Annotated in this window: 190 protein-coding genes, 1 tRNA gene, 7 pseudogenes, 1 riboswitch and 1 other annotated feature (1 of these 200 cut by a window edge); of the genes and pseudogenes, 61 read left to right on the top strand and 137 right to left on the bottom strand. The window is 52.5% G+C overall.

Annotation, left to right across the window (positions count from 1 at the left end; all coding sequences use genetic code 11):
* Both WBG83_RS04190 and WBG83_RS04185 read right to left on the bottom strand, forming a co-directional pair.
* Window positions 1-3,612, bottom strand: the 5' portion of a protein-coding gene (locus WBG83_RS04190) for a bacterial Ig-like domain-containing protein (protein ID WP_336742957.1). It extends 2,427 nt beyond the left edge of the window; the window shows 3,612 of its 6,039 coding nt (coding positions 1-3,612); its start codon is at window positions 3,610-3,612; its stop codon lies beyond the left edge, outside the window.
* Between the two features lie 615 nt (window positions 3,613-4,227).
* Window positions 4,228-4,653 carry a disulfide oxidoreductase gene (locus WBG83_RS04185; protein ID WP_336742955.1) on the bottom strand — a complete coding sequence of 142 codons (426 nt, stop codon included), beginning with the start codon at window positions 4,651-4,653 and terminating at the stop codon, window positions 4,228-4,230.
* Between the two features lie 331 nt (window positions 4,654-4,984).
* Here WBG83_RS04185 and WBG83_RS04180 point away from each other — a divergent pair, with 331 nt between their 5' ends.
* On the top strand, window positions 4,985-6,112 hold the full coding sequence (locus tag WBG83_RS04180; protein ID WP_442955786.1) for a phosphodiester glycosidase family protein: 1,128 nt from the start codon (window positions 4,985-4,987) through the stop codon (window positions 6,110-6,112).
* A gap of 755 nt (window positions 6,113-6,867) precedes the next feature.
* Here the strand turns inward: WBG83_RS04180 and WBG83_RS04175 are convergent.
* From WBG83_RS04175 to WBG83_RS04165, 3 genes are all read right to left on the bottom strand, one after another.
* Window positions 6,868-7,245 (bottom strand): YtxH domain-containing protein, encoded by a 378-nt coding sequence (locus WBG83_RS04175; RefSeq protein WP_336742953.1) that lies wholly within the window; start codon window positions 7,243-7,245, stop codon window positions 6,868-6,870.
* A complete protein-coding gene (locus WBG83_RS04170) occupies window positions 7,232-7,741 on the bottom strand; it encodes a DUF948 domain-containing protein (protein WP_336742951.1) in 510 nt (169 codons plus the stop codon). Before WBG83_RS04170 ends, WBG83_RS04175 begins: the two co-directional genes overlap by 14 nt.
* A gap of 184 nt (window positions 7,742-7,925) precedes the next feature.
* The gene (locus WBG83_RS04165; protein ID WP_336742949.1) at window positions 7,926-8,132 is read right to left on the bottom strand and encodes a hypothetical protein; all 207 of its coding nucleotides are present in this window, start codon (window positions 8,130-8,132) and stop codon (window positions 7,926-7,928) included.
* Between the two features lie 319 nt (window positions 8,133-8,451).
* Here WBG83_RS04165 and WBG83_RS04160 point away from each other — a divergent pair, with 319 nt between their 5' ends.
* Window positions 8,452-9,087 (top strand): bifunctional 4-hydroxy-2-oxoglutarate aldolase/2-dehydro-3-deoxy-phosphogluconate aldolase, encoded by a 636-nt coding sequence (locus WBG83_RS04160; protein ID WP_336742947.1) that lies wholly within the window; start codon window positions 8,452-8,454, stop codon window positions 9,085-9,087.
* Between the two features lie 91 nt (window positions 9,088-9,178).
* On the opposite strand, the gene WBG83_RS04155 is transcribed toward WBG83_RS04160, so the two are convergent.
* The 4 genes from WBG83_RS04155 to thiD form a co-directional block, all read right to left on the bottom strand.
* A complete protein-coding gene (locus WBG83_RS04155) occupies window positions 9,179-9,841 on the bottom strand; it encodes a helix-turn-helix transcriptional regulator (protein WP_336742945.1) in 663 nt (220 codons plus the stop codon).
* 382 nt (window positions 9,842-10,223) lie between these two features.
* Window positions 10,224-10,643 carry a DUF86 domain-containing protein gene (locus WBG83_RS04150; RefSeq protein ID WP_336742944.1) on the bottom strand — a complete coding sequence of 140 codons (420 nt, stop codon included), beginning with the start codon at window positions 10,641-10,643 and terminating at the stop codon, window positions 10,224-10,226.
* Between the two features lie 9 nt (window positions 10,644-10,652).
* Window positions 10,653-10,793: a hypothetical protein gene (locus WBG83_RS04145; protein ID WP_336742943.1), complete on the bottom strand. Its 141-nt coding sequence runs from the start codon at window positions 10,791-10,793 to the stop codon at window positions 10,653-10,655.
* 47 nt (window positions 10,794-10,840) lie between these two features.
* The gene (gene thiD / locus WBG83_RS04140) at window positions 10,841-11,647 is read right to left on the bottom strand and encodes a bifunctional hydroxymethylpyrimidine kinase/phosphomethylpyrimidine kinase (protein WP_336742941.1); all 807 of its coding nucleotides are present in this window, start codon (window positions 11,645-11,647) and stop codon (window positions 10,841-10,843) included.
* Between the two features lie 245 nt (window positions 11,648-11,892).
* Between thiD and WBG83_RS04135 the strand changes: the two genes are divergently transcribed.
* The 3 genes from WBG83_RS04135 (at window position 11,893) to WBG83_RS04125 (ending at window position 14,890) form a co-directional block, all read left to right on the top strand.
* On the top strand, window positions 11,893-12,516 hold the full coding sequence (locus WBG83_RS04135) for a thiamine phosphate synthase (protein ID WP_336742939.1): 624 nt from the start codon (window positions 11,893-11,895) through the stop codon (window positions 12,514-12,516).
* Window positions 12,517-12,753: 237 nt separating this feature from the next.
* Window positions 12,754-13,959, top strand: coding sequence for a glycine oxidase ThiO (gene thiO / locus WBG83_RS04130; RefSeq protein WP_336742937.1), 1,206 nt, complete (start codon window positions 12,754-12,756; stop codon window positions 13,957-13,959).
* 502 nt (window positions 13,960-14,461) lie between these two features.
* On the top strand, window positions 14,462-14,890 hold the full coding sequence (locus WBG83_RS04125) for a LytTR family transcriptional regulator DNA-binding domain-containing protein (RefSeq protein WP_336742935.1): 429 nt from the start codon (window positions 14,462-14,464) through the stop codon (window positions 14,888-14,890).
* Between the two features lie 60 nt (window positions 14,891-14,950).
* Here WBG83_RS04125 and WBG83_RS04120 read toward each other — a convergent pair whose 3' ends face one another.
* The 5 genes from WBG83_RS04120 to WBG83_RS04100 all read right to left on the bottom strand — a co-directional run bounded on the left by WBG83_RS04120 (window position 14,951) and on the right by WBG83_RS04100 (window position 19,100).
* Complete coding sequence (locus WBG83_RS04120) at window positions 14,951-15,598, bottom strand: MFS transporter (RefSeq protein ID WP_336742933.1); 648 nt, start codon at window positions 15,596-15,598, stop codon at window positions 14,951-14,953.
* Between the two features lie 93 nt (window positions 15,599-15,691).
* Window positions 15,692-17,131 carry an FAD-binding oxidoreductase gene (locus WBG83_RS04115; RefSeq protein ID WP_336742931.1) on the bottom strand — a complete coding sequence of 480 codons (1,440 nt, stop codon included), beginning with the start codon at window positions 17,129-17,131 and terminating at the stop codon, window positions 15,692-15,694.
* A 1-nt stretch (window position 17,132) separates the two neighbouring features.
* On the bottom strand, window positions 17,133-17,675 hold the full coding sequence (locus WBG83_RS04110) for a PadR family transcriptional regulator (RefSeq protein WP_336742929.1): 543 nt from the start codon (window positions 17,673-17,675) through the stop codon (window positions 17,133-17,135).
* A 158-nt stretch (window positions 17,676-17,833) separates the two neighbouring features.
* Entirely contained in the window at window positions 17,834-18,205 is a 372-nt protein-coding gene (locus WBG83_RS04105; RefSeq protein WP_336742927.1) for a hypothetical protein, read from the bottom strand.
* A gap of 187 nt (window positions 18,206-18,392) precedes the next feature.
* Entirely contained in the window at window positions 18,393-19,100 is a 708-nt protein-coding gene (locus WBG83_RS04100) for a DUF1961 family protein (protein WP_442955785.1), read from the bottom strand.
* A gap of 191 nt (window positions 19,101-19,291) precedes the next feature.
* Between WBG83_RS04100 and WBG83_RS04095 the strand changes: the two genes are divergently transcribed.
* Window positions 19,292-20,020, top strand: coding sequence for a hypothetical protein (locus tag WBG83_RS04095; protein ID WP_336742924.1), 729 nt, complete (start codon window positions 19,292-19,294; stop codon window positions 20,018-20,020).
* A gap of 381 nt (window positions 20,021-20,401) precedes the next feature.
* Here WBG83_RS04095 and WBG83_RS04090 read toward each other — a convergent pair whose 3' ends face one another.
* The 14 genes and pseudogenes from WBG83_RS04090 to WBG83_RS04025 form a co-directional block, all read right to left on the bottom strand.
* Window positions 20,402-21,739 (bottom strand): sensor histidine kinase, encoded by a 1,338-nt coding sequence (locus tag WBG83_RS04090; RefSeq protein WP_336742922.1) that lies wholly within the window; start codon window positions 21,737-21,739, stop codon window positions 20,402-20,404.
* Window positions 21,736-22,440, bottom strand: coding sequence for a response regulator transcription factor (locus WBG83_RS04085; protein ID WP_336742921.1), 705 nt, complete (start codon window positions 22,438-22,440; stop codon window positions 21,736-21,738). The genes WBG83_RS04090 and WBG83_RS04085 overlap by 4 nt, the downstream gene beginning before the upstream one ends.
* A 384-nt stretch (window positions 22,441-22,824) precedes the next feature.
* Window positions 22,825-24,501, bottom strand: coding sequence for a ribulokinase (locus WBG83_RS04080; protein WP_336742919.1), 1,677 nt, complete (start codon window positions 24,499-24,501; stop codon window positions 22,825-22,827).
* A gap of 26 nt (window positions 24,502-24,527) precedes the next feature.
* Window positions 24,528-26,318 (bottom strand): L-fucose isomerase, encoded by a 1,791-nt coding sequence (locus WBG83_RS04075; protein WP_336742917.1) that lies wholly within the window; start codon window positions 26,316-26,318, stop codon window positions 24,528-24,530.
* A 26-nt stretch (window positions 26,319-26,344) separates the two neighbouring features.
* Window positions 26,345-27,268, bottom strand: a complete 924-nt coding sequence (locus WBG83_RS04070; RefSeq protein WP_336742916.1) for a dihydrodipicolinate synthase family protein — start codon at window positions 27,266-27,268, stop codon at window positions 26,345-26,347.
* A 132-nt stretch (window positions 27,269-27,400) separates the two neighbouring features.
* Window positions 27,401-28,432 (bottom strand): sialidase family protein, encoded by a 1,032-nt coding sequence (locus WBG83_RS04065; RefSeq protein WP_336742915.1) that lies wholly within the window; start codon window positions 28,430-28,432, stop codon window positions 27,401-27,403.
* A gap of 182 nt (window positions 28,433-28,614) precedes the next feature.
* Window positions 28,615-29,445: a carbohydrate ABC transporter permease gene (locus tag WBG83_RS04060; RefSeq protein ID WP_336742914.1), complete on the bottom strand. Its 831-nt coding sequence runs from the start codon at window positions 29,443-29,445 to the stop codon at window positions 28,615-28,617.
* A gap of 13 nt (window positions 29,446-29,458) precedes the next feature.
* Window positions 29,459-30,316, bottom strand: a complete 858-nt coding sequence (locus WBG83_RS04055) for a carbohydrate ABC transporter permease (protein ID WP_336742913.1) — start codon at window positions 30,314-30,316, stop codon at window positions 29,459-29,461.
* Window positions 30,317-30,489: 173 nt separating this feature from the next.
* Window positions 30,490-31,806 (bottom strand): extracellular solute-binding protein, encoded by a 1,317-nt coding sequence (locus tag WBG83_RS04050; protein ID WP_336742912.1) that lies wholly within the window; start codon window positions 31,804-31,806, stop codon window positions 30,490-30,492.
* Between the two features lie 254 nt (window positions 31,807-32,060).
* Window positions 32,061-33,083: a LacI family DNA-binding transcriptional regulator gene (locus tag WBG83_RS04045; protein ID WP_336742910.1), complete on the bottom strand. Its 1,023-nt coding sequence runs from the start codon at window positions 33,081-33,083 to the stop codon at window positions 32,061-32,063.
* 339 nt (window positions 33,084-33,422) lie between these two features.
* Window positions 33,423-35,153: an ankyrin repeat domain-containing protein gene (locus tag WBG83_RS04040; protein WP_336742909.1), complete on the bottom strand. Its 1,731-nt coding sequence runs from the start codon at window positions 35,151-35,153 to the stop codon at window positions 33,423-33,425.
* A 246-nt stretch (window positions 35,154-35,399) separates the two neighbouring features.
* Window positions 35,400-36,698, bottom strand: coding sequence for a Gfo/Idh/MocA family protein (locus tag WBG83_RS04035; protein WP_336743114.1), 1,299 nt, complete (start codon window positions 36,696-36,698; stop codon window positions 35,400-35,402).
* Between the two features lie 292 nt (window positions 36,699-36,990).
* Window positions 36,991-37,071, bottom strand: a pseudogene (locus tag WBG83_RS04030) (DUF6884 domain-containing protein); the annotation flags it as partial.
* Between the two features lie 221 nt (window positions 37,072-37,292).
* Window positions 37,293-38,792 carry a TROVE domain-containing protein gene (locus tag WBG83_RS04025; protein ID WP_336742908.1) on the bottom strand — a complete coding sequence of 500 codons (1,500 nt, stop codon included), beginning with the start codon at window positions 38,790-38,792 and terminating at the stop codon, window positions 37,293-37,295.
* A 532-nt stretch (window positions 38,793-39,324) separates the two neighbouring features.
* On the opposite strand from WBG83_RS04025, the gene WBG83_RS04020 reads away from it, so the two are divergent.
* Both WBG83_RS04020 and WBG83_RS04015 read left to right on the top strand, forming a co-directional pair.
* The gene (locus tag WBG83_RS04020; protein WP_336742907.1) at window positions 39,325-40,638 is read left to right on the top strand and encodes a helix-turn-helix transcriptional regulator; all 1,314 of its coding nucleotides are present in this window, start codon (window positions 39,325-39,327) and stop codon (window positions 40,636-40,638) included.
* Window positions 40,625-41,436, top strand: a pseudogene (locus WBG83_RS04015) (WYL domain-containing protein). Before WBG83_RS04020 ends, WBG83_RS04015 begins: the two are co-directional and overlap by 14 nt.
* 301 nt (window positions 41,437-41,737) lie before the next feature.
* On the opposite strand, the gene WBG83_RS04010 reads toward WBG83_RS04015, so the two are convergent.
* The 5 genes from WBG83_RS04010 to WBG83_RS03990 form a co-directional block, all read right to left on the bottom strand.
* A complete protein-coding gene (locus tag WBG83_RS04010) occupies window positions 41,738-42,112 on the bottom strand; it encodes a (2Fe-2S) ferredoxin domain-containing protein (protein WP_336742906.1) in 375 nt (124 codons plus the stop codon).
* Window positions 42,113-42,363: 251 nt separating this feature from the next.
* Window positions 42,364-43,590, bottom strand: a complete 1,227-nt coding sequence (locus tag WBG83_RS04005; protein WP_442955784.1) for a GTP-binding protein — start codon at window positions 43,588-43,590, stop codon at window positions 42,364-42,366.
* Between the two features lie 112 nt (window positions 43,591-43,702).
* A complete protein-coding gene (locus tag WBG83_RS04000) occupies window positions 43,703-44,197 on the bottom strand; it encodes a Fur family transcriptional regulator (RefSeq protein ID WP_336742905.1) in 495 nt (164 codons plus the stop codon).
* A gap of 222 nt (window positions 44,198-44,419) precedes the next feature.
* Window positions 44,420-45,499, bottom strand: coding sequence for a metal ABC transporter substrate-binding protein (locus WBG83_RS03995; protein ID WP_336742904.1), 1,080 nt, complete (start codon window positions 45,497-45,499; stop codon window positions 44,420-44,422).
* A 143-nt stretch (window positions 45,500-45,642) separates the two neighbouring features.
* Window positions 45,643-46,692, bottom strand: a complete 1,050-nt coding sequence (locus tag WBG83_RS03990) for a CobW family GTP-binding protein (RefSeq protein ID WP_336742902.1) — start codon at window positions 46,690-46,692, stop codon at window positions 45,643-45,645.
* Between the two features lie 325 nt (window positions 46,693-47,017).
* Between WBG83_RS03990 and WBG83_RS03985 the strand changes: the two genes are divergently transcribed.
* Window positions 47,018-48,019: a CobW family GTP-binding protein gene (locus tag WBG83_RS03985; protein WP_336742900.1), complete on the top strand. Its 1,002-nt coding sequence runs from the start codon at window positions 47,018-47,020 to the stop codon at window positions 48,017-48,019.
* A gap of 345 nt (window positions 48,020-48,364) precedes the next feature.
* On the opposite strand, the gene WBG83_RS03980 is transcribed toward WBG83_RS03985, so the two are convergent.
* The 3 genes from WBG83_RS03980 to WBG83_RS03970 form a co-directional block, all read right to left on the bottom strand.
* Window positions 48,365-49,168: a hypothetical protein gene (locus WBG83_RS03980; protein WP_336742898.1), complete on the bottom strand. Its 804-nt coding sequence runs from the start codon at window positions 49,166-49,168 to the stop codon at window positions 48,365-48,367.
* A 164-nt stretch (window positions 49,169-49,332) separates the two neighbouring features.
* On the bottom strand, window positions 49,333-51,213 hold the full coding sequence (gene htpG / locus WBG83_RS03975) for a molecular chaperone HtpG (protein ID WP_336742896.1): 1,881 nt from the start codon (window positions 51,211-51,213) through the stop codon (window positions 49,333-49,335).
* Between the two features lie 450 nt (window positions 51,214-51,663).
* A complete protein-coding gene (locus tag WBG83_RS03970; RefSeq protein ID WP_336742894.1) occupies window positions 51,664-52,818 on the bottom strand; it encodes a GNAT family N-acetyltransferase in 1,155 nt (384 codons plus the stop codon).
* Between the two features lie 267 nt (window positions 52,819-53,085).
* Here WBG83_RS03970 and WBG83_RS03965 point away from each other — a divergent pair, with 267 nt between their 5' ends.
* Genes WBG83_RS03965 through WBG83_RS03955 form a run of 3 tightly spaced genes read left to right on the top strand, consistent with a single transcriptional unit; the run spans window position 53,086 to window position 54,547 of the window.
* A complete protein-coding gene (locus tag WBG83_RS03965; RefSeq protein ID WP_336742892.1) occupies window positions 53,086-53,505 on the top strand; it encodes a MarR family winged helix-turn-helix transcriptional regulator in 420 nt (139 codons plus the stop codon).
* A gap of 23 nt (window positions 53,506-53,528) precedes the next feature.
* Window positions 53,529-54,173, top strand: a complete 645-nt coding sequence (locus WBG83_RS03960) for a nitroreductase family protein (RefSeq protein WP_336742891.1) — start codon at window positions 53,529-53,531, stop codon at window positions 54,171-54,173.
* Window positions 54,174-54,229: 56 nt separating this feature from the next.
* Window positions 54,230-54,547: a putative quinol monooxygenase gene (locus WBG83_RS03955; RefSeq protein ID WP_336742889.1), complete on the top strand. Its 318-nt coding sequence runs from the start codon at window positions 54,230-54,232 to the stop codon at window positions 54,545-54,547.
* A 92-nt stretch (window positions 54,548-54,639) separates the two neighbouring features.
* Here the strand turns inward: WBG83_RS03955 and WBG83_RS03950 are convergent.
* From WBG83_RS03950 to WBG83_RS03940, 3 genes and pseudogenes are all read right to left on the bottom strand, one after another.
* A pseudogene (locus tag WBG83_RS03950) lies at window positions 54,640-55,110 on the bottom strand (IS3 family transposase); the annotation flags it as partial.
* Window positions 55,111-55,182: 72 nt separating this feature from the next.
* Window positions 55,183-55,893 (bottom strand): SDR family oxidoreductase, encoded by a 711-nt coding sequence (locus WBG83_RS03945; protein ID WP_336742888.1) that lies wholly within the window; start codon window positions 55,891-55,893, stop codon window positions 55,183-55,185.
* Between the two features lie 65 nt (window positions 55,894-55,958).
* The gene (locus WBG83_RS03940) at window positions 55,959-56,540 is read right to left on the bottom strand and encodes a TetR/AcrR family transcriptional regulator (protein WP_336742886.1); all 582 of its coding nucleotides are present in this window, start codon (window positions 56,538-56,540) and stop codon (window positions 55,959-55,961) included.
* A gap of 86 nt (window positions 56,541-56,626) precedes the next feature.
* Here WBG83_RS03940 and WBG83_RS03935 point away from each other — a divergent pair.
* A pseudogene (locus WBG83_RS03935) lies at window positions 56,627-57,077 on the top strand (glycoside hydrolase family 30 beta sandwich domain-containing protein); the annotation flags it as partial.
* 762 nt (window positions 57,078-57,839) lie between these two features.
* On the opposite strand, the gene WBG83_RS03930 reads toward WBG83_RS03935, so the two are convergent.
* The 3 genes from WBG83_RS03930 to WBG83_RS03920 all read right to left on the bottom strand — a co-directional run bounded on the left by WBG83_RS03930 (window position 57,840) and on the right by WBG83_RS03920 (window position 59,708).
* Window positions 57,840-58,466, bottom strand: coding sequence for a type 1 glutamine amidotransferase family protein (locus WBG83_RS03930; protein WP_336742884.1), 627 nt, complete (start codon window positions 58,464-58,466; stop codon window positions 57,840-57,842).
* Between the two features lie 107 nt (window positions 58,467-58,573).
* The gene (locus WBG83_RS03925; protein WP_336742882.1) at window positions 58,574-59,536 is read right to left on the bottom strand and encodes a helix-turn-helix transcriptional regulator; all 963 of its coding nucleotides are present in this window, start codon (window positions 59,534-59,536) and stop codon (window positions 58,574-58,576) included.
* A 99-nt stretch (window positions 59,537-59,635) separates the two neighbouring features.
* Window positions 59,636-59,708 (bottom strand) — tRNA-Ala (locus tag WBG83_RS03920).
* 286 nt (window positions 59,709-59,994) lie between these two features.
* Here WBG83_RS03920 and WBG83_RS03915 point away from each other — a divergent pair.
* The 4 genes from WBG83_RS03915 (at window position 59,995) to WBG83_RS03900 (ending at window position 65,320) form a co-directional block, all read left to right on the top strand.
* A complete protein-coding gene (locus tag WBG83_RS03915) occupies window positions 59,995-61,479 on the top strand; it encodes a spore germination protein (protein ID WP_336742880.1) in 1,485 nt (494 codons plus the stop codon).
* Window positions 61,480-61,500: 21 nt separating this feature from the next.
* Window positions 61,501-62,610, top strand: a complete 1,110-nt coding sequence (locus tag WBG83_RS03910) for a GerAB/ArcD/ProY family transporter (RefSeq protein WP_336742879.1) — start codon at window positions 61,501-61,503, stop codon at window positions 62,608-62,610.
* Window positions 62,591-63,757, top strand: coding sequence for a Ger(x)C family spore germination protein (locus WBG83_RS03905; RefSeq protein WP_336742877.1), 1,167 nt, complete (start codon window positions 62,591-62,593; stop codon window positions 63,755-63,757). Before WBG83_RS03910 ends, WBG83_RS03905 begins: the two co-directional genes overlap by 20 nt.
* Before the next feature lie 870 nt (window positions 63,758-64,627).
* Window positions 64,628-65,320: a transcriptional regulator gene (locus WBG83_RS03900; RefSeq protein ID WP_336742876.1), complete on the top strand. Its 693-nt coding sequence runs from the start codon at window positions 64,628-64,630 to the stop codon at window positions 65,318-65,320.
* A gap of 746 nt (window positions 65,321-66,066) precedes the next feature.
* Here WBG83_RS03900 and WBG83_RS03895 read toward each other — a convergent pair.
* Complete coding sequence (locus WBG83_RS03895) at window positions 66,067-67,293, bottom strand: MFS transporter (RefSeq protein WP_336742874.1); 1,227 nt, start codon at window positions 67,291-67,293, stop codon at window positions 66,067-66,069.
* A gap of 543 nt (window positions 67,294-67,836) precedes the next feature.
* Between WBG83_RS03895 and WBG83_RS03890 the strand changes: the two genes are divergently transcribed.
* The 3 genes from WBG83_RS03890 to WBG83_RS03880 all read left to right on the top strand — a co-directional run bounded on the left by WBG83_RS03890 (window position 67,837) and on the right by WBG83_RS03880 (window position 70,152).
* On the top strand, window positions 67,837-68,424 hold the full coding sequence (locus tag WBG83_RS03890) for a TetR/AcrR family transcriptional regulator (protein ID WP_336742873.1): 588 nt from the start codon (window positions 67,837-67,839) through the stop codon (window positions 68,422-68,424).
* 274 nt (window positions 68,425-68,698) lie between these two features.
* Entirely contained in the window at window positions 68,699-69,100 is a 402-nt protein-coding gene (locus WBG83_RS03885) for an Rrf2 family transcriptional regulator (RefSeq protein ID WP_336742869.1), read from the top strand.
* Window positions 69,101-69,237: 137 nt separating this feature from the next.
* Window positions 69,238-70,152: an NAD(P)/FAD-dependent oxidoreductase gene (locus WBG83_RS03880; RefSeq protein WP_336742867.1), complete on the top strand. Its 915-nt coding sequence runs from the start codon at window positions 69,238-69,240 to the stop codon at window positions 70,150-70,152.
* A 475-nt stretch (window positions 70,153-70,627) separates the two neighbouring features.
* Here the strand turns inward: WBG83_RS03880 and WBG83_RS03875 are convergent, their stop codons facing one another.
* The 6 genes from WBG83_RS03875 to WBG83_RS03850 all read right to left on the bottom strand — a co-directional run bounded on the left by WBG83_RS03875 (window position 70,628) and on the right by WBG83_RS03850 (window position 74,813).
* Complete coding sequence (locus WBG83_RS03875; RefSeq protein ID WP_442955788.1) at window positions 70,628-71,803, bottom strand: iron-containing alcohol dehydrogenase; 1,176 nt, start codon at window positions 71,801-71,803, stop codon at window positions 70,628-70,630.
* Window positions 71,804-72,179: 376 nt separating this feature from the next.
* Window positions 72,180-72,467: a TetR-like C-terminal domain-containing protein gene (locus WBG83_RS03870; protein WP_336742863.1), complete on the bottom strand. Its 288-nt coding sequence runs from the start codon at window positions 72,465-72,467 to the stop codon at window positions 72,180-72,182.
* Complete coding sequence (locus WBG83_RS03865) at window positions 72,419-72,856, bottom strand: TetR/AcrR family transcriptional regulator (RefSeq protein WP_336742861.1); 438 nt, start codon at window positions 72,854-72,856, stop codon at window positions 72,419-72,421. The genes WBG83_RS03870 and WBG83_RS03865 overlap by 49 nt, the downstream gene beginning before the upstream one ends.
* A gap of 249 nt (window positions 72,857-73,105) precedes the next feature.
* Window positions 73,106-73,309: a hypothetical protein gene (locus WBG83_RS03860; RefSeq protein ID WP_336742860.1), complete on the bottom strand. Its 204-nt coding sequence runs from the start codon at window positions 73,307-73,309 to the stop codon at window positions 73,106-73,108.
* A 20-nt stretch (window positions 73,310-73,329) separates the two neighbouring features.
* Entirely contained in the window at window positions 73,330-74,025 is a 696-nt protein-coding gene (locus tag WBG83_RS03855; RefSeq protein ID WP_336742858.1) for a cupin domain-containing protein, read from the bottom strand.
* A 167-nt stretch (window positions 74,026-74,192) separates the two neighbouring features.
* Window positions 74,193-74,813: a GntR family transcriptional regulator gene (locus WBG83_RS03850; RefSeq protein ID WP_336742856.1), complete on the bottom strand. Its 621-nt coding sequence runs from the start codon at window positions 74,811-74,813 to the stop codon at window positions 74,193-74,195.
* Between the two features lie 191 nt (window positions 74,814-75,004).
* On the opposite strand from WBG83_RS03850, the gene garR reads away from it, so the two are divergent.
* From garR to WBG83_RS03810, 8 genes are all read left to right on the top strand, one after another.
* Window positions 75,005-75,898 carry a 2-hydroxy-3-oxopropionate reductase gene (gene garR / locus WBG83_RS03845; RefSeq protein ID WP_336742854.1) on the top strand — a complete coding sequence of 298 codons (894 nt, stop codon included), beginning with the start codon at window positions 75,005-75,007 and terminating at the stop codon, window positions 75,896-75,898.
* 99 nt (window positions 75,899-75,997) lie between these two features.
* A complete protein-coding gene (locus WBG83_RS03840; protein ID WP_336742852.1) occupies window positions 75,998-77,431 on the top strand; it encodes a four-carbon acid sugar kinase family protein in 1,434 nt (477 codons plus the stop codon).
* 29 nt (window positions 77,432-77,460) lie between these two features.
* On the top strand, window positions 77,461-78,300 hold the full coding sequence (locus WBG83_RS03835; protein ID WP_336742850.1) for a class II fructose-bisphosphate aldolase: 840 nt from the start codon (window positions 77,461-77,463) through the stop codon (window positions 78,298-78,300).
* A 60-nt stretch (window positions 78,301-78,360) separates the two neighbouring features.
* The gene (locus WBG83_RS03830; RefSeq protein WP_336742848.1) at window positions 78,361-79,719 is read left to right on the top strand and encodes a GntT/GntP/DsdX family permease; all 1,359 of its coding nucleotides are present in this window, start codon (window positions 78,361-78,363) and stop codon (window positions 79,717-79,719) included.
* Between the two features lie 145 nt (window positions 79,720-79,864).
* Window positions 79,865-80,094 (top strand) — a binding site (T-box leader).
* Between the two features lie 124 nt (window positions 80,095-80,218).
* Window positions 80,219-81,751 (top strand): 2-isopropylmalate synthase, encoded by a 1,533-nt coding sequence (locus WBG83_RS03825; RefSeq protein ID WP_336742846.1) that lies wholly within the window; start codon window positions 80,219-80,221, stop codon window positions 81,749-81,751.
* Window positions 81,752-82,042: 291 nt separating this feature from the next.
* Window positions 82,043-85,120, top strand: a complete 3,078-nt coding sequence (locus WBG83_RS03820; protein WP_336742843.1) for a hybrid sensor histidine kinase/response regulator — start codon at window positions 82,043-82,045, stop codon at window positions 85,118-85,120.
* A gap of 229 nt (window positions 85,121-85,349) precedes the next feature.
* Window positions 85,350-85,766, top strand: a complete 417-nt coding sequence (locus tag WBG83_RS03815; RefSeq protein WP_336742841.1) for a VOC family protein — start codon at window positions 85,350-85,352, stop codon at window positions 85,764-85,766.
* Window positions 85,767-86,004: 238 nt separating this feature from the next.
* A complete protein-coding gene (locus WBG83_RS03810; protein ID WP_336742839.1) occupies window positions 86,005-86,181 on the top strand; it encodes a hypothetical protein in 177 nt (58 codons plus the stop codon).
* A 541-nt stretch (window positions 86,182-86,722) separates the two neighbouring features.
* Here the strand turns inward: WBG83_RS03810 and WBG83_RS03805 are convergent.
* Window positions 86,723-87,478: a GTP pyrophosphokinase gene (locus tag WBG83_RS03805; protein ID WP_442955783.1), complete on the bottom strand. Its 756-nt coding sequence runs from the start codon at window positions 87,476-87,478 to the stop codon at window positions 86,723-86,725.
* Between the two features lie 204 nt (window positions 87,479-87,682).
* Between WBG83_RS03805 and WBG83_RS03800 the strand changes: the two genes are divergently transcribed.
* From WBG83_RS03800 to WBG83_RS03790, 3 genes are all read left to right on the top strand, one after another.
* The gene (locus tag WBG83_RS03800; RefSeq protein WP_336742838.1) at window positions 87,683-88,261 is read left to right on the top strand and encodes a hypothetical protein; all 579 of its coding nucleotides are present in this window, start codon (window positions 87,683-87,685) and stop codon (window positions 88,259-88,261) included.
* A gap of 518 nt (window positions 88,262-88,779) precedes the next feature.
* Window positions 88,780-90,417 (top strand): pectate lyase, encoded by a 1,638-nt coding sequence (gene pelA, locus WBG83_RS03795; protein WP_336742836.1) that lies wholly within the window; start codon window positions 88,780-88,782, stop codon window positions 90,415-90,417.
* Window positions 90,418-91,064: 647 nt separating this feature from the next.
* Window positions 91,065-91,226 (top strand): mechanosensitive ion channel protein MscL, encoded by a 162-nt coding sequence (locus tag WBG83_RS03790; protein ID WP_336742834.1) that lies wholly within the window; start codon window positions 91,065-91,067, stop codon window positions 91,224-91,226.
* Between the two features lie 63 nt (window positions 91,227-91,289).
* On the opposite strand, the gene nrdR is transcribed toward WBG83_RS03790, so the two are convergent.
* Window positions 91,290-91,757 (bottom strand): transcriptional regulator NrdR, encoded by a 468-nt coding sequence (gene nrdR, locus WBG83_RS03785; RefSeq protein WP_336742832.1) that lies wholly within the window; start codon window positions 91,755-91,757, stop codon window positions 91,290-91,292.
* Between the two features lie 158 nt (window positions 91,758-91,915).
* Here nrdR and WBG83_RS03780 point away from each other — a divergent pair, with 158 nt between their 5' ends.
* The gene (locus WBG83_RS03780) at window positions 91,916-92,140 is read left to right on the top strand and encodes an alpha/beta-type small acid-soluble spore protein (protein ID WP_336742830.1); all 225 of its coding nucleotides are present in this window, start codon (window positions 91,916-91,918) and stop codon (window positions 92,138-92,140) included.
* 108 nt (window positions 92,141-92,248) lie between these two features.
* On the opposite strand, the gene WBG83_RS03775 is transcribed toward WBG83_RS03780, so the two are convergent.
* From WBG83_RS03775 to polA, 5 genes are all read right to left on the bottom strand, one after another.
* Window positions 92,249-92,878: a lytic transglycosylase domain-containing protein gene (locus WBG83_RS03775; protein WP_336742828.1), complete on the bottom strand. Its 630-nt coding sequence runs from the start codon at window positions 92,876-92,878 to the stop codon at window positions 92,249-92,251.
* A complete protein-coding gene (coaE, locus tag WBG83_RS03770; protein ID WP_336742826.1) occupies window positions 92,875-93,471 on the bottom strand; it encodes a dephospho-CoA kinase in 597 nt (198 codons plus the stop codon). The genes WBG83_RS03775 and coaE overlap by 4 nt, the downstream gene beginning before the upstream one ends.
* A 9-nt stretch (window positions 93,472-93,480) precedes the next feature.
* A complete protein-coding gene (locus WBG83_RS03765) occupies window positions 93,481-94,209 on the bottom strand; it encodes an MntP/YtaF family protein (RefSeq protein WP_336742824.1) in 729 nt (242 codons plus the stop codon).
* Between the two features lie 78 nt (window positions 94,210-94,287).
* Entirely contained in the window at window positions 94,288-95,148 is an 861-nt protein-coding gene (gene mutM, locus WBG83_RS03760) for a DNA-formamidopyrimidine glycosylase (RefSeq protein WP_336742822.1), read from the bottom strand.
* Between the two features lie 98 nt (window positions 95,149-95,246).
* Window positions 95,247-97,916, bottom strand: coding sequence for a DNA polymerase I (gene polA / locus WBG83_RS03755; RefSeq protein WP_336742820.1), 2,670 nt, complete (start codon window positions 97,914-97,916; stop codon window positions 95,247-95,249).
* Between the two features lie 175 nt (window positions 97,917-98,091).
* Here polA and WBG83_RS03750 point away from each other — a divergent pair, with 175 nt between their 5' ends.
* The gene (locus tag WBG83_RS03750; protein WP_336742818.1) at window positions 98,092-98,832 is read left to right on the top strand and encodes an HAD family hydrolase; all 741 of its coding nucleotides are present in this window, start codon (window positions 98,092-98,094) and stop codon (window positions 98,830-98,832) included.
* Between the two features lie 310 nt (window positions 98,833-99,142).
* Here WBG83_RS03750 and WBG83_RS03745 read toward each other — a convergent pair whose 3' ends face one another.
* The 3 genes from WBG83_RS03745 to WBG83_RS03735 all read right to left on the bottom strand — a co-directional run bounded on the left by WBG83_RS03745 (window position 99,143) and on the right by WBG83_RS03735 (window position 101,058).
* Window positions 99,143-99,781, bottom strand: a complete 639-nt coding sequence (locus tag WBG83_RS03745; RefSeq protein WP_336742816.1) for an NAD(P)-dependent oxidoreductase — start codon at window positions 99,779-99,781, stop codon at window positions 99,143-99,145.
* Window positions 99,782-99,805: 24 nt separating this feature from the next.
* The gene (locus tag WBG83_RS03740; RefSeq protein ID WP_336742814.1) at window positions 99,806-100,459 is read right to left on the bottom strand and encodes a DsbA family oxidoreductase; all 654 of its coding nucleotides are present in this window, start codon (window positions 100,457-100,459) and stop codon (window positions 99,806-99,808) included.
* Window positions 100,460-100,626: 167 nt separating this feature from the next.
* Window positions 100,627-101,058: an Rrf2 family transcriptional regulator gene (locus WBG83_RS03735; protein WP_336742812.1), complete on the bottom strand. Its 432-nt coding sequence runs from the start codon at window positions 101,056-101,058 to the stop codon at window positions 100,627-100,629.
* Between the two features lie 141 nt (window positions 101,059-101,199).
* On the opposite strand from WBG83_RS03735, the gene WBG83_RS03730 reads away from it, so the two are divergent.
* A complete protein-coding gene (locus WBG83_RS03730) occupies window positions 101,200-101,652 on the top strand; it encodes a metallophosphoesterase family protein (protein WP_336743108.1) in 453 nt (150 codons plus the stop codon).
* 18 nt (window positions 101,653-101,670) lie between these two features.
* Here the strand turns inward: WBG83_RS03730 and WBG83_RS03725 are convergent, their stop codons facing one another.
* The 6 genes from WBG83_RS03725 to WBG83_RS03700 all read right to left on the bottom strand — a co-directional run bounded on the left by WBG83_RS03725 (window position 101,671) and on the right by WBG83_RS03700 (window position 108,495).
* A complete protein-coding gene (locus tag WBG83_RS03725; protein ID WP_336742810.1) occupies window positions 101,671-103,911 on the bottom strand; it encodes a GGDEF domain-containing protein in 2,241 nt (746 codons plus the stop codon).
* Window positions 103,912-104,077: 166 nt separating this feature from the next.
* On the bottom strand, window positions 104,078-104,740 hold the full coding sequence (phoU, locus tag WBG83_RS03720; protein WP_336742809.1) for a phosphate signaling complex protein PhoU: 663 nt from the start codon (window positions 104,738-104,740) through the stop codon (window positions 104,078-104,080).
* A 41-nt stretch (window positions 104,741-104,781) separates the two neighbouring features.
* A complete protein-coding gene (pstB, locus tag WBG83_RS03715) occupies window positions 104,782-105,534 on the bottom strand; it encodes a phosphate ABC transporter ATP-binding protein PstB (protein WP_336742808.1) in 753 nt (250 codons plus the stop codon).
* A gap of 57 nt (window positions 105,535-105,591) precedes the next feature.
* On the bottom strand, window positions 105,592-106,452 hold the full coding sequence (gene pstA / locus WBG83_RS03710) for a phosphate ABC transporter permease PstA (protein WP_336742806.1): 861 nt from the start codon (window positions 106,450-106,452) through the stop codon (window positions 105,592-105,594).
* Window position 106,453: 1 nt separating this feature from the next.
* Window positions 106,454-107,299, bottom strand: coding sequence for a phosphate ABC transporter permease subunit PstC (gene pstC, locus WBG83_RS03705; RefSeq protein WP_336743106.1), 846 nt, complete (start codon window positions 107,297-107,299; stop codon window positions 106,454-106,456).
* 278 nt (window positions 107,300-107,577) lie between these two features.
* Window positions 107,578-108,495 carry a phosphate ABC transporter substrate-binding protein gene (locus WBG83_RS03700; RefSeq protein ID WP_336742804.1) on the bottom strand — a complete coding sequence of 306 codons (918 nt, stop codon included), beginning with the start codon at window positions 108,493-108,495 and terminating at the stop codon, window positions 107,578-107,580.
* 266 nt (window positions 108,496-108,761) lie between these two features.
* Between WBG83_RS03700 and WBG83_RS03695 the strand changes: the two genes are divergently transcribed.
* A complete protein-coding gene (locus WBG83_RS03695; protein WP_336742802.1) occupies window positions 108,762-110,948 on the top strand; it encodes a methyl-accepting chemotaxis protein in 2,187 nt (728 codons plus the stop codon).
* A gap of 251 nt (window positions 110,949-111,199) precedes the next feature.
* Here the strand turns inward: WBG83_RS03695 and WBG83_RS03690 are convergent, their stop codons facing one another.
* Together WBG83_RS03690 and WBG83_RS03685 are read right to left on the bottom strand one after the other, a co-directional pair.
* Window positions 111,200-111,739, bottom strand: a complete 540-nt coding sequence (locus tag WBG83_RS03690) for a peroxiredoxin (protein WP_336742800.1) — start codon at window positions 111,737-111,739, stop codon at window positions 111,200-111,202.
* A gap of 263 nt (window positions 111,740-112,002) precedes the next feature.
* The gene (locus WBG83_RS03685; protein ID WP_336742799.1) at window positions 112,003-113,373 is read right to left on the bottom strand and encodes an MATE family efflux transporter; all 1,371 of its coding nucleotides are present in this window, start codon (window positions 113,371-113,373) and stop codon (window positions 112,003-112,005) included.
* Between the two features lie 157 nt (window positions 113,374-113,530).
* Between WBG83_RS03685 and WBG83_RS03680 the strand changes: the two genes are divergently transcribed.
* Window positions 113,531-114,403: an AraC family transcriptional regulator gene (locus WBG83_RS03680; protein WP_336742797.1), complete on the top strand. Its 873-nt coding sequence runs from the start codon at window positions 113,531-113,533 to the stop codon at window positions 114,401-114,403.
* A gap of 147 nt (window positions 114,404-114,550) precedes the next feature.
* Here the strand turns inward: WBG83_RS03680 and WBG83_RS03675 are convergent, their stop codons facing one another.
* The 11 genes from WBG83_RS03675 to WBG83_RS03625 all read right to left on the bottom strand — a co-directional run bounded on the left by WBG83_RS03675 (window position 114,551) and on the right by WBG83_RS03625 (window position 128,527).
* Complete coding sequence (locus tag WBG83_RS03675) at window positions 114,551-116,143, bottom strand: Mbeg1-like protein (RefSeq protein ID WP_336742795.1); 1,593 nt, start codon at window positions 116,141-116,143, stop codon at window positions 114,551-114,553.
* A gap of 24 nt (window positions 116,144-116,167) precedes the next feature.
* The gene (locus WBG83_RS03670) at window positions 116,168-116,914 is read right to left on the bottom strand and encodes a hypothetical protein (RefSeq protein WP_336742794.1); all 747 of its coding nucleotides are present in this window, start codon (window positions 116,912-116,914) and stop codon (window positions 116,168-116,170) included.
* Between the two features lie 61 nt (window positions 116,915-116,975).
* Window positions 116,976-117,167, bottom strand: coding sequence for a hypothetical protein (locus WBG83_RS03665; protein ID WP_336742792.1), 192 nt, complete (start codon window positions 117,165-117,167; stop codon window positions 116,976-116,978).
* A gap of 78 nt (window positions 117,168-117,245) precedes the next feature.
* A complete protein-coding gene (locus tag WBG83_RS03660) occupies window positions 117,246-117,548 on the bottom strand; it encodes a pore-forming ESAT-6 family protein (RefSeq protein ID WP_336742791.1) in 303 nt (100 codons plus the stop codon).
* 193 nt (window positions 117,549-117,741) lie between these two features.
* A complete protein-coding gene (locus WBG83_RS03655) occupies window positions 117,742-118,044 on the bottom strand; it encodes a WXG100 family type VII secretion target (protein WP_336742789.1) in 303 nt (100 codons plus the stop codon).
* Between the two features lie 33 nt (window positions 118,045-118,077).
* Window positions 118,078-118,329 (bottom strand): methyltransferase, encoded by a 252-nt coding sequence (locus WBG83_RS03650; RefSeq protein WP_336742787.1) that lies wholly within the window; start codon window positions 118,327-118,329, stop codon window positions 118,078-118,080.
* On the bottom strand, window positions 118,310-122,947 hold the full coding sequence (essC, locus tag WBG83_RS03645) for a type VII secretion protein EssC (RefSeq protein WP_336742786.1): 4,638 nt from the start codon (window positions 122,945-122,947) through the stop codon (window positions 118,310-118,312). Before essC ends, WBG83_RS03650 begins: the two co-directional genes overlap by 20 nt.
* A gap of 297 nt (window positions 122,948-123,244) precedes the next feature.
* Window positions 123,245-123,964 carry a response regulator transcription factor gene (locus tag WBG83_RS03640; RefSeq protein ID WP_336742785.1) on the bottom strand — a complete coding sequence of 240 codons (720 nt, stop codon included), beginning with the start codon at window positions 123,962-123,964 and terminating at the stop codon, window positions 123,245-123,247.
* A gap of 120 nt (window positions 123,965-124,084) precedes the next feature.
* Entirely contained in the window at window positions 124,085-125,878 is a 1,794-nt protein-coding gene (gene pnpS / locus WBG83_RS03635; RefSeq protein ID WP_336742784.1) for a two-component system histidine kinase PnpS, read from the bottom strand.
* Between the two features lie 115 nt (window positions 125,879-125,993).
* Entirely contained in the window at window positions 125,994-126,986 is a 993-nt protein-coding gene (locus WBG83_RS03630; RefSeq protein ID WP_336742783.1) for a bile acid:sodium symporter family protein, read from the bottom strand.
* Complete coding sequence (locus WBG83_RS03625; protein ID WP_336742781.1) at window positions 126,986-128,527, bottom strand: fumarate hydratase; 1,542 nt, start codon at window positions 128,525-128,527, stop codon at window positions 126,986-126,988. The genes WBG83_RS03630 and WBG83_RS03625 overlap by 1 nt, the downstream gene beginning before the upstream one ends.
* Window positions 128,528-128,782: 255 nt before the next feature.
* Here WBG83_RS03625 and WBG83_RS03620 point away from each other — a divergent pair, with 255 nt between their 5' ends.
* From WBG83_RS03620 to WBG83_RS03610, 3 genes and pseudogenes are all read left to right on the top strand, one after another.
* The gene (locus tag WBG83_RS03620) at window positions 128,783-129,940 is read left to right on the top strand and encodes a polysaccharide deacetylase family protein (RefSeq protein ID WP_336742779.1); all 1,158 of its coding nucleotides are present in this window, start codon (window positions 128,783-128,785) and stop codon (window positions 129,938-129,940) included.
* Window positions 129,941-130,049: 109 nt separating this feature from the next.
* Complete coding sequence (gene yfbR / locus WBG83_RS03615) at window positions 130,050-130,643, top strand: 5'-deoxynucleotidase (RefSeq protein ID WP_336742778.1); 594 nt, start codon at window positions 130,050-130,052, stop codon at window positions 130,641-130,643.
* A 338-nt stretch (window positions 130,644-130,981) separates the two neighbouring features.
* Window positions 130,982-131,440: pseudogene (locus WBG83_RS03610) on the top strand (DUF4272 domain-containing protein); the annotation flags it as partial.
* Window positions 131,441-131,478: 38 nt separating this feature from the next.
* Here the strand turns inward: WBG83_RS03610 and WBG83_RS03605 are convergent.
* The 4 genes from WBG83_RS03605 to citZ all read right to left on the bottom strand — a co-directional run bounded on the left by WBG83_RS03605 (window position 131,479) and on the right by citZ (window position 135,478).
* Window positions 131,479-131,799 carry an acyl carrier protein gene (locus WBG83_RS03605; RefSeq protein ID WP_442955782.1) on the bottom strand — a complete coding sequence of 107 codons (321 nt, stop codon included), beginning with the start codon at window positions 131,797-131,799 and terminating at the stop codon, window positions 131,479-131,481.
* Window positions 131,800-132,003: 204 nt separating this feature from the next.
* Window positions 132,004-132,945, bottom strand: coding sequence for a malate dehydrogenase (gene mdh, locus WBG83_RS03600; RefSeq protein WP_336742777.1), 942 nt, complete (start codon window positions 132,943-132,945; stop codon window positions 132,004-132,006).
* 30 nt (window positions 132,946-132,975) lie between these two features.
* Window positions 132,976-134,274: an NADP-dependent isocitrate dehydrogenase gene (gene icd, locus WBG83_RS03595; protein ID WP_336742776.1), complete on the bottom strand. Its 1,299-nt coding sequence runs from the start codon at window positions 134,272-134,274 to the stop codon at window positions 132,976-132,978.
* An 88-nt stretch (window positions 134,275-134,362) separates the two neighbouring features.
* On the bottom strand, window positions 134,363-135,478 hold the full coding sequence (gene citZ / locus WBG83_RS03590) for a citrate synthase (RefSeq protein ID WP_336742774.1): 1,116 nt from the start codon (window positions 135,476-135,478) through the stop codon (window positions 134,363-134,365).
* A gap of 366 nt (window positions 135,479-135,844) precedes the next feature.
* Here citZ and ppx point away from each other — a divergent pair, with 366 nt between their 5' ends.
* Window positions 135,845-137,380 carry an exopolyphosphatase gene (gene ppx, locus WBG83_RS03585; protein WP_336742773.1) on the top strand — a complete coding sequence of 512 codons (1,536 nt, stop codon included), beginning with the start codon at window positions 135,845-135,847 and terminating at the stop codon, window positions 137,378-137,380.
* On the opposite strand, the gene ppk1 is transcribed toward ppx, so the two are convergent.
* The 8 genes from ppk1 to WBG83_RS03545 all read right to left on the bottom strand — a co-directional run bounded on the left by ppk1 (window position 137,343) and on the right by WBG83_RS03545 (window position 149,072).
* Window positions 137,343-139,454 (bottom strand): polyphosphate kinase 1, encoded by a 2,112-nt coding sequence (ppk1, locus tag WBG83_RS03580; protein ID WP_336742771.1) that lies wholly within the window; start codon window positions 139,452-139,454, stop codon window positions 137,343-137,345. The genes ppx and ppk1 overlap by 38 nt on opposite strands.
* 105 nt (window positions 139,455-139,559) lie before the next feature.
* Window positions 139,560-140,105: an acyl-CoA thioesterase gene (locus tag WBG83_RS03575; RefSeq protein ID WP_336742769.1), complete on the bottom strand. Its 546-nt coding sequence runs from the start codon at window positions 140,103-140,105 to the stop codon at window positions 139,560-139,562.
* A gap of 82 nt (window positions 140,106-140,187) precedes the next feature.
* On the bottom strand, window positions 140,188-141,942 hold the full coding sequence (pyk, locus tag WBG83_RS03570; RefSeq protein WP_336742766.1) for a pyruvate kinase: 1,755 nt from the start codon (window positions 141,940-141,942) through the stop codon (window positions 140,188-140,190).
* Between the two features lie 7 nt (window positions 141,943-141,949).
* The gene (locus WBG83_RS03565; RefSeq protein WP_336742765.1) at window positions 141,950-142,966 is read right to left on the bottom strand and encodes an acetyl-CoA carboxylase carboxyltransferase subunit alpha; all 1,017 of its coding nucleotides are present in this window, start codon (window positions 142,964-142,966) and stop codon (window positions 141,950-141,952) included.
* Entirely contained in the window at window positions 142,966-143,826 is an 861-nt protein-coding gene (gene accD, locus WBG83_RS03560; RefSeq protein ID WP_336742763.1) for an acetyl-CoA carboxylase, carboxyltransferase subunit beta, read from the bottom strand. The genes WBG83_RS03565 and accD overlap by 1 nt, the downstream gene beginning before the upstream one ends.
* 47 nt (window positions 143,827-143,873) lie before the next feature.
* Entirely contained in the window at window positions 143,874-144,062 is a 189-nt protein-coding gene (locus WBG83_RS03555) for a glutamate decarboxylase (RefSeq protein ID WP_336742761.1), read from the bottom strand.
* 406 nt (window positions 144,063-144,468) lie between these two features.
* Window positions 144,469-144,945 (bottom strand): phosphatidylglycerophosphatase A family protein, encoded by a 477-nt coding sequence (locus tag WBG83_RS03550; protein ID WP_336742759.1) that lies wholly within the window; start codon window positions 144,943-144,945, stop codon window positions 144,469-144,471.
* Window positions 144,946-145,106: 161 nt separating this feature from the next.
* A complete protein-coding gene (locus WBG83_RS03545; RefSeq protein WP_336742756.1) occupies window positions 145,107-149,072 on the bottom strand; it encodes a DNA polymerase III subunit alpha in 3,966 nt (1,321 codons plus the stop codon).
* Window positions 149,073-149,236: 164 nt separating this feature from the next.
* On the opposite strand from WBG83_RS03545, the gene WBG83_RS03540 reads away from it, so the two are divergent.
* The 4 genes from WBG83_RS03540 to WBG83_RS03525 all read left to right on the top strand — a co-directional run bounded on the left by WBG83_RS03540 (window position 149,237) and on the right by WBG83_RS03525 (window position 150,840).
* Window positions 149,237-149,569, top strand: coding sequence for a YtrH family sporulation protein (locus WBG83_RS03540; RefSeq protein WP_336742754.1), 333 nt, complete (start codon window positions 149,237-149,239; stop codon window positions 149,567-149,569).
* Complete coding sequence (locus WBG83_RS03535; RefSeq protein ID WP_336742752.1) at window positions 149,566-150,069, top strand: hypothetical protein; 504 nt, start codon at window positions 149,566-149,568, stop codon at window positions 150,067-150,069. The genes WBG83_RS03540 and WBG83_RS03535 overlap by 4 nt, the downstream gene beginning before the upstream one ends.
* Before the next feature lie 179 nt (window positions 150,070-150,248).
* Window positions 150,249-150,548, top strand: a complete 300-nt coding sequence (locus tag WBG83_RS03530; RefSeq protein WP_336742751.1) for a YtpI family protein — start codon at window positions 150,249-150,251, stop codon at window positions 150,546-150,548.
* Window positions 150,549-150,630: 82 nt separating this feature from the next.
* Complete coding sequence (locus WBG83_RS03525) at window positions 150,631-150,840, top strand: YuzF family protein (protein ID WP_336742749.1); 210 nt, start codon at window positions 150,631-150,633, stop codon at window positions 150,838-150,840.
* A 102-nt stretch (window positions 150,841-150,942) separates the two neighbouring features.
* Here the strand turns inward: WBG83_RS03525 and WBG83_RS03520 are convergent, their stop codons facing one another.
* Entirely contained in the window at window positions 150,943-152,280 is a 1,338-nt protein-coding gene (locus WBG83_RS03520; RefSeq protein ID WP_336742747.1) for a DRTGG domain-containing protein, read from the bottom strand.
* A 267-nt stretch (window positions 152,281-152,547) separates the two neighbouring features.
* Here WBG83_RS03520 and WBG83_RS03515 point away from each other — a divergent pair, with 267 nt between their 5' ends.
* The 5 genes from WBG83_RS03515 (at window position 152,548) to WBG83_RS03495 (ending at window position 154,684) form a co-directional block, all read left to right on the top strand.
* Window positions 152,548-153,204 (top strand): hypothetical protein, encoded by a 657-nt coding sequence (locus tag WBG83_RS03515; protein ID WP_336742745.1) that lies wholly within the window; start codon window positions 152,548-152,550, stop codon window positions 153,202-153,204.
* Entirely contained in the window at window positions 153,201-153,749 is a 549-nt protein-coding gene (locus WBG83_RS03510) for an accessory gene regulator ArgB-like protein (protein ID WP_336742743.1), read from the top strand. Before WBG83_RS03515 ends, WBG83_RS03510 begins: the two co-directional genes overlap by 4 nt.
* Window positions 153,739-153,861, top strand: a complete 123-nt coding sequence (locus WBG83_RS03505; protein ID WP_336742742.1) for a cyclic lactone autoinducer peptide — start codon at window positions 153,739-153,741, stop codon at window positions 153,859-153,861. Before WBG83_RS03510 ends, WBG83_RS03505 begins: the two co-directional genes overlap by 11 nt.
* A gap of 74 nt (window positions 153,862-153,935) precedes the next feature.
* Entirely contained in the window at window positions 153,936-154,313 is a 378-nt protein-coding gene (locus tag WBG83_RS03500; protein WP_336742740.1) for a LytTR family transcriptional regulator DNA-binding domain-containing protein, read from the top strand.
* Window positions 154,314-154,411: 98 nt separating this feature from the next.
* Window positions 154,412-154,684 (top strand): hypothetical protein, encoded by a 273-nt coding sequence (locus WBG83_RS03495; RefSeq protein ID WP_336742738.1) that lies wholly within the window; start codon window positions 154,412-154,414, stop codon window positions 154,682-154,684.
* 473 nt (window positions 154,685-155,157) lie between these two features.
* Here WBG83_RS03495 and WBG83_RS03490 read toward each other — a convergent pair whose 3' ends face one another.
* The 3 genes from WBG83_RS03490 to WBG83_RS03480 form a co-directional block, all read right to left on the bottom strand.
* The gene (locus WBG83_RS03490; RefSeq protein ID WP_336742737.1) at window positions 155,158-159,789 is read right to left on the bottom strand and encodes an S-layer homology domain-containing protein; all 4,632 of its coding nucleotides are present in this window, start codon (window positions 159,787-159,789) and stop codon (window positions 155,158-155,160) included.
* Between the two features lie 197 nt (window positions 159,790-159,986).
* Entirely contained in the window at window positions 159,987-162,431 is a 2,445-nt protein-coding gene (locus tag WBG83_RS03485) for a LuxR C-terminal-related transcriptional regulator (RefSeq protein ID WP_336742735.1), read from the bottom strand.
* Between the two features lie 313 nt (window positions 162,432-162,744).
* On the bottom strand, window positions 162,745-163,047 hold the full coding sequence (locus tag WBG83_RS03480; protein WP_336742733.1) for a hypothetical protein: 303 nt from the start codon (window positions 163,045-163,047) through the stop codon (window positions 162,745-162,747).
* A 233-nt stretch (window positions 163,048-163,280) separates the two neighbouring features.
* On the opposite strand from WBG83_RS03480, the gene WBG83_RS03475 reads away from it, so the two are divergent.
* The 7 genes from WBG83_RS03475 to WBG83_RS03445 all read left to right on the top strand — a co-directional run bounded on the left by WBG83_RS03475 (window position 163,281) and on the right by WBG83_RS03445 (window position 172,792).
* Window positions 163,281-165,485 carry an AMP-binding protein gene (locus WBG83_RS03475; RefSeq protein ID WP_336742731.1) on the top strand — a complete coding sequence of 735 codons (2,205 nt, stop codon included), beginning with the start codon at window positions 163,281-163,283 and terminating at the stop codon, window positions 165,483-165,485.
* Window positions 165,486-166,123: 638 nt separating this feature from the next.
* Window positions 166,124-167,497, top strand: coding sequence for a YheC/YheD family endospore coat-associated protein (locus WBG83_RS03470; protein ID WP_336742729.1), 1,374 nt, complete (start codon window positions 166,124-166,126; stop codon window positions 167,495-167,497).
* A 16-nt stretch (window positions 167,498-167,513) separates the two neighbouring features.
* On the top strand, window positions 167,514-168,617 hold the full coding sequence (locus WBG83_RS03465) for a YheC/YheD family endospore coat-associated protein (protein WP_336742727.1): 1,104 nt from the start codon (window positions 167,514-167,516) through the stop codon (window positions 168,615-168,617).
* A 5-nt stretch (window positions 168,618-168,622) separates the two neighbouring features.
* Window positions 168,623-169,987 carry a YheC/YheD family endospore coat-associated protein gene (locus WBG83_RS03460; RefSeq protein WP_336742725.1) on the top strand — a complete coding sequence of 455 codons (1,365 nt, stop codon included), beginning with the start codon at window positions 168,623-168,625 and terminating at the stop codon, window positions 169,985-169,987.
* Window positions 169,988-171,133 carry a YheC/YheD family endospore coat-associated protein gene (locus WBG83_RS03455; RefSeq protein WP_336742724.1) on the top strand — a complete coding sequence of 382 codons (1,146 nt, stop codon included), beginning with the start codon at window positions 169,988-169,990 and terminating at the stop codon, window positions 171,131-171,133. It begins immediately after the preceding gene.
* Window positions 171,134-171,172: 39 nt separating this feature from the next.
* Complete coding sequence (locus WBG83_RS03450) at window positions 171,173-172,312, top strand: YheC/YheD family endospore coat-associated protein (RefSeq protein ID WP_336742723.1); 1,140 nt, start codon at window positions 171,173-171,175, stop codon at window positions 172,310-172,312.
* 279 nt (window positions 172,313-172,591) lie between these two features.
* Window positions 172,592-172,792 carry a hypothetical protein gene (locus WBG83_RS03445; RefSeq protein WP_336742721.1) on the top strand — a complete coding sequence of 67 codons (201 nt, stop codon included), beginning with the start codon at window positions 172,592-172,594 and terminating at the stop codon, window positions 172,790-172,792.
* Here WBG83_RS03445 and WBG83_RS03440 read toward each other — a convergent pair.
* Window positions 172,763-173,443, bottom strand: coding sequence for an HAD family hydrolase (locus tag WBG83_RS03440; RefSeq protein ID WP_336742719.1), 681 nt, complete (start codon window positions 173,441-173,443; stop codon window positions 172,763-172,765). The genes WBG83_RS03445 and WBG83_RS03440 overlap by 30 nt on opposite strands.
* Window positions 173,444-173,608: 165 nt before the next feature.
* Between WBG83_RS03440 and WBG83_RS03435 the strand changes: the two genes are divergently transcribed.
* Entirely contained in the window at window positions 173,609-173,755 is a 147-nt protein-coding gene (locus WBG83_RS03435) for a hypothetical protein (protein ID WP_336742718.1), read from the top strand.
* Between the two features lie 164 nt (window positions 173,756-173,919).
* On the opposite strand, the gene WBG83_RS03430 is transcribed toward WBG83_RS03435, so the two are convergent.
* The 3 genes from WBG83_RS03430 to WBG83_RS03420 all read right to left on the bottom strand — a co-directional run bounded on the left by WBG83_RS03430 (window position 173,920) and on the right by WBG83_RS03420 (window position 176,838).
* Window positions 173,920-174,669, bottom strand: coding sequence for a metallophosphoesterase (locus WBG83_RS03430; RefSeq protein ID WP_336742716.1), 750 nt, complete (start codon window positions 174,667-174,669; stop codon window positions 173,920-173,922).
* 302 nt (window positions 174,670-174,971) lie between these two features.
* Window positions 174,972-175,481 carry a nickel-responsive transcriptional regulator NikR gene (gene nikR, locus WBG83_RS03425; RefSeq protein ID WP_336742715.1) on the bottom strand — a complete coding sequence of 170 codons (510 nt, stop codon included), beginning with the start codon at window positions 175,479-175,481 and terminating at the stop codon, window positions 174,972-174,974.
* Between the two features lie 115 nt (window positions 175,482-175,596).
* The gene (locus tag WBG83_RS03420) at window positions 175,597-176,838 is read right to left on the bottom strand and encodes a hypothetical protein (RefSeq protein WP_336742713.1); all 1,242 of its coding nucleotides are present in this window, start codon (window positions 176,836-176,838) and stop codon (window positions 175,597-175,599) included.
* 159 nt (window positions 176,839-176,997) lie between these two features.
* Here WBG83_RS03420 and WBG83_RS03415 point away from each other — a divergent pair, with 159 nt between their 5' ends.
* Together WBG83_RS03415 and WBG83_RS03410 are read left to right on the top strand one after the other, a co-directional pair.
* A complete protein-coding gene (locus WBG83_RS03415) occupies window positions 176,998-177,690 on the top strand; it encodes a DUF421 domain-containing protein (protein WP_336742711.1) in 693 nt (230 codons plus the stop codon).
* A 158-nt stretch (window positions 177,691-177,848) separates the two neighbouring features.
* Window positions 177,849-178,313 carry a GreA/GreB family elongation factor gene (locus WBG83_RS03410; protein WP_336742710.1) on the top strand — a complete coding sequence of 155 codons (465 nt, stop codon included), beginning with the start codon at window positions 177,849-177,851 and terminating at the stop codon, window positions 178,311-178,313.
* A 215-nt stretch (window positions 178,314-178,528) separates the two neighbouring features.
* Here the strand turns inward: WBG83_RS03410 and WBG83_RS03405 are convergent, their stop codons facing one another.
* The 6 genes from WBG83_RS03405 to WBG83_RS03380 form a co-directional block, all read right to left on the bottom strand.
* Window positions 178,529-178,708, bottom strand: a complete 180-nt coding sequence (locus WBG83_RS03405) for a hypothetical protein (RefSeq protein WP_336742708.1) — start codon at window positions 178,706-178,708, stop codon at window positions 178,529-178,531.
* Window positions 178,709-178,738: 30 nt separating this feature from the next.
* Window positions 178,739-178,933, bottom strand: coding sequence for a hypothetical protein (locus WBG83_RS03400; protein ID WP_336742706.1), 195 nt, complete (start codon window positions 178,931-178,933; stop codon window positions 178,739-178,741).
* A gap of 303 nt (window positions 178,934-179,236) precedes the next feature.
* Window positions 179,237-180,625 (bottom strand): AAA family ATPase, encoded by a 1,389-nt coding sequence (locus WBG83_RS03395; protein ID WP_336742704.1) that lies wholly within the window; start codon window positions 180,623-180,625, stop codon window positions 179,237-179,239.
* A gap of 176 nt (window positions 180,626-180,801) precedes the next feature.
* Window positions 180,802-181,389, bottom strand: a complete 588-nt coding sequence (locus WBG83_RS03390; RefSeq protein ID WP_336742702.1) for a hypothetical protein — start codon at window positions 181,387-181,389, stop codon at window positions 180,802-180,804.
* Between the two features lie 154 nt (window positions 181,390-181,543).
* On the bottom strand, window positions 181,544-183,355 hold the full coding sequence (locus WBG83_RS03385) for a hypothetical protein (RefSeq protein WP_336742700.1): 1,812 nt from the start codon (window positions 183,353-183,355) through the stop codon (window positions 181,544-181,546).
* On the bottom strand, window positions 183,348-183,842 hold the full coding sequence (locus tag WBG83_RS03380; RefSeq protein WP_336742698.1) for a hypothetical protein: 495 nt from the start codon (window positions 183,840-183,842) through the stop codon (window positions 183,348-183,350). Before WBG83_RS03380 ends, WBG83_RS03385 begins: the two co-directional genes overlap by 8 nt.
* 460 nt (window positions 183,843-184,302) lie before the next feature.
* Between WBG83_RS03380 and WBG83_RS03375 the strand changes: the two genes are divergently transcribed.
* Window positions 184,303-185,808, top strand: a complete 1,506-nt coding sequence (locus WBG83_RS03375) for an IMP dehydrogenase (protein ID WP_336742696.1) — start codon at window positions 184,303-184,305, stop codon at window positions 185,806-185,808.
* Window positions 185,809-185,982: 174 nt separating this feature from the next.
* On the opposite strand, the gene WBG83_RS03370 is transcribed toward WBG83_RS03375, so the two are convergent.
* From WBG83_RS03370 to WBG83_RS03240, 27 genes and pseudogenes are all read right to left on the bottom strand, one after another.
* Window positions 185,983-186,816 (bottom strand): metal-dependent hydrolase, encoded by an 834-nt coding sequence (locus tag WBG83_RS03370; protein ID WP_336742694.1) that lies wholly within the window; start codon window positions 186,814-186,816, stop codon window positions 185,983-185,985.
* A gap of 166 nt (window positions 186,817-186,982) precedes the next feature.
* Window positions 186,983-187,588, bottom strand: a complete 606-nt coding sequence (locus tag WBG83_RS03365) for a hypothetical protein (RefSeq protein WP_336742693.1) — start codon at window positions 187,586-187,588, stop codon at window positions 186,983-186,985.
* 193 nt (window positions 187,589-187,781) lie between these two features.
* Entirely contained in the window at window positions 187,782-188,567 is a 786-nt protein-coding gene (locus tag WBG83_RS03360) for a formate/nitrite transporter family protein (RefSeq protein ID WP_336742690.1), read from the bottom strand.
* A gap of 18 nt (window positions 188,568-188,585) precedes the next feature.
* Window positions 188,586-188,930 carry a nitrite reductase small subunit NirD gene (nirD, locus tag WBG83_RS03355; RefSeq protein ID WP_336742689.1) on the bottom strand — a complete coding sequence of 115 codons (345 nt, stop codon included), beginning with the start codon at window positions 188,928-188,930 and terminating at the stop codon, window positions 188,586-188,588.
* A gap of 28 nt (window positions 188,931-188,958) precedes the next feature.
* Complete coding sequence (gene nirB / locus WBG83_RS03350; protein WP_336742687.1) at window positions 188,959-191,400, bottom strand: nitrite reductase large subunit NirB; 2,442 nt, start codon at window positions 191,398-191,400, stop codon at window positions 188,959-188,961.
* Window positions 191,401-191,589: 189 nt separating this feature from the next.
* The gene (locus tag WBG83_RS03345; protein ID WP_336742685.1) at window positions 191,590-192,408 is read right to left on the bottom strand and encodes an SPL family radical SAM protein; all 819 of its coding nucleotides are present in this window, start codon (window positions 192,406-192,408) and stop codon (window positions 191,590-191,592) included.
* The gene (locus tag WBG83_RS03340; RefSeq protein WP_336742683.1) at window positions 192,362-193,087 is read right to left on the bottom strand and encodes a bifunctional transcriptional activator/DNA repair enzyme AdaA; all 726 of its coding nucleotides are present in this window, start codon (window positions 193,085-193,087) and stop codon (window positions 192,362-192,364) included. The genes WBG83_RS03345 and WBG83_RS03340 overlap by 47 nt, the downstream gene beginning before the upstream one ends.
* Before the next feature lie 139 nt (window positions 193,088-193,226).
* Window positions 193,227-197,171, bottom strand: a complete 3,945-nt coding sequence (locus WBG83_RS03335; RefSeq protein ID WP_336742682.1) for a collagen binding domain-containing protein — start codon at window positions 197,169-197,171, stop codon at window positions 193,227-193,229.
* A gap of 296 nt (window positions 197,172-197,467) precedes the next feature.
* Complete coding sequence (locus WBG83_RS03330) at window positions 197,468-198,274, bottom strand: transglutaminase-like domain-containing protein (protein WP_336742680.1); 807 nt, start codon at window positions 198,272-198,274, stop codon at window positions 197,468-197,470.
* A gap of 13 nt (window positions 198,275-198,287) precedes the next feature.
* Window positions 198,288-198,378, bottom strand: a riboswitch (cyclic di-GMP riboswitch).
* A 67-nt stretch (window positions 198,379-198,445) separates the two neighbouring features.
* Complete coding sequence (locus tag WBG83_RS03325) at window positions 198,446-199,114, bottom strand: class D sortase (protein ID WP_336742678.1); 669 nt, start codon at window positions 199,112-199,114, stop codon at window positions 198,446-198,448.
* A 208-nt stretch (window positions 199,115-199,322) separates the two neighbouring features.
* A complete protein-coding gene (locus tag WBG83_RS03320; RefSeq protein WP_336742677.1) occupies window positions 199,323-200,504 on the bottom strand; it encodes an ABC transporter permease in 1,182 nt (393 codons plus the stop codon).
* Window positions 200,504-201,253, bottom strand: a complete 750-nt coding sequence (locus tag WBG83_RS03315) for an ABC transporter ATP-binding protein (RefSeq protein WP_336742675.1) — start codon at window positions 201,251-201,253, stop codon at window positions 200,504-200,506. Before WBG83_RS03315 ends, WBG83_RS03320 begins: the two co-directional genes overlap by 1 nt.
* Before the next feature lie 53 nt (window positions 201,254-201,306).
* Window positions 201,307-201,501, bottom strand: coding sequence for a hypothetical protein (locus WBG83_RS03310; protein ID WP_336742674.1), 195 nt, complete (start codon window positions 201,499-201,501; stop codon window positions 201,307-201,309).
* Between the two features lie 479 nt (window positions 201,502-201,980).
* On the bottom strand, window positions 201,981-204,248 hold the full coding sequence (locus WBG83_RS03305) for a helix-turn-helix domain-containing protein (RefSeq protein ID WP_336742672.1): 2,268 nt from the start codon (window positions 204,246-204,248) through the stop codon (window positions 201,981-201,983).
* Between the two features lie 436 nt (window positions 204,249-204,684).
* Window positions 204,685-206,196 (bottom strand): extracellular solute-binding protein, encoded by a 1,512-nt coding sequence (locus WBG83_RS03300; protein WP_336742670.1) that lies wholly within the window; start codon window positions 206,194-206,196, stop codon window positions 204,685-204,687.
* A 35-nt stretch (window positions 206,197-206,231) separates the two neighbouring features.
* The gene (locus WBG83_RS03295; RefSeq protein ID WP_336742668.1) at window positions 206,232-207,113 is read right to left on the bottom strand and encodes a carbohydrate ABC transporter permease; all 882 of its coding nucleotides are present in this window, start codon (window positions 207,111-207,113) and stop codon (window positions 206,232-206,234) included.
* A 19-nt stretch (window positions 207,114-207,132) separates the two neighbouring features.
* Window positions 207,133-208,074: an ABC transporter permease gene (locus WBG83_RS03290; RefSeq protein WP_336743103.1), complete on the bottom strand. Its 942-nt coding sequence runs from the start codon at window positions 208,072-208,074 to the stop codon at window positions 207,133-207,135.
* Between the two features lie 374 nt (window positions 208,075-208,448).
* A pseudogene (locus WBG83_RS03285) lies at window positions 208,449-208,710 on the bottom strand (manganese catalase family protein); the annotation flags it as partial.
* 154 nt (window positions 208,711-208,864) lie between these two features.
* Window positions 208,865-211,051, bottom strand: coding sequence for an NHL domain-containing protein (locus tag WBG83_RS03280; RefSeq protein ID WP_336742666.1), 2,187 nt, complete (start codon window positions 211,049-211,051; stop codon window positions 208,865-208,867).
* Between the two features lie 471 nt (window positions 211,052-211,522).
* Window positions 211,523-211,909, bottom strand: a pseudogene (locus WBG83_RS03275) (manganese catalase family protein); the annotation flags it as partial.
* A gap of 23 nt (window positions 211,910-211,932) precedes the next feature.
* Window positions 211,933-212,553, bottom strand: coding sequence for a recombinase family protein (locus WBG83_RS03270; RefSeq protein ID WP_336742664.1), 621 nt, complete (start codon window positions 212,551-212,553; stop codon window positions 211,933-211,935).
* Window positions 212,554-213,315: 762 nt separating this feature from the next.
* The gene (locus WBG83_RS03265; protein ID WP_336742662.1) at window positions 213,316-213,999 is read right to left on the bottom strand and encodes a DNA-methyltransferase; all 684 of its coding nucleotides are present in this window, start codon (window positions 213,997-213,999) and stop codon (window positions 213,316-213,318) included.
* A gap of 105 nt (window positions 214,000-214,104) precedes the next feature.
* Window positions 214,105-214,542: a hypothetical protein gene (locus WBG83_RS03260; protein WP_336742660.1), complete on the bottom strand. Its 438-nt coding sequence runs from the start codon at window positions 214,540-214,542 to the stop codon at window positions 214,105-214,107.
* Between the two features lie 147 nt (window positions 214,543-214,689).
* The gene (locus WBG83_RS03255) at window positions 214,690-216,828 is read right to left on the bottom strand and encodes an FtsK/SpoIIIE domain-containing protein (protein ID WP_336742658.1); all 2,139 of its coding nucleotides are present in this window, start codon (window positions 216,826-216,828) and stop codon (window positions 214,690-214,692) included.
* Window positions 216,828-217,094: a hypothetical protein gene (locus WBG83_RS03250; protein WP_336742656.1), complete on the bottom strand. Its 267-nt coding sequence runs from the start codon at window positions 217,092-217,094 to the stop codon at window positions 216,828-216,830. Before WBG83_RS03250 ends, WBG83_RS03255 begins: the two co-directional genes overlap by 1 nt.
* 16 nt (window positions 217,095-217,110) lie before the next feature.
* Complete coding sequence (locus WBG83_RS03245; protein ID WP_336742654.1) at window positions 217,111-218,283, bottom strand: M23 family metallopeptidase; 1,173 nt, start codon at window positions 218,281-218,283, stop codon at window positions 217,111-217,113.
* Between the two features lie 3 nt (window positions 218,284-218,286).
* Window positions 218,287-220,074, bottom strand: coding sequence for a TraG/VirB4 family ATPase (locus WBG83_RS03240; RefSeq protein WP_336743101.1), 1,788 nt, complete (start codon window positions 220,072-220,074; stop codon window positions 218,287-218,289).
* Between the two features lie 761 nt (window positions 220,075-220,835).
* On the opposite strand from WBG83_RS03240, the gene WBG83_RS03235 reads away from it, so the two are divergent.
* Window positions 220,836-222,074, top strand: a complete 1,239-nt coding sequence (locus tag WBG83_RS03235) for an IS110 family transposase (RefSeq protein ID WP_336742652.1) — start codon at window positions 220,836-220,838, stop codon at window positions 222,072-222,074.
* Between the two features lie 148 nt (window positions 222,075-222,222).
* Here the strand turns inward: WBG83_RS03235 and WBG83_RS03230 are convergent, their stop codons facing one another.
* The 6 genes from WBG83_RS03230 to WBG83_RS03205 all read right to left on the bottom strand — a co-directional run bounded on the left by WBG83_RS03230 (window position 222,223) and on the right by WBG83_RS03205 (window position 230,528).
* The gene (locus tag WBG83_RS03230) at window positions 222,223-224,094 is read right to left on the bottom strand and encodes a hypothetical protein (protein WP_336742651.1); all 1,872 of its coding nucleotides are present in this window, start codon (window positions 224,092-224,094) and stop codon (window positions 222,223-222,225) included.
* Window positions 224,091-226,340 carry a hypothetical protein gene (locus WBG83_RS03225; RefSeq protein WP_336742650.1) on the bottom strand — a complete coding sequence of 750 codons (2,250 nt, stop codon included), beginning with the start codon at window positions 226,338-226,340 and terminating at the stop codon, window positions 224,091-224,093. The genes WBG83_RS03230 and WBG83_RS03225 overlap by 4 nt, the downstream gene beginning before the upstream one ends.
* A gap of 13 nt (window positions 226,341-226,353) precedes the next feature.
* Entirely contained in the window at window positions 226,354-226,779 is a 426-nt protein-coding gene (locus WBG83_RS03220) for a hypothetical protein (protein ID WP_336742649.1), read from the bottom strand.
* 7 nt (window positions 226,780-226,786) lie between these two features.
* A complete protein-coding gene (locus WBG83_RS03215) occupies window positions 226,787-227,200 on the bottom strand; it encodes a hypothetical protein (RefSeq protein WP_336742647.1) in 414 nt (137 codons plus the stop codon).
* Window positions 227,201-227,309: 109 nt separating this feature from the next.
* A complete protein-coding gene (locus WBG83_RS03210; protein WP_336742646.1) occupies window positions 227,310-228,146 on the bottom strand; it encodes a metal-dependent hydrolase in 837 nt (278 codons plus the stop codon).
* Between the two features lie 417 nt (window positions 228,147-228,563).
* Window positions 228,564-230,528 carry a BbrUII/HgiDII family restriction enzyme gene (locus WBG83_RS03205; RefSeq protein ID WP_336742644.1) on the bottom strand — a complete coding sequence of 655 codons (1,965 nt, stop codon included), beginning with the start codon at window positions 230,526-230,528 and terminating at the stop codon, window positions 228,564-228,566.
* Between the last annotated feature and the right edge of the window lie 158 nt (window positions 230,529-230,686).

Here is a 230,686-nt window from a genome sequence, read left to right as displayed (position 1 = left end):
ACGGGCAAAGTCGATCCCCTTCACATGCCAGTAATTCCCGCTTAATACAACGCCTTCGGATTTCTTGTTGAAATCAATGACGGGTCTTGTGCCTGGAGCGGCTACAAGATATTTTTTAGCCTCAGCGGTACCGTCGTTGTACTTTTTAATATCCAGCTTGGCGCTGCGCAGATATGTGCCGGCCTGAACAATAATTTTTTGCCCCGGCTGAACAAAAGCAATCGCTGTGTCCAAATCAAGCGGTGATGCCGAAGTGCCCGCACCGGCGCTTGTTCCGGTCGGAGCGACATAAATATCCCCGCCTGCGGCATAAGATTTCATCTCAACCGTAAAGTTCTGCACCTGTTTGTCGTAGGAGGACAAATACTGTGTATCGTCGGGCAGGAACGTTGCGCTGAAATTGGTTTTGCCTGTATTCAGCACAGCCGGAACCGAAGTTATTTTGCCTGCTTCCACGATCTGATCCTGCGCAATGACATTCAGTCCCTGCTTCACTGTAACAATGCCGTTGACATTGGATTTCACCATAAAAGAATAATCAGAACTGGAAGTCTGGTCCAGGGATACAATGCTGAAGGTCGGCGTAACCGGCTGCTTCGGCGCTTCCACCTTTGGCGCATCGCTTTGCGCCGCTGTAACCTTCAAGCTGATGTTGCTTACTTCCATTGTTGCCAGACGCGCAGTATAGAAACCGACATACATCTTCGAGTCCTGAACGCTCAACATGTCCGGCACATAAAAAATCTCTTCACTGCCGTTGTTCAGCTTCCCGGTAAAGCCGCTGTTCGTTTTGGACAAGGTCAGCTTGTAATCCGCCGCCGGATACGTATTGGAAGTGACCGGCTTCGCGGAGCTCAGCATGGTTTTCTGAATGCCTTTGCTGCCTGCGCCATCCGAAGATTCTACACCTGTCCGTACAAAAAATTGGGTTCCGTTCGTATTCTTCGTTCCGCCGCTGAAGCCGCCGATGGCGGCAATGTTCGAAGCAAATACACTGGAATCGCCCGCGGTGCCAATCACATCCCGCGCCATAATTCCGAACGACTCCTGCCCGTCATGCGGATCCTTTGCATAAGCCACGACTTTGATATCGGCCGACAGCTCGAAGTTGTCCTGGGCTGCGTCAAGCTCCGTGTAGTAGAACGTAATCCCGTCGTGATCCTCCGTTATTTTACCGCCGCCTTCCAGAGCGACGAGCCGGATATCATTACCGATTTTTTCCACATAGTTTTTATCCGTCGTTGTGGATTGTCCGAACCGGATCGTTTTCCACTCGTGCTGAACCGCTTCTCTCACGGTAACAGTCAGCGAAATCGGCGCCAGCTGCGCATTCGCCGGCGCAATTGGCAGCACATAGGTTCCTGCCTGGCTGCTGTCATAGGAGGACGAATCCAGCGTATACTCGCCGGCCGCCAGCGTTTCCGTATCTCCGTTGTCAAACACCTTGACGACCACAAGACCGGACGCGTTAAACGCATCCCCGACGTTATACGTCGTTTGCGGATAATCCTTGACCTCCATACCGGTCAATTCTTTTTCTTTCACCTGCAGCTGGAGAACCGCCTGCTCTGCTTTGTGCGTAATCGTAACCTGCTTGCTGCCAGCCGCCGTTGTATCCAGCGGGGAAACCGTGTACTCGTTCTTCATCAGCCGTACTGCCGAGTTGTCGCTATATTTCGCATAGACGACCATGCCGTCAAGGTCGATAGCTTCTCCAAGGAAATACAATGTTTTTTGCGGCTGCTGCCGGATTTCCAAGCCGGTCAAGGTAACATTCTTCACCTCTACATCAAAAGATGTGAACATGCCCGGCGTTTCCGTGGAATGGACATATACCGTTTGTGTTCCCGGCGTATGAAATACGTACGTATCATCAGTTACTGTCGCCCCCGGAATGGAGAACTCGTATTTGTCACCGGTCAGCTCCTCCGTGATGTAGCCGTCATTGTACTCGCCAATCACGCTGAAGCCTTCCGGATCAAAAGCATCGCCCGGATAATAGGCTGTTTTTGCCGGGTAATAATGAATTTGCATGTCCGTCACAGTTAGCGGAATGATCTCCACATTCGAGATGGTCTCTGCCGCGCCGTTAAAATGAATCGTCAGCGGCTTCACACCCACGGAGCTGCTGTCAAAGCCCGTCGCAATATACTCGACGTGAGACAATGCCTCTTTGCTTCCGTCCCCGTATACAGCTTCAACCTTCAAGCCTGACAGGTCGAGCGGCTGTCCCGGGAAATATTTCGTTTTCATGGCCGAAGCATCCACCAACAAATGATCCGGCGTTCTCGAATCCGCCACAACGCTGAAATCGCTAAATGTCACCTCAGCATCCCGCGCAACATAGAAGCCCGCATAATCCGTGCCGGAGAGCAGGTTGTCTAGCACGAATTCTTTACTTACTCCGTTCACAGTAACGACGTAAGCACTGCCTGACTTTTTAATTTTAAAATCGTAGGTTTCGTCTGGAGCCGGAGCATTGACGCCAGCTAAATCAAACAAGGTATAATCGGACCCGCTCTGCTTATAGAATGCTCGGGTCAGATTCGGGCTGCCTCCAAAACCACCAACTGCCACATAACTGGAAGTATGTGTGCTTGAACCCGTTCCAATGAAATCTTTGAGCATTAAACCAAATGATTTCTGATTAGGATTATCAGGACTGCTGCTATTTGCATTGAAACTAGAAATTTTTGCCGTAGTCTTTATCTCTACATTTGCATCTGCAGGAATTTCTTTATAATAAAAAGCCATTCCTTCATTATTTTTTGCCAGCTTGCCATTTTTGGCCAAAAGGGTAACTGAACCGTCTTCATTCATTGTCGGCTCAGGCGTGTTCGATGCACTCGTATTGCTGCCAAATGCCGCGAACGTCCAAGCGCCCAGCGGAGTTTGGTCATCCACGTGAAGCTTCACATTGCTGAAAGTCACCTTCGTGTTCCGAGCCGTGTACAAGCCCAGATACCCGATATCGACCGGCAAATCCTCAATGACCTGCATCTCGTCACCGATGCTGAGCACGTAGCTGCTTCCAACCCGCTTCAGCTTCAAGTCATATGTATTACCTGCGGCCGGCTTGGCTTGATCAAATTCGTAGCCTGCCTTCACTTGCGTGTTATTTTCGCTGTAAAAGCCCTTCATTGACTGCTCCAATGCTCCCACAGCCACATAGTTGCTGAAGTAAGTCGCGTAAACCACATCGGTCACGCCGAAGTTGGTATTCTCCGCAACCTTGCTGCGGGCCATAACGCCAAAGGACACCTGATTGTTCGCTGTCCAGCTGTCCACCTTTGCCGTCGCGGACAGTTCAAAATTTACACCGTCCGGGACTTCTTGATAATAATAAGCAATCCCTTCCGTCGTACCGGCGATTTTCCCCCGGTCGCTTCCGCTTCGCAGCGTAACCGTGCCATCCCCATTTTCTTTAATGGTAAAATTGGACGCCGTGATTTTATCCTGTCCGCCAACATCTCCAAAGACGCTGCCTTTCCACTCGCTGTTGTCCGGAATGGCAATCATGTCGTCGGCTGCAAAAGCAGGCACCGGCAGCATGGAACAGAGCAGAACCAAGCTCATCATGAATGCCATCCATCGTTTTTGTTTTTTAAACAATACGTTCTCCCTCCATTGAAACAGTGTAGTTCCGGCAAAACTCCCGGAAGCTGATCTGGATTCATCCTTTGGGTGCTTCACAGAAGAAAAGGAACCTCATCCCGAAGGCTGAGGCAAATCGGAAATGAACCATGCATCGACAACAAAATGAAACGCTTACACGATTCGTCTAAAAATATATTCTTCTGCACACGAGGCTGTAATCTGAGATTTTGTCCCGAGGTCTACCGAAAAATCTACCCCCATCGTACTTTACTTCCTTATAACATCCTATGAACATGATTTAACTACTCCCGTGGCGCGCATAACACCTATAATCATTAAACTCGGTGTGCGGTATGCCGGTTTTAACCGGGGTATGCTTGATTTAACAGGGTGTTTTTTGCGGGGCGCGGAAGTATGAGTGTTTAATATGAAGAAAATTAAATATAAAAGCCGCTTGAATTGGTATATGAAACCAATCGTTCAAGCGGCCCTGTATTTCGAACGTTATGAATCGTCCCAATTGACGAGAGTAGTAACCATGATTAATCCCAAATCCGGGACCCTTGTCCAAAAACCAAAAGCTTGTCACGATAACCATTTTCATCTCAATTTCACAAAAATGTACTCCCCCTATTTCCGGGCCCGGATAATTAAAATATGAATAATCGAAATCAGCACAAATGCGGTCAGAGCCAGAGTAGGGATGGTAATAAAGCCGAACCAGTTAATGTATTTGACATCACACGGCACGATGCCGCAGGAAGCACCTTTGGGCTTGAGGGCTTCAATATTTTCAAGCAGAACGTGATACAGGGAGAAGCAGGCGCCCAGCAGCGACATCGGGAGTGCATAGCGTGTAATGTTGAAATCCCGTTTGGCTGCGGCAATACCGAGCAGCAGTACGAGCGGATACATCAGTATGCGCTGATACCAGCACAGATTGCAAGGAATGTAGCCCTTCACCTCGGAGAAATACAAGCTGCCGAGCGTAGCTGCAAGGGAAATGGCCCAGGACAGCGCCAGACCCTGCTCGCGAATAAAAGGTTTCCAGTTCATGAATGAGATCATGCTCCTTTTCTATTTTTTGGAATGTGACACGCTGTAGTGTACTTATCCATCTTACCCAATTTCCTTTCATTGCACTAGACCTGAATCGCAAGTTTATGAATTTATCAAATAACAAAAGAACGGTCCCCTATTCTCTGCAGCTTGAAATGACTCGATGTAGGGCATTACAATGGGAAGGAACCAATACATTGTCATTTTATAGCTTGGAACTAGCTGGCAAAGTACTGAACACCATCCTCGAATTTAGGGCGTGAAACCTTTTGCCTATGCGTTTCGTCTATGTACAAAAGGCCATGCTTTGCCAAGAGAGGACTTATTCATGAGAACAAATGTGACGACACCGACTACAAAAAGGGGACAGACGGTGGCGGCGGTTAACCGCTGGGGTCGCCGTCAAAGACGCAAGCAGATGTGGATGAATTTGTTTTTGCTGTTCATTTTGGCGGGTTTGTTGTTTACGCTGTGGTTTTTTTATACACCTTGGGGCAAAAATTTGCGTTATATGATGGCCGATACCCTCATCTCCACCCAGCACCGCCACTGGGCCAAATTCCTGATCGGGGAGCAGGGGCTGGAGGAACGGGTAGCCCAGTATATGCAGAAATTCGACGATTGGACGGCAACGGAGAGCACCATGGAGATTAACATTCGTAAACCGGAACCGGCCGTTGCAAAGAAAAAGGAACTTATCGAGATTAAAGAGGTTGAAGGCACAAATTATAAGGGCCAGCTTGTCTTCGTCCACGATCCGACCAAAATTCGGGTTGCCGTTCCGGGGGCTGCCAATAAGGGAGAAAAGGTATCCTCCATGGTGAAGCGTACCGGCGCCATCGCAGGCGTTAACGGCGGTGGCTTTGTTGATCCCGAATGGAAGGGCAACGGCTTCCAGCCAACCGGAATTGTCATGTCCGGCGGCGAGATGTATTACAACGACGGCAAGGGCGATGTAGCACAATCGATTGTCGGAATTGATAAAACCGGTAAAATGATCGCAGGCAAGTACAAGCCGTCCGAGCTGAAGCAAATGGGCGTCAGCGAAGCGGTAACCTTCTCCCCTAAATTCATTGTCGATGGCAAAGGCCTCGTCAAAAGCCAGGCAGACGGCTGGGGGATCGCCCCGCGCACTTGTATGGCCCAGAAAGCGGACGGCACCATCATGTTTGCCGTGATCGACGGACGCCAGCCGGGCTACAGCATCGGCGCAACCTTATATGATATCCAGCAGTTGTTCCTCGAGAACGGGGCTGTCATTGCAGCCAATCTTGACGGAGGCTCCTCCACAGTACTGGTTGGCAAGGGCGGTGAAATCCTGAACAAGCCGGCGAGTCCCTACGGTGAACGTTATCTGCCTACAGCGTTCCTCGTCTTCGAGGAGCCAGCGAAGGCGCCGATCAGAAACATTTGGCAGGGCATTGACATGAGCAAGTTCGACGCTTCCAAATGGTAATCCGATAGGAGAATCTGAGTTTAAAGACAGCCGCTTGTTGACCACCATTTCAGCATCACTAGCAAAAATCCCTGACCTTAACGCCCAAGCTAGGCGCAGGTCAGGGATTTCTTTTTGGATGATTTCAACAAAGCCAGATCCATCCTCTCTCCAGACTTCCATCCTGTCTCGCACAGCATCACGCGCCCCTCCCGGCTTGCGATAATTCACTGCCTGACAGCAGTCCGCCATGACAGTGGAGATGCAGCGAAGCCGCTGTTCCTTTATCATTGGCCTGCTATGCAGTGAATCGCAATTCGGTAAAGTAATTGTGCCCATGCAGCCATTATGTGTACAGATCACAGCAAAAAAGCCTGATAGAAGGCTGTATTTAGGTTCAGGGCCGAGTTTACATGAATAGCTGTGCCATTATTGCCCGGGCAATGTTCCGAAAACGAGCTTCAGGAATTCCTTTATAGAACCCAATAACTTTTTGGGGGCCGGCATCTACATCATTCCTTATGGCTGCAAACAACTGCCGTTTGTCTTCCTCAGGCAAGTCCGTAAACTTGGCGTAAAGGTCTGGCTATGCTTTTGCCATGCGGAACACCACCCGTTTGAACGTTTCTACTCTGTTTATGTAACAAAATTCAGATCAGTCCCGCATATAGCAACAAGCTTTTAGAAAACCGTCAACCTAAAAGAAAGAAGCGAACGTTTCGCCCGGGCAGCCTAAAATAAATAGGCTCACCGCAATGAGCCTACTGCGATAAATCCTATCTCGCTTCTTCTTCGGAAGCTTCATGCTGCTCCGCGCCCTCCACTGTCGCAGCGGCGCTTACTTCTTCCTTCTCAGCATTGCGGCTTTCCTTCCATGCCTTAACATCCTCCACAAGTCCTGTCGCTGCATTTTTCGCCTTCGTTACCAGTTCTTCCGTTTGTGTGCTGACGGTTTTAGCGAGCTGCTGCGTTTTTTGGCTGACCTGACCCGCCAGCCGCTGGGCTGAATCACTCAGCTGTGCAGCCTGCTCGGAAATATCCGCGCGCAATTGTTTACCCGATTTGGGCGCCAGCAGCAGCGCCGTGACCGCACCCACAACACTGCCAACCACTGCACCGACGACAAATACCTTGCCTTTTTCATGATTCGGCATGATGAACCTCTCCTTTGGCGGCGGTGTCCGAAGCTGCGGCTTGCTTGCGCTCCCTTGCATCCTGCCAGCGATGATACAGCTGCATTCCTGCCGCCGCCCATTCCAGAGCATCCGCAACCTGCTGATGGTGCCTGTTGACAGCTCGCTCCATCTCCTTCGCGGACCGGGTTACGGCACTGGACAGCTGGCGGACCGAGCCGGTCGCCTGACGGACAGAACCGCCCATTTCTTTAGCCGCTTCCCCGAAGCATTCAGCCGTATCGATTAGCGGCTGCAGCTTCTCCAGCTTGTGCCGCAAATCCTCCGACAGCTGCTGCGCGGATTGAAGCAGTTCGCCCGACTGGGCACTGATTTGCTCCAAGCGCGGCCGCAGCTCTCCAAGGACGCTGTCGGCTGTTACTGCCGTTGCCCGTACCTGCCTTAATGTCCGGACCAGAGCGATGACAAGCACAACAACCGCCACAGCTATTACCAGCAGGCTCCCCTTTACGATCATGCGGCTGCCCTCCCCGGCGGCAAATATGCAAGCTTCTGGACTCCCGCCTAGATTATATAGCTAATATAAGCAGCTCTCGCTGTTCTTGACACAACTTCGGCCGTTATTTTGACAAAAAAAATCACACCGCCCGTCCGGGCGATGTGCAGCCTGTGATGCATATTTAATAATAGCGCATTCCGTTTTATTTGGTTTGTTTCGTCACGGGCAAGCTTTCCTTGCCTTCGCTGCTGCCTGTCGCAGCCGCGGGCTTTTGCAGGCCCATGCCTGTATCCGGCGCGGCAGGCGCTTGCCCGCCTCCGGACTGGCCGCTCGAGCAGCCGCCGAGCAAAGCGGACGTCAGCGTCATAGTGAGCAGCAAACGTCCGGCACCTTGTATGTACTGGTTCATCCGGTTTCTCTTCCCCGTTTCTGTAAAAATACATGCCCATGCAAGACAGCACCGTTCTCCATCATCGAGATGGAACGCCCAGCCGGGAAAACATAGCAGCCGGAAGCCTATTTTCCAGCAGAGCTCAGTAAAGTGATGCCTTACTTCTTTCGAGCGTAGCACAGTTTCAGCACAAAGAAAAGCGGACAAAATGATCCCAAACGATCAGAGATGGACACCATGCAGGCGCAAGAGTATAATGAGGGCAGCAAAATCGAACAGGCTGCTTTGCGGCCTGGCTGTATGATGAATTTTCCAGACCGAAAAGGAGTCCTCTATCATGGAACAACAGCAAGGACTTGCTCAAATTGAGCAGACACGGGTTATTGCAATCGTACGCGGCATCGAAGAAAAGCATATTGTCGGAGTTGCCCATGCGCTGCTTGCCGGCGGGGTCACCGTTATGGAGGTTACACTGAATACGCCGGGGGCGACCGGCATGATTACCCGGCTGCAGCAGGAGCTGGGCGACCGGATGTATATCGGCGCCGGAACGGTGCTGGACACCGAGGATGCCGAACGGGCGATGGCGGCAGGCGCTTCCTTTCTGGTGACGCCCAACACCGATGAAGCCGTAATTAGGCTAGCCGTTCAGCGGGGAATACCGATCTACCCTGGCGCGATGACGCCGACAGAGGTCGTCAAGGCCTGGAAGGCCGGCGCCGCAGCGGTCAAAATTTTTCCGACCACAAGTCTCGGCCTGAGCTACATCAAGGAGCTGCAGGGACCTTTGTCCCACATTCCGATGGTCGCTGTCGGCGGTGTAGGGGAGCATAACATTGCCGACTTTATTCGTGCCGGCTGCTGCGCCGTTGGTGTCGGCAGTACGCTATTCGACAAGCAGGCCATTGCAGAGGGCCGTTACGAGGCAGTAACGGAAAAGGCCAAAGCGCTTCTTGCCGGACTGAACAAATAAACGAAAGACAAAACAAGGAGTCCTTCTTAGGGCTCCTTGTTTGTTTGCTTTTTTGACGGTTCAGCGCAGGCATCCCGCGATATGAGCATGCTCACGGCTTGATAAAATATACGCACTTGCTGCCGCCCTTGGCCAGGCATTCGGAGCGTTCCACATCCACGCCGAGCAGGGTGCGGAACATGTCCAGCTCGCAAGCGCAAGCATGCTGGTAACGGGATGCCACCTGTGAGATCGGGCAGTTGTGCTCTATCAGCTCGAAGCCCTCTCCGCCCGGGTGTCCGCGCCAGCTGGCCATATAACCGGCCTGATTTTGGATATCGGTCAGAACGGCAACCTTCTCGGTCAGCGATTTGCCGTTCATTGCCGGCTCATAGCTCTGGATGAGCTTGCTTTTGCGACGGTCAAACAGCCGTTCTACAAGGGCTTCGCCCTCTTCCTGCTCCAGCTCTCCGAGCAAATCCAAGGTAAGCTTATGGTAGTTTTTGGGAAATAAATCATCAGCCCCGGGAGTCAGCTTGTACCGCTTCAGCGGCCGTCCCATCGCCTGCCGAACCTGTTCTGTACCTACAAGCTCCTGATCCTCCAGGGTTTGAAGATGCCGCCGCACCGCAATTTCTGTAATTCCGATCCGCTGGGCCAGATCATGAACCGACAGACTGCCGCTGCTTTTCAGCAGGGTCAAAATGGTTTGACGTGTTGAAGCTTCCCGCCCGCCGGTCATGGCCAGCACCTCCCCGATGAATGTTACCGACATTCTAACGCATTTTGCGCATAAACAAAAGCCCTAATCGCAGCCGGATTTCGCCAATTATTCCGATGGATTAAGGCTGAATATGCAAACACCCGCCGCTTCAAAGCCGGTTTTATTCCTGTACGTCTGAGCCCGGCCGAAGAGTCCTGCGGCCCTTTGTTTCACCGCATGAAGCAGGCGCATGAAGCAGGACTACGGCGGCCCTTTGTTTCACCGCATGAAGCAGGCGCATGAAGCAGGACTACGGCGGCCATTTCCCTGCTTCGCTACACCCTGCTTTCTAGCGGATTCACATTGTGTAGGGTTCGACGGACCGCCACGCAGCGCGGCGACATACGCTTGGGTTTCGCGCGCGTTGGAGATTAGGGCTGCGCTGCTTTGCGCTTTATTGCTCTCGCTCCAAATAATCTCGGACTGCAGCAGCGAACCCGGTCAGCAGCGCGGGAAGTTCCGCGGTCAACGGATGCGGCGCTTTCCGCGGGTAATCCATATAATCCTGCACCAGCGGCCGGCGCAGCTTCACCAGCTCAATCAGCGGCGCAGTCAATGCAGACGGAAACACCTGCTCTCCCGCCAAAATTTCAATAATGTCTTCATAGCTGCTTGCATCCCGCATCACATAGCCGTCAATCATCAGGCTTCCCACGTCCGTCACCGTTTCAATCGCAAGGTGCAGCGCTCTCTCTTCGGCAAAGGCCCGCAGCCCGCTGTAGCCTGTCGCAGCCTCCGCTTCTTTGCATACTTCAATGAGCAGGGGGATGATGTCCAGCCTGCGTTCAATTTGTTCACGGTTCACATAGTACATCCGCTTGCCCTACCTTTGCTTCCGTTTTCTGTTTTTCCACTTCGCCCACAAAATGATGGCAAAGAAGCTTCCGACAATGACAATAATCAGAAGCATCGCCTGTCCGATATCTTCCCAGTTCATTTTGGACGCCAATGCTAAAGACTGCACCTACGTTCACCTTCTTGGCTCATAATGAAAGCTCTTCCTCACGCTGTTTACTTTCTGGTCTCCCGCCAATAGGCCCAGTGGTTGGTCGGCCCATGGCCGCCTCCGATGCCCAGCTCATTGCGAATGGCTGCAGTAATAAACTGCTTGGCCGTTTCTGCGGCAGCATACAGCGGCAGCCCTTTGGCGATAAACGCCGTCAGCGCGGCCGAATACGTGCATCCGGTTCCATGCGTGTGACGCGTCTGGAATCGCGGTGAAGAGAAGTAATACAGCTCCTTGCCGTCATACAGCACGTCGGTGGCATCCTCGCCCAGATGTCCGCCCTTCACGATAGCGGCGCGTGCGCCGTATTCATCTACAATGCGGCGGGCCGCCTGCTTCATGTCCTCTAATGAAGTAATCCTGCGGCCTGTAAGCACCTCGGCCTCCGGCACGTTCGGGGTAACAACAGCCGCCAGCGGCAGCAGCTCGGTCCGCATCGCATCCTTGGCTTCCTCGGCGAGCAGCGTGGCTCCGCCCTTGGCAATCATGACCGGATCAATGACGAGATTCTTGAGCCCGTATTGCTTGACCTTAGCTGCTACCAGCTCAATCACCTGCGGCTGGGAAAGCATGCCCGTCTTCAGCGCATCTACGCCCAAATCCGTCACGACAGCGTCGATTTGACCGGCAATGCCTTCCAAGGGCACGTCATAAATGCCCGATACCCCGAGCGTATTTTGTACTGTAATCGCGGTAATCGCCGACATTCCGTATACTTCCAGCATCGTGAACGTTTTCAGATCCGCTTGTATGCCTGCCCCGCCCCCACTGTCCGATCCGGCGATAGTGAGCGCTTTTTTCACTTGCTGCATGATGGTTATTCTCTCCTTTGTACCCTTAAATCAACAAACCGTTCATAAGCTCATCTTTCAGTTTAGCCGCTTTGCGGCTGGGGCGTCAAGCCGCCGCTGCGCTTCATTTAAACCCGGTATTGCTCGGCACCTATCAACCCAAGTGAGCGCTGATTGTCACTGAAATACCTTTTGACGGAGCGGAACCCCCTTGATATGATAGATTAGATCAGAACAAATGGACGGAATCGGAGGATCGCAAAAGGATGATACGCCATCGTCTGCATATCATTACCACTGGAGCTCAGGAGCTGGACCAGGTGGCGTCGATTTTGCGGAATTGCCCGCTGGAGCTGCTGGACAGCATTCATATTCGGGAAAAACACCGAACGGCGAGGGAACTGCTGCAGTGGTGTACTGCACTGCGGGCTCTGCTGCCCGGGCAGGTCTCCCTGCGGCTGAACGATCGTCTGGATGTGGCTGCGGCAATACGGACCGACAGCGTTCAGCTGGCTTACCACAGCTTGCCGCCGGAGATGGCCCGGCAAATTTTGCCCGCAGGCCTGCGCATCTGCTGCTCCGTGCATTCCCCGGAGGAGGCACGGCAAGCCGAGGCGGCCGGGGCGGATGAGCTGTTATTCGGCCACATCTATGCCACAGACTCCAAAGCCGGGGTTGTACCGCGCGGGCTTGAAGCCCTCCGCGGCGTAGTATCCGCTGTACGCATTCCCGTAACCGCTATCGGCGGCATCCGCCCCGAGCATGTGCCGGATGTGCTTGATGCCGGGGCTGAAGGCATTGCCGTACTGTCCTCCGTCCTGCTGCACAAGGACCCGGCAGGGCAAATCCGCGCGTACCGAGCTGCGCTGGAGCAAGCAGGCGGAAGCTAAAAAACAGCCGGTTCGCTTGTTATCCGGCGGCTGACGCTCTTTACGCGGCATAGGGTTTATTCGATAGACCTGACCATTGCTGGCGAATCAGAAGATTGCCGGATACTCTCTCGGATTCGCAGCAATAAACAGCCCAAACAGAGCATGAACACACACAAGCTATACCCAAGCCGGCAGCTGACCGACAACCGGCTTGGCTTTTCGGTATGACCAGAACTTAAACGGGAGATGGACCTTATGAACACAAATAATCAGGACCAGTCAACTCACAACACGGCGGCCGGGACATCCGCAATTGTTGTCGGCGGCGGCATAATCGGCGGGGCCATCGCCCTTGAGCTGCGGCTGCAGGGCGCTGACGTCACTCTGCTGGATGCCGGCCGAATCGGAGGAGAAGCGTCCGGGGCGGCCGCCGGAATGCTTGGCGCGCACGTTGAAATTCATAAGCCCGGGCCTTTCTTTGACCTGTGCCGCTATAGTCTCGGCTTATACAAGGATTGGACCGACCAATTAGCGGCATGGAGCGGCATCTCCCCTCAATATATCCCCGAGGGGATTGTCCGGCTTGCCCTTGATGAAGAGGATGAACTGGAAGTAAAGGGCCGGGAGTCCTGGATTCAATCCGGCCGTGCACGCAGCACCGAAGAGCTGCGCCAGTTAGAGCCGAAGCTCACCTCCGAGGGCCGGGGGGGACTTTATTTTGAAAGCGATCATCAAATACAGCCTGTGCAGCTGATGGCTTCCCTGGCTGACGCCCTGCGGAACAGCGGCTGCCAGGTGCTTGAGCATACTCCTGTGCTTTCCCTGCTCACAGAATCCGATTTGGCCGGCACGACTCATGCCGCCTCGCCAGCAAGGAAGCAGCGTGTTATTGGAGTACGCACTCCGCAGGGAACGCTTCAGGCTGATTATGTTATCGTCGCTGCGGGAAGCTGGAGCTCGTCCCTGTTTGCTTCAGTGAACCTGCGCCTGCCAGTCACACCGGTGAAGGGGCAATGCATTTCTGTCCGCCCCCGCAAGCCGCAGCAGCGCCCGGCCAAAACCGTCTTCACCAAGGGCTGCTACGTTGTGCCCAAGTCCGACGGCACCGTGCTGATTGGAGCCAGCCAGGAGCATATCGGCTACGACAAGGCCTTGGAGATCCCGGTCATCAATCGGCTCTATAACCAGGCCATTCGCCTCGTTCCTGATCTGCAGGACGCGGAGTTCGTCTCCACCTGGGCAGGACTGCGCCCGGCGACGCCGGATGAGCTTCCTTACCTTGGCCATGTGGATAGTCATCCCGGCCTCATAGCCGCTACCGGACACTACCGGAACGGCATCCTGCTCGCCCCGGCCACGGGCCGTCTCATCGCTGACCTCATCATGGGACGCGAGCCGGCTGTCGACCTGGCGCCGTACGCCCCAAACCGCGTTTATGCCGGAAGCTTAAGCACAGGCTGAGCTTCCCCCTCTCTTACCACCGGCTGGCAAGCTTCACGGGATGCCCCCTCCCGCTTTCCTTCGGGTTCGGGCTATAGTACACTAATAGAGTAGGCAGCCGTCGCCGCCTCGCCCTCTTCACACGGATTTTTAATTTGAAAGCAAGGGCATCATGAGGAAGCTTGCGCCAGGCCATGAATCGGCCAAGCAGCCAAACGGCTGGTGCGGGACGAATACGAGTATACAGGCGGCTGCTTGATCAGCTGCTTGTTTTTGATAATGAAGGAGGATAAGGTATGATCGGCGTCATCATTGTTTGCGTTCTTGTTGCGGCAATCTTAATCGGCAGCTCCATATATGTCATCAACAAAGGCTACTCCCGTAAATGGGATGATTAGTCTATGCCAGTCCGCAGTAACTTTTTGTAAACAATTCACAACTAATTCCATCCGTGTTATAATTTATTTACTCACCTGTTGTACAATGAAACCGAAGGCATTTGTCCAAAAAGGAGGGATCGAAGATGAAAATGCCGGTGCTGCGCAGAAGAGAAGACAAGTCCACCGAGTTGGTTGAACTTGATTTGCAGGAAGTGCTGTACATCAACATTGAGGACCGCAACATTGTATACCATACGCGCACGGATAAATATTATCAAATCACAAAGCTCAGCGAGCTGGACGAGCATCTTCCGCAATTGGGCTTCGATCTGCTGGACAAAACCAACCTCGTCAATATGAACGAAGTGAAAAGCTTCGATCCGAAGCTGGGCAATATTTATTTTGACGAGCACCCGGATAAGAGCAGCAAAGTAGCCTCCGTAGCCTTCATCCAGCAAAAGATCCGCAAAAATCAAATCGCCCAAGCCATCGCCCGCAATACCGGGACCACGCTTACTTATTCACTTAAGGACACCCCGGGCGCGGCTTCCAGCGACCTGAACACCATCTAGGCCCAAGTGACATTGTACACAGAGGCGGCAGCGCCTGCCCTGTTCCATATCCGCGCTCCTTCAGTCGCCACCTGATACGGAGGAAACGCTGCGGTATCTGTACAGCAAGCAGCCGCTCACGAACACGGCGAGCGATCCGACATAGAAAATAAAATCGATGGAAAATAAATCCACAAGCCCTCCCGCGGCCATCACCGCAAGTCCGGAGAACACAGCCCCCCATCCATGGTAAGCGCCGATGCGTCTGCCCCGATGATCAGAAGGCGTGATATCCGCCAGAAGGGCTTTTTCTGCTGTCTTCTGCAGGGCTCCGAGCAGGCCAAGCACGATCTGAACGGCGTAAAGCTGGCTTACCGAGGACAATAAAGGCAGCAAGAGGAAAACAAGCGCCGTGCCCCAGGCGCTAATGAACAGCACTCGGGCAGAACCCCAGCGGTCGGACAGCCTCCCGGCCAGCGGATGCAATAGCGCCGCACTCATTGTGAATAACCCGTAAGCCAGGCCGAATTGTGTGAAGCTGCTGCCGCTCTCCCGCAGGAAAATCAAATAAAACGGGAAGACCAGCCCTGTTCCGAACAGCAAGACACTCTGCGACCACAGCAGACCCCGATACGCCGTTGAGCGCTCCGCAATCGATAGCGGTCCCGCTCTATGCCTGTTTACATCCCGCTTGCCTGAGTCTCCAGTCTCCAGTGATTCCCGCTTCATCCGCTTGATTCCCCTTTTTGGTGTTGGTTACCGCCAGCCGCAGCGCCAATCGTTCCTTTTAAGCCTGAAATCTGCAGAAATTTAATAAGCCTGTCAGCGCTCCCGCGCATACGCCGCAAAAAATTCATTCATAAACCGTTCATCAGGGTCCACCTTCCGCTTCAGCGCCACAAAGGCATCCCATTGCGGATAGGATTGACGCAGCTGCGCTTCGGTAGGAAAGAGCCGGTACGGCAAATAATAGGTGCCGCCCTCAGCATGCGCCGCATCCACTAAACGCCGGGTAACCTGCCTGGCCTGCTTCTCTCCGGCAGCTGACAGCTTCTCGTTAAACAGCAGCACCACCGCCAGGCTTTCAGTCCTCGCATAAGACAGCATCGCCTCCTGATTGGCCGGAACATACCGGACCGTGGCATTCAGCAGATTCGCATTTTCTTCGCGCACGATAACCGCCAGCCGATCAATAAAGGAGGGAAAGCGCTCCACCGGCACAAAATACTCCTGCAGCACATCACTTCGATCCGGCGCCTGATAGGACAAAAATTCAATGTCCGGCCGCATTGCATGATTGCGCACCAGTGTTGTGCTGCCGGTCATCCATGTTTTCTGAATGCGCCAGCTCATTTCTTTTCCCCAGTCAAATTTGCGGGACAAGCCGAACAAAAACTTATTGCGTTCTATATTTGTCTCCCGGGTTAACTCGTTCAGGGGGCCGTCCGCGGTCTCGCCCGTACGCTTATACACCGTAGAATACATCTCCCGCATAAAGCTGTCCGGCGCAATGGAGAGACGCGCAATGGTCAGAATCGCATCCTCGTCCCCCAGCACCCGATTGCGGAAAAAATCCGGGTACTCCTCCGGTGTTACCATCACGGTTTCCGTCCGGTACACCTCATTCTCCGTCAGCATCAGATCCGCATCCAAAATAACGCCAAACAGCCCATAACCGCCAATCACCGCCCGGAACAGCTCCGGCTGCTTGCTCCGGCTAAGCTCTACAATGCTTCCGTCAGCTTGGAGCAGGCGAAGCGATTGTACGGTTTCAATGATTGGCCCGTAGCGCAAATCCCGGCCGTGGGCATTTACACTCAAAGAGCCGCCTACAGTAAAAATATTGGACGACTGCATGACCCGTACCGCCAGGCCATACGGGTGGACCGCATGTTGCACGTCCGCCCAGGTCGCTCCGCTTTGGACTCTGACAAGCTTTTGAAGGGGATCAACAAACAAAATGCGGTTGTAAGACAGCATGTCCAGCACTACGGCATCCTCATAAAAAATATGGCCGCCCTGACTGTGCCGCTTCCCGGAAATCGATACCTTGAGGTTGTCCGCCGCCGCCTCGCGCAGCGCCTCCTGCAGGGCCGCGGTTTCGCTTCCGGGAACGATCCGGTGAATTTGCGCCGCGAACGTCCGGCTCACATCCTGGAGCAGCGCCGGCTTGGGCCTGCTGGCGTGCCAATAGACGGAGGCTCCGAACAATCCGGCGTAAATGACCATTGCCGCAATAAACGCCATTCCTGCAGATCGCATATTATTCGGCCTGCTCATCCAGCAGCGACAGCACCCACCGGCACCATTCCATCTGCCATGTAAACACGCCCATATACCGCTTGAGCAAAATATAGGAGCCGAAGTCCGGGGAGGACGGGGACGGCGGCTGCACGCCTCCTTGATGATGCTTGTCCAGCAGCTCCTGATAATAACGAATACGGTCACGGTACACAGCTTCCCGGTTCGTAAACAGCGCCCTTCCCGCCTCCGGTCCGATTAACCAGATGCTCTGCGCCTTGATAATCATTTCGTCCCGGCCCGCCCGTTCATCCGGCGGCTCGGGAAGCCAGGCAAGCAGCGCCTCGCGCCCGGTATCCGTAATCGTGTATATTTTTTTGTCAGGCTTCTCGGTTTGGGGCTGCAGTTCATGCACAACGAAGCCTTCCTGCTCCATTTTGGCCAGGAGCGGATAAATTTGGCTGTGCTGCGCCTTCCAAATCGGCTCCATCTTGAGCATTAAATCGTATCCGCTGCAGGGGCCTTGCGTCAGCAAGCCGAGCAGTCCGAATCCAAGCGTATTCATGTGCTTCCTCCTCGTTTGGAGCATTGCCTATTTAATACGTATCCCGCCGGAAAACGTTGCATGACGGCGAGCTTCTTTTGGGCTATGCAGCCGTTTCCAAAGGGGGAGGGTCAGCTTGACATTCAGCTTTGCGGAATTTGCGCTGCTTGGAGCCAAGGCTATCTACCTTCCACACTAATGACCTTGTTCAGCGGAATCAACAGGCGTTCCTCGCCGCCCGGTTCCCCGGCAATCAGCTCGACGAAATCCTTTCCGGTTCGGATGAGCCGGGCTTCGAAGGCGCCCCGAAACGTCGTCCGTACGAAAACCGCGCTGGTTTTTACCTGGGGAATGGGGCCGACAAGAACAATCTGGTTCATTGCAGCGGGAACGAAATACTGCTGGTTTACCCGCGTAAACCGTTTTCCTACCCGCTGGATTTCCCCCGCTTCACTGGCGAAATCCACCGCCTCCAGCCGCACCTGCGTCCGTCCGAGAACAGCCAGCCTGTCATTCAGGGTCATCGTTGTCGGTCTGAGAATGGAGGACATACATGACACTCCTTTATCACTTCTGCGCTGCCATAAGGCTGTATGTCCAACGCGCGCGAATCCCAAGCGCGCGTTGCAACACTGCGATTGGCATAGGACAGCAGCAGCATTTTTTGATACAGGATATGCCGAAGGCCCTCTAGTCATACCAAATCGGCGATCAGCCCGGCCGAAAGCGGCGAGTTATTTAAAACTGCCGGGCGTCAAGCTCATACACGCGCAAATGGGCATACTCGGCTACGAGAGGGGCCATTTGCCGAAACCCGATTTTACCGCCGCCCAAGAGAGGGCCGAATGCTTGTCCGTCATCCAGCCAGTCAAAAATCGGCAGGCCGTTAATCAGAAATGAAATGTGGCCGCCGCGTTTTTCCAGACGAACACGGTACAGCCCTTCACAATCCTCCACATCCGGAATCGGGTCCGCTCCTTGCGCGACAAGATGAAACCCGCAGCTTTTGCGCAAATTGCAGGTATGGAACGCCCGCTCCTCCGGCCAACGGCGGCGGAAATAGGACACGTGCAGCGCGTTGATATCACCGGAATGGTATTGCGGATACTCCCCCGTTCTCGGCTTCAAAGCTGCATCGAACAAATCTTGCCCTTCCCGGCCGGCTGCCGCGAAAAATAGTATACAAAGCCCCGGCTCGGCCAGCGGTACGAATTCCCATTCCACCGCAATATCGGCGGGGAAGCTCTCCGGGCACCAGAATACAAAATTCGATTTTTGCCCCTGCTCCGGGTCAAGCGCATTTTCCAGTCTCATGCGGCCTTCCGGAAAGCTGATCTTTGCCTCTCCCTCCAGGCGGAACCCTTCCACGTCCGCTGCACTGGCAAGCGCATTCGTATAAATCAGCCGCTCTCCCGGGCGCTCTTGCTTAGCCTGATTCACATTCATCCGCATTTCCCTCCTTTTCCCAGCCACGGCTGCAGCATCGTGACATTCGGGCCTTTTTTAACGGCTCCGCTAAGGCCATTGTATTTCATACATTTTTATATTTCCAATATTTTTATTTCAGATTTAGCGCGTATAGTAAGGCTCAGGATAGGTTGATGAAATGACATAAAAACAAAAGGTGGAGATTCAAAATGAACGTGTACAAAACAAAAATTGCCTGTTTCTTAACTGCTGCCGCTCTGATCACTGGTTCCTTGGGCGCCGGCGCGCCGCAAGCTTTTGCCGACGATGACGATTATGTTCCGGTATTCGTACAGGTGGATCCGGCTACTGTGCTGAACGGGAAATTGAATTCCATTATTGCTGAGACTTCTTCCTACGCGGATATCGAATCCTCTCTGATTGAAGATGCGCTCAAAAACGGAAAAACCTTGCTGCAGGCTTCCGGATTAAGCGAAAAAGCTTTGTTCAATGCACTGGTGTCTCCTTTATATCAGGATATTGATCGCGCCTACAACAGCCTGAACATCACTTCCAAGCAAAAAGAAGAGCTCTACACCAAGGCAAAAGAGGACGTAACCAAAGCGATTAATACGCCGGGCTACAATCCTGCCGCCGCTTCATTCGACGGTGAGGCGCTCATTAATGATTCGCTCAAATCCATGGTCATCGTCGCTTCTTCTTATGCGGATATCGAATATACGGAGGTTGTGAACGCGTTAAGAGCCGGCAAATCGCTGAGCAACGCAGTGAACCTGAAGCCGTCCGTATTGACCGACTTGCTTTTGAAGCCGATCCAAAAAGAAATCGATCAGGCGTTCAAAAACAACCTGATTTCGGCCGAGCAGCAAGCCGCATTAAAAGAGCAGGCCAAAACGAAGGTTGAACAGGCCATCAACAGCTCCAATGTCTTGAAATAAACGCCGCAGCCACAACCGCAAGCAAGCGCGCCTGCAGCCGACAGCAGCGACGACGAATAAGTTTTACATCAAAAAGGTTCACGCCCTGGCAGCAGGACGTGAACCTTTTTTTGCTGGAAATGTACTATTCCATACTATTCCATACTATTCCATACTATCCCCGCTGCTCGTCATTACGGGTGATCTAAACCAGCCCTAATTTGCGCATTGCGCGAAGCTCCCGGCGCTCGCGGTGCGGCGCTGCATGACAGTCGGCATTACATCCATAAATGGGCATCGCCCTATCATGGGGCGACCGACCGCCGCCATGCAGAGAAGCACCGCACGCTGGGAGCTGCGCGCGGCACGGAAAAAAAAGAACGATGCCCGTTTAACAGGCGGCTATTTCAGCGGCAGCCAAAACCGGATTCCGAGGCCCCCGTGGATGGAGCTGAAGGCCTGTATCGAGCCGCCGTGCTGCTCGACAATCGATTTGGCGATAGACAGCCCCAAGCCTGTACCGCCCTTTTGCCGGTGACGCGATTTCTCCACCCGGTAAAATTTCTGAAAAATAATCGCCAGCTCGCCCTCTGGCACGCCAACCCCGTTATCCTCCACGTTCATTTCAAGTCCGCCCTCATGGAGACGGGCCGATATAAACAGATTGAGACCCGGATTTTGACCATAGATGACACTATTGCTGAGCAAATTCGCGAACAAGCGCCGAATCATCTGATCGTTAATAAACGCAACAGCATCGGACGGAAGCTGGTGCGACCAAAGCAAGCGGTAGCCAAGCCCCTCCAGCTCCAGCTCATACTCGCGGCAGAGCGATTCCACGAACTCCGCTGCATGGACGGCTTTTTTGGGCAGCTCGCTATTTTGCAGCTCCTGCTTCGTATAAGCGGTGAATTCATCCAGCAGATGCTTCATGCTGACCAATTTGTTGCCCATGATTTGCAAATATTCCTGGCGCTGCTCCTCCGTCATACTCTGGTTGACCGTCATCATTTCCAGATAGCCGTACAATACGGTCATCGGTGTCTTCAGATCGTGGGAAATAGCGGCCACCATCTCCGTTTGCTCCCGCTGCGCCATTTGCAGCCGCTCCTCCATCCGCCGCACCTTGCGGTACAGCTCCCCAATCTCATCCCGTCTGCGGGCATAATGGCTGAGCAGCTTGCTGGAAGGGCGGTAGCGGTAAAGGTTGATTTTGTCCAAATATTGGTTCAAATCGCCCAGCGGCTTGGCAATCAAGTGATGAACATAAATCGTCAGACGAATGAAGGCCAGCAGAATAAAGCAGATGACCGCGATAACGATTCCGATAAAAAAATGCTTATTGTATTGGGTAATCTTCATCGGATATTCTACCGCCAGCTCCCACACCACATCATCATCTATGAAAATTGGCAGCTGGTAGCGGCTGTACAGCTTGGCCTGCACATTAGTATCCGTTTTAAAAAGAATCGTTCTATCCTCGGGATCGAGCAGTTGAACCTCCATGCCCCATTCCTTGGCCCGATCGTTCAAATAAACGCCGACCGCCTCTTTATCGGGATACAGCTGCCGGACCTTCTCCACCATGATGCTTTCTTGCCTGCGGTTTTCCCGCTGCCACTCATGGGTTTCATCGAATATTTGACCCAGCAGAAACGTGCGGACATAAAAAAGGAGCATCAGAAACAGGAGAATCATGATGCTCAGAAACAAGAGCGGCAGCTTCAGCCTCAGCTTCATGCCCCGTCCGCCTCATTCACAAACTTGTAGCCGATGCCCCAGATGGTCACGATAAAGGATTTCGGTGCCAGCTTCTTTCTCAGGTTTTTTATGTAGACCGTGACCGTATTCATATCGCCGAAATCATGGCCCCAGACCCGGTCATAAATTTGCTCCCGGCTGAAAACGATATTCGGATTCTCCGATAAGAAATGAAGCAATTGAAATTCCTTTGTGGACAAATCCAGCTTCTTTCCGTCGAGGAGCGCTTCAAAGGTGTTCTCATTAAGCACAAGCGGCCGGTTAGCCCGCTTGCTCTCTGTCGCCGAGCGCCGGATACAAATTTCCTCCTCCAGCCGCTCCACCTTCCGGAAATGCGCTTTGACACGGGCCACCAGCTCCATGACGCTGAACGGCTTCGTGACATAGTCATCGGCCCCGATTTCCAGCCCGATAATTTTATCAAGCTCCCGGTCCCGGGCACTGATTAGAATGATCGGAATGTTTTTATTGGCCCGGATTCGCCGGCATACCTCCAGCCCGTCCATTTCGGGCATCATAATATCCAGCAGCAGCAAATCGATTTCGGTCGATGCCGCCTGAGCCAGCGCCTCCTTCCCGCTATACGCCTTGAGGACGTGAAATTGCTCCATAACGAGATTGTCCGAGATGAGCCGCACAATATCGGCATCATCGTCCGCCACAAGAATCGTCTTCTTCATTTGGTTCCCTCCCTGTGACTAAGCCCTGCATGTCTATACCGTAAATGTACCATATAAATACTGGCATAATCCTGACGAAAAAATGAAGAATTATAAAAATTCGCGCAGTACAAGGGGAAATACAACCGTTACCTCCTATTTCTAGGAATAAAATTAGCGGTTACGGCGATTTTGGGCCTATGGGGGCGGCCGTTTCCTTATACGGACCTGTACTGCTTTCGCCTGCGGAAGCAGCGGCAGGGCAAGCTGAATCCGCTATAGCGCCTGGGCAGCACAAAAAGCTCCCCCGGCTGTCACCGGGGGAGCTGCTGCACAGAGGCGATAAGCGCTCTGCATCCATATTATGGTTAGTAACGAACAGGGGTGATGGTATTCCCCGTACTTCTAGATCTCCGTCTTGCTCCGCTTCAGCGCCTTCAGCTTCCGCATCACACTGCTGCCGCCGCGGCCAAACAGGTCATGCAGCCGCTCATACTCGCGGTACAGCTCCTCATAGACAGCTGCATGCTCTCTATTAGGCTTCACCGTTTCCTCGCGCACGCGCGCCATCTTTGCCGCCGCTTCCGCAATGCTGCTGTAGCCGCCCTGCTCTGGACCGGCCGCTACCGCGCCAAACATCGCTGCACCCAAAGCAGGGGTCTGCGTGGATGCCGCGATTTTGATTTCGCGCCCGGTGATATCTGCATAAATCTGCATCAGCAGCTTGTTCTTCTGCGGCAGACCGCCGCAGGCAAACAGCTCGCTCACCTGCACGCCCGCCGCTTCAAACGTATCGATAATTTTACGGGTCCCGAAGGCCGTAGCCTCCAGCAGCGCCCGGTAAATCTCCTCCGGCTTCGTCTGCAGCGTCATACCGATCAGGACGCCGCTGAGGTCCGCATCCACAAGAACAGATCGGTTCCCGTTCCACCAGTCGAGCGCCAGCAGGCCGGATTCGCCCGGCTGCAGCCTGCTGGCCCTCTGCTCCAGCAGACCGTGCACGCTAATGCCTTCCTCTGCAGCCGCTTGACGGATATACTCCGGTACCGCCTCATCGACGTACCAGGCAAACGTGTCGCCCACTGCCGGTTGTCCGGCTTCATAGCCGTACAGCCCAGGCACGATCCCGTCCTCCACGACGCCGCAGATGCCCTCGACATGAATTTCCTTGTCGCTCAGCAGCATGTGGCACAAAGACGTGCCCATGGCCATAACCATCTGCCCCGGCTGTGTCGCGCCCACTCCCGGCACGGCCGCATGGGCATCGATGTTGCCTACAGCGACGGCAACGCCTGACGGCAGCCCCAGCTGCGCAGCCAGCTCCGGAAGCAGTGTTCCCGCCTTGGTGCCGAGCGGAGCCACAGCCCCGCGCAGCTTCGTCTCGGCCAAATCCGCAAGGCGCGGATCCAGCGCGGACAAAAATTCAGGCGACGGATATCCATCCGCTTTGTGCCAAAGCGATTTATACCCGGCGCAGCAGCTATTGCGCAGCCCGCTGCCTGTCAGCTGCAGCACAACCCAATCCGCAGCCTCCATGAACCGGTCCGATGCTTCGTAAACAGCAGGAGCCTCATCCAAAATTTGCCACGCTTTGGCGAGCATCCACTCCGACGACGTTTTCCCTCCATAACGGGCCAAAAACGTCTCTCCCCGAGCTGCAGCCCGCTCATTAATCCGGTCCGCTTCCTCTTGGGCGGCATGATGCTTCCAGAGCTTGACAAACGCATGCGGCTCATCACCATAGCCGTCCAGCATGCACAGCGGAACCCCGCTTTCATTCACAGGCAGCATGGTGCAGGCGGTGAAATCAATACCGATGCCGATGACCTGCTCTGGCCGAATCCCGGACAAGCGAATCACTTCAGGAATTGAACGGCGCAGCACCTCCATATAATCATCCGGATGCTGCAGCGCCCAATCCGGTCCCAGGGGACGGCCTGTAACAGGCAGGACTTCATCGATAACGCCGTGCGGATATGGAGTTACATGCACAGCCAGCTCTTCTCCATGCTCCACATCTACGATGACCGCCCGGCCCGATTCCGTTCCATAATCCACTCCAATTGCAAAGCGTTTCTCCATTTCCCGTTCCCCCCTGTATTGTCAGCTTAACCGTAAATCGGTCCGAAGGCTGCGCAAGCCCGGTAATCTGCTCCTACCGGATCATTGACGCCAAATGCTGTCCAAGCGCTCGGGCGGAAAATCCGCTCCTGCGGCACATTGTGCATGCAAACCGGAATACGCAGCATCGAAGCCAGCGTAATCAAATCGCCGCCCACATGGCCGTAGCTCACGGAGCAGTGGTTAGATCCCCAGTTGTTCATAACCGAATACACATCCTTGAACGCACCCTCGCCCGTCACATTCGGTACGAACCAGGTCGTCGGCCAGGTTTCGTTAGAACGCTGATCCAAGATATCATGGACGTCCTGCGGCAGCTCAACGGAATAGCCCTCGGCAATTTGCAATACCGGCCCAAGCCCTTTAATCAGGTTAATCCGCGCCATGGTCATCGGCATGCCGCCGCGCGTCGTGAAGTCCGTCGAGAAGCCCCCGCCCCGGAAGAAATCGACGGCCGGGCGCCACTGTGTAGCCTCCAGACATTGATTTGCTTCCTCTTGGGTAATTTCCCAGAACGGCTTCATCGCCGGCTTGCCGTCAATGCTCTGCTGGCCCGTACCATCCAGCGCCGCCGGACCGGAGTTAATCAAATGAATAATTCCGCCGGCTGCGGCCCCTTCCAGCTGATGTCCGGTAACACGCTTCACGGCATCCGGACTCCAGTACGTGCGCACATCGGCAAAAATTTGCGCCGAGCCGGTCAGCAAATGACCGAAGAGCATCGTCGTGGCGTTCAAATTATCATTTTCAGTCGCCAGCATGAACGGCTCACGGATACCGTTCCAGTCAAAGGAGCTGCTCAGAATCGCTTCCATAAAGTCCCCCGTCGGGAAATGGTCCGTCCAAGCCCGCTGCCCTTGGAACCCGGCGGCAATCGCATTATGCCCGATAGCTTCTTCGCCGTATCCCATTTCCGCCAGCTTCGGATTGCCAATCATCAGGTCACGCGCAATCAGGGCCATTTTGACCACCGTCTGCCAGTCCTGCTGCTTCTGCTCGTCGCTCCGCTTCAGCTCCAGCGGGTTCACATCCGAACCGAGCTTGCAGTTCTCCTTCGTCCAGGCCAGCGCGCGCTCATATTCCTCATGATCATAAATACCGCGCTCCAGACGGCGGACAAATTCGGACATATCTACATATTCATTGCGCATGCCCAGAAAATCCTGATAGAAGCCCTCGTCCACGATGCAGCCCGCGATTCCCATCGATACCCCGCCCATGGACAAATACGACTTGCCGCGCATCGTGGCTACAGCCAGGCCCGCTTTTGCAAATTGCAGCAGCTTTTCCTGAACATCCTCCGGGATGGAGCTGTCCCCGATATCTTGTACATCCTTGCCATAGATGCTGAAGGCAGGCAGCCCCTTCTGGTTATGCGCAGCCAGTGCAGACGCAAGATAAACAGCGCCCGGACGCTCTGTGCCGTTAAAGCCCCAAATGGCTTTGGGCATCAGCGGATCGGTGTCGATGGTTTCCAGCGGATAGCACCACGACGGCGTAACGGAAATGGTGAGGCCCACGCCCTCCTTGCGGAACTTCTCCGCCGCGCGTGCGGCTTCGCCAACCCCGCCGATGGTCGTATCGGCAATAACACACTCCACGGGCAGCCCGTTCGTATGGCGCAAATTTTCGGTCAGGAACTTGGCGCAGGCTTTCGCCAAATTCATCGTCGGCTCCTCCAGCGATTCGCGAATCCCTCCGCGACGGCCGTCTATGATCGGTCGAATACCGATCTTGGGCATATCTCCTTGCAAGCGATTGACAAATTCAGATGACATCCTACATTCCTCCAATACGAATTAGATTATATGGAATATTGCTTTACATACGCTTGGGTCAGCTGATGGAGCTGCTCGACCTCAAGCCGGAACGTTGCGCTCAAATCCTGATGATTTTTGGATCGCGTCACACAATTGGTCAGAACGCCTTCAAGCATTAAATAATATTTGGCGTTTACCGGGTACAGCTGCTTTTCAATAAACGAAGACATCGTCAGCACGGCGCTGAGCTGCTCCGCCTCTGCCGGCTTCTCCAGGCCATGACGCACCAGCCATACATACAGCTCCGGATGGAAATTCGCCATAATGCCGCTATAGCCAGCAACGCCGAGCTTCAGCGTATCCAGCAGCGTCGAGGTATTGGCGTTGTACAGCTTCAGACCGGTGCCTTGGATAGCTTCCATTTTGGCCCGGATGTTCTCGATATCGCAGCTCGTGTCCTTCAGGAAGAAGAAGCGGCCGGTTTCTCCGCACCATTTCAGCAGCTCCGGGGAAATCAGGCGCTTGTACGGGAACGGGCACTCATAAAAGCTGAGCGGAATATGCTGCGGAATATGCTCCAGCAGACGCTCCAAATTCGCTTTCCACACTTCATCGGACTCCTGCTCTCCGGCAAGCCGGTTCGTGATCAGCACCAAAGCGTCAACGCCGGTATCCGCAAGCAGCTTCAGCTCCTCCACCTGATCCTCGAACGAATCGGAGATGTGGCCGGAAGCGATAACCGGCACACGGCCTGCAGCATACTCAACCACAGCCGACGCCAGCTTGACCCGCTCCTCCAGCGACAGGAAAAACATTTCACTCGACTGGCACACCGCAAACAAACCGTCAACGCCGTGAGCAATGTACCAATCCACGAGACGCTTCAAGGCATCATAATCAACTTCATTGGCTTCTGTAAAAGGGGTAATCATCGTTGGCCATACCCCATTGGCGATATTTGGTTTCATCTGGTTCCCTCCGCATGTTTATGCTATATTTTAACCTTGCTTATGCAAGTCTGGATGTTCCATTATGAATGCCTAAACGGTTTTAACCTGCTTCCCTTTCTCACGCTTCACCGCGCCAGAGGCCGAATGGCATCAGGCATCAGGCATAACCGGAAGACGTCCATGCCGGAAGGCAATGCTCGTTCGTCTCCAGGTGTACGTAATGAACAGCTCCGGTCCGTTAGCAATAATAGCCGGATAGGAGTACTCCCCTTCTTCCTGCTCCAGCACAATCGTGCCTCCCCATGTCTTCCCGTTATCTGTGGAAAAGCTCAGCGACAACGGCGTGCGAGGCCCCCAATTCGTGCCGACCGGGTTGTACACAAGCGCAAGTGTCCCCTGATCCAGCTTGACTACATCGATGCCGCTGTTGTTGTTAGGAAGCTCCGTCGGGTAAGCATCGCACCAGGTCTGGCCGGAATCGGCCGAGTCGCTACGGTAAATGCGGCCCTCGGTACTGCGCAGCAGCATATGGACATGCCCCGGCTCAGACTCCCACAGCGTCGGCTGAATGACGCCCCGGCCGTAAAAGGACTGATCGGATACCGGAATCTCACTGCCGGTGACACTTTCTATCCGGCTGTAATCAATGTCCTGTATCCGGATATCGCCGCTCCGCGTCCAGCTGCGGCCCTCATCCGTAGAACGGTCAGTAAATGCCTGCCAAATCCCGTCCTCTGTAGAAGCCGGAGCGAGCCACGTACCGTCGGCAAGCACAATGAGCTTATTTCGCACAGGCCCACGGCCGCCCTGATCGCCCTCCACCAGCTCCTGCGGAGCGGACCATGTCAGGCCGTTATCTGCCGACACCTTGAACAAGGTCCGCCACTGCTTAAGCAGGCGGCCAACCTTATAGAACAGCACAAGCTCTCCGTTTGCTTTCCGGTGAAATACCGGGTTCCAGTAGGGCTCATCCAGTTCATCTGCCAGCACGAACGGCTCCGACCAGCTTCCCTGCCGGCGTCTTGCGCCCCAGATCGCCGTGTCGTCCGCGCCTTCCTTGCTTCCTGCGAACCAGGCGGCCAAAATATCGCCATCCGGAAGCAGCGTCAGATGTGAGGCATGGCAGCTGGCAAATGGCGGCTGCGGCCCAAAAATGAATTCCTTTCCAAGCTCAGTTGACATCCTGAAGCCTCCTAACGGAAAAATAACCGCGAATCTGCCCGTTTACCGGATAAAACAGCCGGCGGGGGCAGATCGGGTTGGCCCTGTTTTTGAATAAGCGATTCTTACCGCTCCGCTCCAGCGTCATCCTGTACCGAGGCCCGGGCTGAATGCCCGGAGCAATGGCAAGTGCGGCACGGAGTCTAGCCTTTAATCCCTGTGCTTGCAATCCCTTCAACAAACTGCTTTTGCAGGGAAAGAAATACGATAATCGAAGGAACAATAGCCATACACGCAGCGGCGAGAGACGTCCCGTATTGGAACTGGGCCGTTGAGTTCGCGCCGCCCATGAACTGGGCAATCCCTACGGTCAGCGGCTTGAGGGAATTGTCCCGAATTGCAATCATCGGCCACAGGAAGTTGTTCCAGTTCGTAATGAACATCAGAATCGTAACGGTGGATAGCGCCGGCTTCGTCAGCGGCAGCATGATTTTGGCGAAAATGCCGAACTCCTGGCATCCGTCAATGCGGGCGGCCTCCTCCAAATCACGCGGGATGCTTTTAAAGAAGCTGGTCAAAATAAACACACTGGTTACGTTGGCCCCGGCCACCAAAATGATCGAGGAGTACGAATTAAGCAGGCCCAGACTCGATACGAGCAGAAACAGAGGCACGATATAAGCCTGGATCGGGATAAGCAGCATAGACACGACCAGCGTGAACACCAGCTTCTTCCCTCTGAAATGAAGCCGTCCGAACGCATAAGCCGCCGGTGTCGTCAACAGCAGGACAAATACGGTTGACAGCACGGTCATAAAAATACTATTGAGCATCCAGCTGCCGTACGGATATTGCTCCCACACATGCAGGTAATTGTCGAAGGTAACCTGATCCGGAATCCATTTGGGCGGATAGCTTACGATTTGCGCCTCCGGCTTCAGTGACGAGATGAATGACCACAGCAGCGGAAACAGGAACACAACTGCCGTCAACGCCATGACTACATAAATACCGACTTTTTGCATTGATTTCATTCCTGATGTCCCCCTAGTCATCCAGCTTCAGCAATCTGGACTGGATTTGCACAAACACAATCAAAATGACAAGCATCGCGATTCCCAAGGTTGAACCGTAGCCAAGGTTGTAGTTCTGGAAAGCTGTGCCGTACAAGTACTGTACGAGGGTCAGCGTTGCCGTTCCCGGTCCGCCGTTGGTCATGACGAAGATTTGGTCAAAAATTTGAATGGTATTGATAAGTGTCAGCGTTATAATCATCGAGGTAATCGGTTTTAACAACGGCAGCGTAATTTTCATAAACGTTTGCACCTTGGTTGCCCCGTCGATTTTGGAAGCCTCGTACAATTCGCTTGGAATATCCTGCAGCCCCGCCAGGTACAAAATCATGTTATAGCCAATATAAGACCATACGGTTACAATCGCTACAGAAAATAATGCCCACGTCTCACTGGTTAGCCATTCCACCGGGGGAAGACCAAGCCCTTTTAAGTAATAATTCAAAATCCCGAAGTTGTTGTCATACAACCAGTTCCAAATAATACCAACTACCGCCGGAATAAGTACGTAAGGAATGATGGCCACCGTCCGTACGGAATTGCGGAAACGAAGCTTCTGATTAAGCAGCGCCGCCAACAGCAGACTGAATATAATCAGGCATGGCAGCGTCATAGCCAGGAACAGCAAAGTGTTCTTCAAGGCGATGAGAAAAATCGGATCGTTAAAAAGCCGCTTGAAGTTATCCAGTCCGGCGAACGTCGCCGTCCCGACAATATTCCACTTCTCAAAGCTTACGAACAGCCCGGCCACACTGGGCCCGAACCGAAAGACCACAAAGACCAACAAGTAAGGCAGTAAAAACAATGCTGCGACCTTTCCTTGCCTTTTCATAGGTTTCTTCAACCCTTCCGAGAAATTTCTGTCTTCTTATTTTGTTTTTTTCAGAAGAGGGAGCCGCGCCGGAAGCAAGTTCTGGCCGCCATCCGGCGCGTAGTCTCCTCTGTGTGTCTGCAAGGAACTCGTATTACTTTGCCGCAGGTCTTCCGGGCGGAAGACTGCCGCTTTTATTGCGCTAGAATGCTGTCCAGCTCTTTTTTGAGCTGCTTCGCAATTTCAAGAGGATTCTTGTTGTTCAGGATTGCATCCTGGGCAGCAGTCAAAATCGGGCTTGGCGCCGTGCTGGAGAACAGCTGAGCCGCTTTCGGGTGAGCCGGCAGCAGCACCGCATTGCCCAGTCCGCCGATGAACGCTTCGCGGCCCGGCAGCGTCATCGCCACCTGCATGCCTGCATTGCTGGAAGGCAGCTGTCCGGATTTAGCCCAGTCGCCGGAGTTTTTATCCAGCCATTTTACGAATTCCACTGCAGCCGCTTTTTTCGCCGGATCCGCTTTTGGCTTGAGCGGGAACGTCAGCACCTCCGCCGCACCCCAGGAAGCCTGCTTGTCGAACACCTTCGGATACGCTGCGCTGCCCCACTTCACGCTGGACGCTTCCAGCTTCGGCATTTGCCATGGGCCATCGATAAACATCGCTACTTTGCCCGCCGTGAAATCATCAACCGGGGATTTCTCGCCCTTCGGCACAATTTTGTGCTTGAATACGAGATCCTGCAGGAAGCTGATGGCTTTGGCCGCCTTCTGCTCGTCCCATTCCAGCTTGGTCATCGTTTCATTAAACGGATTGTCGCCCTGCTGGTTAATCAGCGCATACATTTGATAGAACACATGGTGGTTCATCGAGAATCCAAGCCCATACTGGACGATGTTATTCTCATCGAAGCCGCTTTCATTCGGGTGCTTGCCGTTTTTGTCCAACGTCAGCTTTTGCCCCATGGCAATCAGCTCTTCGCCTGTTTTAGGCGGTGCGGTCAGGCCGGCCTTCTCGAGCAGTTCCTTGTTGTAGTACACGCCGTGCTCATGCACATCGAGCGGCACAGCGTACTGTGTGCCTTTATAGAACGTTCCGCCCCATGCGAAGGAGGAATAATCGGCCTTGTTCAGCTTTACCTCTTCAACGGTTTTGGCATCGAGAACGCCCATTTCGGTGAATTGTCCCAGCTCGAACGGGTGCATAGCCAATACATCCGGCGGCGATCCGCCCTTCATTTCGGTCAGGAATTTGGTAAACAAGGGTGTCCATTGCAGGGATGTAAACTCCACATGAATCTTGCTTTGCTCCTGATTGAACTTATCGACCAGGCCTTTCATTGTATTCAAGTCGGGACCTGTCCAGCCGCCCCAATAATCAATATTAACCGTACCGGTTTGCGCTGTTCCGCCTGAAGCGCCGGATTGTGCATTCGATTCGGTTTTGCCGGAGCAGCCGACCGTCACAACCATCAGCGAGGTCAAGAGGACAGCTAATGTTTTTTTCAGTTTCATTTGTGTTTCCCCCTTAGATGGAATATATCTTAAAGCGGTAAGCCCGGCGGGCTGCTGCCCGGACAAGGCTGCGCGTTTAAGCAACAGAAGCTGAATTCAAGCCTTTACTAAGCATTGCCGTCATTGACGAATCTTATGAATGTAAGCGTTTTCTTGAATGGTCCGAAATAGCAGCCTCTTCACCTCCGTACCAGAGTGTGCTATGGATTCAGATGAAGGCCGCCCGATTCAAGACAGCCGTCATCGTTTATCGCCTACTCCGGAAACCCGCCGCAAGACTGACGAATAACCAGATGGGAAGACAAGATTTTGCCAACCGGCACCCCGGATTTATGGTGCATCTGATCCGTCAGCAGCTTCACGCATTCGGCAGCCATTTCTTCAACCGGCAAATGCACGGTAGATAAGGTCGGAATCGTGAACCGCGTCACCTCGTTATCATCGTGTCCAACAACCTCAACCTCGTCCGGCACCCGGCGTCCCAGCTCATTCAGCGCCATAAGCGCCCCAACCGACATATGATCACTCAGGAAAAATAAGGCCGTCGGCCATTCCGAGCCGATGTCCTCCAGCTGCCTTATCGCCTGATAACCGCCCAGCTCGGAGAAATCCGCATACACAACATGCTTGTCCTCCACGCAGAGTCCAAGCTCCCTGGCCTTCGTCAGAAAGCCTTGTTTGCGGAGCTCAATCGCCCGGGAGGATACATCCGGAACAACAAGGCCGACCCGGCGGTGCCCGCGGCTGGCGAACAGCTCGGCCACCTTCTCCCCGGCCAAGTACCCGTCTACGTTTACAAACGGATATTTATGGGAGCTTCGCTGGTAGAGAACAATGGGCACATTCAAATTCGCCTGATTCAAAAACTCCTCGTCCTGCTCAGCCGGGTTTGCGATAATCGCACCGTTAAACCGTGTTCCTGTGACCAGGCTGCGCACTTCACTCAGCTTCGTACCGACATAGGGCTGAATCAGCAGCTCGTATTCGTTATCCAGGGCTGTCAAGGAATCATGAACTCCTTTGAGAAACCGGCTAACCAGCGCCGTCCGCGTATCCAGCGACCAGAACAGCGCAATGATGGGCAGTACCGTCTCGCCGCCGCTTCGAAGCCGCCGGGCCGAAATATTCGGCTGATAGTTCAGCTCCCTCGCCGCATCCCAGATTTTCTGCTGAGTCGCCGCGGAGATGCGGTAATGATCGCCCTTTCCGTTCAGCACCATGGAAGCTGTGCCCTGCGACACTTGTGCAAGCTGCGCAATTTCCTTAATGCTGGCCATAGCCTTCCACCTCATTACAATCGTATTAGCGTCAAATTGCACAATATTTACATCATACTGGCAATAATGGGAAGAAGCAAATTTAGCTAATACGTTATGCTAATACGTTATGCTAATACGTATTTGCAATTTCAACTTTATTATATGGATAAACCGTTTTCATGTCAACGTCCATTTTTAAACCGATTTCATCCGCTGTTCCAAGGCGGACTTCTTCCCCCTAAAACGGCTGCACGATCCACTCCTATAGACAAAGACCCCGCGGATCAAAGCCTGCTTCGCTTTGATCCGCGAGGTCTGCCGGGCCGCCCTTGCGGCTGGCTGAGCTTTCTTTTCGCCTCAAGGGTTGTCCGTCTGCTCCTTCTTGATTAGTTGAAGCGTGCCCGAGGCAGGGTCAAAAAACCAAGTCATGACCGTGTATTTGCCGTCCCCGTTGTAATAGGTTACCGTCCGAAGCGTGTCTCCGCCGGCCTGCTCCAGCGAGCCCACCTCCCAATCCAGTCTGCTCCTGCCTTCCGCGGTCCCCTGATCGTAGGACCAGCGGACAGGAACCAGCCGTCCGTCGTGCACATAGAACAGCCGCGCAAGATTGAAGCTTGAGGTGCCGTACTGCGTGACCGCCAACATATCCGGCTGCCCCTTTCTCTGGGCGGGCAGGACGTAAACCATATCGCTGCGATTCAGGTTAAAGCGCCCGAATGACTGCTCATCAGGAAACAGCTTTACAGGCTGAATGTCCGTACTGCCCGCCGCTGAGCCATGAGGCTCCAGCAGCACCTGGTACGTACCGCTCACAACCGGATCCCCCGGCATATCCCCTCCACCGGGAGTATCTGTGATTGTACGTCTCTCATCGTCGGCCAAAATCGAAACCGTGTACGCATCGCCCCGGCTGTCGGATAATTCAAACGTAAACCGCGGCTGGATACTGCCAGCCAGCTCCTCGGCCGCATAAGCCTTCAGTACGGCAGCCATGTCCTTGAAGCCCGCCTGCTGAGCGACCTCCAGCAATGACCGCTGTCCTTCCTCTACATAACGTACGCTTGCTCCGTATTGATGAAGAAGCTTCACCATCTCCACATTGTTGGCTCTTACCGCGATTGGCAGTGGGGTATTGCCTTGATTGTCATCGACTTCCGCTCCTGCCTCGAGCAGCAGCCGGACCAGCCCGGTTTTGTTGCCCTCTGCAGCAATAAAGAGCAGCGGCTTGCCGGCGGCATTGACCGTGTTCGGATTACCGCCTTGCTGCAGCAGGCTCTTCGTCAGCCCTTCCTCCAAGGCGGTTACCGCCTGGAGAAGCCGCACATCGACATCGACGGGCTCCCCGCCCGCCGCGCCTCCCGGCTGCGAATCTTCGGAATGAAGGCTGCTTTCACCGGTTCCAACGGGAACAGAAGACACTTCCTTCTGCTGACGAGGGCTCACGGTCTGTTCTTGCCTGGACCGCTGCTGCTCCTGCAGCGCCGCCTGCTTCGTGATGGCTTCACTCGCCGCCCGGTATGACATGCTGAAGGAAACGGCAAACGCAGCCAGGGCAATCACTGCCGGCAGCACAAGAAGCACAACGGGCCAGACCAGACTTGTACCGCCGCGGCGGGCCAGCTCCTTCTCCCGGAGTTCCTCATCTACAGGCAGCCGGAGCACCCTCGCTATTGTGCGGCCCGCATGCAGGAAGTACAGTCTATTAGCCGCCAGCCCCAGAACGACCTTGAGTATAAAATAGACGAGCAGCCCGGCTGCAATCGCCTTTTCAATGGAAGGATAGCCGCTGCCCCTGAAAAAAGACGCGATTGTATTCACCACGACGGAGGATGCTATCAGAAAAAGCACGCCATACAGGTACATTTTCCGGTACAGCATCCAGTAAAAATCAAACAGAAAGGCCCCCCAGTTCCAATTCCGCCGTACCTCCAGCTGCTTCGTGTAATACTCTGATCCTTGTCCGAAAAAAATAGAATAACCCCTCTTCAGCTTCTCCGGATTCGGCGCTGCCGCTTGAACTGCCGTGCCGCAGCCGCTGCAAAACCGGTCTTCCGTCTGAAGCGGCTTCCCGCAAAATGAACAATACACTGCTTCTGTCCCCCCAAATGACGCTGATCAGCCGATTTTCAAGCCTTTACCTGTCGTATTATAACGGCTTTTGGTAAAATCTTCATCAAAAAAAGGCCCGATACGCCTTGAGAGCTTAAAGCGGACAAGATGCCGCAGTCCTCAGGGGCGTTCGGTGCCTTATATTTTTTTCGGCGCGCGCGGCTCATGCCCAATTCCCGGCGCCGGTCTTATCGGACTTATCGACTTACCGGTCTACCCGTAGTATCAGTTTTGTTCTGAACGATCCTCCAGAAGCTCCTGAATACGGACCGGAGCGCCGGATTGGACCGACTTCCAAACCGCTTCGCCGGTCAAGACGGAATTGGTGCCCGCCCGGGCTCCGGACAAGATTTCATACGATCTGCGGGGGTCCGGACCCAGGAACATATCCTCCAAAATAACCGGGTCCCCGCCGCCGTGACCGCCCTCGGTAAAGACGACATGGATCGTTTCCTTCGAGCCGAACAGCGGCAAATAGTCGATCGTTTGCTGCGGAACCGGGAACGGCGTCCGGCCCGGCGAATGATACTCCTGCGTTTCCAGACGGCCCTTCGTGCCGTTAATGGCAAGACGGTAGCCTTCATAGGGCACGGAGAAATTGACGGAATAGCTGAGCAGCGCCCCGCGGTCGTATTTGACGACAGCCGTGTAGGTGTCTTCAATATCGATCTCGGAGTCGAAAATACAGGCGTCCGGCCGGTATCCGGTATAGTTGCTTTGACCTTGAAGCTGGGTTACGGACCCGACATGATCATCAACCGGAACCACCTCACGGCTCCGCGTGGACCACCGCATATAGTACGAGCAGTCCTGCTTCACGGTACAGGTGCCGCAGTAGCGGCCGTCTTCCTTGGCCGGATTCAGCTCCCCGTTGGGCCCGTAATAGTTCAAGGCCCCGTACGCAAAAGCCTCCACCGGAACCTGATCAATCCACCAGTTCACCAGATCGAAGTGGTGTGTGCTTTTATGAATGGACAGGCCGCCCGAATTGCTTCTGACCCGGTTCCAGCGTTTGAAGTAGCTGGCGCCATGAAACGTATCGATATACCAGTTCAGGTCCACCGACGTAACGCGCCCGATTTTGCCCTCCAGAATCATTTCCTTCAGCTTCGTATGAATCGGCATATACCGGTAATTGAAGGCAACGGTAACTTTGCCCTTACTCTTCGCCTCCGCGTCCAAAATTCGGCGGCACTCTTCGCTGGTCGTCGCCATCGGCTTCTCGGTAATGACATCCAGATCATGCTCCAGCGCCTTAACGATATACTGCTCATGCGTATGATCCGCTCCGGCTACAATAACAACGTCCGGCTGCGTCTCGCGAATCATGCTCTCAAACTGATCCGGGGCATAGACGGGAATTCCGCTCAGCTGCGGGATGCGCTCGAAGCATACCTCGAACCTGCGCGGGTCCACATCCAGCAGTCCAACCACCTGCCCATGTGCTGAGAACGTTTTCACGATCGGTTCTATAAACATGCCGATAGCCCGTCCGCTCACACCGCAAACCACGTATGTTTTCATCTGCCTCATCTCCGTTTCCGTAATGGTTTGTAACTGAACGGTTTCATTATAGTACACCCCCTGGCATAAAAATTGCTTTTTCATGCTGTCTTTACACCGGTTTTGTTCTTATTTGTCCCTTTCGTCGCCTTGGGATTTTTGCGTGAGGCTGCGTGTGGTTTCGTCTTGACGATGATGAAGGATGGTTTGCCGCCGTTCTTACAGCGTCTGACCGGTCTTCAGCGCGGCGTCCAGCCTTTGCAGCCTATGGCCGATGCCTTTCGTACCGGTGAGCGGATCGCTGATCCGGCAATTCTCCCCGAACACCTGCTGCGTCCGGGCTGCTGTCCCATATTTTTCTAAGCCCGCAAGGAATAATGCACAGACGTTTCATACCCTATTCAAGCTCCTTTTTATGCTATAGTCGCCGTTGCGGATCAATGATGGTTCATATTCATTATGATACCGGATATAAGAGAACATCAGATGACCAATCCCCATCGTACAGCAGCGTATGGCCTGCAAGAAAGCCACTTCTGTCATAAGTGTCTCTCCTGCAGGCCATTTGTCAAGTTCTATGGCTTGTAGCGCTTCATTTCACTTTATTTCTCAGGCTCAAGAATCGAAATGGATCGCCTCCACCCGCTGAACCATCGTCCGGTAGCCTTTTACCGTTTGAGCAATGTAGCTCAGCACCTGGTCGCTCCAGCCGTAAATGTAAAAGGTGTTTGCATCCTGCGGAGGAACCATGGCATGGCGATACGGTGAGATATCGACGATAAAGGCTTTGACATTCGGGTTGATTTTGGCCCGGTAATTTGCCAGCTCCGTATAGAAGGGGCTTCCGCTGTTTTGCTGCTCGTCGGTGATGATAATGATTTGATCTACGCGCTTTTGCTGCTTGATTAAGCCCCGCACCGGCGCGCCTGTATCTGTTCCGCCCCGCGCATGGATGCGATCCGCTTGGGTCAGAATGCTGTCATGGCGCGAAGGCATGGCATGGATGACCTCGGTGTCGAACAGCCAGAACAGGGAGCTCCCGTTTGTTTTCTTGTACAGCGCCAAGGCGAACACGGAGCCGATTTGCAGGTATTCACCGTCCATCGAGCCGGAGACGTCCAGGAAAATCGCCGTGTTGTCGCCGATATCCGGCAGATGCCCGAACGTAAGCTCTACGGCTTCCCGGAGCGCATCGCGCAGCTCAGGACGCTGGATTTGACGAAAAGCGGCGGCGAACCGGAACGGCAAAATGCTGGATTTGCGCAGCGCCTCCCGGTCCGTCAATCGGGCCGCAACATAGTCCAGATTGGTCCGGTTTTCGAACACACCGGCACGATCCAGCGCATTCAAGTGCCGCAGCAGTGCGAAGGTCGGCATCTGGTACAGCAGCGCCTCCCATACAGCTCTGGTCGGCTTGATAGCGCCGGTCACCGTTTCATAGGGCAGGCGGCCCTTGCCGATCCAGGCGATTTGCTCGGCCTCCGTCTCCGCCCGCTTCAGCTGTTCGAGCGCCTCCACCTGCGGCAGCAGCGCCAGATTCGCCTCCTGTCCGCGCAAATAACGGTACAAGGCCTGCTGCTGCAAATCCTGCGGCTTCGGATGCGCAGTCGCAATCGCATCCCCCAGGCTGTAGCCGCGTCCCCGGCCGTTATACTTCAACGCCCAGTACTCCGTTACATTCGCTAGAAAACGGTTGACCTGCCGTTTGACCGCCCGGCCGCCTTCCCCGCGGCCCAGCCCCTTCAAAATGGTCAGGAAATCCGACAAGTCGGAAGGAATGCGGACAACGCTGGGAAATACTTTGGCAAACAAATCCGGGCGGTGGGCCGACAGTATGGCCAGCCCGAACAGCGGCTGCAGCCGCATCAAGCCTTCGTTGCGGGCAAACACCAGCGCCTTGGCCATAAATTCCGGGTTCTTGCCGGCCATCACGGTGTGCAGCGCAGCGGCATCTTCCAGCAGCTCGCCGGCCCCGGCATAAAACGTGCTGCCCAGCGTGTTCGTCAGCAGGGTTTGAATATATTGCTCTTCCTCCGAGCGGGTATACGCCGGAAATCCGTGTTTATTGAATGCCGTCGGCAGCTGACTCGCGAACATTTTTTTGGCAACGCTCATTTTCATAACCTCCTGAAAAGAATGGCGCGGTGCGAGGCAGAAGCAAGGAAGGCTGTCTGCAGGAGTCGAACCTGCCGTACTGCCCCGGATACTACAATGTTGGCTTCTTTAGCGAAGGAGCCCCTTCCTGCGCCTCGCCCCGATCATTCCTTTGCTTCATGACTCATCTGAGGAAAGACCCGGAGAGGTACGAAAGACCATTTTCCCCGTTAAACTATCCCGCCGCAACCGGCGGGAGCCGGAATTGAACCGGCATCTGCCCCTTGGCGAAGTAACCCCTTCCTGCGCCTCAGCTGATGGTTTGTTGTCGGCTCAGCCCTCTGACGGGTGTCTGCCTTACAAGAGCTATTTTCACTCATTTCAGGCGTTCCGAACATGGCGAAAGTATTACAACCTGCAAAAAAATTCAGCCCGACCGCATGGCTCTTCCGCAGGGAATGACCGGACTCGGATAAAAGAAATTTTTCCGTTTGCACACCCGGCCCGCCCTGCTACAATGGAAGAACATGTTAAACCCGGACGGAGGGCAATGATGGCCAGAGAAAGCTTTGACAAAGAAATTCAATTCCTGCGCCTGCTTGTGCTGACAAGCGGAGCTTACAGCCGGGGGCAGTTCGCCAAAAAGCTCGGCATTTCTATTCATACCTTCGATAAAACCTTGAAGCGCTTGAAGGAAATTGTGGGGACGGTGCACCAGCAGCTTCCCGGAGAGCAGGGGAAGGAATTCGCGGATATGCTGCGCTTCAACTATTACGAATCCGCCGATCCGGTGCTGCTGTTCCTGTACCGGGCCAAATCGCTGAAGGAATCCGAGAGCCGCCGGCTTTCTCTGCTGCTGGCCGCTATGCGGGAGCAGGCCTGCACAGCGCTGGAGCTGCTCGATGTGTGCAGCCGCAGCCTGCCCGAGGAGCTGGCGCTGCCCGACGAAAAGACCATCCGGTCCGATTTGAAGTATCTTGAGGAGGTTGGCGTCGTGCGCAAGGAGCCGGGCGGCAGACCTTACCGTTACCGTGTGGAAGACGGGCTGGTGAAGGATCTGACCTTCGAAGAGCTGCTGGATTTATATGATTTCGTGGACATCATGGCCGGGACACAGGTCCCTTCCGTGCAGGGCTATCTGCTTCGGGACAGCTTGAAAAAAGCCGTGGCCCAGCAAACAAGCGAGCGGGAGCTGACCGAGCCGTTTCTGTATAAATACCATTATTACTCCCGCATTCTGGATGAAGCGCACCTGTATACCCTGCTGGCGCTTATCCGCCAGCGGCGCAGGGTCCGGTTTCTGTACTTCTCTCCGAAAGCGGCCGAGGCCTACACATCGCAAAATACGAACCCGCTGTTCGAGCGCGATACGGAAGGCCAGGAAATTGATTTGCTGCCGCTCAAAATTATTTACGACCACCAATACGGACGCTGGTATTTGATTGGGCACACCGCCCGGAAAGGAATTACGAAGTTCCGGATGGAGGGGCTGACCCAAATCGAAGCCGGCGCGGAAGTTGATGAAGCCTTTTATGCCGAACGGCTGGAAAGCCTGGAGCAAAAAATGAAATACAGCTGGCTGGTGGATACGGGGGAGCCGGTCACTGTACGGGCCCGTTTCTTCAACCCTGACGGGAACCAGCCCAATTTCATTAAAGAGCGGGTGCTGCTGCAGGGTCAATGGGGCACGATTGTGGCGGAGGAAGAGGACTCGTTTATCTATGAAATCACCGTCAACGGGCTGACTGAAATCAAGCCATGGCTGCGCAGCTTCGGCTCTAGCTGTGAAGTGCTGGAGCCAAGAAGGCTGCGGAAGGAATTCATTGCGGAATGGAAGGAGATTGCGGCTTATTATGAATCCGTTTGAAAAGGTGTTTAACTACCAGGTCATGTCCCGGCTGGGGGAATCCGGCACCTTTACTGTAACCGCTCATGAGCGGGCCTGGCTGAAAATGATGCTGGAGGCCCCCTCCGCCGGAAAAGCCTTCATGCCGTCCACACTAGATAAGCTTCGCAGGATGCTGCAGGCCGATGATGCGCTGGATATCGGGGACAGCTTCATGGAGGGGAGAAGCAACTATATCATCCGCTGATTCGAAGCATCCGGCGAATCATTGCGGGCCGTTCGGGCATACGTATGGTGGTCCGCCAGAAAAACGGCCGGCTCACCGGGGGCAAGCACGGCTTCCCCTACAAGCTGGAATATTCGATGGTCAAAAAAGAATGGTACCTGCTCTGGGTTCATCCCCGCCATACGATGCTGATGAGCACCCGGCTGGAGACCATCGTCCGTCTCGCTGAAGAGCCGCTTGCTCCCGGGGAAGCCGAGCAGTATACGCAGCGAATCAGCCAAATGCTGGAGGAGAAGAAGCAAACGGCCGTCATTGAAATTGTAAGCATGTACAATAAAGAGCTGTCCCGCATTTTGTACGCGTTCTCCTGCTTCGACAAGCAGGTGGAATATGATGCCGAGGCGAACCGCTATCACATTCATGTGACTTACATCGGCAATGAAAGTGAATACATATTGTCCAAAATCCGGTTCCTGGGCAAAAGAGTGCGGGTCCTGCAAGGAGAGCAGCTGAAACGGCGGATGCTGGAATCCGCCACCAAGGCGCTGAGCCGGTATGGAGTAGAAGCCGTCGATACGGAGGAGAGCGTTTAGCCGGGCTGGCCGGAATAGATGATCCTGCGGACAACGGCTATGAACGGTATGCGGATACAAAAACAACGGTAACCGGAATCCGGTCTGCTCCGATGGTGTGCTTTCGATGGTGTGCTTGTGTTCATTAAAAACGCCCTCCATTAATCGTAATTATCGTATTTATCGTAATTATTACGATTTCATGATATGAAATAGCGGCGTCCCGCCTCCGGGATCGCCGCTTCCATCAATGTCTAAGACTAATGCAGGATGAATGAGAGATTAGCGCTATCACACGGCCATGTTTCCTATACACCCACGCTTACTTGCTCCCGGTCTTCTGTATGCCGGGACTGGCCAGCCCGGTCGGGGTAAAGCCCTTTTCCTGCTCATATGTAAAAGCGATATGCTGCACGAGCGGCTCGCCCTGAAGCAGATGCTCCCGGACAATCCGCTCCCCCAGCTCCGGGGTAACCCCCTGATACCAGATTCCCTCCGGATACACTGCAATTACACAAGCGTCCTCACAGCGTCCGTTACAGCGGGTCCGCGTCGTATGAATGACCGCATCCGCGCCCTGAACCGCAATTTCAGCCCGAATGGCCTGCGTCACTTCTTCCCCTTGACGGCGCATACAGCTGCCGCCGTTGCAGATAAGCACATGATGGCGGGTACCGGACAAGTTCCATGTCGTCATTTGGGCAACACTCCTCGCTTCATCCTTGCTTCTCTCTTTTAGCTTTATGACGATGTATCCGGCTGTGTGCCTTCACCGTCATCCGCTCACACAAGCATTCCGTAAAAGAAGAGATGCGTTCTATACCGTCAAAAAAGGAGCTTTCGTGCTGCCGCCTCCTGAGCCTCATTCAGCCTCCGCGCGCCCTCAAAATACAGGTCCTGAGCTAATCAGACAGCGGACAGCATCTCTGCGGGCCGTCTGCTGCGAATTTATTGAAGCCCGTATTCCAGCTGCTCGTCAGCCGCGTTCGGAAAGTCATCGGCAAGCTGTCCCCAGTCCTGCCGCATTTCCTCCTCTGACAGCAGGCACGCGTCCAGCTGTGCCGTCAGCTCCTTTTTATCCAGCTTTATGCCAATCAGCACGAACTTGCTGGCACGGTCCCCGTACACCGGGTCCCAGCTCTTGCTCACCTCGGGCTCCTCCGCCATAATTTGCCGCTGCTCGGCCTCCGGCAGCGCCGCAATCCAATAGCCCGCAGGACCGAACTGAATGGAAGGACCGGCTTGGCTCAGGCTTTGAGCCAGATTGTGCCGTGTCGCAAGCCAGATAATCCCTTTGGCCCGCACGACCTCCTCCGGCCAATCCGCCATCCATGCCATCAGGCGGCCCGGATGGAACGGCTTATTCCGTTCGTACACAAAAGAAGAAATATCATACTCCTCCGTTTCCGGAGTATGATGCTCATGCTCCAGCTCATGCAGCCAGCCGGCGGAATTGCTGGCCTCTTCGAAATCGAATAAGCCGGTATTCAGAATAGCCTTGGGATCAATTTGGCCCTTGCTAATCCGGTACAGCTTGGCCCGGGGCTGCAGCTTGCGCAGCACCTGCTCCAGCTCATCCAAATCCTCCTGATCCACCATATCACATTTATTCAGAAGCAGCACGTCGCAAAATTCAATTTGGCTGATCAGCAAATCCACAACGTCCCGTGTATCCTGCCCGTCCACCGCCTGCTGCCTGTCCAGCAGCGTCTCCCCGGAGGAGAAATCGTGCCAGAACCGGTACGCGTCCACGACCGTTACCATCGTATCGAGACGGCACAGCCGGGACAAATCGATGTTATGCTCCTCATCAATGTAAGTAAAGGTTTGCGCGACCGGGATCGGTTCACCGACACCGGTGGATTCAATCAGGATGTAATCAAACCGGCCTTCATTGGCCAGCCGTTCCACCTCCTGCAGCAAATCCTCGCGCAGGGTACAGCAAATGCAGCCGTTGGACATCTCCACCAGCTTCTCGTCGGTACGGGACAGCCCCCCTGCCTCCTTAATCAGGGCAGCATCAATATTCACCTCGCCCAAATCATTGACGATGACAGCGACCCGCATGCCCTCACGGTTATGAAGCACATGATTAAGAATCGTTGTTTTGCCTGCGCCCAAATAGCCGCTCAGAACAGTTACCGGAATTTTGTTCGAGTTCATTGTTGCATTCATTTCGTAGTCCTCCTCAGAAGTCACCATATTTTCTAAACGTATACACCTTCGCGCAGGGGCAGCCCTGCCGGAAGCAAGCGAGCATTATCCGGCGCTCCATCCTCACGCCTGTTTAACGGGCGGGCTCCTGACAATCGGAGCAATAGCCGTATACTTCGAGCTTGTAGCTGAGCGGTTTGAACTGCTCCTGCAACCCTTCAGCAAGCCGGGACGGTTCATGGGGAACCGACTTCGTCTTCTCGCAGCGGACACAAATCAGATGATAAAGCTCCTGAACTCGGCCTGGCCCGATTAACCTGTATCGAACGCCATGATTATAGACAAATTGCTCCACCAGTCCGTTCTCCTGAAACAGCCGAAGCGTACGGTATACCGTACCATAGCTAATGCCCGGATACAGCTGGGCCAGCTTGCCGTAAATGTCCATCGCCGCAAGAAAGCCGCCCGCTTCAAAAAACAGCTTCAGCGCCTGCTTGCGCTGCTTCGTGACCCGGACACCCTGTCTCGTTAGACGGCCGATTAGCTCCTCCCACTGCTCTGCCCGGGATGGTCCGGAGATCTGCTCTGCTTCCTGGCCGCAGCCCTGCTGATTTTTATTGCCGGGCATTTCTAAACGCCTCCCGAACCCGCTTATAAAGCGTAATTATTACGATTTGATATCAGGATAAACGGGCATCCTTCTGATTCAAACCAGATCGATGCCCGTCAAACCCCGCCGGGACCCGGAAAGCCGCGCGCAGAATACCGGTTCGCCGACATGTGCAGCTGCCCTGCGGTACCCGTGCCGCCCCGGCGGGACGGAAAGCTTCACGCTTGGCCGATTCCCGCTCTATTCATTGAGTGCAGCCTTTAACGCCTGCAGATTGTTTCTCATGATACCGATATAATCGAGATTTTTGCTTTTGTCCTCATCGGTCAGTCCTTCAATCGGATTCAGTACCGCTGATTTAGCCCCAATCTCCTTCGCCACGGTTTCGGCAACCTTTGGCGCAGCCAAAGTTTCGAAAAAAATCGTTTTAACCTGATGCTCCTTGGCAAACTTCACAATATCGGCCATTTTGGCCGGGGTCGGCTCCTGCTCCGGCGACAGTCCGGCTATCGGCACCTGCGTCAAGCTGTAGCGCTTGGCCAGATAACCGAATGCGGTATGCTGTGTCACAAACTCCTTCCGTTTTGCGCCGGCCAGCCCCTCCTTAAACTCCTTGTCAAGCGCCTGCAGCTTGGCTATGTATGCATCCGCATTTGTTTTGTAGGCAGCTTTGTTAGCCGGATCGGCTTGTTCCAGTGCCGCCTGAATGGCCTGAACCTGCTTTTGCGCCAAAACCGGATCGAGCCAGACGTGCGGGTCCATGCTTTCTTCTTCGTGTCCATGACCGTCCGCTTCCTTGGCGTGATCGTGGTCATCGGCTTTCCCAGCTTCGGATGCGTCCGCTTTCTCGTTAGTGTGGCTGCCGTCCTTCTCGTGCTCATGATCATGGTCATCCTCATCACCATGTTCGTGGCTATGGCCCGCGCCCGCCATTAATTCCAGCCCTTTGCTTGCTTCTACAACGATCCGCTTATCCTGCTTCACGCTGGACAAGGTTTTTTCGACCCAATGCTCCATCCCCGCTCCGTTATAAACGAAGACGTTTGCCTCTTGTATCTGCTTCATATCCTTGGCGGTCGGCTCCCAGTCATGCGGCTCTACGCCGGCCGGCACAAGATTGACGACAGTCGCTTTGTCCCCGGCAACATTCCGGGCAAATTCATACAACGGGTAAAAGCTGGCAACAACCGTCGGCTTCACTTCCGAAGCCGGGCTGGACTGCGGGGTTTGCGCAGCCGGAACCTCTTGCTTCCCGCAGCCTGCAAGCGCAAAGCTGGATGCCAATACGACGGCAAAGCATGTTTTTAACCAAGTGTTCATTAAAATTCAACCTCCATACACCATTCCAAATTGTAATCATTACGAAATTCTCTTGGACTATCATACTGAATGAAAATCGTTTTGTAAATAGTAATTTTTACGATAAGACGTCACGCCGCCTCCGAACCCCTGTCTTCCGGCCGTTAAACCGGCTTTGCTGAGCCTCGTTTTAATGTCCGGGGCAGGTGAGGCGGACGCTGCCGGGACAGAACCGGAAGAAGCAGCGATTGCAGCTGCAGCTTGGAAACATGCTCCCCGATAAATACAAGAACATCGGCTATCGTCGCGCGCGGACGAATGGCATATAGCTGCATGTCCCCGTATGCATATTGAAAAATAAACTGCTCCTCCCCGTTGTCCGCAAACCGGAGAATGCCCTTGGCCCGGTATATGTGCCGCGGCAGCCGGGAAATCATCCGCTCGAAGGCGGCCCGTTCCACCGGCTGGTCCACATACACCGTATGTACCGCAACATGCTCATAGGAATGATACGGGGCTGAAGCTCCGTGTTCCGGTTCCGGCAAAGCGTGTTTCGGCCGCCATACCCGGCTGTCTTCCGGGCTCCGTCCACTCCGAACAGGCTCATCGGAAGCTTGCTCCATCTGCTCAAAATTTATGGTGCTGTACAAGGTTTTTTGCAGCACCGCATGCGGGTTCCACGTGCGAATTAGCCGTTCAGCCTCCTGCAGCTCGTGTTCCTGGAGCAGATCCGCCTTATTCAGCAGCAGCAGCGTGCCGCCCCGAATCTGGTCCTCCAGCAGCTGCTGCGTCTCGTCAAGACCGTGCCGTTGGTGATTCAGCAGCTGCATACCGTCAATGACGGTAATCACCTGCTCAATCCGCACCGGCACAATAAGAGAAGCATCGCTTACCGTGTCGAGCAGCGGCAGCGGATTGGCCACACCGGTAGCTTCGATAAACAGCACATCCGGGTTATGCAGCTCTATCAAATTGCGGATGGCCATACTTAAATCGCCAAGCGAGGTGCAGCAAATACAGCCGCTGAGCACCTCCTCCATCGGGATGCTCCCATCAACCAGCAGCCCATCCAAATTCACGCTGCCGAGCTCATTCATGATTACAGCCGGCCTGCGCCCTGTGTGCCGGTAATAATCCAGTGCTTTCGTGAGCAGGGTCGATTTGCCGCTGCCCAGAAAGCCGGTAAGAATGTAAATCGGAATGACCCGCTTCATCCTGCTTTATTCTCCTTCCATTCCTTGCCACTCCTTGCCGTTCCGCTCGGTGCTTCTCTGCGGCATCCATTACGAGAATCTGTCCTTCAACCAATGCTTTACTCCGTCCTAGGATAAAGGAACAGATACAGGGACGGCACATGTCGGCAATTGGCCGTGTCTGTTCGTCTGTTCCTTCCAACGCGCGCGAATCCCAAGCGCGTGTTGCGGCACTGCGTGGCGTCGGTCAAACCCTGTTTGACAAGTTGGCAATGGAAATTTATACTTTTTATTATTCGTAATTATTACTATTAATAAACCATACTATAAAGGAGTTCCCTTCGCGATGTCAAATTCATTTTCCGATGACCCGCGGCTTCCTGTCACCGTGCTGACCGGCTTCCTCGGCGCAGGCAAGACCACGCTACTGAATCACATTTTAACGGCTCACCACGGCCATCAAATTGCTGTTATCGTCAACGAATTCGGCGAAGCCGGTATTGACGGCCAGCTCATTGTACATGCGGATGAAGAAATATTCGAGATGAACAACGGCTGCATCTGCTGCACAGTGCGCAGCGATCTAATCCGCATTCTGGGCGACCTGATGGCAGCGAGAATCGGCTCTGGCCAACGCCGGATTACCTTCGACCGGGTAATAATTGAAACGACCGGGATGGCCGATCCCGCGCCGGTGGCTCAAACCTTTTTTACGGACCCGGACATTGCCGCCTTCTACCGGTTGGATGCGATCGTGACCGTTGTTGATGCAAGACATGCCGGCATACACCTGGATGACGGTCACGAGGCGCTGGAGCAGGTCGCTTTTGCCGATGTTATTTTGCTGAATAAGACAGATTTGGCCGAAGCGAACGAGCTGGACCGGCTGGAGCAGCGGCTGCGGGCAATCAATCCCGCCAGCGCGATCTACCGCACGCAGCAGTCTGCGATTGACCTTGACAAAGTGCTCGGTCTCCATGCCTTTGATCTGGAGCAAAAGCTGGTGCTGGAGCCGAATTTCCTGAAGGACAGCCATCATCACCATCACGATGACGTATTTTCGCTGGTTCTCCGGGAGGATCGTGCGCTGGATTTGAAAAAAATGGAGCAGTTTATCGGGCAATGGCTTACGGAGCATGGCCCGGACACGTTCCGGTACAAGGGAGTCCTGAATATTCACGGTGTAGAGCAGCGTGTCGTATTCCAAGGAATCCACATGCTGTTCCATGCCCATGCGGATCGGGAATGGCGCGACAGCGAGCCCCGCCGCAGCGAATTCGTCATCATCGGCCGGCGCCTGGATGAAGCCTGGTTCCGCGAGCAGTTCGCCTCCTGCGCGGTGACCTAGGCCGCTTGTGGTCGACCGACCGCCGTCATGCAGCGAAACACCGCGCGCCGGGAGCTGCGCGCGGTGCGGAAAGAGAAGCGACCCGGCCCGCACAAAGAGCCCCTTCATCCTGCGTCCGCATGTTACGGGAGGATGAAGGGCTCTTTATTCATTTCATATAGAAGCTATAGCTTGCTTGGCCGAAGCAGCTGGAAGACCTACAGAGAGCCGTGGGAGAGCAGCGCTGCACCAACGGTAACGGCCGCTCGCTCCTCAGTTAGCTCAGGCTCGCCTTGGAGATCAGCTCTGCCGAAGGCAGCTGCTTTCCTCCCCGGCTGTAAGACAGGAAGCAGCCGCTGCCGCTCCCTAATCAGCAAACAATTCCTGTACAGCCTGCTCCGAATAGCCATCTATTCCGCGCCAGTTTATAACCGCAAAAAAATCCGAGTTCCCGCCGCCTTTTCGCGGCTCCGGGGCGGGAACCAGTATGCCGGCATACGCGAGTATCTCCAGCAGCACATCCCGCTCCTGCTTGCTGCTCGGGAAAACACCGTTTAAACGCTTTTCCAGCTTACGCGGTGTGTCCTCCGGACTGCTGCTTGCAATGGTATCCAGAATCGCCTGCAGCAGCCCAATGTCCTCCGCCGTAACCTCGGGCTCCTCTTCAGGCAGGAACTGCAGGTCCAGCAGGCAGTACAGCAGCATGTTCAGCCGGATGCCGCCCCATTTGACCCGTTCGAACTGAAGCACATTAAGGTCTTCGCCGTTATACGCCTGACGGGACGCTACCCGGCAGCGGTCACAAACGTAACAGTCGCCATACATCGCCTGCGGAAGTCCCGGCCCGTTCCCCGGACGGCCGACATTGCTTTCAAAAGCATGCGCCGCCAAATGCTGCGTCAGGACCCAGCTCGACAGCGCGCTGCGCAGATACACCTTCCGGGTCGACAGGCTGTGCAGAAAAGCCCGGGCCACACGGCGCCTCGGAATCGTCCGGTGCAGCTCCACCAGCTGCCGGACCGCATCATCGTGACTGATGGTAAGGGGATCGAACATGACCCCCTGGCTTTTGGCATATTCGAAGGCTTCCCCTGAGAACTGGACCCCGCTTTTCCAGCCCGCACTGCTCCAGAAGGTGTCGAGCAAAATTTTCCTGGCTTTGCGATCCATATTCATGCCTCCATGTTTTAAGCTTATTTCACTTGCCTAAGCTCGGATTTCTATCCCTCTATTGAGGGTACAAAGCCTGTCATATAAAGTCAATTCGCACAAAAAAAGCTGCGGCCCCCCAGGGGACTGCAGCTTCGTTTCGACCAGGAGGCCTGTTTCCCGGCTTACACCATGATTTTGCAAATATCGTTCGTAAATTCAACCGGATCCTGCAGCGGCAAGCCTTCAATCAGCAGCGCCTGGTTGTACAGAAGCGCCGTGTACAGGTTCAGCTTCTCTTTATCCTTCGCGTATGCATCCAGCAGCGACTGGAATACGCTGTGCTGAACGTTGATTTCCAGCACCTTCTCCGCCTTGACGTTCGGATTGTTCGGCATGGCGTTCAGGATTTTCTCCATTTCAATCGTCAGCTCGCCGTCTGTGGACAGGCAGACCGGATGAGATCTCAGGCGCTTGGACGCTTTGACCTTCGTCACCTTGTCGGCCAGCTGAGCTTTCATATGGTCAAAAAGCTCCTGATGCGCGTTCTGCTCCGCATCCTCTTTATTCTCGGACTCGTCCGTTTCGATGCCCAGATCGCTGCTGGAAACCGACTTGAATTCCTTCTCCTTGTAGCTCATCAGCATTTTGATGGCGAACTCGTCAATATCGTCGGTTAAGTACAGAATCTCATAGCCTTTTTCCGCCACCAGCTCGGTCTGCGGCAGCTTCTCGATGCGCTCATGGGACGGACCGGTCGCGTAGTAAATGTATTTTTGATCCTCCGGCATGGCTGCGACATACTCCGCCAGCGTCACCAGCTTCTTTTCCTTGGAGGAGGTGAACAGGAGGAGATCCTGCAGCGTGTCCTTATGCGTGCCGTAATCGCTGTACACCCCGAATTTGAGCTGTCTGCCGAACGAGCCGTAGAACTTCTCGTATTTCTCACGCTCGTCCTTCAGCAGGCTGAGCAGCTGGCTTTTGATTTTGCTCTCGATGTTTTTGGCAATCAGCTTCAGCTGGCGGTCATGCTGCAGCATTTCCCGGGAGATGTTGAGCGACAGGCTCTCCGAATCGACCATCCCTTTGACAAAGCTGAAATAATCCGGGAGCAGATCGGCGCATTTGTCCATAATCAGGACGCCGTTGGCGTACAGCTCAAGCCCCTTTTCGAACTCCTTGGTGTAGTAGTCAAAGGGCATGCTTTCCGGAACAAACAAAATCGCCTGATAAACAACCGTACCGTCCGCACTGATATGAATGTGCTTCAGCGGCTTGTCGAAGCCGTAGCGCTTCTCGGCATAGAAGTTTTCATAGTCTTCGGTTTTCAGCTCGTTTTTGTTTTTGCGCCAAATCGGCACCATGCTGTTGACGCGCTGCTCTTCCGTGTAGTCCTCGAACTCGCTCTCGCTGCCTTCCTTCAGGCGCTTGCCGGACACATCCATTTTGATCGGATAACGGATGAAGTCGGAATACTTTTTGATGATGCTTTTGAGGCGGTATTCCTCCAGAAACTCGTCGTAGCTCTCCTCTTCCGTATTGGCTTTGATTTTGAGAATAATGTCCGTACCCACGGAATCCTTCTCTGCCGGCTCCAGGGTATAGCCGTCCGCGCCGGTCGACTCCCATTTGTAGGCACCTTCCCCTTCCAGCGGCTTACTGATTACCGTCACCACGTCAGCAACCATAAACGCCGAGTAGAAGCCAACGCCGAATTGGCCGATGATGGTGTGCCCATCCTGTACTTCGTTCTCCTTCTTGAAGGCTAGCGAGCCGCTCTTGGCGATGACGCCCAGATGGCTTTCCAGCTCCTCCTTCGTCATCCCGATCCCGGTGTCCTTAAGTGTCAGTGTCCGGTTCTCCTTGTCGGCAACGACCTTAATATAGTAATTGTCCTTGTCAAAAACAAGCTTATCGTCCGTCAATGCTTTGTAGTAAATTTTATCGATTGCATCGCTAGCATTCGAGATCAGCTCTCGTAAAAAAATTTCCTTCTGCGTGTAGATGGAATTAATCATCATCTCCAATAATCGTTTGGATTCTGCCTGAAACTGTTTCTTTTCCACTCGGAACGCTCCTTTCAGTTTGAAGACGGATGCCATTGATCCTGGTATATTAGCACTCTCGACCTTCGAGTGCTATTCGTAACTTTTATATCATTGTTCCTATTTCATGTCAATATCGATGCCGAAGGAATCCGGTCAGCTGTTTTTTAAGTCCGCCTCTGTTTTGGAGTCCCGAGTCAAATGACGAGTCAAATGATGGTACCCTTGCCCTAATTCCGGTAGGGGAAGCGATACAGCAGCTTACCCTGCAATTCGGCACCGAATTTTGCAGGATGGATGCATCTGCACCGGGGCAATATGGCCGATAGAGAGCCGCTTTCGAACAGGAATCCGGCTGCAAAAAAAACGACCTCGTCCCGCGCCCGACTGCGGATGCTGAGGTCATTTTAAGTGGTCCCGGCTGCTGTTTACATCAAAAATCCCCGTCTTCATTACCGGCTGCTCGCCCGGCTATAGCTTAAGCTTGCGCATCAGCGGCACACCGATACCGTTCAAAAGCCGCTCCAGAAGCGACCAGCACCAGCGTCTTCCAAGCGGCAAATGCCGGTCGAAAACCGCAGAATATTCCATATCGGCTATAGCCCCGCGATTTCGTTTGAATTGGGCGGCGCCTGCACTCTCATGGAGCAGATTGCCGCTTTCGCGGGCCTGATGGATCAGGCAGGCCGACAGCATACGATACAGCCCGAGAGATTGCGGCATCGCCGTATCGTAGCCGAACACAGGCGTCGTCATTACCCCATTACGATAAAAATAGCCCATCACCGCATCGAGCCGCCCGTCCTTGCGCAGTCCGTTCAGCGTCAGCGTCCCGGCTTGAAGGGCTAAACGGATAAACGCTTCATCGAATTGCGGGTTGTCATAGGAGTATTTGTCCAAATAGAGCAGCCTGTACAGCTCGGCAATTCGGGATATGTCCTCGTCCGTCATGTCCGCCGCGGCAACAAAGGCATACCCGTTTTGGGCGAGCAGCTCGTAATCCCGCTTCAGGAGCCAGCGTGCCTTGGCGTTTCCGAAGGCCGGATCGTTGGACCGGTACAAATAAATTTGCCGGCTGGGCACCAGCTTGCAGCCTGCCTCCCGCAAGGCGGCAGTCATCTCCGGATGAAGCGAAGGACATACAGAGCGGAACACGATCGCGTGCCCGGGAAACGCATCCCGCACCGCATTCAAAACGGCCCTGGCCTGGCTGCCTGAAATCCGGGGGTACAGATTCGTCGACAACAGCCAATTATTGACGTGCACAACCCGGTTCAGATGCGATTTTTTCATCAAGTAACCCAAGGCATCGAGCAGCACAGACAAGCTTCTCTCCACCGTCGGACGGTTCAATAAAGCCAGCTCTTGCTTCGCATAAGTAACATAATGCGTGTACGGAGAACAAACATAAGCGTTATTGTATTCGCCTTCGTTGATCGTCAAGGGCAGAACCAAATCGTCTATCCGCGCAACAACCAGTGTTGTTTCCACATTACGCAGGAACCGCCTGCTCCCTTCGCGCATAAGCGGCTCCAGATAAGCCTTGGCATAGCGGCCATCCTCTGTGTCCGGCCAGTCAATCCGTTCGAGGCTGTCGCAATCATAGAGAGCTACACGACGATTCAAGCTGTCAGCTCCTTTCTGCGTGCGCTGATTCTCATTTATTTTTTCAACCCTATTATACATGAATCTACTGTTCTAAACGTGTCTTCCCCTATCCCGGTATACCGATAGTGATTAGAATTGTTCATTGCAGGGTTGCAAATTAGAAATACGCGTGTTATATTGATTGAGTCATCAATAATTGATACATCAACCATTGAGCAATCAAGGAATACCCGCAATTGCTTGCAGATGAATTCCTGTTTAATTTCCCCCGGGAGGCCCGTAATCATGACACGCAACCATTCCAAAGAGGAGCAAATCTTGAATCTGCTGCATGGCGTGAGCAACAAAATCCGTCCCAAATTCGAGCATTGTACCGGAATTAGCTCGTCCCGTCTGGCGATTCTGCATGAGCTATGCGAGGTCGACGAGATTAACCAGTCCATGCTGCAAAAGCGCATTCAGATTGACAATGCCGCCATTACCCGACACCTGAAGCAGCTCGAAGCTGACGGCATGGTTACGCGGCGCAAAAATCCCGGCGATAATCGCGAAACCTTTGTTTCTTTATCTGAGGAAGGCCATCAGCGAATAGAAGGCTACAAAATCGAGAAAGAACTTTTTATACGCCAGATGTTGGAAGGCTTTAGTAAAGAAGAAATGACTCTCCTCGCCGATTATCTTGAGCGGATGCAAAACAATATCTAACTCAACAAGGAGCTGTTCACCTCATGAGCAAAAGCAAATTTCAAAAAACAAATGATTTTCGCGAAATCACCTACGGCCGTCGTTCTGTGAAGGCTTATAACCCTGAAGTGAAAATTAGCAAAGAGGAAATGACCGATATTCTTATGGGAGCAACGCGGGCTCCTTCCTCCATCAACATGCAGCCTTGGCGTTTTTTAGTTATCGAAAGCAAGGAGGGCAAAGAAAAGCTTGCTTCGCTGGCTAAATTTAATCAAACCCAGGTGCTTACCTCCTCCGCCGTGATAGCCGTATTCGCCGATATGAAAAATGTGGAGTATCTCGATGAAATTTTTGAAAATGCGGTTAAGCTTGGCTATATGCCGCAGGATGTTATGGATATGCAATTGAATTTTGTCAAACCCTATTACAATACGATCTCGGCGGCTGACCTGCGTGATGTCAACTTGATCGATGCCGGTCTCGTCTCCATGCAACTCATGCTGGTTGCCCGTGCACACGGCTATGACACCAACCCAATCGGGGGTTATGAAAAAGACAAAATTGCTGAAGCCTTCGATTTGGACAAGGATCGTTACCAGCCCATCATGCTGATCAGTATAGGCCAGGCAGCCAAAGAAGGCTACCCTTCTTACCGTCTCCCTATTGAGACCGTAGCCGATTGGAAATAAATTGTTACTCTAATGTACGATGATTACGTTAATTTACGAAAGAGAGGCAGATAGCCATGCTTATTATTCACGCCCATCTACAGGTCAACCCCTCCAAAGAAGAGGACTTCCTTCAAGCTGCCCAAGCTCTGGTTTCGGCAAGCCGCGCCGAGGAAGGAAACATCGCGTACACTCTGCTAAAAAGCACAGAGCAGCAGCACCGTTACACCATGGTAGAGCTATGGCAGGATCAAGCTGCAATAGCTGCGCATAATACGAGCGCTCATTTCCAGGCATTCGTCCAGCAAGCCTCTTCTTTCATGGCTGCGCCTATGGATTTGCAGGTATTTGCAGGAGAGCCTGTAAAAAACCTTTCATTCAATCGAATTTATTAAGTCAATGGAAAACCCCTGTAAACACCGGGAGACTCTTGTGTTTACAGGGGTTTTCCATTCAACGACCCGGATTTACATTTCAGGCATCGGGATCAGCCTTGTGTCCGCCAGATTGAGTGGCGCGGCCGATCCGATTGCCAGGCCTGTCTTCGTAGTTGGTTGTTGTAAAATACTTCGATGTATTCAAAGATGCTTTTCTTCGCTTCATCTCGCGTCTCGTATTTCGTAAGGTAAATCAATTCCTTCTTCAAGACACTGTGAAAGGACTCGATACAGGCGTTGTCGTGACAGTTCCCTTTTCGGCTCATACTGCCTGTCATTTCGTAGATCTGAAGTTGCTTTTGGTAATCCAGGGAGGCATATTGGCTGCCGCGGTCCGAGTGATGGAGTAAGCCTTTGTCTGGATGCTGCCGCCCGTAAGCTTGTTGTAAGGCCTTTAGAACAAGCTCTTTGGTCATCCTTTCACTCCTGTGCCAGCCCACGATTTTACGTGAGTAGAGGTTCATTACGCTCGCCAAATACAACCAGCCTTCGCTTGTTGAACTATAGGTCATGTCCGTTAGATGTTGGTGGACCCTAGGGGGATCGAACCCCTGACCTCATCGCTGCCAGCGATGCGTTCTTCCGCACTAGTTCTACCAAGGCAGCGCTTCTTGCTTATGGTAGAACCCGCCCGTTGGGCCGTCGGCTGGAAGCGTGGCGAGCCATACCGCTGTTTCTGCTCCTTCGCTTACTTCCATCGGAGCGCTTTCGCCGCCCATGTCCGTCTTCACCCATCCAGGGTGGCAGGCATTCACCTTCACGTTCGTATCCCTCAAGCTGATTGAAAGCTGCACGGTCCATGCATTCATGGCCGCCTTGGATGTCGTATACGCTGGCGCAGACCGACTTCCGTACATCTCGTTTGAAAGAAGCGTGCCGAGTGAAGCGAGAATACTCGATTGGTTTACGATTCTGCCTGCCGGGCTCGCCTTCAACAAAGGCAGCAGCGCCTCCGACAAGGCCTGTGGCCCGAAAACATTCACTTCAAAGGAGCTTCGCATAACATCCGGCGTATTGCCCAAATGATCCAAATAAACGCCCGCGTTGTTCACGAGAATGTCCAGCCTGCCATATTCCAGCTTGATTAGATCCGCGACGGAGCGAATATGATTGCCATCCGTGACGTCCAGTTCGACGCCGCACGCCTCAATTTGCTCCTTGCGCAGTACGTCCGCAGCTTCCTGAGCTTTGGAAATCGAACGTGCTCCAAGAAGCACGATGATCCCTTGCTGGCCTAACTGTCTGGCGATCTCCAAGCCTATTCCTTTGTACGCTCCTGTAATCAATGCCACTTTCTTATTCATTGTCTTTTCCTCCACTTGCCATTTATTTTGTATTGATTAGTACATAATTGTCAAAAAAATTTGGCTCACCCCAGTAAATAAACCAGTTGTTCTATCGCTTTCTCAACAGCTGCGCGATCAGGCTGTCCTTTCATGATCACCGATAGGCCGACAGCCGCGATCGTTAACGCGGATGCAACGCTTGCTGCGTTCAATTCAGCTGATAACTCCCCGCGAAGCATACCAGCTTCAATCGTCTCGCGCAAAAGACCCGCTAGATGCCCTTGAAACTCCGATGTGAACCGGGTCAGGCTTGCGTTTCGCGACGCCATTTCGGTGAGCGTGTTCACACATAAGCAACCCCATTCAGGCTGCTTTCCACCCTCGGTATTCGTGATTCCCAACAAATAGAGACGTACAGCCTCTCGCGCGGAAGGCGCTTGGCTCAGCTTACTCCTGATATAAGTGAGGCTGAGATCGGCATATTTGCGAAGCGCGGCGTTAAACAGCTCTTCCTTGCTGCCGAACGTACCGTACATGCTCGGCCGTTGTATGCCCATCGCCGTGGTCAGGTCACTGATGGATGTCGCTTCGTAGCCTTTCTGCCAGAACACATGCATAGCCTTCAGCAGAGCTTGCTGCTCATCAAATTCGCGTGGTCTTGCCATATGCGCTCACTCTTTCTATATCGTTCGGTACAAAATGAGTATATACCTTTTTACCGCAGCTGTCAATTCCCACCTGCTGATTCTGTCGTTACGATCAGGCGCAACGCATAACTTATCCGATTCATAATGCTATGGTTGAGGGTAATTTTCAGGCTTATGTATGGTGGTATATTCGCAGACAGTACAGCCCTATGAATGAGGACGGCACAATCAGCAAGCGCGGCTACAATATGGCTCATTTCTTGAAGCTTGTCCGACCCGGCTATACCAAGAGTTGAGGCGACTAGAAACCCGGATTCCAACGTATATGTTTCTGCCTACAAGGGAGACGGCAAGATTGTCATCGTTGCCATGAATAGAGGAACCAGCGCAAGCAGTCAAAACTTCACCCTGCAAGGCGGAACAGCTGCTACAGCGTCCTCCTGGATAACGGATCGCAACCGAAACCTGGCTGCCCAATCGCCAATTCAGGTAACGGGAAATGCTTTTGCCGCGCAGTCGCCTGCCCAAAGTGTCACAACGTTTGTATTGAATTAACGCCAAGCACGAATAACGATACTGTGTCTGAAGCGGAAACAGGTGCAAACCTTGACCAATGCCGTAATAGGGTCAACACATACCGGTTACAGGTTATGTCGATTTTTCCGAACTTACCGGCGCATCCCTCAAATGAAATACCATTTAACACCCCTTAGTCGGAACAAAACATGTAACCCTTCGTACGCCTTGCCAGCCGGAACCCGAAATCTCGATCTCTATATACTTATACGAGAACGGTCTGAAGCACATGCCGCTTTGATGCTTAATGTATCGAAGTGGAGCTAACGGAACTGGGAGCCCTTATTGGGCCAAAAATGGCCGGGAATAAATTGTAACGGAACTCAGAAGCGTTATTGATGCAGTTTGAGCGCTTTTTACAACAAATTGCTCAAATAACGGCGCTCAGTTCCGTTAGATTGTAATTTGGCTCGTATTCAAACAAATAAGGTCGCTCAGTTCCGTTACATTATTCCTGCGCGCGGACGGAACCCGGGGTTCGCCCCTTGGGTAATCCATACAAAAAACGCCATCACATAATGCGATGACGTTTCTTTTTGTATGGAGCCTAGGGGGATCGAACCCCTGACCTCATCGCTGCCAGCGATGCGCTCTACCACGGATAGTCATGATAAACATTTCATATAAGTTATCGGATCGTGCTCTGTGTTAATCTGTCACAGCTTCTCTTTCTTTAGTATAGCTATCGCTTCCGGTCTTTTGAGATTATCGCAGCTCTCCACATACCTTATAACCTTACTGTTATTGAACTGAATTCATTAATTCGTAATAATATTGAGGTTCATGAGTTTTATTAAGATGATACCAAGCGTCTAATGTTTCTGGAGAAAATACATCTAGCGCTCTTAAAACATGAACAGAAAATTCTAGAGGAGCTACTCCGGAAGCCGTGATCAGTTTTCCATCGGTAACAGCAGATTCCAATTTGTAATATTTTTCGCCCGTGTAAGACTGACAAATCATTTTAAGGTACGCCAGATCATTGCTTGTATGCCAACGGGAATCTAACAACCCTGCTTGAGCAAGTCCTATGGAAGCACCGCAAATTGCCCCTACTACGATTCCTTCCTGTAAACACATCTCAGCAACTTCCAATATGGGCCTGTGAATAGCCTCTGTCCATGTATTTCCACCAGGTAAAATCAGTGCATCTACGCTTGTAATGCTGCACTCATCCACTTTCATGTCAGGCGTTATTTTCAATCCGCCCATTGTAGTTACTGGAGCCTTTTCGATCCCAACGGTGACTATTTGTGCAGGAGCCAGCCCCTTTCTAAAGTATCTTCCTGAGTTTAGCTCGGCCGTTAAATAACCTATTTCCCAATCGGACATGCTGTCAAAAACATAAAGATATACTGTATTTTCCATGTTGGTTTTCCTCCTTTTTTTTGTCTATCAAGGACTACGATTCATCGGTAATCAGTGACTATCTCATTATAAAACAGCTTCACTGACATCTGCTGTCAGTGAAGCTGTTAAAGTTGATAATATTCCATTAACTCTGTTGCAATAGCAACAAGTCTTTCTTTCACACTCTGGGGTTCGATTATTCGAATGGATTTACCATAAGATAGGAGGAAATAAGGGACAGAATGATGAATTGATTTTTCCTCGAATAAAAAGATGGCTTGATTAGATGCTCGCTCTTTCAGATGATGCCCTAAAAACCAATGCATGCTTAGTTCATCTATTGCCTCTGGCCTGCCTTCGATAATTAAACTAATTAATCCTTCCTTACCCACAAGATCAGGTAACAGGTTTTTCATAAAAAATTCACGGCTAGAAAAAGCTTCAGGACGCTTAAATATGATTTGAGTACGCTTGATTAGTAATATCCGATCTACCCGAAAACTTCGTATTTCATTCCTTAGGTGGCAGAATGCAACAGTATACCATCTGTTGTTCCAGTAAACGATCCCATAAGGGTCTATTTTCCTTTTCTTTGGTTTCTCTTCATGGTTTGTGCGATAATCCATTTCTACAGAGAATTCTTTCTCTACAGCATGCTCCAATTCCGCTAGTATTAACTGATTAGAAGAGCTGATCATGCGGTTTATAACTTCAAATCCAGCTAAATGTTGGTTTAGTGTGCTTTCCTGCTTCTCATTCGAATACATTTTTAACTTGGATGTCGCATTCTCTAATGTCTCACTCAAGGGGTATCCAGCTTCTTTTGCAAAAACAGCAGCGTGAAGGAGTGTCTTTTTTTCTTCCATATCAAATAACAGAGGCGCTCTGATAAAATTATTCAGCAGGCTATAGCCACCATGATGACCTGGGTCTGAAACTATAGGCACTCCACTAAAACATAGTGCATCCATGTACCGATAAACTGTTCTTATATTTACTTCTAACTTTTCGGATATTTGTTTTGCAGTCCATTTCTCTCCCGAATTCAACATCCATAAAATGGCTAACATATTATCCTTTTTCGGCATAACACAACCCTCGCCCATTTCACTATATTAGAAATTTCACATTACCATTAATTTCAACAAAAAAAACGGCATTTCTGCCGTTTTTTTGTCAAACTTTTATGGAGCCTAGGGGGATCGAACCCCTGACCTCATCGCTGCCAGCGATGCGCTCTCCCAGCTGAGCTAAGGCCCCGTATGTTTTGTAATTTCTCTTGCTCACAATTTAGAATTATACACGAGGTGCTGGAGAAGCGCAAGTGTAATTTTTAAATTTTTGTAATGGCGTTGATGGGGGCTTCGGGCTTCGGTATCACCTCCCTCTGCCCCGTCAGTTGTCTTCGTCTATGCCCCATTCTATATTCAAAAAGGCGGTCCTTCATTTAAGAACAACTCCCGGCGATCCGTTGATGACATTGCATGAAACCCCACTTTTGGGGAATGACTAACTGAGACTATGGGAGCCGAAGGAGCTTGCAAATATGCCGGCAAACACAATGCTATCCCGGGAGCTTCAGGAAAATATAAAAGCGATGAAAACCGCAATCGGGCATAGTCCGGACGTGATGTTCCGCCCGTTTCTTATCGGGAGCCTGCAATGGCGGGCGGTGCTTGTATATGTGGAGGGGCTTGTTGACAAGCAAACCATCCAGGATCAAATCATGATGCCGCTTATGCATGCGGAACGGATCGCCGACCCGGCCGCCGCCGAGCTGCCGGACATAAAGAACGCCGTGGCAGAGGCGATGATGTCGGTGACCGAGGTCATGGAGCTGGACCGGCTCGATCGCTGTATTCACGAGGTGCTGTCTGGCAGCACGGTGCTGTTTATGGAAGGGACGGGTACCGCGCTTGCAGTCGATACGCATGGCTGGGAAACCCGCTCCATAGAGGAGCCTGTGTCCGAGGCGGTGGTTCGCGGTCCGCGGGACGGTTTTACGGAAACCCTTCGCACGAATATAGCCATGCTGCGCCGCCGTATCAAGGACCCGGGCTTTACGATGGAAATGTTCACTATCGGCCGCCGCTCCAGGACGAAGGTCGCCTTGGTCTACATAAAAGGCTTGACCAATGACGCACTGGTACAGGAAGCAAGAAGGCGTCTGGAAAATATCGATATCGACGATGTGCTGGAATCCGGCTACATCGAGCAGTTCATTGAAGATCATCCAATGTCGCCCTTCGCCCAGATTCAAAATACCGAACGCCCGGATCGGGTAGCCGGTTCCTTGCTGGAGGGCCGGGCGGCTATTTTGATGGACAGCACGCCTATTGCTCTCATCGTGCCGGTAAGCTTCTCCATGCTGATGAACTCGCCTGAAGATTATTATGAACGCTGGCTGCCGTCATCTCTTATCCGGCTGCTTCGGTATGTCGCAGCTTGTATTGCATTGTTCCTGCCTTCCTTATATATCGCTCTCATCTCGTATAATCACGGGCTTATCCCGACCAAGCTGGCGATCTCGGTTGCATCAGGCAGGGAGGGCGTGCCCTTCCCTTCTATTGTCGAGGCGCTCATTATGGAGATTACGCTGGAAATATTGCGTGAAGCCGGTCTCCGGCTGCCCAAGCCGATCGGTCAGGCCGTCGGCATCGTTGGCGGCCTGGTCATCGGAGAAGCGGCTGTACAAGCCGCTATCGTCAGTCCGATTATGGTCATCGTGGTCGCCCTGACCGCGATATCCTCCTTTGCCCTGCCGCAATACAGCGCAGGCCTGGCGATTCGTATTCTGCGCTTCGGCATGATGATGGCGGCGGCGGTCTTCGGGCTGTACGGCGTAATCCTGTTTTATTTGCTGATTTCGGTTCATCTGGTCCGGCTCAAAAGCTTTGGTGTCCCCTATTTGTCTCCATTTATCCCGGCACGCCCGTCGCGGTGGAAGGATCTTCTCCTCCGCTTCCCGCTCCAGATGCTGAAACGGCGTCCGGCTATGGTCAGACCGAAGGACAGCCGTCGGCAGAAATAATACACAAGGGGAAATGAAGCCATGAGCGATGATCAGACCAAACCAACCATTTCCTCGGCGCAAGCGGCGATGATGACCTCGAAGGCGATGATTGGCACAGGCATCCTGGTCCTGCCTCAAAGCATCGGGAAAAGTGTAGGCACCCCGGACGGGTGGATTTCGGCTATCATCAGCGGTATCCTGACGCTCATGTTCGGGTGGGTGGTTGCGAATTTGAGCCGGCGCTTTCCCGGCCGGACCTTTTATGTTTACAGTCAGGAAATCGTCGGCAGATGGCTCGGCATTCCGATTGCCCTAACCTTGTGCATGTACTACCTCTATTCCTCCGGTTATTTGCTGCGGGTCATGGGCGAGGTGGTGCGGATGTATTTGCTGGATAAGACCCCGCTTGCAATTATTATGATCACCTTCATGGGAGTTGCGGTTTACTTGACTACCGCCGGCATGAATGCCATTGCCCAGCTAATTGAGCTGTTTATGCCGATCATTGTTCTGATTCTGGTCGTGTTCATTTTGTTCAGCCTGCGTGACTTTGAGCTTGACAATATTCGCCCTGTACTGGGGGATGGCCTGAAGCCTGTAGTCAAGGGCGTCCTGCCCTCTCTTCTATCCTACAGCGGCTTCGAGTCGATGCTGTTCATAACGGCATTTATGGCGAATCCGCGCATGGCTATCAAAGCGACGCTAACGGGCATCAGCATCACGACGATATTATACACGCTGGTCGTCGCTGTAGCGGTTGGTTCCTTAACCGTGGAGGAAGTGAAAACGGTCACCTGGCCGACCATGTCCGTAGCGATGAACATTGAACTGCCCGGCGGCTTTTTTGAGCGCTTCGAATCCTTGTTTACCGTGTTGTGGGTGATTTCGATGTTTACGGCTTTTGTGCTGTACCATTATGGAGCATGTCTGGGGCTGGGACAAATTACGAATAAAAAATTTCAATGGTTCGCCTACGGCTCTCTGCCAGTCATTTATATGATTGCGATATGGCCGGAAAACCTGAACCTGGTGTTCAAAATCGGGGATTATATCGGTTATTTCTCATTTCTCATGTTCGGCGTTATTCCGCTTCTCCTGTTTATTCTGACGTCTGTAAGGAGGATCGGGCATGCGAAAAAACGCCCGTAAACGTCTCATTCCGCTGCTTTTATACAGTCTGCTACTGCTGGCCGGCTGCTGGGATCGCAATGAAATCGAAGAAACCGGCATCGTGCTCGGGATCGGCATTGATTTACTGGAAGGAACGAAGGATGCCTCTCCTCAGCTCGCCATGGTGCATCACTTCGCCCTTCCGAATCAATTCTCCGAGAGCGCCAGCAGCAAAGCGCAGAAGGATTATATCAATATGTCCAGCTCCGGCCCCATCATCTTCGACAATATCCGGGAGCTGTCTACCCGATCGGCCCGCCCTCCCAGCTATGAGCATTTGCGGATAATCGTGATTAGCGATGAAGCGGCGCGGGCGTTTGATCTGAAGAAGGTCATTAATTTCTTTCTGCGCAACACGGAAACAAGGCGTTCCATTCGGGTCGTCCTTTCGCACGGCAAGGCGAGTCAAGTTTTCACCAAAGCGAAAAGCATGAAAAATCCCGCCATGGAGCTGCGCGAGCTGACGGACAACTACCGAAAATCCTTGCGGATTCCCCCCGGCCTTACACTTGGGAATATGTCGGAGCATTTGACCGGGGAAAGGAGCTTTGTGATACAGGGCGTAGCCGGCCTAAAAGAAGAGTCCAAGCTTACCGGAGCAGCGGTAATCAGCGGACGAAGCTCCCGGATGATCGGCTGGCTGAATGAAACGGAAACCATAGGACTGAACTGGATTGTGGAAAAGGAACGGTCCAATGGTATCGTTGAGGGGACTGAGCCGCAGAGCGGAGCAATGTTTGGCTACGAGGTCCGGAATATGTCGTCCCGGATTGAGCCTCTCGTCGATGGAGAACAAATTTCCTTCCGGGTGAAGATCAAAACATCAGGAAAGCTGCGTGAGGATTGGGCGATTCCGGGGGACGCCTTCGATACGGCGTTTGTTGAGCGGACCGAGGAGGCTGCGGCGGCCCAAATTAAGCAAATGGCGGAAAAAGCGCTTGCCCGCACGCAGCAGCAGTACAAGGCGGACGTTGCAGGCTTCGGCAAGCGCCTCAGCATAACCCATCCGAAGGTATGGAAGCAGGTCCAGGAGGATTGGGAGGAACGGTTCAGCCGGATGCCTGTCGCCATCGACGTGAAGGTGGACATACAGGAGTTCGGTACCAGGGGGACGAAGCGCGGTTAAAAAGAAACGACCATTCGAACAGCTTGTTATATGTCCGCCAATGAGACAGATCCGCTGCACAGCCATGAAGCTTTCGTGGGAATAGCGTACAAAGCACAAACGGCAAGCCGAACGCCGGCTGGGCTGGTGTCGTGAGAGGATTTTCGAGTACCGTCTGCAGGTTCAAGTTTCGGTCTAATCACCCGATAACCAGATACGCCTCGGAGGGCGAAGCTGTTGCTTGGGCTTAAAGGCAAGAACACCACCCCTTACTCGTGTGTCCGGGGTGTTCTTGCCTATTTTAACGTGATACATTTGTGCTGGTCCAAGCATGTACGGACCCGCATGTTATGCCTTGCCCGGATATCAGCTCTGTGTAACCGCAGCCAGCAATTCATTTATAATCCGTTGTCTGCCGAACTGCCCAGCTCATAACAATTGTTTTGCGGCTATCCGCGTACCCCCACTCATTCCGATCATGAGTGACCTTTACTATTTCCAACAGATCCATACTTATGATGATGGGCACCACTCTTGTGACGATGGGATTCGGTGAACCAGATCATGATGTCACAGCACAGACTACGACGATCGATCGCTCTAATAAACAACACATATGAAAAGAAACTAATTTTAGGAATACGTCTTCATGGTGAGCCGAGGGGATAAGACTCGTCCATACTCACCTAGCTGTCATGGGAGATCCAAATCCTGATCATCGGCTGACGAAGCTTTATCAACGAAGTAGATTCGCTATCTAACTCTCGCCTTGAATTTGAACTAACTGCAATGCTATACTCAAACGAGAACGGTCATGAAGCACATGCCGCTTCGATACTTAATGTATCGAGGCGGCTTTTCTATTTTTCTTGATGAAAGGAGGGGTACTACATGTTTAAGAAAGATTACGAATCGTGGATGCAGAAGCAGATAGGACAGGAAAAAAATCATCGAAGACGCGAGTTATTGCAAAAAGGATTAAGCCATGGCACTGTGGAGATGTTGCGTTCCATATGGTATCCTGTCGTCGGTAATTTCGACCATTTACATCCCGAATGGGAGGTGCGTGATTTTAATAACGGGTTCAGGTATCTCGACTTGGCTTTTTTACCAGGAAGTATGAAAGGCGATATTGAAATTCATGATTACCGGTCGCATGCCCGAGATTTGGATACACGCAGATTTAAAGATCTGTGCCGTAGACAAAGCTTATTGTCTCTCGATGATTGGATCTTTTTGCCGATCGCTTACTTGTCGATTCGGGATGAACCAGAATTTTGCAAGCAATTAATTTTATCGTTCGTTGGAAAGCTGCTGTCATTCGAGGCAGATGCCCGGCTGAACTGTATTGAAGCCGAAACGGTTCGATATGCACGCAGATTACTCAGGCCTTTTACACCGAATGAACTTGCGTCACATCTTCGGGTTACTGATCGATACGCACGTATTGTATTACATCGTTTGGTAGACGAGAATTACATCGTTGTTGCAGGTGGAAATGTACGGTACCGGACTTATCAGCTAAATGTTGGCGAGAGCCTCCGAAGCATAGTTGGGGCTAACGGAACTGGGAGCCCTTATTGAGCCAAAAATAGCCGGGAATAAATTGTAACGGAACTCAGAAGCGTTATTGATGCAGTTTAAGCGCTTTTTACAACAAATTGCTCAAATAACGGCGCTCAGTTCCGTTACATTGTAATTTGGCTCGTATTCAAACAAATAAGGTCGCTCAGTTCCATTACAGTAGTGTTTTCCGCGATAACGGTAGAATGAGACGCCATGCTCAACACATGCACATGTAACCCTGTAAACACACTCACCCTGCCTGTTTCTGCTCAAGTAATTTCCACACTGCACAACTCACAGTATATCTCATCCTAGATAACAATCCGCCTTCGCATCCCTCATTCTATGAACATACTGCACCACGTTTCACGTCACATCAAGTCCATCTGTACAGGGCTCACTTGGTTCTGGCTCCAACTTCAGGTCACATCAGTCCATCTGCACAGGGGCTCACTTGGTTCTGGCTCCAACTTCACGTCACATCAGTCCATCTGCACAGGGCTCACTTGGTTCTGGCTCCAATTTCACGTCACATCAGTCCATCTGCACAGGGCTCACTTGGTTCTGGCTCCAACTTCACGTCACATCAGTCCATCTGTACAGGGCTCACTTGGTTCTGGCTCCAACTTCACGTCACATCAAGTCCATCTGCACAGGGCTCACTTGGTTCTGGCTCCACACTTCACGTCACATTAGTCCATCTGCACAGGGCTCACTTGGTTCTGGCTCCAACTTCACGTCACATCAGTCCATCTGTACAGGGCTCACTTGGAGCTTGCACCCTGCCCGACGGAGCCCTTGCTGCGGGGCTCGGGCTGCCGCTCGGTGAAGAAGTACAGCAGCGCAAGGACCGGCAAGGCCGTACCCAGAAGGGAGCTGAAGCTCCAGCCGCCATAGGCGTAAGCCCAGCCGCCCAGCGACGAACCAATTGCACCGCCGATGAAAAAGATGGACATAAACAGTCCGTTCAGACGTCCTCTGGCTTCCGAGCCCAAGGAGTAAATCGCGCGCTGGCCGAGTACGAGATTGCCGGAAACCGCCATATCCAGGGTGAGCGCGGCAACGAAGAGCAGAACGAGGCTCACGGTCGAGTGGCTCGGCAACACGAAGACGATAAGGAAAGATAAAGCGGCTATCAGGAGCGCCAGCCCGGTAAGCAGCCGGGTCCAGCCCCTATCCGCCAGCCGTCCGGCAATCGGCGCCGCTATGGCTCCGCCGACACCGACGAGCGCAAACCAGGCAATGCCCTTCTGGGACATGCCGAATTCGTCCGCCAGATGCAGCGGCGCCACTGTCCAGAACAGGCTGAACGAGCCGAACAAGCAGGCTTGATACAAAGCTCTGCGGCGCAGCACCGGCGTCTGCTTCAGAAGGGAGCCCAAAGAAAATATCAGCTGGCCGTATGAGGCCGGGCTCTGAACTTTGCGCTCCGGTAGAGCACGCCACAACACAAAAATAAGCACCGTGATAACCGCAGCGGACAAAATATAGATGGCCTGCCAGCCCCACAGACTGGCGACGAAGCTCGCAAGAGGCCGGGCAAACATAATGCCGATTAAAAGTCCGCTCATTACATTGCCGACAACCCGGCCGCGCTGCTCTTCAGATGCCAAATACGTCGCATACGGCACCAAAATTTGGGCGACCACGGACCCGATCCCAATCAGCAGAGAAGCCGTCAGGAACAGCGCCGCGTTAGGAGCGAATGCAGCCCCAAGCAAAGCGGCAGCTGCAACGACGAGCGACACAACGGTAAGGCGGCGGTTCTCGATCTTGTCACTAAGCGGGACGATAAACAGCAGCCCGGCCACATAGCCAAGCTGGGTAACCGTCACGATAAATCCTGATGCAGCCTCGGATAATCCGGTTGCTTCCCGGATCGGTCCGACCAGCGTTTGTGAATAATACAGATTCGCCACAATGATACCGCAAGCCGCGGCCAGCATAAAAATGAGCCAGCCCGAAATCCGGTTTTCTGGTTTACTTGACATCGTAATCCACCTCTTCCCTCTCATTCGCATGAACATACCGGTTCAGCAAAGCTTTTTGAAATCAAATTCTGAACGTATCGTTCATTAATCATTGGTTTTATCATATACTGAACGTATAGTTTTGTAAATAGGCTTTGCAGTTTTTCTTGCTTTTCGGCTTTTCGGCTTTTCGGCTTTTCGGCTTTTCGGCTTTTAGGTTTTTAGGTTTTTAGGTTTTTCAGTTTTTCAGCTTTTATGCTTTTCTGCTTTTCTGCTTTTCTGCTTTTACGCTTTTTACGCTTTTAGGCTTTTCAGCTTTTACGCTTTTCAGCTTTTCAGCTTTTACGCTTTTACGCTTTTACGCTTTTCAGCTTTTACGCTTTTCAGCTTTTACGCTTTTCAGCTTTTAGGCTTTTCAGCTTTTAGGCAGTTTTTCAGCTTTTCAGCTTTTATTCTTTTTATTTAAACCGGCATTCCGTATGGGATTATGATTTCCACTTTGATTTTATCTTTTGTATACTGAACGTATCGTAAACAATCATACTTGCGAGAGGAATGAATCGGATGCAGGGCAAACGAGGTCGGCCGCGGAATGTAGAAACTCAGAAGTCCATCCTTTCCGCCTCCTATGCACTATTGCTGGAGCAAGGCTTTGAGGCGGTTACGGTCGAGAAAATCGCCGAGCACGCCAAGGTTAGCAAGGCGACGATTTATAAATGGTGGCCGAACAAGGCTGCTGTCGTCATCGACGGCTTCCTGTCGGCTGCGAACGAACGGCTGCCTGTGCCGGATACGGGCTCCGTTTATGAGGATATTTTGATTCATGCCACAAACTTGACCCGATTTCTAAGAAGCCGGGAGGGCGCCGTGATTTCGGAAATTATCGGGGAAGGACAGCTTGACCCGGTCCTCGGCGAAGCATGCCGGACGCGGTACTTCCGTCCCCGGCGGCTTGAAGCCCGCCTGATGCTGGAGCGCGCGGTGAAGCGCGGCGAATTGGATCAGGCGCTTGACATCGAGCTGAGCATCGATCTCATCTATGGGCCGATATTTTACCGGCTGCTGCTCACAGGCGGCGAGCTGAACGATACTTATGTGCAGGATCTCGTACGGGGAGCCTTCACCGGAATCCGTTCGGCCCCCGGCAAATAGCCACGGGCCCGGTGCATTCGTATTTCTGGCGCAGGCATTAACGGCAGAGCTTAAGATTCCAGTGCGCACGAATCCCAAGCCGCTTGCATCGGGAATAGCTCCCAAACGATGCAGGGACACCAGGAGTCAACCATTGCCATTGCTGCCAATGCCGCTCCTCCTGCTTCTCCTCTTGCTGTAACCTTCGCACGCTTGGAGGCATCAAGCTTGACGCCCGGCGCATTATCAAGCTATTATAGACAGGTAAAGTCTTTAATTGAGGTGGACGATCGGTATGAAATACTCCAAAGCAACGAATTATGCGCTTCATACGATGCTCTTTCTTGCCGCGCTCAGCCCGGATAAGCTGATTGGCGTTCAGCAACTGGCCGAGCGTCAATCCGTGTCGCCCACGTATTTGTCCAAAATATTGACCAAGCTAGTTAAGGCGGACATGATCGAATCAACTTCCGGCGCCAATGGCGGGTATCGGCTAAAGCGGAACTGGGAGCAGATTTCGTTTCTGGATATTATTCATGCCATTGAAGGCACGGCTTCATTGTTCGACTGCAGCCTGAACCATGGCCCCGAATGCCTGATTCAACAGGTTGTCGTGGAAGCCGAGACGAAGATGGAAGAGCATTTGCGGAACCAAACCATTGCTGATCTGGCCAAAAAAATAACGCAGGTTCTTTGAGCCTCGTTTATTTTTTTAATATATTACAGATATAAAGAGTCTTTAAAATCCTTTAAAAAAATTTCTTTCGCTGACAAGCCAAGCTGATCTATTCTGGGTTTCAGCTATCATTCAAATTCAGGGAGGACGATTGATTTATGGAGAAGCTGCTTGACACCATCATTATTGGGGGCGGGCCGGCGGGGATGAATACGGCGCTAGTGCTGGGCAGAGCCAGAAAAACCGTAGTGGTCATTGATGAAGGGCTCCCGCGCAATCGGGTTACTCGTGAATCCCACGGCTTCCTTACCCGGGACGGCATCAGTCCGGGTGAATTCAGGCGCATTGCCCGGGAACAAATAAGCGCCTACCCTTCCGTCCGGTTTGTGGAGGACACGGCGGCAGCGGCTGCCGGAACAGATGGGCATTTCCAGATTACAACGGCACAAGGAGCGGTCTACCGGAGTAAAAAGCTTCTTTTTGCCGTCGGAAAAAAGGATGTGCCGCTGGAGATTAACGGCTTGGCGGACGTCTACGGCAAAAGCGCCTTCGTATGCCCTTATTGCGATGGCTGGGAATTAAGAGACCAGCCGCTTGTCTTGATTGTAAACGGCGCACAAGCGCTGCACGCCGCCAAAACGCTGTCCGGCTGGACAAGCCGGTTTACGATTTGCACCAATGGCCCGGCGGGATGGACGGAGGAGCAGGGCGCGGAGCTGGAGCAGCGGGATATCCCTGTGCTTCAGTCACCGATTGACCGCATTGAAGCAAACGGCGGCATGGTGGAACGGGTGGTGCTGTCGGATGGCACAAGCGTGCCCTGCACGGGCATTTTCTTCGCTCCGAGGCTGGCCGCAGGCTCCGATCTGCCGCAAGCATTAGGCTGCCGAACGACAGAATCGGGAACCGTCGTGGTGGATGCTTTCGGCAAAACAAGCGTACCGGGCGTCTATAGCGCCGGCGATGCAGCGTCGGAGATGTACCAGGTTATCACTGCCGCGTCGTTAGGAGCGCTCTCCGCCGTGGGCATAAACAACGAGCTGCTGACAGAGGATTGGAACAGCCGCGGATAATCCGGAAACACCGAATTGTAGACAGAATCGTTTTTCGGAAAATACGGCAAACACCAACCGTCCGCCCTTTCTTTCCAAGCTTAGTGCAGCCGATCCAGGAAGTATCTGTGCAGCGGAACCCCGGATGAAATAGAACCCCGGCACCGAATCAGAATGGCTATCTCTGACTTGGTGCCGGGGCTTTTATTTTGGGCTTGCTGAACGAATACAAGATATACAAGAAATCATGCATAATATGCTCTTTTCGCCATCCATTTGGGTTCAATCGGAACATTCTAAACTGTTCACTTTACTGCAGGTACAAGGTTTTTTAAAGAATTCCCGCACAAACCGTGCAGGTCATCAATTATTAAACCACGATTTCCCATAGTGGATTATCTCATGATTTCTACCGTTTATTCATTGTTCAGCAAGCCCTATTTATCGCGATGATCCTGTCACACGGGAAGGTTCTTTTATTTCATTCGGGTGCAGCTCAGTCCCGCGGATAATATTGCTTGTAGTATGCCCTTCGGTAAATTTCCTTGATTTGCTCCTTGCTTACTTCCTTCGGATTTCCGCCAGTACAAACATCCTTCATCGCCTGATCGGCCAGCCGGTCGATATCCTCCAGCCGGAAAGCCGTCTCTTCCAGCGCAGGGATGCCCACCTTGGCCGACAGCTCCTGTACGGCCCGCAGCGCGGCTTGAGCTGCTTCCTGTACCGATGCCGTTTCTCCGGGGTCCGTCCCAAGCGCTTTGGCAATATCCGCGAATTTGTGCGGGCAGGCGTCCAGATTAAAGTCCATCACGTAAGGGAGCAAAATGGCGTTGGCCACGCCGTGCGGCAAATCGTACTCGGAGCCGAGCTGATGGGCCATGCTGTGTACAATGCCGAGGCCGCTGTTAGAGAAGGACAGCCCGGCGACATACGAGCCCCATGCCATACCAGATCTCGCTTCCAGGTTCTGCCCATCGGCGACCGCATCCGGGAGCGAGGCCGCGATAAACTCAATCGCCTTCAGCGATAGCGCATCCGACAGCGCGAAGCTGCCTTTTGTAATATAAGATTCGATGGCATGCGTTAATGCGTCCATCCCGGTCGCTGCAGTCAGGGAGGCGGGCTTTTGAAGCATCAGCTCGGGATCATTAATTGCAATGGCCGCCAGCGAGTTCGGATCGACCATGACCATTTTGATTTTTCGATGCTCATCGGTAATGACATAATTGATGGTCACCTCCGAGGCGGTTCCAGCGGTCGTGTTGACAGCCATAATGGGCACCGATTTATACACGGATTTGCCGATACCTTCGTAATCCACAATGTTCCCGCCGTTTGTAAACAGCAGTCCAATTGCCTTGGCCGCGTCCTGGGGCGACCCGCCGCCCAGTGAAATAATAAAGTCGCACGCCTCTCGCTGAAAAGCCTCCAAGCCGTCATATACGTTGCGGGTTGTCGGATTCGGCTTCACATCATCGAAGACGGCATACGGGATGCCGCTCTCCTCCAGCACATCCGTTACCCGCTTGACCACACCAAGCTGATTCAGCACTTGATCCGTCACAAGCAGTGCCTTGGTTCCTCCCAGCTTGCGAATTTCCCCGCCGATTTGTTTGACACAACCGGGACCGATCAAATTAATAGAAGGCCAATAAATAGTCCGGACAGACAGCATTGCGCTCACTCCTTAGTCTATCAAAATGCCTGCCAATGGTTCCCTTTCATTGTAAAATAAATCCCTTGATCATTATGTGATTAAAATCACAATGTTACATCTAGCCATTGTATCAGGCAGGACCGAATCGAAGCTGCGCATTTCGGATAGCTCCTGCAAACGTTCATACCACCTGTCGTCCGGCATGATTTCTAATCCCCAAAAAACCGTCATGACTTTCTGTCGCATCCCCGGTATGAAAGCAGCTCTTTCACAGAAAAAGCCCTGCCTGCAGCAGGCAAGGCGAATCATTTATTCATCAGCTAGCACGCTCGCCGGAAAGCCCTCCTCCGGCTTTCGTTTCGTTAAACCCCGAAGCCCCGGTTAAGCATCCTTACGCAGGCTGCTGCGGAAGCAACGCGCCCACCATTAAAGTCAGCGACTGTCTGTAAACAGCATGGGCAGACTGAGCGTCCCCAATGTGACCGCCCATGTATAGATGAATCACTCCGTGAAGCGAGGCCCAGAATACATGCACGACCGCTTCCGTATCAAGCAGGCCTGCAAGCAGCCCCTCCTCTTGCGCCTTGGATACGACATTCAATACTTGCCGCATCGCAGTCACCGTACCGTTCATGCTCGCCTCGTCCGGTTTGAAGTCCGTAAAGGCGCCTCCGAACATGAGCTTATAGTAATTCGTGTAACGCTGTCCAAAATGCCAATGGCCTCCCCCAAATGCAACAAATGCTGCGCCGGAGCCGCCGCCTGGCTCCCTGCTCTATCCAGCTCATAAGCCAGCAGCCTGCAGCCGTGCAAATACAATTGCTGCGCCAGCCCCTCCTTGTTCACAAACAAGCTGTATATGATTTTGGTCGAGCAGTCCATTTGCTGCGCCACCCTGCGTACCGTTACAGCCTCCGGCCCCTCTTCCTGCAAAATCGCTGCTGCTGCTTCAACGACAAGATTGCGCAGGTTCTCCGTGTTCTGCAAGCGGGCTTCTTTGTAGGTTTTCGGCACATTTGTGTTCACACCGGCACCATGATCAGGGCTGGGAAACGGTTTGTCGCTCATTGCTCATCACCTGCGATTCTCTCGTTATTTTTCGGCAACAAAGTTTCCAATGATTTTTATCCAAATTTTAAACGGCTGCAGGTCCAGTGTCAATCTTGCGTAGCAGCAGGAAAAAACAGTTGACTATAACAAAAATCGCCAGGATACAATGACCCTATCCGGTAACAATGTTACCAATGAAGAACATCGGCGGGGAACCCCCCGCTAACCCGCGATCGAAGCGCCAGCGGAGGGAGCGCACATCGACAATCAGCTGGCCATCGCGCAGACATCCTCCACGATACCCGGCCCGCTGGACAAATCACTTCCGTTCCCGTCACGGCAAAAACAGCGCAGGCCGCCCAAGTCCTGAAGTGTATGCTCCAGCCATATCGTCTGTTCATGGCCGCCATCGCTCCAGCCGCCGGCGCGCTGCTGCAATCCCCCGGCGAATCCCCCGGCGCCCCGCCGCATGACGGCGTCCAGCTCACTTATCAGCAGCCGGGACGGGGCGGATAGCCCCAGCCGTTGCCAATTATCGGCCGCTGCCGGGGTCCTCCCCATGCCTGCCGCTGCATATGGCCGTTCCCCGGATTATAGCCGATCGGGTAGGCGCAGGCCGAATCATTCGCGTCGAAGCCTGGCGGCTGCTCCCGCTTGCAATCGGACGGCGGGCCGATCACGACCGTCTCCGTAATCGGCGCGAGCGCATCCTTCACCTTGGCTTCGTTCAGACAATATGTGTAGGCCAGCACGCTTGCCGGCGTCAGCCTCAACAAATCGGAGCCGCCAATAAATTCGGGAACCGGAGCGTCAAAAATAGCCAGCAAATGCGTGTTATCCATAGTCGCCATCTCATAGTGCCACCAGCCTTGCGGCACATTCGCGACCTGACCCGGCTGAATCGTAAAATGAAGCAGCTGCTTCGTAAACGGATTTACGATAGACACAATGGCCCCCCCGGAAATGCAGTACACCAGCTCGGATGCATTTTGGTGGAAATGGGGCTCCACCACATTGCCCTTGCTTAAGTAAATATCCAGCAGAGACACATTTCCAAGTGTGTTCAGCTGATGAATCGATAACGTATTTATATAATTTTGAGGGTCCTTTTTGAAAAACGTATTGCTGCTCAGATCATACGTAAACTGCACGGCTGGGGATGTGAAATCCATATAGGAAACGGCCATGAATTCCCGTACGCCTCCTTTTCCTTAGGCTCTGGACATATGCCATATCATATGTGCCTATATCCTTGCGGTGTGCCTGTTCGGAAAAAAGAAGCTTTCTTGACAGCCGATGGCCGCAAGAAAGCTTCTGTCCGCGAGCCTTAAGGAATGCTTAAGGAAGGGAGGCTTTATCGAATAAGATGCAGGCAAAACTCCAAATCCGACTGCAAATGCTCCTTCATCAGCTGCTCGGCGGTGTCCCCGTCATGGGCCCGGATCGCTTCGCAAATCCGCTGATGCTCGTCAATAAGGAACGGACGATTCGAATAAACGACCGTTTGCCGAAACAAATAAATGACCGACTGCATGCGGTCGAACAAATCAATCATCAGCGCGTTGTTGCTGGCGCCCATAATAATTTCGTGGAACTCCCGATTGGCTTCCATAATTTCTTCCCGGGTCCCGGTTCGTCCGATTTCCACACAGCGCTCCAGCCGCTGCAGCTCCTCTGCGGATAAATAAGCGGCCGCGCTCCGGGCGGCATGCCCCTCGAGCAGCTTTCGCAGCTCAAAGGTGTTGCGCAGGTCGGTCTGCGAAAGCCGCACCACCCGTTTATTGACGATAAGCCCCTCCTGCTCCAGCTTGCGGATGGACTCCCGGATCGGCGTACGGCTGACCCCGAGCTCGGCCGCAAGCTTCTCCTCCACCAGCTTCGTCCCCTGCGCAATGGTCCCATTCAAAATCATATCCCGCAGCGCTTCATAGCAATGCTGGTACGCCGAACGCGACTTGCTGCTGCTATCCTCCATCTCTCATTCACCTCTATCATCTACTTTAGCGAAAAGTTCCGGGAGACACAACGGGATTTTACCATTGGATCTGCATTTATGGATACGATAATTAAAAAAATGTATACAAAATATATTTATTTGTGTACAATAATGAATGAGTAACATGTTGGTAGCGTTTACAACAAGATTTTCCTATGGAGGGACCCCACGTGAACAAGAAAATCGGATTTATCGGGCTGGGCATCATGGGCCGGCCTATGTCAATGAACCTGTTGAAAGCCGGATACGCCCTGACCGTCTTCGATATTAATAGAGAGGCTGTCGACCTTCTCGCGGCGCAAGGCGCCCAGCCGGCAGCAACGCCGAAGGAAGTTGCGGAAAACAGCGATGTCATCATTACCATGCTGCCGAACTCAAGGCATGTGACGGAGGTCATTACCGGCGAGAACGGTATACTGAAGGGCGCGCGCCAAGGCAGTGTCATTATCGACATGAGCTCGATTACGCCCGTTGCTTCCAAAGAGCTTGCGGACAAAGCAGCCGAAGCAGGACTGTTCATGCTGGATGCGCCGGTTAGCGGCGGCGAGCCGAAAGCAATTGACGGCACCCTTGCGATTATGGTCGGCGGCAGCCAGAGTGTTTTTGAGCAGGTGCTGGATGTGCTTCAAACGGTCGGTCAGGATGTCACGCTGGTCGGGGACAACGGCTGCGGCACAACCGCCAAGCTGGCGAATCAGATTATCGTTAATTTGAACATTGCCGCGATGTCCGAGGCGCTCGTATTTGCCGCCAAAGCGGGCATCGACATCGACAAGATGTATCAGGCGATCCGCGGCGGATTGGCCGGAAGCGCAGTGCTGGACGCTAAGGTCCCTCTCATCCTGAAGCGAAATTTCGTCGCCGGCGGACGTATCGACATTAACCTGAAGGATATGACCAATGTCATGGAGACCGCTCATGATATCGGCGTGCCTTTGCCGCTCAGCAGCCAGCTGCTGGAAATTTTCCACGCGCTTAAAATTGACGGCAAAGCTGCGGACGACCACGGCGGCATCGTGCAATATTTCGAAAAGCTGGCCGGCGTTCAAGTCCAGGCAAAGTAAGGCCTTCTTGGCAGTTGACCGATTCCATGCCACTTCATATACCCGTCGGCCGCAAGCAGCGGCCCGTTCACCATCATGTAAACAGGCAGGTGCAGCAAAATGACTGAAGCCAAACCAAAGACGCTTGACGCTCTACGGGCAGCATTGCCTTCCGAATGGAACGATCAGGGGCTGCGTCAAGAAATCAAGCGAATGAACGACTCCCAGAGCCGTAAAATTATTGTGCTGGACGATGACCCGACCGGAGTCCAAACCGTACATGACATTCATGTGCTGACCCAGTGGGACAAAGAGCTGCTCCGGGAAGCGTTCGAGGCGCCCGAATCACTTTTCTATATACTGACCAATACCCGCGGTCTTGATGCCGAAGCGGCAGAGCGGATAAACCGTGAAATTGCGCGTCATGTGCATGAAACGGCTGCCGAGAGCGGACAAGCCTATACATTTGTGAGCCGCAGCGATTCCATGCTGCGCGGCTATTACCCGCTGGAGACCGATGTGCTGTCCGAAGAGATTGTCCGCCTGAGCGGTCACGGCTTTGACGGCCATCTCATTATTCCCGCCTTCTTCGAGGGCGGACGGGTAACGTACGGAAACACACATTTTATGCTTGAAGGAGAACAGCTAATCCCGGTAAATGAAACCGAGTTTGCCAAGGATAAAGTATTCGGCTACAAGCATGGCGATCTGACAGCCTGGGTTGAGGAGAAAACAAACGGCCGCCGCACAGCCGCCGAATGCCTCGTTATTTCGCTGGAGGATATCCGGCGCGGTCCGGACGCGGTAAAAGCAGTGCTGCTGCAGGCCCAAAACAATGTGCCGATCGTCGTCAACGCCCTTTCTTATGCTGACATGGACGTTTTGTCGCTTGCACTGCTGCAGGCCGAAGCGGAAGGAAAGTCGTTTATTTTCCGGACAGCGGCGTCCTTCGTGAAGTCGTATGCCGGCATTTCCGATCAGGATTTTTTGCCGAAAAACAAGCTCATTGCAAACGGCCAGGAAGGCCATGGCGGTATCGTGGTCGTCGGTTCATATGTGCAGAAAACGACACGTCAGCTGGAGCAGCTGCTTACCCATCCGGGACTCATCAGCCTGGAGATTCATGTCGAGCAGGTTCTTGACCCGGCAGGGTATAAGCAGGAGCTGGAACGGGTTATCGCGGAGGCCAACAAGCATATCGCCGTCGGAAGCAGCGTTGTCGTGTACAGCAGCCGCAAGCTGATTGCCGTCGATAACAAAGCGGACAATTTCAAAATCAGCCAGACCGTATCCCAGGCCCTCGTTGAAGTCGTTCAATCGCTGAAGGTGATGCCGAAGTTTATTATCGCCAAAGGCGGCATTACCTCCAGCGATGTGGCCACCAAGGGTCTGGGCATCCGCAAGGCTCTCGTTCTCGGCCAGGTAGCAGCCGGTATCCCGGTATGGCTGACCGGAAATGAGGCCAAATTCAGCGGCATCCCTTACATCGTTTTCCCCGGCAACGTGGGCGGAGAGCGGACGCTGCTTGAAACCGTACAAAAGATCGAAAGCTAAGGCTAACAAAGAAAAGAGTGAAACCATTCATGATTGGGAATACCAAAGCGATACTGACAGCAGCCCGGGAAGGGAATTACGCCGTAGCCGCCTTTAACGTATACAACCAGGAAACCGCCCGGGCCTCCGTACGTGCGGCCGAAGGCTTGGACCAGCCGGTCATTATCGCGCTGGGAGAGCGTTATTTTCCAACCGTTGATGTCGAAGGCTTTGCCGCTATGGTGAAGGTCCTTGCAGCCAAATCGTCCGTGCCGGTGGCGCTTCACCTCGACCACGCGTATGAAAAGGAATCCATTGAGCGCGCAATTGCCGCCGGATTCTCTTCGGTCATGTATGACGGCTCCAGGTATAACTTGGAGCAAAATGTTCATCATACGAAAGAAATCGTTGCCATGGCGCACGCGTCAGGCGTATCTGTCGAAGCCGAAATCGGATCGCTGGCCAGAGGCGCTTTCTCCGACGAGGAGGAAGGCGACGGTACGCTGACAAGCCCTTCCGATGCCAAGCAATTCGTCGCCGAAACAGGCGTTGATTTCCTCGCGGCCGCCATCGGCACCGTACATGGGATGTACAGCGGGGAGCCAAACATCAATCTTCCGCTGCTGGAGCAAATCCGTTCGGCGATCGATATCCCGCTCGTCCTGCACGGCGGATCGGGCACACCGGATGCCATCATTACCGAGACAATTAAGCGCGGCATTTGCAAAATCAATGTCAACACCGAAATTTCACTTGCCGCTACGGACTTTCTGAAGCAATTGGTGAATGTCAAGCCCGACGCTCATTTGTCCGTTATGATGGCGGAGCTGGAGAATGCAATTGTGCCAGCCATGAGCCGTTTTGTTGCACTGTTTGCGAACAGGGAGTAACCCTGTTCTCTTCCATAATTTGAGAAAGCGTTTACCTAAATCATTAGGAGGTTATTACCGATGTACTCCGTATTTGGACTGAGTCATGAAGCCAGTCTGCTGTTATATGCCGTTATTTCCATCCTTGGGTTAATCCTGCTAATCGCCAAGGTCAAGATGAATCCGTTCGTCGCGCTGATTATCGGCGCCGTATTCATGGGACTCATCGCGGGCATGCCGCTGAACAGCATCGTGAAGGCTTATCAGGAAGGAGTCGCCAGCGTACTCGGATTTATCGCCATTGTGCTTGGTCTCGGAACCATGCTCGGCAAGCTGATGGCCGAATCCGGAGGCGCCGAGCGTATCGCCAGAACCCTCGTTGGCGTGTTCGGCGAGAAAAATGTCCACTGGGCGATGATGATCGTAGCCGTTATTTGCGGGATTCCGGTATTCATTCAGGTCGGTATCGTGCTGCTGTTTCCGCTTGTATTCGTTATTGCCAAGCATACCGGAACCTCACTGGTTAAAATCGGGATTTCCCTCGTTGCAGGCCTTGCCGTTGTACACAGTCTGATTCCGCCTCATCCGGCGGCCATGCTGGCGGTCGGCATCTTCAACGCCAATATCGGGAAAACGATCTTTTTGGCCCTTATCGTAGCTGTGCCTGCCGCGGCTATCGCAGGCCCGCTCTACGGCACGTGGATTTCGAAGCGCATCAAGTCGGAAGCGTCCGGCGATCTGATGGCGCAGTTTACCGAAACGAAGGAAAGAGAGCTGCCGGGCTTCGGCATTACGCTCTTCACCATTTTGCTTCCGGTTATTTTGATGCTGCTGGCCACTGTCGTTGATTTGCTGCTGCCAGAGACGAACAGCTTCCGAATGGCTATCGATTTCATCGGCAGCCCGATTATCGCCCTGCTTATCGCGCTGCTGTTCTCGCTTTATTCCTTCGGCTACGCGCGCGGCTTCAGCAGCAAAGAGCTTCTGAAATTTACGAACGACTGCCTCGGTCCGGTCGCCTCCATCATTTTGCTGATTGGCGCAGGCGGCGGATTCAACAAAATTTTGACCGCCAGCGGAGTAGGTGAAGCAATCGCCGCCTTTGCCAAGGATGCCCACATGTCGCCGCTGGTGCTTGCATTCGTCATTGCCGGTCTCATCCGGGCAGCGGTCGGGTCCGCTACCGTGGCCATGACGACGGCGGCAGGCATCGTAGCGCCAATTGCGGCAACGATGCCGGGCGTCAGCCCCGAGCTGCTTGTGCTTGCGACAGGAGCCGGGTCTATCGTACTGTCCCATGTTAACGATTCCGGGTTCTGGATTGTAAAGGAGTACTTGAACCTGTCCGTACCGGAAACACTTAAAACCTGGACCGTCATGGAGACGATTCTCGGCTTCGCCTCGTTCGGTATCGTCATGCTGCTGAGTGTGTTTATTTAAGCAAACGCACTGAGATTTGAATCAGGCTATCCGCCCGCAGCAATCCGCGGCAGCAGTCCGCCCGGCTCGAAATCGGGCGCAGCCCGTAAAGATTCCAGGTTGACAACGCTATTTAAATGCCATATACTAGCCAATAACTTCACATCCAAATGTTATGAATAGAACCAGTAGAAGTGAAATGACCTTTCAGAGAGCCGTTGGTTGGTGCAAAACGGCAGTGTCGTTCAGTTCGAACTCCTCTATGAACAGCTGCCTGACATGTAGGGTAAGCCGGAATTCCACCGTTACAGGGATAGATGGTGATGGCCATCGAAGAAGATCATTTCACAGTGAAATGAATTAGAGTGGTACCGCGGGTTCAACCTCGTCTCTATACGTAGAGACGGGGTTTTTTTGTTGGCTAAAGACCGGGTTTAGCCAGCCCCGCTTCCTATATACAACATACAAATACAACATACAACGCCTAAGCCTTCATTCAAATCTGAGGAGGAATGTATACATGAGCCGCAAAATTATTGTGTTGGATACCACCTTGCGTGACGGGGAACAAGTCCCCGGCGCCAAATTAAATGTACAGCAAAAAATCGAGATCGCCCAGCAGCTGAAACGCCTGCAGGTCGATATTATTGAAGCCGGCTTTCCCGCCTCTTCCGCAGGCGATTTCCAGGCCGTGCAGGAGATCGTGCGCAGCGTCGGAGACACCGTCTCCATCACGGCGCTGGCGCGCGCGGTCAAGAGCGACATTGAAGCGGTCTACGAAAGCATCAAGCTGGCGCAAAATCCGCTCATCCATATCGTGCTGGGCACCTCCAACATTCATGTGGAGAAGAAGTTCAACCGCTCGAAGGAAGCCATTCTGCAGATGGGCGTAGACGCGGTCAAATTCGCCAAAACGCTGCTGCCTCACGTGCAGTATTCCACCGAAGATGCATCCCGCTCCGATTTCGAGTATTTGTGGAGCACGATCGAAGCGGTCGTAAAAGCCGGGGCCACCATGATTAACGTGCCGGATACTGTCGGCTACGCGGTCCCTGAGGAATTCGGCGATATGATTCGCCGCCTGAACGATCGCCTGAAGAACCTCGATGATCGCGTTGTCCTGAGTGTACACTGTCACAATGACCTCGGGCTTGCCACCGCCAACACCCTGTGCGCTGTCAGGAATGGCGCCGATAAAATCGAGTGTACGATGAACGGTCTTGGCGAACGGGCCGGCAACGCAGCGCTGGAGGAAGTCGTCATGGCTCTCAAGGTGCGGGAAAACGCCTACCAGTGCTATACAGGCATTCAAACGAGCGAGCTGCTCAGAACCTCCCGGCTGGTCAGCCACTTGACCGGACTCGATGTTCAGGTAAACAAGGCGATTACGGGCGACAACGCCTTTGCCCACTCCTCCGGCATCCATCAGGACGGTCTGCTGAAGGATAAGCAGGTGTACGAGGTGATGTCGCCGGAGGATGTCGGCGCGGATAGCATGGAGTTAATCCTGACCGCGCGCTCCGGCCGCCACGCGTTCAAGAATGCCGTAGAGAAAATGGGCTTCGACACCAGGGATGCGGAAGACTTCGAAAAGCTGTTCGGTCAGTTTCTCGCCTTGGCCGATGCCAAAAAAGAAGTATACGATCACGATGTGTTCTATCTGGTCACAAGCCACCGGACCATCGCTCCGAGCAGCACGCGGTTATACGAGCTCGCATCGTTCCAGGTCATCAGCAACGATCAGCATCCGACAGCGGCGGTAGAGCTCAGAATGGGTGCGGAGACCCTGAAGGGCAGCGCCGTTGGGGACGGTCCTATCGATGCGCTGTACAGTGTCATCAAGTCCCTGGCCGGACTGGATGTACAGCTCAAGGATTACAAAATCAACAGCCTGTCGCGGGGCAAGGAAGCCGTCGGGCGAGTCAATATCCGCTTGGAATATCAAGGCAAAACCTACTCAGGCCGTGCAATGGACACCGATATTATCAAAGCCAGCGCACATGCTTTCCTGAACGGCATTAACGCGGCCTTGCTGGATTCGGCACAGAACTGACAGCAGGCGGCAAAACGGGACTCCTTATTCAAGGAGTCCTGTTTGATTAGCAGCACACAAACGGACGAGATATGGTAGACCGGCCGCCGTCATGCAGCGAAACACCGCGCGCTGGGCGCTGCGCGCGGAGAAGCGGAGAAGCGGAGAAGCGGATGGTCGCTGACAGGAGAAACCAGGACCGCTAGCATAGAAATTGGATGAATATGGGCGTATAATGACATTTATACCAATCAAGTGAGGAAGACTGCTATTTTGTCTATTTTGCGCCTTTTATGGAAACCGAAAGCGATAATGCTATGGATGGTTTTGTTTCTCCTCGTGCTTACCGGCATGCGATTACTTTGGATGAGCTTCTTTGTCAATCCCGGGCATTATAAGGCGGTGAACGGCCAGATCGATTTACGCGAATGGGACGCGGCCTCAAGCCCCCCTATCACACTTGACGGCGATTGGGAATTTTACCCCCATACGTGGCTGATGGACGGCGGGGATTTGAAGCTTGCTCCCGAGCAAGGCAGAACGCTGCTTCCTGTCCCCGGCGGCTGGAATACGGCTATGCCGGAGTCCGGAAGCTCCTTCGGCTACGGGTCATACCGTCTGCGCATATTGACCAATCCCGATCGGCAGGATACGTTCGCCCTCTACGTTTCAAGTGTCCGCAGCTCGTCCGAGCTATATGTGAACGGCCGGCTGCTGGCCCAGTCAGGACGTCCCGCCGCCTCGGAGGAAGAAGCATTGCCGAGGAACTTTCCTTATTCCGCATCCTTCACATCCGATTCCAAGGGAATCATCGATCTTGTCCTTCAAGCCTCGAATTTTACGGACAGCCGCAATAGCGGTATTATCCGCTCCGTCAAGCTGGGGACGGAGCAGACCGTCCAGCGCGAAGCCCAGCTGTCCAATGCCATGCAGCAGATGATCGGCATGGCTCTGCTGATTCATGCTGTATACGCGTTAATCGTATTTGCTATCGGGAAGCGTGACAGCCGGTTAATCTTTTTTGCTTTGCTGACCTTCTCCTCCATCTTCGCTATTGCAGGCAATGGCGACAAGGTGCTCGAGAGCTGGCTGTCGCTTCCATACGTTTGGAGCTTCAAGCTTAAAGGCATTGCCATGCTTATTGGCGCGTACTCGCTGCTGCAGTGCCTCCGCCACCAGCTGCCCGCCTTCCTGCGAGACAGAGGCTTCGCCCTCTATTCGGCGGTCATTGCGGCATGCCTGCTTCTCACGCTGCTCATGCCGCTGGCGATCATCATGAACATCAGGCTGCTGTTTACGCTAATGGTCGGCTTCTCTTTAGTCGTTGCGATGGGAGTCATGATCCGGTTTACCCTGCAGCGGGTGGAGAACCATTTCTTCTGGCTCCTGGCCATCATCGCGTTCGCCCACAGCATGCTGTGGGAATTCATTCTTACCGGCACCGGCACGAAGGCCCTCTTTTATCCGTTTGATTTGATGGTGGCCATGATTGCCTTTGCCTCCGTCTGGTTCAAGAATTATTTCCGCGTCTTTGCGGAAACAGAGAAGCTGGCCGGCAAGCTGCAGCGGGCGGACAAGCTGAAGGACACGTTTCTGGCGAATACCTCTCACGAGCTGCGCAATCCGCTGCATGGCATACTGAACATTTCTCAAGCTGTGCTCGAAAGAGAGCAGGCTTCGCTAAAGGACAGAACCATCCGGGATTTGGAGATGGTGCTTACTATCGGACGCCGGATGTCGTTCATGCTGAATGATTTGCTGGACATGATGCGCCTGAAGGAAAGCGGCATTCAGCTGCAAACCGCCAGTCATTCCCTCAAGCGGATTGCCTCCGGTGTGATTGCGTCGCTGGAATTTATGACGGAAAGCAAGCCGGTCCAGTTGAACAATCATATTCCGTCCGGCTTTCCCCTTGTCCTTGCGGATGAAAACAGGCTCATTCAAATCTTATTTAATTTGCTGCACAATGCAGTGAAATTTACAAATCGAGGAGAAGTAACAATCCGTGCTGAGATCGACGACGGCAGGGCGCGCATCTTCATCACGGATACCGGTATTGGTATGGATGAAGAGACTCTGCAGCGGGTATTCGAGCCGTATGAGCAGGCCTATCCCGGCGGGGAAACCGCCAGCGGCGGCTTCGGCCTGGGACTGGGCATTTGCAAGCAGCTGATTGAGCTTCATGGCGGAACACTGGAGGGCCAATCTGCTCCGGGCCAAGGCTCTGAATTCCGTTTCAGCCTCCCGCTCGCCCCCGCGTCAAGCTGCAGTCAGGCCGATGAGACGGAGGAGGCGCTTGTCACCGGCGCCACGCAAGCCGCCGCCTCTACAGATATCGGGACCGTGCCCGCACCGGCGCCCAGACCGGTGCCTGAAGCCGATACAATCCGCATTTTGGCGGTAGACGATGACCCCGTTAATCTGAATGTGCTCTCTCATGTATTCTCGGTGGAGCCCCTGTATGAGATTGTCCGGGCCGGTAGTGCCAAAGAAGCATTATCCTTGCTGGAAGCCGGCGAATGGGATTTGGTCATTACGGACGTTATGATGCCGTATATGTCCGGCCTGGAATTAACACAGCGCATCAGGGAACGCTTTAAGGTCTACGAGCTTCCGATCCTGCTGCTGACCGCCCGCGTCCGCCCGGAGGATATTGAAGCCGGCTTTTTATCGGGGGCGAACGATTATGTAACCAAACCGGTGAATGCTATTGAGCTTCGGACCAGATCCAAAGCGTTAACGGGCTTTAAACGATCCGTCGAGGATCGGCTGAGCCTGGAAGCCGCCTGGCATCAAGCCCAGATTAAGCCGCATTTTATTTTTAACACCTTTAATGCTGTGGTGGCGCTCAGCAAATTCGACATGGATAGAACCCGGGCTCTGGTCGGACAGTTCTCCAGCTATTTGCGCGCCAGCTTCGACTTTCACAATTCAGACCGCGTCATCCCGCTTGAGCAGGAGCTGCATATGGTTCGCTCGTACCTGAGCATTGAGAAGGAACGCTTCGGCGAGCGTCTGACGGTCATGTGGGAAATGGATGAGGCGATTGATCTGAACATTCCCCCGCTGTCGATACAGCCGCTCGTAGAAAATGCCGTCATCCACGGCGCCTTGAAACGCATCGAGCACGGCAGCTTGCATATTCGAATTATCGATGAAGGACAGGCCGTCCGCATCAGTGTTGCCGACAACGGCCCCGGCATGAACGAGGAGAAGCTGCAGCGCATTCTGAGCGGCCGTCCGGACAAAAGCTTAGGCATCGGGCTGCGCAATACGAATTTGCGGTTGAAGCAGCTGTACGGCAAAGGACTGCGGATTGACAGCAAGCCCGCTCAGGGTACGCGGGTTTCGTTTTCCGTCCCCAAAGAAAACCGAACCCGCAAGCAATAACATCCCTCAGGTCTTCCCGGCCGGGAAGGTCTTGATCGGCTTGTATGAAGGCCTTCTTTCGGACAAGCCTGTGCAGGGTGAATGGACTTTCCGATGAATATATCATAGCAATTCATGAGAAATGTAAATGAGACCGGCATGCTACAATACTTAATGTCCATAACCGGGGAAGGCCGTTATACAGACTGTCGCTGCCGGAAGGATACTTTTACGATGAGGTGATGTAGGGATGGGGATTCAAGCAAGTAACATCTTTGTGAATTTGCCAGTCAAGGATTTGGATAAAGCCGTGGCATTCTTTACTGAAATCGGCTTCAGCTTCAATCCGCAGTTCACGAATGAAAATGCCACGTGTATGATCGTCAGCGACCATATTTTCGTCATGCTGCTGGTTGAGCCGTTTTTCAACTCCTTCACCAAAAAAGAAATCGCCGATACGAGCAAAACCGCCGAGGTAATTATGGCCCTATCTGCGGATAGCCGGACAGAGGTCGATGGGCTTGTCAACAAAGCGATCGCCGCCGGCGGACAAGCTGCCAGTGAGCCGATGGACCATGGCTTCATGTACAGCCGAAGCTTTCTTGACCTTGACGGCCACATGTGGGAATTCGTTTATATGGACCCCGCTTCAGTGCAGCAGCAGTAATAAGCCGTATCCGAGCCGCTTGAAGATGGCGACCGCCGTCCTGTATCGCCAGAGGTGGCGGAACCGGGGCTTATCACATAGCGCCAGAATGCAGCTTATCCCTTGCCCTGCGGGCCTTGTCTGGACCGAGCCGCTTCTTCGTGCAGTCTTGGATGAATAAGAACCCCCTTCGCCGGGAAGGGTAACTTTCAGGCTGGATCTTACCAATCTGATGTTCCTGAGAGGTGACCCTGAATTCATGAGCGAAAAAGACATGGAAGAAGGCCGAATCGGCTTTGATTCGTTCTCCGTTCTTACCGATCCGAAGCAGCGGAGTGTTGATCCGACCGGACCGTTAAGTGAAATCGTCGAGGCCGTTATGGAGAACCTTGAACATGCTTTTACTTCAGACGAGGATACAGCCAGGTCCGACTAACAGACGCGTATTGACGGCGTATGTTCCGGCGTTCGCAAGGTACGAACCAGCAGCTCCTTGGCTGTACAGCTTCATTCCTTTCCGCTGCAAGCAGAAGACCCCCGGGGATAGTGGATATTCCCGGGGGTCTTCTGTGTGGTCGTTCGACCGCCGTCATGCAGTGAAACACCGCGCGCTGGAGCTGCGCGTGGTACGGCTTGCAGTGCAAACGGGCTTGCAGTGCAAACGCACTGCTTAAGCGGGAATGCTGCGCCCTTCACAAGCTTAACTTGCCGATAATTCACTTCCAAATTAGTCCCGTCACTGCCCTTTCCCCACATATGCTCTATGTATACAACCTTTGTTAGATGGGTAGCAGAATCGCAGCACGGGCATGAAGTTTGTCTACAACCTTTTTCGGGTTCGGCACGTCTATAAGAACGGAGATACAAAGCTGTCTGTTAAACAAGAAAAAAGACCGCTCCCGGTGCGGGACGGTCTGATGAATGAAAGGTGTGAATGGCAAAAACTCAAGAGTAAAGGCATCCGCCGGCGGCAGACGTTAGGATTCGTTCTGCCCTTCGCTACTCATAAGCTCAAGCAGCGCGGCGGGAATGGAGAACTGCTCCTTGCTGATAATAATGCGTCTTAGTTCCTCGGCAGCATTCTCGGACTGAGCGCTCTTAATCGCGCTAATCTCCCGGTTCAGCCGTTCCATCTGATGGTCCAGCGCTGACGCGGAATCGGCAGCCGCCTTCAATTCCTGGAGCAAATGAGCCGGAATCTCCTGATTGTATTTGTAGAAGATTTTGTGCTCCAGGCTGGCCCAGAAGTCCATTGCGATCGTCCGGATTTGGACCTCGATGCATACAAGCTCCTGCCCGTCGGACATGTAGATTGGCACTTCAATCAATAAGTGCAGGCTTTGATAGCCGTTTGGCTTCGGGCTCTTGATGTAGTCCTTCACTTCCAGGATTTTCAAATCGTGCTGGCGGCTCAGCATATCGTAAATCCGGTAAATATCGGAGATAAAGGAACACGTAATCCGCAGGCCCGCAATGTCTTTAATGTTGTGCTTGATGCTGGGCAAGGAAATGTCGCAGCCTTTGCGGAACAGCTTTTTCATAATACTTTCCGGGGATTTAATTCTGGATTTGGTATGCTCAATCGGATTGTAATCGTGTAATAGATGAAACTCCTCTTTCAGAATTTCGATTTTGGTCTCCATCTCATCAAGCGCGAACTTGTAAACCATCATAAAGCGGGTAATTTTATTTTTGAGGTCCTTTAACTGCTCCATCTGATATTGTGTCATCATCCCGTATTCTCCCTTGTACCTTCTTTTCATACGCACACGTTAACCATACCATTTTTTGAGTAAAATCTAAACCTCGGGACTGCTTGCCAGCCTGCAAAACCGTTTGTCCATCACAGGTTTACAGCGCTTTCCCGGCGCATGGTAACATGAATTGTCCTGATGCAGCACGAGAACAGCCGGATTTCTTACTTTGGAGGTTATTCCATGAAAACGATGATAAAACGCTTCGCCCTCATTAGCACGGTCGTTGGCTTATGCCTGACTGTTCCTGTATCCGCAACCGCGCCCGAAGGACTGGAGACGGAGGCGAACGCCCCTTCAAGCTCCTCCATGCCGTTTCAGATTCCTTATAATAACTTCTGCTCCAACTCCGAGAGCGGGGACTTTGATTTTGAAATTGTGAACACGTCCGATCAGCCGGTGACGTTCACATTATATTTTTACAATGTGAACGGTGCGAGCATTACAGCGCCGGGATTGCCTGGATCGGCAGATAGCGCGCAGACCAATATTGTGCCGGGCACGAAAAAAACGCTCGCTGCTCATGCAGCCGCCCTCTACTATGCGGATTCCACCAGCTCTACCGGCTACTGCACAACGGGAAGACCGTTCTCGGGGGAAATTGTGGTGAATTCCGGTGAAGCCGTGTTCATGGCGCGAGGCTCGCTGTATTCCGCTCGAAGAAATACCAACTTCTCCGCGAATATTTTGCAGGAAATTACCGTGAACAACGGGCAGCCCTTCAAGCTTATCGCCACGGAGCCGACTTTGGCCTCCAAATAAAAGCAACCCGCAGCAGCCCTGCCGGTCCTTGCTCAAGGAATCGGTCAGGGCTGTTTTTTCACTCTCGTTCTCGTCATCTCAGCTTTATTACGGAACTCTTTATCGCCGTCCCGCACTGCAAATGCCTTGGGAAATTTTCCATTCAGCTTCCATAGCTGCTTCGCCTCCCTATTTGGCAACACATAGGTTGTATCTCCCCGCAAAATATGAGAAAATCGTTTTATCCCCATATTTTCCATTTATATCAATTTATTTATTGTAAACGCTTACTTACGGGGTGATGCTTTATTTCCATTGAGAGGAGGCGATCATTGCTGCCGCTCCTTTTCGTTCCGTTCTACAGGTCGCTTCCCCGCCGCTGTTAAACAATGGCATCCAGCGACAATCACGCTCCTGCACCCAGAAGAACCGGGATTCAGAAGGACCCGGAAAGCAGCGGCGCTAGCCGGCAGTCTGGCTTTCATTCAGCCTGTCAGTCAGCAGAACCATCCGTAGGGGATGCAAACCAAGGAGGGATTATGATGTATACGTGTTGGCTCCGTACAAGGCTGCTCGTCTTTTGTGCCGCCGCGGTAATTCTGCTTTACGCCTGCTTCCCGCAATCCGCGTCGGCCGCCTCTGTCTTCTCCGATGATTTCAATGACGGCAATGCAAACGGCTGGACTGTCACTCACGGCACTTGGGACGTAGTGACTGACGGCACCCCGGTTTACCGCCAGACAAGCTCCGTCGAGGGACGAACGTACGCGGGCACCTCGTCATGGAAGGATTATACCGTCCAGTCGCGGATCAAAATGGACACCTTCAATGCCGGCAACCGCGTGCTGCTGGCGGCCCGGTACCAGGACGGCAACAATTACTATGCCGCCTCCTTATACAACAATAACGGCGGAACGCTTGAGCTTCGCAAAAAAGTGGGCGGCACCTCCACGACACTGGTCAGCAAGTCGTATGCTTTAACAACCGGAACGTGGTATACGGTTAAGCTTGAGGTGGAGGGCACCGCCCTGAACATGTACGTCAACGGTGTGCTTCAGCTATCTGCAACCGACAGCAGCATCGCCACCGGCGCTATCGGGCTGCTCACACACTCGGGTGCCGTAGCCAAATTTGACGATGTCGCGGTGAATGACTTCTCCGCCATCAATACCGATTCCCTGTTTAGCGGCTACCGCGATTTCAGCGATTTCGTCACCGGCAGCCTGACGACGGATACCGCCTACGCGTCCAATATCGTCAGCTGGCAAATGCCGCACGGCGGCTTCTTCAAAAGCATGGAAACGAAGTACAGCAGCGCCTGGAACGGGACGGATGCCCGCTCGGATTGGAAAAGCTCCTCCGGGGTCGAGCTTGGCACGTTCGACAACGAGGCCACTGTGAAGGAAATCCGTTTCCTGGCGGATATGTACAAAAAAACAGGCAATGCCGCCTTCAAAACAAGCGTGCGCAAGGCAGTTGATTTCATCCTCAATTCGCAGTACAGCTCCGGCGGCTGGCCGCAGGTATATCCGCAGCGCGGGAATTATTCCGACTATGTGACCTTTAACGATGACGCCATGGTGCGGGTGATGGTCCTCATTGATGATATGATTAACCAGCGGTATGCCTTCGACGGCGACATTCTGACCAGTACTTACCGGACCAATCTGACCACAGCCCTGAACAAAGGCGTTCAATACATGTTGAATGCCCAAATCGTGATGAGCGGGAAACGGACGGTCTGGTGCGCCCAGCACGATCCCGTCACCTTTGCCGCCCTGGGCGCTCGCGCCTACGAGCTGCCGTCCAAGTCCGGCAGTGAATCAGTAGGCATTACCGCCTTCCTGATGTCCAGGCCCCAAACGCCGGAAATCCGGGCAGCCGCCAAAAGCGCGCTCACCTGGTTCGACACCGTCCGGGTGGACGGAACGCGGTATGTGAGAAGCGGACCGGACTTTTTCGTATCCGATCCGGCCAGCGTGATGTGGTACCGATTCTACAATTTGGACAACAACAACCACTTCTTCTCCGATCGGGACGGCTTGAAGTACTACAACATTATGGATATCAGCGAGGAGCGGAGGCTTGGCTATTCCTGGGCAGGCGCCTATGCCAAAAACTTGCTCACTCTGGCCTCGGGCAGCGGTTACTATTCCTTAACCAAGCCTCTTCCTTAAAAACAACGCCTCGCGCGGAAAGCTCCGCATAAATAAGCCCAGTCCGGCTGGTACATACAGCTGCCCGCAGGACTGGGCCCAGCTTCTTCATCGGCGGCATGTGGTTGACGACCGTCATGCGACGCCACACTGCGCGCCGGGAGCTTCGCGCGGTAGCGGCAGGCGGGGCATGAAGCTCTTGCTCTTGCTCTTGCTCTTGTTCTTGCCCTTGCCCTTGTTCTTGTTCTTGTTCTTGTTCTTGTTCTTGCCCTTGCTCTTGCTCTTGCTCTTGCTCTTGCTCTTGCTCTTGTTCTTGCTCTTGCTCGTTCTTGCTCTTGCTCTTGCTCTTGCTCTTGCTCTTGCTCTTGCTCTTGTTCTTGTTCTTGTTCTTGCTCTTGTTCTTGCCTGCTTATTGCGCTGCCGTTTCCTGCAAGATCGCATCCGGTGTTATTCTGTTATCATTTGCTGTTTATTTTAATAAAACTCATGATATGCGCATACACTGGAAAAACAAATGACCGATACAATACAAATGAGCGGTTATACAGGCAGGCTATCCCTTGGATATAGCAAAAAAGCAGCCCGGTCCTAGGACTACTCTGAACATTTCCCTGCCGCCGCCGCACAAACTCAGCACGGAATTTCCGTCGCGAAAGGAACTGATGATAATGGTTGTTTTTGATGTTATTGTAAACGGAAAAGTCATCGAAACGATAACGCCGCTGAACCGCAGGCTGAAGGACATTTACCGATACGTGGCGGACCAGATGGACAGAATCCGCAAGGCCTACGGCGCCAACGTGGTTGTCAAGAGGAGAATGCTGTACTAACCTGCAGCGTATCCTCTTTTTTGCTGAATCGGCCGCTATCCCCCATCTGCTCTTGCCCGTTTCTTAATTCTCGTGCTGATGCTTGCCGAGAATTTCCGTCAGCTCCTTCATAAACATGTTAATATCCTTGAACTGGCGGTATACCGAGGCAAACCGGATATACGCCACCTCATCCACCGGATACAGCTGCTCCATCACCAATTCCCCAATTTGCCGGCTGTCTACCTCCGCATAGGCATGACTGCGGATTTGGCGTTCAACCTCCGATACAATTTCATCCAGCTTCTCAACGGATACCGGTCTCTTCTCGCAGGCGCGAATTAACCCGCGAAGCATTTTATCCCGGCTGAACTCTTCCCGGCTGCCGTCCTTTTTGATGACGATGAGCGGCGCTTCTTCCACCATCTCGAATGTAGTGAAGCGGCGCTGGCATTTCTCGCATTCCCGCCTGCGGCGAATCGATTTGTTGTCATTGGCCGGACGGGAATCCAACACCTTCGTTCCGCTATGCTCGCAGTATGGACATTTCATGATAAGGCCCCCTTCTTGAGTTCGTCTATGTATGCAGCTTCGTTTCACGCCCCGGCCCGGGGCGAAATCAAGGCTAAAAAAATTGCCAGTGCTTTCCTGATTGGTTCCCGCCAAAAGCGCACATAATACAATCACCAACGACAAGGAGGTGAACAAACATGGGTACAGGACAATCCAGTAACTCCAATACGCTAGTTGTTCCTCAAGCAAATGCAGCGTTGGATCAAATGAAATACGAAGTAGCTCAGGAGCTTGGTATTGCCATTCCACAAGATGGTTACTATGGCAACATGGCTACTCGTGACACAGGTGCGATTGGTGGTCACATCACTCGTAAACTGGTGCAAATCGCCGAGCAGCAGCTCGCCGGTCAATTCCGATAAGCCTTGATGCAAGAGGAAGTATTGGACCCGCTCCAATCAGGAGCAGATCCAATGCTTCCTTTCTTTTTCTGCAGCTACCTCATTCATCGGTAAAACAGCGCGCATTGATTACAAGATTTTGGCATACTGGCGGATGAAGCCGAAGACAGACGAGACATTGAGCATCGTCGTTTGCAGCCCTTCCGGGTAAAGCTTTTTATACTTCTTATAAAAGTATGTAACCTTCTGTACATAGTGCCGTGTTTCCCCGAACGGGATGTCGTTTACCGTCTCCGGCTGCCCGTTCCAGCGGCCATCCTGCATCCATCGCTTGACGTTCCCCGGACCCGCATTGTAGGCAGCCACTACAGCCGTGACATTGCCCCCGAACTGATCATGCAGCCAGCGCAGGTACCAGGAGCCAAGCTCCACATTAACCTCCGCCTGATCCAGCGAGCTCAGCATGTCTTTGGGGAAATTCCCGGTTTCCACAATCCATTCCGCCGTATCCGGCATCAGCTGCATCGCGCCGAACGCGCCTTTATGAGACTCCACACCAGGGTCGAAATTGCTTTCCGTACGAATAATCGCCGCAATCAGATAGGGGTCCTGCTTGTACTTGTCCGCCAGACGCTTAATATCCTCCGGATACTGTACCGGGTACATCCGTTTGCCTAGCCAGTCCGACTGTAAGAACAGTACACCGATGAATCCTACTACCAGCAGCACATACACCCCCGGCTTTGTCATGACCGTCATGGCAGCCCCTTTCCAGACCAGAAAGCCAGCACCTGCCGCTCGGTTTCAGCCAGTGTTCCGCTGTTGTCGATGAGAATATCGGCCCGCTGCCGTTTCTCCTCAATCGGCATTTGCGACTGAATGCGGCGGCGTGCTTCCGCTTCATCGATCTGATCCCGCTGAATAAGACGCTGTATTTGAACCGCTTCCGGCACGTAGACAACCATGATCTGCTCATAATTGTCCTGCAGGCCGGACTCATACAAAAGCGGTATATCCACCACCACAAGCCTGTCCGGATGAGCCGCTTCCGCCTCCTCCAATAAAAGCCGCATCCGTTCACGGATTCGCGGATGAAGAATCGCTTCCAGCGCCTTCCGCTTCTCCGCCTCCTGGAACACGATCGCGCCGAGTGCTTTGCGATTCAGACTGCCGTCCGGCTGAAGTACGGCTTGTCCAAACTTGGCGGCAATGTCCGCCAAGCCCGGAGTGCCCGGTTCCACGACTTCACGGGCAATCCGGTCAGCATCGATGAGAATCGCGCCCTTGCCGACCAGCAAGGAAGCCACTGTGCTTTTTCCGCAGGCAATACCGCCCGTCAGCCCGATGTTCATGGTCACACCTCACATTAACTTAAATAATCCAATGATGATTAACAAAAAGCCAGGTACAAGAGACAGCCTTCTCATCCAGCTGGAGCCTGCAAAGAGCAGTCCAAGCCGCAGGCCCGCCGTCAGGAAGGCGCCGCTGGCGAGGGCGATTACGATCGACGTCCACAGGGCCGGCAGACCGATAAAAGCCGCCCCAATCCCCGCCCCGAATGCGTCCAGGCTTAAAGCCACGCCAAGCCACAGCGCCTCGTCGGCCGAGATGCTACCGGAGCGGTCTAGGTCCGCCGCCGCCGGTGTCCGCAAGATTTGGATTACAATGCCGAGCCGCTTGAGTTCAATAGACAGAATCTTCGGTGTACGCTGGCCTGTTCCTGCATCTTCAAGACGGAACTCCTCCGGGCTCTGATGCAGCCCGGCCTCCGGCGGCCCATCCGCCAAGGCCGCAGCTTCCGTTGAAGCAGCATCCCCTTCCTTCTGCCTCGCCATCTGGAGTAGCGCCCACATTCCGATTGCAATCAGAATCAGCGCCCCGAGCCAGCCGGCCGTACGGGGGGACAAGAACTGGCTCAGCGCCCCGCCAAGCTGCATCGATACATAAATAATCAAGCCGGAGCAGCAGGAGATAATCGCTACAGAGCGCAGCGGAATCCGAATCTGACGCATACCGTACGCCACGCCCACCCCGAGACCGTCCAGGCTCACCGCAAGGGCAAGCAGCAGCAGAGAAAACACCGGCAGCATCCGCATCACCTTCCTTTGCCATATGCATCACTATCCCATCATATGGAGCAAAGCAGGAACGCGTGTCATGAAAAAAGCTTACTTGGCGGATGCGCTTTTTTTCCTCGTCACCCGTAGCGGCTGGCAGGCCGGGCAAATATGAGTTCCCCGTCCGCCTACAATGCTTTTTTCCACAGGCTGTCCGCAGGCTGCGCAAGCTTCGCCCTTGCGTCCGTAAACCTTCAGCCGCATCTGGAACATTCCCATCTCGCCCTGGCCGTTGACATACGATTTAATGGACGACCCGCCAAGCTCCACCGCTTCCCGCAGTGTAGTGCAGATCGATTCGTGCAGCCGGGCCAGCTCTTCCCCGCTCAGCGAAGCGGCGGTCCGTTCCGGGTGAATCCCCGCGCTGAACAAGGACTCATCTACATAAATATTGCCGAGCCCGACCACATATTCCTGATTCAAAAGCAGCGGCTTAATTTTGCCCGATTTGCCCCGCAGCACGCGCTTGAACGCATCCAGCGTGAAGGCTTCATCCAGCGGCTCCAGTCCCAGCTTCTTCAGAGGCGGCTGGAGAAATTCCTCGCCGGGCGTGAACAAATGCATGGTCCCAAACTGCCTTACATCCTTATAACGAAGCTCGGTGCCGTCCGTGAATTGAAATACGACATGGGTATGCTTCTCCACCGCTTCATCCTGCCGGTAAAGCCCGTAGCGGCCTTCCATCCGCAAATGAGACACCATGACGATATTATCCATCACAAAACGGATAAATTTGCCGCGCCGCTCCATGCCGCGAATCGTTTCCCCTTCAAGAAGCGCGCAGAAATGTCCCGGCTCCTGCGGGCGCTGAATAATCCGGTTCAGATGCACCTGAACCTGTCTGATTTGCTTGCCGACGACAAGCTGCTCCAGCGTGCGGCGGACCGTTTCCACTTCCGGTAATTCCGGCATAACCTGTCTTCCCCTCTCCATGAAGCCCGAAGCTGTTTGAAATGGTTTCTTATGCTCTACATTATATCTTGTCCCCGGCTTCATGCCTACCAAGGGAGCTACTTCGCCTCATACCAATTGCTGCCGTCACTGGCATCCACCTTCAGCGGCACGTCCAGCTTGATTGCATTCTCCATCACTTCCGGCACGATTCGGCGCATCAGGTCCAGCTCCTCCTCCGGCACCTCGAACACAAGCTCGTCATGCACCTGCAGCAGCATGCGGCTTTGCAGCTTCTCCTCCGACAGGCGCGCGGCCATTTGCACCATGGCCAGCTTAATAATATCGGCGGCCGTGCCCTGGATCGGCGTATTCATCGCCGTACGCTCCGCAAATGAACGAAGGTTGAAATTGGACGCCTTAATTTCCGGCAAGTACCGGCGGCGGTGAAGCAGCGTCGTAACATAGCCTGCCTCGCGCGCTTCCTTCACAATCTCCTCCATATACCGCTGAACCCCTTGGAATACGGCAAAATACTGCTCTTTAAATCTCTCCGCTTCCTTAACGCTAATATTTAAATTGACCGACAGTCCGAAGCCGCTGATTCCATAAACAATCCCGAAATTAACAGCCTTCGCTTGGCGGCGCATATTGGAATCCACCTGATCCGCCGTAACTCCGAACACATCCATGGCTGTCTTGGTATGGATGTCCAGATCGTGCACGAACGCTTCCTTCAGCTTCTCGTCCCCGGAGATGTGCGCAAGCACGCGCAGCTCGATTTGAGAATAATCCGCCGCGAGAATACGCCAGCCCGGCTGCGAAGGCTTGAATACCTTGCGGATGCGGCGGCCTTCTTCAAGCCGGATCGGAATATTTTGCAAATTGGGGAACTGGCTGCTGAGCCGGCCTGTAGCGGCAATCGTTTGCTGATAATACGTATGCACCTTGCCCGTCTGCGGACGAATCTCCTTCAGCAGGCCTTCCACGTAAGTCGACTGCAGCTTGGACACTTGACGGTAGTGAAGTATCTTGCTAATGACCGGATGATACGGCTCCAGCTTCTCCAGCACCTCAGCGCCGGTAGAATAACCGGTTTTGGTCTTTTTGTCCGGAGGCAGGCCGAGCTTCTCAAACAGCACCTCACCCAGCTGCTTCGGCGATCCGATATTGAACTCAGTCCCGGCCAGCGCGTACACCTCCCGGGTCAAGGTTGCCAAATCCTCGGCCAGCTTCTCCCCGTACTCTCTCAGCTCGGCCCCGTCAACCGTAATCCCTCTCAGCTCCAGCGTCGACAGCACTCCGGCCAGCGGCAGCTCCAGATCGTAGTACAGATGGTTCATTTCCTTTTCTTCCAGTTGGCCCGCCAGCAGCGGAATAAGCCGGTGCACCGCATCCGCCTTCCGGGAGGCGAATTCCGCCAGCTTCTCCAGCGGCGGCACTTGAAACCTGGCGCCCTTGCCGTATACGTCCTCTTCGTGGGCTACCCGCGGCAAGCTGTACTTGTCCGTAAGGGCATGGAGCGACAGTCCCGATTCCGTCGGGTCCAGCAAATAGGCGGCCAGCATAACATCCGCGCGCACCCCGCGCACCTGGATGCCATTCCACGCAAGGGCCACGATCATTTTGTGCAGATCGTACACCTGCTTGGCCTTTCTCTCATCCTCCAGCCACAATTTAACAAATTCGGCCTTCCCGGCCTCCACCAGAGCAAAGGGCAAATAATAACAAGCTTCCTCTGTATAAAAAGCAAGCCCGGATACAAGAGCATGATGCGGATTGTCCCCCGTGGCTTCCAGATAAACGGTCTCTACCCGGGACAGCACCGCTTCCAGCTCGTCCAGCTCCGCCTCGCCAACGAGCCTGAACGGAGGCGCCGGCGCCCCTTCGGGAGCTGCCTGTCCGTCTTCGGGTCCTGCTCCGGCCGCGCCGCTCAATTCAAGCCGCTCCATCAGCGACTTGAATTCCAGCTTGCGGAGAACCGGTCCCAGCGAAGAGCCTTCATACCCGCTATAAGCCAGCTCGTCCAGCTCCTTCCCGATCGGCACCTCGCGGTAAATGGTGGCCAGGCGCTTGCTCATCCGCGCATCCTCCGCATGGCTGCGCAGGTTTTCCTGCAGCTTGCCCTTCATGTCCTCCACGCGGGCCAGCACCTCTTCCACGCTGCCGTGCTCATGAAGCAGCTTCAGCGCCGTTTTTTCCCCGACGCCCGGCACACCGGGAATGTTATCGGAGGCGTCGCCCATCAGCCCTTTCAAATCGATGATTTGCTCCGGCTTCAGGCCGTATTTTTCCTGAATTTGTTCGGGGCCGTATCGCTCTACTTCACTGATGCCTTTCCGGGTAACGGCGACAGTGACCCGGGGGGAAGCCAGCTGCAGCATGTCCTTGTCCCCGGACACGACCAGCACCTCGGCCCCCTGCTCCTCCGCTTGGCGGGACACCGTTCCGATAATATCGTCCGCTTCATACCCCGGCAGCTCAAAATGGGTAATGCCGAACCCTGTCAGCAGCTCTCTGAGCAGCGGGAACTGCTCCGACAGCTCGGACGGGGTTTTCTCGCGGCCTGCCTTATATTGTTCATACCCTTCATGACGAAAGGTCGTTTTGCCTGCATCAAACGCGACCATAACATGGGTCGGCTTCTCTTCCTCCAGCAGCCGGAGCAGCATCGTCGTAAAGCCATATACGGCATTCGTATGCAGCCCGCTGGAATTCGTCAACGGCGGCAGCGCAAAAAAAGCGCGGTACGCCAAGCTGTTTCCGTCAAACAATAATAATTTGGACACGGATTGCACCTCATCTTCCATAGTCGTGACCTATACCACCATCATACCATAATTTGCGGCTTATTCACGAATTTCAGGGCGCCGTCCCTGCTTGATCTGCCGGAAGCGGCCGGCGAGGCATGAAGTGGCGTCGTACGCGCATACGCTGAATTATGGAGAAGCTGGGGGTGGCAGCATGAATCGTCTTTTTTTCCCGGATCATAAAAAAGCCATTTTGTTCGATATGAACGATACGCTGGTTGACCGGCAGCAGTCCCGGGAGCTGCATTTTACCGAATTATTGCGGGATTATACGGGACGATGGTCCGCCCCGCCAGAGTTCAGTCCGGAGCATGTGTACGCCCGGTATATGGCGGAACAGAAGAAACGGGCCGGCAAAAGCATTACGCTGCAAGACAAGCAGGCGTGCCTCAAGGCTGCGCTGACGCCATATGGCTTTCCTGTCACAGACCGCTGGATGAAGCAGTTTTTTCAGGAATGGCGCAAATCCCGTGCCCGGCCTGCCGCTTTATATCCTCACGTGCGGGATACGCTGCGAGAGCTGGTCAAGCATTATATGCTCGGCATCGTTAGCAATTCGCCCCGCCGCAACGTGCAGGCCCAGCTTGAGAAGCTGCGTTTAACCGATGTTTTCCCGCCGGACCGCGTTTTTTGCTCCAAAAAGGGAGCTTACCGCAAGCCTCAGCCGGCCATGTTCCATCATGTCCTGTCCCAGCTCAAGCTGAAGCCCGGCGAAGCGGTTATGGTGGGGGACAGCTGGAAAAATGACATTTCCGGAAGTGTCAAGCTGGGCATCGACACCGTATGGCTTCAGACATCGGCCGCCCGCCCCGGCCTGCGCCGAATCGGCAAAACCCGGGTGGCGGTCATTCAGGAATTCCGGCAGCTACGGAATTTGTTTCTGCCCGGCGGCTGATAGGAGATGGGAACGGCCATTCATAGCTCCGGTTTGCGCGGTGCCCGGCTGCACAGCTGTTGTTGCCTGACCCGCTGATCAGAGCGGCGCGATGGCAAGACATGCCTAATATGAAACGAGAGGACCTCCATTCCCGGCTTCAGCCGGGATCGAGGTCCTCTTTATCAGAATTTCATAGTCGGGCTGCTGCAGCCGGCAAACAACTGAACCTTTACAGCAAGCGGCCCTGGGTCATTCAGGGCTCAGCGCCTGCTTGATTGCGTGTCTCCGGTTGAACGCCAGTGTATATTCAGCGGCGCAGTTGACCGAATTAAGCTTCACCAATGACAGTAAAACGCTCATTCAAGTGCTGCGGCCGTTCAATCTCATCGACAACGGCAATTGCATAATCCGCATAGCTGATATAGCTGTGGCCCTTGCTGTTCAGAATCAGGTTATCTTTGCCTTTTTGGTAAGCGCCTGTACGTCTGCCTTCGGGATTGAAGAAGCCGGCCGGGCTGATGAACGTCCACTTTATGCCACTGGAGGTCTGCAAATCCTTCAGGTTCTGGCTCTGGTTCGACGCCGTCGCGACATATTCCTCCGGAAATTCAGGAGTGTCCATTACACGAATCGTTTTGGCTTCATCTACAAACAGGCTCCCGGCCCCGCCAACGACCAGCAAACGGGTATCCGGCGCGCCCTTGAGCGCTTCGATCAGCGCTCTGCCAGCCTCCACATGCAAATGCTCTTGTCCCATCGGCGCTCCAAAAGCATTAACGACCGCGTCAAAGCCCTCCAGATCACTGCTTTGCAGCGCAAATACATCCTTCTCCAGCACCGCCGTCTTGTAGCCGGCTGCCTTGGAAGCATCACGCACAACGGCTGTTACCTCATGCCCGCGGCTCACCGCTTCGTTTACAATCAGACTTCCTGCTTTTCCGGTTGCGCCAATCACTGCGATTTTCATTTGTTTTTCCCTCCGTATCATGAATTAACAGCCGTTCCCATTTACATCACATTGCAAGCCTTCCACAGGCGCGGCTTCCGCAGCTTGCAGCTCCTGTGCCAGCACTCGTTCAAATACGTCCCGGCCGGCTACCCCTTGGATTCGCTCGCTGCCGATAATGAACGTAGGAACCGCGGTAATGCCCGCTTCCTCGTAAGCATGCGCCAAGGCTTCACGCTGCGTTTGCCGGTAAGCGCCCGTTTCCAAAGCAGCGCGGAACGCCTCCTGCGGCAAGCCAAGCTCCCCGGCCAGCTTCGTCAATACGTCAACTTCCCCGATATGAAGCTCTTCCTGGAAAAAAGCCTTCAGCACCCGGCTTGTATACTCATTGCCTTTCCCGTGCTCCTTAGCAAAGTGAAAGCCTTCGAAAGCAAGCCCCGTGTACGGATGCGGGGAAATGCGCGGCAGCTTCATCTCGATCCCCAGCCTGCTTGCTGCAGGCCGGATGTAAGACTCCCAGCCCTGCAGCTTGGACGGGTCGTTCCAGGGGTCCAGCTTGGGGGACGGACTCGGCCTCAGCTCGAAGGGCATCCATTCCACTTCCACATCTTTCCCCTGAATAGCCTCTTCAAACGGCGTCTTGGCCAAAAAACAGAAGGGGCATACAAAATCGGAGTAGACCCGGATTTTTAATGACATGCGTGCTCAGCTCCTCCCTGTACTATGGATTGTATCCTCATTGTTGTAATTGTAACTGTTACAGTTACATGTATATCAAATAAACAGCTTCGTCCATTTCTCTAGACGAGGCCCGTTTACTTCACAAAATAAATCGGCTTAGTCAGCCGCGGTAGCACTAGTCCCGGTTACCCGCGAATTTGTCTGCCTAATACCATGACCAGCTCTTCCAACGTAATATCGGCAAGCACCTGCTCCATCGCTTCCTGTGCCCGCTTGAGCAGAATTTCCAGAACCGTCTGGATGTTCGCTCCAATCTCGCAGTCTGGATTCGGATTGCCATGGATTTGAAACAGCTCGCCTTCTCCAACCGCATCAACCGCGCGGTACACATCCAGTAGTGTAATTTCGTCCAGCCCTTTTCGAAGCGAAGCTCCTCCGGTTCCGGGCGGAATGTGGATTAAACCCGCCTTCTTCAGCATTCCCATGATTCTGCGGATAACGACCGGGTTCGTATTTACACTCCCCGCGATCCATTCCGAAGTACAGAGCGCGCTGTTTTCCATGGACACCAGGGACAAAATATGAACACCGACAGAAAAGCGGCTGCTAATTTTCATCGTGTTCCCCTCCCTGTTGTAACAATTATAGTTACAATCCATCTATCTTGTCAAGCCTTGCCGCAGCCGCGCTCATTTTGACTCCCTCTAGCTTGACTGGTAAGCTTTAGAAGTCTGGTGACAATCTAGCCGGAGAGCAGGATTGGGTGGAGCAGCGATAGCGGTCGCCTTTGCAGACGGGCCGAATGGCTTCGCAAGGATTTGTCCGCCACGCGCCAGCCTTGGAAGCTTGTCGCTATTCACCGCCCCGCCTATGGCGGCAGCCAGGACGAAAAGGTGCTGAAGCGATGGGCGCCCGTTTTTGACGAATTCGGCGTGGATCTCGTGCTCCAAGGGCACAATCACGAATATTCCCGGTCCTACCCGATGACCAATAACCGTATAACAGGCGACAAGGAAGGAACCGTGTATGTGGTCGCCAATACGTCCGGGCCCAAGTTCAACGAAAAAAAGGACGACCAGTTTTACCATCGCGTCCATTTTCAAAATAATAAACAAATGTTTGCCGGCATTCGAGTCGGTCAAGATGCTTTAACCTATGAAGCGTATGATGCCGATGGCCGCAAGCTGGATGAATTCGTACTCCGCCGCTAGTCATTCCTTTGTTCAAGGTTATGTATCCGCGGCGTGAGATGCTTCGATCTCGAAGCGGTGCTCCATCCAGATGCTGCCCTTCTGGCGTTTGGCTTCTTTTTTCAGCTGGGCGGCGGCCCCTGTAATTTGTTCTGCGGTCAAGCCGCTGGCATACTGGCATACCACCAGGGAGAGCGAGATGCTGACTCCGCTATGATCGATGCGGTTGCCGAACCGGTCCTCCACGAATTTGACCTCTTCCCCTTCATAGAACGATGTGACCCCGTGGTCAAAGCGCCTTATGACCTCCTGGCATAAATGCTGCGGCTCCGCCGCATCCGTCAGGATAATAAAATCATCCCCGCCAATATGCCCGAGAAAGTCATTAGGGTGTCCGCAGAGCGCCGATCCGTGCTGCAAAATATCGGCTGTAAACTGAATCACCTGATCACCTTTTTGGAAGCCGTACTGATCGTTATACCATTTGAAATAATCCAAATCGGCATAAATGACCGAAAAGGGCTGCCCTCCCTTCAGCCGCTTGTTCAGCTGCCGGTGAATCTCCAGATTTCCCGGCAGGCCGGTCAAGGGACTCGCAACCTTGGCGCTTTCCATCCGGACATTTGTAATCCATTCCAGGATAGAACGGACTGTGGCAATCCCGCTCAGCTTTCCCTGCTTCGTGACAATGACAAAATCGTACAGCTTGGCATGCTCCCGTCCCATCGCCAGCTGGGAAACCAGCTCCACGGGCTTGCTCTCATCCACAATTAACGGCTGCTTGTCCATAATTTGGGCAATCGGGCGGCTCCAGAACAACGGCAGACCATACTGGGCGGACAACTGCTGGAACAGCTTCTCCTTCATTACCATTCCTACGGGCATCTCATCCCGCACAATCACGCAGCCGGTCTCATTCTCATTGCGGCGGAAATAATTCGATACCTCCGAAACCGGCGCGGCCTCATCGAAGCTGACGGCCGAATTCACCAGGTCCCCGACGCACCACGTGCCGCCGGTAAGCAGACCGATGCGCCGCTGCAAATCAATCTGCTCCTCCAGCCCACTATCCAGTAGCCCGAACGTGTCGGACGGACGGCCGAGCAAATACCCCTGCGCGTAGTGAACCCCCATCCGAATCAGCTTGAACAGCTCCTCCGGATGCTCGATGCCTTCGGCAACGATTGAAATATTCATTTTGCGGGCAAAGGACACGAACGTGTCCAGAATCGTTTCCTTCATCCGGTCCTGATGAATATTGGTGATCAGCGAACGGTCCACCTTGATATAGTCCGGCTGCAGCTCGGCAATCGCCTGAAGCGACGAATATCCCGCGCCTGCATCGTCAATAGCAATTTGATAGCCCTGGCTGCGATAATGCTGCAATATTTTTTTGGTGGTCGTGAAATCCTCGATGGAGCTGCGCTCCGTAATTTCAAAAACGACATTGCTTGGCTGCAGCCCAAACTGCTGAAGCAATTTCTGTGTATTCCCGGGTGTAAATTCGCTGTCGTGTATGACCTGGGCGGGGATGTTGATGAAAATCTTTTGATCCTTTTGCCGGTGAAAGCCGGCAATCGCCTTCTCCCGGGCCAGCTTGTCCAGCCGGTACAAGCAATCCTCTTCTGCGGCGAAATCGAACAGCGCCACGGGCGATTGAAAAATACTGCCGGACGGGCCCCGTGTCAGCGCCTCATAGCCGAACACGGCACTGTCCTCCAGCGAGATAATCGGCTGGTAGACGGTGCGGATTTCCTCCCGATTCAATATGCCGTCGAATTCCTTCTGCTTCAGCATATGCTCGCGGTTATGCTCCCAGTGCTTCGCTTCCCCGATCGCCTGCTTCATCGCTGAATAGACGATGGCATCCAGCTCCCGGCCGGCGGAGCCGACAAGCACCGCGCTTCCGACGTACAGGCCAAGCGGAATACTTCGCGGAAACAGCCGATTGAGGTGCTGCTCCAGATGCAGCTTGATGCGCATGCTCAGATGGTGAAGCATATCGATGCATGAGGACAAATCGCCCGGACCGAGCCTCGCGAACAGGAAAAAATCGTCGCCCATCTTATTTTTATGAAAGACAGCCGGAAACTCCTCGTCTATACCGGTCATCAGCTGCTGGAGGGCGCGCAAAATTTGCTGGCCGTAAGCCCGGCCCTCGGCCGCCTTCAGCTCACCAAGCCGGATGATGTCCACATAGATTAGCCCGACCTCGCCGAGCTGCATTTGCCGGGCTACATGGCGGGTCCAATCCCCTTGGTTTAGTTTAACATGAAACATGGGAATCACTCTTTTGCCGTGGGGTAATTTGCGGGTCGCAAGCTTCTATTCCTACAGAGCAGCCGGAAAAGCTTGTCTATGCCAGCGGCGGCCGCCGCTGCTCCGGCATGTCCTGTCCTTCGTCAGCCTTATCTCCGCTCACCGGCACAAAGCTGCGCGCTGAGTTTTAGCTGTTTAAGTCAGGACGCTGGCCGCTCACCAGATAGACGACGCTTTCGCCGATGTTTGTTGCGTGGTCAGCCATACGCTCCAAATAACGGGAGACGAAGCAAATAAGCAGCGCCTGGTTAATTGTCTTCGGATTTTCCACCATCAGCACGAACAATTCGCGCAAAATTTGACTGTGCAGCGAGTCGACATCATCGTCCATTTTGGCCATCTTGTATGCCAGATCCACGTTCTCCTCAACATATGCCGTGATGCTTTCATTGGTCATGAGCTGGGCGATTTCAGCCATCCGCGGAATGTCCAGCAGCGGCTTAATGAGCGGCTCTTCGCCGATGCGCAGCGTTACCTTGGCAATATCGACAGCCAAATCCGCCATCCGCTCCAAATCACTCGCCATCCGGAACGCAATCAGAATGCGCCGCAAATCCTTGGCTACCGGCTGCTGCGTCGCGATTAGCTGCGAGCCGATGGCTTCGATTTTCTCCTCCATGGCGTTAATCTGCGCATCTCCCGCAACAACGGCGGACGCCAGCTCCAGATTGCTGTTTTTGAGCGACATAACCGAATCGATAATCGCCTGCTCGACCATTGCGCCCATGTCGATAAGCGCCTGCTTCAATGTTTTCAGCGAAGCATCAAAATGTTGACGGTTTGTTGGCATAGGTTTTCGTTCCCTCCACTTGGGTTTGGACGCATTTCGGCTCAGCCGAACCGTCCTGTAATATAATCTTCCGTGCGCTGATCAGCCGGGTTCGAGAACAGCTTCACCGTCTCGGCGAATTCCACCACTTCCCCGTTAAGGAAAAAGGCCGTCTGGTTGGACACACGCGCCGCCTGCTGCATGTTGTGCGTTACGATGACAATCGTGTAGCTGTCCTTCAGCTCCTGAATCAGCTCCTCGATCTTCAAGGTAGAGATGGGATCCAGCGCAGAGGTCGGTTCGTCCATAAGCAGAATCTCGGGACCTACAGCAAGGGCACGGGCAATACACAAACGCTGCTGCTGGCCGCCGGAGAGACCGAAGGCGGACTTCTTGAGGTGATCCTTCACCTCATCCCACAAGGCAGCGCCGCGCAAGCTTTTTTCCACCAAATCATCCAGCACGCTCTTCTGCTTGATGCCGTGGATGCGCGGACCGTACGCTACGTTGTCATAAATCGATTTCGGAAACGGATTCGGCTGCTGGAACACCATGCCGATTTTTTTGCGCAGCACCTCGACACTGACGGAGGAGTCGTAAATGTTTTTGCCGCTGATGATGATATCGCCTTCGATGCGAACCCCTTTAATCATATCGTTCATCCGGTTCAGCGTCCGCAGCAGCGTCGATTTCCCGCAGCCGGAAGGACCGATGAATGCCGTAATGGCGTTCGCCTCGATGTTCATTTGAATGTTTTTGAGGGCATGAAATTCGCTGTAGTATAAGTGCAAATCCTTAATGGATACGATGGACATATTTGCTGACACTCCTTTGTGGTTGGTGCATTGCTGCGTTCGTACGCCTAGAGGCTGTTATTTCTTGCCCGCCATGTTTTTCTCCAGCCAGCGGCTTGGAATGGCAATCAGCAGGTTAATCATCAGGACGATAAGCACCAGAGCTGCCGAGCTGCCCTCAGCGATCTGCTTGCCGTCCGGAGCCAGCGAGATGGAATTGGCATACCAGATGTGAACTGCCAGCGCTTCCCCCATGGCAAGCGGATTGAAATCCGGGAAGAACCGCGACACCGATGTTCCGGCTGTAAATATGAGGAGCGCGGACTCGCCAAGCGCCCGGCCGGCGACCAGGGTCACCCCGGTAATCAAGACCGGCAGCGCAGCCGGCAGCAGCACGTTCCAGATGGCCTGCCAGCGGGTGGACCCCATGGCCAGAGAAGCATCGAAATAATGACGCGGCACCGACCGCAGCGCTGTCTCGGTGACACTGACCAGAACGGGCAGGTTAAGCAGCGCCAGTGTGCAGGCACCCGCAAGAATCGAGAACTTAAACCCGAGCAGGTTCACAAAAAGCAGCGCGCCGAACAAACCGAAAACGATAGAAGGAACGGAGGATAACGCTTCGACGGAGATACGAATCAGCTCCGTGAACCGATTTGCTTTGGCATATACCGCCAGGTAAATACCTGCTCCAATCCCGATCGGCATAGAGAACAGCATCGACAGAAACAAGATGTAGAAGGAGTTGAAAATTTGCGGCCCGATCCCGCCTCCCGCGACAATCTCCTCTGGCTTGCCGAACAAAAATTTGGGCGTCAGATGCGGAATGCCTTTGCCCAAAATCCGAATCAAAAACCAGCTGAGAATCAATAATATACATAGCCCGGCCGCCCATAGCACGGCGGTGGCCAATTTGTCGAGCATTCGGTTTCTGACCATATTACGCCTCGCTCCTCTTTGCAGTAATGCGGATGAGTACAATCAACAGCAGAGATAACAGCAGCAGGATGAGGGACATCAGGTACAGCGCGTTGTTCCAGGCTGTTCCGGTAAAGGTGTTGCCCATGTCCTTCACGATGGCTGTTGTCAGTACCGTGGTGGAATCAAGTAAAGAGGACGGCACCTTCGGGGAGTTCCCGATAACCATGAACACCGCCATCGTTTCGCCAATCGCCCGGCCCATGCCAAGAATCACGCCGGTCATAATGCCCGGCCGCGCGGCCGGAAGCAAGATGTTCCAAATCGTTTGCCAGCGTGTCGCCCCAAGCGCCAGAGACGCTTCTTCGAGCTTGCGCGGCAGCGTGCGGATGGCATCCTCCGAGATAGACAGGATGGTCGGCATAATCATAATCGCCAGAATGATGGCGGAAGGCAGGAGGCCGTAGCCGATCGTGCCGGTAACCTTAGCCAGAAACGGCACAATGACGGTCAACCCGATAAAGCCGTATACGACCGATGGAATGCCCACGAACAAATCCGTCGCCGGACGCAATATCTCACGCATCCATTTCGGCGCTACCTTTGCCATGAACACCGCGCCCAGGATAGCCAGCGGCAGCGCCAGCACGACGGCCAGCAGCGTAAGCAGCAGCGTAGAATAAATGAACGGGAATGCCCCGAATTTGTCCGAGCCCGGATTCCAATCTGTAGAGAAAAAGAATTCCATCGGGGAAACATCCTTGAAGGTCGTTACCCCTTGCACACCTACGAACAGGATGATGGAAAAGATGACAACGGATACGACCGTTGCGCTTAAGACGAAGATCCAGCGCATCGTCACATCCATGTTTTTTTGACGGACAAACCATTTCTCGGGTCCCTGCTTATGCGAGGCCGCTCCTCTGGTGTCCACTGCTGCGGTTCTTTCCAATTCGGTTTCCCCCTGTTTCTTTAATAAACTAGCGTTGTCTATTTGATTTTAGGATATGTATGTTAACAGGGAGCTAGACTATTGTTAAGCTAATGTAAAAATTGGCCCGAAACTAGAAACGCGGTGAAGCAGGCGGCCATGAAAAAAACGGACGGGAGCCATGCTCCCTATCCGTTTTTTAGCTGAGGCGCTTTTTATTTTTTGAGCAGATCCGCTTGCAGGAAGCCCAGCTTCTCTACTTGTGTGCTTTGGAAATCCTTGGACATGATGTAGTCCAGGAACGCTTTTACAGCGCCGGTAGCCTCGCCTTTTGTATACATGTGCTCGATACCGTACAGCTTGTATGTGCCTGCTTTAATCGTTTCCTTGGAGTACGATACGCCATCGAATTGAACAGCCTTCACTGTATTATCGATATACGGAGTATCTACATATCCGATAGCGCCAGCAGTTTCAGCAACAGCTGTTTTCATAGCTTTGCTTTCCGCTTGCGTTACGCCTTCCTTAGTGAAATCTTTGCCTTCCAATACGATTTGGGAAACGAGCTTACGGGAGCCGGAGCTGTCCGGACGGTGGACGACAGTAATTTTCAAGTCTTTGCCGCCAACATCTTTCCAGTTCGTGATTTTACCTGTAAAAATATCAGCTGCCTGCTGCTTCGTCAGGTTTTCTACGCCTACGCCAGGGTTTGTAATAATTGCAAACGGCGCGATAGAAACAACGTGATCCACCAAGCCTTTATCTTTGTACTCGTCACCAGCCGCTACGTCGGAGTTCCCGATGTTGACTTCGCCTGCAGCCACTTGCTTCAGACCTGTACCGGAACCGCCGCCGGTTACGTTGACGGTAACCTTTGGATTTTTCTCCATAAATTCTTTCGCAGCCAGTTGAACCATCGGCAGCAATGCAGAGGAACCGGAGGCAGTTACTGTACCGCTAAGCTCTGTTTTGGGTGCTTCCGATTGCTTCGACGCTTCGGACTGCTTCTGCGCATCCGCAGGCGTGCTGCCGTTTGTTGTTGTGCTGTTCCCGCCTGCACACGCTGCGAGCACTCCAAGCATAAAGACGAGAATAAGTCCCAACCCCAAAATTTTCTTCGACATCTTCGACATATCCAGTATGTCCTCCCTTTTTGTTTGCTTTGTTTGATTTCTTACTCATCATAGCAACGCATTGTTAAATGCTATCTTTACTTTTGTAAACTGCAAGTAAAAGTTTGGGCGGTGCTGCAATCCGCAAAAACAGGCCATAGCTGGCCCGGCTTGACGAAACTTTACAATTCATTAATAAAACCCGGCGTGTCCGTTAATAATTTGCCTCTATGATGAGGAAAGGAATAAGGAATTCATTGGCAAACAATAAAGGAGGCGTCAAGAAGATGAAAAGCATATGGAAGCGGATTTCGCTTCGGCTCAAGCTGTATCTTGGCTTCGGGGGGCTTATTTTCTTTTTTATAGCAGCAGGAACCTACCACTGGCTGCAGCTCAAGGACATCGGAGCACAGAATGAACAGCAGCTGGAAAAAACCGACTTGAAGCAGGCCGCGCTGGAATTAAAGCTCGTTGTGACGGATCTGAACTCCATCTCTACCGGCCTGATGGTGATGCAGACAGATGACTACATTAATAAGTACAATGAGCAGCGCACGCGCTACTACGACCTGATGAACCGGATTGGAGACACGGCGTCGACACCCGAGCAGCAAAAATGGCGCAGCCAGCTCATCTCTACCGGCAATGAATACATCCATGCTTTTGATATGGCGGTCGATGTTATTAAAAACAGCCAGAACGGAAGCCTGACCGAAAAAGACATTCAATTAAATATGAAGTTTCTGTATTCGGAAACACAAGGCATGAAGGATATGCTGAATGCTCTCATCAACAACTTCAACAAGGTGTTCGAGCAGGAAGCCGGCGCCGCCATCGCCGAGTCCAAGCAATCCATTTCGCTCTCACAGGTGCTGCTTCTGATATCCAGTCTCGTGATGGTTATTTTAGCGGCAGCTACCTCTATCGTCATCGTCCAGTCGCTTAGCGGCTCCATCCGCAGGCTGCAAGCATCGGTCGGACATATCGCCGAGGGCGATTTGCGGCACAAAATCAATTCCGACAGCAAGGACGAGCTGGGGATGCTGAGCCAGCATTTCGACCATATGATTGAACGGGTGACGGAGGTGCTCGCCAACACGAAGCAGGTAGCCGGGGCGTTGTCTGTGCAATCCAGAGCCTTCCAGCAGTTTGCCGGCGGCACGGTCGCTGCAAACAGCGATATTTTGAAAGCCATGGACGAAATCGCATTCGGCGCCGAAGAGCAAGCGGCGTATTCCGAGCAGATTACCCTGCTCATCGGCGAGCTTGAAGAAGAAATACGCGATATTGCCGGCTATACGCAATCGATGCGGGAAATGAGCCGCGGCGCTATTAAGCATACACAGCACGGCGCTGGCGCTGTGACGGCTTTAGAGCAAGCAGCCGAACACTCCGGCAGCATGATGAACCAGGTTGTAGCCGCAATCGATAATTTGTCCGCCAGCTCGTCGCAAATCGGCAAAATCGCCGGCACCATTACCCAAATCGCGAGCCAAACAAACGTGCTGGCGCTGAACGCCACCATTGAAGCGGCCCGGGCAGGCGCGCAGGGAAAAGGCTTTGCCGTTATCGCAGATGAGGTCCGCCAGTTGTCTACGAAAACCGGAGAAGCCTCAAAGCTTGTATCGGGAATGACCCATACGCTGCAGGAGCAGATGAAGGAAGTGCAGCTGCAGCTGGGACAAGCACGGAGCAGCCTGCAGCAGCAGACGGCAAAAGTGAATGAGACCGGTCAAGCGTTCCTGCAAATCGAAGCCTCGATGCTGGGCATTAACGGGCAGATTGACGCGATTTTCTCCAAAATGCAGCTGGCCAACACCAAAACCACTCAAGTGGCTAACCAAATACAGCTCGTTACGGCGATTTCGCAGCAGACGGCTGCCGGTGTGGAGGAAGTGAACTCCACCTCCATTACGCAGGATCAAGCGATTCGGACGCTGGCCGGGCAGGCCGATGAGGCCTTGTTCTTGACGATGCGGCTGTACGGGGAAATTGAGAAGTTCAAGCTGGAGGAAACGGAGAACGCGGAGCACCCCGCATATCAAGCCGATATTCAGGCTGCTTCCGATATAGAGGATCTTAAGCAATTCGCAGCGCCTTCACTCCCAGCAGAGACTGTAGAGGCTTCGACTCTTTCGCCCGAGACAGCTTCTCCGGAAAGCAGCGGGACCCAGCCGCGACCGCAAGCGGAAAAATCCGCAGAATCGGCGTCTGCAAGCGCTAGCGGCAGCTTGGCACCGGCTCCCTTGAGCCAGGCCGGACAAGAGACGAGTGAGGCAGCATTCATACAGGATGAAACACGTAAGCCGGTTGATAGTGTAGATACGCCGGAGGCCGCTCCTGCCAAAACGGACAAAACCGAACCGGAAAAACAAGAAAATGCGGAGAAAGAACAAGGTAAAGCGAGTGAGAAAGAAAACGAGAAAAAAATAGAGAAAGAAAAAGAAAAAGAGAAAGAACTGCAGCCCGTATAAGAAGGTTTAAAAGCCGTTCCGCGTAAGCGGCAAGGGGTGTGCTTGACCGTGGCAGTTTAGCAGCTCCTCCGGCCGGAAAAAGTTGCAGCTGCTCCTTCAGCGAACACCGAAAAACCGTCATGACGTTCTATCGCATCCCCGGTATGAAAGCAGCTCTTTCACAGAAAAAGGCTATCCGCCCGTCGTCTTATGACGATTAATAGGCGAATAGCCTTTTTCTATTTTGCAAATGGTCTACGTCCTTTAGCTTCTTATTTCAAGGTTGCTTGACCAGGCTTCCAGTCCATCGGACACAAGCCGCCGGATTGCAGCGCTTCGAGCACCCGCAGCGTTTCATCCGTGCTTCGGCCGACATTCATGTTCGTAATGACGATATACTGGACAATCCCTTCGGGATCAATAATAAACAGCCCCCGCTGCGCCGCCGAGGTCTTCTCATCCAGCACGCCATATGCGGCGGCTGTCTCCTTGCTGTAATCCGATGCCAGCGGAAAGCTGAGCTCGCCGATTCCGTTCGCATCTCTTGGTGCGCGCACCCATGCCTTATGACTGTAGATGCTATCCGTGCTGACGCCAATCACCTCGGTGTTCAGCTTATGGAATTCGTCCAGCCGGTGATGCATGCTTAGAATCTCCGTCGGGCACACACTGGAAAAGTCAAACGGGTAAAAAAACAAAATGAGCCATTTCCCGCGGTAATCCTCCAGCTTCAGCACACGCGGAATCCCCTCCCCTTGTCTGATGGAAGGCATTGTAAAATCCGGTGCCGGTTGTCCAAGCTTTACTGTCATGATGCTTCCCCCTTGATTGCAAAAATTCCTGCGGTGAGAGTACCGTCTGGATTCTATTATTCTAGCATGTCTTCCGGAGGAAAAAAACGCCAACTTCGTCATGTCCATAGTACCCGTCAACTGTATCATCGAAGGTAAGTCCGCTCATCCTACAGACGGCACCGGAAAACTCTACTCCCGGCCGGATACCGCCAACGTATTTAACCCGCTACACGATCAAACAAGCCCGCCCTGTCTAGAGCAGACTTGTTCCGATACCTTGGTCAGCCGGCGCTTGGCGCGGCCTGATTCGGCTTCAGCTCCGGCTGCGGCGAGGCCAGAAACTTTTTTTGCCGCCAGCGGATAAGCACGGCCAGCCCCCGTATCGCTTCATCCGTAATCATCGCCACATAGATTCCAGACAAGCCCCAGCCTAAACCGATAGCCAGGAAATATGACATGCCCACCGCAATGATCCACATCGACGGCATACCGGTCATCATAATGTATCTCGTCTCCCCCACCGCAGTCAGGGCATTGCCGATAGCCATGTTGAGCATCTTGGCCGGCTGCAGCAGCAGATTCAGCGCCAGCAGAGAAACCCCCATGGCCACAATCTCCGGATCAGCCGTGAACAGCTCAATCGTTTCCCGTCCGAAAATACAGAGCAGCAGGGCATTGGCCAGCACGAGAACCATCCCGACCCACAGCACCTGAAAAGCATTGCGGTAAGCGACGCGGCCTTCACCTGATCCATACAAATGGGCAATCCGGATTTGCCCGGCAAGGGCTACCGAAAATCCGATCATAAAGCAGAATGATTCCATCGTATTCATATACGTCCGGGTGCTCAGCTCTTTGGCGCCAATCATGGCGACAAAAGCAAAAATAATCAGCTGTGTGAAGCACCAGGTCGACATGTTCACCCCGAGCGGCCAGCTCAGCTTTAGCGTCTCTTTGAACAAGGGCCGCTCAAACAAGCGGAACTCCTTCCATTCCATTTTTCTAGAAAACGAGCTTCGGAAAATCGCCAGCATCACAACACAGGCAGCTATACGGCTAATCGTCGTGGAGAAGGCAACCCCCTCCAGGCCAAGCACTGGAAAACCGAATGCGCCATAAATGACAACATAGTTCATCGCCACGTGAATCAAGTTCATCCCGATCCCGATATACATCGGCGCTCGTGTATTCCCCGTATTGCGGATCACCGAGCTAAGCGCCGTCATAATGGCGAGGAACACCATCCCGCCCCCGACGATAGAAATGTACGACTGGCCTAACGGCTGAAGCTCCGCCGGCAGCTGAAGCCACGACGCAATGGGCCCCGCTCCAGCATACAGAAGCACGCTTAGCAGCAAACCGATTCCGATACATACATTCAAGCCCAGAATACCGACTGTCCGAGCGTCCTCTTCTTTGCCCGCGCCAAGCTTCTGAGCCACCAAAATCCCCGCTCCGCTTGCTACGGCTGTGAAAAAAATATTGACTGCATTAAACAATTGCGTGGAAATGCCAATAACCGCCACAGCATCGTCAGAGATGTGACTGACCATTAAGGTGTCGGCAGTACCCAGCATAAATTGCAGCAGCATTTCCAAAAAAACCGGCCATGCCAGCATCCAAAGCGACATGTTTTGTTGTCGTTGTACCATGTGTTTCCCTCGGCTCTCCTGATGTTCATTCTCTCTATCGTGCATTCACGTTGACCGAACTGGTCAAGATGAATTATAACGGATATAGGAAAACGAATGTGTCAGTATTCGAACTAAAACTTTCATTTTTGAAACCTGTACAATAGAGGTGGCCATCATGTCCATTCTACAGTTTACCGCTCCACCGCTGCCTCATTACATTACATGCGGCTTCTTCTTTATGCAGCCCGGTCAAAAGCACCTCAACCGCCGCAATATCGGCGTGTTCGACCTGCTGGTTGTCACAAGCGGATGTCTGTACATGATGGAGGACGACCGCAAGTATGAGGTGGCGGCCGGTCAGGCGCTCATCCTGCGGCCGGACCAGCATCACTATAGCTATGAGAGCTGTCGTACGGAGACGGGCTGCTTCTGGCTGCATTTTCAAACCGGAGGAAAATGGGGAACGACCCAGAACGCAGCAGCTGTGCCGCAGACCGATCCGAACGGCATCAATGCCTTCACGGTGCAAACATTCACCATTTTGCTGCCGCAATTCATTCAGTTGTCCCAGCCGGCGCTCGTTTACGAAAAGCTGAACCAACTGGTTGCTTTGGAGCAGAACGCCCATAATAACTGGGCGCGCTGGAAGCACCAGCTTATTTTTCAACAAATTTTGGAGCTGCTCAATGCCTCGCTCGATTTGCATACCGTGCTGCCGGCAGTCAATGTCGCGGATCAAGCTGCAGCTTACCTGCGCATGCATTATAAAGAGGACATCACGGTCAAAACACTCGGAGAAGCGCTGAATTTCCACCCGGTCTATATTGCCCGCTGCATGCAAAAAGAGCTTGGCTGCTCTCCGGTCGAATACCTGATGCGGTACCGAATCGAGCAAGCCAAGCTTCTGCTGCTGCAAACCGATTTGCCGATCGCCCTTATCGGGGAGAACGTCGGGTTCCATCTCACCTCCTATTTCAGCTCCTGCTTCACCAAAATCGAAGGGTTGTCGCCGCGGGCATACCGCAGACGGTTTCAAAGCATGCTTTAATTCCATTTGAATCCAATCCATTTATGAGCTGCGAGAGAGCGGGATGCAATGTCAAGGAACCCAATCCTTAGCTGCGATGGTTATCACGCATGTAATCCACAATCATGGGCCGCAGCAATGAATAGCAATGAATGGGAACCGGTCCAGCTATATGGACAACGCATGTTCCATTATGCTTCGTTCACACTGCTCCAAGTCATCGGCAGCAAGCTGAAGGTAAGCCTTACATTTCCGCAGCTCCTGCCCGCTGCCGATCTTGCTGCCCAGCAGTCTGACGGTCAGCTTGTCCTCCAGGTCCACAAGATTTGACAGGGTGTCCATCCGCTGCTGCACGACGGCCAGCTTCCCTTGCAAAACAGATAACCGTGAAGCGACGCTTCGGATGACAGGCACAGAAGCTTGAATTGGTCCTGCTTGAACCGATTGTGCTCCGGAAGCAGCGCGATTTCTGAACGAAGTGGAAACCCGGCTGAACAGCCGATGAGCTTCCTCGTAAACCCGCTCCTGAAAAGCATGAAACCCGTCCAGCTGTGCCAGTCCCCGTTTCTCAAGCTGCTGGAATAAGCCCTGGGTATACGTGACCATCTCCTGATATATATTTGACAATACATTCGGCGCCTTCGATATCCTCCCCGCCGCCTCCCGAAATGCCGGAGCAATGGTATCGATACGGTACAGCACCCAGCCTGCCGCAGCAAATCCGGCCAGGGGAGCCGTCGTCATAACAACCGGCAGCGAAGGGGCAAGCAGCCCGACCGCACCCGCAGCCAGAATGTCGACCGGCTCGATCCGTTCATCTATCAGGGCAAACAGTGTCGTCACCGTCCCTTGCAAAAGCGGGCTTGGCACCTGTTCCAGGGCCTGCGTCAAAGCCGTAATCAACTGCCCGCCATCCGCCTTCTGCTGTAACGATTCTCTCGCCAGCCCGCCATATTCGTCCAGCTTGAAATTGGAAAGCGCATGGTTGGCTCCGATGTCGAATGTCGTTTGACTGCCGCTTTGAGTAGCGATGACAACAGGCGGAGACAGGCCGGTTAGGATGGAGGATACGAGATCGTATTTATTTTGCAGCTCCTTCATCCTGGGCGCCATGGCGGAAATAACTGCCTGGTGGCGATCGATGAACGTCCGGTTGAAGCCGGGGGCATTGAAGGTTATGGTTTCTGCAATTTTGGCACGGACCGCTTCGTCGGCGGTTACCGTAACGGATAATGCCAGATTCCCGCCCAAGGAATGGCCCGTTACAGTAATAGGGTCATATGGCTTCATATAACGCTCCATATACTGCTTCGCCTCCTGCTGCTGCACTGTCAGCTCGGCATACATGGAGGTCGCGTTATTCAGCCAATCGTTGCGGTACAGCAGTTCCTCCATCGGCTCACTGCCCCGGAAGGCCACCGCCGCTTGGCCAGCTTCAGGCACAAAGGTATACGCAACGAAGCCCGATTCCGTTTTTTCATTATGCGAAACGATATTCGTAATTTTCCAGTCCTGATGCCGGGCCACGGTTTCCCCTTGAATAAAGCTGTTCCATTCCAGCAGTTCTTCAGGGCTCTTAAACCGCTGGCGAAGCTTCTCCTGGCCTTCTCCGCTTTGGTAATAGCCAATCAGTCTCCCAATTGTAATTTCTCCGTAAATCGTATAGCTTTCATACAATTCCGAATCCACCGGAATATCCAAATAAACGAGCTGCGATAGCATTTTTTGCTGAAGCTCCGAGATGGAAATAGCAGCGCTCACCCTTGTTCCGGCCCTCCCCCGCATCTATTTGAAATAAAACCGGGCTTTGATTTGTTCCACATCATCCACCTGGTTGAAGTTTTTAATTTCGGTAGTCACAATGTTAAGACTCCGATTTTGATTTTTGAAATAGGTATAAATATTTTCCTCCTCGGCTAGCGTCGTTTGGAGACGGTCAAATTGCTCCGGGTAAATAAACAGGGTGGAGATGAGCGCTCTTTTCATGCCCTGCTCCACAAGCCCTTTGACTAACGCATCCAGCCGGCGGGCCTGCACATCCGCATCGAACGGCGGATCGCTTTGAACAAAAATCTTCATAACAGCAGAGTAATACCGGTAGTCACGGAGGCTGATATTCATATCGTTTAATTCCATTGCAGGGTAGGACAAAGCCCCGGAGTCAAAAAAGGACTTCACCCAAACCTTTTGCCCAAACAGCGGTTCTGCCATTTCCGTAACGGTCCGATCCAGCTTCTCCGCCATGATTACGTTCATATAGCTGTCCCACACAATCTCGAAATCCTTCGTGATCTCGGCTTTAAACCGCTTATCCGGCGAAGCCTTGAGGTGGACCTCCGCCTTCAGCGTATTCGTCGTCATGGAGCCGAACCCGCCGCCTATGGCCTCCACAATAAACGGTTCCCCGTACTTGCTTTGCAGATAAGCCTCGATTCGTTCAGCCGCTCGTCGATTTTGGGGCGCGCAAGCCCCAAGTAAAACCAAGGATAAAAGCAGCATGATCCCAAGCACCCGCCTTTGAATCGTTCTCACCTTCCTGTGCTCCGTTCCAGCCCAAAATAGAGGTCAACTGCACGTACCGGCCGAATCCCCCCTATTGCAATCGGGATAAGGAGCGGTAAATCTCGCTGTACTGCTTCGAAATCGCTTCAAGCCTCCGTAAACAATATTCGGCGCCTATGCCTTTGAAGCCGGTTAGCTCCTGAACGGCCTGATCCAGCTCTTTTCGGATGACGTTTAATTCATTCAGAATCGATTGAAGCTCCCGTTTTGCAGCCGAGTTCATCCTTCCTCCCCGCCTTCAGGCTTCAATGAACAGCCCATGGATGCAGCAGCCGGCGGCCTACGCGAGTCGCAGCCCCAATTATTTAAACTGGCTCGCATTGCTGTTAATGGCGGTTTCCGTATTGTCGTAATTTGTGACCGTGTTATCCAGAAACATGGCGTACGCATCCACCACCGCCTTGTAGTCGCTGAATACACTCGCCAGGCTGTTGAATTTATCCTGAATCGTCCGGGAAGCATCACTGTCCCAGGTGCTCGTTAAGCTGTTCATTTCCTTTTTGATTTCCCCCAGCTTGGTCGTCAGACTGGTGTTTACATTCCGGATCATACCCGCTGTTTGACTAACCTCGGTGAGTGAAATATGAATTCCTTCGATAGACATCGTAAACTCCTCCCGCAGTGATGTTTTTTGCTATGCCCTCTGGCCGATGTAAAAAGGCGATTTGTTCCTGCTTCCGACTTATTACAAATACGCTTCTATCCACGGACTGTACTAGGGACGGATTCCGACCTGTTGCCGTGACACAATTGCCAGGCTGCACGCTGAAATCCTGGCCCATTCGAAACCGCTCGCATCAGTTGGCCAATTTTTTAGCTGCGTTTACGGTTTCTGCTTGTGTCGTCCGGTACGTTTGCGCGCTTTGCTTCAAAAACAGCGCGTATTGCTCCATCAGCGCCCTCATGCTTTCAAAGTCATCCCGGAAGCCCTCGATTTGAGTTACAAAGGCTTGATTGTCCTGGCCCTTCCAGGCCGTTCCCATTCCCTTAACCTCCGTAAATAACTGCTCGTACAGCCGTTTGTAGGCGGAAGCCTGCTCCTCCATATTTCTGGCTGCCGCTTCCAGCTTTGCAGGATCAACTACAATTTTTCTTGCCATGTTACAGCTCCTCTCACCTGAAATGAAAATGATTTATATTAACATCAGCCTGGAGCCGTGATGAAGACCAAGCTCCAGGGCGGACATGTCAATATCCAGCATAGCTCCCGTCACCCGATCACAGAGAACCGTATCCCGTGAAGGCACAAATTGCCCGTCCGTTAAATCGGCGATGACATGTACAAGCAGTGGCTCGATTTTGCACATGCTGCAGGCAAACGGAATATAAACATCAAAGGCTCGGCCCAGTGCGGGCACGAACACTTCAATCAAAATTTGCTTCATCCGTGCTCCCCTCTTCTCGAAACGCAGCCGAGGTCACCAGCTTCACCAGAGAAGCTCTTCCATTTCGCACCAAGTATCCGAAAGCCTCGCCAATGTCCTGAGACAGAGCTGGCGTTATTTGGGCAGGATGAAGGAGGTACTGATCTGTAAATCCGTTACCCAGCCAAATTCCGTCCTTCCCGCTCACTTGGGCTTTAAACCAGCCTTCGTAAGCGATGGATGACACATAAGCCGCACGATCGCAAATAAGAACGTTTACCCGGTACTGCGCCTCCCCCTTCTCCAGCAGCACCCTCAGCTTGTCTCTCGCGTCCTCGGACAGTCTGGCATTCAGTCCGGATAGCGACACAAGCACATAAGTCAACTGCTCGTACACAGGCGGTTCAGCTCCCGCAGCAACCTCATCCTTGTATGTGTTGTTGCGATGAACCAGGATGTCGAACAGCTGCACCACCGCCTGCTCCCAGTCTGCGTCCCCGCCCAAATAGCGGTAACCGGCCGCTTCATCCGGCCTAAGCCTCTGCTCCGGGTCCAGCACCCAAACCGCGCCCTCCGTATTCAAGCTGAGCATTTCAGCCAGCCCCTGTACGATACCCGCCTCTTCCAGCGTTTGGGACAGCACGAGCTGGATGTAGGCTTGATCGAAGCGATAATAGGCCGTCTCCAGGCTGCGTTTCTCAACTCCCACGGGGATAAAGCAGCTGCGGTCCGGATTAAAAGCTTTCATCAGAAAAGCTGCATCCACAGCCTCCGGCAAAATCGGGATACGCCTTGCGCTTCCCTTCGTCCAGCCTGCGGCATAGGCCTCGCAAAAGGACCGGATGTAATTCAACCGCTCCTCCGCCGAGGGATGGAGCTGGGCAATTTGAAATTCATATACCTGATCCGTCTTGTAGATTCCCCGTCCTTTGCTTCGAGACGGAAACACCCCGTCCGTGCTGCCCAATACACTGGCATAATCAGCTGAATCGTGAAGCTGGAGCACATACAGCTGTTTAAAATGCTGCAAAATCCGGTACCGGATCGCACTCGTCGTAACCGCCGTCAAAATAAAGTAAAGCCCGTATTTCACCCCCTCACGTGCTAAAAAGGCAACCTGCTCCTCCTTATCGTCGTACAGCTCGGCAAAGGCCGCGTAGTTGTGAATCATGATCACGACCGCGTCGGGCTGTCCATGCCCAGACCGCAAATAAGACTGAAAATCCCCGCCATAGTCGGCAAACCGTTTTTTTCGCGACTCCAGCTCCTTAACCATCAGCCTAAATAAATGCTCGACCTTCTCCGCCTCATGGGACAGGACCACATCCCCTACATGCGGAGCCTGAGCAAAGGCCCGCAGCGTCTCCGAAGCAAAATCGAGCAAATAAAACCGGATTTCGGCAGGAGTATGCTCCTTCATCAAGGCATACAGCAGTGTGGAAACAAAGGTCGTCTTGCCGCTTCCCGGCGAACCGTAAACAATCGCATTGCCCTCCTCAGACAGCGGAAAAAGCATAGGTAGCTGCCGCTGATTGGCCGGATCGTCCACCTCGCCGATTACCGGGCGGAGCCTCCCTTTCCCTGCCGGAGCCGCCAAGTGTGCTTGATGCCTGCTGCAAACGTCTTCCCATAGAATCAGCTCCGGTATCGGGTCCAGCCAAAGAGTCCGCGCCTGGATTCGCTCCTCCCGGGCCGTTGCCGCCAGGTAGGCAATCACGCCGTCAATTTGCTTGAACGGGCTGTGAAGCCCCTCCCGCTTGCCAGACGCCGCCTGTCTGATCGTGCGCCCGACACGATTAATCACAGCAACGGAGCATTCGCCGGTTGCCTCCAAACGGTCGGACGGATAGTATGGAGCCCCGCTCCAAGCCGATTGCCCAAGCTCAAACAGCTCGTTAAAGCCCACCTGTACAAAAAAACGTCCCGTCACCGTCAGCTCGGCGGCATCCGGCCGTTTGATCACGTCCATGCTGTCCGCCTTTTCCTGAACCTTGAGACAAACCCGAAATCTGCTGTTGCTCCAGATTTGATCATCGACGACACCCGAAGGCTTCTGGGTCGCCAATATTAAATGAATTCCCAGACTGCGGCCGATGCGGGCCGCACTGACTAGCTGCTCCATGAATTCAGGCTGCTGCGTCTTCAGCTCCGCAAACTCGTCCGATATAATAAACAGCTGCGGCATCGGCTCGTGTACTTGTCCTTCACGGACAAGCCGCTGGTATTTATAAATATCCATGCTGCTGATGCCAAGCTTCTTGCTCGCTGCGCTGAACACCGTCTGCCTGCGCTTCAGCTCACTCTGGATCGAAATCAGAGAGCGCTTCACCGCTGCGCCGTCCAGATTCGTAATCGTTCCCGCCAGATGCGGCAGGCTTGCCAAAGCATCCGCCATTCCCCCGCCTTTATAATCAATCAGGATAAAAGCAACCTCATGCGGATGATAATTGACCGCCAGCGACAAAATGAACGTGATCATGAATTCGCTTTTGCCCGAGCCGGTCATGCCTGCGACTAGGCCATGAGGTCCGTGATAGTTCTCGTGCAAATCCAAATAAAACCGTTCGCCCGCCGCAGTCATGCCAATCGGAGTTTGGAGCGACAAAGCCGGGTCATGCTCCCGCCAGCGGGTCAGCGCATTCAGATGCTCAATCTTCCCGACGTCAAACAAATCCAGAAACGTTAGCGCAGCCGGAAGCGTGTAGGATGCCCCCGGAGCGTCCAATTGAACATTGGCCAGCATCACGGCCAGCTCACGCCCATCCATGCCGGGAAGCACGTCCGGACGAAGCGACGTATGCTTCCCCGACACATCGTCCCTGTCATACAGCTTCGCTTCTGACGAGCCATATTCAATAACCAATGAACATTCCTTGGGAAGCTGTTTAATCTCATCCACTGCATAAACAACACTGAAGCCGCGATACTGCTTATGCTTCAGGACAGCATGAAGAAACTCCGACCGGATAGCCAGCTGCTTATCCAAGGCAAAAACTACGAACGCAGGCGCTCCCTCCTCCCGCTCCGCTTCGGCTGCCCGCCGTCCCTGCCTCGCCAGCTCTTGCTCAAGATGCGCCGTAAGCTCCTTGAGATCGTCCGCCCCGGCGGCAACGTACCGGACAGCCCGGTCTGTGCTCCAGACATGTGGGAGCCATTTCACGAACTCCCATGTAGCCTGTTCTTTCATGTCATACACAAACACCAGCCTCAGCTCATCATAGCTGTGCAGCGCCGCAAGCTGCAGAACCATGCCTTTCACCGCCTCGACAGCCTGCTGCCGCTTCCCGATCACTCCAATTACCCAGTCCTCCGTCATCGACAGGGAAATCGGGACCTGCTCCAGAATCAGCGGCTCCTCCGCCAGCTTATACAGCTCGTCCTGGAGCACATCCTCGTCCAAAGAAAACCGCTTCTCCGGATATTTTAATTCCGCCTGCAGCGGGACATTCCCCAGGCCCAGACGGACGGTTAAAAAATCACTATGGCGGCGTGTCCGCTCCCACAGCGTTCGCTGACGCTGCCGGATGCGCGAAATACACTGCTCTGCCGTAACCGCATTCTCGTACAGTAGCTGGCGCTGATGCTCGCCAAGCTCCCAAATCCGCTGCCGCACCTCCTCCAAATACTGCTTATATTTCTTCAGCCTGGCCTTTTCTTTCCCCCTCCGTTTGCTAATCTCGTAACGCCTGGTCAGCACCGGCCACAGCAAAGTGCCAAGCAGCATGCCAGCGGACATCGCCAGTGTCGGCGCCGCATTCATGAGCTTCCCGTCTGACCGGAGCACATTTTGCACAGTAAACAGGGCGGTACATAGCGAGGCCAGCCCCATCGTAATGGCAGGGCCCATCATCAGCACAAGAGGCGTCTGCTCCATCGTGCCGAGGGACGGGGGGCCGTCGATCCGAATTTCCGCCTTCTCGATCTCCCGTTTGAACCGCGGCGAACGGTAGAACAGCTGCCCTGGCAGCATCTCCTCATCCGGCTCTTCTTCCTCATCACAAAGCTGGGGCAGCGGCTTGCGGAACACAGCCAGACGGACGGAATTGCACCTCATTTGCCCATCGGGATTGTTGACGGCAATAAAGCCCCGGCCGATGATAACTTGTAAGCCGACTATATAAACAAGGTCTCCCGGGTAGAGCGATTGCTCGGAAACCCGCTTCCGGTTCACAAACGTGCCGTTCGAGCTGCCGCAATCGCAAATGGAAACCGACTGCTCGGCGATCAGCAGCTCGGCATGAACCGAGGAGACCAGCGGGTTCACAAATTGAATATCACAGCCTTCGGCGCGCCCGATTCGAATCCGTCCGGCGGCAGGCAGACACAGCTTGTTGAAGGTCCTCCTGTCGCTTGTGGACGGCTCGGAGAAGAGAATGACGGTTGTATTGCTTTTGCGCAGATAAAGGTTATAGATGGCCATTGGCGCAAGAGCAAGCTCCTTTACCTTCTGGTTCCGGTGGTCCACGATCACGGCATTTTTATTGGATTTCAATATCCATTCGTTCCGGATACCTTCCACACTAATGACCCGTTCCTCATAGCCCGATGCATTGACTTGAGTAACCCAGTATTGTCCGGTGACTTGATCCGGAAGAACACAGGTGTGGATAACATGCTCCTTCATCAGGGATAGCTGCATCGTATAGCTCCTTCTCTTCCGGCATGCTTGTTATATATGGATGGCTTCACCTTCGTGTAAATCAAAAAAAGCACCTGCGTTCAAACAAGCCCTGTACCTGGGCTTGTCTCTGAACGCCGGTGCTTCCGGCTTGACTTCCATATTTACGAATATAATACCAAATACCACCGTAAGCTGGCAAGTCGTACAGATTAATTTCTGTCTAATCTTTCCTGCTCGTGTTTACGGTTCTTTCCAAGACCCGGGAAGCTGCTAATTCCGCATAAAACCCGGATCAACCTGCAGCTTGCATGTGTACTAGCCCCGTTTGACCTGCTGGATTACCAGCTTGTAGCCGACACCCCGGATGGAATCAATTTGAACCGTTTGCTGGTTCAGCTCCAGCTTCTTGCGAAGCGAACTCACATGAACGTCAACAGTGCGCTGCCCGCCGATATAATCGAAGCCCCATACGATGTTCATCAGGTCATCGCGTGTGACAACAACACCCGGCCGCTGTACGAGGTACAACAGCACCTCGAATTCCTTCGGCCGCAGCGGGATGTACTCTCCGCCCAGCAGCACCTCATACTTTTCCGGGTATATCTTGAGCTCACCGATAGCGATAACCTTCTCCGTCTCGGTTTCCTCCACCGTTAATGGCGAGGACGGGTGAGCCCGGCGCAGCACAGCGGCGGCTCTCGCCAGCAGCTCCGCCACGCCGAACGGCTTCGTAATGTAGTCGTCGGCGCCATGCTTGAGCCCTTGTACGACTTCATCTTCCGCATTGCGGGCCGTCAAGATAATAACCGGGGTGCGGCTGCCCTTTTGGCGAAGCTTCGTTAATATTTCAAAGCCGTTCATGCCCGGCAGCATAATATCGAGAATAATCAGGTTGTATTCACGCTGCAGCGCAGCCTGCAGGCCCTCCGTGCCATGATCGACCACATGGACCTCATACCCTTCCTGCATCAAATTATAGGAGAGCAGTCTGGCGAGCGTCGGTTCATCCTCGATGACCAGAATCGATTGCGGCATGGTGTTCCTCCAACAAAAAAAGAATGGTTAACCTCATCATATCACGGAATTGTAAATTTTATATTAATCTTTTGTAAAGACGAAATCAATACCACGACAAAAAGCAATCGCTCTCTCGTTTCAGTGCAGCAGCGGCAAATCGATAATAAAGCGCGATCCCATTCCAATCTCGCTTTCCACGCGAATCGTCCCTTTATGAAGCTCCACCAAATGCTTGACGATGGACAAGCCAAGTCCGGTTCCGCCGGAAACACGCGAGCGGGCCTTATCCACACGGTAGAACCGTTCGAAGATGCGGGGGAGATCCTTTTTCGGAATGCCGATTCCGGTGTCGGAAATCGTAATCCGCATCGTGTCCGCTTCGGCTGCGCCCGGTGAAGTAACCACGTCGACCTTGACCTTGACCTTGCCGCCTTCCGGCGTGTAGTTAATTCCGTTCGAAAGCAGATTCATTACAATTTGCCGCAGCCGGTCCTCGTCCGCCTCCGCATACAGGCCGCGCGGCACCTGCATATCCAGTTCAATCCGCTTTTTCGCCGCTTCCGTACGCATCATGTCGACCATATTGGAAATGAACAGCTGCATGTCCACCGGGGAAAACTGCAGCGGGATTCGACGCGACTCGATTTTGGACAGCTCCAGGATATCCCCAATCAGCCGGTTCAAGCGTTCGCTCTCGTCAAAAATAATTTGCAGGAACGATTTGGCTGTTTCCTTATCGTTCATGGCTCCGGCCAGCAGCGTCTCCGCAAAGCCTTTGACGGCGGCAATCGGCGTTTTCAGCTCATGGGACACATTCGCCACAAATTCACTTCGCATCTTCTCCAACCGGCGGATTGCGGTTATATCATGCAGCACAATAACGACGCCGCCCCACTCGTCGTCCTCGCGAACCATCGGCACCAGATTGATTTCGAGCATCCGCTCTTCCGGAAAATAAAAGTTCATCTCATCCCGGATATGATCCCGTTTCTCGATACATTCCTTGATAAGCTGCGTCAGCTCATACTGCTGCTTCGCTTCCGTAAACGGCCTTCCGAGCAGCTCTCCCGAGGAGAAGCCGAGAATTTCCTCGGCGGATCGGTTGAGCAGCACAATTTTGCCCTCCCCGTCAATCATGACAACACCGCTAATCATATTCTCGAGCACGCTTTGCAGGCGGCCTTCATTTTCCTGAATCCGGTTCATTTGAAACTCCAGGCTGTCGGCCATTGCATTCAGTGCTTTGCCGAGCTGCCCGATTTCGTCTTTCCTTAGGATCGGAACCCGGGCCGTATAATTCATCTTGGCGATTTGCTGGGCGACCCGGATAATTTTCTCCAGCGGACGCGTCAGGCTGCCGGCAATCCGGTAGCTAATCGCGCCTGCCACGACAAACAGCACAAGCAGCCCCAGAAACAGTGTCCTCCATAAGCGTTCTATTGTCGCCTCAACATCCATCAAGCTAATCGCAAGACGGATATAACCGATTGTCTTCCCGCTCGAATCAAGCACCGGATAGGCGGAGTACATCATGTTTTGGCCCAGCGTGCTGCTGTACCGGATTGCATCCCCGTAACCGCGCTCGCGCGCATTCACAATTTCCTCGCGGCTCAGATGGTTATCCATGTCCCCCGGATCGCGATTCGTATCCCCAAGCACCAGCCCGTCCGCGCGCACAAACGTCACTCGCACATCTGTATTTTGATGCAGCAGTCTTGCTTTTTCACTGAAATAGCCAAGCTGCTCCGTTTCATTCATTTCCGCTCCCCAGGGCACAGTGGATAAAATGATTTTACTTTCCCGCTTCATATGGTCCTGCAGCGACGCAATATGGGAGTCCTTTAGTTCTTTGGCGACGTACAAGCCGGAGGCAAGCACCGACAGGCCAATAAGCAAAATAAACAATAGTGTCAACCGATTGCGGAATGTCATTGTCGACTCAACCCCATGTATTCGGATAGATCGTTTCTTCTTATTATCTCCTAACAGCTCTTATCCATCGTACATGGGTCGCCGGGAGATGAAAAGTAAAGGTTTTGTAAAGGACTTACTGCGGAACGGCAGCCTTGTACCTGCGGAGCACAACATAAAACAGCGTCGCAGTCGGCTGTTGAATCAGGATGCCCAGAACAACCGGAACCGCAGCGAGCGGCTCGAAGTACCCGATCGCGATGACGATTCCCAGGGACACATTACGCATGCCCGAGCTGTAAGACAGCGTAATGGTCAGCCGCGGATCGCGGAACAGGCGCGAACCGGCAAACCCGATGGCGTAGCAAAGGAAAACAAGCAGCACCACCACGGGAACCATCAGCAGCATCTCCTGTTTATGAGCAGCGACCTGCGGAGCAATCGCCGCGGCGTTAATTAAAATAATCAAGGTGAAGACGAATTTGGAAAGCGGCAGTGTTACCGGGGCTGACCAGCTTTTGGCGCGGCCACGGGACCAGTCGTTGACGAGTACGCCGCAAATGGTCGGTATCACGACAATGAACAGCAAATCCGCCATTACCTTCAAGTAATCAAACGTAAGGGTATGGCCGAAAAAAAGCCAAATTAACGCCGGCACTACAAAAACACTGAGCGCAGAATCCAGTACAACCATACACAGCGCCAGCGGAACATTCCCTTTGGCCATGCCAATCCATATGATAGAGGACACGCCGAGCGGAATGGCGGTGAACAGGACAAGCCCGATAACAACATGGGAGTCCGGCCCGAATACAAGCGAGCCGCCGACAAAGGCCAGGAGCGGAGCCACCATGTGCGTCAGCGCAAAAGTGACGAGCATCGGCCTCGGGGCCAGCAGCGCTTGCCTCATCTGTCCGGAGCTGCAGCCCAAAGCCATCACGAACGTCATGTACGCAAAAAGAAAGGGTACCCATCCGGTGTACCCCATAAAGCCCCGGTGAAACACAAAGCCAACCAAAAGCGCCGCCGGGATGATGGCAAACATATATTTTTCAAACCATTGGTTCAGACGGAGCCCCAGCGCAGCTTGACCGCCGCCGTGCTGACAATCCGGCACAGGGGTATTCATTACGCAAACACCGTTTCCTTAAATTGAGCGAGCTTTTCTTTCGATGTCATGTCCACATCAGCATGCAGGCTGTTGCCATGGGAATCCATGGTCACAATCGCCGCGAAGCCCTTCACCTCAAGATGCCACATCGCTTCCGGAATGCCGAATTCCATATAGTCAACCCCATTGACCTTCTGGATACAACGGGCGTAATACTGCGCCGCTCCTCCGATTGCATTCAAGTAAACGCCGCCGTGCTCCTTCAGCGCAGCCAGCGTCTTCGGACCCATACCGCCCTTGCCGATTACTGCACGCAGGCCGAATTTCTTCATAATCTCGCCTTGATAAGGCTCCTCGCGAATGCTGGTTGTCGGTCCAGCCGCCAAAACATGCCACTGGCCGTCCTGATCCTGTTTCATTACCGGGCCGCAGTGGTAAATAACGCCACCGTTCAAATCCACCTTGCAGTCATTTTTCATCAGGTAGCTGTGCAGCGCGTCACGGCCGGTATGGATTTCGCCATCAATAATCACCACATCGCCTACACGCAGCCCGCGAATCTGCTCTTCCGTAATCGGCGCCTGCAGCACCACTTCGCGCGGCCCCTCATCCGTCTCTTCACCACGATTCATAGCTTCTTCTTTCATCATCGTTATACCGCTGCCGCTCTCATAAACCCACTGCTTGATCTCCCCGCTGACGGCGTCAAGCAATACGCCCTGACGGCGGTATGCCCAGCAATTGTAGGCCACAGAAACGAAGAAGCTGGCCGGAAGCCGGTTCATAACGCCGATTTTACAGCCGAGCAGGGAAACTTGTCCGCCGAAGCCCATCGTGCCGATGCCCAGCTTGTTCGCATTTTCCATCATATAGTCTTCCAGCTGCTGAAGCTCCGGAATTTCGTTCTGATCTTCAATGTGACGGAACAGCTGCTGCTTCGCCAGCTCATAGCCGGTTGTCCGGTCACCGCCGATGCCTACGCCGATGAAGCCTGCGCTGCAGCCCTGACCTTGGGCCTGATATACAGCATGAAGAATGCATTTGCGGATACCGTCGAGGTCACGGCCTGCTTTGCCGAGTCCCTCGAGCTCACAGGGAAGGCTGTATTGGATGTTTTTGTTCTCACAGCCGCCGCCCTTCAGAATGAGGCGCACGTCGATATCGTCTTGTTCCCACTGTTCAAAATGAATAACGGGTGTACCCGGCCCCAGGTTGTCCCCCGTATTGGCGCCGGTTAAGGAATCGACGGAGTTGGTGCGGAGCTTGCCTTCCTTCGTCGCCCGTTTTACGGCTTCACGGATTTGCTGCTTCATTATGATTTGATTTGCTCCGACCGGGCAGTGTACAATAAACGTCGGCATTCCTGTATCCTGGCAAATCGGCGATACATTGCACTCGGCCAAATCAATATTTTGGGCAATCGTGGTCAATGATAGTGCAGAGCGTGTACCCTGATCCTCCAGCTCGCGTGCTTTCTGAATCGTTCTGCGCACATCGGCAGGCAAATTCGTGGAGGTTTCTACAATTAATTGATATACGCTTTGTTCAAACTGCTGCATAATAAATAAGGGCCCCTCTCCAGTAAAAATGATGGCTTGCTTTACTCTTCATCATAGCAGATTCATTGAATTTTTACACACGTGAACAAGATAGGAATACTGCGGGATTTGGAGAAATATAAATTTTTGAGGAACCTGGCAACTCCAGAAGGAATTTGACGAAAAAAAGCGAATGTTAACCCGCAATGCATTTTTCTGCTTGAAACCCATTCAGATTACATTATCTTTTCATTCATGTTCAAGGAGTTACTGCTGATGCTATCCTCACTAACCCGCACTTTTATACTGTTTATCATTTGTACCGCACTGCTGCTGCCGACCCTGAGCGCCTCGCGGGACAACATCATGTACAAGGATCAAGTGGCTGTTCTGATGTACCACCATGTGCATGATACGGACAAGAGCTCCGGCACGATTACGACCCAGCTATTCTCCGACCAACTGGAATATTTGATTGAAAAAGGGTACAATTTCATCTCCATGGAGCAGTTCGATGAATTTATGAACGGAGGCTCCGTACCGCCCAATGCTGCGCTGGTCACGTTCGATGACGGCTATAACAGCTTCTATACCAATGCCTATCCCGTGTTGAAAAGACTCCATATCCCTTCCATCACGTTCATGATTACCGAAACGCTGGACAATCCGAACAAATGGAATATTCCGTTTATGACCCGGGGCGATTTGGCGGCCATGACCATGGACTCCACGCTAGCGGAGCCGCAGTGCCATACGCACGGCATGCATAACAAAACGAATCAGAACGGCGCTTACCTCATCACGAGGCTGCCTACGGCTGACGGAGGAACCGAGACCCATCAGCAGTACGACAGCCGGGTCGTAAATGATATCAAGCAATGCGCGCGCGAGATTCAATCCGTTGCGCCCGGAATTAAGGTTGACCATTTGGCATATCCTTACGGAATTTATGATGCGCATTCCATTGAACTGCTGAAGCAGGCCGGCATGAAATATGCGTTCACCATCGTACCCGAAATGGCGACCCGGGATGTAGACCTGATGCAAATTCCGCGTATTAATGCGGGGGGGCCTTACATTTCCCCGCAATCCCTGCATAATTCCATTCTTCGCCGCGTAGTCGCCACACATGCGGAGGAGGATGAAGTCCCGCTCGGTAAAACCTTGAAGCAGCTTGGCGGGTTCGCCCATATGGAAGGGGACAACATCGATATCAATTACCACGGCAAGCTGTTCTACGCCAAATCCGACAGCAATATTGTCCTCAATGAACAGGGCGATCAAATCGAGCTGAGCCAGCCGATTATCAAGAAAGAACGCGCCAATGTGATTCGTCTGGTCGATTTGGAAAAAATACTGGGGGATAACCTGGTATACAATCCGGCCACGTTACGCTACATTGTACGGACAACTCCGGTCCGGCAAGTAAACTAACCCTCATTCGAGCCCGCAGGCACCAGTACGCGCCCGGGCTTGTTTTTGCTATATCCGCCGGCATACCGGAGTGCATTTCCTGATGATTGTATAAAAGGAGCCGATGACAATGAACCATCACTATCTCGCCTACATGTACCGGCTTCGGTACATCACACGCTGGAGCCTGATGCGTAATGTGATGAAGGAGAACGTCGCCGAGCATTCCTTCCATGTGGCGATGCTCACGCACACGCTCTGCACGATTGCCAATGAAGTATTCGGCCGTCAGGTGCCGACCGACCGTCTGGTGACCCTGGCGCTATTTCATGACGTGACGGAGGTATTTACCGGCGACATTCCCACCCCTGTCAAGCACCAGAACCCGGATATTTTGCGCAGCTTCCGCGAAATCGAGCATGTGGCGGCGGAGCGGCTGATGGGTATGGTGCCGGAGCCGCTGAAGGATGTTTATGAGCCGCTCATCGCAGGCCATCAGCATGCCGAAGACCCGGAGCTGCGGCGGTATGTCAAAGCAGCCGATCTGCTGGATGCGTACCTGAAATGCGTTTCCGAGCTGTCCGCCGGCAATCACGAATTCAGTATCGCCAAACGGCAAACGGAAGCGGCCATTGCTGCCATGAATATGCCGGAGCTTGATTATTTTCTGGAGCACCTCGCCCCCAGCTTTGAGAAAACACTCGACGAGCTGGCTGAGGAGTAGTTATCGCCCTCTGAGCCTGTGGCTCCGCTGCGGCAGAAGATGTCCATTTTCAAATTTAATCCAATAAAAAAAGCGCCAACAGCCCGGAAAATCCCGGACTTTTAGCGCTTTTTATTTTTCGGGCGTGAAGTTTTTGTATGTTTTTCCAACCATCACTTGATTTTCAAAGCCGAATTTCCGATGTATACCTTACATCAATGTACCGGGGTGAATGTAATCCAGATGAATCATTGCACATTGTATATCTCGATTCAAGGCTACGATAAAATTATGAAGGCCATCTCTGATGTTTTTAGCGATAAAAAAGCCGTCCGTTCCGCGATCCGGAAGAGGAGCAGGCCTTCACCATGGGCATTGCCCGGCAATACGGGGCCGAAGCCTTCTTTTCTGAAAAAGAACAGGGGCTGCTGAACGATAGCTCCCCTGATCAGACCGCCCTGGTCCAATTTTCATGGAGATACGAATGCTATTGGGTGCTTCTGTGGGCGCTTGGTTATGTTGAAGAGCTAAGCTTTCCAACCGATATTAGTGATGTCCGCAAGGCCGTCCATGCTTTAAAGGATGCCGGGGATTATTACACCTTCTTCGCCAAGGCCAATGTTCGCTCCAAGGAAGAAATTCTCGATCAGGCCGACCTGATATATCGCTGCGATTGGGCCTGCGTGGATGCCAGAATCAATAACCGGGCCCTTCCCGGCGGATTGCATGATGGAGTTGTTGTCGAGCGGCATAGAGCCTTGAACTGGCTCATACGCTACATGAATGACGAGTGGGATGACGTCAGAACCGACACCTAAAGAGAGCGGTTGCCACATTTTCGTGGCCATCGAAATTTTTATTCCAATGTACTTTCAAGATACTTGATGATATCCTTCACTCTCTCAAACTTGTTCGCATCTTCATCGGAAATTAAGATATCAAATTCCCGATCAAGCTCCATTATAATCTCCACCATGTCCAAATGATCTGCGCCCAGGCCGCGCCTTAAATCCTCATCATACCTTACTTCATGAGGAGCGATATTGAGAACTACGCCAATACTTTCTTGCACCCTTTTATAAATTCCCTTCTGATCCACACGATTTCCCCCATCTCCTAAGATTACGCCGTCGTTGATCGGCTTGTTGAAGGCAGGACCTGTTTTATCTGCAAGCAAAACTGGCACTTGCTGATGTGATCCAGACTCCGGCGCGCAGCTCCGTGAACTAAATGCGCTCAGTCCCCCACATCAATTTGGAACGAAATTAAAAATCGCGAGCAGCAAGGGAAAGCCCCTTGAGCTCGCGATTTTCCTTAAAGAATGGGGGCTTCCGCACAAATCCAAACCGGCTTTTGAGGGCCGCCCATTCTCATCTCATGTTTACTGCTCTACGACGGCAATGACGCTGCGGACGGAGTTAGCCGATTTTTCCATAGCCGCTTTCTCGGATTCCGTCAGCTCCAGCTCGAAAACTTTTTCGATGCCGTCGCCGCCAAGGATGGTTGGGACGCCCATGAATAAATTGTCGTAGCCGTACTCGCCTTCCAGAAGAGCAATCGCAGGAATGATGCGTTTTTTGTCTTTCAAAATCGCTTCCGCCATTTGTACAAGAGAAGCTGCCGGTGCATAGTATGCACTGCCGTTCCCGAGCAGGTTGACGATTTCACCGCCGCCGGTACGTGTACGGGCAACGATGGCTTCGATCCGGTCGGCCGGAAGCAGCTTTTCCAGCGGAATACCGCCGACATTGGAATACCGGACCAGCGGAACCATGTCATCGCCATGGCCGCCAAGGACGAAGCCTCGAACATCTTCCACCGACACGTTCAGCTCTTGTGCAACGAATGTGCAGAAACGAGCTGTATCAAGTACCCCGGATTGACCGATCACACGGTTTTTGGGGAAGCCCAAAGCGTGATAGGCAACGTAAGTCATCGCGTCAACCGGATTGCTCAAAATAATAACATAGGAGTCTGGAGCGTATTTTTTCACGTTCTCGCAAACCGATCTCATGATGCCGGCGTTGGTGTTCACAAGGTCATCTCGGCTCATGCCTGGCTTGCGGGCAATGCCCGCAGTAATAATGACGATTTGGGAGCCCGCAATTTCTTCGTAGCTGGAAGTTCCGATGATGCGGCTGTCAAAGCCTTGAACCGGACTTGCCTCCAGCATATCCAGCGCTTTTCCCTTTGTCGGGTTCTCCAGCTGCGGGATATCCAGAAGAACTACATCTCCCAATTCCTTTTGTGCCAGCATTAGCGCCGTTGTTGCACCCGTGAAGCCGGCGCCGATCACAGAGATTTTGTTACGTGCAATAGCCATGATTAATTGCGCTCCTCCCGTGAAACAGAATTAGTCCATGTTTTTAATTACGAGGTTAGCAAACTCAGAGCATTTCACTTCAGTTGCGCCATCCATCAGACGGGCGAAGTCATAGGTAACGGTTTTGTTGTGGATGGATTTCTCCATGCCTTTGTAAATCAGGTCTGCCGCTTCCTGCCAGCCGAGGTGCTCCAGCAGCATAACGCCGGACAGCGTGACGGAGCCTGGGTTTACAACATCAAGACCCGCATATTTCGGAGCAGTACCGTGTGTAGCTTCAAAAATAGCATGTCCTGTCAAATAGTTAATGTTTGCGCCTGGCGCGATACCGATCCCGCCCACTTGAGCAGCCAGAGCGTCGGACAAGTAGTCGCCGTTCAGGTTCAGCGTAGCAATCACGTCAAAGTCTGTAGGACGAGTCAGCACTTGCTGCAGCGCGATGTCGGCGATGGCATCCTTCACGATGATTTTGCCGGCAGCTTCAGCGTCTTTTTGCGCCTGGTTCGCTGCATCTGTACCTTGCTCAGCCTTGATGCGATCGTACTGGGACCATGTGAATACTTTATCCCCGAACTCAGCTTCCGCCAGCTCATAACCCCAGTTTTTGAAAGCACCCTCTGTAAATTTCATGATGTTGCCTTTGTGAACGAGGGTTACGGATTTGCGGCCATGCTGAATCGCGTACTCAATTGCAGCGCGAATCAGGCGCTCGGAGCCGTCCTTGGAAACAGGCTTGATTCCGATACCGGAGGTTTCCGGGAAGCGGATTTTCTTCACGCCCATTTCTTTTTGCAGGAACTCGATAACCTTTTTCACTTCTTCAGAGCCTTCAGCCCACTCGACGCCTGCATAGATATCTTCTGTATTTTCACGGAAAATAACCATGTCTACCAATTCAGGGCGTTTAACCGGGGAAGGCACGCCTTGGAAGTAACGAACCGGACGCAAGCAAACGTACAGGTCAAGCTCCTGGCGAAGCGCTACGTTCAGGGAACGGATACCGCCGCCGATAGGGGTTGTCAAAGGACCTTTGATGGCAACGATGTATTCGCGGATTGCTGTCAGCGTGTCGGCAGGCAGCCAGTTTTGGAATTGGTTGAATGCTTTTTCGCCGGCAAAAACTTCGTACCATGCGATTTTTTTCTCGCCCTTATATGCTTTTTCTACAGCCGCATCGAGAATGCGTTTGGAAGCCGCCCAGATGTCCGGACCTGTTCCGTCGCCTTCGATGAAAGGAATGATCGGATTGTTAGGAACATTTAATTTACCGTTCGTAATTGTGATGCGGTCGCCTTCTGTTGGAAGTGCATAGTTTTCAAATTGTGGCATGGGAATAATTCCTCCTATTAAAAATTAAACTGAGATGGTATAGGTCATACAGGCTTCACTTGTTGTATATCTCATGGTGCTACCGTCCTTATTTCCGTTCAGTGATCGGAACATATACGGCATGCTCAGGTCCGATATATTCAGCGCGAGGGCGGATAAGCCGGTTGTTCTCGTATTGCTCCAAGATATGAGCTGTCCATCCGGATACGCGGCTAATGGCAAAAATCGGCGTAAACAGGTCGCGCGGAATTTCCAGAGAGGTGTATACGGAAGCAGAGTAGAAGTCTACGTTCGGCTTCAAGCCTTTTTGGCCGGTTACCATATCTTCGATTTGAATCGACATTTCGTACCAGTTCAGGTTGCCGGTAATTTTGCCCAGCTCACGGGACATTTTTTGCAGATGCTTCGCGCGCGGGTCGCCGTTTTTGTAAACACGGTGGCCAAAGCCCATGATTTTTTCCTTGTTTTCCAGCTTGGCGTTAATGTAGCTTGCTGCTTTATCAGCAGTTCCGATTTCCTCAAGCATAGCCATAACCGCTTCGTTGGCGCCGCCATGCAGAGGTCCTTTCAGCGCGCCGATAGCCGAAGTGACGCCGGAGTAAATGTCGGAAAGAGTCGCAACCGTTACGCGAGCTGCGAAGGTCGAAGCATTCAATTCATGGTCAGCATGCAGAACAAGCGCCTGATCCAAGGCTTTTATGGCCACTTCATTAGGCTCTTTTCCGGTCAGCATGTACAAGAAATTCTCGGCAATCCGTGCGCCGGCCTTCGGTGCGATCGGATCTTGTCCGTTACGGATACGGGAGAATGCGGCAACGACTGTCGGCAGTTGGGCCTGCAAACGAATCGCTTTGCGGATGTTCGCTTCCTTGCTCATATCGCCTGCTTCCGCATCATACAGCGCGAGGCTTGAAATCGCTGTGCGAAGAGCAGCCATTGAATTTGTATCCTGCGGATACAGCTTGATTTGGTCAATGACCGCAGCCGGAATCGCCGCGTTGTCACTAAGCTGTTGGTTCAGCTCGTTCAGTTCGGATTGAGTCGGCAATTTACCGTACCACAGCAGGTAAACGACCTCTTCAAAGCTGGCATTCACGGCCAAATCGTCAATGTTGATGCCGCGGTATGTCAGCACGCCGTCAATAATCGAGCTGATCGAGGAGGTTGCTGCTACAATTCCTTCAAGACCTTTGGTTGCAGTCATGTGTTTTCTCTCCTTTTTTACATAAAAATGAATTCGTAATGAATTCCGAATTCCAGGCCGCATGTATGCAATCTAATAATATATGATTTCAGATAATCCGTGAACAAATTATGGCATAAAACTTCATTATCAGTACAATAAATATATGCTATATGTCGATAACAAATTTTCAATGACTTCCATCACTTGCCAGCGATAAATTTACACCTATCTCAGTATGTTCAGAATATAACAGAAAAAACCATCATTTCCGCATAACACATCGATTTTTAGGCTATATTGCATGATCAGTACAATAAAGATTTTTTTCCGGTCATTTCTTTGGTAAAATAAGCTATACATTTTCGCTCGTCTGGGGGACCTCGATTGAACGGCTCAAAACACATCGGCATTATCGACATCGGGTCGAATTCCATTCGACTCGTCATTTATGAATTAACAGAGCAGGCCGCCTACCGCGTCATTGACGAAAGCAAGGAATCGGCGCGCCTCAGTCAACGTATCAATGAGGCGGGCATTTTGCCGGACGAGGAGCTGGCAGATATTGTAGACATACTTCGCCATTTCCAATTGCTGTGCCGCGCCAGCAGAGTCGACCGGCTGCGCGCCGTAGCCACGGCCGCGATTCGCAACGCCGCAAACTCTGGCGAGATCGTAGCCAAGCTGGAGGCCGCGACAGGGCTGACCATCGAAGTGCTGTCAGGAGAAGAAGAGGCCCGTCTCGGCTTTATTGCAACCATGAATACCCTCGACATCAAGGACGGCTTTCTCGTGGACATCGGCGGCGGCAGCACGGAGATTACGCTGTTTCTGGACCGCAAGCTGCAGCACAGCGTCTCCCTGCCCTTCGGCGCCGTGAATACCGCCAAACGGTTTACACCGGGAGGACATGTCACCGATACCGATATTGCAAGCATCCGCCACATGATCAAGCAGGCTCTGGAGGAACACACATGGCTGCGCGGTCATGCCGGCCTGCCGTTAATCGGGCTGGGCGGGACGTTCCGCACACTGGCCAAGGTACATCAGCGCCAGCGCAAATATTCGCTCCCGCTGACTCATAATTACGATTTAAGCCGGGAGCAGGGTGACAGTCTGTTTCACTGGATTGCTTCACAGCCCCTGGCCAAGCGCAAAAAAATTGACGGCTTGTCCGCAGAACGCGCCGACATTATCGTACCCGGGATTGTCATTTTGCATACCATTTTTATGCAAACCGAAGCCTCCCATTTTATCATCAGCGGCTCCGGACTCCGCGACGGGTTGTTTTTCGAGATGCTCTATCCGCAGCAGCCGGTACTAGACGATGTGCTTGCTCACGGCGTCAGCAACCTGTTGGCGCTGCATCCGTCCATTCCGCTGAATCATGTCCAGCAGGTGAACCGTCTAGCTTTGAAAATTGCGGACGATTTAATGAAGCAGGGATCCGGTATTACGGCTTCCGGGCTGCGCCTGCTGAGCGCCGCCGCCCTGCTCTATCGTATCGGTGTCAGCGTCAGTTACTATGATTACCAGAAGCATACGTTTTATTTGATAGCCCATTCCCGGCTGGGCGGCCTTTCGCACCGGGAAATTATCAAATGCGCGCTCATCGCTTCCTATAAAAGCAAAAGCCGGAACCGGCAGCAGGCCCTGGCTTACAAGGATCTGCTGAACGATACCGACTTGGAGGAAACAGAGCGCCTCGGCACCCTGCTGCAGCTGGCCATTGCGCTGGACCGCAGCGAGACAGGACCGATTGCTGAAGTAGACGCTCTTGTCAAGGATATTGAGCTGGTAGTAAGCTGCAGCATCCGGCACCAGCCTACCATTGAGAAAAAAGAAATGCAAGCCATAGCAAAGGAATTTACCAAGGTATGGCTGCTTATTCCACGCCTAATCGTTTCAGATGCTTCCAGCTGACAATGTCCTGCGCCTCGAACTGGCTGCGCAGCGGCGCTATCGCTTCTACGGGCTGAACCCGGTCGTACTGGCCGGTAGACTTCAGCTCCCGGGCTTTTACATTATCCTTCAGGCTCAGCTTGAGCACTTGAATCAGTACTTCCCTCAGGTTCTGGTCAAATACCGGTACCATGAGCTCCACGCGGCGGGTCAAATTCCGGGTCATCCAGTCTGCGCTGGAAATCCACACCTCCGGCTCGCCGCCGTTTTCAAAGTAAACCATACGCGAATGCTCCAGAAACCGATCCACAATGCTCCGCACCGTCACATTCTCGCTTAAGCCCGGCACGCCCGGACGCAGACAGCACACGCCCCGGACAATTAAATCAATAGGAACCCCTGCACTGGAAGCCATATACAATTCATCAACCATATCCTGATGCGATAAGGAGTTCATTTTGGCGATAATTCGCGCCGGTCTGCCTGCTGATGCATGTTCCGCTTCCCGTTGAATCAGATGGAACAGCTTCTGCTTCAGGCTCGTCGGAGCCACAGAGAACGCCTTCCAATCATGCGGATCGGAATATCCGGTAATCTCATTAAACAGTGCCGAAGCATCCTCACCGATCACCGGGTGACATGTAAACAATCCGATATCGGTGTACAGCCGGGCCGTACTGTCGTTATAGTTGCCGGTTCCAACATGCACATACCGGCGCAGCATATGATTTTCCTGCCGGACAACCAGCGTAATCTTCGCATGTGTCTTCAGGCCGACCAGTCCGTATACGACGTGACATCCTGCTTTTTCCAGCTGCCGTGCCCAGGCGATATTGCGTTCTTCGTCAAAACGGGCCTTCAGCTCTACAACGACCGTAACCTGCTTGCCCGCCTGCGCGGCCCGTACAAGGGAACGGACCAGCATTGAATTCCCGCTGACACGGTACAGCGTCATTTTAATCGCGAGCACATCCGGGTCATGCGCGGCCTGATACACAAAATCGTTAACCGCATCGAACGATTCGTACGGATGGTATACCAGCACATCCTTTTCCCGGATTACTGCGAAACGGTCATTATTCTCGCAATCCAGGAACTCCTTCGGATAGACCGGCTCCAGCCGCGGATAACGCAAGGAATCGAACCCTGTCAGTGACATGGCGAACTTCATCAGAAAGCCGAGATCCACAGGCCCGTCAATGACAAGCACATCATCGCCGATCTCAAACTCCTCCTGGAGCATCTCCATCGCATACGGATGAATCCCCTTCTGTACCTCCAGCCGGACAGGAACCCCCCAGCGGCGGCGGTGCAGCTCCTTCTCAATTTCCTCCAGCAGGTCCTCCGCTTCCTCCTCGTTCAAGGACAAATCAGCGTTCCGGGTCAGCCGGAATTCATTCACTGCAAGCGGAATATAACCGCTGAACAGGGTATGTATATGACGTTCAATCAGATCCTCCAGCAAAATAAACTCCTGCTTTTTGCTTTTGGATCGTGAAGGCACCTGGATACAACGCGATAGATTGGAAGGCAGCTGAATAATGGCGAAATACGGCTCTTCCTCCGGGTCATCCCCCTCTTTGTGAAGCACGACGGCCAAATAATTGCTTTGGCTGTGCACCAGCGGAAACGGCCGGCTCTGATCCACCGCCATCGGCGTCAGTACCGGAAACACAATATCATGATAATAATGATCCATCTCTTTGCGCTGGTTCTGGGTCATTTCTTCATAAGTTGTGAAAATAATGCCTTCCTTCGCAAGCTGACGCGTCAAATCGCGATACGCCTTGTACTGGTCGCTGACCATCGCCCCTACCCGCTTCATCACCCGCTTGAGCAGACCGTGCGGGGTATAACCGGTGAAATCTTTTCTGGTGTAGCCCGCCTTCACCTGCTCCTTCAGACCGGCGACCCGGACACTCATAAATTCATCCAGATTGGACGAAACAATCGATATAAATTTGATGCGCTCCAGCAGCGGTGTGCTCGCGTCCTGAGCTTCCTCCAGCACCCTTCGGTTAAACTCAATCCAGCTCAAATCACGGTTGATGTACTTCGCTGTCGATTCCCGCATCTGCAGCTCTTCTTTCGTCATGAAAGCTCCCCCTCATTGCTTGCCTAAACAAAGCAATTTACGCCAATTTCCCGCTGCTTCTATTATTATTCGACAATGTTATCCCAATATTAAGCGATTGTAAACTTACAGGATTTTTTTTGGGCGCGCGGGAATGCCCCGATTACAATCCACTTCATCTTCTTCCGTGACGGCGGCTTTCAAAAGGGAAAGCAGCGCGGGGGCGGCCTTATCAATACGGGCTGGCTTCCAGTCCCGGTTCAGCCACATATGCATCGTTCCCCCGCTAACCAGCAAATCCCCCTGAGGCTCCGCTGTCGGGGATAGAAGCTCTGGAGGCAAGTCTCTTGTCTTCGTCTCCGTGTCCCCCTCCCAGCGGCGGATTTGGCTTTCGAAGTCAATCCGAACACTGCTGAAGTCCGCAATTCGCGTATGAATCAGAATAAGATCATCATATTTGGCAGGCTGGCGGAACTTGACATTTGCTTCTAGCACCGGCAAAAAAAGTCCCGCCGCCTCCAGCTCACGATAGGTCATGCCCAGCTCCCGAATCAGCTCAGTCCGCCCAATCTCAAACAAGTTCAAATAGTTGGCATGGTAGACGACCCCCATCTGATCGGTCTCCTGATATCGCACACGCAGAGGATGTACATACCAATTGGACTTCGCCATGTTGAAAATTCCTCCTTAAAAGATGGAAAAGAGCGAACCGCCTCACCTGGTCCGCTCTCTACCTTATCTGTTAGCTCGCTATTTATAACACGCTGGCCTTGCCGGAGTAAATCACTCCGACCTCGGCATAGACGCTTACAGCCATGCCGTCCTGCAAAATCTCAAGGGCATTGTCGACGCCGACAATGACCGGTATGCCAAGACTAAGCCCTACAACTGCAGCATGCGACGTAATGCCGCCTGAGGAAGTAATGACTGCAGCCGCTTTTTCAAACGCCGGCATATACTCTTTATCGGTGCTGGTCGTCACGAGAATGCTGCCCTCGGTTACTTTTTGCAGTGCTTCTTCCGCCGAACGCGCCGTTACAATTTTGCCTGTCGCCGATTGGGTTCCGATACCTTGGCCCTTGGCAATCAGTTCACCGATATGATGAACCTTAATCAGGTTTGTGGTTCCTGAGCGGCCGACCGGCACACCTGCGGTAATGACCACAATGTCCCCCAGCTTCACGAGATCCGCCTCGACAGCTTTATCGACAGCCATTTGGAACATTTCATCCGTGCTGCCGGCATCTACGCCAAGCACCGGCTGCACGCCCCAGGTCAGGCTCAGCTTGCGCATCACCTGCGGATTGCGGGTAACCGCAATAATCGGCGATTTCGGACGATATTTGGACACCATACGGGCCGTATAGCCGCTTTCCGTCGGAGTAATGATTGCCGTTGCATCCAAATCCAGCGCAGAGTTGGCTACCGCCTGGCTAATCGCCTCCGTAACCGTAACCTGCTGGGCAGAGCTTTGGCGGGTGAAAATCTCGCGGTACTCCAGCGATGCTTCCGCACGCTCCGCAATACGGGCCATCGTTTGAACCGATTCCGTCGGGTATTTCCCTGCCGCGGATTCCCCGGACAGCATGATAGCATCCGTTCCGTCAAAAATGGCGTTTGCCACGTCGCTTGCTTCCGCACGGGTCGGACGCGGGTTACGCTGCATCGAATCCAGCATTTGTGTCGCCGTAATGACCGGCTTGCCCGCTACATTACATTTCTTAATCATGCGCTTTTGCACAAGAGGGACTTCCTCTGCCGGAATTTCCACGCCCAGGTCACCCCGCGCAACCATCAGGCCATCCGAAACCTCCAAAATCTCATCCAGGTTCTCGACGCCTTCCTGGTTCTCGATTTTGGAAATAATTTGGATGTGGGACGCATTGTGACGCTCCAGCAGCTCACGGATTTCCAGCACGTCACTTGCCTTGCGCACGAAGGAAGCCGCGATGAAATCAACGCCCTGCTCGATACCGAATACGATATCAGCCGCATCCTTTTCCGTAATGCCCGGCAAGGAAATTTTCACTCCCGGAACGTTTACGCCGCGTCTGGATTTAATGCTCCCGCCATTGACGATACGGCATTGGATTTCCGTCCCTTTAATGTCCTCCACCTCAAGGGCAATTAAACCGTCATCAATCAAAATCGTGGAACCTACGGACACATCGTTCGGCAAGTTCGAATACGTGACATAAATACGGGATGCATCGCCCAGAATTTCTTCCGTGGTCAGAACAACCTTTTGGTCCTGTACCAGCTCCACCGGCTCCTGCGCGAACTTGCCTGTACGAATTTCCGGTCCTTTGGTATCGAGCAGAATCGCTACCGTTTTACCGAGCTCCTGGCACGCCAAGCGAATGTTTTTGATCCGATTCCCATGCTCCTCGAAATCACCATGGGAGAAGTTAAGGCGCGCCACATTCATGCCGGCCTGGATAAGCTGCTTCAGCATCGGCAGCGATTCACTGGACGGGCCGATGGTACACACGATTTTTGTTTTACGCATGATTTTTCTAAACTCCTTCTGCATTTGTCTGGGCTATAATTTGCTTTTCCGGTTCCATCATCATCTCTGCCGCCGTCGTAAACCGGCCGACCTTGCGGAATTTCCGGTACCGATCCGCGCGAAGCTGCTCCGCATCCAATTTCCGCAGCTCCTTGAAGTGACGCAGCAAGGCCTCTTTGACATGTCCGGCCTGGATTTCGGGATCGCGGTGTGCGCCGCCTCGCGGCTCAGGGATGATTTCTTCAATAATTTCAAATTTCAGCATGTCTGCCGCCGTAATTTTCATCAGCTCGGCCGCACGGTCAGCCTGCCCCGCATCCTTCCACAATATCGTGGCTGCGGAGTTCGGGGACGCCACAGAGTAAATCGCATTCTCCAGCATCAGCACCCGATTGCCGACACCAAGCGCCAGGGCTCCGCCGCTGCCGCCTTCGCCGATGACGATGCAAATGACCGGAACGCCAAAAGCCGACATTTCCAGCAAATTGCGGGCAATCGCCTCAGAGATGCCGCGCTCCTCCGATGTAATGCCCGGATATGCCCCCGGCGTATCTACAAAGGTAATTATCGGCCGCTTGAATTTATTCGCCTGCTTCATCAGGCGAAGCGCCTTCCGGAAGCCTTCCGGGTGGGGCATGCCAAAGTTCCGCGCCAGGTTGTCCTTCGTATCCTTGCCCTTCTGGTGACCAATGACCGTCACCGGAACACCATCCAGCTTCGCCAGTCCGCCAATGACCGCCATGTCCTCGCCAAACAGCCGATCCCCGTGCAGCTCAATGAAATCCGTAAAGATGGCGTTGATGTAATCAATCGTCGTCGGACGTCTCGGATGACGCGCCAGCTGCATTCGCTGGGGCGGCGTCAAATCACTGTACAGCTCTTCCTCTAATTTAACATATCTTTCTTCCAAACGTGCAATTTCTTCCGAAAAATCCATTTTTTTATCCACACTGAATTTGTGGAGCTCATCGATTTTGGCGCGCAGCTCGGCGAGCGGCCGCTCAAACGGCAATTCCGAAACCATCAGACCGTCTCCTCCTTTACCGTGTGCAATTCCAGCAGCTTCGTCAGTGCAGCCCGCAAATCCTTACGCGGGACAACCTTATCGATCTGGCCGTGCTTCTGATAAAACTCCGCCGTCTGGAAATTATCCGGCAGCTTCTGGCGGATCGTCTGTTCAATAACAAGCGGCCCGGCAAACCCGAATTTCGCCGAAGGCTCGGCCAAAATAATGTCGCCCAGCATCGCGAAGCTGGCAGATACCCCCCCATAGGTCGGGTCGGTAATCACAGAAATAAACAATCCGCCGGCATCATTGAAATTAGCCAGCGCCGCGCTGGTCTTGGCCATCTGCATCAGGCACAAAATGCTTTCCTGCATCCGTGCTCCCCCGGAGGTGGAGAAAATAATGAGCGGCAGCCCTTTTTCCTGTGCCGTTTCAATGGCCCTTGTGATTTTCTCCCCAACGACCGAGCCCATGCTGCCGACAAAAAAGTCAAAGCTCATCACGGCAATGACCGTGTTGATGCCGTTAATGGCCCCTTCTCCGGTAATAACCGCTTCGTTCAGCCCCGTATCTTCCATAATCCGCTCCAGCTTCTCGGTATAGCCCGGGAAATCCAGCGGATTTTCACTGACAAGCTCACTGTCATACTCAAAAAAACGCCCTTCGTCAACCAGCATCTGAATCCGTTCCACTGCATTAAGCCGATGATGGTAGCCACAGGCCTGACATACCTTCAAATTTTTCTCAAGCTCTTTGCTGTATTGGATTGTGCCGCACTTCGGGCATTTGTTCATCAAGCCTTCCGGAATTTCGCGTTTTGTGCGTTCCGAAGGAATGGTCGCATATTTACGTTTCTTTTGGAAAAAATCTTTTAACACAGTTTGCACCTCTCCAGTTTGATGTAAGTACCACTGTGACGCTTCACCTAGCTATGCAAAATGGCATTAAGCACTTCCTGAACCTCCTGCACTTCACCCTTGGGGACGAGGATTTCAAATTGATGCTTTGACATGCTGACCGGACGGGTCTGGACCAAAAAGCCTTCTTCGGTCAGTTTCTGCTTGATGCGTTCTGCAATACGTGTCGTCGGCGCAATATAAATAACCGTCCACATGCGTGGTACCTCCCCGGAATAAACGGCATGGCCGCTAATCGTGTAGTATCTCATTCAGCCGTTTATTACATGTCCATTCATCCACAATAGAACAATGATAGCATACGTTCCGAATTCCCCGCAACCGAGAGAGAACGGCAAAAACCGCGGGAGGAGCAGGTTTTCCGGGGGATGGCGGGGATTTGCTGTATAGAAATTCTAGTAAATCTTCTTTGAAAATCGCTTTTTTTGTTAAGGCGGATGCAAAAGCATAACGCAGTTGTGATTGAACAGCCTTCTCCTGATGAAAAAAATTAAGATACCCGCATCAGGGAGGGGGGCAGCGCCCCGCGTCGCATACGTTTTTTACCGGGAGCAAAAACCGCCCTGCGCCCAAAGGCGTCAGGACGGTTTCCCGTAGTCTGCATTATGGCAGTGCCGATCCGCTTTTGTGGGCAATCCGCGCCGAGGCCGCTGCTGCGAGGCCGGCAATCAAATCATCCAAAAAAACATGAATCCGCGTGCCGCTGTTATTCAAATCACGGATAATTCCTGTCTTATCCTTGTCAAGATAGCCGAAGCTGGTCAAGCCAATCATACCGTATACACTGGTGATGCCCAGAGCCAGCGTCTCATCGACACCGTACAGCGGCTCGTCCGTTTCCATGATGGACTGCAGCGGCTCCGGCAGCAGCCTGCGTTCCGCCAGATCGTCCAGGGCGATGCCTGTGCAAAGAGTGTACTGCACCTCGCGTTTACGCAGGACGGCCAGCACGCTGTCCTCGCATTCCAGCTTAGTCAGGCTGCTGTTATAGGGCAGCTGCAGCTTGTGAACGATATCCGCGATATCGGCGATTTGTACGCCTCGTTTGGCAAGCAGGGCGATGACGTCTTGTTCCTGCATGTTCAATTCACCCTTTCCGGTACCTTGTCCGGCCGGCTGACGGGTTAACCGTTCTTAGCCAAGAAGACGGCAAATACGGCCGTCTCCGAATCGGACGATTACTTCAATGTATGCACCGGATAAAAGGGTGATGTACTTTTTTTGCGCAGCCGGCAGCCTGTTTATTTCACTCGTACCGTCCCTTGTCCAAGCAGATGCTCCACCGCCCTGGTCAAAGCCGGGCCCGCTTGAACACGGTAGGCTTGGCTGAGAGCGAGCAGCTTTTGCTCTGCTTCATAGAACAGGACGACCTCCTGTTTGCCCGCATACTGCTGCAGCAGGCCCTTGAGCTGCCGCAGCACAAGCGGGTCCTCTCGCTGAGGGGTGATTTTGATATAAACCCGCGAGACCGGAGCCGGACTATTGTCCGTGCGGCGCGAAGCGCCCGGATTCTCCGGACCGCCTGCTCCGGCCCCTGTCCTGTTTGGCATACGCTGCTGCTGCTGCTGCTGATAAGCGGGAGCTTGTGGACCGCGGGATAGGGCGCTATCGCCCGGCTCCGAACCGTTCGGCGTTCCAGACGGGACGCTCCCTGAATGGGACGGCTTGTATCCGCTATTCCGCGATCCGCCCTCACTGGCGCGATTCTGCTGTGCTCCCGGCTGTGAGCCTCCACGGCGGCCGGAATCGCCGGAGCCTGTCCCTGCCGCCGCCCGCACGGAACCGCCGCCACTGCGCGCTCCTCCGACGCCGGGACTTGCGCCGGCACGCGGAGCGGCTGAAGCGCTGCTGCCGCCACTTCGCAAGCCTTGCGGACCGCCGCGCGAGGACTGCGGCGTCCCCCCTGCAGCAGCACGCTGCAGTCTGCCGCGGGCCCGCCGGGCAAGCTGTGCCGCATCAGGGTCATCCAGGCGGATAACCTGATCGGCAATCAGCTTAACCTCCTCCTCCTGATGCTGCAGCTTGCCCCGGACTAGAAGCAGCGCGCCCTTCTGGACGATAGCACCCGCCGTTTTCCACAGCTCCGGAAACAGCACCACCTCGGCCTTGGCCACCCGGTTCTCCAGCTCCATGAAGGCCATAGCCTGGCCTTTCTTGGTCACAATGGACTTCACCGAAAGCACCAGGCCGGGTACCAGCACATCAGCTCCTTCCTCCGCTTCGGCCAGCAGGTGAATCTGATCGGTTTCCATTCGCTCAACCGCTTCCTCATACGCATCCAGCGGGTGACCCGAAATATAGAGTCCCAGCAGCTCCTTCTCCAGCTCCAGCTGCTGGGTCGTCGTATAAGGCGTCAGCTCGGGCAGCGGCATGCTCCAGTGCACATCCTCCGTGAAGCCGAACAAATGGAGCTGCAGGTCATCACGGTCCTTTTTCCACTTGACCGCCGCCTCCAGGGTCTCCTCCAGCACAGCCAGCAGCTGCTTGCGGTGTCCCTCGAAGGTGTCCATGGCCCCCCCTTGAATCAGGGACTCCAGCACACGCTTGTTGCACACCCGCAGGTCCACCCGGCGGCAAAAGTCCAGCAGTCCCTCGTACGGCCGCTCCCCCCGCTCCCGGATAATCGATTCCATCGCGTGCGCGCCGACATTCTTAATCGCGGCCAGCCCGAAACGGATAGCCCGCTTGCCGCTTCCCGCCGGACCGGCGGCAGACTCACGTTCATGCTCCTCCAGCCCGGCTCCCGCGCCGGCGGCAGGGGTGAAATAAATGCCGCTCTCATTCACATCGGGAGGCAGCACCGGAATCTTCATCCGGCGGCATTCGTCAACGTATTCCGCAATCTTGCGATGATTGCCCATGACCGAGGCCAGCATGGACGCCATGAACTGCACCGGGTAATGCGCCTTAAGATACGCCGTCTGAAACGCCAGCACACCGTAGGCGGTTGCATGCGCGCGCGGAAAGCCGTAATCGGCGAACCGGACAATCATGTCGTAAACGTGATTCGCCTCCGCCTCCGCGTAGCCCTGCCGCAAGCTGCCGCGGACGAATGCCGCCCGCTGCTCATCCAGAACCTCCCGCTTCTTCTTGCTGACGGCGCGCCGCAGCAGGTCCGCTTCCCCGAGAGAAAAGCCCGCCATCCGGGAGGCAATCTGCATAATTTGCTCCTGGTATACGATAATGCCGTACGTGTCGGACAGTATCGGCTCCAGCGACGGATGCGGGTATTCCACTTCCGCCAGGCCGTGCTTGGCCTGAATATACTTGGGGATAAATTCCATTGGGCCAGGCCGGTACAAGGCCAGCACCGAAATGATGTCCTCAAAAGCGCTGGGGCGCAGCTCCTTCAGCACCCGCCGCATTCCGGCGGATTCAAGCTGGAAAATCCCGGTCGTATCGCCCCGGCTCAGCAGCTCGTAGGTTTTCGGATCATCGTCCGGCACCTGGTGGAAGTCAATCCGGTTTCCGCTCTCCTGCTCCACCCAATCCAGCGTCCGCTCAATAATGGACAAATACCGCAGCCCGAGGAAATCCATCTTCAGCAGTCCGATTGCTTCCAGATGCTCCATCGAATACTGCGTAAGCGCCGTCTGCTCCGTGCCTTCCTGTAAAGGCACATAATTCGTAAGCGGCTCACGCGAAATGACAACCCCGGCGGCATGAGTGGAAGCGTGGCGGGGCATCCCCTCCACCTTCATCGCCATCCGGATAAGCTCGGCCGTCTTGGGCTGCCGCTCGCACTGCTGTCGCAGCTCCGGACTCAGCTTGAGCGCATCCTCAATTGTAATGCCAAGATGGTTCGGTATCAGCTTCGCCGCCTTATCAACCTCCCCGTACGGCACATTCATAACCCGCCCCACATCCCGCACAGCCGCCTTCGCCGCCATGGTGCCGAAGGTGATAATCTGCGCGACATGCTCTGCGCCATATTTGCGCGCCACGTATTCGATGACTTCATCCCGCCGCACGTCGCTGAAATCTATATCAATATCAGGCATGCTGATCCGCTCCGGATTCAAGAACCGTTCGAACAGCAGACGGTATTTGATCGGATCCACATCCGTAATACGGAGCACATAAGCCACGAGACTGCCTGCCGAGGATCCCCGCCCCGGACCGGTGACGATCCCCTTTTCGTGGGCGTACCGGACGAAATCCCATACAATCAGGAAATAATCGTCAAAGCCCATGCGGCCAATAACACCAAGCTCATAGTGCAGGCGATCCGTGACCTCGGCGCGGAACGGCTCCTCCTGCCATTCCGGCTTGGACGCATACCGCTGGTGCAAGCCGGTCTCACAAAGCTGCAGCAAATAAGACTGCGCCGTCAGCCCTTCGGGAACCGGACGGAAGCTGGGCAGCACCGAACGTCCGAACTCCAGCTCCAGCGTCACCTTGGCGGCAATTTCCTCCGTCCGCGTTATGGCCTCGGGCACATGGGCAAACAACCGCGCCATGTCCTCCCCGCTTTTTAAATACAGTTGATCCGTCTGGATCTTCATCCGGTCCTTCTCTTCCATCGTCTTACCGGTCCCGATGCAGATCAGGCAATCCTGCATTTCATGATCTCCCGGATGCACATAATGCACATCGTTGGTCGCCACGATCGGGATACCGGTTTCCTTGCTCAATTGAATCATGCCCTGCATCACCTTCTTCTGATCCAGCAGGCCGTGATCCTGAAGCTCCAGGTAAAAGTCATCCCCATACAGCTCCCGGTATTTGAGCGCCGCCGCAAGCGCTTCCTCCTGACGCCCGTGCAGCAGATGCCTGGAAACCTCCCCGCTCATGCAGGAGCTGAGGCAAATGATTCCCTCCGCATACCGCCGCAGCAGCTCAATATCGGCACGGGGCTTGTAATGAAATCCTTTAAGCTGCGCCTCGCTGCAAATTTTCATCAGATTGCGATAGCCCTGCTCGTTTTTGGCAAGCAGGATCAGATGATAAATCGGCTGGTCCTGTCTGGATGCTTTGTCCGTCATGGACCCGGCCGTGAAATAAATTTCACAGCCCAAAATCGGCTTAATTCCCCGCTCCCGGCACGCCTTATAAAAAGCAACCACCCCATACATCACGCCGTGGTCCGTTAGCGCCAGCGATCGCATTCCCAGCTTGGCCGCTTGATCCGTCAGCTCCGTGATGCGCGAAGCGCCGTCCAGCAAACTGTATTCACTATGCACATGCAAATGGACAAACCCGCTCATATCCCCGCCCCCTCGCCGCTTTGGGCATCCGCCCGCTTTTCTTCTATATTATCATATTTTTGCGAACAAAAAAGCGAACACTTCAAATCATTCATATCCTTTTCCGCTTTTCATACAAATAAGTAAAGACAGGCCTTGGCAGTGCGGCCGGAAAGGGGCACAGCATGGAAACCTTCGTGACAAAGCTGATTTCCTATTTCTTCGTTTCGCTTGGAGTTGTACTCGGCGCTTCACTGCTGGGCGGCATCGGCGCAGTGCTGACACTGCAGCCCCCTTCATTGACCATGGACAGCATTTCCCGGCAAATCAAAATATGGGCCATCGTCGCAGCCATTGGCGGCACGATCGACCCGATTCGAATTATTGAAAGCAACCTGATCGGCTGGCACTTCTCCCCGGTCATCAAGCAGGTGCTGTTTATTCTCGGCGCTTTTCTCGGCGCGCATCTCGGGACCGTTCTTGTAGGCTGGATTAGCGGAGGGGGCGGTAAGCCTTGAGGGTGCCGGATTTCAGCCGGCTTGTGCCGTGGCTGCGGGCAATCGGCTTGTTCGCCGTGGGTATGATTGTCGGCGGCGCAGTGTATATGTCCATTCATCAATACCTGTTCAGTCAGGTGGTTATGCTGAACATGAAGCTGGAGAGTGAGCGGGATAAGCTGCAGGCCGAGGTCGGGGAATTAAAAAAACAGCCTTACAAACAGACCGTCATCCGAAGTCTTGTCGTAAAAACCGAATCGGCCGATCCGGCTCTTCCGCTAGACGATTTGACCGCCCAGAAGCTGGGCGAACGGCTGGAGCGGCTTTTAAAACCGCTGTTTATCGGGCAGGAGGCTTCGACGATGGTCCAATTGGAAAATATCGACGCCACGCGGGCGCTCATTAACCGGCGAATCATTCTGGATCAATCGGATTATCTCGTAGAAATGCGGACTGCCGTATTGCTGTATTCGGAGCTCAAAATATGGGTGAAGGCACGGCCGTTCACCCGCACGGAATGACATGAAATCGATGAGCAGTCTTGTTGCGGACTCTGCGGATCATGAACGGTAAGCGTCTATCTCAGCCGGCCATTTATGAATCCTCGCCTTACGGTCTGCAATTCGCGCTTTGTTTTACAACGACCTCCCCGCCTGATAAAATGAGAGAAATATAACCGTCAGAAGGGATTTAATCAGCGATGACAACGACACTGCAAACGGTCATTTCCGTCATTCTTGTGACTACACTCGGCTTGACCGTCTTCTTCAGCATCAAATACCGGCGGCTTGCTTCGCCGAAAGCCCGAGGCTTGAATGCCGCCCGAATGAACATTTCGATGGGATTATTGCTGGTTACTATTTCCAGCTCCCAGTTCCTGCTGTTTGAGGGCTCCAGCCTGCGTACCGTATTTGCCGCTATTTGCCTCGTGCTGGGGGCCTTCAATGTATTTGCCGGCATTCGCAACTACGGGGCATTCAGCCGGATGAAGGATTCCTAATCCGGGAGCTGCGGGAGCGTCATAATTCACGGGGACCCGCATAAACTGAACCGATAAACCAAAACCGGAGGTGTCCCCTGTAATGACGACTCCCCAAGCGACATTTTCATATGACCCTTACGTGGTTCAGACGCTTCAAACGGTTACCGGCAAATCCCTTGTCGTAGAAACAGCGCGCGGCAGCCTTAGAGGGACACTGCAAGAGGTGAAGCCGGACCACATTGTCCTGAAATCGGATGACAAGCTGTTTTACGTCCGTATTGCCCAAATCATCTGGGTTATGCCCGTCTAAGCGCGGCAAGCCCGCTCCAGCCGTCTTTTGAGCCGGGGAGCGGGCCTTTTTTTATGAAATACGATACGTTCTGGACGCCGATAGCACAGGCGGATGCCCGTTTCACTGCTGATCCAGCACCTGGGCCGCAAACATCGCTTTGGATACCGGGTTTCCGTTATGGTATACTTCGACATCTATTTTGGCGAACTTGCGGCTCACTTCTATAATCCGGGGGCGCACCTCGATTTCGTTGTCGATTTGGAGCGGACGCAGGAAATAGGCTGACATGCTCTCAAGCACCATATCCCCCTTTTTGTAATCCCGCACCGCGCTGAAGGCCGCCTGGGTCATCAGCGTAGTAAGCACCCCTTCCGAAACAGCCCCCAAATGATTTGTCATTTGCGGAGAAATGACGCCCCGGAACTGAACCTGCCCCTGCTCATTGCGCTGCTCGCTAAATTCGGACAAAATCAGATCCTCAATCGTCTCCCCAATTTGCGGCTGCTTCTGGATGTACTGCATGGCCTTCAGCACATCCTTGCGGCTGATCACCGCAATCAGCTTGCTCTTGCTGTCCACCACCGGCAAAATTTCAATGCCCTCCCACACCATCATGTGCGCTGCTGACGCAACCGATGTATTCGGCTGAACAGACAGCGGATTACGAGTCATGAACTTGTCAATGGTCTGATCCTTGCCGGCCCCCACAACGTCCTTGCTCGTAATGATCCCGACAACCCGGTTCCATTCGTCCACTACCGGAAAGCGGCTGTGTCCGGACTCCTCCAGCAGCTGCTGCCAATCGGAAACCGTGCTGTTGCTTTTGAGAGCATGAACCGCTGCCCCCGGCGTCAAAATATCCTCAATCAGCATAATTTTTTTCTTAATGAGCCGGTCATAGATCGCCCGGTTAATCAGCGAGGCCACGGTAAAGGTATCGTAGCTGGAGGAAATAATCGGGAGCGCAAGCTCATCCGCCAGCCGCCTGACTTCATCCGTCGTGTTAAATCCCCCCGTAATCAATACACCCGCCCCAAGCTCCAGCGCGCAAATGTGGGCCTTGTCCCGGTTCCCTACAATCAGCAGATTGCCGGGTTCAATATAACGCAGCATCGCGTCCTGCTCCATCGCGCCGATCACGAACTTGTTCAAGGTTTTGTCCAGCCCCAGCGCTCCGCCAAGCACGTAACCGTCGACAATGTTCACAACCTCCGCGAACGTCAGCTTGTCGATGTTGTTGCGCTGCTTTTTTTCTACACGGACTGTGCCGATACGTTCTTTCGTGCTGACCAGACCGACATTCTCCGCTTCCTTAATCGCCCGGTATGCGGTTCCTTCGCTGACGCTCATGTCCTTGGCGACACGGCGGACCGAAATTTTGCTGCCCACCTTTAATTCTTCAATATATTTCAAAATCTGCTCATGCTTCGTTCCCGCTTCTTGCTCATTTCTCTCCATCTCTTGCACACCCCTTGTATTGCACCCTGTATCCTATTTTATAGGACCATTATACTATTTTGCCGAAATTGATACAATTTTTTACAGAAAGCTCATTTTTCTTAATGACAACTGTCGTTTTGTATTGTAATATGGTTTCAATCCCAGTATTAACCATAATTCTATTCCTCATGATTAAAATGTTTAGCGCTTTCATCCGATAGTTGACACGAAATTTCGCTTAATTTAGGATTTTAATACTGGGGCTAATTTAGGAGGAAGGTCGCAATGAACGCACTATACTTTTTTATTCTTTCTTCCATTGAATTTTTCAGCGGATTGTGTTTAATTCTCACAATGTTCATGTTCCCTATACGGACGTACCTCCCGCACCTTGTCTTCACTTCCCTCATTTTAACACAAACGTCCTATTTATTTTTCGAAGTTTTTTCACTTCAATGGCTCGGACCAGTTGTTCAACTGTTTATGGTTCTTTTGTTTTTCTGGCTTATGTTTCGGATTCAATTATTTTATGCAACTATAATGGGAATTGTCGGGTATATCGGAGTTTTTGTCATTCAAATCTTAATCATCTTTTTTGGAGAACTTCTGCATATCATAACGATGCAAGAAATGCTAGAAAATAAAATACTGAGTTATACAATGCAGCTTGTCAACTCTGCTGCTGCAATACTCATTTCAATCTTTTTGAAGCGTTACAGAATTGGGTTTACTTTTATACCAGATTCCGAAAAATATAACCTCTCCCTTCGCGGGAACAATTTACTTTTCCTGATTGTTATGGTTATCGCCGCTGCTTTTCTGAATATATTTCTCCCTTTTGTTTATGGAAATACAATTTACTTCCCAATATTCGCATTTGCTCAACTTATTATCTTCGTCATTTTACTACTCCTTACCTTTAAGAAGGAGGAAAAACGATGATCTATGCAATTGCCGAGAAAATCGCAATAAAAATCAAACAATTAAATGAAGAAGAGACAACAAGTGTTCCCGTCATGAAATATGCCCTTATTGGAATTATTTCGATTTGTTCAACTACATTCTTAACGATTCTAATTGCCTTTTTAACGGACAAACTTTACAGCACAATCATAACCATGATTGCTTATGTTATTCTTCGAACTTTATCTGGAGGCTTCCATTTCAAAAGCGCAACTGGATGCATCTTATTTTCAGTAACGAATTTTGTTGTGATTCAATTTATTCCCATGAATGATACCTCGATGTGGATAGCCACGGCGATAAGCGGACTACTCGTTCTTTTGTACGCTCCTTCTGACTTAAAGGGAAAAACACGCATTCCCGAACTATTGTTTCCTTATTTAAAAATCATTTCACTTATCGTAATTCTGAGTAATGTTTTTTTTCAGTCCACTATTGTCTCTCTCGCTTTTTTTTCCCAATCACTTACCTTACTTCCTTGGCTTAATATTCTAAAAAAGGAGGTGATAAATAATGAAACATAAACTCGCATACTATGCATCTGGTTTCCTATCTATTGCTGCCCTCTTATTTGTATCTATTTCATGTTGGGGATTCTCCCATCGTCCCGAAACCCCGGAAGAACTGTTAAAGTAATGTATGGACCGGGCTGCCGGACAAACCATTCTGGCAGCCAATTGCCAACCAAGTTGATGGAGTGAGTTAGCCCCATGTATATCCCAGTAACCAAAGACAAATTTAATAACACCGACATTGTGCTGCTCGACATCAATGAGGTCATCTATATTGAAATGGAAGACCGAAATGTGGTGTATCACACCCTGCACGACAAGTATTATCATCTGGCGCCTTCCTTATCTGTCATTGGCATACATCTGGAAAGCCATGGTTTTCGAAAATTAGACAGAATCAATCTGGTGAATACAAATCAGGTACGGGCCTTTGACGACGAACACGGCAAGGTCTTTTTTGAGACTGATGTTCAACCGGCCAGTAAATACGCCACGATTCCGTTTTTACATAAAAAAAAGCTCAGGCAGGAAATTGAAGTATGGATTAGCAATAATAATGGTAATAACATAAAATAAACCAATTGTAAACAAAAAATAACCTACGTCTAATAAGGTACACAAATCACTCAAACTCCTTTATTCTGGTAATATAAACAGAAGGAGGAGGTTTTTTTATGCCTGGCCATACAGCAATTGATCAGACCTTATTAGAATTGGCCATTCAAACCGTACTGTTTCAACACCGTCATGAATTAGGTTCCCTGTCCGCTCAGGACAACGTCCATTTACTGCGCAAAATGGCGAAGGAAATTATACAGAGGGCGCAAACCTTCGATACTATAACGGATAGTGTGATAAAAAAAGTGGAGGCTGTACAGAATGGGTTACAGGTCAATGGCTCCGGATCTGCGGAGCAGCTGTTACAATTGCGGATATTTCAAAGTTAGCCAGGACATGATGAATGGCAAATGCCACTTTCATAAAATACAAGGAACCACGGTTATCGGCACCGGCACCTGTGATGATTTCCATACGAAACAAATCAGCCTATATACGAATACAGCGTTGTCTTCCAAAAAAAGGACACGTGCGGCCATATCTTTGGGGTACTGATAAAACATCACTCTGCTCGGCCATAGAGTTGCACGGCAATAAGCCCCCTTGAATCTGGTCATTGCATCAGATTAAAGGGGGCTTTTGGATTGTCAACATGAAATCCCTGTCCCGGATCTGTCAAGAGTTTTGTGTAAACGCACAGTCTATACACCACCTCCTCCCCCCTACGACTCCGAAGGTGGAAAATTCAGGTTTATCCGAAATGGCTACAAAGTAGTCCTTTATTCGGAGACTGTTTAGAATGCGATCCAAAACAAGGCTGCCTCGAATTTTCAAGGCAGCCTTGTTCCCGTTAGATTAGATCTTACTTTTCCTTGTGCGCCAGCATGTTCAGCAGTACCGTAATGGCTTCTGCTCTTGTCGTTCTGTCATCCGGAGCAAAGTTGTTATTGTCCTTACCTTCGATAATGCCAAGCTTCTTCATTGCTGCTACGGCCCCTTTTGCCCATGCTGGAATGTCCTTGTCGTCGGCGAATCCCATGGCCGGGTCGGCTTCGACTGGCTGACCCAGTGCCTTGGCAATCATCGCTGCCATCTCCGTACGCGTAATTTCGGCGTCGGGCTGGAAAGAGCCGTCCTCATAGCCGCTAATAATGCCGGCTTGCACCGCTTGCGCGACCGCTTTCTGCGCCCATGCACCGATCTTCGCCTTATCGGTAAACATCAGGTCCGCGACATCTCCTTGCGGTTTGAGTGCATTCATCAACATCACTGCGAATTCCGCGCGGGTGACGGTACGGTTCGGCAGGAACGTGCCATCCGCGTATCCGCTGACAATTCCGCCGCTTATCGCCTGCTTGATGTTAGCCTCTGCCCAGTGTCCGGAAATATCGTTGAAGTGGAGCGGCTGATGTACGTCATCCGCAGATTCCGAATCTTGTCCTACACCGAATACCGCAAACTTCGTAAAATGGTCGACCTTTACGGTGATGGTATTCCCGTTTACCGTGCCGCCGATCGCCACCCATACCTTCTTCGCTTCGTCATAGTAGAATACGGAAGGCGTTTGACCGCTCGTCATGCTTTTTTGATCAAAGGTAAACGTCAGAGTGACCGGCTTATTGAAGTTCTCCGGAACGTTTTTCAGAATTTCGAATACCGGACTGGCCAAAACGTCACGACTTGTGAGCAGCTTCTGTGTGTCTTCCACTTTTTCAATCGTTACTTTCAACTCTCGGCTGGAAGCATCCGCAGGAATCGTGAGGGTGATTCCAGCTCCAAGACTAACCTCGCCCGTTTTGCCTGTTGGAAGCGCTAGTTGACCGTCTGTCGAGGTCACTTTATCGCTTGAGGCCGTTGATGATGAACCTCCACCCCTACCGGAGGATGACGATCGCGAGGGTTTCGCAGACGCACGTGTTACCGTCATCTTATACGTTTTTGTCGTTGCTCCATCCTGTGCGGTTACATCAAGGGTAATTACATTACTGCCTACGTTCAAGGCAATAGCACCGCTGGCTTGACCGCTTGTAATCGTTGTTCCGTTCACTTTCATGGCTGATCGGCTATCATAGACGCTGGCCGTTACGGTAATGCTGGAAACATCATTAGCTACACTTGCGGTGTAGTCGGTCGTTCCGGCTGCGAATGCGGGAGACAATGTTCCGCTCGATAATGTGATTCCGTTCAGGTCCGCGTTATTGCTTAATCGGTTCACCGTAAGATTATACGTAGAATGCGTTCCGTCCTGCGCAGTAACCGTAATCTGAATCAGATTAGGCCCGACACGCAAGTGAGAAGCGGTGTAAGCATATATTTTGTCCGCAACTGCAGTGTATACCGCTCCCGTTACCGTAAGCGCTTGGTTCGGATCTCCTGGCGTCAGGGAGACCTGGAGACTCGTAACGCTGCTCGGCACATCGACGCTATACGTAAGCCCGGATGGTGCAAACACCGGCGTGAGCGTGCCTTGATCCACGGACAAGCTGGACAACGATGCGTTCCTTGACAGCCACTGCGCGTACAGCGTTACATTCGCAGCGCCCATGGTGAACGTTTCCGTGCCGTCCGCCTTATAGCTCGTCCCGCTTCCATCTGCCGCCGTGTTCCATCCCGCAAACACATAGCCGTTCTTCTCCAGATTCCTCGAATTGCCCTGTACCGAAACGGTCGCTCCATGCTCATAAAAGCCCTGATCTGCCGGTACGCTTCCGGATGTCTCTCCGTTTCCGTCATACGTTAGCACGTGCAGCAGATTCCATTGCGCGTACAGCGTCACATCCTTTGAGCTCATGCTGAATGTATCGTTTGCGGCATAAGTCGTCCCGCTGCCGTCCGCCGCCGTGTTCCAACCTCTGAACGAATAGCCCTCCTTAACCAGACTGCCCGTGTTGCCTGCCACAGTAACCTGATCACCTGACTTGTACGTGTTGCTGTCAAACGGCACATCCCCCGCAGAGCTTCCGTTCCCGTCATAGGTCACAAAATGCTGTAACGCACGCAAATAAGGATATCCCTTATTGTGAGATGACTGGATCCCCCATGTGTTTTCAAAGTCCCAGCCTGCATCGCTATATGTGCTTTGGGTCTTCATCTGTGCAGTCGATTTGCCATCGCCTCTACCTACATCATTTTGCCCTGTAGTATCCATATCGTAGAAGCTGTTGTCGATCGTCTCCGTTCCTGAATAAAAACCAACCAGGCCCCCTGCATAAGAATAGCTTACTGTTACATGACCTGTGGCGTAGCTGTTGCTGATCGTGCCGCTTTCAATTACACTAACCAGGCCGCCGACTGCTGCTCTTCCGCTCACATCCCCTGCGGCGTAGCTGTTGCTGATCGTACTCTGAGCACCGTTACCAACCAGACCGCCGATTGTTTGATCTCCACTTACATCTCCTGTGGCATAGCTGTTGCTGATGGTGCTATGAGCACCGTAACCAATCAGGCCGCCGACCGTATCCTGCCCGCTCACACTTCCTGCGGCATAGCTGTTGCTGATGGTGCTCTGAGCACCGTTACCAACCAGGCCGCCGACCGCATACTCCCCGCTCACACTTCCTGACACATAGCTATTGCTGATCGTGTTGCTGTTCACACTGATACCTACCAGGCCGCCGACCACATACTCCCCGCTCACACTTCCTGACACGTAGCTATTGCTGATCGTGCTGTTCGTACTGATGCCAACCAGGCCGCCTGTTGGCGCCATCATATTACGGATCATAACATTTTCTAATTTCATATTGGTCAGTACGGCATCATTTGTATAGGCGAATAACCCGGCCACATCCTTAGGCTCGTTAATGGTCAAACCCGTAATTCGATAACCGTTCCCGTCCATTTCTCCCCGGAATGGCTCAAACATCGTTCCGATTGGCCACCACCCCTCTTCAGACGAGTAGTCTCTTACGCTCAAATCAATATCCGCTACGAGCTTAAAAAAAGATACCGGATAATTCCTGACGGCATGGAGCTGATCGGCAGTTGCTATCCAATAGGGGCTAAGGGATGTGCCAGTGCCTCCTTCAAACTCCGCAGTCACCTTGCCCACCTCTTGAACGACCGTCGCTACAGCAAAATCTTGTGCTTTTACCGTAATCGTGTGAATGCCCGATCCTAGCGCATCGCCACGAATCTGGATCATCCCGGCGCTAACCGAGTAATCTGTCCCCTCTGTCAGCCTTACAGCGCCGCTCTTCACCTCGGTAATGTTGCTTCGCCAGACCGAATCGTCCGTGAATGTAATCTCGATTTGGTGATCCGTATCATTATCCGTCATATCCGCTGTCAATGCCGGCGGCACGATAACTCTATTATAGCTCATCACCGTTACATTATTGCTATTGTCCCAATCCGTATAAGCCATATAGGGGGTTCCGTCTGAGGCTAAGGAAAGGGATGCTACTGATGCAGCGCTAGGCGAAAACCCGTCTTTGCCTACGTACACCCAGGTATTGCTGTCGCTATCATACCTCATCACCGTGGTCTTCGAACTATTACCGTGGTCACGGTAGCCCACATAAAAGGTGCCATTTGGCGCCACTTCCAGGGACACATTTGCTGCATAGCCAGTTGAAATACTCTCGTTGCCTAAAGGCACCCAGGCATTGCTGTCACGATCATACTTCATCACCGTGGCTTTACTGAAATTATCACCGTCCGCATAGGCCACATAAGGGGTTCCGTCTGAGGCTACATACAGGGACGTGCTTTCTGCATTACTAGCTGAGAAACTGGCATTGCCTACCGTCCCCCATGTGTTCATGAAGCTATCGTACTTCATCACCGTCGCCTTGCCGGAATCCCCTAGATCCGAATAGGCCACATAGGGTGTGCCGTCTGAGGCTACATACAGGGAGTTGTAGGATGTAGAACTCGCCGAAAAATGAGGGTTGCCCACGGTGTTCCAAGTATCGCTGTTGCTATCATATTTCATCACCGTGAGCCTGCCGTTATTCGATACATCCGAATAGGCCACATAGGGAATGCCGTCTGCAATGTATAGAGATACATTGTTTATGAACCCATCCCGGAAACCATTGGGGCCCACAGGTTCCCAAGCATTGTCTTCACTATCATACTTCATTACCATGCCCCGACTTTGAAAGCCATATTCCCAATAGGCCACATAAGGGGTACCGTCTGCAACTTTAATCGTCATGTAGTATGATTCATAAGTCGAAAAGCCACGGCTGCCTACGGAGACCCAAGTATTGCTGTCTCTATCATACTTCATCACCGTGGCCTTATTGCCACGGTTCACATCCATATAAGCCACATAAGGAGTTACACCGTCAACATAGAGCGACATGTATTCCGCCCCACCTTCTGAAAAAGCCGTGTTCCCCAGCTCCTGCCATTCCTGTAACGTAGCCGCAAATGCCTTGCCTCCCCCGGACACAAGAACACCCGAGAGCTCTCCCAACACCATCAACATCGCCAACATCAAGGTGAACACTTTGTTGACTGGCCTGCGTTTCCTATTACTATTCACTTCTCTTCCCCCATCTTCGCGATTTTTGCAACGGACACCGCATGCAACGCACATTTCGGCTCTTTCTGTCCGTTTTTGACGCTTCTTGTACTACTATAGAACGATTTCTACAAAAAAAAATCCCCCGTATTGGGGGGGATCGAAATAAAAAAGGGGGGATAGACACCATGTCCATATTCATAATAAAATAATCGCTTCTACAACAATTTCAATTCCTTGCCTTGCCTCAGTGCCTGTACTCTGTTGTTCACATCCAATTTCCGGTATGTGCTTTTCAGATGGCCCTTTACCGTTTCGGTTGAAATTTGAAGCTCATCGGCAATCTGTTTATTCGACAGCCCGACTTCAATCATCCGTAAAATGTTTAATTCCTGTTTGGTCAACAGGGAGTCCGCGCTTCCGCGCTTCTTCCTGTGATCTGTCATGGTTAGAAGCAATTCTCTGACATAGCGCATGGATACTTCCGCAGACTTCCGGGTCGGGTTGAGCTTCCTTAGCCTGAGGTATTCGCGCAGCAGCTCCGCCATTGGCGGGCCTTCATCTACGAAGCTGCGGATGTATCTCCCCGGTTCAGCCAACCGGAGCGCAGTTTCCAGCTTCTCGACAGATTTCATCAGCTCCCCCTTGCGATACATAACCACACTTTGCAAAATGGATATCTTGACCTTATCCCATGTCCAATCATTCTCATCGCCAATGCGATACAACTGTTCGAGCAGGCGCAACGCCTCGTCCACTCTACCGCACTCCGTCAACGCCCTGGCCAAATGAAGATATTCTCTGATTGAACCGAGCGGGATCGTATCGGTAGACTGGATGCCGCATGTTTGCAGCCAACGCTCGTCGAAAGAGCCGTTCCTAAGTGACAAATACGCCTTCTCGGCCTCGATCATGCTCATAAAAATACGTTTGTCCGCTGAATGGATCTTGAGCTTGACCCGATCCAGCAAAGCTAACGCTTGGGCCCAATCCCCCTTGGCCTGACAAATCAGCGCAGCAATTCTAGCGGCCCTTACCTGAATAATGGCATAGTGCTGCATGCAATTGGACTCCAGTGCCCTTTCCACATAAGCCTCAGCCTCTTCCAGGCGATTCCATTCATATAACAGCAAACCATAAGTAACGAGTTGATATCCGGCAGCAGGGTAATTCTCTCTTGCCCCCCATATGTTCGTCCATTTGTAGAAGAACCTCTCTGCCTCATGTAAATCATTGAAGAAGCACAGCAGCGTATCGTAATTGATGGAATACGAATTTCCTTCAATCATCTGAATATAGCTGCCTTCCGGTGTTTGCCGATCAAACTTCTCCAGGTATTCATCGGCTAGTCGAAAGTCTCTCCTGTAGAAAGAAACCAGTGCGGACACATAAAAAACGTTCTCCGTGTATGGCTTCCACTCCGGCTCCGAAAGTCGTTCTTCCATGAAACGGAGTCTCGCTTCCGCCAGCTCCATTTCATTGTATTCCACCATCACTTTGACATACAGAAACTGAATTCCCGGCTTCTCTGCCAGACAGGATTCCGGCAGCTCGCGCAACCAGCGGTAAAGTACCCCTCTCTTCACATGAAGGCTTCGCAGATGCTTTTCCAGCAAGATGCTGGCTTCGGAATGAAGCCCTTCCCCGAACAATTGCTCCACCGCTTCGTCTATCAATCCGTGTTCCTCCAGCCAACGGGCCGCCCTGACATGCAATTCCTTCGACCGGATGGTGTTACTCTGCCGAAAGAGCTTTCGCAGAAACTCAGAAAACAAATGATGATAACGATACCATTCCCGCCGGTCATCCAGGGGGATGATAAACAGGTTCTGATGCTCCAGTGTTTCGAGCAGCGCCTGACTTCCGGCCTGTCCGGTAACGGCCGTGCACAACGGACCGTTCATCCTGTCCAGGATCGCGGTTTTCAGGAGGAAATCCTGGATCTCTTCGGACTGAAGACTAAAAGCCTCCTGAAACAGATAATCGGATATACTGCGGTGTTCCCCGCCAAACACGCGGATAAATTCAGAATAATTGCCGCCTTTTCGAAGTGAAATGGCCGCAAGATGCAGTCCGCTGATCCAGCCCTCCGTGCGGTTGACCAGCTTGGCTACCTGATCTGCCGACAGTGACAATCCCATGCAGTCCTGAAAGTAACGAATTCCCTCTTCGAGCTGAAACCGCAAATCCTGAACCGTGAGTTTCACTAGCTGTCCGGTCGTCTGCAGCCTTGCTGCAGGAAAGGGCATTTCGGCCCGGCTCGCGATGTAGAGGTGAATATGAGCGGGCATATGCGCGAGAAAATAGGCCACCGATGCGTGGATGGAGGCAAGCTCAATCGAATGATAATCGTCAAACACAATGACCATTTCATCCGATGAAGCGTTAAGCTCATGAAGCATAGCTGTAATAAACAGGGCAAAGGCTCCCGATTTAAGCGAGGATAGATACGGACTCACAGCATCGGCCAAATCGGGACGTATACTGCCTGCAGCCGCAAGCGTATAACTCCAAAACTGGAGCAGATCATTATCCTGGGCATCCAGAGAAACCCAAACAGCAGCCAGGCCGGTCTGCTGCAACCATTGATTTAAGGCTGTCGTCTTGCCGTACCCTCCTGGAGCCGTTATCACCGTGAGCTTGCTTTTGAGCCCTTCATTCAACAGCTTCGCCACCGTCGATCGTTCGATCAGTCCATCGCGCCGCAATGGCGGGATATGAAGTTTGGTAATTAAAATGATGTTCCGGCACCTCGAATCTGGTTGTAAATCATTATTCCTACATTATACCTTGTGTTAATCGAGATCTAAACCTTTTCCATCCTGGATTCGAAAAAAGGAAGCCGTTGAATCGAGCCGTTCTTGATTACATCTGTATTGGTTCTAATCCATCGGTTCGCAAACGAATATAAGGCTAGCGCGTCTCCCTCGGAAGCTCGCCGCTAGCCCTTTTCCCTATTGGCCTTCTCCGGGTCCGTCAACGGCTGGAGGAGCTGGATGACTTCTTTTTACTCAGCAAGCGTGTTGCCGTCTGCTCCAGTACTTGCTCCTGGCGAAGCCGGCGCATTTTTTTGACCCGGGTCAGTTCCTTCGCCGTCTCTTCATCCACCCCGAGCAAGCGGTGCAAATGAGCCGCAATGACCATCAGGGCCAGCCCAATCCAGACGATGCCGAATAAGGTCACTATCCATGCCCCTTGGCCTAAGTCCAGCTTGGGTACGGCATATGCGAGCATTGCCAACGCAACCAGCAAATAAATAACATGATGCAGCGGTTTCACTAGCCTCTCTCCTCGCTTCATAGCTTTTCTACAAAGGTATGAGTCCGGATGGAAATATATGAATAAAACGTCTGCTGTCGGACAAATCCGGCCGTCCGGGCCAGACCAGGACCATTTCTTTCGAAATCATGATCAATCTTAAACTTTCCTTAATGTGGCGAAATGGTGATGTTATTTGATTCGGAAACCCTTACAATGTAACTAATGGATGCATGTAAAAGGAGGAGTTCGGTGTGCGTTTCATCCTCGCCCTGGCTCGATTGTTGCTTGGCACCCTGTTCCGCCTGCGTGTTCACGGCCTGGAAAAGCTCCGATTTGATCAGCGGACGCTCCTGCTGCCCAACCATGTTTCTTTGCTGGATGCGGCCCTGCTGGCCTTGTATTTGCCGGAAGAGGTCACCTTTGTCGTCAATACGGACATTGCCCGCCGGTTCAAGCTGCTTGTCGGGCTGCGCAAGCATGTTACTGTGGACCCGCTGAACCCGTATTCCGTCCGGCAAATGGTCCGGACCATGAACAGCGGTGTGCCGCTGGTGCTGTTTCCGGAAGGGCGAATTACGGTGACCGGAGGTCTGATGAAGGTATATCAAGGGGCGGGCTACATCGCGCTCAAAACCGGTGCAGCGCTGTATCCGATTATTATTGACGGGGCTGAGCGATCCAAGCTCTCCTACATTCAGGATAAAGTGAAAAGCCGCTGGTTTCCGCAAATTCACATTCATATTGGGGATTCATTCAAGCTCAGACGTGATGAGACGATGCCGATGCGCCGTCAAAAAGAAGAGGCTTCGGACCGGATTCTGCGTATGCTGCAGGAGCATCTCGCCGCCAGCCGGCTGAAAACCGGCGTCCAGCTATTTGATGAGGTGCTTGCCGCCAGCCGCAAGCATGGCAGCAGTACGGTCATCTGCCGGGATATCCATGGGAACATTACGTACCGGAAGCTGCTTCTGACGGTATATGCTCTGGCCGGCCGGCTGAAGGCAAGACTGCAGGGAGAAACCTCCGTAGCTCTGCTCCTGCCAAGCTCGATTGCCCATGTCGCCGCTCTGCTGGCACTGGCCAGGCTCGGCAAAACACCGGCCATTCTCAATTTCTCCGCCGGCTCGCAAAATATATGCGATGCCTGTGAAACCGCCGGTGTACAAACAGTGCTTACATCCCGGCAGTTCGTAGAAAAAGGGCGCTTGCAGCCGCTCATGGAAGCGCTCGACTTAAGAGTGCGGATTGTTTATTTGGAGGATGTGAAGACGGAGGTCGGCCTGGGTGACCAGCTTGGAGCCTTGGCCAGCTACCTCCTTGGCGTTCGATCCGCTGACGGGCCAAGGGAAATTATTTTGTTTACCTCCGGCAGTGAAAGCAAGCCCAAAGGTGTGGTGCTGTCCCACGATAACATCTATGCCAACATCCAGCAGTCCTTGTGTCTTATTGATTTAACACCGAAGGACCGGATGCTGAATGCCCTGCCGATGTTCCACAGCTTTGGCCTGACTGCGGGGACGCTGCTGCCGCTTCTAAGCGGATGCAAAACGTTCCTGTACCCTAGCCCGCTGCACTACAGAATGATTCCCGAGCTCAGCTATGAGGACCGCACAACGATCCTGTTCGGCACGTCCACCTTTTTATCCGGCTACGGCCGGACAGCGCATCCGTATGATTTCTTCTCCCTCCGGTATGTGTTTGCAGGCGCCGAGAAGCTGAAGCCGGAGGTTCGCGACATGTGGTTCGATAAATTCGGAATCCGCATCATGGAGGGCTATGGCATAACGGAGACAGCTCCGATTCTTGCGCTGAATACACCACTGGCTTACCGTAAAGGCTCCGTGGGACGGCTGCTGCCAGGAATGGCCGCTATGCTGGAGCCGGTAGAGGGCATCACCGGCGGTGGAAACCTGCTCGTAAAGGGGCCGAATGTCATGAAGGGCTATCTTATTCATGGCCAAGGCTTCGTGCCTGCCGGCGATTGGTATTCAACCGGTGACGTAGTCGAAATCGACAAGCAGGGCTTCCTGACCATCCTAGCGCGCTTGAAGCGTTTTGCCAAAATCGGGGGAGAGATGGTATCCCTCAACCTGGTGGAGGAGCTGGCTCAGAAGGCCGCCGAGACGGCGCCAGCTTCGCAAAGCCTAGAGCTCACGGCAGGTGCTGCTGCTCACGTCCAGTCCTCAGGCGGCAGCACAGCCGTGCGGGCCAAGCGCCGCAGCGACAGCGGCGGGTTCGCGGCAGTAAATACAGCCGATGGCCGCAAAGGCGAACGGATTGTACTGTTCAGTACAGACAGCAGCTTCACCCGGGAACAGCTGGCGGGGTATTTGAACTCAAGCGGGCACTCCCTGCTCCTGCTCCCGGCCCGTATTCTGTATGTGGATCAGCTTCCGCTGCTCGGCAGCGGCAAGACCGACTACGTCACTCTGAGGGCCTGGGCGGAGCAATCTTAACGGAAGCATTCCGACTGAGGAACGCTCCGCCCGGCTGCGGGCGAATCAGTTATTTAGGTATCCCCCAATGTCCATCGCTGATCGAAGCAAAGTGCCCGCCTCCCGCCGCATCGGCGGGAGAACGGCACTTTTTTACACTGCGCTCAGTGTAATGTGACATGACAGGGGTCAATCAGATGTCGGCTGCAGCAAGGCCTGATTCGCGTTATCAGCTCTAGATGTGGCCGGTCAACCGCCGACACGACAGCAAAAACCGCGCCGGGAACTGCGCGCAGTACGGCCGCCTGGAGTTTCGTATGCTCGGCTGTCCTTACCAGCTTCAGAAACGTCTCCTCTAGATGCCCCTTGCCCTTCCCCCCGAAGCCCTTCGCTTTCCCGATGACTCCCTGCCTCCCTGCCTCCTTCGTTAGTCGCCGCCTTTTTATGAAAGCGTACGGCATAAACTTTTGACACCTCCAAAACACATTCTGCCCACACACGTTTCTGTGACCCGTGACATCCGCCCAATCCCGCGCCCAGCCTGGCTTTACGGCCGGAGCGTCTCCTATCGGTCAAGCACCAAGGCAAATATGTCCTCATATGATGCATTAGTCTACTCCACGAGAACCCATATGATGGTGCCAATAAGGAGACTGGTCATGGCCATTACCAAATTAACGATTCAAGTGATGCCTGCGGGCGGCCTGCTCGATGAGAAAACGGTCGTTCTCGGCGAACGGTTCATGAAAAAGTGGAAGCTTCCAGGAAATTCGTCCATGGTGCTCCATTTCGGTTCCGCAAAACAGCAGATTAAAATTATTTCTGCGGCTAAACTGGAAGGAATGCGTGTGAATCAGGCGCTTGCCGCACGGCTCGGTGTCCATCACGGTCAAACACTGTGTCTGCAAATCAAGCCTTCTTCACGCACAATCATCATCGGGCCCCTGATCGGCGTCATGGTCAGCAGGGTACATGCCAATTCGCCGGATAAGCCGTTTAGCGATAACACCGCGTTCTGCAATGAGCTTACTGACGGCTGCCGGCATCTGGGCGGCGCGGTGTTCTTCTTCACCGCCAGCGATATCGCCGCTTCCAATCTGCTGACGATCTCAGGCTGGAGCTACCATGGCAGATGGCGTAAAAGCTCGTTTCCGATTCCGGATGTGATCTACAATCGCCTGACCTCCCGCAAGCTGGATAATAAACCCAGCGTCCAGCAGTTTCTGAGGGAAGTGAAATCACGGTACAACACGAGTGTCTTTAATGAGAAGTATTTGAACAAGACGGAGGTATTCGACGCGCTGCGCCAGGCAAACGGATTGTCGCGCCTGATGCCCGAATCACACTTGTTCCGGAACGCAGGCATGCTCAGCTCCATGTGCAGCAAATATGCCACTGTGTTTTTGAAGCCTATCACCGGGAGCTTGGGAAAGGGCATTATCAAGATCAGCAAGCTGCCGGGCGGCAGCTACGTCTGCCATTTTACAAATGTGAACGGAACGGTCCGGCAGAGCTATCCGAGTTTATCGAAAGTGTATGCGCTGATTTCCGGGAAAATGAGGCAGCGTAAATACCAAATCCAGCAAGGGCTTCGCCTGATTGCTGTTCACGGCAGGCCGGTCGATTTCCGGGCGCTGGTCCACCGGGGCGAACAAGGCGCCTGGGCGGTCACCTCGGTCGTGGGGCGGATTGCCGGCGCCAATCATTTTGTGTCCAATATTGCCCGCGGCGGGGCGGTCACCTCCGTCAAGCAGGCTATCCAGGGCTCCAATCTGCCATCCGGCCAAAAGAAATCGGTTTACCTTCATCTTCGTAAAGCAGCGCTAGATATTGCCCGCGGTATTGAGACGCAGATCAAAGGCCATTTCGGCGAGCTGGGCATCGATCTTGCTGTCGATACGAACGGCCGGGTCTGGCTGCTCGAGGTGAACTCCAAGCCGTCCAAAAATGACAATACCCCGCTGACCGAAAGCAAAATCCGTCCTTCTGTGAAGCAGCTTCTGCTGTATTCACGCTTCCTGGCCGGATTCTAAGAAAGGAAGAGATTTGATGCTGCAGCAATATGTCGGGGTACTGGTCAGCCCCAGGAGCGGCAGCCCGCCCTTCGGCAGCCGTCGGTTTCTGATGCGTCTATGCCGGATAGGCGCGGCCATGGGGATGGGCATTTATGTATTTCGCCCCTCGGACATCGATTGGTCTGCACACCATGCAGAGGGATATGAATATGATTCCAAGTCGGCGCAGTGGATTCGGCGGACGTATCCGCTGCCAAGCGTAGTGTATGACCGCGGCTTCTTCACAACCGCCGATGCACTGCGGACGCACCGTGCTTGTATCGCAAGGCTTGAATCCCGCTCTGTGCGGATTATGGGCGGCAGGCTGGCCGGCAAATGGGACATTCAGCAGCTGCTTGGCCGCAATCGCCACTTTGCGCCGTATCTGCCGCCGACCGAGCGCCTGGACAGCGCCGCCCGGGTGCTGGCGCGCCTCAAGCGGGAGCAGGTCCTGTTCCTAAAGCCGGCCGGAGGCTCGCAGGGACGCGGAGCCCTGCGGATTGCCAGAACCCCGGACGGACGGTTCGAAGCCGGCGGACGGGACCGGATCGGACGGACGGTGCAAATGCAATTTGGGAGCCAGACTGAGCTGGCGCACTGGCTTCCCCGATTTACAGGGCGCCGCGCTTACTTGATCCAGCCGTATCTGGATCTCGCCGCTGCAGACGGACGCGTCTACGATATCCGTGTGCTCGTTCAAAAAAACCGGCACGGCCGCTGGCAGGAAAGCGGTATAGCCGCCCGAATCGGGTCCGCCGGAAGCGTCACCTCCAATCTTCATGGCGGCGGGACAGCCGAAGACGCTGAAGCGCAGCTGACAGAGCAGTTTGGAGCGCAAGAAGCGGAGAAGCTGACTCGCCGGTTGAAGAAGCTGGCGGCGCTGCTTCCGCCTTATCTGGAGCAGCATTTCCCATCCATAGCCGAATTGGGGCTTGATTTTGGAATTGACCGCACGGGGCGCATCTGGATTCTGGAATGCAATTCGAAGCCAGGCAGGTCCGCCTTCGCCCGGCTCAGCAACCGACAGAGCCACTGGCTGTCCCACGTTCAACCGCTGCGATATGCCCGCTATATTCTGGATAGACACCTGGGAGGGTAGCCTACATGAGTTTCGCTAAATGCACGATCCGCTTCACCCCGGAAACGGATAAGGTGCTTCATATATCGGGGTCACTGCTCAAAGCACTGCAGCTGACGTCCGGGAAAGCCGTTACCTTGCGGCTCGGCACCGAAGAAACGTCAGCCACCGTCAAAAGCATGAAACGAAAGGAGCCCATTGTGTATGTGCCGCAGACCCTGCGCCGTGTGCTGCGCTTGCCCCGAAGCGGGAACTGCCTCATCTCCTGCCAAAACGGCAAGCTGCTTCATATCGGCCCGCTAGTCGGAGTGATGGCTAGCGGAACCGGCGGACTCACCGCGCCGTTCGGCTCCAAAACCGGACTCGTCCGCGCCTATTTGAAGCCGGGGAACGGGCGCGGCTACTTCTTTGCCTTTTCTCCAAATGATGTCGATTGGCAGTCCGAGACAGTCCAAGGCTATTTCCCTGAGCCCGGAGGCGGATGGACGCGCAAAACCGTGCCGCTGCCCGATGCCGTCTATAACCGGCTCGGCAACCGCTCGGCCGAAAAAACCTCCTCCATGAACCAGTTCAAGACCCGCTTCACCCGGCGGGGTATCCCGCTGTTTAACTGGAGCTTTTTTGACAAATCCGATGTGTATGAGTTGCTTGCCGGAGCAGAAGCCAGCAAATATGTGCCGGAGTCCCATTCCAATCCAAGCCCCGAACGAATCAAGGAAATGCTGGAAAAGCATCGCTTCGTGTATCTAAAGCCGACGGCGGGCAGTTTAGGGAAAGGAATTTACCGGCTCACCTACCATCCCAAGCGGGGCTATTTCGCACGTTTCCGCCGGGGCGGTAAAAATGTGCTGCTGCGCTTTGCCAACTTCAGCCTGCTGATGCGGCTGCTGCGCGGCAGCGGGCGAATGACCAACTATGTCGTACAGCAGGGGATTCGCCTGATTGAAATCGATAACTGCCCGATTGACTTCCGCTTTCACTTAAACAAGAACGGACAGAATGAGTGGGTTGTGGCCGGCATCGGCGCCAAGAAGGCCGGGAAAGGCAGCGTCACGACACATGTGAAAAACGGCGGGTCGTTAATGACACCGGAGCAGGTGCTCACCCGCATCTACGGCTCACGGGCGGATCAGGTCCTCAGCAGCACCAAAGCGGCCGCCATCAAGCTGGCTGAATCGATTGAGGGCAATTACCGCCACCGGCTCGGCGAGCTCGGGTTCGATATCGGGATTGACCAAAAGGAACGCATCTGGATGTTTGAAGCCAACGCCAAGCCGGGCCGGGCTATCTTCCGCCATCCAGCCCTGCGGGCGCAAGGCGCAGCTTCCTTGAATTATATCATTGACCACTGCATCTACTTGAGCAACTTCCGCAGGAGGAGGGAGCCGTAAGTGGAACTTACCAATTCGGACGCCGCCAAAAAAACGGTTATCGCGATCCTGACGATGGATGATGACAACCGCAAATTCCGAGGCAATCATAACAATTTCATTGACCTGATCCGCGCAGGTCAGGAATCTGGCGCCACCGTGTTCGTCGTCACTGTCAAGCATCTGAAGCTGACGCAAAAACGGGTGATGGGCTATGTTTACGATTTTAACGCCAAAAGCTGGATGCCCCAATGGATGCCGCTGCCCAATGTCATCTACAACCGGATTCCGCTGCGCAAAGACGAAATGCAGCAGGAAGTGCAGCAAATCATTACGGCCTGCACACGCCACAGATCGATTAAATTGTTTAATCCGACCTTTTTTAACAAATGGACGCTTTACGAATGGCTCAATAAAGCCAAAACCACCAAAAAATATATTCCCACCACCCAGAAGCTGTCCAGCCGCGGAGACCTCAAAGCATTGCTCAGCGTGCATTCCGCTTTGTATTTAAAGCCGGAGCGCGGGAAGGCGGGCAAAGGAATTATGCGCATCGACCGCGAGATCCAGAAGCTGAAGCGCCGGACGCAGTACAGCCTGACGATTCAGGAAGAAAAAAACAGCCAGACGCTTCGTTATAAGGAGCTCGACGGGCTATGGACCAATTTGAAGCAGGTTGTCGGGGATGAGGAATACATTGTCCAGCAGGGAATCCCCCTGTCGGTTTATAAAAACCGTCCCTTCGATTTGCGGGTCCTTGTGCAAAAAAACAGCAAGGGACTGTGGGATTTGAGCGGCATTGGCGCGCGGCTGGCCGGAAAGTCCAGCATTACCACCCACGTTCCACGCGGCGGCTCCATAGACGACCCGGAAAAGCTGCTTGCCTTCAGCTTCGGGACACTGCCGGCCAAGCGGCTGATTCAGCGGATTAAAAAGGCTTCCTTGTCCATTGCCCGGCAAATTGAGAAGAAGTCCGGCTATCTGCTGGGAGAAATGTCGATGGACCTCGGCGTTGACCGTGGCGGGAACATCTGGTTTTTCGAAGCCAATTCGAAGCCGATGAAATTCGACGAGCCGCACATTCGCAAAAAATCGCTGGAACGCTTAATTCAGTTCAGCACGTATTTGACCAACAAGCAAGGCCGAAGCGGCGGGCAATCTTCATGAGCCCCGCCCGCTGGAAGCCGATATTTAAACAGAAAGAAGGTGCGCGCGTTGGCCGCCCCGACTCTTGGCGTCATCTCGCTTTATAGCGGCGATCACAGCCGTAAAATCTGCTCGGAGGAATTAAGTTATTTCAAGAAGCTTGTGCTGCAGGGCCACGCGCTGGGGTTGAACGTCATTGTATTCACGCCGCAGGATGTGGATGATGCCGGGCGCAGAGTGTACGCCTTCCTGTACCAGCAGAGCACCGGACGCTGGATCCGCAGCTGGCAGCCTCTGCCCCCGCTCATCTATGACCGCTGCCGCTTTCAGGCCTCACGCCGGTTCCAGCAGTTCAAGCGATTCCGTGAGAAATATGCGAGCCAGTTAACGTTCTTGAACCGCCCGCTTGCCAATAAATGGACCATCAACGGCGTATTAGCCAGAAACAGCAGCATCCGGCCCCATCTGCCCCAAACCACCCGCTACACCCCGCTCGCATTGCAAAAAATGATCCGGTCCACCTCGCTCGTATACGTAAAGCCGATTAACGGAACTGGCGGCCGCGGCATTCTTCGGCTGGAGAAGCTGGACAACGGCCAAATCGTCGTTCAAGGCCGGAACCGGCAGCGTCGCATTATCCCCGAGCAGCGGCTGGAGCGCGCGAAACTGCCAACCCGGCTGGCGGCGCTCGGCGTCGGCGGGGATTATCTGGTCCAGCAGGGCATCCGTCTACGGCTGCCGAACGGCCGCGTCCATGACTTTCGTCTCCTCATTCAAAAGAACGGCCAAGGACAATGGGAGATTACCGGCTGTGCAGGACGTATCGGCCCGCCGTCAAGCATTACCTCCAACCTGCATGGCGGCGGCCAGGCCATCAGTATGGATGCCCTGCTGCGCCGAAGATTTTCCTCTGAAGCCAAGGTCGATTCCATCCGCCAAGCCATGTACCAGCTGAGCCGGAATATTGCAGCCTATTTGGAGGAGCAGTACGGCAAGCTGTGCGAGCTTGGACTTGATATAGCGGTTGATCCAGGCGGTCATCCGTGGCTGCTGGAGATTAATCCGAAGCCCGCTCGGGAGGTATTCACCCGGATTAAGGAGCATCAAACATACCGGAACGCCATTCGGCGACCGCTGGAATACGCCTTGTGGCTGCATCGCCAGGGCAGACAGCCGGAGCAATCCGCAGCCGCCCAGTGACAGGCGCGACCCCGCCAGCGAAGCATCATCCGGCGGAAACATCGGGCTGTACTTCGCGCGGGCTCCAGGCAACCAGCGGAACGAAAGGCGCCGGGTAAGCCATAAAGAATTATTAGAATCGTCTCGAAATCACCCGCAAAGCGAAGAAGCGGCATTCCTTACGGATCGCCGCTCTTTTCGCTTTTTACCTTGATTGTATGAATAACGAACACTGGGACGGCATACGAATAACAGACATGTGATGTTAATTTTGACTTGACGAACAGGAGGTAATTGAACTTGATGTCGCCCCGTTATACTATCGTACTGGGAGCCAGCACCCCCGCCGCATTTGATGATTTAGCGAAGGCCATGCACTATTTTTATACGAAGGCCAGTGAACTGACAGAAGAATTTATTGAATTTTATGAGGACAATCGGCTCCTTCTGTCCTGGATTCGCGGCAAAGGCTTAACGATGAAGCGCAAGGCCTTCAAGTAGTGCCGGGAATTCATCAATAAACCGGTCCGAGCCGTCCAGCTCCACCTCAGCGCCGAATCCTGCATAACGGCAGCCAACAACAAACAGCCCGTTCTGCTTTCCGGCCTCCACGTCGGAGGAGCGGTCGCCGACCATCCAGGCGCTCTGCAAGTGATGTCGCCGCAGAAGCAGGTCCACAAGCTCCACCTTTGTCCGGGTCCGGTATTCACCGGCACTGTATATGCCTTCAAAAAACCGGGCAATGTTTGTATACTGCGCTACCTGTTTTACATAGGCTTCAAGACCGTTGCTGGCGATAAAAAGCCGTACCCCGCCTTGGCGAAGGGCAGCAAGTGTTTCGGTCACGCCGGCATACAGCTTGCCGCTTCCCTGCTTCAAGCCTTCGAGCTGGAATTCCAGCAGCAGCTCATCGGCCCGGCGATGCGCTTCCGAGGACGCCTCCGGCATAACACGGCGCCAAATGTCGGCAAGCAGCATGCCTAAGGAGCCTAAAATGAGATCTTCCGATGGAGTAGGACCTTCAAACAAGCCTTCTTCCCGCAGGTTATCAAAGGTGGCGTGGTACGCCGGCAGCAGCAGGCTTTCGGTTTGAAACAAGGTACCGTCCATATCAAATATCATTGCTTCCGGTTTTGTAAATCGCTGTGTCATTGTTTTCTCCTTCTTCGTTTCCCTTCACCGGGATTCTTCTTTGCCTGAAGCCAGGCCATCTGTCCATTATACCGCATGCGGCTGCGCATAAAAATGCTGTTTTCGGCAAAATCTATGGCGGTATATAGACCAGCGGCTGCGCCTGCAGCAAGGAGGAGCTTACCTGTGGAGAACAAATCGCATTCCGGCAATTACACCGGCACGACAAACATGAAGGCCAAGAATCAGGATATGGCTTTCGTCAATAATAATGTCGAAGGGGCCAAGGACACGCGGGAAGAGAAGGACCCGGATAAAAAAATCCCGCAGTAGTCCACTCCAATTCCAGCTAGAGCAAAAAAAAGAACCCATGCCGGCGATGCCTCGAAGCAGGCCGTGCATGGGTTCTTTTTTGATGGCTTCCCGCAAGGTACTGTCGCTGGATAGCGGACGGTCGGAGGGCCTTACAGGATGGACAGGAAGGGATACCGTCTACGTCACTCGCTACTGGCGACAGCCGCAGGCACATTCACCGCGGCGTAAGCCCCCGCACCGATGACCAGGCAGTTCAGCTGCTGGCCGCCGGAACAGCCTCCGTCGATGCCGATTTTGTCCCCGCCAAACCAAATATCCGGTTTGCCGTGAATGATAAACGTTTTGGTATGACCAAAAACAACCGTCTTGTCCACGACCGTCTTCTTGCGGATAAAGTTTTCCCGAATCCACATGAAATCACGCTCCGGCTGATCCCGCCAAGCAGGATAATCCGGATTGAGCCCGGCATGCACATAGATATGGGACGCATCCTCCGCATATAGCGGCAATTGCTGCAGAAAGCTCAAATGGTGCCCGTAATCGGTGCGAATCAGATGCTTCATCTGTTCCAGACCGGGGCCGAAATCCTCGATTTGGTGCGGAGACAGCCCGCAATAGCTGGCAAGCGTCTGCTTCCCCCCGTGGTCCAGAAATTTCCGCCGGGTTTGGTGCTGCGATTCGGTCAGCTCCTCTTCAATGCGTATAAAATCCACGAACCGCTGATCGTGATTTCCCCGCAGCGCTACGGCTCCCTCATCCTGCACAAGGCGCATCACAAGGTCAACGGTTTCCCTGCTCCTTGGCCCCCGGTCCACAAAGTCCCCAAGAAGCATCAGCCTGTCCTCGCCGGGATTATACTTTACGCGGGCCAGCAGTGCCTCCAGCTCGCCGCAGCAGCCATGAATATCGCTTATCGCCAGTGTTCTCCCCATTGCCTCCCGCTCCTTTCGCATGTCATCGCCTTACGTATCGTTGACATTATTTTAACAGAAATAAACGGATGTTTTTACTGGCTTCAGGCCCGAAGGCGAACTTTTTTTAGCAAGCCGGTCTGCCGGCCGCGCAGTTCCGCACGCGCGCAGCTCCCAGCGCGCGGTGTTTCGCTGCATGACGGCGGCCGGTCGACCACATGCAAGCAGCTGCTAATCAGCCTCCCCACCGTACCCCAGCCTTCGGTGCGTGTGGATGCTGCCGCTCCGTTCCGTCTCCATCGGTGAAGGCGTAACTCCTCCAATCACGCATCCCCGGTTCGTTCAGGACTGTGATGATGAGAATGGGAATGCGAATGACCGTGACCATGATCATGACTGTGCGGATGGGAGTGGCTGTGCTCATCCACATACGTCACGGACAGCTCGGCATACAGCACGCCCTTCTGCACCTGGATTTTGTGCTGAAGCTCGCGAAGCTGGGCCAGAATTCCCCGCACCACTATGATTTCCAGGCATTGATTATGATTCAAATGAACATGCATTGTCGAAATAATATGCTCATGGTATTGATGCTGCAGGTCCATCAGCGTCAGCGGCAAATCACTTACCTCATGATCATAGACCATGACGATGGTGCCGGCCACCTGCTGACCGTTATCCAGACGCCGCGGCTCCAGCAGCTCCTTGCGCACCAAATCGCGAATCGCCTCAGAGCGGTTCGTATACCCCTGATCAGCAATATATTGGTCAAATTGTTTCATCAGCTCTTCAGGCATGGAGACGCCGAAACGGGTCAGGACATCTTTCTCCATATCATTCACCTCAACCATTCGATATCCTTACATTTTAGCACAGATTCAAAAATAAAAACGAACCCCATTTCCCGTCAAGCGGAAATCAGGTTCGTTTTGTTATTTTCCGGTTTATTCAAGGCTTGTCAAAGGTGTAGGTCTTCACCCAATGGTCTCCGCCGGAAGCCGTGGTATATAGAACAGAGGCTTCGGTTGAATCCCGGGTAACCCACCAGCCATGGCTCGCATCGGCCATGGCCAGCAGCGCGCCGCCGGAGCCGGGTACCTGCTGCTTGCCGCTGGTCCAGGTTTTGCCGCCGTCTGTTGTCCAGCCCACAGCGTTAGCCTGGTCACATGCCGGGCAATATCCGCCCATAAAGGCTGTCGTTTTGTCGACGACATAGAGCTGTCCGGGCTTGGAGCCCGCATTTTTCGGACCGCCGTTGTAATCCGCAGGGAAGCCTGGCGCAGGACCGGCGCCTGCCGTTGAATTAGCAATCACGGTTGTCCAGCTTGCCCCGCCGTCGCTTGTATGGAATAAGGAATATGACGTCTGGGACATTCCCGAATCGCCAATCAGCTCCACCCACGCATCCTCCGTACCGGCGGAGCGAATGATCGCATCGGTCACAGGCGCTACCGTATTCCGGGTCATAACCGCCTGCCAGGTTTTTCCGCCGTCACGGGTTCGTTGAACGTTAATTTGATTGTTCTGTACTGTAACCGCCCAGCCGTTGCCGGCATCATGGAAATATGCGCTGCCCGCCATATGCTCAGGCACCGGCAATGTGGTCCAGCTTTTGCCGCCATCCGTTGTACGGGCATTGCCGCTAAAGGCTTCCGTATTGCTTACAAAATGCAAGAAGGACGCGTTTGGAACCGTTCCCGCGGGGGACCACTGCTTTCCGCCGTCTGCAGTATGCAGCAGCGTCCGGGAAGCGGAGCTGCCCGCTGTCTTTGCTTCGTTCTGGCTAAGCACGGCCCAAGCGTTTTGCCCGTTTAACGCGAACAGCTGCTCCACGTTTTGCTTGCCCTGATACTGCAGCTTCCATTGCTTGCCTCCGTCATCCGTACGGGCAATCCAGCCGCTGCCGCCCGCCCAGCCTGCATTCGGATCAATCATCCGCACGGCATTGACAGTTCCGAGCTTCACCGCTGCCGGGGTCGGCTCTCCTGCGGCTCCACCGGCCTGTCCGCCGGAAGCAGCGCTTCCACCTGCAGGGCTCTGGTCCTGTGGAGACGGGGATTCGGACACCGCCGGAGAGCCTGCCGGGGCTGCTCCCTGGGCCTGAGTTCTCGACTCACAGCCTAGAAGCAGACTTAACATACCGATCAGCAGCATGAGCAGGATGCCAGTCCCGATCTTGTGTTTTAACATCTGCAATCACTCCTGTCTTTTCTACTAGGACGAAAGGGTTCTTCTTTAAGTTGCACTGAAATATGCCCGTCTATCACACCGGTATACTTCACCTAGCAAGTATAGGAAATGGATAGGAAGGTCAATTTATAAATATCTGTTAGGTAAGGGGCTCGGCACATGACGTATGGAGAAATTTTATTTCGTACGGCAACGTCCTTCGTTGCTCTGCTCGTTCTGACGCGCTTGCTCGGTAAAAAACAAGTCGGGCATTTAACATTTTTTAATTATGTTACAGGGATTACCTTCGGCTCCACCACGGCCGAGATTATCGTCAACAAGCAAATCACGCTGCTGCAAGGAATATCCAGCCTCGTCTTGTGGTCGCTTATGGCGTTCTTCATCGCATGGACCGGATTGCGATCCGTCAAAGCGCGTGAGATTCTCGACGGCCAGCCCACAATTCTCATCAAAAAGGGAAAGATTCTGGAACAGGCCCTGGCTGAACAGCACCTCAACATCGACGATTTAAGCATGCTGCTTCGGAACAAGGATGTCTTCTCCCCCGAAGAAGTCGAATTTGCAATTCTGGAGCCGGACGGTCAACTCAGTGTGTTAAGAAAAGAAGAACTGCTGCCTGCAACAAAAAAAGATATCAAAGCAGCCGTTACGCCGATTCACAGCATCCCGACCGAGCTTATCGTCGATGGGAACATCGTAGAAAAAAATCTTCTAAAAATGGATGTCTCCGTTGTCTGGCTCAACCAACAATTAAAAAAAAACGGCATTCTTTCTTTGGATCAAGTGTTTTACGCAGAGCTCCAATTGGACGGGACGCTATATATCGACAAATACGAGGACTCAACCCCCTAACAAAACCGGCTGCGGGTAGCTTCAACTGGTGAAATTTGATAAAATAACACGAAGACCTCCTGTTCTGGGGGTCTACCTTTTTATAGGAGGCGTGCATATGAACAAGCTTAGTTTACATGTTGTTATGGGGGCGTACCGCGTCGGAGGAGTGATCTATCATGAACCATAGCTTCCTGCTGCAAGGGTCGCGTACGCAGTTGGTCAATCAGCTCGTTTATTTTGATGAGGAAAAAATGAATTTCCTGGACCACTATTGCCCCGGTCACACTCGCGATCGGCTTCGCAACGAACAGCTGTTGTCCGTTTATACCAGTACACTGGAGCAGCTCCTTGCGGATTTCACCGCAGAGCGTCTGAATGCCATGGTCTTAATCGGCAGCCAGGTCCGGCTTCATTATGTAGAAGACAGCTTTACGGAATTATTCACCATCGTATTCCCGCATCAAGCCGATCCGAACAAAAATATGATTTCCTTCTTGTCTCCGATCGGTCATCAGCTGCTGCTTGGGCGGGCCAATGAATCGTACCCGCTGCTTGTGCCTTCCGGAGAAATTACCGTTCGCATCGAGGAAATCAAGTACATGAACCGCGGCGATTTCAAGGAGCAATACAGCTACGGATAACGCCGGGCGATATTTACAGATGAAGCTGCCAAAACGAGGGCAATGAAAAAAGCTCAAGCAGTCCCTGCCCTTCGGGCATACTGCTTGAGCCTTTTCGTCTGTGCAGGAGATAAAAATGAAAACAAAAATGGAAATGACTACGGTTCCGTGTAGATTCCGCTAATAACATTGACCCGTTGAACTCCTTTTTGCAGCTTCATATAAACTCCCCCAGGCTATGATTTTAAGAAATGATACAGCGTATAAGAAATCGCCGCTATGACCATGATGGCTGTAGACAAAATCGAAAGCCATTTGAAAAAAGCCTCGTATTTTATCTCCGGATCGCTGCTTTCTCTGGTTAGCTTCTTCTTACGAATCCCCGGCTTGTCCATATCGTCCTTGCGTGAATTCAACCGTTCCCACCTCTTTTACTAACGGAAGCGTTATTCCGTTCCGCTGGTTTTGTAAACGATGAGGATTGTGCTGCGCTGATTAACCGTTCCCGATGGCGTCGATTTCATCATGGAGCCGTAGCAGACATTAATGACTTGGTCATCGCGCAAATCCGCCAAAAATTGGTTCGCCTTCTTCTCTGCGTACGAGGCGTCCGTATCAATAAATTCTTTCACTTGAATCATGGTCATCATCCTTCTGTGTGTAGTTGTCGATTGCTAGAAACGTACTGCCTGCTGCTTGCCTGTCCGGAAGCACCGCCCCTCTGCGTCAATCGGCATTTAATGTAAAATTTCATTAAAAATATAGCAAGGCACCCCACCCCAAAGGTGGAATGCCCACACATGTCCACCATATCATTGCTGACGTGGCGTGTCAACTGTTGTTTGTTTACCAGTCGGTCATAAGGAAATAGATTTAGCCGTGCAACGGTATACCAAACTGCAAAGAAATAGAGTATGTCTTACCTCCGTCACCTGTCATTTATCTCAAACAATGACATTTCTAAAGCCTTTCTTTTTTAATAATCCTTCGCTGTCTGAAGTAAATTCCTCGAACGGTTTTCCGGCTGGTACTGCCCGTTCTTTTCCCCATGTACGAATTTGATCAATTTGTTCAGGGCTTGTCTGGGATAAAGGAACCACATTCTCGAAGTATCGTATAAAAGTATCTTCCGTAATGGAGTCATCTCCCTTAACAACAGCTTGCTTCACGACATCGCGCACGGCCGCTTCCAAATCGGAACCTGCGAATCCTTCCGAAATGCGGACCAATCGCTCCATTAAAGAATCGCTCAGAGCAGTTTTCAGGCCTTTTTTAACATAGATTCGAATGATTTCTTCTCTTTCTTTTGGTGTCGGCAAATCAACAAAAAATAATTCATCAAATCTTCCGCGGCGAAGTAATTCCGGGGGTAATTTCGAGACATCATTTGCTGTAGCCACAACAAATACTCTCGCCATACTTTCCTGCAGCCAGAATAAAAACTGACCTACCATACGGGTTGATGTTCCCCCGTCCCCACTGCCCAAAGCACCCGCCAGGCCTTTTTCTATCTCATCAATCCAAAGCACACATGGCGCCACATGATCGCTGGTAGAAAGAGCCTCTTTTAATCTAGCCTCGCTTTGACCTAAATACTGCCCTTGAATCGTGGACAAATCCAAACGGTACAGCGGAAGCTTCCAAGCCGCAGAAATGGCTTTTGCAGAGAGAGATTTCCCACAGCCCGGAACGCCCACAAGCAGGATTCCGCGAGGAGGCCGAATGCCTCGTTCCCGTAGGTCTGCTGTCATCAGCTTCTCATTTGCATCAAGCCATCTTTTGAGTCCCTCGAGACCGCCTATCTCGTAATCCTCTCGGACCTGTACCCGCTCAATTCCTGAAATATCAGCAAAAATCTGATCCTTCGCGTACATCAGCTCATCTAAATCTTCGTTTCTAATCGTGCCATTGGCCAATAAGGTTGCAATGACATTCTCCCCTTCAATCTGGCTGATTCCAGCCAAAATGGCAGCGGCTTTTTTTTCTTCCTCCGCTCCCCATTCTATCGGAATTTCACTTCGGTATGGGGAGATTTGGGAACGGATAATTTCCAGCATCTCATCTTCATTCGGGGGATCAAGTGTGACTGACATGCCATGTCTTTGCAGTGGTCCCCATACCGGCTTATTCGTAATGACAATCACGCTGCCGCCCGATTCTGTCGCCAGCATGACCACATCCTGAAACTGCCGAGCTGTTGGCGTATCATCTTCCATGTCTTGCACATCTGTAAACACAAAGGATAAGTTCTGTTGCTGCCCGATTTTTTGGCTTACGAAATCAAGCCCGCCCATTACAGAGCGGTCATCATTTATCAAACGGTTAGAGTTCATATCCCGTGTGCCTTGCGAGATGGTATGATAATAAATCGGTATAGTAAGCTTATTGGCAATCGAGCCGAGAGCTTCCAAAGCCCTCGACCGTTCGGCTGTCCTGATCGAAATAAACGGAATTCTTGCCTTCAAATATCGTTCCAGTGTTACCTTACAATTGTTTAGGCTGCTCATAGTTAAAATATAACCCTTCTTTTTTTCGGATTTTGGGCCATTCCTTTTTGTGAAGGCTGGGTATAAAGCCCCGTCTCGGCTTTTAGTTCATCATACCGGACAAGCGAATTATTTTTGAGCGTCATACGGAGTTGTCCACTACGATCCGACCTAGCACTTTCTTCAAGTGAAGCCTGTGTGTCTTGAACATATCGGGATAATACATCATTCATGGTGTGCTGCACATTAGCGGGAAATGCTTGAAGCGAAGCCACCCTTTTTATCTTGGCGAAGCGTTTTCTTGCATTTACAAGCACACTTACAATCTCCGTTTCATGATTGCCGGCTCTTGATAATCCAAGATTGAGCTGTTCCGAGGCTTGCTTGAGCCTGAATTCAATAACAGCATACACACGCTGAGTCAGCTTCTCTGCTACTACCGGCTTCCATTCGAGAGTTCCTTGTTCCATGAGATACAGCATTTCTTCATCGTCTTGTCCTTCAACAAAACGCTCGAAGCAGTCAACCCAGTCAGCATATGTCGTAGGAATCCTCATAGGAATCTGCTCCTCTTTCTGCGGATAAGCTGACCAGGCGGCCTTAAATCCCATTCAGGAAATTCACCCGCGAGTATTTCATTGGTATTTACTTTTTGAAGCACCTCAAGGCTTGGTTGACGCTGTTCTACTGGCTCCTCTCGAGAAGACTTAGACCTCTGTATAATGACCGGCTTTGATTCGTTTTCCAATCCATTCTCCTCCTTCTTCAAGATTGAACAACCCTGCGGGCCGAATCCAGGCTGGAATACACGTACTGCTCGGAACTGATATGTTCTAACAATTCCGTTACCTTGATTGCTGACAAATCAGCTTGGTGGTACTCTTTCCGATAATCGACAACATCCGTAAGGACAGCCCTCAAAATATCTTTGCAGCTTTCAAGCAGCAATTCGTAATCTTTTGTTATTGTTTTTTTGGCTATTTGAATGAACAACAGTCCAAATCCAAAATACATAAAAGCCATCAAGGCAAAAATAAATAAAAATGTCGTTTGGATACCAAAATAAACAAAAGCTCCACCCACTACAAGACTGAACCAATGTTTAAATTTGATTTTAGCTGCCGCTAACTCGGCATCACGACGATGATTCATATGCGTACTTAACGATTCCATGAGCAATACTTCATCTTCCCCGTTTTGAGTACTCCCAGACCAATCATCAACTTGAATCGCAATCTGCTGGGGAACAGCAATACGGTTCTCTGCAGTAAAATCATCATGAGCTTGCCGTATCCAGTCTCTGGATAAAGCAAATGAGAATTTTTGAGTAGCTGGTGAGGCGTAAAAGGTTTCTGGGACCATAACAAAGTTTGTGAGCAATTGCGTAAAGCTTAACTTGCTGTCCTGTGTTTTTTCCGTTGCTAAACGATTTTGTGCAGCAGCACGATCACCGTTTTCCTCAATAATTAAAGCCTGGAGACGTTCCTCATTTCGAAGTGGAACCTCTTCATCATCAAACTTTGAAACTAAAACATCCAATAATGCATCCACAGCCACAGCGATGCTTTTGGAGGGTGTGATCTCCTTAAATAAAATAGCTTGAAAATAATCTAAAATTGTCTCATGAAGCCTTGCTTCCTTCAGTGACGTTTCCATTTGAGGCCAGGTATCCGAGTATTTTTTTAAATGAGGATAAATATTGTCATCCAAATGTCTTATTTTTGCTTGAAGCGCCTGCTTCCAATTGCTTCTCTGCTCTTCAACAAAGCCCGCATCTTGTGATAATTCTTCAATCCATGATTCGAAATGTCTTGCACATTTAGAACGGGCTTCGGGTCCAAACACGCCATTGGTAAATCCATCGATCAGTACAATAATTTCTCGTTCCAATTCATGGGGCTCTTGCATTCCGAAATATCTGTCTAACCAATCCCTGCTCGCTCTGAAGCGCGCTGCCCTTCTTGTTACTAGGGCGAAGAATAAGGAAGTTTTCTCATCATCGCGCCGCAACGCCTCGGCCATGGCACGTTCGGCTAAATCCCGATTATCATTCAGCCAGGCTGCCAGTGCAATTAAGCATGGTGCCAGCCAATACCGGGGCGCGGCTAGCATGTACTCTTCGGATGCATTTTCAATCGTCTCTTTCTTAACTAAACGAATATCTACAGCCTGCAGAATTCCTGTAACTCTTCGTCTAACCTCTTCATAATGACCGAAGCGATGCTCAAGCTCCTGACGGATTTTCAGGACTCTCGTTTCAGCCAGCTGCAGTTCCTTCGCCAGCAAATCCCGCTTCACAAAATCTTGAAATTCCTGAGCAAGAGCGTCAATTCTTGCTTGCGTATTTTTCACTTCGGATTCAACATTCACTATATAATTCCCAACCGTTTCAACTTGCCGGGAAACATACTGCACTTCATTTTGCAAGCTGGTAATGCTGGAACTCATGATTTGAAGGTTATTCAACGTCTGGATTTGCTTTGAAATCTGATTAACATCACGCTGCAAACCGCTAAGATTCGACTGAATCTTCTGGACCCCTTTTAGTGTGGATTGACTGATTTCCTCGTTAGACATATCCGCCTCCGTCTCCGCGTGTAAAGGCTACATGCCCTTTAGCGCCAACAGCGCAAATGGAATCGTTATAAACCTCAATAAAAGCATAGCCGGGATGCATTGCTAATCCTCGAACCTTTTCCATCCCGGACGGCAAAGGCTGACCGACTTTGTAGTGCTGTATGATGAGCTGTCTCATGTCTAAGGTATGAACTTCAAAGGGCTTGCCAAGATAACATTTGGCTACAATTCCAATTAAAAACTGGTGGGGCTTTAATTCTGGAAATTCATTACGAATAGCCTCGACTAATGCTTTTACCTTGGTATGGTCACATACAGCCCCCAGAGCATCAAGCTTTACCACAGCATCCAGGTAGGCCTGAGACCGCTGCTGACGAAGCCTTTTCTCAAGTGCGGGTCCGTCAAGCTTTACGGTTGCTTTTACTGTAGCAGGGGCTTCTGTACTCAGCTGGACCTTCGTGTTTTTTTGAGCGCTAAACTGGATCATGGGTCTCTTACTCATAAGTACATGTTCACCTTCCTGTCTGAATGACTTTTTAAAACTGCATAGATATTGTGTCTTAACATAAAAAAGATTCGACAATTCTTGATTTTATTCCTTCTTTTTCCACAGTCTACTGTAGATTTTTGTCATCCATCTTATTTCATACTGATTCCCATGGATGGAGAAATGCATGTAATTTTTACCTTCATCGCTGAAAAAGCCTATCCGGTTAAGAACCCGCCTATCCGGTTATATTGATGAGAACCGTGCCTGACACCGTGGAATTCTCTGCAATGCTTGTACCATCACCGCTGCGAATTGCGCCCGTTTGCCAGCTGTAATCTAGTGTCCTTGCCCTTTGCGGTCCCCTCTTATTCAGCCCATATGAAAAAACTGTTGCATTCATCGTACAGGCGGTGCTATAATCGTAAAAATTTACTCAACCGGAGAGGAGCTTTTACCCTTGGCTTATTACTATCCAGAAGCATCGCGTACGTTCAGTGAATATCTGCTCGTCCCCAACTTAACGACCAAGCAGTGTACACCGGCTAACGTCGTATTAACGACCCCCATCGTCAAATTCAATAAAGGGGAGCAGCCGAAGCTGGAGCTGAAAATTCCGTTCGCTTCTGCGGTTATGCAGGCTGTATCCGATGATCGGATGGGCATTGCGCTGGCCCAAAATGGCGGCATCTCCTTCCTGTTCGGTTCGCAATCCATCGAGAGCCAGGCGGAAATGGTCCGCAAAGTAAAAGGCTACAAGGCGGGCTATGTCATCAGCCGCTCCAACCTGACGCCGGATCACACGTTGAAGGACGTGCTGGCACTGAAGGAGAAGAACGGCCACTCGACCATAGCAGTTACCGAGGACGGGACAGCCACCGGAAAGCTGCTGGGCATTGTCACCGGCCGGGATTACCGGATTAGCCGGGACTCGCTGGATAAGCCTGTCCGTGATTTCATGACTCCGTTCTCCAAGCTGATTTACGGCAAGGCGGGAATGTCGCTGAAGGAAGCTAATGATCTGATTTGGGAGCACAAGCTGAATTCGCTGCCTTTAATCGATGAGAACCAGCATCTGACCTATCTGGTCTTCCGCAAGGACTACGACCGCAACAAGGAATTCCCGAACGAGCTGCTCGATGAGCGCAAAAGCTACCGGGTTGGCGCGGGCATTAATACGAAGGATTACAAGGATCGGGTTCCTGCGCTGGTGGAGGCAGGGGTCGATGTGCTTGTTATCGATTCCTCTGACGGCTATTCCGAATGGCAGGCCGATACAATCAAATTCGTAAAAGAACATTTCGACGTCAGCATCGGAGCAGGAAACGTGGTCGATAAAGAAGGCTTCCTGTATCTTGTGGAGGCAGGCGCGGATTTCATTAAAGTAGGTATCGGCGGCGGCTCGATATGTATCACCCGGGAACAAAAAGGGATTGGCCGCGGCCAGGCATCGGCGCTGCAGGAGGTTGTACAGGCGCGGGATGAGTATTTCGCCCAAACCGGTGTATATGTTCCGCTTTGTTCGGATGGCGGCATCGTGCACGATTATCATGTAACTCTGGCTTTGGCCATGGGAGCAGATTTTATTATGCTGGGCAGATATTTCGCCCGCTTCGACGAAAGCCCGACCAAGAAGGTAAAAATCGGCGGAAGCTTCGTCAAGGAATATTGGGGCGAAGGCTCCAACCGCGCCCGCAACTGGGAGCGTTATGACACCGGCGGCAAAGAAACCCTCTTGTTCGAGGAAGGCGTGGATTCCTACGTCCCTTACGCAGGCAGCCTGCGGGAGAATCTCGACAAAACGCTCGGCAAAATCAAGTCGACGATGTGCAACTGCGGCTCCTTGTCCATTCCTGAGCTGCAGCAAAAAGCCCGTATCACGCTCGTCTCCGCGACAAGCCTGGTAGAGGGCGGCGCGCATGACGTTATTTTGAAGGAAAATACGTCGTCGTTCTCCGTCGATTAACATTCGGCGAAAGGGCCAACCTGATTCCGATTAACAATGCAGCGACCAATCAGCCTACGCTAAAAACCTTGAACGCTCCAAAAGAGCCGTTCAAGGTTTTTTCCTTCTTGCAGCCGGGCATCAAGCTCATCTTCAGGCTCGTCTCTTACTGCCAGATACGACATTTGCAACGGCTTAAACCGACATCAGCTTCCCTGAAGGGAATAGATTGAGCGCCGGCAGGCTTTCCGGCCAGACCACCATCCAAATCCACAGGCAGATGCTGATGCTCCAGCTTGCCTGGGTTACAAAACGTTCCCCCCAGCCGCCATTGGCATACAGATGGAGGGCGATTTTCAGCTTGGGCACGAACAAGGAATGAATCCCCTCGCTGCCCGGCAAGTCCCCCGCCAAATGCGTCCACCAGCCGATCAGCAGGCCCGTCATCAGCGCAATCATCCACCACGGGCTGAATGCCACCAGGGACATGCCGCCAACCGTCAGCGCAGCGGCAAACTCCGGCGTATGAATGATACCGCGGTGCCGCACGAACGGAACCGCCATTATGGCAACTCCGACAAAAGCGATAAACCAATGCAAATGAAACTGCATATATCCGACAAGCACCAGCGCCCCGACGCCCAGCAAGATCAAATCCCTTAGACGAGACAAGGCGATCAGCAGCAGCCCGCCGCCCGTAATAAGCGGAGCGCTCCGCACCAGCTCCTCCGGCATCCATACAGGCGGCGGCAGTAAGCCGAAGCGGACCAGGCCCAGCAAGATTCCCGCTACCAGAAGCAGGGAGCCGTACAGGTTAAATTTACGCCGGATCGCTGCCGGAAAAGGTGTAATCAGCTTGCTGGCGGTGCTTGTTTTGGAGTCAATATCCGGCGCTCTGGAGCCTACCGCTACGCCTGCCAGCGTAATCAGCGCTCCAGCCGCCCCATGCTCTCCCGTGATTCCGCCGGTCTGTGTGAGCCACACGGTGCCCAGCAGGATGCCAAAGGCCAGATGACCAGCATTGTTCAATGATAACTCCCCCATTTCACCCTGCAACAGCAAAAGCCGTCCACGGAGGAACGGCTTTGCGGTACGTTATGAATACGACAAAGATGAATTCCTGTTATGCTTTTCAAGCCTTGCCTATATGATTCGTTGGCGGCCGCCCGTTTCAGACGCCCCTGCCGCTTATATCTTATTCATCGAAATAAATATATTCCTGGTCGGTCTCGAGGAAAATTCCTTTATAGCCTGCCCGGCTCGGGATCGAAAATAATTGTTCCCCGTACAGCGGAGCCGGAATCATGAAATGGAAAACCTGCTCATCCGCCCGTTGTCTATCTATATAAATGCCGGGTATTCCATCGTATTCCTCCGCCACTGCAGCCTCGGATGCCTGCTGCACGCGGCCTGCGGTCAAGTGCCCCTTCAGCCGCGCAATTTTTTTCATAATATGGTCCCTCAGCGGAAGCGGCCCCGGTGTGTGAGGGAAGGTATACCGGTCCACATCCTTGAGCAGCCAATAATGAAAAAGGTGGTGAAGCAGCTCTTCATCAAATTCACTATAAACGGCCCAGCCTTCCTTGTCCGCCAGACCACGGGTCCACAGCGTTATAAATGCCTCCAGCGCATTGCCGTATTGGTCCTTGCGGGTCCGGTACAAGCCAAGATAATTTTCATTCGGCTGACGGGTGCAAATTACGAGCCCTGTCACCTCTTTCTGGCCGGAAGCGGCCATGTAATATTTGATTAGTTCTTCTTGCAGCAAAAACTGCTTCTGCTGCAATGCCTGCTTCAGCATGCTTCTCCTCCTTCAAATCAGGCCGCGATTCCCAAGGCTGGGCCCTGAATTTTTGCAGATGAATAACCCGCCTAGTCATTCGTTTATTTTAACTTATTTCGACAAAACATGAAACCTTACGACACCCGGAGCAAAAAAAACGAAGCACCGGAACGGCGCTTCGTAAAATGTGTTAAATCGCTTCGTAGACCGTTTATTTCTTTGTTCCGGAGACGGGAGAAATAAACCAATAGGCTAGCCCAACAAACAAGCCCCCGCCGACAATATTGCCCAGCGTGACAGGGATCATATTGTGAAGCCAGCCGCCAATCGATACAGTCTCTGGATGCTGAGGCAGGAAATAAGCCAGGCTGAGAAGGGTCATATTCGCCACACTGTGCTCATAGCCGCTCGCGATGAAGCCGAACAGGCACCACCAGATCAGCACCAGCTTAGCTGTATCCTCCTTCGCCCTGCCCACCATCCACAAGGCCAGACAAACAAGCCAGTTACATAGAATGCCGCGTAGAAACAGCTCATGTAGCGGCAAAGACATCTTTTTTGCAGCGGCGGCAAAAATAAGATGCTCCGGCCCGGCTGCCTTGAACAATCCCGAACCGGTCACAAGCAGGGCGAGAATAACGGCCCCGGCCAGATTGCCGGCAAAGACGTACAGCCAGTTTTTTAACGTATCGTTCACCGTCGTTCGGCCGGCCAGCGTGCTCATCGTAAAAAACATGTTATTTCCCGTAAACAGTTCCGATCCGGCGAAAACAACGAGGGTCAGGGCGAGCCCGAAGGACATCCCCATAACCAGGGTTTGTACCTGGGAGCCCGCAGCCGCCAGCGGCGCCCCCACGGAGAAAATTAAAATAATTCCGAGTCCGACATAAGCTCCGGCCAGCATGGATGACACCAGATAACGGGCCAAGCTTTGATTCATGCTTTCTTTTTTCTTCACAGCCGCTTCCACAATGGCTTCTACATGCTGCGTAAACATACGGCATCCTCCTTGTGCTTAACTCCCCGTCCCTTGAAGCTCCGGTTCGCCAAGCAGCACCTGCCCGTCGATTACCTGTACCGGAAAGGTCAGCACCTGCCCGGTATCCGGTGCCTGTACGCGGCCTGACGTCAAATCTATTTTCCAATCATACAGCGGGTCGTACACATAGTTTCCCGACACCATTCCTTCGGCGAGCGGTCCTCCTTTGGGATGCGGGCTCCGGTTTTCCAGAGCAAATATTTGATCAGCGGATGTCCGGAACAAGGCAATCTCCCTGCCCTTGAAGCTGACCACCCGCCCGATTTGCGGCAGAAGCTGCTCCAGCCTGCCTACCGGATAAAAGGCCTCTTGGCTTTTCATCGTTTGTCCCTCCTTATGCATCGTCCAGCTAAGCTTTCGAATGAATTTGCAATTGCTCGAATAAAGCGCTGCTGACTTCAGCGTCCCTGAGCATTTTTGTCCATGGCTCTTCTACCTGATGCAGCGCGAATTCAATACGGGTTACTAGCGCCTTCCGGTTCCCGGTGTCCTCCACCACGGCCTGGCGGATATTATCGAGCCCCATACGCTCCACCCATTCCGAGGTTCTCTCCAAATAATTGCCCGTTTCCCGGTAATATTGCATGACAGCGGCGCACAGGTCCATTAATTCCTGGTCCGTCTTCACCTTGCAAAGTGAATCGGCAAGCCGGGCTTTGACCCCGCCGTTCCCGCCGATGAAAATTTCCCACCCGCCATCGTTTCCGACAATGCCGATATCCTTTGTGCAGGATTCTGCGCAATTCCGCGGACAGCCGTTTACAGCCATCTTGAATTTGGCCGGGAAATCCAGACGTTCAAACTTGCGTTCCAGCAGCGCTCCCATCCCCATGGAATCCTGCGTGCCGAAGCGGCAAAATTGCGATCCGACACACGTCTTGACGGTCCGGAGTGATTTGGCGTATGCATACCCTGACGGCATGTCGAGCTCTGCCCAGACCTTCGGCAAATCCTCTTTTTTCACCCCGATCAGATCGAGCCGCTGCCCGCCTGTCACCTTGACCGCCTTAACCTCATATTTCAGAGAAACGTCGGCGATTTTCTTCAGCTCTTCCGGTGTGGTCACTCCGCCATACATACGCGGTACGACCGTGAACGTGCCGTCCTTCTGAATATTGGCGCCCATGCGTTCATTTACAAAGCGGGATTCCTTTTCATCTTCGAAGGTATCGGGGTACAGCATACCCAAATAATAATTCAGGGCCGGACGGCATTTGGAGCAGCCCTCCGTTTGGCTCCAGTTTAGCACATGCATAACTTCCTTCGTCGTTGTGAGCCCCTTCGCCTTTATCTCCGCCACAATCTCATCACGTCCGAGTGTGGTGCAGCCGCAAATTCCCTGCTTTGCCGCTGCCTTGAAGCCATCGCCAAGCACATACTGCAGCATTTGCTCCACCACCGGCTTACAGCCTCCGCACGAGCGGGTCGCTCCGGTGCAGGCCTTAATTTCTTCGACGGTCGTCAATTGCTTCTCGGTAATGACATCAACAATCGTTTTTTTGGTGACGCCGTTACAGCCGCAGACGATTTCGTCGTCGGCCATCTGCTCTACTCCGGCAGAAGGTCTGCCGTTATGGCTGCAGCCGGAGCCGGTTCCCATGAGCGAAGCATACCGTTCGTCGGTCATGACCGCCCCCTGCTTAACCCATTTCTGCAAATTGGCCGAGTCGGTAATATCCCCGAACAAAACAGCCCCCACCATGACCTGGTCCTTGAGCAATATTTTCTTATACGCGCCTCTCCAATCATCCCTGCTGGTGATGACCCTGTGCTCCGGCCCTTCGATAAATTCGCCGGTCGAGAACACGTCGATACCTGAGATCTTCAGCTTGGTAGATACCACCGAGCCTTCATAAGGCGCGGTTTCCACGCCGCACACATGCTTAGCCAGCACCAGGCCCTGCTCGAATAACGGCGCGACAAGTCCGTAGCAAATCCCGCGGTGCTCCGTACATTCCCCGACTGAATAAACATTCGCCATCGATGTTTGCATGTAATCATTAACCACAATGCCCCGTTTGGTTTGTATCCCGCTCGCCGCAGCCACACTGAAATCAGGCTTAATGCCTGCAGCCATCACGACAAACTCTGCCTCCAGCCCGGTGCCATCGGCAAAGCGCAGCCCGGCCACACGGTCGCCCCCGGTAAGCTCCACCGTCTGTGCCCCCATAAGAAACCGGATGCCTTGGCGCTCCAATTCCGCCTTCAGCATGGAGGACGCCTGCCGATCCAGCTGCCGTTCCATCAAATCCTCCATCAGATGGACAACCGTTACGTCCATTCCAAGGTGAACAAGCCCTTTGGCAGCCTCCAGCCCAAGCAGTCCGCCTCCGATAACAGCCGCTTTCTTACAGGCTTTGGCCGCTTCCAGCATATGATGGCAGTCGGCGATATCCCGAAATCCGACAACGCCTTCCTTCTCTGCGCCGGGCACCGGAAGAATAAACGGCTTTGAGCCTGTTGCAATGATTACTTTATCGTAAGGAACACGGATGCCTTGCGTGGTCACGACTTCCTTATTCTCCTCATCGATATGGGAAACCGTTGTTCCGGCGTGCAGCTTGATGCCGTTATCCCTGTACCAGTCCCAGTCGTTGAGGATAATATCCTCCATCGTCTTGCTGCCGTCCAGAACATAGGATAGCATAATTCGGTTATAATTGGGATGCGGCTCGCTCCCGAACACGGTAATCTCAAACCGTGAGGTCAGCTTCAATATTTGTTCGACCGTACTGATGCCGGCCATGCCATTTCCGATGACAACGAGTTGTTCCTTTTTGTGCATTACCATTGAGGCCCCTCCTTAAACAATCAACTTGTGACTATAGTTGAGAGTATACACGGAAGAGAAGCAGGAACATGTGAGAAAGGTCACACGGTTGTGATTCTTTTCACTTATTATTGAACGTCTTGTGAACTAACGGCCCGGCAAAAATAGACCCCGCAGAAGCAACCGTCCATGCCTTTTCACCACAAATATTCAAGGCGCAAAACCGTACCTGCTGAGCAAAACTTGTCCTTCCGGAAACACGCGGACGAATCTCTCGTAAACGATACGATAAGCATCCGGATGATACCACTCCTCCAGCCCCAGTTCCTCGTATAAGCGGCGTATTCCGAGCTGGCGCGTCCGTTTGCCGCCGCTGCCGTCCCCCATGAAATAATCGTCGATACATACCCGATTGACCAGAGGCAGCAGCTTGTCCGCAAACGCCTCCGTGCTCGGCAGCAGCGGAGCGATGGCCGCTTGAGCGGGAATACCGGCCTCCGCCAACAGCTGAAGCGTCCTTAATCTGGCCTGGATCGGCGGCGCGCCCGGCGCAAAATGCTTGCGGATGTCCTCCCGGTCCGTTTCTACGGTCATGCTAACCCTCACCCGGTCCTGCAGGCGCTGCAGCAAATCAATGTCCCGCCGGACAAGCGGACTGCGGGTCTGCACGAGTACAAAATCAGGGGGGTCGTCAGCCATAACCTCCAGCAGAGCGCGCGTTATTTTTTCCTTGTACTCGGCAGGCTGATAAGGGTCCGTGCTGGATGACATGAAGAGGGTCACTTTTCCTTTGGCTTTGGCCCGCTGAAGCTCCTTCCGTAACATATCCGCCGCCCCCTTCTTCATGTCTACCCACGTCCCCCATGGCTCCTTGCGGAATATGGAAACCGGCATTTGACGCACATAGCAATACGAGCAGCCAAACGAACAGCCGGTATACGGATTCAATGAATGACTGTAATCCGCAAGAAAGCCGCTCCCTTTATTCAGAAGTGATTTGGGCTGCTTGTACTGTTGGTCCGTCTTCATCATTTCCCCCTTCTGCTGAATCGCACAGCGCTGCCGCTCGCTTGTTCCGGCTCGTGCGGCGGTATTCCGCCGGGGTATAACCGGTCATTTTCTTAAACAGTGTGATGAAATAAGGAAGATTCGGCAGCCCGACATCCGCCACAATATCTGTCATCGGATCGTCTGAACCGGCCAGCAGTTCCTTCGCACGGCCCATGCGGACCTGCTGGATGTACGCCATCGGCGTAATGCCTTTTACCCGCTTGAATGTCCGGTGCAGATGATATGGGCTCCCATGACACATGTCTGCCAAGAGGCCCAGTGTCAGTGCTTCTTTATAATTCTGGTCGATGTATTGCGTCATTTGGGCTACCCACTCCGTATCAGGCAGGCGTTCCCCTGTCGGCTTGCACCGTTTACAAGGGCGGAAATGGGCGGACAATGCATGTTTAGGCGTGGGGAATATCCATACATTTTCCTTATTCGGCGTCTTCGACTTGCAGGATGGCCGGCAAAAAATTCCCGTGGTCTTAACCGCATAAAAAAACATACCATCATAGGCGGCATCATTGGCAACAATGGCCTGCCACTGCCGCTCCGTCACGTGTTCCCCGCGTACATGCTCCTGCAGGCTGCGGTCCAGGCCCAGATACTCCTCACGCCCCTGCTTCTCACGCTTGTTCACTCGAATCACCTCCATCACAGTATACCCCTGCTTCCCGCCCGTTGTACGCATTTTTCAATGAAATCGCAAGATATTGAAGCCGAATCAAATTGTGATTTATGCGGTATATAACAAGCAGCCCGCCAAGGTTTGGCGGGCTGTTAAAAATCGAAGCTTAATTGCCTTTTACTAATCTCTTTCTCAGAATAAATCCTAAAGCAATAAGAGCTAATCCAATCATTTCGATGTACCAATGGCTGCTTTCCCCTGTTTTCGGAAGCTGTTGTCCCGTTACAGGTTTGGCCCGGTTCGCACCGAGCGGAACTTCCTCGACATCAATATCGATGAGGAGCTCCTGCTCTGATCCATTCTCGTCCGTTACAACGACAGTAAAACGATCCTTCCCGCTGTAGCCCGGCTCCGGTGTGTACACCCACTGTCCGTTCGGAGCGATAGTTACAGTACCATGCCCCGGCTGCTTGCCAATAGACGGGAATCCTCCCAGAGGCAGATCGATCTCCCCTTCGACCGGTACATCCTGCGGTGTTGTTTTCTGGTCTGTAGGCGGTTTAGCAGGCTGTTCCGGCTGCCCTGGCGCCGGCGTTGGCGTTGCAGATGATACTGGCGTTGCTGTTGGTTCCGGCGTTGGCACCGGAGTTCCTGTCGGTGCCGACGTTGATGAAGGCGTCGGCGTCGCTGACGGTGTTGGTGTCACGGATGGTGTCGGCGTTGCCGATGGTGATGGCGTTGCAGACGGTGTCGGTGTAGACGATGGTGAATCATCATCTGACGAATCATCCGACGTTGGTGTTGGCGTTGGCGTCGGTCCGCCACCACCGCCTCCCGGATTCGACGTCGGTGTCGGCGTCGGTGTTGGTGTTGGTTCCGGCGTCGGTGTTGGCGTCGGCGTTGGCGTCGGTCCGCCACCACCGCCTCCCGGATTCGACGTCGGTGTCGGTGCCGGTGTCGGCGTTGGCTCCGGTGTCGGCGTCGGTGTTGGCGTCGGCGTTGGCGTCGGCGTTGGCGTCGGCGTTGGCGTCGGCGTTGGTGTCGGCGTTGGCGTTGGTGTCGGCGTTGGCGTTGGCGTTGGCGTTGGCGTTGGCGTTGGCGTTGGCGAAACCAACAATTGGTTTGTAACGTTCAAGTCAATGTTGGTTGCAGAATGAATTGTTACCGGATGCTCTGTCGTATCCAGCTTGTAGCCCGCCGGAGCTGCTGTTTCAATCAAGATGTAATTCCCGGACAACAATTTGTTGTACTGAATTATGCCGCTAACGTCCGTTGTAGCCGAACCGATGAGTATGCGGCTCGAACCAGACACACGATACAAGCTGAAGGTTGCACCCTCCAGCACTGTCGAGCTGCTGGCTTCATCGATTTTCTTGACTGTGAGGGAGCCCCGGATACCGCTTCCTGTACCGGAACCGCTGGAGAAGCCGACGATAATTTCCTCCGTCGTATCTACAACTCCTGTAGTCACATTGTTCCCGCTAAAGCTGACCGCATTGCTTACCTTATCACCATTGCTCGCAGCAATCAGGGACTGATATTCCAGTATGTAGGCCGACGTAATGGGATTCAAAAAGCTCAATACGAAGGTCTCTTTGCTGCTTGCATCGGTCGTAATATCCAATGTATAATCTGTGCCTGCGACCAATTCAGGCGAAGCTTTGGTCAGATTGCCGTTGGCCGCCACGGTGGTTGGATACAGATGGAACGAGCCAGGCAGCAAAATTTGATTGCTGCTCGGGTTATCCGTGATTACCGCATCGTGAACCTCGGATTGCCCGCCGTTGATGGTCAGCGTCCATTTGATAACTTCCCCGTCCTGCTGGCCCGTTTTGTCAACATAATTGCCCCCCTGAGGGATATTGACCGATGCTGTCAGAGGCTTGGACTCCTGCTTCACGCCATCATACAGGGTTGCAGTATTGTTAACGGATGTGCCAATAATTTGACCGTCCAGGCTTGTTTTAAAAATAAGATAATACGGTTCGGAAATTTCATTCGTGAATTTCAGGCTTAATTGATTGTCGGCGCTGTCCACGCTGTACGTATAATTGCTCTCGTCAACGATCGCGCCTTGAGACGGGATTCCGCTTCCGCTGATGTTCATGCTGTACACCTTGAGCGAATCAGGCACTAACGTCTGTCCCTGCAAAAGAATATCCCGAACCTCGGCTGCAGCCAATGTTTTGGAGTTGAAATTGACTCCGATCGTCCAGACGATTTCTTTTTCCGTAGCATTATAGCTGCCTGATTTGAATCCGTTGTTAGCCGATCCATCGACCGGGGTGAAATCGGCTTTGACCGTTTTGGACTGTGCGTTACTGTTGCTGTCCACCCATTCCATCGTGGCTTGGTTCTCGAATTTCACCGGGTTTGTAATCCAGCTGCTGAGGAGCCCGTCATTATTGAACTCGGTCTTATACGTAATGGTGTACTTATCTGTAATCTGTGAAGCAAAGCTGATTGTAAAACCATCATTCGGCTGTACCGGCGTGTCGTACACCGCTGTGTACACAGTCGGGCCGACAATCGTGTCGGTTCCGTCCCTAACAACCAGTGATTCCGGAATAAACTTCAGTCCGCCAAGCGGGAAGGAATCCTGAATGACGGCATTGTCCATCGGATACTTGTCGGCATTGACGGTAATTTTCCATTCCACGGTTTTCGTCTGATAGTTGACCGCTGCCCTATCCTTGACAAGAATGACCTGCTTGATATCCCGGGTCCCTTTGCCATTGTATGTGGAACCGAAGAAAGCTTCATTCGTAATGGTCTTCTTGTCATCGAACACACGATCGATGGACTTCGTTTGATACTCAATTTTGTATGCACCGGTAATATCCGAGTGAAACTGAAGCTTAAAACCATCTTTGCCGGCTTGAAGCTCAGCGGGCGTGAGCGCCGATACGGTGTAGCTGGAAGGGTCCAGCGCCGCTTGCTTGGTCTCGTTACCGCTCGAATCCAGCGTCACCGGGTATACTTGGACTGTGCTTGCATCCAGCGCTTGCGTATTATCGAACAAATCCGTGATGAACGCATCGGCCTGCGCAATGGTCCGCTCATTGTAATTAAACTTGATTGCCCAGGAAATCGTTTGTGTTTCCGGCGCATAGCCTGTAGATTCCTTGGCAATCGGCTTCCCGTACTGTACATTCACCGTTGCGGTCGAGCTTACGTTCGGGAAATTGGAGCCTTTGAAATTGGCCGTATTTACAAAGCTGTTGATGCTTGCATCTGTGATTTCAGTTGTAAACTGGATACGGTATGCGGTGTTGATCGGGTCCTCATGAAACGAAACCTTAAGCCCCCCGCCTGTGCTATCCACAGTATACCCGCTGCTATCAACCAGACTTCCTTCCGAAACAGTACCGTCGAGGTTTACATCCAGCTCATAAACACGAATCGGAAGCGTCAAGGACAGCCCGCTTGGAATCGTGTCCGTTACTTCCGCATTCAGAACGGAATCCAGCGCCTTGTTAACATCCACCGTCCAGTCAATGCTCTTGGCATTGAAGCCTTGCGGCACGCCTTTTTTCTCAATGGTCGAGGTGACGTTGGGCTTGAAGTGGAGGGTAATTACCTGCTCACCGCCGCGAATGGGAATTTTAATGATTTGTACACTGCTTCCTGTAATCTTCTGCTTGTCGAATTGTGTTTCGAACTGCAGGATGCCTTGCACATTGTCGTGACTTTGAATGTAGTCATTAAAGGTCATGACCACCTGATGAGTCGCCTTGCTGACTTGAAAGGTGCCTACCTCTTCATCTTCAATGAGGAGCGGTCCGCCAAAATCATTAAACAGCAGGAACTGCTCCGGCAAAGTAAATGTAAAGGTATCTCCATCCTGGAAGCCGTGATTGTTTACAAGCGACCAGGTATAATTTACTTTCACCTTGGCGCCCTGCTCGTAGACGTGGCTTGTCACCGGGTTCCCGCTGCCATCGTATACCGTCATCGTTACACTATCAATGATGTTGGTATGGATTGCGCTGGCATTGACCTGTGTGATGAAGCCTGCTCCTGAGAAGAACTGCATGATTAGCAGCAGCACGATGACTAGAGCACTCGTTTTCTTCTTCCACATTTGTTGTTGTACCTCTCCATTTCTCATTAATTCCTCTCCGTACCTTGGCGGTATGTAATTTCTATACGGACACTCCCCTCTCTATCGGTTCGTTAGCTAGTGATACACTGCTGCTATCCAAACATTGTAAATCATCCTTCTAAACAAAACCTATACACCGCTCCAGGTCTGGTTTTCCCGAATTTTCTCCGATCACCACCGTTGGTTTTTAAGATGTACGCGCTATTTTCATAGATAAAAAGAAAAAAAGCCCCCAATGCCATATGTATGACATTAGGGGGCTTCCGTAGTACAGCTTTATATTCTGTTTGTAAAGTATGCTATTAGTAGCTTTTGACCGTGATATAATCCGCTGCTGCTTTGAATAAGGCTGCAGCTTGTCCGCTTTGTACCAGAGCCGCATCATAGGTTGTGTCGATGATAACCCATTCATCTGTTTCCTGGAGATAAACCTCATTCCAAGCGTGGTATACATCCGGCGTATCAGCGCGGTAGCCCATCACGAGCTTCGTCGGCAGGCCGACACTTCTGGCCATGGCTGCAAAGGTAGCTGCGTAATCGTAGCAGATTCCTTTGGAAGCGTCATATGCTTCATCCAAATTCGGAATAAAGCCCGGCTTTACTGCTGCCGCTTTCTCATCATCATAAGTAAAGTTCTCGGTCAAGAACGAGTAGATAGCCGCTGTTTTGTCCGCATCGGTTACTGCTTGCTGGGTCAGCTCCTGCGCTTTGACGACAGCCTTCGTGTCGCTGTCCCAATGAATCAGCGAAATCGATTGCAGATAAACCTCATTCGGATTGTCGAGCGCAAGATCAACCTGGCCTTGAGCAACGACTTTATATTTGCCGCCGCCTGCTTCCTCAGCGACTAGAACGGTATAGCTGCCATTTCCCAATTGGAGCGGATAGCTGGCGCCCTCTACCAGAATATAATCCAAATTAACCTGGTCCTTCGTAATTTTGACGATGGCCTGCTTGTCTTCCTGCTTCGTGTAGTTGATTTTGATAATTCCTTGCTGGAGCAAGCTGGTGTCAATGACAGACCGCTCATCACTGGCAAAAGCTGTCCCAGCTGTAAATAAAATGAATGCGAGAACAGAAATCATCAAAAAACGACACATTTTGTGCATAAAAAATTCTCCTTTCGGTAACTGGCTATCTTCTTAGTACGAATACTAAGGAAGACCCTATAGCTTTGCGTCTTTAGCTTTCGCTAAATTTGCCTTTGTCGATGGAAAATAGAGGTCCATCTATATAGCTATGATGTTATCACAGCTGTATCTATTTTGTATATGAAAATTTCAGCCTTTGTTTTCAAGCAGCTTACCTTTGACAATCAGCCGGTGTGTTCCCGTATCAATCGGATGGCATGTCACAAGCACAATGTTCCGATCCTTGCCGTTTCCCTCCAGCACCCAAACCTCCTCAGGAAGAACGTACTGCTTCTCCTCCACCTGATAGCGGTACTGCCGGGTCTTGGTGTCGACCTCGATAACGTCCCCGACGGAAAGCTCATCCAGCCGGTTAAAGTTTTTCCCGTAGGTCAGATTCCGATGCCCGGCGATCGCGTAATTCCCGATTTCACCCGGCTTGCCGGTGTTGGCGATGCTGGCGACAGACAGCTGCAGATTTTTGACTGTGGCATCGGTTAGAATCGGAAGATTCAGGTTAATCTTGTCAATCTTGAGGACACCTTCTACATTTTTCAACCGACTGTCCTGGGGCTGGGGCTCCGCCGGCTTCTCTTCCTCGGCTGCCGCCGGAGCACCTGTCTCTACAGCCAACGGAAGACGGATATCCGCCGTCGCCTCCGGTTCAGGCGCAATGTCATTCAAGCGCTGCAAATCGTGCTCCCACTGCGCCAAAATTTGCTGCTGCTCATACATTTCGTAGCGGTCCTTCACCGTCGGATACAGTACAATAACAATTCTGGCAGCAATACAAACAAGAGAAAGCAGTTTTTTCAGCATACGTCCAGACATCCTTTATTCGAAAATAATCCATGGTCCCCGCTCAGGGGCATACCATGCGCTAAGCCCAGTCCTATTTTACCGCATCGGTTTGAAACTTTTTTGAAACCCGGCCGGGAAACTCAGCCGTTATTCCGCGCCTCCAGGCCGCCTGCCCGCAGCGGGCGAATACTGCACCTGCCTGCGAACCTATAGCCAGAGGCCGAAGCTAACGATACCTGTAAAATAACCGGGACAATATCGCACTGGTCAGGAGCAGGCCTGCTGCCCACAATGGCTCCGTCAAGTGAGCTGCAAGCGGAATGGCCAGAAGCAGCAGCACACCCAGATGAATACAAAAGCAAACCGTGCCGACGGACCGCTTCCACAAGCCCTGCTGCAGCGGATAAATGGCATGCCAAATATGGTCGCGGTAATAGCGCTTCAGCTCGGAAAGCTGCAGCGCGCTGAAGAGCGCAAACACGATATAAACGATCGCTGCCGCCCAATCGTTGCGGATAAACACAAGCAGCACCATACCAAGCAGCGTGAGTCTGAGTGTAATGCCAAACAGCTCGGACCGGAGCCACACCAGCGTATACATGTAATGGTAGGAGGCGTCCTGCCTGAACGGGATTGCCTTAAGCCATGTCCTCGGCAGGCGGAAATTTCTCGCTTTATCCTGCACCTGCGGCACATCGATAAACCAGTTCAGAACCCGGTATATCCTGGCGCGGTGCCGTTTCTCCCAATCCATGAGGAGGCTCCAGTTGACGGTATAGTTGCGGGGCAGCCGGAGAAGCCCGAGATATAGGAGTGAGCCTGCGGACACAGTGAATAAACCCGGAAGCAAACCGGAGGCCAGAAGCACGTAGGCCGCCAGTCCGGCCAAACCCCAGCGCAGCAGCGCAAACCAGCGCCGGGTTCCGGATTCCAACAGCTGCAGCTCCGTCCATTTGCCTGTGAGCAGGACAAATTTCAAGAGGCACCAAAGAAGCAGCAGCCCAGCAAAATGGAGCAGTCCGGCTCCCGTCATTTTCGCATACAGCGGCCAGACAAGCAGCCAGACTACGATGACGAGCAGGAATTGGAGCAGCATCGCTCTGCGCATAGCGGCTTGCAAATAAGACGCCATCCCCCGCTCATACGGCAGCAAAAACAGCATATCCGCTTCCCGCAAATACGTTCGGATGCTCCCTCCGGCAAGCGGCAGCAGCATCGCGGCCGTGCACAGCGGCTGCCAGGGAAACCGCTCATCCACGGATTGCAAAAGCACCTTATAGCCGACGGAGCTCAGCAGAAACACCGCGACCAGAGACAGCACAACACTCTGAATTGCGTAATGAAGGTAAGGCCGGATTTCTTTCAGAAATTGAGCCGAGCGGCGGGAATACATTGCCTTCATATCCATTAGCGCAAACCGTCCCTCGTCACCAAATGGCAGAATACATCGTCCAGCGGCGCGGAAGGCATTCCCGCAGCCTCCTGCAGCGTTTCGACCGTTCCCGAAACAATTAACGCCCCTTGATGCATCACCAGAAAACGGTCGCAATACCGTTCAATCGTGGCCAAAATATGCGAGCTAATGAGAATCGCCGCGCCGCTCTCCTTCACCACGACCATCAAATCAAGCAAAGCCCGCATACTAAGCGGATCCAGCCCCAAAAACGGCTCATCAATAATATACAGCTCCGGCTGGACCAGAAAGGCGCACATAATCATAACCTTTTGCCGCATCCCCTTGGATAAATGAGACGCCATCCGCCCGGTGAGCTTATCCATCTGAAACTGCTCCAGCAGCGGCTTCACCCGATCCATATAAGCGGACGTTTCCAACCCGTACGCCCGGGCAGTCAGCTCCAGATGCTCCTGCACCGTTAATTCCTCATATAATAAAGGGCTCTCCGGGACGTAAGCGAAGGTTTGGCGGTACTGCTCCCGCGACTCGGAGAGCGTCTTTCCCTTTAAGCGGATTTCACCCTGATGGGGCAGCATAAGCCCCAGGATATGCTTAATGGTTGTGCTTTTGCCCGCGCCGTTCAAGCCGATCAGGCCCACCATTTCTCCTGGCTGGACCTGGAACGACAAATCGTGCAGGACAGGCTGCTGCCGGCTGTAACCGCCGGTCATATGATTCACTTCCAATATCGGCTTCAACATTCGCTCCCCTTCCGCTTCATTTCTTATCCTTCTAGACTAACGGAAAACCCGCCTCATTTCCAGTTTGTGCCGGACAAGAACCTGCGAGCCAGCCTGATCTGAGCGCTGCCGCGGACAGAATAAATAAACGCACTGGCGGGCATTCGGTAAGAACTCAGCTGTTCCCCGGCCCCCATAACCTCATGCCGCACATCCATCACCCGGATGAACACATGATTCCACAGCATCATGTGGTCGCTAAGCTTCATTCCCCGTTCTTCCTTTCTCCTCGCTCCGCTTATCACACTGCAGCAAAATATTCATAGGCAGAGAGGGCTCAAGCTGCTCCCCCTGCAGCAAAGAAACGCACACCCAGGATTCGCGCGCTGGAGCATGCCGGCATATCGCTGATCTCCGCCCATTCCATTTATGATAATCATTCTCATTGATGGCAGCTAGATCATATTTTTATCCAAATCCGACCGGGTGTATACATTTCAACCGCCCCCCATCCTTATTTTTCCACTAAACTTTATGTGGTCGACCGACCGCCGTCATGCAGCGAAACACCGCGTTCCGGGCGCTGCACGCGGTGCGGAATCATCGGCAAAAAAAACTTCAACAACCAGCAAAAAGCAGCACGGCTTCCCGTCCTGCCATCCCGCTTTTTAAGCTCAAGACACCCTTTGCACTCCTCACCGCTCTCTAAATCTCCACCGCTTCCCTGATACCCGGCAAATGGACCGTATTACCCCTCTTCACGGTATTGTCCCGGTGTCATGCCTATCATTTTTCGGAAGGATCGGATAAAGTTCGCAGAGTTGTTGTACTGCAGCCGATCGGCGATCTCGGCAATTTTCATATCGGACTCCTTAAGCCATTTCTTTGCCGTATCAATACGGTACTGCATTAAATAATCGCCGAAATTGATGCCCGTCTCCTGGCGGAACACACGGCTCACATAATGGGGATGGTAATTGATACGGGAAGAGCATATTTCGAGCGTCAGCTCCGAATCGAATTCCCTGTGAATCATGTCGATAACCGCTTCCGAAATATGCCTGAACTGGCTTTCACGTCGATTCTCCAGCTCCTCAAGGTAAGGCTGAACAAACATCGAGCCAAACCAGTTCTCCATCTCCTTTACGTTTCGCAGCTTAAAGAGCGACTGGATTAAGGAGGCTTCGTCCTCTGCAGTCCGGTCCAAAGGAATGGACAGCTCCTGTCCGAACTTTAACAAATCAACCAGCAGCCGCATTAATGACAGCTGATAGTCCTTGTGCTGCGCGGACGGCTGGAACAGCTCTCCGATCAAATGCTTCAAAGCCAGCTCCGCCTGATCCAGACTCCCCGCCCGAATTGCATCGAATAAGGCCTGCTCCCCTCCCTGCGGAAACATAGACAGGTTGCTCCTCTGCGGCTGCACGTCCTCGATAAACAAAATCGATTCTTGCCCGAGTCCTACCCTGATCTTGAGTGAGGTCATCGCTTCGTGAAGCGCCTGCTGGGTCGCTGCTAACAAGCTGAAGGGGCGGCTGATGCCAATGCTTACTTTAATGTCCAAATATTGATGGATAGCCTTTTGAATTTCATCGCATAGGGTGAAGATATGCTCTTTGAATTCCGCCCCCTCTTTTACGGAACCGATCAGCGTCACCTGACAATCCGATTTGACAATCGGCACCAGTCTCATCTCCGCCAGCACAAGCTCCCCAACGATATTATTAATCGCGAACATAAGCAAATCCCGATTGGACTCGTCAAAGCGGGTATCCTTCAGCGAATCGATTTGAAGAGCCACTACACACATAGTGGGCCAAAGCTTTTCCAGGCCGTACAAGCTCAATTTTTCCTCGAAATCGGCCGGATGAATGGTACCGCTGAACAGCTTTTGCATGAAAAATTCCTTCAGCTGCACCTGCTGTCCCTTCAGCTCATTCATAATGAGCGATTGATTTTTTATCAAATAATCGACGCGTTCCCCGATGACCTGAAGCTCGCCGTTCGCTTCTTCTTCATTCCCTGCGGATGGAATGCTGGAGAGAGCGGCATAGATGGAACGGATCGGACTGTACATCCTCTTCGACCCGAACCATGCCAAAACCAGTGTAACCAGCAGGATTCCCAGGCACACAAGAAGTGTAATCCAGCCGATCAGCTTATTTTGTTCATTCATTTGCTCGTTAGAGGCGATTGAAACATAGCTCCAACCGTTATACGAGGACTTCCTGTAGGTAATGGTTACCTCCTCGCCGTCCAGCTCGGTTGCATACTGGCCGAGGGCCTCCTTTGTTTCGAGCAGAGGCTGCAGGTAGTGCTGATTAGACATGCTGGTCCCCAGCTGGCTGCGATCGCGATGAGCAATGACATGACCGGCATGATCCAGAATCATCGTGCTGCCGAGCTTGCCGTTCTGATTCGCCACAAGCTCCCGCATGACATCGGACGATAGCATGACACAAATGATGCCCTTTGGATTTACCGCGTTCAAGGGATACTTCTTGACAAAATAGATGGACTGATAAGCACCCGGCACCTCCTCTGATCCGCTTGTCCAGAAGGAGCCGCCCGGAATACGGGAAAATGCCTCAAGCTGCGGTCTAAATTCCGGGGAGCTGTATTCGTTTACCCCGCTGCTCGTGACGATCCAGTTTTTGTTCAAGCTGAACAGGAACACATCCTTGATGCCCAGCTCGTAGGTCTGGATCATCGAAATGCCCTTATACAGCTCATGCACCATCTCGAAATCTTGATTGGTGATAGCTGTATCGAAGGCTCTGGTGACGGCAGGCGGCTGCAGCAGCTGCGTCGCCGAATTGTCGATGGTCTTAAGCGTCTGTTCGACGCGCATCTGCATTTGCTGCAGGAGCTGCTTGTTGCCCTCGTTTACTTTCTCTTGAACGGTCCGCGAGGAATTATAGTAGGCAAAGGTGCCCAGCAGAATAACCGGCAGGGTCCCGATCAGAATGGAAAACAGCATTAGCTTTTTTAGATACGAAGGGGATCGAAATCGCATATAGCCTCCAAATCAATGTTCCTTAAGCATAGAGCATAGCTCAATTTTACATGAATGCGCTGCACTTAACCACACTATACCGCCGGGCACGAATTGCAGTCGATAGTCCCTTGTTGCTCAGTCGGCTGACGGTCATCGCTTACTGGGCGATAAGCCCCAAATAGTCATTCGTTGTGCTTGTTGTCATTCGTAGACATAGGAAAAATCCCCATAGGATAACAGCATTCTAACATAAACTGTTTCCTTATGGGGACACGTCATTCTATGACTTCATTGCGGAGCATCAGCATAACAGCCGTTGCCGAACAAATCCTTTTGCAAGTTAAGCAGCGCATGGCCGATCGATACCGCATTAACCGAAGCTTCGGCCTTTCCTCCACTTGCTCGTCAACCCAAGCCTGCAAACAGGTTCAATATCCTCTTGCCCGTATTTTAATTATTTCGCTATTTTGGCGTATTCGGCATTAAACTCCTCCATAATTTTGCTTCCGCCGCTTTGCAGCCATTTATCCACCGTCGCCTTCCACTCGGAGTCACTCAATGAACCCATGATGAATTTCACCGTAGCATCCGAAATGATCTTCGACAGCTCCTTCCCCTTCTCCGTTTCCGTGTTGGAGATAAACGACGCAGCCGGATTAGGCACGGCGAATGTAGCGTTATCCTGGAACAGCTTTGTGCTGAGCTTCTCCAGCTCCGTGCCGTAGTTCACCACTTGATCCTGCAAAATCATAAATTGGTTGCCATCGGTAATCTCCGATTTGATTTTGAGATCCGGATTAGGCTTATAGCTGCCATTCTCAATCGTGTACTGCTTGCCTTCGATCCCGTATTTCATCATGTTCTGGATATCCTTCCCGGATACTTTATCGAAATAACTGAGAATTTGCTTGAGCTCCGCTTCCGTCTTCACGCTCGTTTTCGGGATCACATACATCCCCAAAAAGCCAGCCCCGGCGCGTGTTCTTTCGCCCTTCGGCCCTGAGATGCGATTCAGCAATTGAATCTTGGCATTCGGGTCCACCTTCTTTATATTGTCCTCGATATTTTTGCTATCCAGCATATTGTCGATCCAAAGTCCCGCCTGGCCCTTGTACATAACAGCCCGGCCGTCCTGCACAATGGCGAAATCCTGATTGATGATTTTTTCTTCATACAATTTCTTGTAGAACTTCAACGTTTCGAGGTAGGCTTCCGTCATATGCGCCGGCACCAGCTTGCCGTCCTTCAGCTCCCACTCGTTCGGCCCCCCCATATAGACCAGGATGTCTTTGAATCCGGCGATGTTACTGCCCTGCATGCCTACGGCGAGTCCGAGTGTATCCTGTTTGCCGTTCTTATCCGGGTCTCCCGTTGCGAATGCCTTCAGTACCGTATAAAGCTCATCCAGGTTTTTCGGCTCCTGAAGACCAAGGTTCGTCAACCAATCCTTACGGATCATCAAACCGAAGCGGGCAAGATCGCGCTCACGGTACACGCCGTATACTTTGCCGTCAATGGAGACATTTTTCAGAACGATATCCGACATCTTGCTCAGGTTCGGATAGCTTTTCAGATAGGGGCCGACTTCCCAGAACATGCCGCTGCGAGCGGCGTTCACGATGAAGGAAGCTTTGGGCTCCAGCGCCACAAACGTTTTCGGAAGCTCGCCGGAGGCCACGGTAGCGCTTAATTTATCCGTGTAGGTCGTGGACGGCACCCACGATACCGTAAGCTTCGTATTGGTCTTTTCCTCAAGCGCCGCAAGCACGGAGCTGTCCGCAGGCATCTGCTCTGCATTGTAGGTCGGCAGCATCATTGACAGCTGCAGCGGCCCCGAATTGGCGCCGGCATCGCCGCTGCCTTGAGAATCTGCTTGATCCTTTCCGCCGCAGGCGGTAACAGCTAATGCAACGGTGATAAGCATTACCCCGGCTTGGACAAGCTTCTTGTATCTTCCTTGTTTCATATGAGTAGCCTCCCTTTAAATGGTATTATATCTTTTCAACCCTTGACCGAGCCAAGCAGTACCCCTTTGGCAAAATGCTTCTGCAAGAACGGGTACACAAGCAGGATCGGCAGAGTAGATACCACGATAACCGCCATCTTCACCGACTGCTCCGGCGGAGCGACATAATCCGCATCCATCGCGCTGGAGTCTCCGATGCCGCCCGAAGCCAAGATGACAATCTGCCTCATAAGCACTTGAATCGGCCATTTCAAATGGTCATTGATATACAGCACGGCAGTAAAGAACGTGTTCCAGTGACCGACCGCGTAAAATAACGAGAACGTAGCAATCGCAGGCATGGACAGCGGAAGCACGATCCGAAAAAAGATGCCCAGGTCGTTGCAGCCGTCGATTTTGGCGGATTCCTCCAAGCCGTCCGGCAGCTGCTGAAAAAAGTTCCGCATAATAATCAGGTTAAAAGCGCTAATGGCGCCCGGGATCAGCAGAGACCAATACGTATTGATCATGCCTAGCTGCTTGACGACCAGAAAGGTCGGAATCATCCCGCCGCTGAACAGCATCGTAAACACGACCAGCATCAGGATCGGCTTTCGGAAATCCATATCCTTGCGCGCTAACGGGTAAGCCATTAAACAGGTGAAGAAAATATTGATCAGCGTACCTGCGACTGTAATGTAGATGGTTACCAGCAAGCTTCTGACCAGTGTTTGGGTTGAAAAAATATACGCATACGCATCCATAGAAAATTCCGTCGGAAATAAGATGAAGCCCCGCTGCAGCAATTCCTTTTGGGTGGCGAACGAGCCGGCAATGACATAAATGAGCGGGATGACGGTAAGCAGGGCGAAGGCAATCAGCAGCGCAGTATTTACGCTATCGAAGACTCTGCTTCCCCAGCTTGTCTTAATCGGCATAGCAATTCAGCACTCCTTCCTAGTAGATACCCTCTTCTCCGAATTTTTTGGCCAAGTAGTTGGATACAACGACTAGAAGCAGCCCGACGATCGACTTGAATACCCCCACCGCTGTACTGAAGCTGTACTGTCCTTGGCTAATGCCGACAGAGTAGACATATGTGTCAAAAACCTCGCCAACCTCGCGGTTCATCGCGTTAAGCATCAGGAAGATTTGCTCAAAGCCCGTATCAAGAAAATGTCCCAGCCTCAGAATGAGCAGGATGATGATCGTGCTGCGAATGGCCGGCAAAGTAATATGCCACACCTGACGGAGCCGGTTTGCGCCGTCCATACGTGCCGCTTCATACAGCTGCGGATCGACACCCGCCAAGGCTGCAAGGAAGATAATCGTGCCCCAGCCCGTTTCCTTCCAAATGACCTCCGCTGTAATGATGGTGCGGAACCACTCCTTGCTGACAAGAAAATTAATTTTTTCTCCTCCCATGCGCACCAGCAGCTCGTTCACAATGCCGCCTTCCGTTGTCAGGAAGATATAAGCAATCCCCACCACCACAACCCAGGACATAAAATGCGGAATGTATACCAGCGTTTGAACGGTCCGCTTGACGAATTCTTGTCTCAGCTCGTTAAGCATAAGCGCAAGCACAATCGGCAATGGAAAAAAGAATAAAATATTATAAGTAGCTAAGAGTAACGTATTTCGGAAAAGAACGATAAAATTGGAGTCGGTAAAGAAACGTTCGAAATGCTTGAAGCCTACAAACGGACTATTCCAGAAGCCTAAAAACGGCTGGTAATCTTTGAATGCGATAAAAATGCCGTACATCGGCCAGTACTTGAAAATGATAAAGTACAATAGTCCGGGGAGTACCATGAAATAAAGCCACCGATTCCGTGCTAGCCTGCTCATCAACGTGGCCGACCTCGCAGCGGAAAACGCAGCGCTCCTTGCTTTCATGCTTGTTTGCATGCTGCTTCCCTTCCTTCCTTTTTACCTTGACGATTGGTGTCGTGTGTGAATCAGTAGCTCCATCATAGGAGGAGATGAAGATTGCCGTCTATAGTCCCGGCTTGCTCAAATCCGCCGCACCATGCCCGTACATGCCGAATAGTCATCTGTTGCGCTGGCTGTCAATTGTTGCTACTGGCTCATCCATGGCAAAAAAAGCGGCTCCATGCCAAGCGGCTCTCGGTTAACCCTATTTCCGCACGCGAGCAGCTCCCAGCGCGCGGTGCTTCGCTGCATGACGGCGGTCGGTCGACCACAATTCCTTGACAATCATAATCAGCAAAAAGCAGGACGGCTTCCCGTCCTGCCCTCCCGCTTTTTACTCAACACACCTTCTTGCACTCCTGCTCCGCCTTCAAAATCTCCACCGCTTCCCGCAGGCGCAGCCAATGGACAATGCCCCGCTCCCGTAAGAGCTTGGGCCATCCTGCAAATCAACATTATCGGTCATGTCCATGAGCCACCGCAGGCAGCCCGGGCCTTCTCCTCGGCGGCGATGTCCTCATAAAGAGCCGTGATCGGATCGCCCTTGGCCTGTATGCAGGCAGCCGCCCAGGGCAGAAGTAAACTGGCGTTTTGCATAAAATTAAAGAAGCAGCCGACATGGCTGCTTCCACAAAAATCATGTATCGACTCCAGAGGGCGAATAACGCCCCCTGTTTCATGCCTTAGATCAGACCGGATTTCTGCAACAGACGTTGAAGCGTTGCCGCAACCTCGGCTCTCGTAATAAATGCAATTACCGCATTTTCATAATCAATTCCGCATCCTGTGCATCGACTTTCCCGTCATCATTCATGTCCAGCGCCTGAAGCTCATCATCCGTCAGCGTTATTTTATTCTGGATATATTTATAAATGATTAGTGCATCTGCAGCAGTCACCTTCCCATCTCCGTTTGCATCTCCTTTCATTGCGGAAGAAATGGTGTATGTGGTGACCATCATGGGGCTGTTGTCTATGCCATCCTTCACCGCAATCGCCTTGAGCGTCACAGATGCCCCCCCCACGCCGGTTATCGTTACGCTTGTGCCGCTAGGGCTGCTCGTACTCGGCATGGTTCCGTCAGTCGTGTAATGGATTGTTGCGCCAGCTGTTTCCGTAGTCAGCGTCACGATGCTGCCGTTCGCTACAGACCTACCGCTTGCCGGATTGGCTGTTGGCGCCTTGGCCGGAGGTAAAGGCGTGTTCACCACCTGCGTCACCGTAAAGCTCACCTTGTCCGCATTTTTCGCCGATACCGTTACCACCGCTGCATACGTTCCCACTGCCAGACCATCCTTTGCTTTCACGGTAAAGGTGGTGGAGTCCTGGGCCGAATTCAGCGTAGTTGCAGCGGGTTGGGAGATTTCAAAGTCACCGCTTCCACTCCCGCTCAATTCTACAGCCAGATCTTCCAGGTCGCCTGTGCCGGATTTTTTTATGGTTATGGTCTTGGTTTCCTGAGTATTGGAGCTGTAACCGGCTCTCTTAGGCTCCAGGGTCTGATTGCTGATTGGTTCGATAGAATAAGGATTCGTGATCCATCTTGCATACAGCACGATACTTTCGGTACCCATTATGAAGGTGTCGTTTGCTGCATAGTTGGTTCCGCTGCCGTCGGCCTTCGTATTCCATCCATCAAAAACATACCCCTTCTTCACCAGTCCGCCTGTGTTGCCGGAAACGGTAACGGTAGCTCCATGGTTATACTCACTGGGTGTCGGCACGGTCCCACTGCCAGAATTAGCGTTATAGGATACGGCCAGAGACACCTTCCGAATTCTGCTATTATTCCGATCTGCGATGTAGAGAATACCATTACTGTCAACTGCTACACCGTACGGATAATTGAGCCTCGAAACGTTAGCTGACACACCATCAGAGCTATAGCCTGCAATCCCATTTCCTGCCACGGTGGTTATGATCCCGTCGAGGTCAATCTTGCGAATCCGATGGTTATAGGCATCACCAATGAAAATATTGCCGCTGCTGTCAATAGCTACTCCTCGGGGCCCATAAATTTGAGCCGATATGGCTGAGCCTCCATCTCCGGAATATCCATCAGAACCATTGCCTGCCACCGTGGTTATGATCCCGCTGAGAGCGTCAATCTTTCGAATGCGTCCACTCTCTACCAGGTACATATTTCCTTTACTATCAACGGCGAGGTGCCAGAAATACGATAGTTTAGCGGCTGTAGCCAGGCCTCCATCACCGGAAGAACCCGAAGTACCCGTGCCGGCTACTGTAGTTATTATCTTGCTGACGGCGTCAACCCTTCGAATCCGGTAATTATTGGAATCTGATAAAAATATATTTCCGCTGCTGTCAACTGCTATAGCTGAGGGATAATTCAATTTGGCCGCGGTCGCCAGGCCTCCATCACCGGAATAACCCGATTCACCAGTACCTGCCACCGTCGTAATGATTTTGCTGACAGCGTCAACCTTTCGAACCCGGTAATTCTTGCCGTCTGCAATATAAAGATTTCCCGCTGCATCGATAGCTATCCCGTCGATACGGCCAAGTGCAGCGGCTGTGGCCAGGCCTCCATCACCGGAATAACTCGATTCACCAGTACCTGCCACCGTCGTAATAATGTTGGTGCTTGCGTCAATTCTACGAACCCGATAGTTCCCTGTATCCCCAATGTAGATATTTCCGCTGCTGTCGACCGCTATGCTGCCAGGCAAACTAAGTTTAGCTAACTTAGCGTCGCCTCCATCCCCTGAGTAGCTGTAGCTGCCCGAGCCTGCAATCGTGGAGATGATGCCGTAGCCAGCATTTGCGTTAGCCTGTGGGGTCATGGTAATGATGGATGTGACTGCCAGACAAAAAGCCAGAATTGATCGGATGATTTTCCTTGTAAACTTTGAATGCCGCATTGTTGTTATCCTCCCTGTGGTATAAATAAGGTTTAAACGATGGATGACTTTGGTATCCATATCTCATCATAAGCATGTGCCTTCAGTACTGCCTCTCCCCCTCTTCTCCGCTACGTTTCATAGTATCATGCCATTCTCTAAAATTTCTCACAAAACCACCGGCAGTCCAGGTTATAAAGCATTAAAGCATCTTATAAACCCTTAGCAAATGGGAATATACGTTCTTTTTAAGGCGAAAAAAAGCCCTTGCTGCAGCAAGGGGAATGTTTTAAACATCGGTTATGAGCAGAGATGCATCGCGCCGGCGATACCGCTTCTGTCTATTGCGCAGTTGGTTGCTCGCATTCTCGGGCCCAAAGAATAGCGCGGCTCTAGAACCATCACTCGTTAGGAATTCCTGCAAATCGCCGAGCAGCTGCTCCGCCGCTTCCTGATTCGAGAAATTCGGCCTTTCAGGTTCCGATGTGATGAGTCTATCCGCAGCGTTTTCTTCCGTACTGGCTTCCCATCCTGCCCTCCCGCTGTTTAAGCTCAAAACACCTTCTTGCACTCCTGCTCCGCCTTCAAAATCTCCACCGCTTCCCGGAAGCGCAGCGAATGGACAATTTCCCGCTCCCGTAAGAATTTGAGGCTATCCTGCAAATCAACATCATCCGTCATGTCAATCAGCCACTGGTAGGTAGCCCGGGCCTTCTCCTCGGCGGCAATGTCCTCATAAAGATCTGCGATCGGATCGCCCTTGGCCTGTATGTAGGCAGCCGTCCAGGGCACCCCCGCCGCATTCTGGTAAAACAAGGCGCTGTCGTGAGCGACATAGCTGGGCCCAAGTCCCGCTTCATCCAGCTGCTGCGGGGTGGCATCCTTGGTAAGCTTGAACACCATAGTGGCAATCATTTCCAAATGAGCAAATTCGTTGGTACACTGTAGTTATCGGTGATTTTTTATTGTTGCAAGTATTTGTTTTTATTTTCATATTCCTTTACACGACGGTAAAAGGTCGCCTTTGTTAATCCGGATTGCTTCATTGCAGCAGCTGCCGTGATATCCCCTTTCTTCCACTCACCATAGGCCCGGAGAAACTTCACATCAATACTTTTCCGGGGCCGACCAAACTTAATACCGCTTGCCCGCGCAACCTCAATTCCTTCTGCCTGACGCTGCCTATTCTTCTTCCGCTCCTGCTCGGCCACGTAAGCCAGCATACTTAAGAATTGATCCTCCAGTAGTTTTCCAAGGTCCCCCATTGTTTTGAACTTACGGCTGTCAAAAAGAGCCTCATTGTCCAGGCAGACAATGTCTGCGTTTATCTCCCTGGTGATGAACTTCCATTCATTAATGATCCCATCATAGTCTCGGCCCAGCCGATCCAATGCATCCAGGTACACTAAGTCCCCAACACGAATCAGCATACGCATGGTCTGGTACTTGGGGCGTTCAAAATCTTTGCCGCTCAACTTATCTACAAATATATAACGTTCCTCTACCCCCAGCTCCCGGAATTTGATGAGCTGCCGCTCCGGATTTTGCTCTTGTGTTGAAACTCGGCCATATGCCAGCTTCAAAATGCCTCACTCCCTGTAATTGTTGTTTCAAAAAGTATTGTATTTTATTGATACGTCTCTAAAGTGTATTTAGCACATTTTGATACTAGAAATCAACAATAATTCAAACCGTCTCAAAAAGCATACATTTTGAAAGAGCCGTATTAAGACCTTTAGAACTAAGAAATGCAATTGTTGGCCAAATCCCATATGTCACTTGCCCTATTTTCCAGATGTTGTTATGATCGACATTGAATGGAGGTGACTTTAAATATGATAATGAGGGTTCCTATAAAATTTGATACACCTGTTCAAATAGAATATTTGAATGGAGACAAGGAAAATTCATTTATCTTCCCAGCAAAAAATGGTTTAATGGCTTGTGATTTTACAATGATGAATGGATACGATGCTAACAACAATCGAGTTACAAATTTAGTAGGATATGATGGGTCAGAAATTTTAAAATATTGCCCTTATTGCGAGAAAACAAAGCATGTAACAGAGTTCGGCTATACAGGCAGGGTAACCGACAGGCGAAGGGATCAAAGCAACTGTACTAAATGCAGAGGTCGGTATAATTGATTAAAACAACATCCCTTACCATAGTAATTTTTCAAATCAAGAAACACGAATAGGGCGCTTCCAACATAGGCTGACATGGGAGGAGGTTCTAAAATTATCCTACCAGCGCTTTTATAATTTTTCGAAAAAAAATGGATATTAAAAGCCAGTCATTCCTCATCATGCGAATGACTGGCTTTTGCATATTCAAGCACAAATCTACCGCTCCATTTCCGCAAGGCGATCCGTGGTTAGGGTGAAATACTTGGGATCGATCTCAAAGCCAATCAGCTCCCGGCCGTGCTGCTTTGTTGCCAGCGCGACTGGCCCACTCCCAAGAAAAAAGTCGGCCACAAGTTCCCCTTCCAAACTGCTATTTAAAATCATTTCATCCATCAACTTGGCCGGTTTCTCTGTCGGGTGAACAGTCTTGTTTCCCTGAATACGGGGAACGCTCCAAACGTCAGTAGCTGACCGTTTTGGAATTCGCCGCACTTTTTTATCCGGCTTAACCGCAAAGATAATAAATTCGTGCTGGAAGCGGTACTGGTATCCCATACCCATTTGCTCTTTATTCCATACGATGCAGTTTTTCACCACAAACCCGATCCGCCGCATCCAGCGCACCATATCCGGATACATCCGCCAATCGATGCAAACATAAATATGCCGCCCTGGCTTCAGTACGCGGTAAGCTTGGAAAAGCCATTGCAACGTGAAACGCTGATACTCCTGCGGGGAAAGCTTATCGTTTGCAATGATGTCGAACCTAGGCCGCTTTATTTTTGTCATGTTTGTCCCACCAAAGCCAAGGTTATATGGCGGGTCCGTAATGATGAGGTCCACAGAATCATTGGCTAGATATTGTTGTGCGCCTTGAATGCAATCCATGTTATAAATCATCTTATAAACCTCCTAGTTTGTGGGAATATACGTTCTGTTTTTGAGGTAAAAAAAAGGCCTTGCTGCAGCAAGGGAAATGGCTTCGTTAGATTTAAATGCCTTCGTTTAAATCTGCTCATCGTGCTGACGAACCTGTTTCAACAAATCCAGCATCTGTTGCCTGGCTTTATCTGGCTCCATAAAAAGAGTTGCTCTGAAAAAATCACTGGCGATGAAATCCTGCAGCTCATCGAGCACTTGCTCCATCCTGCCAAACTCTGAATTGCTTGGGCTGCTATCAGAAACACTTGGTGGCGGGCTATCTGACGGGTTATGTTTCTTTCTGTTCTTGGGCAGAACAAACAATACGGCTTCTTCCAGCTTCATCGTTTGAGCTGCTTTTTTAAATCGAACCAGCAACCGGCTATCATCAGATGTAAAAATTCTTCGTCCCTGTTCATCTTTCTCAAAGAAGTACCCTTGCTCTTCAAATAGCGAGCACCAGCGTCGAAGCGTGCGATCCACGATTTCAAGATGTGCAGCCATAGCCTGAAAGGTTTTCATTGAACTCCCCCCTTTTTTAGTTCCCGAATTAGTTCCCGTTATTAGTTCCCGATTCGGCCCGTTTAAAAGGCCTTATTTTATGCGGGTTCTGGGCGATAATGAACCCCTTATTTTTCGGGAACTAATCTCGGGAACTAAAGCTGGGAACTAATCCATTCCGGATAGATACTCCTGGATTTGTTCCTCATTCCACTCGATTTCATAACCGGCTCTCCGGTTTATGGGAGCAGCCAAGAATCCTTCTTCAATAAGCTGCTGCAGCAAGCCGATGATTCGCTCTTTACGCACCCCTAGCTCACTACGCAGCTCGTCGGTTCGCGTAGATCGCGTTTGGCAAATGTACAGCTTCATGCGCTTTAATAGCACTTCGTCCGTTAATTGCTCGGATTCCTCTACTTTAGGCCGTGTCCGTGTATCCGGATCCAGCGGACCAAGTAGTCCCTCCTCGTCCATTCGGCTCATGATGCTGCTGGCCGGAACGTAGGGAATACCGAGAACGGCTTTAAGAATATCTGCTGAAATATTCCCTCGTTCATGGAGCAGCTGTGTTGCCTGCCGGTAAAGCTCCTCTCGGTCTACAGCCTCGGCCACACCAGGATATGAAGAACGGGCCTGCTTCGTATGGCCAACCGCCACCTGCAGACTGGCATCGTTTATTCCACTATCTTCCGAGTCACCCTCCTCCCATGGCGGAACGGTATATGGGTCTTGTTCTTCAGAATAAGGGTTGTCCTCCTCATTCTCCATTCCCCAGTTTTCTTTTGAGGATCCACTTTGCTCTTTAGTCAAGCTATTCCAATAAGCCTTTAGTTGATCCAAAAACTGAATATCTTCTCCCTCTTTAGCCGAAATGCACGCAGATTGAATGCGTACAGGCTGCTCTCCATTCATAATCATCATGCCATCCCCATGGCCCATTAAAGGCGGGGCTGAAGCATCCAAGATCGTTTTGTAATCATGATAATTTTGCAGCTTATAGGAGATTCGGCTTGGCAAATTAGCCTTGATGACGCCAGTTACCACATCCGCACTGGGTCGCTGTGTAGCTAAAATCATATGAATCCCTGCAGCCCGCGCTTTTTGGGCAATACGCTGCACTGCATCCTCCACTTCACTGGCAACGACCATCATTAATTCTGCATACTCATCCACGACCACAACAATGTAGGGCATCTTGGCGTCTGGATTTTTCATATTGTACTGAATAATATTCCGGACTTTATGCTCATTGAGCAGCTCATATCGCCGGTCCATCTCTACAACGACTTTCTGCATGGCTAGTGCCGCCCGGCGCATATCCGTGACTGGGGGAGCGAGCAGATGTGGATACTCTTCGAAGGCGGACAATTCTACCAGCTTTGGATCAAGAAGAAGAAGCTTCAGTTCCTCGGGGGATCTTGTCAAAAGCAAGCTAGCTAAAATCACGTTTAGTGAGACCGATTTACCTGAACCCGTTGCTCCTCCCATTAATAAATGCGGCATTTTCGTTAAATCTGCCGTAACCGTCTTGCCAAGCATATCCTTTCCAATTACGATGGGCAGCTGAGCCTTGGCTATAAAAGCTTGGACCTCTGGATCCGCCAGGCATTCGCGCAGGTATACAAATGCCCGTTTTTTATGTGGAATGGCGAATGCCGCTGAGCTTTTGTACGGACTACTCATGATGTCAAACCCGGTCTGGAACCCCGCATGATTGGCAATGTCATCCCGTTTTTTAGTCAGCATACTTAACTGAATTTTAGGCGGCAATTGAAAAGCCACCGTCTGAAGCGTGGGACCCGACTGAATGTTTAAGATTTGAATCGGTTCGTCTACTGAAAATGAATTAAGCTGCAGCGTATCCGAGATTAAATGGGCAGCGATTTCGGCAGTGATGGTCCCGGACGGGATCGGATTTGGATTGACAGGCAGAAAAGAAAAAGGCTCTTTGTGTCCGTCAAACAGGATAGAAACGCCGCTTTTATTCCCAACTACACCGGACCCGGACACCGGCGCCGGGTCTGTCCGGACGTGAAGCAGGGTTGCAGGTTGAATTCCCTTTGTTCCCCTACGCAATAATTGCCGGACCTTGTCCAGCAAACTCGCCCGGTTTTTGCGGACATAGGGCCACAGGACAAACAATACGAATAGGACCCCGCCTGCCTTCATGACGATCCGGCCCGGATCCTCGAAAGCAGGGTTGTCAAACCCCCACTGCATCACTGCGCCGGTAGCCAGCAACATATACCCGAGATTGGCCAGTCCCTTGTCCGCCTCTTGCTTTTTAGCCGCTTGCTTCTCCTCCATTACCCGTCCCCCAGTTTGGCCACAAAGGAGCGAAGCCCCCCGAGCAGATTTTGTACATGGCCCTTAATGATCGGCCACCAGGCGTCCCCTTCCGTGAACAGTACGTGCAGCACGTCTTTGGAATTTCGAACCAGCATGACAATAAGACCCAGAAGAATCAGCTTCGACACCCAGGGCGGGATTTTCACTTTTCCTTCACTATCTTTGCTTTTCCACACCCAAATAAAGAAAACGACAAGCCCGATGATGACAATATTCTCCGACAACGCGAACCCTCCTTTTCTACGATTTCAAGCCCAAATCCGTCAAAATGGCAGCATAAAACTTGGACACGCCTAGCCACCATCCCCGGTGTTCTGCATAAATACCATTGGGATTGCTTGGATCATTGAGCCAGGATATCGGATCCACATCTGCAGGCCGATTTTGACTCAGTTTTACGATGGTTTTAGCCGCAATGAGTGCGGATTCTTCTGTGGTTAACGTTGCTCCCCGGCCTTCACACCAGCAGCCGAACACGTTCCACGGATTCTTTACGATGAGTGCGGCGTGATTGTTATTCCGCGGAACAAAGGACTGCTCCTGTCCGGTAATTGCAATCAGCAAGTGCGGATCCACGTTTTGTGCTTGCCCGGCCCGGTCAATGGCTTGCAGCAGCAGCGGATCGGCCAAGGCCGACTTGCGTTTGTCCAGCCAAGCCTGCATGGCAGGAATGGACATGGCCCGATAAGACAAGTTCGCTGGCATGATAATCGCCGGTGGCTGTACATACCCTAGCGGATCCACCGCTTGTCCAGCAAGCTCCACCTGGAAGTGCAAATGCGGTCCGGTCGAGGTTCCCACAATGCCGCGACCGATCCGGGCAATGAGCTGTCCCTTCTCCACGGACTGTCCGGTCCGGACAAACATGGCGGACTCCAAATGACCATAGATGGACCGGAGCTCGCTGCTATGATCGATGCTTATCATTTGCCCATACCCGCTGGCAGGTCCGGCGTACTGCACCTTGCCCGCTGCCATGGCATACACCGGCTGCATTTCGGTATTTTCTTTCCCTGCGGCGATATCCATCCCCTTATGCGAGGCTCCTCCTCGCCCTTCCCGGTCACCAAAACGGGAGGATAAGGTTCGGATTTGCGGTACGGGCCACACATACTCTTGCCCGTCACTATCCACCTTGACGGGTAAACTGTAAGACGGCACATAACCGGCAGATGAGGCAGCTTCCCATTCCTTAAACGTATCGGGTGATGTCATCGCCAGATACGGAATCCAGAGCGCGACAAAGGCCACAACCATAAAAATCATCAGCGCGATAACAAGCACGATGATACCAATCACCATCGGATTGGCGGCAAGGTATGCACCCGCTTTTCGCCAGAGATATGACTTCACCTCCGACTTCACCATTTCTTTGGCCATCGTGCCTGCTTTGGAAACCATGGTCTCACTCATCGCCTAGACCACCTTCAGACCGCGCGTTCTGTATAACGCAGCTTCTTCGTCCGGCACATCCATGATGAGCTCATCGTAGCTGCCATGGTACTCCAGCACATACCGGCGGGAAGCCTTGTTTTTTGCAATGCGCTGCTGAATCTCAATTGGTATGTCCGCCTCTTTGCCCAGGGAGCGCACGGCGCTATGTTCCATGAAAAAGTACACCCGGACACTGGTGTTCTCCCAGCAGCCCCGGCCTGCGGCATTCTCCAGCATAATGTCCGGCGTATTGGCACCCAGGATCATCATCCCATTCCATTGCCTAATCGTGGTGTACCAGGCAAAGATGGCACTCAGCATTTCCGGATTTTTCGCCTGCCGCTGCCCCTCATCCACCAGGACCGCCGAGAAGCTCGCCCCTTCGTATTTCAGCATCTGGATGTTGCTGTTTACCATATCGAAAGCCATGGACATTTTAATTTGGGACTGCTTGGCATTCTCATCTTTTTTATTGTCATCGCTGGTTCCTTCGCCCACTTTGTAAACGACCAGCGGCACGCGGTGATAAGCCGGTGGCTCCTCGATGCGGAACATGCCATCGTAGACGCCGATGAAATAAAGCTTCACCTTTCCAAATACGCTTTTTGCATCCGGATTGTCCTGTTCTTTCTCCTGCCGGATTTCCTCAAAAACAGCATGAATGGTCGGCTTGGGTCCCTCAAAGTGATCCCATGTCTCGGGCCGGTCACGATAAATGCCTGCCCTGGCGTATACCCGGCGAATGGCTTCCCCGACCTCAAACAATTCCTCTTTGCTCAGCCCATCGGCTAGCAAGGAAAAGGTGCGGATCGTAGACTGGATCGCCAGAAAGTACCGGCCACGATTGTACCGGATGCAGTCCTCGTCCATCTCTGGAAGTGCAGGCATGATGCTCATCGGTTCGAAATAGCGGCCATTGTCTGAGGAATGATCCACGTAGACCCCGCCTACTTCCTCGCACACGGCTCGCCATTCGCCGGTCAGGTCAAACACAAATACATGGACACCTTCTTCGATAAGGGACACGACCAGCGCCTTGAGGAAAAAGCTTTTCCCCTCGCCGGTTTTCCCAAACACCGTGACATTTTGGGCGCGGCTGTCGTTCGGGTCACACAAATTGATAAAACAAAAACCGCCATCTTCCGTTCGGCGGCCTGCATATAACCCTTTATGGTCGGAGAACGATCCGCGGGTCATCGGATAGGTCCGGGCAGCAGCAGTGTCCATCGCTGCACGCCCATAATGCGTTTTCGTAAAAAATTCACTCCGGTCCGTGTCCGGATCGTGCAGCGGACTTGTCTGCCGCATCGCTTCGACTTGCTCCCGTTTGAGTGTGTCAAGCTCCCCGCCTAAATGGCCAAACCAGGTTTTCATTTCCTCGGTGGCCGCATCGAGCTGGTGTTTCTTTGGCGCAGCAATCGTCAAATAGGTCCATACATCGATCAGGATCCGGTTATCATTGGTTTGCGAATCCCGCAGGGCAAGGATCGTATGGTAGGCATCCTGTTCCTCCCGCCGCCCTGGTTCATAGGTGGTTGCCTGCTTCATATTTTGCTCAAGCCGCTTCAGCTTGTTGATCATGGACTGGTTCCAGACCAGGTTAGCCGGTGCATAGCGGACCGTCTTTTTGAGTATCGCCCCGTGGGTACGCAGCTTTTTGTCCAGCTGGTCCAAATAGCCTGCTAAAATGGTCGGCGGGTATTCGGCTATCGCAATAACCCGGACATAATGTCCGCTGGTCACATCTTTCCCATCCAGTATCGGGTTCACCAACGTGTGCGTCTTCTCTTTCCTCCAAGCTTTCAGGAGGCGTTTGGTTGCGGCCAGCATCAGGTTCCTCCTCGTATAATCGTACTTGTAAGATCTTTTTGCTCTTTTTCCAGCTGATCCGGACGGTTGAAACAGAGTGATTAGAATTTCCAGTTTGGGGCCCATTCTGGAGGGCGTAGCCGAACCCGTACCGCAGCCGAAAGGCGAGGAACGGAAGTCGGGGCCCGTGGTTTGAAAGAAGCTCCAGCTTCCTCATTCCTGCTTCACCCGGTTCACCTGTTTCACCGCTTTACCTCGAATGAGGAAGCTGGAGCCGAATATCATTCTTGTCCTTGCAGTCCGCTTTTCTAAGCTGCACTTCTTTGCCATGCGCTCTTTAGACAACTCCATAGCTTTAGCCGTGAGATGGGCCATGTCCCCATCGCCAATAACCGGCTATAGACTTCTCAGACCTGCCTGTGGAACAATGGGATCAACAAGCACCTCTCAGGAGATTTCTTTTCCTCCTTGCGGACCGAAAGCGTACGCTTCCGAAGTGCGCTTCTGAAAAAGCGCTGTAGGTACTGCTGTTAAAGCCTGCTACCCGTGATCCATCACTCATGTTCTAACCGCTGGTTGCGCCTCTCAATCGTCCGGGGCGTAGCACCCATCAATTGTCGGACGCTTGTGGATGAGTGCTAATGACGAGGCTGAAGTCGGTGGTTTCCACGGGCACTCAGGTCTGAGTTTTGCTTGATTCTCTAAACATAGGAGGTGATTCTATGTCACCAATGCTGATTGGAATAGACGTTAGCTTAAAGTCACACCATGTACAATTCATGGATGGGACCGGTACCTCACTCGCTTCCTTTGCTGTGCCCAATGATCGAGCCGGGGCTGATTCCCTCATTCATAAGATGTTGGACACGGCATCCAAAGCGGGAGCGCAGGAGCTTCGCATCGGGATGGAGGCCACTGCTAATCTTGGCTGGCATCTCGCTCACTACCTGAAAGCCGAGCTACAGGGATATGAACCTAACATTCAATCCCAGATTTACGTCTTAAATGCACGAAAAGTGGCTAAATTCAAGAAGGGGTATGAAGCTCTTCCTAAGAATGACCGCATCGATGCCTGGGTGATTGCAGACCATCTGCGATTTGGACGACTGCCTCATGAGATGAAAGACATCATCCAATATGAAGCCTTGCAGCGCCTGACCCGCACGCGATTTTATTTGATTAACAACATCAAACGAGACAAGACCTATTTTTTGAATCAGGTCTTTTTGAAGTTCAGCGGTATGCGGCAAGACAACCCTTTTTCAGATACGTTCGGCAACACCTCGCTAGCTGTCATTCAAGAGCTTGAGCCTGAACAAGTGGTGAATATGTCGATGGACGATCTGATTGCCTTCCTTCAAGACAAGGGCAAGAAACGCTTCGACAATCCGGAGGAGATCGCCGCCTACCTGAAGAAAATTGCGCGCTCCTCGTACCGTCTGGACAAGGCTATGGCCGATCCAGTAAACATCTCCATGGCCACGACCCTGAGCGTTATTCAACATCTCGAATCCGAGGTGAAGAAGCTCGATAAGGAGATCGCCAAAATTATGAAGGGCATTCCCCAGACGCTTATGTCGGTCAAAGGCGTTGGCCCTGTCTTTGCTGCGGGTATTCTCGCTGAGATTGGCGGTATTGACCGTTTCGCCGATCACCATGCTTTAGCAAAGTACGCAGGTCTCGTATGGAGCCAGCATCAGTCGGGCGAGTTTGAAGCAGACGAAACGTATCGCATGCCCACTGGCAATAAATACTTGCGTTATTACTTGGTACAAGCCGCCGATTCGATCCGCAAGCATGATGCCGAGTATGGCGCATTCTACAAAAAGAAGTACGACGAAGTACCGAAGCACAAGCACAAACGAGCACTCGTCCTTTCTGCACGAAAATTGGTACGGTTGGTATTCATGCTACTGAAGACCAACACCTTGTACACACCCCCTGAGAGGAGGAATCCTTAGGACTACCGGATTCTACCATTTCTAACAGTTCGCCCACACTACAAAAGTGTCTGAAAATTCAGCCAACATGGTGGGTCTAGCTTCGTGTACCCTTTTTTCTACTCCAAAGACGATTTCGGTAATTCTTTTTCCAATTTCATAAATTCATCTACTTGACATTGCACCGCTGGGCTCTCCATTCAAACGCTGCTCTCACGTCCGGCTCCAAAGCCATCATCCTGCCCTGATACAGATGCTGGCGTACAGCCGGGTACGTTTCAAACCGGCGCGATACCGGCAGCTGCCAGTGCTCCTGCGTTAAGCATTCCATATCGACTTCGGACTGGTTTTGCCAAACCTGTCCCTGCCATGCCGGTGCAGCCTGTTCCCAGCACATCCAGTGATGATAATCCGTATCCACTAGCGCCACCCCTTGTCCAAGCTGCAGCAGCGTATCTCGCCAGGGGTAAGACCAGGGCATGTCCACGATAACGCGGCGCTTCTCCTGCAGCTGCCCGGCAATGAACGGCCCCAGACGTTCGGGCATAAGCACCGCCGGATCCTGTACCGTATAGAGCGTGAGGCCCGGTACATTTCGGGAGGTGTACATTTTCCAGCCCTCCTGCTCCCCCTGCAATAGCGGATTCAGCCAGGACACTGCCCCTTGATCCGGGGATAAGTCCAGCAGCGTCACCGGCTGCGCCGCCGTGCTGTTAGCTGCGGCCAGCCCGGTGGCTACAAAGGTTTTCCCGGTCGGTGCTGGACTCGTAATAATCAGCAGCGGCGAGGGTTCCCCTTCCTCTGCAGGGGATTGTCCAGATGGGTGTTCTTCTTCAGCCGATTGCAGCCCGCCATGCGCTTCGAGCAGAAGAAACTCTTCCTGTTTTTCAATCTCCATCCGCTCCGAAAGCGCGATATCTTTTGTCGGCTTCCCTGGACGGTGTCGGCGTAACCTTTGCACCAAGCTTATAATCATTTGCTTGCACCAACCCAGTGCTTTCCGAAAGGCATCCAAGCATGCGGACCAGCCTTTCCAGCCGGTCTTTGCTTCTTCACCTGAAGGAATTTGCTCCGCTTGTTCTTCTTGTACCGTGAGCCATTGATTTTGCAGCTCTTCGGTTTCTTCCTTCCCTTCTTCCCAGGACCCGTTTTGGCCTTTCCACGCCCGCCAGGACAGCGGATCCCAGTGACGTGCCAGCACCTCGGCAACCGCATAGCCGGATAGTGGGGTTGTGGTGTGACCGGCATCGTGTAAATAGGGCAGCAGCCGCTGATGGCGATCCTGGATGTCCGCAATAAGCCGCTGCCGGAGCAGCTGCTCTTTGGTTAGCCCTTCCGGTTCGTCCTCCCGCTGCAGCTTATTCAGGGCTTTTTCCCGGAAGGCCAGCCGCAGGATATATTCACTCCGCATGGCTGCGCCTCCCTGTGCTAATGCTTTCATCCGGGCAATACGCCGCGCGGTCATGGCTGCAATGCCGGGTTTGTCCGGATTTTGGGCCAGCTTTTCCTCCCACAGCTCCCACCGAAAGTCCGGCACCTGCTCGGCGTGAATACTCACATCGGTTTGCTCCTGCGCCGCTGTGCGGAGGAATAGTTCAAAGCCGCCAAGGCGTTTTTCCCGCTCATCATACACGGCTGTGTTCCAGGGCGGTGCAGTGAGCCGGTGGACGGCCTGCCACACAAACGGGCTGCGGTACAGCCAGCTGTCCTCTTGCACGCCTAATAGACCGAGGTCTTCTCCTGATTTGGGTGTCCGGATATAACGGATCCAGCGCCGCAGCCGATACGGCACCTTCAAATAGCGCATGCCCGTGTACACCACAAACACCAGCAGAAACCAGCCGACCTTATATAACACGCCTTCAGGCAAGAGCGCCGACAACATGACCGGCAATCCGCCGATTCCAAGTGTCACCACCGTAATCCAGAGAATATCCGCCAAGGTCAGCCCGGCATATTCCACATCCTCCCGGATATCGCCCATCAGGCTGGCCCGGAGCAGTTCCTTGTTCGCCTGGGCTTGTTCCTGTTCCGGACTCACGTGATCGCCTCCTTACCTGCACTTTGCTTCCGGAGCGTCTGCCGCTGCAGCGCCTCGAAGCTGCCCATATCCAGGCCCATAGGAGGTACATGGCCATAATCCACCGGCACCCCGTCCAGGATGATTTTAATCGCGCCGCTTGACGTCCGCCAAAATGGGGTACGTGCCTTCGTAAACTCCTCATACCGTTTCCGGAAAGCGCCTACGGCATCAGAACGGACATCGACATAGTTCCCCTGGATATCTTCCGTCACGGCAGCGGACAAGTCCGGATCCCTGCGGACCACGTGCATGAGATCATGCAAAAACCGTGAACCGTCCGGCATATCCAGCCGCATCACCTCGCGCTGGCGCAGGGATTCGAAGATGCGGAGCGCTTCCGCATAGTTGGCCTGCGGAATCCAAAGCGCACCGGATTTGAAAACCGCCTGTTCAATCCAGGGGTGCTGCTCCCGGTGCAGTTGCAACAGCCGGTGTCCTTCCGCTGCTTCTTCCGGAGTAAATTTCATTTTGGTCAGCAGCAACTCGCTTTGCTTTAACTCCTTCAGGCCTGCTTGATACGTCTGCTCATCCTGCCCCACGGATTCTACCTGCTTGCTCTTTAAATTGACAAACAGACCCTCTTTCATCATCCCTGCGGCGACCTGCTCCGGAGCGACCTGAAACTCATCCATGGCCTTGACTACAGACCGCAGTGATTCTTCGCCTCCCGTCACATGCAGCTTGCCGGTCTGGGCATCCCACGAAATTTGCTTGCCCAGCTCCGATCCAGCTTGCTGGACTTGCTGCACCCAGGCAGAAACGGTCCCGCGTTGTCCTGAAGCAATCGACATGCTGGAGGCTGCAGCAAAGCCTTGGGTGGACAGCATATTCCGGACCTCCGGCGTGGCCAGCTGTTGAAAGCCAAATTCCGTTGGCTTCATCATGACCTGTGTCATCGTTCCGGTCGGCTGTACCTCCAGCTCTGGAACATCATACTGAACTTGCTGAAGTGCCTCTGTTACGCCGCCGCTGGCTTGGGAGAGGGCATAATCCCGGAAGAAGTCGCTGCTTTGCTCCTGCATGCGCCGACCCAGATCAGCCATCTGTTTGCTTTTCTTTTTCCAGCGCAAGCTTTTCGATTGCAGCTCCTCGCTCCCAAAGCGTTTCCCCATGTAGTTCATGACCGTAGACAGCTTTTCCCCCACGTCCCCGGCCTTCTCCACCACGGCCCCGCCGTTGAGCGTCAGCGGCTGCTTGAAGGAGCGATAAATAGGCAGCAGCCAAAAGAACACCAGGAACAGCTGCAGGAAAACGCCGGACCCCACAGCCATCAGCGTGGGCATAATGCCGGTGAGGGCGGATAAGCCCACCCCGCTGCCATAGCTGGCCTGCGCTTTGACGAACGCTCCCCAGTGCAGGGCAAGGATAAACCCAACGAGGAGCGTCCGAATGTAAATGTTCAGGAAGCCGACCATGATTTCTGTCTTGCCGGTAAAAGCCGCTGTCGTAATCCAAAAGGCCACGAACACGGCTAATACAATTAAGAGTAAGACTTTGAAGACCGAAATCAGATACAGCGGGAAAATCATGCACCAGGTGACCACCATCAACATGAATACGCCCCCCGGCTGATCGGCAATCAGCTTGCCCGCCGATTTGGACGCAATGGACGGATTCGTAATTGCATCGCTGCCGATAATGAGCGCCTTGAGCACCTGCTGCCCATCGAGCCCCTGGTAGTTGATATTTGTGGTGGCCAGCATGTCCGCCAGCACCTTTTGCGTCACCCAATTCACGCCAACGTTACAGAAATTCATGATGTTCAGGCTGTAATAAACCAGGACCATTGCCACGACAAAGGTGACGAGCAGCTTCTTCATTTCCGTCTTACCATGAATGACCTTCATGGATAAATACAGCACGGCAATGATAATCAGCATCAGACCGACAACGGAGAACAAGCTCCAGCCGTCATACACAAGCTCAATGCTGGCCAGCTGCGGGGTAAACAGATATGTTTTGCCAAACACATCGTAGAGCGGCGCGTACACTTCATCAATATTCTGGACAATGTAATAATCCATGGCCACCTTCAAAAACTGGCCTGTCATCAGGTTAGAGTACATCTTCATCATGTCGTTGATTTTCTCACTGAGCTCCGTAACCCAATCCGGAATGTACCAATCACTTTCGGCATACACCGATTGACTCGCCCCAAGGAAGAAAATCAGGGACAGCACCGCACCCGATAGCCATTTTTTCATCTACCCACCTCCTTCACACTCTCGTCAGGTCATACCAACCGGACAGCAGCAAAAACACGGCACCCGAAATAAAAGAAAAAATAATGACGAGGGCCAGCCCCATCCGAGTCCAGAACCTGGCATCCTTCAGGGCTGCCCTCCCCAGGCTGATTTGCAGTAATCGAAGCTTGAACTGCGTCACCCAATACACCAGGGCCACAATGGCCAGCACCGAGCTTACCACGCCTCCGAGGAGGAGCAGCCAGTTCACGCTTTCAATCGTGTCGGATTTAATCGGGAATTTCTGTTCCATTTGGCTTTTATACGCGGCATTCATTTCTTCTTCCGTCATGCCTTTCTGCGCGGCAAGCATAAGAATAGGCCGCTGGATCCAGCACACCCAGACGGCCCCCACATAGGCGCTTCCCTGCAGAAGCACCCTTTTCCATTTCCTGAACATGGACCGCTTACCCCGTTGTTGTTTGCTGGCCAATGTCCTGATCATTTTGCCATTCGTAGATGTTTTCCAAAATGCTGAAGAATGCGCCGCTGAACAGCAAGAACAAAATCAGGATGACAAAGCCCATCTCGATCCAGAACGTCTTGTTTTTAATCGATTCCTTCCCTGTGGAAATCTTATAGATATGAAAAATGACACGTACAATCAGCACAATCAGAACCGCAAACACAATTAAGGTCAGCACGATCATGAGCGGACTAAAAAGGAAGTCCAGCCCATCAAGCACCTTCCAGTTAAATTTCATTTTCTCCCGGATTTTCTTGACCGGGTTCCCTTCCTCCTCTGCAAATGCAATGATCGGCAGCAGCAGCACCCCCGCCATTACCATGAGTGAGAAAAACCATGTTTTCAATTGGTTCATGTTACACGACTCCTCGTTTAAAGTAGTGAAATACAAATAACCTACGTTTATCGTAGGTTGCGTCAATAAAACCTCAATTTAAAGCAGGATAACCTACGTTTTTCGTAGGTTACGAGTACGGCAGCAGCCGCACATGCTCTAACGTTTCCATGACCGGCATGCTGCCTGGCCATGCCAGCATCCAGACCCACATGCAGACACACAAGCTCCAGCTGACTCGCGTCACCCAGCGCTCCGCCTTGCCCCCATTCGCGAACAGGTTCAGCGCCAGCTTGAGCCGGGGTACGAACAAAGAGTGAATACCCTCTTTGCCCGGTAGGTCCCCGGCTAGATGTGTCCACCAGCCGATCACAAGCCCCGCCATGAATGCCGCCAGCCACCAAGGGCTATAGGCAACCAGTGACAGGCCGCCGATGGTCAAAGCCATTGCAAATTCCGGCGTGTGAATGATACCCCGGTGCCGGACGAACGGTATGGCCATGACGGCCACCCCGGCGAAGGCTGCGAACCAGTGCCAGTGAAAAATCATGTACCCGGCCAGTACCAGGGCACCGACCCCAAGTAAAATCAGGTCCCGCAGCCGAGACAAGGCAAGCAGCAGCAATCCGGAGCCTGTCACTAGCGGCGCGCTTAGAAGCAGCTTATCTGGTAGCCAGCCTGGTGCCGGTAGCATACCGAAACGAAAAAGACACAAGCTCAGACCCACCAAGGTCAAGAACGACCCGAACAGGTTAAATTTGCGTCTTAGATGTGCTGGGAACGGTGTGATAAGCTTACTGGCCGTGCTTGTCTTGTGATCAATATCCGGGGCGCGGGAGCCGATAGCCACGCCCACCAGCGTAATGGCCGCACCCAAGATGCCGTGCTCTCCAGAAAAGCCGCCCGTCTGTCCGAGCCACAATGTACCGAGCAGCATACCCAAGGATAAATGGCCTGCGTTGTTCATTAGATTAATCACCTCCTTTCCATGACAAAAGCCGCCCCTGGAAGGAGACGGCTTTTGGTGATGAGATTCTATATTCCTTATGTTAGCAGATAAAATGGCTTGTGGAGTATGCAAAAAGTATGATTTTACATAGAAAGTGAAGTATAAAAAATCATGATTTCATACATATTTCAAAAAAAATTGGATAAAATTTTAGTATAAATTCCATGAGGTGATTTGATTTGGAAAAGGAAACTATTTATACCACAAGCAGCAGGTTTGGTTACTGCCTCAATGATCAACCCCCACCGCCTATTGACCAATCAACAAGATATTACATCTTAGGTTATTCCAAATATTATAATTTGCCTATAATTGCTCGCTGCGACAATAAACCATATAAAGGTCAAACTTCTTGGATCGTAGATAGATCTACACTTACTCCTGTTTGTGAGACGACTTAATGAATTTATCAAATAATTTAGCCGCTTCCTTATTTTTTTCTATAAACTCGCTATACATTTTTTCTGCATTAGCTATCAGCTCTGCATAATACATTATGCGCGTATTATAAAGTTGAAAACTTTTTAACGTGACCTCGTAAGTATCACTGTGTACATTTTCACCGTCCAGTTGTTTCCCCAATAATACTATTATTTCAAACGGTTCCTTATGGTTACCCTCGTTCAAAACCTTATTCATAGCAGAGTGATATTTTCTAATCTGTTCTGTAAGTTCAAGTGACCTGACTTGCCTACCAGCTCTTTTTAATTCTATAATTAAGTGCTTATTTGAAGCTTTTTTATAACGAACATCAAGCCTTGCATCTTTTTCATTCTGTGTCAGTGAATCATTGACAATGTCAAATTGTGTCTTAATCGCTTCCTCTACAGCTGGTATTTCTGTTCCTCTATCCCATGAAGGATCAAGTAACCATAAGTTTTGGGCAAGATGCTCCTGAATAACTTTCTCCAAAGCATTTTCACTTACAACTTCCTTCATTTTCTTAATAATAGCAAGCCTTTCATATACTATTTTATAATAAAACGTAGCTTCAATACTATTTAAAGTGTTGGCGGCTTTGATAAACGCACTAATGTCTTCTACAGATATTTGTTCAAACTCACTTAATGAATTTTTTAATTTCAATGTCTCAAATGCAAGAACACCATGCCTTATTAATTCTTCTTGTTCTTCTGATGTTTCCAACGTTAATTGATTAATTTTACCAAAAAATTTTTTTGCGATCTTTTTATCATCTGGCCCTAATTCATCGTACCATTCTTTAATTACTTCTATTTTTACAGCATTTTCTGTTCCTCTTGCATTCCTTAAACCTATCCATTCATTTTTTATGTGCCTAAGTTCTTCCCTTACAAATTCTTTAAGAGCAATATATCGCTCATCATCCTCAAAAATGTTTTGTCTGTTACTTGTTGTAATATCATCTTCTTCATCGGTATCAAGAAATTCCACATGCAATTCCCCAAAGACATATTTCGCATACAGACCGGTTTGACTAAACTCTGATAGAATGTCTTCCTTTGCCATCTTTCCTCTAATCATAACAGCAATTCTATTAATTGTTTCATCTTCATCCTTTAAAGCATTGGGTTCAACTGAGGTTGCAATCCATCCGGTCAATTTATAGTTAGTTTCATTATGTACCCATATATTATTTCGTTCAAAATTGCTAATTAGAACATTCTTACTGGTTTCGCTTAATATCTTTTCTTTTTTATCTACTCCATATATCCATAAGTATTCAGCCTTTGACAGATATTCTCTATCTTCTAACTTCAATGGTTCATTATTAATTTTTATATTAAATTTATACTCGTCTCCAATTATCGAAAACCGCCGTGCAAGCCTTCTCTTCAAATATTTGCCAAGGTTTAGGGTTCTTTTTTTTAATTGTCTCAAAATAATTTTAGTCCCATTCGAACTAAAATCGACATCGTTCGGGGATAAAGGGTCAGGATGATATTCTTTATTGTCTCTAATTGCTTCAGAAAGTTTGTTTGTATTTATCTGCAGTGCATTTTTTTCTCCATTTTTATAAGATAATATTGTAATTTCATGGGCTATTGAGAACAAAGATAATTTGCCAATCCCTTTTCTCCCCATAAAAGGTCTGTTATGCTTCGGGGTCCTAGAACGCTCATTTCTTTTTCGATATCCCACTTTTAGAAACCTGCTATTTATATCATCAATACTCATCCCACAACCATCATCAATGATTGTAATTTGTGAATTACCTTCAATTTCAATATCTACATTTTCTGCATCAGCATCCCAAGCATTGGCAACGACTTCAGAAATTACAGCAGGCATATTACTATATAGATTTAAACCCAAATGGTTTAAAACTTGCAAATCCATTGTTATAATATACTTTGACAAACAAAACCCTCCCTCTCCACCCTTTATATGGAATTATATTCTCATCCAAAAATAAATCAATACTTAAAAACAAAATTAATACTGGACAGTGAAAAGTTCTCAAGCTTAAGAAGCCCATGAATCTGCGTCAGTAGAGGGCGAATCTTGCTTGGAACGAA

The organism is Paenibacillus sp. y28, from assembly GCF_037137075.1.
Taxonomy (GTDB): Bacteria; Bacillota; Bacilli; order Paenibacillales; family NBRC-103111; genus JBBBNV01.
This window is presented reverse-complemented; position numbering and strand designations above follow the sequence as displayed.

Coding starts and splice junctions, on each gene's coding strand:
- thiO (WP_336742937.1), top strand. CDS start 12,754: ATGAACACAAATAATCAGGACCAGTCAACTCACAACACGGCGGCCGGG.
- WBG83_RS03865 (WP_336742861.1), bottom strand. CDS start 72,856: ATGAGCGACAAACCGTTTCCCAGCCCTGATCATGGTGCCGGTGTGAAC.
- WBG83_RS03245 (WP_336742654.1), bottom strand. CDS start 218,283: ATGAGTGAGACCATGGTTTCCAAAGCAGGCACGATGGCCAAAGAAATG.
- WBG83_RS03400 (WP_336742706.1), bottom strand. CDS start 178,933: ATGATTCAAGTGAAAGAATTTATTGATACGGACGCCTCGTACGCAGAG.
- WBG83_RS03470 (WP_336742729.1), top strand. CDS start 166,124: ATGGCCATTACCAAATTAACGATTCAAGTGATGCCTGCGGGCGGCCTG.
- WBG83_RS03495 (WP_336742738.1), top strand. CDS start 154,412: ATGCCTGGCCATACAGCAATTGATCAGACCTTATTAGAATTGGCCATT.
- WBG83_RS03665 (WP_336742792.1), bottom strand. CDS start 117,167: ATGAACTCGGCTGCAAAACGGGAGCTTCAATCGATTCTGAATGAATTA.
- WBG83_RS03545 (WP_336742756.1), bottom strand. CDS start 149,072: ATGAGCGGGTTTGTCCATTTGCATGTGCATAGTGAATACAGTTTGCTG.
- WBG83_RS03940 (WP_336742886.1), bottom strand. CDS start 56,540: ATGGCAAGACCACGCGAATTTGATGAGCAGCAAGCTCTGCTGAAGGCT.
- WBG83_RS04085 (WP_336742921.1), bottom strand. CDS start 22,440: ATGAAGAAGACGATTCTTGTGGCGGACGATGATGCCGATATTGTGCGG.
- yfbR (WP_336742778.1), top strand. CDS start 130,050: ATGAACCATCACTATCTCGCCTACATGTACCGGCTTCGGTACATCACA.
- WBG83_RS04175 (WP_336742953.1), bottom strand. CDS start 7,245: ATGCCGAATCATGAAAAAGGCAAGGTATTTGTCGTCGGTGCAGTGGTT.
- WBG83_RS03255 (WP_336742658.1), bottom strand. CDS start 216,828: ATGGAGGAGAAGCAAGCGGCTAAAAAGCAAGAGGCGGACAAGGGACTG.
- WBG83_RS03660 (WP_336742791.1), bottom strand. CDS start 117,548: ATGTCTATCGAAGGAATTCATATTTCACTCACCGAGGTTAGTCAAACA.
- pstC (WP_336743106.1), bottom strand. CDS start 107,299: ATGGATGTGACGATGCGCTGGATCTTCGTCTTAAGCGCAACGGTCGTA.
- WBG83_RS03820 (WP_336742843.1), top strand. CDS start 82,043: ATGCTATGGATGGTTTTGTTTCTCCTCGTGCTTACCGGCATGCGATTA.
- WBG83_RS03210 (WP_336742646.1), bottom strand. CDS start 228,146: ATGAACAACGCAGGCCATTTATCCTTGGGTATGCTGCTCGGTACATTG.
- WBG83_RS03990 (WP_336742902.1), bottom strand. CDS start 46,692: ATGAAGCGGGTCATTCCGATTTACATTCTTACCGGCTTTCTGGGCAGC.
- WBG83_RS04080 (WP_336742919.1), bottom strand. CDS start 24,501: ATGGAGAAACGCTTTGCAATTGGAGTGGATTATGGAACGGAATCGGGC.
- WBG83_RS03340 (WP_336742683.1), bottom strand. CDS start 193,087: ATGGAGGTGATTCGAGTGAACAAGCGTGAGAAGCAGGGGCGTGAGGAG.
- mdh (WP_336742777.1), bottom strand. CDS start 132,945: ATGGCTATTGCACGTAACAAAATCTCTGTGATCGGCGCCGGCTTCACG.
- WBG83_RS03520 (WP_336742747.1), bottom strand. CDS start 152,280: ATGGAGAGAAATGAGCAAGAAGCGGGAACGAAGCATGAGCAGATTTTG.
- WBG83_RS03420 (WP_336742713.1), bottom strand. CDS start 176,838: ATGTTAAAACACAAGATCGGGACTGGCATCCTGCTCATGCTGCTGATC.
- WBG83_RS03780 (WP_336742830.1), top strand. CDS start 91,916: ATGGGTACAGGACAATCCAGTAACTCCAATACGCTAGTTGTTCCTCAA.
- WBG83_RS04095 (WP_336742924.1), top strand. CDS start 19,292: ATGAACGTGTACAAAACAAAAATTGCCTGTTTCTTAACTGCTGCCGCT.
- WBG83_RS03630 (WP_336742783.1), bottom strand. CDS start 126,986: ATGAATACCCCTGTGCCGGATTGTCAGCACGGCGGCGGTCAAGCTGCG.
- WBG83_RS03945 (WP_336742888.1), bottom strand. CDS start 55,893: ATGAATAAGAAAGTGGCATTGATTACAGGAGCGTACAAAGGAATAGGC.
- thiD (WP_336742941.1), bottom strand. CDS start 11,647: ATGCAGCAAGTGAAAAAAGCGCTCACTATCGCCGGATCGGACAGTGGG.
- WBG83_RS03750 (WP_336742818.1), top strand. CDS start 98,092: ATGAATCGTCTTTTTTTCCCGGATCATAAAAAAGCCATTTTGTTCGAT.
- WBG83_RS03575 (WP_336742769.1), bottom strand. CDS start 140,105: ATGGCGAAGTCCAATTGGTATGTACATCCTCTGCGTGTGCGATATCAG.
- WBG83_RS04180 (WP_442955786.1), top strand. CDS start 4,985: ATGAGAACAAATGTGACGACACCGACTACAAAAAGGGGACAGACGGTG.
- WBG83_RS03295 (WP_336742668.1), bottom strand. CDS start 207,113: ATGCCGATTAAGACAAGCTGGGGAAGCAGAGTCTTCGATAGCGTAAAT.
- WBG83_RS03745 (WP_336742816.1), bottom strand. CDS start 99,781: ATGAAAATCGCAGTGATTGGCGCAACCGGAAAAGCAGGAAGTCTGATT.
- WBG83_RS03805 (WP_442955783.1), bottom strand. CDS start 87,478: ATGATGACACAATATCAGATGGAGCAGTTAAAGGACCTCAAAAATAAA.
- WBG83_RS03410 (WP_336742710.1), top strand. CDS start 177,849: ATGAACCATAGCTTCCTGCTGCAAGGGTCGCGTACGCAGTTGGTCAAT.
- WBG83_RS03685 (WP_336742799.1), bottom strand. CDS start 113,373: ATGGTACAACGACAACAAAACATGTCGCTTTGGATGCTGGCATGGCCG.
- pstA (WP_336742806.1), bottom strand. CDS start 106,452: ATGGTCAGAAACCGAATGCTCGACAAATTGGCCACCGCCGTGCTATGG.
- WBG83_RS03860 (WP_336742860.1), bottom strand. CDS start 73,309: ATGCGGCGGGGCGCCGGGGGATTCGCCGGGGGATTGCAGCAGCGCGCC.
- WBG83_RS03980 (WP_336742898.1), bottom strand. CDS start 49,168: ATGGATCGCAAAGCCAGGAAAATTTTGCTCGACACCTTCTGGAGCAGT.
- WBG83_RS04020 (WP_336742907.1), top strand. CDS start 39,325: ATGGCCAGAGAAAGCTTTGACAAAGAAATTCAATTCCTGCGCCTGCTT.
- WBG83_RS04000 (WP_336742905.1), bottom strand. CDS start 44,197: ATGCCCGGCAATAAAAATCAGCAGGGCTGCGGCCAGGAAGCAGAGCAG.
- essC (WP_336742786.1), bottom strand. CDS start 122,947: ATGCAGCTATCCCTGATGAAGGAGCATGTTATCCACACCTGTGTTCTT.
- WBG83_RS04135 (WP_336742939.1), top strand. CDS start 11,893: ATGATACGCCATCGTCTGCATATCATTACCACTGGAGCTCAGGAGCTG.
- WBG83_RS03810 (WP_336742839.1), top strand. CDS start 86,005: ATGAGCGAAAAAGACATGGAAGAAGGCCGAATCGGCTTTGATTCGTTC.
- nrdR (WP_336742832.1), bottom strand. CDS start 91,757: ATGAAATGTCCATACTGCGAGCATAGCGGAACGAAGGTGTTGGATTCC.
- WBG83_RS03740 (WP_336742814.1), bottom strand. CDS start 100,459: ATGTCATTAAAAATCCGGGTCTACTCCGATTTTGTATGCCCCTTCTGT.
- WBG83_RS03855 (WP_336742858.1), bottom strand. CDS start 74,025: ATGGCCGTTTCCTATATGGATTTCACATCCCCAGCCGTGCAGTTTACG.
- WBG83_RS03690 (WP_336742800.1), bottom strand. CDS start 111,739: ATGACAGTAAAGCTTGGACAACCGGCACCGGATTTTACAATGCCTTCC.
- WBG83_RS04170 (WP_336742951.1), bottom strand. CDS start 7,741: ATGATCGTAAAGGGGAGCCTGCTGGTAATAGCTGTGGCGGTTGTTGTG.
- WBG83_RS03995 (WP_336742904.1), bottom strand. CDS start 45,499: ATGAACACTTGGTTAAAAACATGCTTTGCCGTCGTATTGGCATCCAGC.
- WBG83_RS03385 (WP_336742700.1), bottom strand. CDS start 183,355: ATGTCTAACGAGGAAATCAGTCAATCCACACTAAAAGGGGTCCAGAAG.
- citZ (WP_336742774.1), bottom strand. CDS start 135,478: ATGACTGCAACCAAAGGTCTTGAAGGAATTGTAGCAGCAACCTCCTCG.
- WBG83_RS03305 (WP_336742672.1), bottom strand. CDS start 204,248: ATGCGATTTCGATCCCCTTCGTATCTAAAAAAGCTAATGCTGTTTTCC.
- WBG83_RS03870 (WP_336742863.1), bottom strand. CDS start 72,467: ATGTTCGGAGGCGCCTTTACGGACTTCAAACCGGACGAGGCGAGCATG.
- WBG83_RS03215 (WP_336742647.1), bottom strand. CDS start 227,200: ATGAACCAATTGAAAACATGGTTTTTCTCACTCATGGTAATGGCGGGG.
- WBG83_RS03700 (WP_336742804.1), bottom strand. CDS start 108,495: ATGTCGAAGATGTCGAAGAAAATTTTGGGGTTGGGACTTATTCTCGTC.
- phoU (WP_336742809.1), bottom strand. CDS start 104,740: ATGCCAACAAACCGTCAACATTTTGATGCTTCGCTGAAAACATTGAAG.
- WBG83_RS03460 (WP_336742725.1), top strand. CDS start 168,623: ATGAGTTTCGCTAAATGCACGATCCGCTTCACCCCGGAAACGGATAAG.
- WBG83_RS03500 (WP_336742740.1), top strand. CDS start 153,936: ATGTATATCCCAGTAACCAAAGACAAATTTAATAACACCGACATTGTG.
- mutM (WP_336742822.1), bottom strand. CDS start 95,148: ATGCCGGAATTACCGGAAGTGGAAACGGTCCGCCGCACGCTGGAGCAG.
- WBG83_RS03965 (WP_336742892.1), top strand. CDS start 53,086: ATGACACGCAACCATTCCAAAGAGGAGCAAATCTTGAATCTGCTGCAT.
- WBG83_RS03895 (WP_336742874.1), bottom strand. CDS start 67,293: ATGTCAAGTAAACCAGAAAACCGGATTTCGGGCTGGCTCATTTTTATG.
- WBG83_RS03625 (WP_336742781.1), bottom strand. CDS start 128,527: ATGCAGCAGTTTGAACAAAGCGTATATCAATTAATTGTAGAAACCTCC.
- WBG83_RS04025 (WP_336742908.1), bottom strand. CDS start 38,792: ATGAGCGTTGCCAAAAAAATGTTCGCGAGTCAGCTGCCGACGGCATTC.
- pnpS (WP_336742784.1), bottom strand. CDS start 125,878: ATGACATTCCGCAATCGGTTGACACTATTGTTTATTTTGCTTATTGGC.
- pstB (WP_336742808.1), bottom strand. CDS start 105,534: ATGTCCATCGTATCCATTAAGGATTTGCACTTATACTACAGCGAATTT.
- icd (WP_336742776.1), bottom strand. CDS start 134,274: ATGCCACAATTTGAAAACTATGCACTTCCAACAGAAGGCGACCGCATC.
- WBG83_RS04100 (WP_442955785.1), bottom strand. CDS start 19,100: ATGAATGTGAATCAGGCTAAGCAAGAGCGCCCGGGAGAGCGGCTGATT.
- WBG83_RS03315 (WP_336742675.1), bottom strand. CDS start 201,253: ATGTTGAAGCCGATATTGGAAGTGAATCATATGACCGGCGGTTACAGC.
- WBG83_RS03650 (WP_336742787.1), bottom strand. CDS start 118,329: ATGAAGCAAATTTTGATTGAAGTGTTCGTGCCCGCACTGGGCCGAGCC.
- WBG83_RS03540 (WP_336742754.1), top strand. CDS start 149,237: ATGGAAACCTTCGTGACAAAGCTGATTTCCTATTTCTTCGTTTCGCTT.
- WBG83_RS03925 (WP_336742882.1), bottom strand. CDS start 59,536: ATGCCGAAAAAGGATAATATGTTAGCCATTTTATGGATGTTGAATTCG.
- WBG83_RS03725 (WP_336742810.1), bottom strand. CDS start 103,911: ATGTTTCATGTTAAACTAAACCAAGGGGATTGGACCCGCCATGTAGCC.
- WBG83_RS03225 (WP_336742650.1), bottom strand. CDS start 226,340: ATGAAAAAATGGCTATCGGGTGCGGTGCTGTCCCTGATTTTCTTCCTT.
- WBG83_RS03815 (WP_336742841.1), top strand. CDS start 85,350: ATGGGGATTCAAGCAAGTAACATCTTTGTGAATTTGCCAGTCAAGGAT.
- WBG83_RS03930 (WP_336742884.1), bottom strand. CDS start 58,466: ATGGAAAATACAGTATATCTTTATGTTTTTGACAGCATGTCCGATTGG.
- WBG83_RS03765 (WP_336742824.1), bottom strand. CDS start 94,209: ATGCTGCCGGTGTTTTCTCTGCTGCTGCTTGCCCTTGCGGTGAGCCTG.
- WBG83_RS03735 (WP_336742812.1), bottom strand. CDS start 101,058: ATGAAAATTAGCAGCCGCTTTTCTGTCGGTGTTCATATTTTGTCCCTG.
- WBG83_RS03985 (WP_336742900.1), top strand. CDS start 47,018: ATGTCAAATTCATTTTCCGATGACCCGCGGCTTCCTGTCACCGTGCTG.
- WBG83_RS03850 (WP_336742856.1), bottom strand. CDS start 74,813: ATGGAGGATAGCAGCAGCAAGTCGCGTTCGGCGTACCAGCATTGCTAT.
- WBG83_RS03790 (WP_336742834.1), top strand. CDS start 91,065: ATGGTTGTTTTTGATGTTATTGTAAACGGAAAAGTCATCGAAACGATA.
- WBG83_RS03380 (WP_336742698.1), bottom strand. CDS start 183,842: ATGATCCAGTTTAGCGCTCAAAAAAACACGAAGGTCCAGCTGAGTACA.
- WBG83_RS04110 (WP_336742929.1), bottom strand. CDS start 17,675: ATGAATACGCTTGGATTCGGACTGCTCGGCTTGCTGACGCAAGGCCCC.
- WBG83_RS04105 (WP_336742927.1), bottom strand. CDS start 18,205: ATGTCCTCCATTCTCAGACCGACAACGATGACCCTGAATGACAGGCTG.
- WBG83_RS04165 (WP_336742949.1), bottom strand. CDS start 8,132: ATGAACCAGTACATACAAGGTGCCGGACGTTTGCTGCTCACTATGACG.
- WBG83_RS03550 (WP_336742759.1), bottom strand. CDS start 144,945: ATGCAGGAACAAGACGTCATCGCCCTGCTTGCCAAACGAGGCGTACAA.
- WBG83_RS04075 (WP_336742917.1), bottom strand. CDS start 26,318: ATGTCATCTGAATTTGTCAATCGCTTGCAAGGAGATATGCCCAAGATC.
- WBG83_RS03885 (WP_336742869.1), top strand. CDS start 68,699: ATGAAATACTCCAAAGCAACGAATTATGCGCTTCATACGATGCTCTTT.
- WBG83_RS04090 (WP_336742922.1), bottom strand. CDS start 21,739: ATGAAGCTGAGGCTGAAGCTGCCGCTCTTGTTTCTGAGCATCATGATT.
- WBG83_RS04035 (WP_336743114.1), bottom strand. CDS start 36,698: ATGAAAACATACGTGGTTTGCGGTGTGAGCGGACGGGCTATCGGCATG.
- WBG83_RS03290 (WP_336743103.1), bottom strand. CDS start 208,074: ATGAAAGCAAGGAGCGCTGCGTTTTCCGCTGCGAGGTCGGCCACGTTG.
- WBG83_RS03510 (WP_336742743.1), top strand. CDS start 153,201: ATGATCTATGCAATTGCCGAGAAAATCGCAATAAAAATCAAACAATTA.
- WBG83_RS03310 (WP_336742674.1), bottom strand. CDS start 201,501: ATGAAGCTTAGCGACCACATGATGCTGTGGAATCATGTGTTCATCCGG.
- WBG83_RS03555 (WP_336742761.1), bottom strand. CDS start 144,062: ATGTGGACGGTTATTTATATTGCGCCGACGACACGTATTGCAGAACGC.
- WBG83_RS03440 (WP_336742719.1), bottom strand. CDS start 173,443: ATGACACAGCGATTTACAAAACCGGAAGCAATGATATTTGATATGGAC.
- WBG83_RS03835 (WP_336742850.1), top strand. CDS start 77,461: ATGATTGGGAATACCAAAGCGATACTGACAGCAGCCCGGGAAGGGAAT.
- WBG83_RS04045 (WP_336742910.1), bottom strand. CDS start 33,083: ATGGCCAGCATTAAGGAAATTGCGCAGCTTGCACAAGTGTCGCAGGGC.
- WBG83_RS03505 (WP_336742742.1), top strand. CDS start 153,739: ATGAAACATAAACTCGCATACTATGCATCTGGTTTCCTATCTATTGCT.
- WBG83_RS03695 (WP_336742802.1), top strand. CDS start 108,762: ATGAAAAGCATATGGAAGCGGATTTCGCTTCGGCTCAAGCTGTATCTT.
- WBG83_RS03830 (WP_336742848.1), top strand. CDS start 78,361: ATGTACTCCGTATTTGGACTGAGTCATGAAGCCAGTCTGCTGTTATAT.
- pyk (WP_336742766.1), bottom strand. CDS start 141,942: ATGCGTAAAACAAAAATCGTGTGTACCATCGGCCCGTCCAGTGAATCG.
- WBG83_RS03915 (WP_336742880.1), top strand. CDS start 59,995: ATGCCGGCAAACACAATGCTATCCCGGGAGCTTCAGGAAAATATAAAA.
- WBG83_RS03335 (WP_336742682.1), bottom strand. CDS start 197,171: ATGAGAAATGGAGAGGTACAACAACAAATGTGGAAGAAGAAAACGAGT.
- WBG83_RS04185 (WP_336742955.1), bottom strand. CDS start 4,653: ATGAACTGGAAACCTTTTATTCGCGAGCAGGGTCTGGCGCTGTCCTGG.
- WBG83_RS03800 (WP_336742838.1), top strand. CDS start 87,683: ATGAAAACGATGATAAAACGCTTCGCCCTCATTAGCACGGTCGTTGGC.
- coaE (WP_336742826.1), bottom strand. CDS start 93,471: ATGAACATCGGGCTGACGGGCGGTATTGCCTGCGGAAAAAGCACAGTG.
- WBG83_RS03900 (WP_336742876.1), top strand. CDS start 64,628: ATGTTTAAGAAAGATTACGAATCGTGGATGCAGAAGCAGATAGGACAG.
- nikR (WP_336742715.1), bottom strand. CDS start 175,481: ATGGAGAAAGATGTCCTGACCCGTTTCGGCGTCTCCATGCCTGAAGAG.
- WBG83_RS04120 (WP_336742933.1), bottom strand. CDS start 15,598: ATGAAGCGGGAATCACTGGAGACTGGAGACTCAGGCAAGCGGGATGTA.
- WBG83_RS03365 (WP_336742693.1), bottom strand. CDS start 187,588: ATGCTGAAGCAGGCATTGCAGCAGAAGCAGTTTTTGCTGCAAGAAGAA.
- WBG83_RS03235 (WP_336742652.1), top strand. CDS start 220,836: ATGTCACCAATGCTGATTGGAATAGACGTTAGCTTAAAGTCACACCAT.
- WBG83_RS04160 (WP_336742947.1), top strand. CDS start 8,452: ATGGAACAACAGCAAGGACTTGCTCAAATTGAGCAGACACGGGTTATT.
- WBG83_RS04060 (WP_336742914.1), bottom strand. CDS start 29,445: ATGAAATCAATGCAAAAAGTCGGTATTTATGTAGTCATGGCGTTGACG.
- WBG83_RS04150 (WP_336742944.1), bottom strand. CDS start 10,643: ATGTACTATGTGAACCGTGAACAAATTGAACGCAGGCTGGACATCATC.
- WBG83_RS03565 (WP_336742765.1), bottom strand. CDS start 142,966: ATGGTTTCGGAATTGCCGTTTGAGCGGCCGCTCGCCGAGCTGCGCGCC.
- WBG83_RS03960 (WP_336742891.1), top strand. CDS start 53,529: ATGAGCAAAAGCAAATTTCAAAAAACAAATGATTTTCGCGAAATCACC.
- WBG83_RS03330 (WP_336742680.1), bottom strand. CDS start 198,274: ATGCACAAAATGTGTCGTTTTTTGATGATTTCTGTTCTCGCATTCATT.
- WBG83_RS03465 (WP_336742727.1), top strand. CDS start 167,514: ATGCTGCAGCAATATGTCGGGGTACTGGTCAGCCCCAGGAGCGGCAGC.
- WBG83_RS03620 (WP_336742779.1), top strand. CDS start 128,783: ATGCTATCCTCACTAACCCGCACTTTTATACTGTTTATCATTTGTACC.
- WBG83_RS03880 (WP_336742867.1), top strand. CDS start 69,238: ATGGAGAAGCTGCTTGACACCATCATTATTGGGGGCGGGCCGGCGGGG.
- WBG83_RS04065 (WP_336742915.1), bottom strand. CDS start 28,432: ATGTCAACTGAGCTTGGAAAGGAATTCATTTTTGGGCCGCAGCCGCCA.
- WBG83_RS03655 (WP_336742789.1), bottom strand. CDS start 118,044: ATGGCAAGAAAAATTGTAGTTGATCCTGCAAAGCTGGAAGCGGCAGCC.
- WBG83_RS03395 (WP_336742704.1), bottom strand. CDS start 180,625: ATGAACTCTAACCGTTTGATAAATGATGACCGCTCTGTAATGGGCGGG.
- WBG83_RS04005 (WP_442955784.1), bottom strand. CDS start 43,590: ATGAATGCAACAATGAACTCGAACAAAATTCCGGTAACTGTTCTGAGC.
- WBG83_RS03300 (WP_336742670.1), bottom strand. CDS start 206,196: ATGAAACAAGGAAGATACAAGAAGCTTGTCCAAGCCGGGGTAATGCTT.
- WBG83_RS03515 (WP_336742745.1), top strand. CDS start 152,548: ATGAACGCACTATACTTTTTTATTCTTTCTTCCATTGAATTTTTCAGC.
- WBG83_RS03220 (WP_336742649.1), bottom strand. CDS start 226,779: ATGTTCAGGAAATGGAAAAGGGTGCTTCTGCAGGGAAGCGCCTATGTG.
- WBG83_RS03525 (WP_336742749.1), top strand. CDS start 150,631: ATGACGACTCCCCAAGCGACATTTTCATATGACCCTTACGTGGTTCAG.
- WBG83_RS03325 (WP_336742678.1), bottom strand. CDS start 199,114: ATGCTGAAAAAACTGCTTTCTCTTGTTTGTATTGCTGCCAGAATTGTT.
- WBG83_RS03260 (WP_336742660.1), bottom strand. CDS start 214,542: ATGAAAACCTTTCAGGCTATGGCTGCACATCTTGAAATCGTGGATCGC.
- WBG83_RS04050 (WP_336742912.1), bottom strand. CDS start 31,806: ATGAAACTGAAAAAAACATTAGCTGTCCTCTTGACCTCGCTGATGGTT.
- WBG83_RS03530 (WP_336742751.1), top strand. CDS start 150,249: ATGACAACGACACTGCAAACGGTCATTTCCGTCATTCTTGTGACTACA.
- WBG83_RS03390 (WP_336742702.1), bottom strand. CDS start 181,389: ATGGGATTTAAGGCCGCCTGGTCAGCTTATCCGCAGAAAGAGGAGCAG.
- WBG83_RS03415 (WP_336742711.1), top strand. CDS start 176,998: ATGACGTATGGAGAAATTTTATTTCGTACGGCAACGTCCTTCGTTGCT.
- WBG83_RS03345 (WP_336742685.1), bottom strand. CDS start 192,408: ATGAAGACGGACCAACAGTACAAGCAGCCCAAATCACTTCTGAATAAA.
- ppk1 (WP_336742771.1), bottom strand. CDS start 139,454: ATGACGAAAGAAGAGCTGCAGATGCGGGAATCGACAGCGAAGTACATC.
- nirD (WP_336742689.1), bottom strand. CDS start 188,930: ATGAAAAGCCAAGAGGCCTTTTATCCGGTAGGCAGGCTGGAGCAGCTT.
- WBG83_RS03430 (WP_336742716.1), bottom strand. CDS start 174,669: ATGGGGAGAACACTGGCGATAAGCGATATTCATGGCTGCTGCGGCGAG.
- WBG83_RS03775 (WP_336742828.1), bottom strand. CDS start 92,878: ATGACGGTCATGACAAAGCCGGGGGTGTATGTGCTGCTGGTAGTAGGA.
- WBG83_RS03955 (WP_336742889.1), top strand. CDS start 54,230: ATGCTTATTATTCACGCCCATCTACAGGTCAACCCCTCCAAAGAAGAG.
- WBG83_RS04010 (WP_336742906.1), bottom strand. CDS start 42,112: ATGACGACATGGAACTTGTCCGGTACCCGCCATCATGTGCTTATCTGC.
- WBG83_RS03905 (WP_336742877.1), top strand. CDS start 62,591: ATGCGAAAAAACGCCCGTAAACGTCTCATTCCGCTGCTTTTATACAGT.
- WBG83_RS04055 (WP_336742913.1), bottom strand. CDS start 30,316: ATGAAAAGGCAAGGAAAGGTCGCAGCATTGTTTTTACTGCCTTACTTG.
- WBG83_RS03680 (WP_336742797.1), top strand. CDS start 113,531: ATGTCCATTCTACAGTTTACCGCTCCACCGCTGCCTCATTACATTACA.
- WBG83_RS04070 (WP_336742916.1), bottom strand. CDS start 27,268: ATGAAACCAAATATCGCCAATGGGGTATGGCCAACGATGATTACCCCT.
- WBG83_RS03320 (WP_336742677.1), bottom strand. CDS start 200,504: ATGGATATGAAGGCAATGTATTCCCGCCGCTCGGCTCAATTTCTGAAA.
- WBG83_RS04125 (WP_336742935.1), top strand. CDS start 14,462: ATGAAAATGCCGGTGCTGCGCAGAAGAGAAGACAAGTCCACCGAGTTG.
- WBG83_RS03825 (WP_336742846.1), top strand. CDS start 80,219: ATGAGCCGCAAAATTATTGTGTTGGATACCACCTTGCGTGACGGGGAA.
- WBG83_RS03640 (WP_336742785.1), bottom strand. CDS start 123,964: ATGCCGCAATCGATTCTGGTCATCGAGGATGAACCGACGCTCGCCAGA.
- WBG83_RS04115 (WP_336742931.1), bottom strand. CDS start 17,131: ATGCGATCTGCAGGAATGGCGTTTATTGCGGCAATGGTCATTTACGCC.
- WBG83_RS03360 (WP_336742690.1), bottom strand. CDS start 188,567: ATGTTTACGCAGCATGTAGAAGCCATTGTGGAAGCGGCTGTGAAGAAA.
- WBG83_RS03890 (WP_336742873.1), top strand. CDS start 67,837: ATGCAGGGCAAACGAGGTCGGCCGCGGAATGTAGAAACTCAGAAGTCC.
- WBG83_RS03910 (WP_336742879.1), top strand. CDS start 61,501: ATGAGCGATGATCAGACCAAACCAACCATTTCCTCGGCGCAAGCGGCG.
- WBG83_RS03840 (WP_336742852.1), top strand. CDS start 75,998: ATGACTGAAGCCAAACCAAAGACGCTTGACGCTCTACGGGCAGCATTG.
- WBG83_RS04155 (WP_336742945.1), bottom strand. CDS start 9,841: ATGTCGGTAACATTCATCGGGGAGGTGCTGGCCATGACCGGCGGGCGG.
- WBG83_RS03265 (WP_336742662.1), bottom strand. CDS start 213,999: ATGATTTATAACATGGATTGCATTCAAGGCGCACAACAATATCTAGCC.
- WBG83_RS03280 (WP_336742666.1), bottom strand. CDS start 211,051: ATGGATACCAAAGTCATCCATCGTTTAAACCTTATTTATACCACAGGG.
- nirB (WP_336742687.1), bottom strand. CDS start 191,400: ATGGTAATGCACAAAAAGGAACAACTCGTTGTCATCGGAAATGGCATG.
- pelA (WP_336742836.1), top strand. CDS start 88,780: ATGATGTATACGTGTTGGCTCCGTACAAGGCTGCTCGTCTTTTGTGCC.